Genomic DNA, 230,686 nt, shown 5'->3' on the forward strand with positions numbered 1-230,686 from the left:
CGAGATGGGCCCATCTCAGGCTTTTGTGGGAACTACAGGGCCTTATTTGCCCTCGAAAAGCTATATTTTAGCTGATATTGTAAAATAGCGGACCGTAGTTCCCCTCGATTGGCAGAGGTAGCCACTTTACCAAAAATAGGGGATCATAGTTCCCATTAAAACATGCATTCAAGCGCTTCCCTGCATTCCCCTCCATTTGCCTGAGCTTCCATGCACTCGTATGCACTTTCCCGTGCTTCCCTGCAATTCCATACCCCCCATGCACTCCCCCGCATTTCTATGCATTTCCTGCATTCTCATGTACTTCCCTTAGTCTCCCTAAGCTCCCCCCACACTTCCAAGCCACAGACAGCCCACATCTCTTGCCTTCTCCCACAATGAGAACTTTCGCCGGCACTCCGTCCCGACACACCTTCGGCAGCCTGCCCCGCAAAAAAGGTTAAGCTTCGCTTAACCTCTACCTCTACCTCTACCTTTACCTTTACCTTACCTTTACCTTTATAAACTTTCTCCCCTCACCTTAACTCTCTGCTGCATCCCACATGCTCCGAGTGCCCAAACACGTTGCAAGTTCGTCTCCTACTGACTCTCATTGGACGAATTCCAATGAAGATGCCCTGCAGATATGTTATTTCTTCATTTCGTTGGATGAAATCCAACAAGAGCGGCTAAAATGGCGCTAAAACCTACCAAATTCATCATCCCGTTGGATTTTGTCCAATGTGATTGGCATTTAAGCATCAAAAATCGCCTGTTCGTTGGAATTCATCCAACGAGTCTGAGTCTCCTCTGGCGTAGCTCCCCCTTCACCGAACATGAATAAGGGGTAAGCTTCGCTTTCCCCCAAAAAACATAAAAAAACCGCCAAGCCCTATTGGCCTTGACGGTTCAGCCGCTCATTCAAGCGATCATGCTTCGTGCTTCATGGTTACGCCGATGCAGAGTCGCAGCACCCAGCGCCGTTCTTTCCTACGCCTGAGTCCACTCAGCGCTCCTATTGCTGTTAGCCTGCACAACATTTCTTAAACTTCTTGCCGCTTCCGCACGGGCATGGGTCGTTTCTGCCAACCTTCGCCCGCGACTTCATGTCGATCACATCCGCCTTAGCCTGCTCCTGCTGCAGAACAGCCGTAGGCTGGCTGCCAGCCGAGAGTTCGTTCGGCGAATAGCCCTTGAGGAACCACTGCCGTGTGCCGTTGCTAAGTGCCGCAATAGAGCTCATGAAGCCTCGCGTCAGTTCCAAATCGTGAATCTCCATATGCTGCCGAATAAATTGAAGCACAAAGCTGGGCATAGCTCCGTTGCGGATATAAATGACGCATTCCGTTACAAGCGCATCGGCATTCTCGAACGAAATCGAATAATTTCTGCGAATGAAATCCACAAAAGCTTTGTGCATCGGGGTCCGGTCGACAAAGCCCGGCTCTCCGGCCTCGAGAAGCTGATTTTTGGTGAAAGGATACAGCGAGATGCTTAATCTGGACTCTTGCTCCTGCTGAACTTGCTTCAGATTGCTGAGCGATCTGTTATGATATCCTCTGGAATCCGGTACGATCTGCATATAGAACAAAATCGCTTCCTCTAATACACCGTGATACTCATACTCATCCCCTAGCGTTCCTGCATAGCGCTCTACCAGATTGAGCAATTCTTCCTCGCTCAGATGACCGTAATAGTAAAGCAGACCATGTGTAAATTTAATCCATTCCGCATTTTGTTTGAAGCATTCCCGATAATCGCTGTAATTCAGCCGCTGAAAACTTTCAAGCACTTCCTGTGGCATCGCAACGGCAGGCTTTCCATTGTGCAAACCCGCGAACAACAGGCCTCTGCTTGTAAAATAGGAAAGCTGCTCGTCATCCATCATCGTATAAGAAACGCCGCCACGAACGGCAATTTGCTTCATTACTTGGTAACGAGTCTCATCGAATTTATGTAATAAACCGGGCAGCGCATCCGGAATATGCTGCACCAAGGCAAGGGCAAGATCTTGCTTCTTGAGCGAGCTTACGCCTTTAATTTCCAAGTTCGTCCGAATTTCCGTTAATTCGCCTTTCGATAGTCGAACAAGACGGTCAGCGAGTGAAAGCGGCACTGTCAATTCGGGCCATAATGCCCCCCCTGTATTAGCCTCACTCTGTTTTTTCGCGCTCTGGCGCTTGTCCATTTCCTTCATCCTTTCCGTAAAGAAAAACATCTCATCTTAAAATCACATCCTTCTATTGTACAATTTCTCAAGCGTTTAAGATAGAGTTTTCCACTACTTTCCATAAACGTTAACAATTTAGCCATGAGAAAAGGCGCCTGCCATCTGCCGGCAAGCGCCTATTTCTTATATGGAACGACCGGCCACTCCCGCCAAAAAGCTGAGTATGAACTGCACCGCGAGGCGTGACGTCACGTTGCGCACATCGACAGTCGGATCGATGCAGACAAAGTCCACCCCCTGCACCTGCGGCAGCGTTCCTAGACGATGAAGTGCATCCATGGCGTCCCACGGGTGCATCCCGCCGGTGCCGATCGCCGGACAGCCCGGTGCATAAGCTTGATCGATCACGTCCACATCAAAGCTCACATACAGCACATCGGTATCCTTTCCGGCAAGCGCAAGCGCCTCATCAAGCACCGCATCAATCCCCATGCGCCTCACATCCCGCGAGGTGTATACGTGCACGCCTTTGCTCTTCACATAGTCATGATAAGGCTTGGAGTTCATAAACCCCCGTATGCCAATTTGCACGATATTAGGACCGCGAACGACGCCTGATTCCAAAATGCCGCGAAACGGCGTGCCATTGGTCGCTCCGCCATCCTCGAAGTTACGCACATCATGATGCGCGTCAAAATGGAGGATGCCCACCTTCCGGCCCGGATGGCGGTCTGCAAAAGCTTTGAGCGACGGACAGCTCGTCGAATGATCACCGCCAATAATGATCGGGATCAGGTTCGGCTGCTCTTTGTACAGAGCGCGAAGACTCTCCTCGATGCGGCGGTGGCACTCCGCTATGTCGGTCACATGCATTTGGATATCGCCGAGGTCGCGGACGGCCAAATGCTGCAAATCGACCCCGTACTCCATCGAGTAGGTCGTGAATGATTTAAACGCTGCGCGAACCGCCGCAGGCGTCGTCGAAGCACCGGAATGCGAGATCGACGGCTTGGATAACGGGACGCCGATGATCCCTGCAAGCAGCGCTTCCTGACCGTCCCACTGGCGAATCCAGTGGGAAACTTTCGTCTCCATACGATCGCGGAATACGGCCTGATCAGGCGATTTTAGATAAGGAATCTCATGGCTCATAATGCCTCCTCCTCCTTGCCCGTCACAAGCCTGCGGTTCCACACGGCCTTGTGCCCGTTCTTGATCACGCCATACGTGTGGTTGATCCCAAAATGATACGGCAGGTACGCAACATTCGGGCTATCAAAAATCGTCAGATCCGCGCGTTTTCCCACCTCGATCGAACCGATGTCTCCCCCGCGCCCCAGCGCATTCGCCGCATTGATCGTGCAGGCGGTCAGGATTTCCTCCGGCGTCATTTTCAAGTTGAGCGACGCCAGCATCATGATGAGCTGAATCGACTCGGTTGGACAGGAACCCGGATTATAGTCCGTAGACAGAGCCACCGGCAGATTGTGCTTGTCGATCATGTCGCGGGCACGCGCATGCGTGGTGAGGCCGAGATTGAACGACGTGCCGGGCAGCAGCACCGGAACGACGCCCCTTTCGGCAAGCGCAGCCAAGCTTTCATCCGTCGCCGCCAGCAAATGCTCGGCGGATATCGCCCCCACCTCGCCCGCCAGCTCTGCGCCGCCCAGCGGGACAATCTCGTCGGCGTGAATCTTCGACGCCAGCCCGAGCCGCTGTGCGGCAAGCAGAATGCGGCGTGTCTGCACGACAGAGAAAACGCCGGCCTCGCAGAACACGTCGCAAAACTCCGCCAGACCCTGTTCCGCCACTACGGGCAGCATATCGTTCACAATAACGTCTACGAACTCCTCGGTTCGGCCCTTAAACTCCGGCGGCACCGCATGCGCTCCCATAAACGTCGAAACGATATCGACGGGATGTGACTCATCCAAGCGCTTGGCAACCCGCAGCTGTTTTAGTTCATCTTTTAAAGTAAGGCCATATCCGCTTTTTGCTTCAACCGTTGTGACACCGTTCAGCAGCATCTCGTTCAAACTGCGGCGCGCCTTGTCATACAGATCATGCTCACTCGCCGCTCGTGTAGAATTCACTGTGTTGAGAATACCCCCGCCTTGCGCCAAAATGTCCAAATAGGGTACGCCGGACCGCTTCAAGGCCAGCTCGTGCTCTCGGGACCCGCCGTGCACAAGATGGGTATGCGGATCGATAAGCCCCGGTGTGACCAAGCGTCCGCAGGCGTCGATCGTTTCCGCGATTTCAGCTCCTGCAAGCATTTCCTGAACCTCCTGCGCCGATCCGTAGCAGACAATTTTCCCCTGCCGAATTGCTATCGCCGCATCCTTAATCTCACGGACTTCTTTCATGGCGTGCCCGCAGCGCGGCTTATTTCCCGGTGGGGAAACCAGTGTGCCAATACCCGTAAGGAGCAAATCAACTCGTTCCATCCTCGCTCCTCCTCCCCTATTCCTGCTCGCGCATCGGGATGCGAATGCCGTGTTTCTCCGCCGTTTCAACGGCTTCGTCGTAGCCCGCATCCACATGGCGGATAACGCCCATGCCCGGGTCCGAGGTCAGCACACTGCGCAGTCTTTCAGCTGCTGCCTCCGTGCCGTCTGCTACCACGACCATGCCTGCATGCAGCGAATAGCCCATGCCTACACCGCCGCCGTGATGAACGGAGACCCAAGAAGCGCCTGCCGACGTGTTGATCAAAGCGTTCAAAATCGCCCAATCGCCAACGGCATCCGAGCCGTCCTTCATCGCTTCCGTCTCCCGATTCGGCGACGCTACGGAACCGCAATCGAGATGATCGCGGCCTATCACGATCGGCGCTTTCAGCTCGCCGCTTTGGACCATCTCGTTGAGCGCAAGGCCGAATTTCTCGCGCTCGCCATAGCCGAGCCAGCAAATGCGCGCCGGCAGCCCTTGGAAGGCGACGCGCTCGCCCGCCATTTTGATCCAACGGTGCAAATGAGCATTATCCGGGAATAGGCGCAGCACGAGCTCATCGGTTTTACGAATGTCTTCGGGATCGCCCGAAAGCGCGGCCCAGCGGAACGGCCCTTTGCCTTCGCAAAACAGCTGGCGGATATAAGCAGGAACGAAGCCAGGGAAATCGAAGGCGTTGGAGACGCCTTGATCGAACGCAACCTGACGAATGTTGTTGCCATAGTCGAAAACGACGGAGCCCATCTGCTGCAGGTCAAGCATCGCTTGCACATGCGCAGCCATGCTGCTTTTGGAAAGCTGAACGTACGCATCAGGATCGCGCTCCCGCAGTTCGGCGGCTTCCTCCAGCGTCATGCCGGCCGGGATGTAACCGATAAGCGGATCATGTGCCGAAGTCTGATCCGTTACAAAATCCGGCTTCATGCCGCGCCGCACAAATTCCGGATACACCTCCGCCGCGTTCCCCAGAAGTCCGATGGCGAGCGGCTTCCCAGCTTCCATCGCTTTTTGGGCCAGAAGCAGCGCTTCATCCAACGTTTCTGCGAGCACATCGCAATAACGGGTTTGAATGCGGCGCTCGATGCGTGTCCGGTCGACCTCAACGGCGATGACCACGCCTTCATTCATCGTGACCGCAAGCGGCTGTGCGCCGCCCATGCCGCCCAGACCAGCGGTTAGCGTCAATGTGCCTTTGAGCGTGCCGCCTGCATGCTGTCTGGCTGCTTCTGCGAACGTCTCATAGGTGCCTTGCAGAATTCCCTGCGTCCCGATGTAAATCCAGCTGCCCGCCGTCATTTGACCGTACATCATCAGCCCCTTCGCCTCTAACTCGCGGAAATGCTCCCAATTCGCCCACTTCGGCACGAGCACAGAGTTTGAAAGCAGCACACGCGGGGCGCGCTCGTGCGTTTTGAAAACGCCGACCGGCTTGCCGGATTGGATAAGCAGCGTCTCATCGTTGTCCAACCGCTGGAGCTCACGCACAATAGCGTCAAACGCAGGCCAGCTGCGCGCCGCCTTGCCGATACCTCCGTAAACCACCAGATCCTCCGGACGCTCTGCGACCTCAGGGTCAAGATTGTTCATCAGCATGCGCATCGCCGCTTCCTGCACCCAGCCTTTGCAGGATATTGCGGTGCCGCGAGGGGCGCGGATTTCTCTTTTCGCGTGGTTAGCATTCGTCATATCAGCATCTCCTTCGATTTAAAGTTGGCAGGGCGGTCAATAACTAAAACAACGAACCCGCAACAGCCTCAACCTCTTGCAGCCACTGGCCTTCCAGCAGGGCGGAAGCCACGTCCTCAATCTCGCGCGATGTGGAGCGATCCTCGATAACGGGTGGAACGAGTGCCCGCAATTTGTCGTACAGCACACGGGTCGCCGGTGCAAGACCTTCGGCTCCGACGAACTCGGCAGCTTCGGCCGCACAGATGAGCTCGATGGCCAGCACCTTTGACACGTTATCGATCACCTGAGCCGCATGACGGGCTGCCGTAGTTCCCATCGACACATGATCCTCCTGATTCGCCGACGACGGAATAGAGTCTACGCTCGACGGGTGGGCAAGCACTTTATTCTCCGATACCAGCGATGCGCTGACGTACTGCGTTATCATCATACCGGAGCCAACGCCAGGATTATGGCTCAGGAAGGCAGGCAATCCGCCGGATAACGCCGGATTCACCAGGCGCTCCGTACGCCGCTCGGATATGTTCGCGAGCTCGCTCATGCCGATTTTCAGAAAATCCATCGCAAAAGCCATCGGCTGTCCATGGAAATTACCACCGGAAATCACAAGCCCCTTATCCACGAATAACAACGGATTATCTGTCGCTGAATTAATCTCTATGGCGATCTTATCCGCCGCATAACCAAGAACTTGGCGCGTCGCGCCGTGAACCTGCGGCAAGCAGCGAAGGGAATAAGCATCCTGCACGCGGAGCTCGCCCTGACGCGTGGTTAGCTTGCTGCCCTGCAGCAGCGTGCGCAGGTTGCCCGCTACCCCGATCTGCTCCGGATAAGGGCGCACGCGCTGCACCTCATCGGCAAAAGCTTCCGGGATGCCGCGCAAGCACTCCACGGTCATCGCCGCGATGACATCGGCGATCCGTGCAAGACGCTCCGCTTTGACGAACGTCAACGTACCGATCGAAGTCATAATCTGCGTGCCGTTGATTAAGGCTAGCCCTTCTTTGGCTTGAAGCGTAATCGGCTTCAACCCAGCTTGAACAAGCGCTATGGCGCCCGGCAGGCGCTGCCCTTGGTAGAAGGCCTCGCCCTCGCCCATCAGCACGAGAGCCAAATGAGACAGCGGCGCCAAGTCTCCGCTAGCGCCAAGCGAGCCCTGCTCCGGCACAACCGGATGTACGCCGCGGTTGATGCAATCGATCAGCAGTTGCAGCGTTTCCAGCCGGATACCGGAGTGCCCTTTGGCCAGCGCATTCGCGCGCAGCAGCATCAGCGCCCGCACCGTCGGCTCCGGCAGCGGTTTGCCCACCGCGCAGGCATGGCTGCGAATCAGATTAAGCTGCAGCTGTACAGCGTCCTGCGGGGAAATGCGCACATCGCTGAATTTCCCGAAGCCCGTCGTGACGCCATAAACCACTTGGCCTGTCGCGACCAGTTCCTCCACCATGGCGCGGCACTTCACCACGCGCTTCATAGCTTCATCCTCCAGCACCACCTGCATACCATCGCAGGCAACCGCTGCTACTAGAGCGGGCGTTAATTGCTCGCCATCTAATTTCACCGGAGTCATATCTCCACCGTCATCTTGTTGTTGCTTTTCTTTATATACCATTGCCATGTCTAATCAGACTCCTTTCTCGCTTTAACAAAAGAAAGGGACCGTACGGAAGATGTTCTCTTCCATACGGTCCCTTTTTAAAAAAGAGGGTTCTATGCGATTGTCCGGTATCATGCTCCAGCCGATGCCTCATCGCGATCACTCACTTTTTAGATTTTTGTGTTATACCTTCTCTCATTGTCACACGTTTGTTCCCAAGCTGTCAATATGGCTTATTGCCCATTTGCCTGAACACACAAAAAAGCCCCACCCGCCGAAGCGAGTGAGACTCTATCCTAATAACTTAAGCCAACCATTCTTTTACTTTGGAAGCGAAATTGTTCAACATCTCTTGAGAACCGTACTGGCCGCTGAAATCTTCGATGCCGAGATAGCCGTCGTAACCGACCGCTTTCAAATCTGCAAGCAGATGCTTCCAGTTCACGATACCCGCGTCGATCGGCGACCACTCGCTTTTCCAAAGCTTAATGCCGTCTTGCGTTTCACCTGTCGGTATCCACTGCGCATTTTTCACGTGCACGTGAGCAAGGTAAGGCCCTAACAGTTCAAGACCCATGCGGTAGTTCTCGAAGCCTTCGTGAACCATGTTGCCTGCATCATGCAGCACGCCGATATGGTCTGGATTGAATTGGGACACTAGGCGATGAACCAGCCCCGCGCTCGGTGTAATCGTATTATGGTGAATTTCAGCCAAAGCTTTGATACCGTACTGCTGGGAAAACTCTTGCACATGGTGCAAATAGTCCGTAGCTTTTGCAAACAAATCGTTATAGTTTACGCTTTTGTCATAGTTCGGTACGCCGATGCGGATGAAGGAAGCTCCCACTTTTTTGGCCGCTTTAAAAACATGTTCTGTCTCTTCAACATCGCAGTTGTTTAAATAAGGAGTAACACTTAAGTTCACTAAGTTGTTGTTAACAGCTACGAGTCGGAAACGCTCCAACTCTTCATCGGACGCGCTCGGATCAATGGAGCAAAGGTTGTTTCTCCAGAAAGACGGCATCTCGTTTACCGCGTCGGCCGGAGTATCTTTAAAACGCCATTCAATCCCTTCAATGCCGGCTGCAGCGGCCGCTTTTGCCAATTCCTCAGGTGTCAAGTCCGGTGTTGCAACAGTAAAAATAGACAATTTCATATTGAATCCTCCTTAGAGTATCGATCATTATCGTAAAGCCAAACAGCTTGTTTATTTATCTCTTCTTTATTTTGCAGTATAATAAAAACGTATTCATTGCATTAATTGGGCAAAAGATTGCTAATATTGACTCCAGTTTAATAGAGGAGAACCTCGCATGCAGGATCTATACCAAAATCTTCATCATATGATCAATTTTCGGCATACCTTGACGAATGAGCCGCGTCCGATGGATTTTCATCAGCATCAGGATCAATATGAGATCTATTTTTTCCTCACCGGAGACGTGCACTATTTCATCGAAAAACAGGTCTATCATTTGCAGTATGGCGATCTGTTGATCATGCACAGCAACGAGCTTCACCGGCCAAATTTTCAATCCAAAAAACAGCGTTATGAAAACTGCGTGATTCACTTTAATCCGGCGCTGCTGGACAATCTCAATTCTTCGCAGTTTGACTTGCTGCACTGTTTCAATAACCGCAAGTTCGGCGAACAAAACCGGATGCGGCTGAATCCGCAGCAAATTGACGATATTATGAAAATATACGAGCGCATGGAGCTGTATACGCGGCCGCAGGCGCTGCCTGGATCTGATATTTTATTCGTGGCCGCTTTTACCGAGCTGCTTGTGTTTATTAACCGGATATTCCTCAAGCAAGACAAACAGGAAGAACAGGTCATGATCCCTGATAAGCTGTCCTCCCTCTTTACGTATATTGACGAAAATCTGGATCAGGATCTGTCGCTTGAAGTGTTGGAGCATGTGGTTTTTATGAATCGCTCCTATCTTTGCCGATTATTCAAAAAACATACAGGCAGCACCATTCACGAGCATATTTTATTTAAGCGCATTAACAAAGCGAAGCAGCTCCTCCGCGATGGCTCTACCGTCACGGATACGTGCCAGCAGGCCGGCTTCAACGACTACTCCAACTTCATCCGCACCTTCAAGAAAGCGGTCGGCCTCCCCCCTCGCCAATACCAGGCGCAGCAGCGGCGGGTTTGATCGCCGGGCACACGGACGATTGGCGAGACACCGCATAACTAACCGCGCACATGACAATTTCGAGCACCACCGCCACTTTAACGCTGAAAGAGGGGCTTAAAGTTGCTGAGGCTAACCTTTGGACTGACTTAACGCTGTTTAACAGCGTTAACTCACTGCGCACACGACAATTTCGCACACCACTGCCACCTTAACGCTGAAAAACGGGCTTAAAGTAGCTGAAGCTACCCTGTGGCGGCGCAGAAGATGTAAAATGTACAGCAAATTTTGCGGTTCTGCCCCCCAGCCAGACTATTACCTGCAAAACCTACAGCAAATTTGCTGACTTTCATTAAAATACGGCGATTCCGCGAGTATTACATGTACTTTTTACATCAAAATGTGCCCAAACGGCCTGCTCACTCCAAATTCCCTGCACTTTTGCATCAAATGATTCCAAACAAGCCTACAAACAAAAAAAGCCCCCCATCCCCTGCAATCATGCAGGATCTAGAGGACCTCTACTCACCGATTATTTCAAATTCTCAGGGTTCAGTTGCAGCAGCTCAGGCAGAACGAAAATACCGTCCTTCCGAATCAGCACATCGTCAAACCAAATTTCGCCGCCGCCGTATTCCGGACGTTGGATGTTCACGATATCCCAGTGCAGCGAGGACTTGTTGCCGTTATAGGCATCGTCGTAGCAGTTGCCTGGCGTGAAGTGGAAGCTTCCGTCGATCTTCTCGTCGAACAGCGTATCTTTCATCGGATGTTGAATGTAAGGATTCACGCCGATAGCGAATTCCCCAACATAGCGAGCGCCTTCGTCCATATCGAAAATCTCATTGATGCGATCCGTATCGTTAGCCGTCGCTTTAATGATTTTCCCGTTTTCAAACTGAAGCACGATATTTTCAAAAATAAAGCCGTCGTGAGGCGTAGGTGTATTAAAGGAAATAACGCCGTTCACCGAATCGCGAACCGGTGCAGAGTAAACCTCGCCATCCGGAATGTTAAGCTCGCCGTCGCATTTCACGCCGCCAATGCCTTTGATCGAGAACGTCAAATCCGTTCCAGGACCGACCAAACGAACTTTGTCCGTACGATCCATCAGTTCTTTCAAGGCGTCCATAGCTTTGGACATTTTGCCGTAATCCATCGTACAAACGTTGAAGTAAAACTCTTCGAAAGCATCTGTGCTCATGCTGGCCAGCTGTGCCATGGAAGAAGTCGGGTATCGCAGAACAACCCATCTAGTATCCTTGATACGAACATCAAAATGCACCTGTTGGTAATAAACCGAATTATAAAGCTTCATCCGATCCGCCGGAATATCCGACAGCTCGTAGATGTTAGCTCCGCCGCGCACACCTATGTAGCCTTGCATTTTTTTCATTTGGAAAGCGTCCACGTCCGCCCATGTTTGCATCTGAGCTTCCGTTCCTTCCATCACGAGCTGACGGATCACCGCATGATCGCGCAGGTTGACGAAAGGATGCGCACCTGCTGCATGAACCTTTTTCACAAGTTCCTTAACAAGAGCGTTATCGATGCCATAAGCTTCGATCAAAATATTTTCTCCAGGCTGCGCTTTTACCGAGTAATTCACAAGCACATCTGCCAATTTAGTTATTCTTGGGTCTAGCATCCTTATCGCTCCTCTTCTTCATCCACCGCAAATGACGGTTCGTTGATTTGAAACCCGACCGTGGTTAAATAAAACCATTCCCCGTTCTCCTCTTGCTGACCATCCAGTTCAAAGATCAACGCACGGAATTTCGACAGCCACTCCGCAAATTTCTCCTTGCTCATCTTCACTTCCAGCTGAGTGGACATCCGATGCCATTGCGCACGATCCGAAGAAGGAATTTGAAAAGCTTCCTCCGGTGCGGCAATTGCCCGAAGCCTCGCGCGGGCAAGCACATTGAGCGTCGTTTCACGGTAGTAGTTCTCTACTTCGGAAACATAGGGGAGAAGCGCTTCGCTAGGCACAAAGCCACGCGCGACGGCACGGTAAAATTTTTGCACGATACCGTTCTTGAGTTCTGTTCGCACGACCGAAATCAAGTCATGCTTTTCCAGCTCATTCAAATGATAGTGTACCTTCGCGCGCGCCATTCCTAACAGTTTAGCCAGTTGTTGGCCCGTGTACGCTTTTTCGATAAGATAAAGCAGCACCTTCGCGCGCAGAGGATCGCTTATCGTTTTTAATTGTTCCAACTCTTCAATAATATAAACCGGTTGCAGCTTCATCTGGACTCGACCTCCCTCTAATGTACCAATTTTGCCGTGTAAACAAGCATCTCTTGGTCAACTCTTAATCCCTTGCGAGATTAATTAAACGACGGTCAAATCTTTTTAACCGTATCATAATGCGAAAAGGAAATCATGTCAATTGCGGTTTCGGCAATGTTCATGAATCCTCCTCCTCACTCACTTAGTTCAACGCATTAACGAATTACCGAGTTTAAGCTTTATTCTCTATGGTAGCAAAAAGGGACGTTTCTGTCACCAAGAAAGGTGGAAAACGTCCCGTAATTTTTAACTATAAATTTGACTCCCCGCCTCACGGAACTCCCGGGACTTCGCTTCCATTCCGGTGCTCACCGCAGCCTCTTCATCGAGTCCCTGCGCATGCGCATACTGCCGGATATCCTGAGTAATCCGCATAGAGCAGAACTTCGGTCCGCACATGGAGCAAAAGTGTGCTGTTTTCGCGCCTTCGGCCGGCAGCGTCTCGTCATGATACTCGACTGCGCGTTCCGGATCGAGCGAAAGATTGAACTGGTCGCGCCAGCGAAACTCAAAGCGCGCCTTCGACAGCGCGTTGTCTCGTATTTGCGCGCCCGGATGCCCTTTTGCAAGATCGGCGGCATGCGCAGCGATCTTGTACGTGACGACTCCGACGCGGACGTCCTCCTTGTTCGGGAGGCCGAGATGCTCCTTCGGCGTCACGTAGCACAGCATCGCCGTGCCGAACCAACCGATCATCGCCGCCCCGATGGCGGACGTGATATGGTCGTAGCCCGGCGCAATGTCCGTCGTCAGCGGCCCAAGCGTGTAAAACGGCGCTTCATCGCACACTTCCAGCTGACGGTCCATGTTTTCCTTGATCATGTGCATCGGCACATGACCCGGCCCTTCGATCATCACTTGGACATCGTGTTTCCAAGCGATTTTGGTCAGTTCGCCGAGCGTCTCCAATTCGGCGAATTGCGCCTCGTCGTTCGCATCGGCGATCGAGCCGGGGCGCAGTCCGTCTCCGAGCGAGAAGGCGACGTCGTAGGTTTTCATAATTTCGCATATCTCTTCAAAATGCGTATATAGGAAGTTCTCTTGGTGATGCGCCAAGCACCATGCGGCCATAATCGATCCTCCGCGAGACACGATACCTGTCACGCGCTTAGCCGTCATAGGAATGTAACGCAGCAGCACGCCCGCATGAATGGTGAAGTAGCTGACCCCTTGCTCCGCTTGCTCAATCAGTGTGTCCCGGTACACTTCCCATGAGAGGTCCTCGGCTTTGCCGTTCACTTTTTCAAGCGCCTGATACAAAGGAACCGTACCAACCGGAACCGGCGAGTTGCGAATAATCCACTCGCGTGTCGTATGTATATTTTTGCCGGTCGATAAATCCATGATCGTATCTGCACCCCAACGGGTGGCCCACGTCATTTTTTCCACCTCTTCCTCAATGGAAGAAGCAACAGCGGAATTGCCGATGTTAGCATTGATCTTCACTAGAAAGTTGCGTCCGATGATCATTGGCTCGCTTTCGGGATGATTAATATTAGAAGGAATAATCGCTCGGCCCAGCGCGACTTCGCTGCGCACAAATTCCGCATCCAGATTCTCGCGAATCGCAATGTACTCCATCTCGGGTGTCACGATGCCCTTGCGGGCGTAGTGCATTTGCGTGACATTACAGCCATCTCTCGCTCGAAGCGGTCTCCGGTTCAGGCCTGGAAATACTTCCGCTGCCCCTCTCGCATCCGAAGAGAAGAGTCCGTTATCCTCCGGCTTTACTTCGCGTCCATCATAAGCCTCAACGTCTCCGCGCTCCTCAATCCATGCCAAACGATTAGCCGGCAGACCTTGGCGGATATTCGTCTGCCGCTCCGCATCGGTATAAATCCCGCTCGTATCATACACATGTACAGGCTCATTCGCAACTTCGTCACCGTGAATATTTGTAGAAGTCCCGAGCGATATTTCCCTCACAGGCACCCTGATATCCGGTCTGGACCCTTGTACGTACACCTTTTTGCTCCCTGGAAACGTTGAAACTTGAACGTCTTTCACTGAACTGCCGTTATTGCTTGTCATATGATTTCCCTCCTCATGAATGGGTATCGTGCGGCATGTTTAACATGCGGACCAGCTCGGCCGCTGCCTCATGCGGGGCGCGGGCTCCGGCGATCGCGCTCACAACCGCAACGCCATCCGCCCCCGCGCGGATGACGGGCAGGGCATTCGAGGCATCGATGCCCCCGATGCCGACCAAAGGCAGCCGGATGCCGCCCTCGCGCATCCGGGCAATCATGGCGGGCCCCCGGACCTCACGCGCATCAAGCTTCGTGCGCGTGGCGTATTGGGGGCCTACGCCCAGGTAGTCGGCGCCTTCGGCCAGCGCCGACTGCGCCTCTGCGAGATCGTGGGCCGATACGCCCACGATCATATGCTTCAGCCGCTGCCGCACGGCGGCGGCCGGGGCGTCCTCTTGGCCGATGTGAATGCCATCGGCCTCCAGCTCTAGAGCGAGCCTTTCATCGTCGTTGACGATGAAAGGGATCGAATGCTGCGCGCACAAGCGGCGCAGTCGCGCGCCCAGCTCGAGCAGCGCCTGCCCCTGCAGGGCGCCGGCGCCTTTCTCGCGGAGCTGAAACATCGTGATGCCGCCGGCAATCGCCGCCTCCAGCACCGCGTAAGGGTCAGCCCCGCTGCAGTTCGGGCTGCCCATCACCAAATACAAGCGCAGCGCTTTGCGCAGTTCTTCGCTATTCATCGCGTCCCTCCGGCATAAGCATCCTTGTTCACGATGATGATGTCTGATAACGCAGCACCCGCCCTGAGTCCCCTTTGGTACGCCCAATGGTTCGTAGGGCCATGGCCGCTGCCTATGAACAGCGGTTCGGCTATTGCCGCATGAATGAAATTTTTGGCCAGACGTAATGCCTCACTGGCTTGTAAGCCTTGCGCAAGACCAGAAGCAATAGCTGCAGCAAACGTGCAGCCCGTACCATGCGTATGCGGTGTATGTAAGCGGCGGGATGAGAACTCCGTGAACGTTTTCCCGTCATACAGCAAATCCGTTGCGTACTCCGTATCCGCTTCATGACCGCCTTTGATCATCACGTGCTGACAGCCGTACTCACGAATTCGTCTCGCGGCTTGCTGACGCGACAAGCGATCCGTAATGACGATCCCGCTAAGCGCTTCCGCTTCGGGGATGTTCGGCGTAACCACATCGGCCAGCGGCAGCAGATGTTCGCGCATGGCGTCAATCGCTTCTTGCTGAAGCAGGGATGCGCCGCCCTTGGCGATCATCACGGGATCGACAACGATCCGCTCCCATTTGTAGCTTCGTATTGCTGCCGCTACGATTTGGATAATTTCGGAGGAGAACAACATTCCCGTTTTGAGCGCATCCGGACGCAAATCCGCCCCAATGGAGGCAAGCTGCTGCTCCACGGCCTGGGCGCTCATCGGGTACACCCCTTGAACGCCAAGCGTATTCTGTGCGGTCACTGCGGTAATCACCGACATCCCGTAGACGCCCAGCTCCTGGAACGTCTTTAGATCGGCCTGAATCCCCGCTCCCCCTCCGCTGTCCGAGCCTGCAATCGTCAGCGCTTTGTAAATTGACATCTCGCTCCCCCCTTTCGAATAGTTAGATCAGGTATGATCAAGCCTAACGGACTGAGCTGACGCTATTGCTAGCAATTCGGTTAGAAATGAATTATAACGGACTCAAATGACGCTACTTGCTTCAGAACAGCCTTAATCAGCCATATTATCCGCAGATAACGACTCCCCGGTCCATTAACTCCTCATCATCCAGCCGAATACTCAAAATAGCGTCCCACACGTCCGTAAATGAACTTGTATCGCCGCTCCTAAGCCCGGCTAAAGCCCTCCATCGGGGAGCTCGCCGAAGCGTAACGCTTCTTCGGAATTCGGCCAGCCTCGAAGCCTGCGCGCCCCGCCTCAATGGCGAGCTTCATGGCATGCGCCATTTTGACAGGATCCTTAGCGCCCGAAACCGCTGTGTTCAGCAGCACGCCATCCGCCCCCATCTCCATCGCCAGCGCAGCGTCCGAAGGAGCGCCAATGCCGGCATCGACGATGACCGGCACCGTCGCCTGCTCGATGATGAAGCTCAGATTGAGCGGATTAATAATGCCTTGCCCTGTCCCTATCGGCGATGCTCCCGGCATAATGGCATGCACCCCGAGCGCTTGCAGGCGCTTGGCTAGAAGCACATCGTCCGACGTATACGGCAGAACGATGAAGCCCTCTTCCAGCAGCATTTCCGATGCTTTCAACGTTTCCACCGGGTCCGGCAGCAAGGTCATCTCATCTCCGATGACTTCCACCTTAATCATGTCGCAGAGTCCGGACGCCTTCGCCAATTTGGCGATGCGCACCGCTTCTTCCGCTGTTTTGGCCCCTGCCGTGTTCGGCAGCAGCGTGAAATTCGATACGTCCAGCATAGACAAGAAATTCGGCTGGCTCGCCTCGAAAATGTTCATCCGCCGTACCGCAAACGTCAAAATCTGCGATTCGCTCGCATCAACAGCCTGCTTCTGAATATGAAAATCCGGGAATTTGCCTGTGCCTAGCAATAGTCTGGAACGAAACTCGTATGGACCGATTTTTAACATGTTTCTTTATCCCCCTCCAACAAAATGAACGATTTCGATTGTATGTCCTTCGGACAGCTCCGTTTTCACGTGGTCTTCTTTTTGTAAAATGTTTTGATTATGCTCGACGACGAGCATTTTCTCCTGCAGCTCAAAATGCGCGAGCAGCTCTTCAATCGTTCGGATCGTATCCGGAACCTCGACGCTTTGGCCGTTAATGTGCAGCTTCAATGCTGTGCAGCTCCTCTCCTTTTAATTGCTGGCCTTCCGTCCGCTTGGACGCTCCCGACAGATCTGGGCTAAAAGCTTGCAGATCAAGCTCCATATCCTCGCCCAATAAGAGATGAGCGATCGCCTTCCCCGTGATCGGACTGAGCAAAATACCGTTGCGGTAGTGCCCGCAGGCCGCAAATAATCCCTCATACATCGGAACTTTGCCGATGTACGGCAGGCCGTCCGGGGTCTGGGGCCGCAGCCCTGACCAAGCTTTTTCCCACTCCGCTGCACCGATCGCAGGCATCAACTGCTTCGCCCTGGCCATCAGCTCCGCGAGTCCGGCCAGCGACACCTTGCGGTCGTAGCTGTTCGGCACGACCGTCGCCCCGACGAGCAGCCGCCCCCCCGCTTTGGGGACAATATAGCACCCCGGCGTGAACAGGGTCTTATGCAGCTCCCGCTTCTCGGTGAGAACCGAGAAGCACTCTCCCTTCACGGGATACACCGGCAGGTCGATCCCGCTTCCGGCCAGGAGCCGGCCGCTCCACGTCCCCGCCGCTACGACCACGCTGCCGCCGTACAGCGGCCCCTCGGCCGTCATCACGCCGATGACGCGCTCGCGCTCCGTCAGCAGCCCCTGCACTTGGGCGAATTCTTGCAGCTTCGCCCCCAGCACCCGCGTTGCCTGCGCAAACGCCGCCGCCAGCTTCGGCGCCTCCACCTGCCCATCCTCCGGCAGGTACAAAGCTCCGCGCGTCGCCGTGCTCAGCGCGGGTTCAAGCGAAGCGGCTGCGGCTGCGCTCAGCCACTCCGCTCTTTCGCCCGCTGCGCGTTGGAGCTTCTCCCTGGCGCGCAGCTCCTGCTCTTGAACGTCGCTGAGCGCGACGTTCAAGAGGCCCTCGCGGACGAGGCCGATGTCGATGCCCGTGAGGCTCTTCAGTTCCTCGCTCAGCTTGGGGAACATCGCCCGGCTCTGCCGCGCCCACTGGAACAGCGGCCCCGTGTCCTCCATCTCGGACTGCGCTCCGAGCATGCCGGCTGCGGCAGCCGAGGCCTCCGTCCCCAGTCTGCTGCGTTCCAGCAGCGTGACGGACTGGCCATTCTTCGCCAAGTAATAGGCGATGGAGGCGCCTATCACGCCGCCGCCAACGACGATAACGTCACTCGTATGCTTCATATCTCTCACCTCTGATTTCTTCCGGCTGCACCGACTGCAATTCACGGATATAAGCTTTTACCGTTTCCACGGGATCCGCCGCCTCCCAAATGCCGCTCATGACAGCAATGCCGGCGGCTCCCGCTTCCAGTACGGGCCTCACCTTTTCAGGCGTTATGCCGCCGATTGCGATCACAGGAATCGCCACTTGACCCGCCACCTTCCGCAGTTGTTCAAGGCCTCTGGGCGGAACGCCCAACTTCGATTTCGTCGCAAAAATATGGCCGTACAAGACGTAATCCGCCCCCTCACTCTCCCGCTTTACGGCTTCCTCCATGCTGTGTACGGATACTCCCGTACGTTGCACGCTTTGGCTGCTTTCCCGTATCATCAGGAGCTGCGGAGAACTTTCCGGGAGATGCAAACCGCCTAGCCCGGCAGCGTCGGCCATCCACGGAAAGCCGTTTATATAAAGGCTTCGCGCAGGCACCCCTTTTTCCAGCAAATCCTGTATGCCTATGAAAATTTCATCCATTGGCTTCGTTTTTTCCCGAATATGTATGGCTGTAACATAGGGGTGAATCCGGGCCGCAACTGCCGCCAGATCTTTCCATGCCAGTTTGCCATTCGAGATGACATGCAGCTCGTACCGGGACATTTGGAGTCCGCCTCCTTACTTTGATCTGTTGTATCGATAGGTGATGGCACGATCAGCGCCAAGACGCAAAAAAACCACTTTTCCAAAGAAAAGTGGTTGTAGGTTGCCCGCATAAAAACATGCACAAATGAGGCGCCAAAGTCCGGTTTCCACTTTCCTCCGCTGGTATGACCCAGTTCAGGTTCAAAGGGTCCAGATTTCTCCGTCTCAGCCTTTCGGCGCCCCTAGGGATACATTCGTATTCATTTGTTCATTATCATAACACGGTATCCATCGGTTGGAAATAAAAAATTTCCATCCCATCTTATCCTAGTCACCCAAGCCTATTGCTCTTATAATAGGGGGAACGCTTACCTCGGCCTTACATACCTATTGTCAGGAAGGATGTACACCTAAGATGCTGTCTCAATTGAATCGTCAACTAGAAAAAATCATGCCGCTCATCACGCCGGTCAGCGTACTCATCGGTGTTTTGCTCGGCAGTCATTTATTCGGATTCACCTTTTTATCGCCATGGCTATTCGCTTTTATGACCTTTTCAGGCAGTATAAGCTCCAGCTTCAGAGAATTTGTCAAGGTTGTCGTTCAACCTCTCCCGCTCATCGCTACGCTGCTAATTTTGCATGTGGGCATGCCGCTCATTGCACTTGGGCTAGGACATGCTGTTTACAGCCATGAACCGTTAACCATCACAGGCCTCATTCTTGCTGCAGCCATTCCGACAGGGATTACCAGCTTCGTCTGGGTCGCCATTTATCGCGGGAATATCGTGCTCACCCTTTCCATTATTCTCATGGACACAGTTCTTTCGCCCTTCGTTGTTCCTTACACGCTATCTGCGCTCGTCGGAACGAAGGTACAAATGGATTCCCTAGCCATGATGAAGGGACTTTTCTTCATGATCGTCGTCCCTTCCCTGCTCGGCATGCTGCTGAACCAATGGACCAAAGGCAATATCAAAGTGAAATGGAGCGGCCGCCTTGGCCCTTTTTCCAAAATATGCATGGGCATCGTAGTCGCTATCAACAGCTCCGTGATCGCGCCATACTTGCGTGATATTAATCCCAAGCTGCTTGGGATGGCTGGATTTGTACTAGTCCTTGCTTCGTTAGGCTACATTCTGGGGTGGGTCGTCGCGAAGCTGATGAAGTGGGAACAGGATGTTGTAGTGGCGCTAACTTTTAACAGCGGCATGCGGAATATTAGCGCCGGCGCCGTGCTCGCTGTGGCTTATTTCCCGCCTCCGGTCGCCATTCCGGTTGTCCTGGGGATGCTGTTCCAGCAGTCGCTGGCGTCCTTATTTGGATTTCTATTGAACAGAAGATATGCTTTGAAAGACGATGCGCCTAATCTAGCTAACACTCACTAAGGAAGCACTAGTTTGCCTATATTAAGCTGCTTAATTTGATCTTCATTCAAATCTTTGATCTTATTTTTTGCTGTCACACCACTCACTGTAATACCATATTTATTTTTTATGTATGCATGGATATCTTTCATCTCATCATTTGTTAGTTTGCTTAAATCCTGCTCTCCTTTTAACTTTCCAAGTAGGATCCCTATAACTTCTGCAGCCAGTGAGGTGTTGGCTTGAATGCGCGCACTGCCATACGCCACAGCAGAGGCACCCACGTTTTTACCTGCTAAGAAATACCTCCCTGCTGCTAGGGACGAATGTCGCTCCGACATTTCCGAAACCCCACGTAAATTTATCTGTAACTGTAGTCGTTGAACCATATTTATCTTCTATTTCTTTTTTTGTTAACCGATTCGTTTCCTTCTGGAACTTATCCCAATCTACATGACGAAATTTCATCATGATTGAAGCTGCCATGTACTGTTGTGCTCCGCCAAATACGGTTTCAATACCTGGAATACGTTCCAATTCAAGGCCTCCTACAAGAGCATTGGAGTCCGTATTTTCTACCCAGTAGTCAGCACGGATGTCCTTCTCCAATCCATCTTTTGTACGGTAGGTAATAGACTTAATTTGTTGATTATTCGCAGCCGCATCCTTTACCTTATTAATGCCAGTAATGGAAATGCCGGATTCCAGTGGTATCCCTTTAATAAGCGAGTCGAAGTATTGTTCAAATTCACTAGCTTTTCTTATCTCACCTTTTTTATAGCGGTTAAAAAGCTCCTTTACTCTTCCTTGAAGCAAGGATTGATTTTGATCATCGAACGGTTCATCCAGAAACTGCATCTGTCCTTGAATGAGCTGTCCTCCCGGCTTATCCTTGGGATCTAAAATAGTTACTGATAATCCTTCATCCATGGCAGCTCTAGCCAGATAAACTCCTTCTATTTCCGATCCAATCACCACGACATGTGTCTGGCCGGAATCTCCTTCTTCTTTTTCCGCTTGAACTTTCTCTTTCTCACAAGCAGTTACAAATAATAAACAAGTAAAAACTAAACCGAATACTAAGATCTGATACTTTCTCATCGCTTCCTCCTATTACAAATTATGGATATTCAATAAATTGACGTTACCTCTGCTTTAAAGTTCAATCTCATTCCACTCAGCCATTTTTAAGCTAACTTTTATCTGCGTTTCAGCTTCCCTTCTCTTTTTCTTCATAATTGCACCGTACAATGGGGTTGAAGATCAAGGATAGGAGTGAATTATGCACATATGAAAATGAAACAAATAGCCGGCTTATGCATTCTTATTCCCGCTTTGCTTAGCGGTTGCGGAAATCAAACTTCCTCTGGGCCTGCAGCGGCAAGCACGACACAGCCTCAAACGCAGAACGCACAAGGTTCAGCAGATGCGAAGCAGCAGGGACAGAATCGTCCCGCCATGAGTCAGGAGCAAAGACAACTGTTCAGTACGTTCCAAACCCTCCTTATGATGGACAAGGCCGACGGACTTGCGATCACCAAGGAGCAAGCTCAAGTCATGCTGCCCGTTGCGCAGGATATCGAGACCAAGGCTGAGCTCAGCGACGAGAATAAGACAAAGTTGCTCGAAAAGCTAACGGACGCTCAGAAGAAGTTCATCGATGACTCGGCATCCCGGATGGCTGGTCGGGGGAACGGCGGAGGGAACGGACCTGGCGCTAACGGCGGAAATCAAGGCGATGGCAAGCGTGGGAATTTCGGCGGGCAAAAAGGCGCACAGCCGGACGGCTCAGCCCCGGCTTCACCGAATGCCGCTGGTTCCGATGGCACGGGCGGCGGGAATAACGGGAATGGCGCAGCCCGTGGAGGCAACGCAGACGGCAAAAACGGCGGAGCAGGCGGCAATCGTCCTGCCGGCGGCGCTGGCGGTCAAATGCGGGATCCCGGCAAGCAGCTCGTTGAGCTCTTGCAAGAGAGAGTGAAATAAAACTGCGGATACTGGTTTAGAGGAACTACAGGCCGCTATTTATCCAAATGGCAGCCTTGTGGCAAGCAAGTGGGAACTACGGTCCGCTATTTTGCCATTTTCGGCTGAAATGTGCGGTCCGATGGGGAATAAGACCCTGTAGTTCCGCGTAAACATGGAAATTAGAGCTTTTCGCACAAATAGCGGACTCTAGTTCCCTTCAAGGTGGTAAGAACGGAAAAAGGGCTTCCCTTTCGTAGATTCATCTACTTTTGGGACAGCCCTTTTCTGCGTTCGCACTTAACCTCGCAATGCCTGAACAACCTGCTCGGCACTGGCTTCGCCGCTGGCTACCAGTTCCACATGCTCGGCAAACATATCGCACATATAGACGAATAAGCTCAAAATCTCAAGCACCTCTTCGCTGTCAAAAGAACGCGCAGCCGAAATGCTGTATACATAGCGGTAATGCAGCTCGTTATGCTCATTGATGCCAAAATGGCCGATCGGCAGTCGCGTATTGATCTCGAGTAAAACAGCGGCAACCTCATCGCGCTTTCCTTCTTCAAGGTGAAAAGGAAGCGTACTGTAGATTTGCAGCAGCTGAATAGAAGCGATCTCATCGTCGTTCAAAGGCAAAAAGCTAAAGTGCAGAAAGCGTTCCCGCTCTTTTTTATCCTCTTGAAAACCGGCCATCAGCACGTGAAGCGGAATCGCTTCTGATTTTTCCAACAAATTCGTGGCTAAGCCTGTCTCATCCAAAATATCTTTCAAAAGCCCTAACTGCGCCAAATGGCGCGCGTGTACTAGGTCTGGCAGCATGTGTTTCCACCCTTCTATTCTCTTTGTCCCATGGCTTCAACTAATTTGGATCTTAGTTTAACCGGATCATCTTTAAACTTCTCAAGAGCAGGCAAACTTACACCTGCCGCTTCGACATAGCTTCTTACCTGAGTGTACCGCGCAAGAACGGCTGGATCTGGCGTTGCGGGCGCCGGTGCGGCTGCGGTTGGTGCCGCTGTGGTTGGCGTAGCCGGTACTGGTGCAGCTGTTGTCGGTGCCGTGGCGATTGCCGGTGCCGGTGCTGGTGCGGCTGTTGTTGGCGCCGTCCCGGTTGCCGGGGCCGGGGCTGATGCGGCTGACGTTGGTGCCGCTACGGTTGCCGGGGCCGGAGCCGGTGCGGCTGACGCTGTTAACACAGGAAGACTCCTAATCATATGAATAATCAGATCCGCATCTTTTGAACGTTGTTCCTGTTTCTTCTCGGTTGATTTATCCGCATTGAAGACCGCCTTTGTGATTCCCCAAGCCCCAGCTTTGGCAGCTCGATCGCGTCCAGCTTGTTTCAATGACCGGACGACAGGCATCGCAGCGCCAACGCCGGAGGCAACGATTTTGAGCGGCGTACCGACCTGCGCACCGACACCAGTCAGCGTAGCGATGTCCCCTGCGATTTTCGTTAACTCGATACCGATTTGCAGACCTCCGCGGTTCGTGCGCTTCACGTTAATATTTTTCATTTCCTTGGCGAGTTCATACTGCGCAATCTCTTCGAGTTCTGTCTCTGCCTGTGCGTCGCCTTGTGCTTTTCTGGCTTCGAGAGCCTGTTTATGGATCTTCAGTTTCTCTTTATCTACGCCGGCATTCCGGAACCATCTCTTGGCCGTTACAAAGGATTTGCCCGCGTTCTTGCCCTTGAAGTCACGTTTCAAGGTGGTCATTGCCGAGCGGTTTAGGCCTGCTTTGATGACGTCGACCGTTTTGATGGCAATTTTCACACCGCTCACCGCGATACTGACCCCCGGAATAACGCTAGTCAAGCTTGCTGTGCTTGTGTCCATAATTTCCATAATGCCTTTGGCGACTTTGAGCCCGGATTGGGCAGCCTGAATGGCATTGCTTATTACATCGATGACACCTTTGGAGGCTTCGCCCTTATCCAGTCCGCCATTCTCCGAATGCTTGCTATACATATCGTAGATGGATTTAACAGCCATAATGGTGCTTTTTACAGCAGAAATCGCTTCCCCTACCGTACCGGTATAATCACTTACCGCCGAGGAAGCGCCCACACCATCGGTATTGCCGGTGGATTTGGCGGCTTTATCGACCAAGCCGGCGGAGCCGCTGACCATTTTGCCTGTGGATTCAATCATGGAAGAGCCGGTAGCTGCGTAGTTCCAGCGTTTATTATGGCCGGTACGGTCACTGTCCTCAGAGATGGAAAGAGTTTCTCTAATCGCGCTCAAAATTTGAAAAGGACCGCCAATCAAATCCGCTGCGGAGGCAACCGCGCCATGCGATGCCGATTGCTGCGCCAGACTCTCGTCTTTGGTTGCGTCGTAGGCATCTTTGAAATCGTCTGATTTACTGCCGAAGCTTTCACTAAACGCGGTGATGATGCCTGCACCGGTATCTGCACCCTCTTTGAGCGAGTCAGACGCCGGAGCTGCCGCCGGTGCCGCTACGGGCACTGGCGCTGCTTGCACCGGGGCCGCTTGCATCGGCGCTGCCTGCGCTGGAGCCGGCGTCGGTGCCGCTACGGGCACTGGCGCTGCTTGCACCGGGGCCGCTTGCGTCGCCGCTGCCTGCGCTGGAGCCGCCGCCGGTGTCGCCACAGGCACTGCCGGTGTTTGCACCGGGGCCGCTTGCGTCGCCGCTGCCTGCGCTGGAGCCGCCGCCGGTGTCGCCACAGGCACTGCCGCTGCTTGCACCGGGGCCGCTTGCATCGGCGCCGCTACGGGCACCGGCGCTGCCTGCTGCTGCGGATTCCTTTGAATCATTTGATTCGCGTAGGCTTGGGTTGCGCGATTCCCGGCTGTTCGCTGCATCTGCATAAAGAAGTCCCTCGCAAGAGGAGACACTTGAGGCGATGACATTCCGTTTGTCTGTGAAGCTTGTGATTGCGCAGCCTTCTGTTGAGAATGGCCCGCTGATTTGGATTGGTGCTGGTTACCTTGTGCCATCAGACGTGACTCCTTTATGCATAATAGTCCTGCAAACGAAAAAGCAACAGGCGAATGCGTGATTCCTGCTGCTCGTACGCGAGAGCTTACTTGCCGCCCCTTTGTTGAATAACGTGAGTTAACTCGTGTCCAAGCAGCTCTTGCCCTTGCCGCGAATCCGGGTTGTACCGGCCTTCACGGAAAAAAATATCATTCCCCGTCGCAAAGGCTTCCGCTCCTAAGGAAGCGGTAAGCTTCGACGCCCCCGAATCATGATGGATGTTGACATTGCTGAAATCCGCATTAAAGGCCGATTCCATCTTGGCTTGGATCTGGGCGCCCATTTTAGAGCCGCTGCCTTGCTTGGATTTAATCTGCGATTCAATCGACGCCCCTGCTTCAAACGCTCCACCGTCAGACGGCTTCATTTGCAGTTCTTCATCCTCTGATTCTCCGCCTTCGCTTCGCTGAACCGTCTCCGCCATCGGCTTCATCTGCAGTTCTTCGTCCTCTGACTCTCCGCCTTCGCTTCGCTGAACCGTCTCCGCCGACGGCTTCATCTGCAGCTCTTCGTCCTCTGACTCTCCGCCTTCGCTTCGCTGAATCGATTCCGCTGACGGCTTCATCTGCAACTCTTCATCTTCTGACTCCCCGCCCTCGCTTCGCTGAATCGACTCCGCCGACGGCTTCATCTGCAGCTCTTCGTCCTCTGACTCTCCGCTTTCGCTTCGCTGAACCGTCTCCGCTGACGGCTTCATCTGCAACTCTTCATCTTCTGACTCCCCGCCCTCGCTTCGCTGAATCGTCTCCGCTGACAGCTTCATCTGCAACTCTTCGTCTTCCGCACCGGAACCTTCGCTCTCCGAGCGCTGAACATCAGAGGAGGACGCCCCGCTATTTTCCGAGGCAGCGATCTTGTCCGCCACTTCTTTGCCAACTTGATCCGCCTCTTGTTCATAGGCATCTCCAACAGGTCCTACCGTCAGCTTCGTCTGTACGGACAGCATGCTGCCTACCGCTTTGTTGCCAATCGTCCGCTGTATATTCATAAGATCTGCTCCCGCAGACTGTCCGTGGGCGCTGCTTTTCGTGCGATGGTGATGTTGCAGGGAAGTATCTGGCTGCCTGTTAATACGCGATTGGTGCATTGGCATATGAACCCTCCTAGAATGGTAGTACGGAGAAAAATGCCGCCATACGGACGGCTTGCGCCCCATCATTTTCCGTGTCTGAGCGCACGATGTCATCTTATTTCACTATATCATACCTGTGTATCTTTGAGGCTACATTTTGAATGGTTTTCGATCAACAATGAGTACGGCAATATCGTCAGATTGGGTAGCTCCGTCCGCGAATCGGTCTACATCCTCTACCATGTGATCAAGCAGCATCGATTGCTGACTGGACAGCTCCTTTTTCAACAGCTCGTAAAGGCGCTGGAAGCCATACTGCTCCTGCTGCCGATCCTCAGCCTCCGTAATGCCGTCCGTAAATAAAACCACACGATCACCCAAGCCAAGCGTTACTTCGTTATCCCCATAAAACATGTCATCCATGACGCCAAGCGGAAGCCCCTTTTTCCCTTTCAGCTGTTCCACTTCCCCGCTCTCGCGTACCACATAAGGCGGACAATGGCCGCCATCGCTATACAGCAGCTTCCCTGTGCCTACATCGAGAACACCGCAAAAAATCGTTGCAAACATCGTCGAATCGTCTTTATACAGCTCTTGATTAACGGCGGTAAGCAGCTCTCCGGGCGACATCCCGGGCGACATTTTACCTTTGAGCAAGGTCATCGTGACCGCCATAAATAGCGCCGCAGGAATGCCTTTATCTGAAACATCCCCTAAAACGAAAAACAGCTTCTCGTCCCCGAGACGAAAATAATCATAAAAATCCCCGCCTACCTCGCGTGCCGGTCGAATATACGCCCGCGTCTCCGCAATGGCCGCAGTGCGCCCATCGGCATCTGTGCATGCTGCTGCTACCGAAGAAGCGCTGCTCAAACTCAAGCCTTGGCGTGGCAGAAAGCCCATTTGAATGTCTGTCGCGATGCGCAGCTCGCTTTCCATCCGCTCTTTGGCGGCCGTCGTTTTCTCCAGCGCATCGTAGAGCATGGCGTTCTCCAAAGAGGCGGCGATCGGAGAGGCAATGGACTCCAGAAGCTGCAGGTCACGGTCTGTAAAATGCGCGTCATCCCGCTTGTTCAGCACCTGCAGGACGCCGATAATTTTCCCTTTGCTCACAAGCGGCACGCAAAGCATGCTGCGCGTCGGGTAATCGACTCGCTTGGCGACCTTGGATGACCAGCGCTCGTCCTGCGCCGCATCGTCGATTTTGACCGATTGGCCGGTCTGCGCGACCCAGCCTGCGATGCCTTCGCCGATTTTGAGGCGAATTTCGCGGACTTCATCGCCTTTCTCCCCGAGCGCCAGATCAAAAAACAGCTCGCCCTTTTCCTTATCGACCAAAATAACGGAAGACGCTTCCGCGTTCATGATGCGCGAGGAGGTTTCCATGATTTTGATCAGCAAATCCTGCTTCCGAATCGTCGAATTCACTTCCAAGCTAACGTCGAACAGCTGCATCGTCCGCTGAAGCTCCAGCTCAGCCGTCCTGCGTTTGCGCTCGCTGAGCTGCCAAGCTGTACCGGCCGCCAAACAGACAAGGAAAAGAATACTCGCGACGATATTCATCAAGTACGCCTCCTCTGCGCTTTACCCTTCCTCATAGTCCCGCTCGCAGCACTAAGAAATGGCATGAATCGCATCCGCTTCCTTCTCATAAATCGAAAATATCGAACTAAACCCCGACATATCGAACACTTCCTTGACGTTCTCATTCATGCGCGCGAGCGCCAGCTTGCCTTGAATGACTTTGATCATTTTGGCTGCAGAGAGCAAGCTTCTTAGCCCTGCGGAGCTGACATATTCAAGTCCTTGCAGATCAAAAACAAATTTGCTCTTCCCCTGCTCGACCAGCTTCGCAAAAGCTGCTTCCAGGCTAGCGGAAGTATTCGCATCCAGTCTGCCGTTTAAGCTCAGCAGCACGACATCCCCCTGTATTTGCTCATGGATATTCATGATATTCCCTCCTTCTGATCTCGCCTTTTGATCATCATCAGCACATTTTCTTCGTTCAAACGCTCATAGCGGATATCATCCATCACTTGTCTCACAAAGTGAATGCCCAGACCGCCGATCCCGCGCTCGTCCATGCCAAGATCAACGCGCGGGCTGGACTTCAGGAGCGGATTAAAGGGAACTCCGCGATCTGTCAGGCGAAGCTCCCAGCCGTCCCCAGCGACTTCGATATCAATACGGATGGCATGCCGGCCGCGTTCGTCCGGGGGATGCCCGTAGAGAATAATGTTCGTAACAAGCTCGTCGCAAACCAAATTCAGTTGGAATAACGTTCGTTCATCCATGCCCATCGGTTGTGACAAGCTTTTTAAGAATGTGCCGAGCCGTTCCAGCTCCTTCAGATCGTTGCTTAACACAATGCTCTCCAATGACACGATCCCCCCCTCCCCGCTCATCCGTCTACTTGACTTAAGCCATTTTCAAAAGCATATTTTCCAGCAAACGGACGCGGGCGCTTGAAGCATGCAGCAGCCCGATGCCGATCTCCGGATACAATCTCACTAGCCGGGAGAGGCTCTCCCCTTGCAGCGCAAGCACACGCACTTCATCGAAAATAACTTGCGCCGTAATAGAGGAAGGCGATCCGTCTAATGCGGTCGTTTCTCCGAACGCCTGCTTAGGCCCAAGAACGCCGATCGTTCCTGTCTCACCGGCACCGGTCTCATTGCTTAGCTCAACATTGCCTTCGATGATTAAATACATCGCTGTGTTGCTGTGCCCGCGACGCAATAAATACGTCAGGTCTTCATGCACTTCTTCCGTAGCAATACCGGCGATTAAGCCCAGTTCGTCGACCGACAAATCGGCGAATAACGATACCTGCTTCAGGAAAATAACTTTATCGAGCATGGTCAAAAACTTGCGTTCTTCTCTCATCTCATCACGCTCCAGTGAACTTCGTGCATAAACCGCAATATCTTTCAGCCACTCGTCCGGCCATTCGGCTGCTTCTTGCAAGAGCGCAAGCGGCTCCGTCATCGCCGTATCGCTGGCGGCGGTTCCCTGCTTCAACAGCTCCAGCAGAGCCAAAGCCAATTTGCGGTCTCCGATTCCCTCAGCCAGCACTTCAAGGGCATTATCGCGAACCTCTTCACTTTCGTCCTTGGTGGCTTCGCGGAGTGTCGCGACAATCCGTTCGTCGACGAACTTGGCCATGACGGCCCAGGCGCCGCCGACTAGCGCATTGTGCAGCTCCGCACACCGCTTGCTCGCGAGCTCAGCCAGCCCGTTCATGCCCAGCTCAAGCAGTCCTGCCGGCAGGGCACGCTCCTGCGTAGAAGCGAGCATACGGCTTACGCAAGGGTCGACGAGCTGCGTTTTTAATTTGTTTTCATCCAACAGTTCGGCAAGAGCTGTAACCGCTGCGTTCCAAATGAAAGGATTCGCATGATTCACGCTGCCCAACAGAGCTGGCAGAGCTTCTTCGCCCATATCTACCAAAGCTTGAAGAATCGCTTTGCGCAGCTCCTGGTCCGCCAGCGGCACCATGTTCAGGAGAACCGGAATCGCCTCTGCATGACGGAGCTTGCCGAGACAGGCAGCAGCGGCGACTTTGACCGCAGGCCGATGATCGTCGAGCAGCGAGAGCACCCAAGCGGAATAGGAGTTCAGCTTCAGATCGGCCACAGTATGGCACCCGTACACCGCCCATTCCCCGCCGTTATCCAGCATTTTGATAATCGCCTCGTCGCAGGCCTGATAGCTTTCTTCGCTTTCGAGCGCGTAAAGCGCCTTAACCCCTTCATGCACCACTTTAGGATGATTATCCAGCAGCTTGACGCGAATGAAGAAGTGCGACTGGCTTTTAAGATGCGTCGCTTTTGAAATCAGTTTTACACTTTCAGCGCGCACTTCCGGGTCCTCGTCCTCCAGAAACGAAGCGACCTGTACAAGATCCTGAATCGTAACGCTTTGAAGATTCATCGCCCGCAGCACAGCAATGCGGATTCGCGAGCTCTCTTCCCCGATCATCCCAATCAGATGCGGCAGGAACGCGGAATCTTTTGCTTTGCCAATCACTTCGAGCGCCAGCTCCCGCACGTAATCGTTCGGATGCTTCAAGTAGTCAAGCATGGCCGATAGCGCTTTGGAGCTGCGGATGCCCCCAATAAAGGACTCCGCAATATCTGACAGATCGGCATGCAGCGATTGGACGCTTTTGACCAGCTCGCGGATGTACAAATGTCTTCCGTACCAAGCGACAATGACGAGAATGGCAGCTACGCCCACGCCTACCCAAGCCAGAGGCGGCAGCTGAATGAGGCCGAAGGAGTGCAGCAGCGACAGCAGCGAGCCGATTAGAATACCGCCGGAAGCCGCTACGCCCTGGGCAAAATAACGGTAACCGTCCCGCTTCGAGATGGGCATCATTTTGAAAAACAGCTGATAACAAGGCTCTGCTATGTAATACAGCAAAATATAGAAAACGGCATAGGAGCCTGAAACCATCGCCAATCCTATCGACTGATTAACAAATAGCGCCGTAAGTCCGAAGCCACCGAAAAATAAGAGCGTAATGGCCAGCAGCATGTTGCTTGCGCCCAGCCAGTTCATTAAACGAGTCGATACCGTTTGCAGCAAAAGACAGAACGTAAATTGAAGAGCTGTAATTAAGCCGTAAAAAGAGGTTAAATCCCCCTCCTTCGGAAACTTGGCTTCCGCCGCGGTAAAATACTGATACTCGATCATAAAATACACCGCCGGCATCAGCGTCATCAACGCTACGGCGCACAGCAAGAACGGACTGCGCAGCATCTGCTTAGCGTAGTAGCCCGCTGGCTGCTGCTTATCTTCCTCAGCACTGCCCGGTGCGCTCTGGTTCTTCAGCCGCAAATCTTCTTTTAACGTCAACGGGACCAAATAGCGCGCCAGCGCCTTTCGAAAAAACAGGAAGCCGAACACCATCAGCACAGGAGCGAGCGCATACACAGCTTCCGTGCCGAGCAGCCTGCCGATTTGGTGAGCGATCAATCCGGCGGTAATTCCGCCTGTCGTCGTTGAAGCAATGAACACTGGCATCAATCTCTTGGCCTGCTGGGTAGGGCACAAATCAAATGCCGTACTCCATAAAAGCAGCGTCAGCTGTCTTACGACAAAGTTGGAGGAAAGGAACAGAATGGGATAATAGTAGCGGAAATCGACGCCGCCCAGCTTAAAGCCCAGCAGCACCGCACCGTTCAGCACCAGCAGGCCGATCATCATCAGATAGAGCGTCGTCATCATGCGAGCCTTCGGCAAACGATTGGCGAGCTTCGCCAAAAGCCAGCCTTCCAGAGGCATGATAGCCGCTTCGACAATATAGATATAGGGCAAATACTGCACGCCGAATCTCTGGTTAAAAAGAGCCATGAACGCTGTATAGTTCAACGACTCGGCAATCCCGCTAAAATAAAAGACCGGCAGCATCATCCACAGCTTTCGGATATCTTCGGGGCGCAGTCCCATCCATCTGGTTAAGCTTCCTTGCATATCATCAGGTCCAATCTATCGATTCATTTGTCTTCTTCATAGAAGCGTTTTGTAGAAAGCTAATCTGGCTTCGCCTTCATAATAATAATTCGGATAAGTGCCGATCAGTTCAAAGCCGTTCGCCCGGAACATTTTTTGAATGGGAAGATATTCGGGTAAATCACAAGTATACGTTAAAATATAGCGCCCTCCGGCCTCCCGGGAAAATGTCTCCAGAGCTTGGAACAAAATCTTCGCAAACCCATGCCTTCGGTACTCGCGATGCACGGCTAAGTAATCCCATAGAAATCCGCCGGATTGATGCTCATTTTCTTTGCAGCTGGTCACGGCAATAATGTCCCCGGCATCATTTTCAATGAACCAATGCCGATGGTTGCGCTGCGTCAAGCTGAGCAGGGGCGCATTGCGAAAATGCTCCAACTCCCCAGGTGTATGCCGCTGATCGTCAAAAGATGATGCGGATAAATAAAACTCGGTAATGCGGCGTGCGTCTTCCTCGTTGGTTAGCTCGTGCACTTGCATGTCTGGTTCGCCTCTTTCATCAAGAAACTGATAATGTGCCATTCCACTCTGCTGTCGTACCGTTCTGGAAATATTCATCGCAAATATAGAAATAAAGCTGGGCCGCCTTATCCTGACGGTTTTGCTTAATGACCATCAAGAAAGCTTCCCGGGCATCATAGAAACGGCCTACCTGGTAGTAAGTGACTGCCTGCTCGAATAAAGATTTGGTCTTCTCCTTCAGAGTTCGAATCGTATCCGGATCGCCCTGATAGACATCGAACAGTCGAAGCGGTTCCTTCACTCCTTCTACCTGAATCAATCCCAAGTTTCGAAATTGGAAGCCGGCCGGGTGCTGCAGCGATTGCACGACATGATCGGTAATGAGAATCGACGCGCCAAGCGGTTCCGTCATTTTCTCCAGCACCGTCGCTACGTTCACTCCGTCGGAGATGACATTGCCCTCCAAACGCTGCTCCTCGCCGATGATTCCGAGACGAAGCGGCCCTTTGTGCAGGCCAATGCCGAAATCGAGCGGCGAATAGCCGACTTTTGCCCGATGCGAATTGTAAAGATCCAGCTCCTTGCGCATCTCGATGCTCGCCTGCAGCGCTTCATCCGCTCCATTCGGGAATAGGGCCATGAAGCCTGCGCCCAAGTACTTGTTCATGAGACCTTGATGGTTGCGAACATAAGGACCAAACCGGCTAAGGAACGAATTGACGAAGTTGAAGTTCTCTTCCGGCGTAAGCTTTTTGGATAGAAGATAGAAGCCCCGAATATTGAAAATCAAAATCGACATATTTTTCTCCACCTGATCGCCCAGCTCAACCTCCAAAATGCTCTCCTTATTCAGGAACCGCAAAAACTGCTGAGGAACGAAACGATAGTAGGACTGGCTGAAGTTCTCTACCTTGGTGATGTAATCCCGGATGCGCGCCGCCATCGTATTGACGCTGTCGCCCAGATCTGACACCTCATCCCGCGTGTTGATCGTCACGACCGTATCCCAATTGCCTTTGGCAATCTCGCCGACGCTGTTGCGCAGCTTTCGAATCGAAGAAAGCAGCACGTACGTCATCAAAACAAGCACAAGCAGCAAACCTACAGAAATGAGCGCGATATTACGAATAATCGATTGAAGGACGGCTCTGCGATGCTTGAGGATGCCCTCCAGGTTTTTGCTTGTTTCGAAAACACCGACAATTTTACCCGCTGAGTTCGTAATAGGCGCAATCGCATAACGCCATTCTCCGGAGAAGTCCTGCCACTGTCCCGTAGCCGGCTTGCCTTCCAGCACAACCTGCTGGTTCTCGGGCGTTTGTTGGAACGGATTGAACATATGCATGCCGTCATCGTCTTCCAAAATCCGATAAATGACGCCATTCTCATATTTATAAACGGCTTTGTAAAAGCCTTGATTATCATCTCGTGCGTTATTTTCAAAGACCGATTGGATTTTTCTTCGGAAGGATTGATAGATCGCGCCATTGTAGTCCAGCGGTGAAGTCAGGCTCTCCAGTTTATCGCCATCGACCAGATTTTGACCGTTTTTGGCCAGCAAAATGAGCTCGCTGAACGTTTCTTCTTCCATTTTCTTGGAGAAGCTCTCGTAAATCACCGTGGACAGCAGAACCATGGAAAACGCAATAACCGGAACCAAAATGAGAATCTGCTTCATCATCAAAGGAAGACGGCGATGCAGCAGGTTGAAGAATACAATTTTGATGGCATACAGCCCAAGCAATAAGGCCGCCACGGCGATCGACCAGAGAACATACGCACTGGTTCTTGCCTGCTGGCTGTATAAGGCTTCCGCAATGGATGGCGTAATTGTCCCGTCCGGCAGACGGCGATTAATTTGCGCCGATTCTACAATAATAAGGCTGCCATCCTGTGCAATGGAGCTCGTCGTGGCATCAAAGGCAAGCTCTACGCCGCTTGCTTTGGCCTTCTCCTCGGTAACAAGACCCTCAATCGTGTAAGGTTGCCGGGGATCGAGCCGTGAAATCATTTTGTTGTTAAAATCGATGAAAATCAGACGTCCTTGATTGTCCAGGTGCATGCTCTCCGGGAAATTGCGCCTTGTGCGGTCCAGTCCCGGGAGCGGATAAACAAGCTCGGAACGCCCGTCGCCGAAGGCGCGATAGATTTCTCCGCTGCGCGTTGAATAGTAGATATCTCCTGGCTTAAACCCGTCCGCCTCAGAGACATATTTATTGGGTGGAAGCTTTATCGTGAAGATCAGCTTAGGTTCGGAGGGTTCATCTTTGCTAATCGGAGATTGGTATAGAGTCAACTGCTGTACTTCATCATTGAAAAAATAGACCGTTCCATCGTGAACCTGCACATTTCGCAAGGAGCCCAATCTGTACCGCTGAACCCCCGCGTCATTATATTCCTGCGAAAACAGGCTGCGATCAAACTGCCCTTCCGGCGTATAGCGAACGATCTGCTCGGATTTAACCGCAATGCCGTACGGATCAAGCAGCGTACGAATCGTGTAGAGATACCCCTGTTCGTCGACAGCCATATCGTTAAAACGGTACACTTCCCCGTTCTTTCCGGTCTCACTCGTAATGGAGTATTGCAGAACACCTGCTCCATTCAGCTTATGAATGGTTTTCTTCGCGTTATCGATGACAAACAAATTGTTATGCCCATCAGAGATCGCCTTCGATAAACCGTCGAAAGGCATGCTCTTGTGAAAAGGCCATAGTGTGAAACTCTCCCGGTTTAACCCGAGGTACGTTCCGGCAGCACCCAGAAGCAGCAGTACAAGCAGCAATGCCGCAATCGATTTCTTCATCGCCCTTTAATCTCCTCTTAATTTGAAATCTGAATGATTTGCGTCGGTGCATTCCAAACGACCTGCAAGCCCAAGGACTCCGCTATGAACCTTAACGGCACATAGGTCCTTCCTTCAAGCAGATAAGCGGGCCCATCGATTTGCACAGGAGCGCCATCTATATAAGCTTTGTCATCATGGATGCGGCTCGTGATTGTGCTGTACGCTGTGCTGACCGTTACCGTGAGACTGTCTTGATCCCAATCCACAGCGGCACCGAACGATTCCGATACGGATCTTATAGGTAAATATGCCTGCCCGTTTATTATAACAGGCGGAGCATTGAATTTGATGAAAATATTGGGGGAAAGCACGTTTTCTGCCGGAATCGGTTGAATCGCGACCGAAACTTGGCCAGGCTTGGAGCCAGAGGCTTCAGAACTAGAGGCAGGGCCGGAACCGTCAATTTCAAGGGCAGGTCCTACGTCTATGGATGTGACAGCCGCCAAAGACGCTGAAATTTCAGCCAGAGCCTGCTGCTCCTCCGGCCCATATTTAGCCTTCTCCTGCTGCTGCAGCTCCTTCAGCAGCTTCGTCACCTGCTGTTCAAGCTGCTGCTGAACGCCTGCCTCTTGCGGCAGCTCCGCCGCAAGCACCTGCACGGCGTCCAGCTGCGCGAACAGCAGGTCCTTCTTCGCCGTCGCCGTCGCCTCGGCGACGGCCTCCATCGAGCGGGTCAGCGTCGCGACCCGCTCCGTGTCCCCCTGCGCCTGCTTGAGCGCAGCCTCCAGCTTCCGCTTCGCCTCTTCGAGCGAAGCCTGGCCTGCGGATGCGCCCGTTTGCGCATCCGCGAGCTGCGCCTGCGTCGCCAGGAGCTGCTGCATCAAGGCTGCAGCAGCTTCCGGCTCGCCGGCGGCGAGAGCTTGCTCCAGCTTCGTCTGCTGGAGCTCCGCCTGCCCGGCCAGCGCGTCTTCGCTGGCCGCTTCAATCCCAGGCGCCGTGCTGCCTGGGGGTAATTCACCGCCTGGCTCGCCCGGCGGTGTCCCGGTCTCTGCGGACAGCGCTGCGATCAGCGCGTCCGGGTTGTTCACCAGCTCCATCTGCCGGAGAGCTTCCGGGCTGTCGCCTTTCTGCAGCGCCTCCAGCATCCCGAGCCGGGCCTGCGCATCCTTGATCTCGACTGCCAGATCGGCGATCTCGTTCAGCTTCATATCCTTGACGGCCGCTTCCTTGGCGGCCTCCAGCTTCGCCATGTCCTGCTTCAGCGTGTCAACCTGCTGCTGCAGCTGCTCAGGCGTTTGCATTGAAGCAATCGAACCCGGTTTAGAGATTTCGACAGTGACTTTCAAAGCCGCTGCCTCTTCCTGCGAAAGCGCAGCGGAACTTTTCGGATCAGCCAGAGCCCCTGGGTCTATGGTATTATCCAAACCGAACCAGGCCGCCCCCGGCTCATCCGCTTGATAATAAATCCCCTGCCCCGATGCCGACATCGTTGCCGCAGCCGCATTGTAGGCTGCCGGCGTCAGCGCATCCAGCTGCACCTTGTAGGAACCGATAATTACGGTTCCTACACCTTTTCCCACCTCAGCGTCTGCGCTGCCTGCAGTTCCGTCTCCCGCTGAGCTTCCACCAGCCGTTGCGTCATCAGGGGCTGCAGCCGCCAACTGGCCGGCATCGCCTTTTCCCTCCAGCAGCAGTTCGCCGAGCGGTTTTCCCTTGGCGTACAGATCAACCTTGAGGCTGTCGATTTGACTGAATTGGAGCGTTAAATCGCGCACCGCTTTATTGATTTTGGTCCGTTTGCCGACAGAACGGCCATCTTTGGTCGATACCGCATACTCCGTTGCGCCCAGCTTTTTATTCACCGTCACGCTAAAATCACTTAGCAGCGCGCCCACAGCCGGCTTCAGCCGCCAAGTACCCGAAGGCGCCTTAGGGGCTTGCGGTTTCACGGCAGCAAGTCCGTCATCCAGATTCCGATAGGGCAGGATGCCTTTCTTCAACGTTTTTACCACGACACCGCCGGTTTCGATATCCAGCTTGCCAAGCGATGCTTCATAGCTCATCTGTGCCGTCAAAATTTGCTCGTCCGCCTTGCTTACCGCTTCTTGATAAGGCGCAAGCTCTTCGGTTTTCATCAGGCTGAGCTTCACCTTCTGGGCCGCTTTATCCAGTGCGCTCACCGCACTGTCTTTATCGCGCAACGCCTGCGCGTAACCTTCCTCCGCCCCCTTTGCTTCCATATAGGAAGCCCTCACGGCAGCGATAACCGCAGCTCTGCTCTCCTTCTCTTGGAGCACAGCCTTGTTCTGTTCCATAGTGGCAATAGGCAGCGCAGCCCGCAGATCGTCGAGGTATCGCAGCCCGTCAAACTCTCCTTGAAGCAGCGATTTCGGAACAGGAATGAATCCAAGTAGTAGAAAATATCCTTCCCAATCCTTTTGAACCTGTGAAAGCGTCGTTTCATAACTGGCCAGAAACATCTCCATGTCGATATCCTTGGCCTTATACAACCCGTCCATGACCTTCATGCGGCTGCTTCCAAATTTGGAACTGTACAAATCGCGCGTCGTGCTCAGCTTATGATCGGCCAACCGCCGATCCTCCGTATCCTTGAGCAAGCTGAGCGTCGACTTGAGCGCGCCGTCGATATAGCTTGGCAGCTGCTTCTGATCCAGATCCGCGTAATCCGGCTCGAATGACAGCTGAACCTTATTCTCCATATCCAAATTCAGCAGCTTGCCCAGTGCCAAACGACTCGATTTGGCCGTCAATTGGGCCTGTTTGTATACAGATGCAGCCTTCTCCAGCGCCTTATCCGCCTTCTCCTGCTCGGCGCTGTCCGCCAGCCCGAATTTCCGCTTCTTTATAACCGTATCCACAGCCGTCTTAGCGTCTTCCCACTTCTTGCGGGCATTCTCTTCCGCTGCTCCGTCCTGATAGGCCGTCAGATAGGCCTTCTGCACATCGAAACGAACCGTATTCATCGATTGACGCAGTGTTTCCTGGGCGATATAGAGCTGTTTGCCGGCCTCTGGCACCTTCATGCGGGTCGTCAAATCCTGGCTCAAATTACGGGGCTTGGCAAAAGGGCCCGATGCCTTCGCCTCCTCGCTTTTAACCGCATGCTGAGCTTGCTCCAACTCTATCTTTTTCTTCAAAATATCCGACCTGGCATCCAGCAGCGCAGGACTTATTTTCAACCCCTGATCCACTGCCTCTCTCATGGTCAAAGCCTTTACCGACGCAGCTTCCGCTCCCGGCCCCAGCGCCAGAACCGGCGCTGTCGACAGCAGCATCGCAAGTCCCAGCCTTACTGCTTTTAACCTTGCCACTACGATCCCTCCGCTCGCTTGCAACTCTTCTTTTATAGTACAATATCTCCCTCACTCTCGCACCCATCTTTTGGAGAAACTTAGCGAATAGAATCGAATCTAGTAATTGATTGATGGTTACCGTCTTTTCTAGTAGTATAAAAATTGACAATCAAAAAACACCGATACCATTTCATACATAAATGAAGGAGAGAAAAACCATGGGAAACCTCGTTTGCGGGGGTGCAATGCTGCAATGCTCCTTCGGTGCCGCGCCCAGTTCGTTAATGGTGCTTCCGGCGAATATGGTCATGACCGCAATGCCTATCGCGAACATCATGGATAACAAGCCAATGGTGAACATTTTACCGTTCGGGATGTGCAATTCGATGGCTAATCCCACGGTTGCCGCAGCAACGGCGGCAGCATTCGGCGCACTGACTCCCATGCCCTGCGTTCCTGTAACAGCGGCGCCTTGGGTTCCAGGATCGCCTACTGTGCTCGTCGCGAACATGCCAGCTTTGAACAACTCCTCCAAATGCATGTGCAATTGGGGCGGCGTCATCCAAATCCAGCAGCCCGGACAAATGACCATTCAAGTTCCTTGATTCATTGTTTCAAAAATCGATCATCCTTCTAGGAGTGAAATCATTTGGAGATTCAGCCGGTCAAAACCCTTGAAAAAGTGCTAAAACCCGTCGTCGCACCTTTCATCGGCCATGTCATGAAAGCCATCCTAACCGTTGGAAGGCTGCCTAAACTCGCGATCATCAAGTTTCAGCAGATGCTAAGGGTCATGCTGCAAACGCGTGAAACCTCGTTAAAAAATTACGTTTTGATCGGCTCGTACTACGTCTCCAAGAGATTGCTGCTTTTCATTACCTTGATGATTCTCGTCTTGATCTTTTTTATCTTTATTAGGCCCCCGGCGATCGTCAATAAATGGCTGAACCGGGTGCCTGTCCTTCAGGAAAACACATCTAAACTGACCGGATTCTCCGGAAACGGCAAAGTGGTGGGCGCCGAAAAAGATGCCCGCTACACGGGCGATTTGGTTGACGGTCTCTATGCGGGAAAAGGCAAGCTGTATCACAAGAACGGCGTTCTTGCCTATGAAGGCGATTTTGAAAAGGGGCAGAAATCGGGCGCAGGCTCTCTCTACGACGAACATGGCACACTGCTGTATAAAGGGGCTTTTGCCGGAGATGCTTACAACGGGGCGGGCACTTTGTACGATACCAGCCAGAAAGTGCTGTATATCGGCGAATTTCAAAACGGCAAGTACGGCGGGGCCGGAAAATTGTTTGCCCCAAGCGGCGACCTGCTCTACGAAGGCGCGTTTAACGGCGGCCTTTACAACGGGGCAGGCAAACTGTTCTACTCGGGCGGCATCGCACGATACGAGGGTGAATTTGCAGCCGGTCAGTATAACGGAGCCGGCAAGCTTTTTGATACGAAGGGCCAGCTCGTATATGAAGGCGGCTTCCTGAACGGCAGCTACTCCGGCGAAGGCACTGAGTTTTATGCCAGCGGCCTGCTGAAGTACAAAGGCCAGTTCCTTGCGGGCACGTATGGCGGCGAGGGCACCGCCTTCGATGAGAAGGGCGTGCCCCGCTTCAAGGGCACGTATGTAAGCGGCGCCTTGAACGGCGTCGGCGAAGCGTATGACGAGTTAGGCAAACTCGTCTACAAGGGCGATTTCAAGGCCGGCGTCTATGACGGCCTTGGCACGGTATTTGACGCAGACGGCGCGCCGCTGCTGCGGAGCTTTTTTGCAGGCGGCCAGGCCAGCCTGCAGAGCTTCCTCGGTTTGTCCAGCAAGAAAGTCGAAGACTTGCTGGGCAAACCGGCCGAAGTGACGCTGCAGGATGCCAGCGTCCTGCTTGCGGGCCAGGAGGCGGCGGTTGACGCCTCCGCGGGAGTTGATGCGGCGGCTGGTGAGGCCGCCGCGGGGGCTGATCCGGCCGCTGGCGCTGGCGTGGCCGGACCGACAGCAGCAGCGACGTCTACGGCGGGCGTGAAGCTGCTGCTGAGCTATCCGGCCTACCAGTTGTCGCTGCTGGTAGAGCCGTCGAAGGGCAACCCGAAGGAGGCCGTCGTCACTTCGCTCAGCATTTGGGGCTCGAAGCCACTGGCGCTGCTGCAGCCAACCATCGAGACCGTCAAAAAGCGCGGCGAGCCCAACGATGCCGGCTACAGCGTGATGGAAACCGAGGTCGGCGCCGGGAATGGCACCTACACGAACAGCTACTACAAAGGCGACTTCCTGTTCACCTTAACGCATTTTAACAAAACCAAAGAAGCCCACCTTCTGCAGGTGAGCTCTACAAAATAAGAGCCTTTGGGGACCTCTATTCCAAAAGAAGCCCAAGGTTTCTCTCGAATAAGAGCCTCCAAGGGCTCTTATTCTCTAAAAATTGCTGGAAAAAGCCCTTACCCCAGCTAATAAGAGTCCCTAAAGACTGTTATCCCGGCCGAAATCATCGATTTCACTGGGTTACGAGTCTTAAGAGACTTCTATTTTTTTCGGCGGGAGCATCCACATCTCCGCAGCGGGGGTCCTTCACCCGTCACATCGCTTATTCCAATTTTCTGAGATATCTACACAACAAGACAAGCGGTTCGATTCATTGGCACTGAGTGGAGCAAACTTTTCTTCATGCCAAGACTTAAAGATTATAAAGAGAATACTTAAGTCCATCCAATAAGTCATCATATTGGTCTTTAAGCAAGTCTAGATATTTTGCATTAAAAATGTAATTACCAAGCTCGTGATTTTCAATAAACTTATCCTAATTCAGATGACACTGACTCTTGATAAACAAATTCATGTTCTAAAAACATGGTTTCGTATGAATAAGCAGGGTGGCCTGGTGGATAACTATTTTCATGGATGCTTATCCTTAAGCCAATGTTTAATGAAAACTCATCAATATAAAATGAATTATGATACTTACGTAAATAACTAGCCTTGAGATTCTTCTTTTTTATTAAATCACTTAACCATAATTCATCCGTTTTTTTCCATTCACTTTCAGTGAATACTCCATATACTAACTCCTCTTCTTTATGGAAATATGGATATAGCATCACCATCTTTTGTAATCGCAAGGACCTCTTCCAAACCTGTAATTTCCCATTGTTTAAATTGTTCAAGTAACGCAGGAACATCTCCAGACCAATTTTTTAAATTAATCACTACATTTCTCTCAAACCACCATTCCCGAGCCCCTCAGCTTCCCTAACCCGACTCAATAATTTCATTAACTTCGGCGCCTTAGAAGCCAATTTCACAGCCAAACCTTCACCCAGCGTAGCAGCTCCTGCCAGATTTTGAACGGCTTTGCCTGTGTAATATCCATAATCATAAGCTTCTTCTTTGGTAGGATCTTCACTAATAACATGATTGATATACTTTATAGCATTTTTGTGCGCACAACTTAAATGGGGAAAATATGATACGGAGCTTCTGTGGATGAAGTTCATTGGAATGTGAAATGGTGATTCACTAGGCAATGGGTGGTGTTAATTGAACCTGCCGCCGCGACAGGAACGAAGAAAAAAAAGAACACAATACGGGCGGCTAGCTCGCATTGTGACGTATTACATGGGTTATATGTGTTATTGGTCGAATGATGGGTTCAATTGGTACTGGCCAGCTTCGTAAGAACCCTCAATTAACTCAATAGGCCAATTGTATATGTCAGGGTTCCCTTTCCAAGACGAATTAACGATCAAACAATAATTATTACTCTTTATACGCTTCTGTTTTTATAAAATTTTCGACTAAAAACTTGTCATTCTCACTGAGGTTCTCCACTAGTTCAGAGAACTTCTTTGTTGCGCCATCGTTATCCAATATCGATAATGTCGCTAATGCAACGTGCCCCATCTGCCATGGCCCAATAAATTTGCTGTCTTTCATGAGATTCGACAGTTCAGCTAAACGATTAACTATTTCATCATTACAATAATATCTCTCTATTGCTTTGAACATCGCTTTAACTATCACTCCGTAATTGTAATCCTTCATGCAAATTATTAAATCTTCATTTGCAATGGTATCATTATCTAGTTGCTTAACTAACTCTGCTATTCCAGACATTTATAAATCCTCCTTTAGTAACTTCTAATTAATCTCTTGGCTTAAATCTATCAATAATGTATTGCTTCTCTTCTTCGAAATTCTTTTGGATTTGTTTTACTACATTATCTAGTCCCAGCCTTTTTGCTTCCTCAATTTCAATGGAGTATGCTTTAAATTCATCTGTAATCCTTCCCTCCCAATCTTGATATGATTCGGCTGCTGAAGGGAATCCTTTCTTTTGTGCTTCCAAGAAATGACTATACTCATGTCTTAATGCACTCATTGATGCTTCAGGATCCATCAATATTTGACCAGGCTGCCCTTTCTTGAGGGGACCATAACCCATAGCATCATTACGATATATGACTTCTACACCGCTATCTTTAAGATCCTCAATAAGTTTATTCCACTCTTCGGGATGTGATTTTAATCCTGCACCGAATACATCTCTAAACGGATCAGCAGGATTTATGAATGTAATTATCTTCTTACTTTTTTCAATTACTTCTTCTAGATTACCCGTCCCCTCAGCTTCCCTAACCCGACTTAATAGTTTCATTAACTTCGGCGCCTTAGAAGACAATTTCACAGCCAAACCTTCACCCAGAGTAGCAGCTCCTGCCAGGTTTTGAATGGCTTTGCCTGAGTAATATCCATAATCATAAGCTTCTTCTTTAGTAGGATCTTCATTAAAAACATGGTTGAAATTGTTGATGACATGTTCAAAAGGATAGATAAGCTCATCACTTACTGCACTTTTAATATCTTTCAATGTAATGTCGCGATTGTACAAAGCTTTTCCGAATTCCCAAGCTGCGGGTAACGTCTCTGTATAGAAGGCTGGGTTCGTTGGAAGTAAAAGGGGCATCTCTTTGGCTGACTCCAGTATAGAAGCTCCAAATCCTTTTGCCAAGTACAATGGTTTAGACCAACTTATAGTACCCGTTTGTTTAATTGGATTGAACATACTTGACGCCATTAAGGCATTTCCAGGCAAATTTTGCGGAATTGATATCATGTTATCAATTTCTATGGTTGCTCCTTCAGATAGTAGCTTTTTGGTATTTTCAAGGAGTGTTTGCGCACTTGAAAAATCGCCTCTTGCTATACTGTCTTCAATTGCAAGCTTTCCTGAAAGAACTTTATTGTTCTGTAGATCGATATTCCATTCATCCGGCACGAAAATTTTAACTTGATTAAATAATGAATTTAACTGAGAGCGGATTTGAGTTTCTCTGTTTTGTGCATTGTTTCTAGTAACTGAGGCCATTTCTACGTCTTTTTGTGTAGCGTAGTTAGATTCCATCGTTTCAATAGCTTTCCATTTATCTTTCTTTGCAAGATATAAATTTTTCAAACTATTGTCGATAGCCCCGGAATGATGTGATGAGATTTGATTAATATTGTTATAAGGATTGGTAGTTGATGGAACAGTGTTATCGTTAGAAATTACATAGGGTTCCATTCCTGCACTCTTTGCTTGGTTTCTTACTTTCGAAATTTCTTGTTCGAATGCAAGTTGTTTCCCTGTACTTGAGAGACCCTTATCGTTGTAATCCTGCCACCATTGTATTTTATTATTCATCATGCTTCGATTCGCAGCATCTAATCCCGTTGTCAAGCCCGCTGCAATGGTGGCTCCGTTAGCCGCAGCTCTTTGCATCGCATCACTCGCACTACGAGTACCAATCATATCCATACTCATGGCTGAATTCCAAAAATCACGCTTTGCCGCGAGCATGATTTGATTCTGGTTATCTAAGTTGCTCGTAAAATTACTTTCTCTCGCTCCCATTCCACCATTACCAACGCTGCCTTGGAGAACTGTCATTGCTTTCTTAAAATCATTTTGAGTTTCAATTGAATCCAGACTCACTCTTGCGCTCCACCATAATTTTTTGATTTCGTAGAGCGAAGAGTCCAATTGGGTCTGAGTCAATCTTCTGGGACTCATATCATTTAGAGTACCCTTGCCTGCCAAATTGGAGATTTGAATTAATTGATTTGCAGCATCTTGGAATTTATTTGAAAGAACTGCTTCCTGAAAGGCGTCTCTTCGATTGATCAACATTCCATTAGCTATATTCATCCCTGTACCTTCTGCAGGAATAAGTGCATTAAGATCCATTGGAAGACTTCTTCTTATGCTGTTTTCCATCATAAATGCTTTTGTTACCCCGTCTAAATCTCCTCTGGCAACCGCATTCCATTTATTTATTTTTGATTCAAATATTTGCAAATTAATGTTATCGAGCAGCGTATTATCCGATATAGTTGCCCCTTGCATTCTTGCATTCCGAATAGCTTGTTGAAGATCGGCCTGTTTACTAAAATCACGATCAGCTAAAGCCCTGTAGTATAACTTTTTATTCTCATAAACGATTGTGTTCATACGATCCATTTGAATTGTTTGATTTGTTTCCCTGGCACCCTGCATTCTTAAGGCATTTGCTTGTGATTCGAGTGCTTGCATGGCTCCAAAACTAAAATTAGCCTTGGCATTCCACCAATTTACTTTCGTTTGGAATAATAATGTATCGAGGTTAGATTGGATTGCAATTCCGCCATAAGGTAGCGGTGCTGTCACCATACCTAATGTTCCTGTTTCATCTTTCGAAGGCCCGGGATTCGTTAATTTGGCAGGTGGCATAATGACAGGCCTATAAGTTGATTCCGATTGTGGAGTCGTTGACCCTGTTTTGTTACTTGGGCTTGGCGTACTGCTTATCAGACGACCTCCCGGCGGTACCAGCGCCCCATCGAATGTTGTAACGTCCCCAATACCTGGGATCCACATCGTTACTGACATGATTTCAATCCTCCTTTTTCGCTCTATAATTTGCATAACAATTTAATTAGTTAATAAAAACACTAATAATTGTAAAATTTAACCTCCTTTCTGAGATTCTATATGAAATTGGAATTATTTATCTAAAGTAAAGAAAATTTAATTATATTAATAATAGATTAAATTTTCAGAAAATAATCAAAGTACTCATGCTACTCCTATCACGGCCTAACACATACTCCCCTTCCCCCTCCATGCCCCCACAAACTGCAGAAAGTACAGGAAATCCAGCAGGGTCTCCCATTAAAAAAGAAAAACCTGCATTCATACATGAAAATTTCCGACAATCGCCTAAATAAGCGATATATCACAAAATCCATGTACATTATGCAGGTTCTTATCTCAAAATTAGGATATCCGTGTATATTTACTGTACTTTTACATTTACTCAGCCACCTAAGGCAAAGCCAGCTTGCCCATAATCGTCGGGCGCTCCGCGCCGGTCGCCGAAGGCAAGTTATTCGGCACGCCGTGAATCCAATCGTTGCCGAGCAGAGCGAACAGAATCGCTTCCTTGGCATCGCCGGAAATACCGAGCTCATCGGAGGTAAGAATCGCTTGCTCCGGGAGCAGCTCCTGCAGCATGCCCAGCAGTGTACGATTGCGCGCACCGCCGCCGCTGACGATGACTTCCGCCATGTCATATTGCGGGAAGATGAAATCTTGGTATGCGCGAGCGATGGAATGCGCTGTGAACGCCGTCGCTGTAGCGACGATATCTTCATGGGCAAGCCCGCGCTCCAAGGCAGCTTTGAGCCACGCCGCGGTATACGCTTTGCCGAACAGTTCGCGTCCCGTTGTCTTGGGAGGAAGCTGCGCGAAATAAGGATGAGCCAGCATCTCCTCGAGCAGCTCTGTGTGCACTTGCCCGCGAGCTGCCCACGCGCCATCTGCATCATAGGACAGCTTGCCCTCGGACAGCTCATAAACGACTTGGTCCATGATCATATTGCCCGGACCCGTATCAAAAGCAATGAGGTCCCCGGCATCAGTAGCAGCTCCCGTCCCTTGAGCCGGAATCGCCGTGCAGTTGCCGATGCCGCCGATGTTTTGCAGGATGCGCCCTTTGGCCGCATCGCGGAACATAATGAAGTCCCCGTACGGCGCAAGCGGTGCGCCTTGGCCGCCGACCGCCATATCGGCGGTGCGGAAGTCGCCGACGACCGGACGCCCCGTACGTTTGGCGATCACGGACAAATCACCGATCTGCAGCGTCGACTTCGGTAGGTAAGGATCCGCCTCATCCGCCACAGGAATGTGCCACACGGTCTGCCCGTGGGTGGAGATGAGGTCGATTTCCTCGACCTTCATGCCAGCCGCAGCGGCAGTTTGCCGAACAGCCTCAGCGAACCGCTCGGCAATGGCAAAGTTCATGCCGCACAACAGCGCGACATTCGAGTGGTCGATGGAGCACAGCTGCTTCAGCTTTTCGCGTACTTCCTCCTCATAGGAGAAGCTTTCGAAGTGAAGCAGCCTGACTTTGGCATCGACGCCGCAGCCGTCGATACGGACGATGGCGACGTCGATGCCGTCCAAGGAGGTGCCGGACATGATACCTGCTACGGTCAGCGAGGTCTGGTTCAGAAGGGTACGGAGCATCACAGTCCGCCCTCCCATCTCCAGCCTGCCGGGTAACCGGAGCCCAATGTAACCGGCAATCGGCCCTTCATCTTCAGCTCGCCCAATAAGCATTTGGCTGTGCTTTGCAGCGCCAGCGGGCGGCTTTCGTAAGCAGCGACGAAGGTAGAAACCTCCGGCAGCTCCAGCAAATCGTACGGCACGCGCAGCGCGACGACGACAAGCGGCTTGCCGAGCGCCTGCAGGGCGCGCACGAGCTCGACCTGCGCCGGATGGAATCGGGCGTTGTACGTCCCGATGACGATTTGCTCCGCTTCTTCAGCCGCTGCCAGCACCGATCCGGTCAGCCCGCCGACCTCTGCCAGCGGCAGCACGCGGTCGAGCACGTCGAGCCCTCGCTCCGCAAGCGCTGCGCCGAGGCTTGCCGGTCCGGCGTACGCTTCGTCGACGCCGGACGAAACCGCTGCGGCCACGGTGACCGCAAGCGTCTTCACGCGCTTCAGCGGCAGCAGCCCCTGCTCGTCTTTGACGAGCGTGATGCTGGCTTCGCTGAGACGCTGGGCGACCGCGTAATGGTCCGCGGTCCCTACTTCAGCCGCAGAGCCCGTCTGCGGCACAAACAACCCGCGGCGCTCTTTGAGCGCGAGCAGCCTTTGCACCGACGCATCGATGCGCGCTTCGCTTATGCGGCCCTCTTGCACGGCCTGCTCGATCGCGAATATAGCGCCGAGCTGACGGTCAAGACTGTGGCTGATCAACACAAGATCAGCCCCGGCTTCGATCGCCGTGACGCTTGCAGCGACGGTGCCGTAGTGCTCGGAGATGGCGTGCATCTCCATGCAATCGGTCATGATGACGCCTTCGAAGCCCAGCTCCTCGCGCAGCAATCCGGTTAATACGGACTTGGAAAGCGTCGCAGGCAGCTTCTCGGCCTCGAAAGCCGGGAAATAAATATGCGACGACATAATCGCATCAACGCCGCCTTCAATAGCTCTAACGAACGGCACCAGCTCCAAAGAGCGAATGCGCTCTTGACCGTGTACAATCGTCGGCAAATCCAAATGCGAATCAACGCTCGTATCGCCGTGACCCGGGAAATGTTTGGCCGTCGCTACGACATTAGCGTCCTGGAAGCCCTGCACCGCACGTTGACCGAATTCAGCGACCAGCTCCGCGGACTCCCCAAAGGACCGCACGCCGATAACCGGATTGTTCGGATTGTTATTCACATCAAGCACGGGAGCAAAATTCAAATTAATCCCAAGCGCTCTCAGCTCTTTCCCAGAAATCAAGGCAGACTCATACGCCGCATCGGCATCTACTCCTGCACTTGCATTCTCACTCGCACTCGCTCCCGCACTTCCCGCAGCTCCCAAAGCTCCCGCCGCCAGCGCCATCTGACCAGGCATCAACGCAACGCCTTCCGTAATACGGGCAACCATTCCACCTTCTTGATCAATGGAAACCCAAAGCGGTAACGTCCCCGACTCCGCTGCGATCTGCTGCAACTGATCGGAAAGCTCAGCCACCTGCCCGGTCTGCTCCACGTTGCGTGCAAAATAAATGACGCCACCGACTTGATGCTCAGCGATAAGCGTTTTAAGCTGATTCGTTACTTCTGTGCCTTCAAACCCGCAAAGAAGCATCTGCCCGATTTTCTCCCTAAGCGTCATGTCCTGAATTTGTTTCATTCTCTGTCCCTCTCCCTTGTTCTTTCTCCTGCTCTATCTCTTGCTCTATTCCTTGCTCTTTTCCCGCTCTGTCCCTATTCCAAACGGTTCAAAGCCATCAGAACAGCCCCGCTCGCAGCATCCTTTTTGGCCTTGATACAGGCCAAATCCGGATATCTCTCGTTCAATCTCTCTACGAAAGCGTTCCGCACATAGTTATTGTTGAGCAGCACGCTCCCGGTCATGGCCAGACTCCCTTGCTGCATGGACAGCTTTTCCACGACGGGAACGGCAATCTCGAACAGCGATTGGGCGCTTTTGGCCGCAATAGCCAGCGCCGCTTCGTCTTCTTGCGTACAAGCCACTGACAGGATTGGCGCCAAAGCGGCAATGTCCTTCTTGTTCGTCTCTTTGTTATACACAAAACCGATGATTTGCTGCACCGTCGTGAATTGAAGCTGCGCATAAACCATTTCGGTAATAACGGTCTCTTTTATCCTTCCATCCTGCGCCCGAACCAGAGCGGACAGCAGGTCGCGACCGATGCTGTAGCCGCTGCCCTCATCGTCGATGAGGTGACCGTAACCGCCTGCACGGTGAATCATTCCGTCCTCTTTTTTGCCGTAACAAATAGACCCTGTACCCGCAATCAGGATAATGCCGTATTCACTGTCATGGGCGCCGCAAAGCGCCGTCTCCTGATCGCCCGTAATAAATACTTTCCCTTGGTAGCCGCACTCCCTGACGTTCGCCTCCAAACGCACAGTTACGGTAGGGTTGCTAACCCCTGCCGCACCGATCACGATTTGCCTGCAGTTTTCGAGTCCCCCGCAGACGCCTGCGATTTCCTCAAAAATATCTTGAAAACTGCGCCGGATACTTTCCGCATCTTGCCCGTTATAATTAATCGCGCCGGATGTAAAGGTGTGTACCACGAGACCGCTCTCATCGGCAACCGTCACCGCCGTTTTGGTACCTCCGCCATCCAGTCCCGCTACGTATCTTTTCATAGGGTCACATCTCTTTTCTTCCGTTTTATTTCTATTTGTACAAATGATACTGCTCTTTCATTTGCGCAAAGGTACGGCTCTCTTCCCGGAATTGCTGAAGCAGCGCCGGAACATCCACGCTGTCTTGGCGATACACGTTATCTCCGCACAATAAGTCCATAAAAGGCCGCGATCCTTCCCGCAAAGGCGGCAGGAAAGCGAACTGCTCATAATTGTTCTTAATCGTGTACAACAGGGTAATCCCCGTCTCCAAAGGCTGAACGGCACGAGTATCCAGCACATGAATCTGAACGCCGCTGCAGGATTCTCCTTGATGCTTGGAAAAGCTCGGTTTAAAGTAAACCGGCCGGAAAACGACGCCAGGCAGCCTCAATGCGTTCATTTCATCCGCCAGCTTCTGACCGTCGATGAACGGAGCCCCTATCGCTTCGAAAGGAACCGTCGTTCCGCGCCCTTCCGACAAGTTCGTGCCTTCAAAAAGACACGTTCCAGGGTACAGCAAGGCGGAATTAAACCTTGGCAGCCCTAAGGACGGCATAATCCACTCGCGCCCGGTTTCCGGGAAAAGCATGTTCCGCTCCCAGCCTTCGCAGCGAACTACGTGCAGATCGCAATGCCAGTTCATTTGATCGTTTGCCATCATGGCAAGTTCCCCGACCGTCAGGCCGTAGCGCACAGCCAGCGGATAGTTGCCTACAAAAGATTGATACTCCGGCTTCAAAATGTTCCCTTCCACAGTCACCCCGTCCAGCGGGTTGATCCGGTCAAGAATGACAAAAGGTTTGCCTGCTTTCGCACAGTCTTCCAAAGCATAGAGCATCGTATAAATAAATGTATAATAGCGGGTACCCACGTCCTGTATGTCATAGACTACCATATCGACTTCATCCAGCATCTCTTGGCTCAAACGCTTGGAATCCTTGCGGTATAAGCTATGTACCGGGACCTGCGTAATCGGGTCCAGATACGTTTCTACCAGTGCGCCTGCCGCTTGATCTCCCCGCACCCCATGTTCCGGCGAGAACATCGCTGTAAGATTGAAGTTCTCATGCAAAATTTGAATCGTAGATACAAAATCTTTGTTCAATCCCGTCGGCGCCGTAATCAGCCCCAGCCGTTTCCCTTTGAACAGATGGGCATACTGCCCGATACAATCAATACCGTTAAGAATCATCGCTTTCCCCTCGCCCCTGTTTGATTGAAAAAACCTCTACCCGAGCCTTATGTTGGATAAGCGGCTGCGTGCAGAGGTCGGATACTGTCTATAATTCAGTTTTGAGCACACGCATATTTTCTTCCGGAATCATGAACGTTTGTGCATATTCTTTTCTGGCTTCAAGGCCGCGAACTCTCATCAAATGTTTGTAATACTCCAAATACTGGAATGATTTGCTGCCTGTTACGAACCAATGCGTAGACACAGCCTTCACCCATAGCTCAAAAGCTTCTACGTCGAAGTCGACATACACATACGGACGGTAGTCGACCGCATCCTCCCAGTTCTCGGCATAATACAATCTCTGGGCAAAATGTGCCGGGAGCTCCCGATCGAACGTCGGCAAGGCGGCGAAAAAGCGGGCATCGTTCACGATGCGGTGCGTTGTCATATGATCCTTGTGCATGCTGTTCTTCCAATGCGTAATGATCACGTTAGGTCGAACCTGACGAATGACATCGCATACACGGAAACGCATCTCTTGGTTATCCTGCAATTCGCCGTCCGGAATATCGTCGAATACGAACGCTTCCCCGCCCAGCATCTCGGCAAACGTTTTGGCCTCTTTCACTTTCTGCACGCGGTATTCGGCCATATCTTGTCCTGCCGGAACGCCGCGTTCGCCTGCTGTCAGTGCCAGGGTCGCAATGCGATCCCCCTTCAAAGAGTGGCTTGCCAATACGCCCCCTGCCGTTAATTCGGCATCGCCCACATGGCCGCCGATGGCCAGAATCGTTAACTTTTGCTCGCTCATTTCACACAAACTCCCTTCTCATGACAGAAAATTGTTTGACGGTTGTAAAGCCTGCCTTCTCGTAGATACGGATGGCCGGATTCGTACTGCCCGTGTAGAGCGACATATATTCGGTTCCTATGGAACGAAAAGCTTCGCACAGCTTAAAGAAAAGCAGGCTGCCCAGACCATGTCCCTCATGCTCAGGAAGCACTCCGATACCCGCGAAGTAGCCGCGGCCGTTGTCCTGACGAATCACCGGACCTGCAAATCCGATGACTTTTCCTTTATATGCAGCAATGACTACCGGCACACCATCTGCCGTGCACTGCCCGATTTCCTTTTGCCATAAAAGATTATTAAAGCCATTAAGCATTTCCTTAACGCCGTTATGCTTTTCCTTACTGAACAATTCCACCGTGTACTCTTCGGCTGCTGCTTTGCGTTCCTTGGCTCTTACATCGTCCGGTATGGTGAAACCGTCCAGCTTCAAATACATGGCGCACTCTTTGGCGCGTTCCACATATCCGGCTTGGAGCAAAAACGCGTATAACTTACTTTCAATCGGCACTCCCGGCGCATTGTTATGCTCATGCTTCGGAGTCCCGGGTATATACCACGGCAATAACATCGGATTAAAAAATAAGACATCGCCTTGCTTTTTCCCCAGCTGCTGAAAGCGGTGCTCCAGAGCATCGAGCATGCCTTGATAATTCTCATCTGTTTGGAAGCCTTCGGCTAACACGATGCAGGTGATGTATCCCGCCGTTTCCCCAAGCGGCAGATCGTGCCCCGTGCAGCCGCAGGCAAAACCTTTAACCTCATTTTGCTCTAGTAAAACAAAAGTATTGTGTTCATCGAAATAAGGGTTCGCCGTAAAAATGCGCTCAAAGGTTTGTTCGGTAAGCTCCTTGTAGCCATCTTTCACGGCTTCCTCATTCCATAAGGCAATAACGGACTGACCATACTGTTGATCCCAAGACACAATCATTCTGAAGTGATACCTCCCCCACGCGCGGCTTGTATTAGCCCTTCACCGCTCCAACCGTTACACCTTCTAAGAAGTACTTTTGCAAGCTGAAGAACAGAACAAACATCGGCAGTGCAGAGATCGTAGCACCCGCCATCATCGGCGCGATAAACGTCGTATTGGCGAAGCGGAAGTTTTTGAGTCCGACCTGGATCGTCTGCATATCCATCGTATTGGTAACAAGCAGCGGCCAGAAGAATGTGTTCCAGCTGTCCATGAAGGTTAGAATCGCCATAACCGCAAGTACGGTTTTGGACAACGGCAGAATAATTCTCCAATAGATCGTGAACTGGCTGCAGCCTTCGATTTTGGCGCTTTCCATAATCTCATTCGGGATGCTGCTCATAAACTGTTTAGCCAGGAAAATATTATATACCGTAACGATACCAGGCATAATTAACGCGCTGTACGTATTTTGCAGTTCGAACACGTTAACGACCAGAATATACAAGGGAACTTGCGTAACTTGGTAAGGAATCATCATGGAGACAAGCAGTACGGCGAACAGCACGCCTCTCCCTTTGAAACGAAGTTTAGAAAATGCATAACCCGCCATACTGGCAAAAATGACATTCGACACCATCACGGTAGTCGCCACGATCAGCGAGTTCAATATCCAACGATACGAATATTCACTGTAATCAAAGAAATATTTGAAAGAAGCAAAGGTAAACTTGCTTGGTAAAATGGAGTAGCTCACCGCTCCTGCCTCAACCGGATCGGCAAAGGAAGAAATAACCATGAAATAGATCGGAAATATCGTCGCCAAAGCAAAAAGTAGGAGGGCGATAAAAATGATTGAATTTCGAATGGTTTTTACTCTAGGTTTACCTGCGTGATTGCTGTATAAAGCCATTTTTTTATCCTCCCATTATAGGGATCTTTGAGCGGAGCTCAAAGTCTCTCCGTTCTTAATACTCGACGTCTTTTCCTACATATTTGAACTGAATAACCGAAATGCCGGCGATAATAATAGCTAGAATCAGCGATTGCGCCGCGGCTTTACCGAACTCGAAATACGTGAATGCATTATTAAAGATTAGGAGACCAACCATGGTCGTCGCATTATTCGGACCGCCACCTGTCATCAGGTACGCATTTTGGAACACTTGGAAAGATCCGATTACGCCCGTAACCAAAAGAAATAGCGTAGCCGGTTTCAAAGAAGGGACAACGATGTGCCAGAGCTTCTGGAAAAAGTTCGCGCCATCCATTTCCGCTGCTTCATAATACGTATCATCAATGCCGAGCAATCCGGCCAGGTAGATGATAATGCTTGTGCCATGACTGGACAACCAGGACATCAGCACCAAAGAAAACATCGCTGTTTTGCTTGAACCCAACCAGTTCTGATTGGAGATACCGAAGAAATGAATCAACTGATTCAAAATTCCGCCTTCCATCGGATCGAAGATCCAAAGCCATACAACGGATAAAGCAACGCCGGAAGCAACAACAGGCAAGTAGTAAACACCTTTGAAGAAGCCCTGCGTTTTTTTCCTGAGCGGGAGAATCAAAATAGCGATCACCATGGACAAGAACAAGTTAACAGGTACGGTCAAAATCGTGTATACGACGGTATTGCGCATAGCTTGCCAAAACAAGCCGTCTTTCAATGTAGAAACATAGTTGTCTAATCCAACATAGGTAGAACCAAGCGGCTTGTATTCTTGGAGACTAATGATAAACGCGCTTACGACCGGGTATGCGGTGAACATCGCAAAAACGACCAAAGCGACAGCAATAAATGCATATCCCCAAGCACCTTCTCCTTTGATTCCCCTTCTTTTCATCGGTTTAGCGATATTCGTAGCCATACTGTCAAACCCCCAAACCCCGTTTCAGAAAACCCGGATTAAAATAGTTCGGATAGCCGTGCAACCTGCTTCACGACTATCCGAGGTTAATAACCTATGATTAATCTTTCACAACGCCGTCTGCGCCAAATGCAGCAATCGCAGCGGTTTTCACGGCTTCATACATCGCTTCAGGCGTAATTTCCCCAGCGATTAGACCTTGGAACTTAGGCACGATAACTTCTGTTTCCAGTTTAATCGCTTTAGCCCCTAAATCAGTCGGGATATCGGAACGAGCCGGTGTTGCGTGTTTCAGCATGTAGTCAACAGCCGCAACGTTTTCTGGGCTTCTCTCGATTTTCAAGCTTTCAGCCGCTTTTTTAGCGGTTTGCGTGATGTGAGCGGAGAACAGATCGTTGTTTGTTACTGCAGCATTTTTACCGCTAGCCAGGAAGTAAGCCGCTTTTACGACATTTGCTTTGTGCTCGGCAGTAGGTTCTTTTTTGCCACGGAACGTCATGTAACCGTCAACCACGGTTGCGAACGATGGCTGCGCGCCTTGGAAAGTCGGAGCCGGCAATACAACATAATCAACAGGGATAGAATCTTTTACAGCACTTGCATCAGCTGCTTTCAGCTTCGCATTGTTCGTTTTTGCGGAATTTTCAAACACCGCAAGACCTTTACCTGTGATCATAGTTTGACCAGTCAAGAACATGTTCCAACGCTTACCAGCGTCAACGGAGCTGAGCTCTTTCGGCATGGAACCGTCATCAATCAGTTGACGAAGATCTTTTAGAAGACCCAGGTAGTTTTTGCTAGTGTATGCGTATTTCAAATCTTTATTAAACGCGTGCGGCATGCCGGCATTTTTCGCCATGATACCCAAATAGTCTACCGCAGCAACGCCTTTCACTGCAAACACGAAACCGTAGCGCGTTTTACCATTTTCGGTTACGACGCCTTTCTTGATCGCTTGACGGAATTCATCGTACGTCCATCCGTTTGTTTGCACTTTTTTCCAATCGATTCCCGCTTTTTCTAAGAACTCTTTATTTCCGCCCAATGCGTGTACTTCCATATACGCCGGGAAGCCGTAAAGACCTTTGCCGTTTTTCATGTAGTCAAGCGGAGCTTTATCATAATCATTAATCATTTCAGGAGTCGCTGCGTCCGTAATGTCCATGAGCAAACCTTGCTGCAAGTATTTCGGGATACCGTCAGAACCTCCGAAAGCAATATCCGGCGGGCTGCCCGCATTCACTTGCGTATCCAATTTCTGCTTCATATCTTCCCAGCTAGCCGGCTCGATTTTCAAAGTCAGATTCGGATACAAGGCATTGAAATCTTTCGACATTTGTTCGAAAGTCTTTTGATAATTCGGTGAAACCGGCGGCAGCAAAGCCGTAATGGTATCTTTCTCTGTTGAAGCGGCAGCCGAAGCTGCAGGAGCAGAAGCTGCAGGAGAAGCCGATTCTTTCGTACCGGAATTACCGCTACCACAAGCTGTTAAAGCCATAGTTAAAGCTACGACGGACGCTAATACGGGCATTTTTCTTTTCATGAAAAACAGACCTCCTAATAATTTCAGTTATTTACACAACTTGAACAAAGGTACGTATGGCTCTTTTCAAACTGCCTTCACTTTGCTGCAGCGCTTGATCAGCGTCAGCGGCATTCATGCCTGTTTTGATCATCATAATCGCTAATTTGCAATTCATGGAAGCAGCTTCCAAATGAGCAATTGCCGTGGCATCGTCAACTTCTGTCGCTGCCTTAATGATACGTACGGAACGATCGTATAATTTGATGTTGCTAGCCTTCATGTCAACCATTAGGTTGTTATAAGTCTTCCCAAGTTTGACCATCGTACAAGTCGTAAGCATGTTTAGAACCAGCTTCTGTGCTGTCCCCGCTTTCAAACGGGTGGATCCCATAATGACTTCCGGCCCGACGACAGGCGCAATACATACGTCGCTGACAGGCGCTAATTTCGAGCCTTTGTTGTTCACAACGCCGATTGTCGCAGCACCGATTTCTTTCGCCTTTCTCAAAGCGGCAATGACGAATTGCGCGCTTCCACTGGCTGTAATGCCAATAACCGCGTCCTTGTCAGTCACTCCGCACCGCTCAATGAGTGCGACCCCCTCCTCTGCGTTATCCTCAAAACCTTCAACTGCAAATCTTAGGGCCCCATCGCCACCTGCGATATGACCTTGCACCAGCATGGCATCTACACCAAAAGTAGGAGGACATTCAGAAGCGTCGAGCACACCGAGTCTGCCAGAAGATCCGGCCCCTACGTAGAACATTCTGCCGCCATTTTTCAGTACATGATGCAAGATGTCAACCGCTTTCATAATTTGCGGTATTTCCGCTCCTACTGCAGCAGGAACCGTAGCATCTTGTTCATTCATCAAATGCAGCATTTGTTCTGTTGTACATTCGTCGATCATCAGTGTTTTCTCATTTATTTCTTCCGTAGTCAACCCCGACAGATACTCATCCATAAGTCATCCTCCTATCCTGTTTGTTTCTTAAACTTTCTAAATTCATACTAGCGAAAAATTTCATCACGGTCAATAGTTTTTGAAATTTTATTTTATTTTACAAAAAACTTTTGAATTTTTATTTTAATTTACGACAAAAAAAGACAACGGCTTTTTCGTGCTTAGCCGCTGTCTTTCCTATTCATCTGCGATGCTTGCTGCTGGCAATGATATCGTGCGTTTTGGACAAATATTTCTTGACCTTCTTGTACTCTGCGCTGGCTACTCCGGCAAAAAGAATATCAATGACGGTCAGCATCGCAATGCGCGAACCCATCGCGCCGCTGCGAATGGTAACCTCCGGCGTAGATATGCTAAGCACAATATCCGCTTTCTCTGCTAACTCGCTCTTGTTGTATTTGGTAATCGCAATGACGCAAGCCCCGTTCTTCTTAACAATATCCAGCGAATCCAGAATTTCCGTCGTGCTACCGGAATTTGAAATAAAGATGGCCACATCCGTTTTGTCCATAAGTGTCGCGGCCGTTAGCTGGCTGTGCCCGTCTATGTAGGTATGGCACATCTTGTTAATCCGCGAAAATTTCTGCTCCGCATCAATGCCGACAAGACCCGAAGCGCCGATCCCGAAGAACACGAGGCGATTGCTCTCGCGCAGCACCTTGACGGCACGGGCGATTTCATTTTTATCAATCACACTTAACGTATCTTCAATCGATTTACTGTTATTGCGGGAAATATTCGAGATGATGATCGATAAATCGTCCCCCGGCTGAATATCGGTATACTGGTCCTTCTGTTCGTCATCCATGGAGCCGATTGAAGCAGAGATACTGACGATGAAATTACGGTAACCTTTGTAGCCCATCGTTTTGCAAAACCGCAGCACCGATGCGTCACTGGTTTTCGTCAGCTGAGCGAGACTCTTAATCGATAAATGAGGAATCTCTTCTAAATTTTCTAAGATATACTCTGCTACCAGTTTCTCTACGGGTGTAAGGCTGTCCTTCATATCCCGAATTTTGATCAAAATATTATCGTTAATTGACATCGCTCTTCCCTACTCGCCATATATTATCCCAGCTAAAATTACTATCATCATACGAAGATTTGTTTAAAATTACAAGATGATTCTCTCCTATCGTAACGGAATCCAATTCATCAATCAAGAAATTTTATTTCAAAATAAATTTATCAAACTAAAATTAAATTCCAATTTATATTGCAGGCTTGAAGAAGGCGGTGCTATAATAACAGCAAGATTGAGATGACTTGAAAGGGTGAGAATACGGATGAATAACAAGTTGAAAATTGCGATTATCGGCTCAGGAAGCACCTACACACCGGAGCTTATTGAAGGCATGATTAAGCGGAAGGACGCGCTGCCTATAGAAGAGCTCGTGCTCATGGACATTGATGAGAGAAAGCTTCACATTGTGGGCAGCCTTTGCCAGCGCATGATTCAAGCCTCCGGTATGCCATGCAAAGTGGTCATGACGCAGGATTTGGATGAAGCGCTTAAGGATGCCAGCTTCGTTCTGTCGCAAATTCGCGTAGGCAAGCTGCCTGCCCGCGTGCTCGATGAAACAATTCCGTTGAAATATGATCTAATCGGTCAGGAAACTTGCGGTATCGGCGGATTTTTCAAAGCGATGCGGACGATTCCCGTTATGCTTCATATCGCGGAGCGCATGAAAGAGCTGTGCCCGGATGCTTGGCTGATCAACTTCTCCAACCCGGCGGGCATCATCACAGAAGCTCTGCTGAATCATTCCGATGTGAAAATGCTTGGTCTCTGCAATGTTCCTTATAACATGTTCAAAAGCATTCGTGAAACACTACAGCTCGACCACCCGAGCTTTACTTATGTCGGCCTGAATCATTTGAGCTGGATTACATCGATCGAGCAGGACGGCAAGGATTATGTGAAGACTGCGCTTGAGATGGGACTTAACAGTGAAACGATGAAAAACATTCCTTCCAGCGGCTTCAGCAAAGAGGTTATTCAAATGGTCGGAGCTATCCCTTCCTCTTATATGGAATATTATTACTACAATAAGAAGAAGCTGAATCTGTTAAAAGAAGCTGAATTGACGCGCGGCGAGAAATGCATGCAAATCGAGGAAGAGCTTCTCGGCATTTATGAAGATTCAGAGCTTCACTCGAAACCGGAGCTGCTTTCCACTCGCGGTGGCGCTAATTATTCAGAGGTTGCGATCTCTTTGGTGGATGCTATCTATAACGATAAACAAGAAGTTCATGTTGTTAATTTGCTTAACAACGGAGCTCTGGACTTTATGGAAGACTCCGATGCGGTTGAGGTTTGTGCCGTTATCGGCAAGGATGGCGCGAAGCCAATCAAAGTGAATGATTTTGGCAACCGTCATATCATTGACTACATGCGTATGGTTAAAGCCTACGAGCGTGAAACCGTAGCGGCCGCCGTGAGCGGAAGCGAGGATGCGGCAATGCGCGCCATGTTGATGAATCCGTTAGTCGGCGATTACAATGCGGCTTACCAATGCTTCCAAGAGCTGAAAGAAGCTCACAAGGAGTATCTGCCGCAGTTCTTCGCTAACGAGAAATAGCCATGATCATGAAGGTACCTAACTATATTATTGGCGTCGATGGCGGGAACAGCAAAACCGACTACTTTTTGTTCGATATTCAAGGAAACTTTATCGATCACATTAACACCGGAACCTGCAGCCATGAGCGGTTCCCTGACGCTTATGCGAGTGCATATCGCGTGATGAATGAAAACGTTCAGGAGCTGCTTTCGCGCAACGGCTTGAAGCTGGAGGATGTTTCTGCCGGAGCTTTCGGGCTCGCAGGTGCGGACATCCCCTCGCAGAAAGAAAATTTGCGCGGGGTCATCGAGCGCATCGGCTTCACGCACTATGCGATGGACAACGACTCCTTCCTCGGCGTGAAAGCCGGCAGTGAGAAGGGCTTCGGCATCTGCTCCATCAACGGCTCCGGCGCGTCGACCGGCGGCATCTCGCCGAGCGGGATGCGGCTGCAAGTCGGCGGTGTAGGCAGCGAGCTGTCCGGCGACGAGGCCGGCGGTTTCTTCTTAGCCCGGAAAGTGCTGCGGGCTGTGTACGACGCCTTCTACCGGATGGGCCCGGAAACGGGACTAACGCAGCCGGTCATGGATGTACTGCAAATTCCGAGCAAGGAATTGTTCATTGAATTTGCTCTAGACGGCATGCTTAAGCGGACCTTGCCGACGACGCGGCTCGTGCAGATTTTGTTTGCCGCTGGCGATGCCGGGGATCCGGTGGCGCTGCAAATCATCGACAACACAGCCAAACAGCTGGCTTGTTCGACGGTTGGCTGCCTGCACAACCTGGATTTCGAGCCCGGCCAGGAGGTCGATCTCATTCTGGCGGGCTCCGTCTGGGTCAAAGTCGAAAGCCCGCTCCTGCTCGAAGGCTACAAGAAGCACATTGCAAGCTTAACTGCGCACAGCTGCAATTTCATTCTTCTGCAAGTTCCGCCTGCTGCAGGGGCTATCCTTTGGGCACTGGAGCTGGCGCATGGTCGCCCCGTCGATACGGCGACCCGGGAGAAAGTGATTGCCGCGGTCGCGCCGCTGCTATAATGGAATAGGTTAACCCTCAAGATTGGCTTGGGGGTTAGCCTTTTTTCATGATGCGCCGGCTCGCTGTGCGAAAGAAAGCGGTCATTGACGCGTGTAGCCTTAGCAGGCATGTGCTCTTGGGATTAACCGGAATTTCTCCTGTTAATTTCTTCCACCACCACTGCCATCCCTTCATTCGTCTACTAACCTAGCTACTCCAAGTAATCATCTCTTTCCTGCCACACAGACACTCGAACCACACTCTGATCGAAAGAGCCCTCACACTTATTAAATTTACATATAACCCTTTCATGATAAATTCTACCAACAAAAAATTAGTGTTAATTCTAAAAGGAGTGACTAATGAAAAGGCTATTAATCTACGCATTGGTCGTTATAACAAGCTACATGACCGGAGTTATTTTTTATAGAACTACAATGTATTTACTAGCCATACCTGAGAAAAGCGAAATTGATTTACTATATCCTTGGATAACCGTCTTTTTTCTTTTTTTTGCTCTTCCGATTTATTTTGTAATCATTGCTTTCCTTCACTTCATGAAATCTCGTTCAATCCTTATAAATAGTTTATTAAAAACTGTCATGTTACTAATTTTCAGCCTTTTTAGCGCGTTAATCGTACCATTTATGTTCGGTGGTTTCGGGTACTTAGGCAGAAGTGAATTTTTCTTTTCAGAATTCGCAACTCTACTTTATTCATTTTTTGTAGGGACCTCCTTACTATTTTCTATTTCTTCATCAATAGCCGAAAAATATCTAAGTAAAAAACAATGATTTTGTAAAAAGCTTGATCCCTTGCCTCTGGGCACGCCAGCTAAAAAAAGGACTATCCTCACGTCTTCGACGCAGCAGGATAGCCCTAAATGCAACCTTAATTATTAATCAAATTCGCTTGCTGAAGCAATCTTCTCATCATCGCTGCCGTCTGAGCGCGGGTCACATTTTCCTGCGGCATAAGACTTTGATGATCTCCTTGAAGAATGCCGTTAGCTACTGTACCCGCCATGGCTTGCTTAGCCCAGTCTGCTACAGCTTGATGATCATTGAAGCTTTGCAGCTGCTTGGCTGCCTCTTCCACTGTGGTTTGACGAAGCTTGGCAAGCTTGGAGGCTTGATTCAAGATTACGGCTGCTTCCGCTCGCGTAATGGTCTGATTCGGACGGAACGAGCCATCCTCATAACCGCTTACTAACTGATAGGACAGCGCCGTTGCTACCGCGTCGGCATACCAATCTTCGCTCCGAACGTCAGAGGGCAGAGCCGCGCTAAGTCCCCGCTTAATGCCAAGCGATCGAACCATAATAGATATAAATTCCGCTCGTGTAATCGATTGATCCGGTGCGAACGATTGTTCATTTACACCCTGGACAATGAGTCGGGAGGCCATGTCATTGACATCCTGCTTGCTCCAATGGGTCTCTACATCGGCAAATTGTTTGGGACTATAAACGACGGCGTAGGTGCTGTTCGTCAAGCTGTTAATAACAGCGTAGTCATGGCCGTCTTTCTTCATAATTTTCGTCGGTACATGTGAGAATGAACCATCTGGGTTCAATACAATCCCCGTCGAGATTTGCGAAGCTTGCACGCCTGCCGGAAGCATGATCATTCGCTCCACGTAGTTATTAAAACGCTGAACATCCACAGACTTGTCGCCCAACGAAGCCGTGACTTCAAAATTGACAGGCGGCGCAGCCATATGAACGCCGTTCTCGGTTGCTGTCTTCTGCATGCTATCAAGCGTTTCTTTTGACGGCAAAGCGATTTTCACATTCACAATAATGTCCTGCAGCTTGATATTGCTTCCCAACTTAGAGGAAATATCATCAATTTTCATTTGACTGGCAGGGAGCGTATACGAAGCGCGGTCGGTTTTGATTTCGAGCACGGCTTCCTTCGTTTCCATCAGCTTCACCATTTGACCTGTTAATTGACCGACCACCACTTCACTGTTCCCGGCCACAGGGACGGTAATAATTTTGATTCCCTCTTTTTCCAACTTGCCGATGATCTTGTCTTGATCCAGCTTAACGGTAGTAATCGTCCGATCTCCGGCTTTTTCAGTAGAAGCATGAGCTAGTTTGTCCTGTTTCACGCCGTCTACGATAATGGTAACCTCAGGATTGCCGGACGTTGGTTCCGTACCTGTCGGAGCACTGTCATTCGAATGCTGCGAGTTGTCCGAAGATGAATCTCGGTCAGGGCGCGCACGGTAAACATTCACCGTATAATCTTGCTTCGTTACACCGTCTTGCGCTGTCACCGTAATGATAATTGCGTTATTGCCTGTTTTCAGCAGGATACTCTCCGAATCCGTACCGCTATTCAACATCACTTCATTAACACTGAGCTTGGCGGAAGGTTCATAAACGGCAGCATTCACGGTTAGAGAAGCGACGTTTTGACCCACTTGAACATTATAAGATGTCGTTATCGGTGAAAACAGGGGTGACAACGTGCCTGCACTTGTCGTTAGGCTGCTTAATTGTGCGTTAGTTGAAGGCGCACGGCTGACAACAACGGTGTACGTGTTCGTGTAAGAGCCGTTTGCCGCTGTCACCTCTACCGGGATGGCATTGTCGCCGGTTGAAAGGGCAATCGGTGCCGAAGGCACACCGCTCACTGCTGGCGCTCCATTAATTGTAAGCGTGGCATCAGGGTCATATAACACCGCCGTTACACTCGTCTCATAGACAGAATGACTGACACTTTGACGATAGCCGTTGTTCCCTGCTGTAAAGATAGGAGATAACTCGCCAGTCGTCAGCGATAGTTCTCTAAGATCGGCCAGACCGGATTGGCCAATAGTTACAAGTGCTCTCATGTCGTTGCCTGAAGCATCTGTTACGTTAAGTTTTTCCGGGTTGGAAGCATCCACTGACAACAGCGTGCTGCCGGAGGGAATGCTGCTCTTAATCTTGAAATGAACAACAAATAGTTGTTTAGCCGCGACAATCGGGAAGTCACCTCCAGTAATATCAAACCATCCCATTCGAATCCATCCGGATGCCGAATTGATGGATGATTGGAAGCAGCCCTCCTGATCCTCCAGGCATGCTATCCCGGAAGCATTGCCATACGATGGCGTCACGCTCACCGCTTCCAGCACATTCTTATCGTAATCCAATTGTAAGCCATAGGCTGCAATGCCCGGATACGCGGGAGTAACCGTTACAGGAATGTCGACCTGCTGACCGACCGTTCCTTGAACCGATGGGATGGAGAACTGAACGTTTGCCGGAGCCCCCGCCATCACTTGAATAGGGATACTTTGGCTGATACCGATCACGAACAGCGTCGCACATATCCACATGATCACTTTGTGACAATTTTTAACTAAATCAGGCATGAATTTACCTCCGTATCCATTCTACAAATCCAATTACTATGGCGTGAAAGTATTAAATTTTTTGAAAATTATTGGACCCATATTTGTTTTTGTCCAATGATTCAGCGCAAAGGTCGTCATACCGCCCTTGGTCCCTGATTTGCGAATCAGGCTTCCGCCTCCTGGCAAAATCGACGTGGCGCTAGTTGCATTCGGTGTTCCCAGAACATCAATCACTTGACCGTTCTTTTTCAAAATAAGAGCTGTCGTTACATACGTACTCGGGTCGTACATCCGTATATCGTCATTGAAGTACGTGATATTCATAAGATCAAACGCATCATAGAAGATAGAGTCTATCATGATAAAAGGCATTTTAGGAGATATAGGGAAAAGAGATCTAGAAAACGAACTGATCGATTTGGTAGCTTTCTTATACTGCTGTACTTCCACTTCATAACCGCTCGCTTTATCTGAAGGTAGTCCGTTGCCTGGATAATAAATCGCTAAGGCTATTCGGCCATCTCCTCCATCCAAATATTCCGAAAAGAAAGGATTCAACGTCTGGGGTACCGCTGTAATCTTCATACTGTTCGAAGTGGCGGCAACCCCTTTCGTCAGCGCACTTGCCTTGGCGGTGACACTAAAATTCGTAATATCGCCTGAGAAGACGTGCCAATCATGTTCCAGTAATAAGTAAGCTTTGCCGCTGTCAACGTAAGCTAAGGCAATGCTTAAGCCAGGAGGCGCATTGTTCAACTGAAAATCCGATTCATCTGCCGCAGCTTTAAACGTATCGCCGGTCACGCTGAGTGTGATCAGGGCCGCATCCAGATTGTTTTCTGTTAACGAGACGGGGTCCGTTTCAGCCGTTACCGTTGTTGCTACCGCGACTGCAGACGTTGTAAACGACCAGGCACTACTGCCCGTGAGGCCTGCGAACGGATTGTTCGAAGCATCGACGAATGCCCCCGCATCCATTTCCACATAGTAGTCCGTCCCTCCCATCAGGGCTGGAACCTTAATCGTCACAGTCTCGCCGCCCACCGACACATTAGCTGTATCGGTTACTAATCGTTTGGCAACTTCGCTCTGATCCGAAGTCTTGCGTAGTGTCACATATTTTCCGCTCACTGCAGTAACATTCTTACTAAAACTCACCGTTAGGGACGGCAGGGACGCATCGACGGAAACCGCACCTTTATTCGGGGAGAGAGCCACAATCGCCGGAGGTGTTTTGTCCCAAGTCGTGAACGTCCAGGCACTGGTACCCGTTAGTCCTGCGTATGGATTTCCTGAAGCATCCGTGAAGGCTCCCGCTTCGATCTCTACGTAATAGCTCGTGCTCTCGGCCAACGGAGGAAGGGAAACCGTGACCACCTTGCCGTTCACTTTGATGGAATTCGTATCGTTCGCCGTATAGGTAGCAAGTGCAAGATGATCCGCAGATTGACGGATGATCACCTGTTTACCGCTGATCGCAGAAACATTCTCATCAAAAGTCATGCTAAGCGATGATAGTGCCGCATCGACGGACACTGCATGATTGCTCGGCGTGAGCGCTGCAATCTTCGGCGGTGTTTTGTCCCAAGTACTAAATTTCCAGGCACTGCTGCCACTCAGGCCACCAAAAGGATTATTCCAGACGTCTTTGAACGCACCGGCTTCAATTTCCACATAATAATCCGCGCTTTCCTGTAGCCCAGTAACAAGAATGTCTATTTTATTGCCGTTGATGGTAACTTTAGTTGTATCGCTCGCTGCATAGTTTGCTAGGATTGTGTTATCAGACAGTTGGCGAATTTGTATATGTTTGTCCGTAGCGGTTATGTTTTTGCTCAAAGTGATGCTGAGTGCCGACAAACCTGGATCCACATTGACCTGCCCGTTAACCGGAGCCATTAATGTTGCAACCGGGACCGAAGTATCCTGTACCTTGGCGCTTGCGGCACTAATGACTTGTTTCCCGGCTAGACCACCTAGCTCGACAGGGGTAACCCCAAAGAACAAATAGTTGCCCACATCGGATTCTCTGACCGTGTACGTGGAGGAAACAGCCCCCGCAATCGGCGCTTTATCACTGCCGTCCGCCTTACTGCCAATGTACCATTGCAGTTGTTTCGGTCCTTCCGGCGTCTTCTCTACATCGAAATAAGTGTAATTCCCCGTCAACTGTTGGCCAATTTCCGCTCGACCGTCAAGACTAACGCTGCGAGCGATAGGTACATCATTGATATCTCTAAAAATTGCCGTAAAATTCAAGACATCCGAACCGCTGCCCGATCCCCCGACATATAAACTAGTCAGTGCTACAGCGTCCGCATTCGTAATAACACCATCCCCATTGATATCCATCATCATTATCTCATCTTCGCTTACGAAGACTTTGCCGCTAAGGTAACGAGAGATAAATAACGCGTCCGCAGTCGTCACAACGCCATCGCCAGTAAAATCGCCAAGCTTATTGATCTCCACCTGAAACGTATCCGTAACAAGATTGCCCTGAGTATCGGTTCCGCTAAGCGTAAACACTGGCGTTCCCGGAGCATTCACTTTAATCGTTGCCACCAATCCGTTTAATGATCCGGTTGCCGAACCGGAGTCGCTGGATACAAGGCTTAGTCCCGTACATCCATTAAATCGATCGGATACGTTAAAGTTGAACGTCGATTCCGTATCCGTCGAGGAATTGCGAGGGGCCCAGCTCATGCTATTCGTAAAAATGGGTTTGACTTTTACTGTCTGCGCTTGAACCGGCAACGAAAGGGATGCAAACGGAACGGCCAACGCCATGGCCCCGGCAAGCATACCTATTTTGGCGGCTAGTTTCCAAGTTTTATTTTTTTTGACAAGGTGCATGATCCGAATCTCCTTCATGACATGATATGGGCCATCTAAATAATTACTCTATCAAACCGTTCTCACAAGCTCCTCACAAGCTGTAATTTGCTGTCGAAAAACAGAGAAAACGGCGTTCTGGGGTCTCCATTCGACAATAATCGAGTTAATTATACAAATACACAATAAACAAGGAATAAACAAAAAAAGAGCCCCGGCATCAAATTTGATTCCCAACGGGCTCTTTCTATTCATTAATTTAAACTTGTAATCAGGTCTTTAATGCTAGGATTTGGCTTCGTTCCGAGCTCATGCTGCAGCGTTGCTTCCAGTATACGATATTGTCGCAGCGCTTCATTTCTCCTCCCGAGTTCGATAAACAAACGAATCATTTCATGGCTGACGTCTTCCCGCAGAGCATCCAATTTAAGAATTTCGCCAAAGTAATGCAATGATTTCAGCGGCTCTCTCCTCTGCAGATGGAGTCTGGCAGCTGCTTCCAGCAGGAAGATATAATTCTGTTCGAGCTGACGCATTGGAGCGCTCGCCCATTCATATGCTTTTCCTTTTAAGAGCTGTCCCGTATATAGCGCTTCCGCTTGTTCGAACAGTTCGGCGTTGTTCGTAGGGGCCAATCGAATTTTCTTTATTAACCGTTCCAATTCATACAAGTCGCAATAAACGCCGCTCTCATCAATGCGAATTTCGTTTCTGCCTGCAACAATACAATGTTCCGCCTTACTGTCGCTAATCGCTTTGCGAACATAGTATAAGGTCGAGTTCAGATTCTTCCACGCCTTCTCCGGTTCCAGGCCACTCCACAAGGTATCAATGATTTCTTCCCTGCTGACGGTTCTCTTGCAAACAAGAAAAGCAAACAACTCTTCGGTTTTCGGGCTTCTCAGCTTAATCTGCGCTTTATTCTGATCTCTACGATACAACTTCAGTCCATTGAGCAGGTGAATCGCTATGAAAGGCTCAACAGATGAGACTCGAAGTTTTTTTCTGATTTTGTCCAATGTTTTGGACATTCGCTGGGTAGTTACAGGCTTTAATAAATAATCTATGGCGCTCATATCGTAGGCTTGCAAGGCATAATTGTCATGCCCGGTTACAAAAACCACGTCTAGAGAAGCATCGAGTTCAAACAACAGGCCGGAAAGCTTCATTCCGTTAATTTCCGGCATAGAAATATCCAGGAAGGCAACATCGACCGGATTGGATTTCACAAACTCGTAGGCTTCTACCGGGTTCAGAAACATACCGCAAATCTCGATTTCACCGCTATCGATCAGGATATTTTTCAACCTTTTTATCGATAATTCCTCATCATCTACGATAATGGCACGAAGCATGCTTTATCCTCCAATCTGTCTGGGCGGGTGTGCAGGAATGGCAAAGAAAATTTTCGTCCCTACTCCTTCTTCGCTCTCAATACGAATGTCTTTTCCGTAAAGAAGCTTGATACGCCGGCTTATGTTCCACAGTCCAACGCCCTTCCTTTCCGTATCTGTTAACCGTATTTCCTCAAGCTTGCTCTCGCTCATACCGCATCCGTTGTCAGCTACGACAAAGTTGACTATGCCTTCAGCGTTCAGTTTAACAGATATATGGACCGTACCTCCCCGAAAATTGGACATAAGGCCATGCTGTATCGCATTTTCCACTAACGGCTGCAAAATAAGCGGGGGAAGCCCGATATCCAGATTGGCATCCACATCGTACTCCACTTGTAATCTGGAGCCAAAACGAGCCTTCTCGATATTGATATACGCTTGTACCAGCTCCAGTTCGTTTTGGATCGTCGTTAGCGTATTCAAGTGTTCAAAATCGAAGCTGCTTCTCAAATACTGCGAAAGCTGCAGGGTCAACTCCTCCGCCTGTTGAGGCTCATCCATGCAAAGTGCGGCGATGGAGTTAAGCGCGTTGTACAAGAAATGAGGCTTGATCTGGGAACGCAAAAAAGCAATTTCGGCTTCCTTCGAGCTTTTTACGGAAGCTTTCAGCCGGGTCAGGCTTCTGACTCGTGCCAAGAGCTCTTCGGCTTCAAACGGCTTCCCGACAAAATCGTTCGCCCCGTTCTCCATCGATAAGATCATATCGGTAACTCTATTTTTAGCCGTCAGCATCAACACCGGCAGTTCGAAGGGAGAGAACCTTTCCCGAATAGCTTGCAGCACCTCAAAGCCGGACATGCCGGGCATCATCATATCCAGTACAACCAGAAAGAAGTCCCTGTTCTTCGATAACTCATCCAGCGCCATCTGTCCTCGATTCACAACAACAAAGGAATATCCCTCCAGCTTGAGTAAATTATTCATGGATTGGAGGTTGGCGAAATCATCATCCACCACGAGAATAGGCTCGTCTTTCTCCCCCTGGACATAGATAGGATATTCGGGATAGGAGATGTTTACATCGATCGGCGAACGTTCCTTTTCCTCGGCGAATCTATTGCTTTTCCTCGAAGCCGTAGCGGATAACGGAATGGTGAAACGAAATACCGATCCTTGTTTCTCAATAGAATCTACACGAATTTGACCGCCGTGAAGCTCTACTAATTTTTTCGTTATGCTTAATCCGAGACCCGTTCCCCCAACATTCTTAGTTTCTGAAGGATCTCCCTGTTCAAAGGCATTCCATATGCGCGCCTGCATATGCAGCGGGATCCCGAGGCCTGTATCCCTCACACGAACCTCAACCATGTCGCGGATCACCTCAGCGCTGACTTCTATGACACCCCGATCTGTAAATTTGACTGCATTGCCGAGCAAATTGTGTAAAATCTGTATCAATCGGTTGCCATCCGCATATACCGCAGGAATATCTTCGGAAACTCCGTTCACAAGCCGGAGTGGTTTCCCGGCAAGCAGAAACCCATGCATTTTGATCACAGAATCGACCACAGCTCTCAAATCGATACTGCTTTTAAGCAGGGCAATATCACCATGCTTCATTTTGGAATAATCGAGCAATTCGTTGACCAAATGAGTTAATCTTTTTCCGCTGTCCATGACCACAGCCAGATTCTGTGCTTGCCTATCCGGAACAGGTCCCTCTACTCCCTTGAGAAGGGAATCCGTTATGTTAACTATGGCATTTAAAGGCGTTTTCAGTTCATGCGATGTATTGGAAAGAAAATCATCTTTGATCTTGTCTAGTTGGAGCAGCTGATTTTTCATATCATCTATCGTATGATAGGCCTCGAAAAAACGAATCGCGATCAATACGATAAGGATGGCATTAAAGATGACAATATAGAATTGTCCCAGCCAGAGATTTTCTTTGAGCGAGAAGGCCAGCATAATGACATCCAGCGAATACAGATTAATACAGAGAATAGCCATGTATAATAGGAAAGACTTCAAGCGACCCTTTTCGGCACCTCGGATATAAAGCACGGCAATTCGCAATAGCAACCAAATAATCATCAACTCATACACTAAAATAATATAAGGCTGAATGACCATATACACGCGAATCGGGAGTACAGCCACCAAAATGAGATAACCGCCCAGTACTATACTGACAACTTGAGTAAACTTTAATGAGACAATGCTTTTTTGCAATTGGTAAAAAAAGATGGTCAGGACGATGAAGCTCAAAAGTGAACAAATGTCTTTTACTTTAAAGATGAACTCGAATGATATTCCGTCTAAAAATAATAAGAGAGGCCGCTCCCCGATCAAGCCGTTAAAAATGGCATAAAGCGAGCAAACAATTGCGAATACCAACAAGGTATTATCTTTTTTTCCATATAATGCTGCCGTCACAAAACAGATGATATAAATAAGAGCAAGGATGCCGAGAATAGCAAACGTGCTGAATTCATGGGCTATGTTCTTCTGAAGGAGCTCCATCATTGCGGTCTGCTCGCCAAAATAAATCGACATCGGTATGCCTGCATTTAAATAATCGTAGTTGGCAACCTGAATGATAATTTCGACATCGCCTTTTTCGGAAGCAAAGAACACGGTCTGCGGAACATTCCCTGATCGATACTCCGCTGCCGACGCTGCTGGTTTTCCATCCTCGGCAAGCTTTTGCCCATTGACATATATCGCGCTGGAAAAACGTATATTCGTTTTCTTTAAGGCAAAACTTCCACTGAAAGGCACATGTTTCAGCATAATCCGGTAAGTGGCGGAACCATAAGCAGGCAAGGGGTAACCGTCGATTCGTTTACCATTCCATGGAGAGGGTACTTCCATAAATGCGGTAGGCATGACCCTCTCGCCACCGTGCTTGAAATCGTCCGGGGTTAATAATTGATTCCAATAAAATTCCCATGTTCCGTCCAGCTTGATGATCTTATTCTGTTTAAAGTTCCACGCTGAGAGATCCATGACGCCATCCCGGACTTGCAGCGTATTCATTTGTTTATCATTATCCTTAAGGATAGATAGCGGGATTAACAAAAAAGAAATCAAACCAATAAGGCAAACAACCAAAGTCCTTTTGAGCACAATTCCCCCCCTTTACAAAAATGAAATCCCTTGAAAGCCCTTATATTCGACAAATTATTTTCGATCCCCTCCAAGAAACGACAAAGCGATTCACACGCCCTATTTCATTGTAAAAAAGCACATCAAACTCCGTTCGATACCCAGAATAACTGGCAATCACGAAATTCGATGTGCTTTCTGAATCTTCTCTACTTCGTCACCCGAAGACCTGTCGTTACCCCGCCTCCGAAGCAGCTGCGGCTGCAGCCGCAGTCGTCCTGGCCATCCGCATGGATGCCAGGGCATAAACGACCAGCGCCGCCCAGATCAAAGTGAAACTGATGAACAGTACCGGCGAGAACTTCTCTTTAAACACAAACACACTTAGAAACAGCGTGATGGATGGTCCGATGTACTGGATGAAGCCCAGCATCGACAGCGGAAGCCTAGCAGCCGCTTTGGCAAACCACAGCAGGGGCAGTGCCGTTGCAGTGCCTGACAATAACAGCAGCACGAACGATACAGGCGGCAAGGACCACGCCGCTTCATGATGAGTCAGATGCAAGTAGACGATATAAGCGACAGCTATCGGAAAGACGATCGCCGTTTCCCCGGCGAGACCGATCGAGGCTTCGTAGGAGACCTTCTTTTTCACAAGGCTGTAAACGCCAAAAGAAGCCGCCAGCGACAAAGAAACCCACGGAAATCTGCCGTAGTCGATTGTCGCAACGAGAACGCCCGCACCCGCCAAAGCAATGGCCAGCCACTGACCGCGGCTCGGTTTTTCGCCCAAAAATAAAACCGCAAGCATCACATTAAACAACGGCGTAATATAATACCCGATGCTCGTCTCAATCACATGGCCGTTATTGACGGCCCAGATGAAGATGAGCCAGTTGGAGGAGATCAGGATGGAGCTGGCCGCGACCACGAGCAGCGTTCTGCGATTTGCGAACAATTTTCGCAGCTGCTCCATTTTGCCCCGTCCGACTAATAAGAGAATAGCCATAAAGGCAAATGACCAAATGACGCGGTGAGCCAAGATTTCCCCGGCAAGCAGCGTCCCGAAAGACTTCCAATAAACAGGCAGCAAGCCCCACGCGGTATAGGCCAAAATGGCGTACCAGAGCCCTTTTTTCATAACCGAATCCTCATTTCAATGTCTATTTACAGAATCCTATGATTCCAGCTGATTTATCCATAGGTCAATTTTGCATTGTCCCATTGTAACATAGAGTGTCACTTCTGTCCGTATGGAACCCCCTTTTTACAAAAAAATAAACCCCCGATTGACGAGAGTTTGAACAGAGAACGTTGCTATGATTGTACTACCCTTTGACGGAGCCCGCCGCAATCCCTTCCACGATCCGGTTGCTCAGTAGCATGAAAGCCAACAGGATCGGCAAAATGCTGATCATCAGCGTAGCGCCGATAGCACCCCAGTCCGTTGTGTATTGGCCGACGAAATTTTGCACCCCGACCGTAAGCGTTTTGTATTTTTCCGAGCTAATGAACGTATTCACGAAAATGAACTCGTTCCAATTGTAGATCATGTTGATGATAACAGCTGTGGATAGAACAGATGCCGTCATCGGCAGCGTAATGCTGAAGAACATCCGGTTCACCGAGCACCCGTCCATGACGGCCGCTTCTTCCACCTCACGCGGCAGCGTGTAATAGAATCCTAGCATGATCATAATCGTAATCGGCAGATTGAAGGAGATATACGACAAGATGATCGACAAGGGATGGTTGGTCAGATGCGTTTTCGAAAAAAAGCTGAACAGCGGGATGAGCGTCGAGTGAACGGGGATCATCAATCCTACCATAAACAGTCCGAGCACAAACGATTGCAGCTTCCACTTCATCCGCGTCAAAGCGAAGGTAACGAAGCTTGCCAGCAATACGGTACACGCTACGGAAACCACTGTCATCCAAACACTGTTGAAAAAGTAGTTATTGATATGGCCCTGCGTCCACACCTTCTCATAATTCTCCCAACGCAGCCGTTCCGGGAACGCCATTGGCGCCAGATTGAATATTTCCTCGTTGTTTTTCAATGAAAACAGCATGAGCCAAAGCAGCGGAACCACCTGGATCACGGCGACCGCCGTTAGGACAACATACAGCACGCTATACCCAACCCGCTCCGGCAGCTTGCTCCGTATAACCTGATGCTGCGCTTGACGCTCTATCGTTTCGGTATTCATCGGAATCAAAGCTCCTTTCGTTACGAATATTGGATATTGTCTGTGGAAGCCGTCGCTTTGGCGGATCAGCCACGTCACAACGAGACAAATCACGAGCAGGAAGAAGCCAATAGCGCTGGCATAGCCGAAATCGTAGCCTTTGAACGCTTTACGGTACATGTAGGAGGCCATCACTTCACTGGCCCCGTTCGGCCCTCCGCCTGTCATGACATAGATCAGGTCAAAATATTTCAGAGACCCTACTACCGCAAGAACAACGGTTACTTTCATGACTTCGGCGATCAGCGGAATTCGTATGGATAGCGCAATTCGCCATGGGCTGGCACCGTCCATGCGCGCCGATTCGATCAGCGAGGAAGGAACGTTTTTCAAGGCTGCGTAGTAGATCAAAATATAGAATCCCGCGTACTGCCACAGGATCGGAATGAAGATCGCATAGAGAACTATCGATGGATTCGAAAGCCATTCGGGTGTATGCTCGACCCCCAGCGACATCAGGATATGATTCAGCATCCCGTTCGTCGGGTGGAATATTTTCAACCATAGTTGGGCGATGGCTACGGAGGACAGCAGCATCGGGATTAAGTAAATTTTGCGGAAAAGGTTCGCACCGCGCAGGTTTGCCGATAGCACCAAAGCGACCAGCAGGTAGACAAGCAGGCTTAGCGCCGAGAAAATCGCCAGCAAGAAGGAATGCTTGGCACTGCTCCAGAACAATTCGTCGCGCAGCAGCTCCATGTAATTTTGCAAGCCGATAAAGCTCATTTTACCGACGCCGTCCCACTTCATTAATCCGTAATAGCCCGTCATGACGATCGGCATGTAGATCAGGGCCACAACCAGAAGCAGCGAGGGAATGACGTACAAAGCGATCATCGATTTGTTGGACATGACTTTATTCATAACCCGCACTTCCCCTTTCTTCCCGATAAAGGAAAAGGGCATACCGCCGCGTCGTGTCGGGATATGTCCTTCCCACTCGTTTCGTTGTAGTTACTTGGCTTCTTTGGCCAAAGCTTCTTCATGCTTTTTCGCAAAATCTTCCGGCGACACGGCTTTGCCGAACAGCGCTTGAATCATATTCAGGTGAACTTCAGCGGAGGCCGGTTTCATCTGTACGTCAGCAAATAGGGTAATATTGCTCGCTTTATTCAGTTCATTCAATAAGTCCATGTACATTTGCGGAAGCTTCACTTTGGACGTGTCTACTTTCGTCGCAGGAATGACGCCTGCTTCGGAAATCGCGTGCTCGCCCCACTTTTGTACAAAGAAGGAAACGAATTTCTTGGATTCTTCTTTGACTTTCGAATTGTTCGCCACGAACAAGCCTACGCCCGGCCCGCCAACCCAGCTGTCCAGATTCCCTTTGCCGCCATCGACGGTCGGAAATTTGAAGAAGCCGATTTGGTCTTTGAACGCTTGCGGTACATCCTTGTTCGTTGTGTAGTTCGGCAGTTCCCATGTACCCATCATGTACATCGCAGCCTTGCTGTTCATGAATTCCGCTTTGCCCTCATCGTTGGAAAGGCCATTGAAGCCTTTGTTGAACGCGTTCATATCAACGAGCTGCGTCACTTCGGATGCTGCGCGAATTAAGCCAGGATCATTGAATGAGCCCGAGCGGTCGATCGCCTTTTTCAATGTTTCCGGTCCGCCGATGCGGTCCGCCAAGTACATATACCACAGGGAGCCGGTCCAGCGGTCCTTGTTGCCAAGCGCGATTGGCGCGACGCCGCCGGCGCTGAGCGTTTTGACAACATTTTTAAACTCATCATAGGTTTTTGGCGGCTGCAGATTAAATTTCGCAAAAATCGCTTTATTGTAATACACCGGCACGATGTTCAGCTCGACAGGAAGTCCGTAGGTTTTGCCGCCGAAAGCATAAGCGTTTGTCGTTCCGTTTACGAATTTGTCTTTCAGATCTCCTTGCAGCAGGTCGTCCAGCGGCGCAAACATGTCGCCCTTCACGTAAGGGTCCATATAGCCTGCCGCCCATGTGAAGCCTACATCCGGCAGGGCGTTGGAAGTAGACAGCACTTTCATTTTATTTTTATACTGCTCATTCTCAAGCACTTCTTGCTCAATCGTCACATTCGGATTGGCCGTTTGGTACTCTTTTATGATATCGTTTACAATTTTATTTTGCGTTGCGGAGTTTCCGGTTGGCCAGAGGTGCATCATTTTGAGCGTAACTTTCTTAGCCGGTTGTGCGCTTTCCCCGCTTGCTTTTGCCGTTTCTTTAGCTGGTTGCGGCGTGCTGGAACTTTGGGTAGAACTGGAACACCCGGATAGAACCAAACCGAGACTAAGCATCGTCGTCATCGTCCATGTAAGCGTTTTTCTTGTCATGCGCTGTTTCCCCCTCAAGCTTTTTGTTTGCTACGACTATTATTGTAGCGCTTTCATTACGGTGGCAGGGAGTAACAGCTATCGGGAAATATACCACAATTTTTAGGTTTCCATTTGCTCTTCGGCCTCGCTCGCCTGCTTGCGGTATTGATTCGGGGAGATCCCTTCGTACTCTTTGAACAGCTTGATGAAATATTTCGACGTCTGATATCCCACCTGCTCTGAGATGTCCGCAATCGTCTGCCTTGTCTGCAGCAGCAGTTCCTTCGCTTTCTGAATTCTGCTTCGTGCGACGTATTCGCTGAAAGTAAAGCCCGTCTGTTCTTTAAAAAGTGCGCTGAAATAGCTCGGATTCAGATGAATATGCCCCGCCACCTCGCTCATCCCGAGAGGTTCCTGGAGGTGCTCCTCCACGTATAGCACGGCTTGCCGAACCGGAGGACTGTAGTTCATGGAGACGGTTTTGGCCTGCATAAGCCGGGAATCGACCATTTTCTCCATCGTTTCCACGCGTCCGCGTTCTTCTTCAATCTGCAGCGCCTGTTCAACGGCTTCTAAGAGCTTGCTCTTTTTAATCGGCTTCAGCAAATAGTTAACGACACCTAACTGAATGGCTGTTTGCGCATATTGAAAATCGGGATGTCCCGAAATGACGATCACGACAGGCTTATGTCCGGAACTGCGCGAGTCCTCCACAACCTGCAACCCGCTGATCTCCGGCATTCGAATATCCGTGATAAGCAGATGCACATGGCGTGTGTTCAGCACTTCCAGCGCTTCGGTCCCATTGCTGCTGCTCATGATATGGTAGCGGCCGATCGACCAGGCTTCGAGCGTTTTGCGAATGCCTTCTCTCGTTAGCGGCTCATCGTCAACGATCAAAATTGTTTTGTTTGGCGGACTCATCGTTCTCCTCCTTATGAATCGGAATATCGAAGCTAATGCTTGTCCCCTGCCGTGGAACACTTTGTATCGACAAACCCCTGCTGCCCTTAGAGAGGGCCGGGTAATACAACTGAATGCGGCGCTGCACATTGGATATCGCCATGCCCTTCCCTTTGCCGGAAGAAGGCGTGCCCCCGCCTCCGCGCTCCATGGCACCCAGGATGGCTTGGAGTGCTGCCTCGCTCATTCCTGGACCGTCGTCGCTGACAGTGATTCGCAGCTCCGCAGTTTCCACGGGCGACGGTTCTACACGGATTGTGATTAAACCAGGGTCTGTTTTCCCTTCCAGGCCATGCAGGATAGCATTTTCCACCAGCGGTTGGATCAGCAGTTTGGGGATATGAACGTGATTATACCTGTCATCTGCATCGATTTCCCATACCAGACGCGAGCCAAATCTCACACTCATGATGCTCAAATACCGCTTAATATGCTCCAATTCCTCCCCCATCGTCACCCATTCGTCCTTGTTCGGACTGCCGATGACATAGCGGAACAAGTCAGACATCGCAACAACGAGGTCAGCCAGCTCTTCCTCGTCTTTTTCCTGCAAAGACCAGTACAGAGCCTCCAACGTATTGTATAAAAAATGGGGATCTATTTGCGCTTGAAGCGCTTGCAACTCTGTTCGGCTTTGAATCACTTCTTTTTCATATACCAATTTAATGAGTCCGTTAATATTGTCTACCATTTGATTGTAGGTCATATTCAAATCGTTCAGCTCTGTTGTGTACGATTTCGTAAGGTTCGGCGTCAGCACGCCCTGCCGGGTATTTCTCATGGCCCGCATAAGCCTTAGAATCGGACGCGTAATCATCATCGAGAGCAGGAATGAGAGGATAATGAACAGCACCGAGCCGATCGCCCCGGATACGATAATCGCCCAGCGCAGAACGGAAATGCCATCTGTGATGTCACTTACCGGATACAGGATCATGAGCGTCCAGCCGGTTTCTTCAGAAAGCTGCTTAACAAGAATGTAGCGTTTCTGTTTCACCGTTACGGTCTGCGAAGACGTCTGCATGAGTTCGCTTATATCTTCGGTGACCTCACCATCTGTTACAATTGGCCCTGCCGAGCTGTCGGCCAGCACCAGCAATTCCGGATGGCTGCCCGTATCCGCCAGTTGGCTTTGGAAATCAAAATAGCTTCGATTGATTCGTACAAGCAAATACCCACCGTTCGAAAACCAACGGTCAATTAAGTTAATACGCCGAATCGCAAGAACCGTCCCCGGCTCCTTCGGATCATTCCCGATCCAGACCAGCTTCCCTTTTTCCTTGTCCGCCTGTTCGATCCAATTGTGATCTACCCGATCGGAAAGCCTTTGATCATCCAACGGGAACAAGCGCACAAAGCCGGTCGTGTAAAGCTCTACATTGCTGACGCCGCTATACGCTTGGATGTGGTTGGCGATTTTCATCAAAGCCTGCCGCTCGCTGAAGCTGACCTCTTTTCCAAGCACATTAGAAAGAAACAGCTGCTGCAAGTACGCGTCATTGACAGCCTGCAGCGTTAACGTATCAATTTGCGTAATGATCGCTTCGAGCCTGCCGTTTGCTTGAGAGGCGATTTGCTTCATCTGCGTTTCCGCCTTCGTATTCAGGAGGGTGGATACCGAGTTGAACGTTATAATGCCGGCGCAAATCAACACAATAATCATCACGGAAACGAAGCCGGCCAGCATCTGATTGCGCAGCGTATTCCAATTAGCCACCTTCTGCCACAAGCGGGGGTTCCCCTTTTCAATTGGATTTATGCATATGGTTCTTGCCAAATCATACTACAGACGCGCGAAAAAAGTATATAAAGACCAGGCGAGGGATTTACCGGAAACCTTTGGGTTGCCGTGCAAATGCCTCGAATGAAGAAACTCACGGACCTCATGGACGTTATTTGCGTTAATTGTGCTCTCTCCCCAGAGGGACGGACACCAGCGTCCTTATTCGTCGATAGACAAGCAAATTACTCATAAACAGGGTGAATAGCTGCTTAGGTGTCCGTTACAATTGGATTTAGCCTCATTTTCATGGAATAGGGGCTGTAGTGTCCATAAGGATGTAGCGTTTGGGGAGATTCCGGGTTTCATCGGATCAAATCTGATTTTCTCCAATGAAATCGGACGCGCAAACTTCCTCCCCCTCACGCTAATAAAAATCATGAAGACCGTCTAGGCGTAAGCCTGACGGTCTTGGTTGTAATTCCGCTTTAAGCCCTCTATGGTGTACTTTGTGCAACATAGAGGGCGTATTTCTGCCCCAACCCCTTCTATGTTGTACTTTGTACAACGGTTCGGGCAGATCCCCGCAATTTCGTCCCATTTGGGCTAAAATGATTGTATTTTGTACAACGAAGCACGGGATTGCAAAAGATAAACCGCTTTCATGTTGTACAAAGTACAACGTAGAAAGTGGGGGGGAGAAGGGTTACTTGGCGGGTAGAGGTAGCTTTGAGCAGTATGGTTACTTGGAGCATAGAGGTCGATTCGAGCAGTATGGTGGTTATTTGGCGGGTAGAGATAACTTTGAGCAGTATGGTTACTTGGCGGATAGAGGTCGTTTAGAGCAGTATGGTTACTCGGCGGGTAGAGGTAGATTCGAGTAGTATGGTTACTTAGCGGGTAAAGGTCACTTCGAGCAGTATGGTTACTTGGTGTGTAGAGGACACTTCGTGCAGTAAAGTTTCTTGGCCTATAGAGGTCGTTTAGAGCAGTTCGGTTACTTGGCCTGTAGCTCTCTTGATGCCAATAGGCTCGCTAACATGTGGACGCTCCTCAAGGTAGAGCTCCCTACAGCATTGGTTGGGGTCCCATAACACAAAAACCGAAAAAAAGCAGGCCGCCATAGGCGCCTGCCGTGTTTCCGCTACTCTTCATCCCGATAAAAAAAATTGGGCAGCTTCACTTCATTGCTGTAATGCTGGTGGAAAATATGCGTCGTCGCCGGAGAAAGCGGCGGAATGAGCCACGTCCAGTCGCCCGTGACGTCACGGTTCGCCTTCTCCTCTTTCTCCTCGAACCTCTTGAACTGCCGCGCCGCGGTATGATGGTCCACGATGGCGACGCCTTGCGATTGAAAGGAGTGCAGCACAGCCACATTCAACTCAACAAGAGCCCGGTCTTTCCATAGGGAAGCGTCGCGCCGGGTATCTAAGCCCATTGCAGAGGCTACTCGCGGGAGCATGTTGTAGCGCTCTTCATCGGCGAAATTTCGCGCTCCGATTTCTGTTCCCATATACCAGCCGTTAAAAGGCGCCGCCGGGTAATGAATGCCCCCCATTTCAAGGTACATGTTCGAAACAATCGGCACCGCGTACCACTTGAGGCGCAAATCCGCGAATGCCGCGATATCCGGATGCGCAATGTCCACTTCCTTGACCAGTCCGCTCGGTATTTCATAGAGCTTCGGCGCATGATCCCCCATCTGGAGAAGCAGCGGCAGGACATCGAAAGACGTTCCCGCCCCCTGCCATCCGAGAGACTGGCACATTGCCGTAATTTGCACGGATGCCGGATCGCCCACAATGCCGTCCTCCGCCCTATAGCCCGCATAACGAATCAACTGCGCATTATGAATAAAAGCCCCAGGTACCGAATCCCGCGTCGGGGGAAAAATAGTAATGACAGGGCGGATTTTGCCGTCATTCGTCGCCATTTCAATATGCCGAAACAGAGCTTCCGCCATCTCATCTTCCGTTTTCACTTGCCGGGCATCCTGCACCGTCAAAGTTTCCCAGAACAATCGCCCGATACAACGATTGCTATTGCGCCAAGCCATTTTTGCCCCGTGCTCCAGCTCTTGAAGCGTGTGCTCGTAGGTACCATCATACTCAATGGCACGAGCAATTTCAGCAATACGGGCTTCGGTTTCGCTCGCGCTTTTGCCTAATTCGCTATAACATTCTCTGATAAAAGGCACGGCCTTTTCTAACAGTTGATCTTGAACATCTTTCATAGGTGTAACTCCATTCCGATTCGCGAAAGCTCCCGCAGAGCTTCCTTATATCAACTACAATTGAGCGCTAAACTGATCGGGAACGTAGGCAATTTGGGAAACCGCAACAATCGTCAATTCACCCTGTTCCTCCGAATATTGAACGGCGTCATCGCCGACATAAAACCAGATCTTCCGTGTTGGCTCATTCTCAAGCTCTTGGAAAATGAAAACGTTAAGTTCATTTATCCATTTCAAAAGCTCTGCAATACGCTCCTTCTCAATCCTCACGGTAAAAACCCATTCGTCTTGGACCTGTTTCCATGCATAATCAACAGGCTGCTTGCCTGTATCGATAAATGCCCGGCCGCCTACCGCATGCTTCACCAAAAATTGTTCCTTCATCACCGCAGCCTCCTTTTATGGCAGATCGATTAACATGAAATGCGTATCTTCCATCGCATGTAGCGCAAGCGTCGACTCCGCCTCCATGCGGGCGCTGTCCATTGTTTCCAAAACAGCAGCATTAGCCTCTAACTTCCCGCTTATGACCATAAGAAAAATACGCCGATTGTCTCCTTGATGAAACGCCAATTCTTTGCCAGCCTCCAGCTTGCTGAGGTAAATGCTCATATCCTGATGGATTTTCGCTTTGTTCTCGCCGCCTTCAGGCGTGACTACGGGCAGCAGGGCATTCGTCATGGCTTCCGGCACATAGGTCACATTCTCAAAGGAAGGCTCAGTCCCCCGTTTCGCTGGCATAAACCAGAGTTGGAACAGGCTGAGAGGCTCTGTTTCCGAGGCATTGTACTCGGCATGAATCACGCCGCTTCCGGCTGACATGCGCTGAACGCCGCCCGCTGCCGTTACCGCCACATTCCCTAAACTATCCTCATGCTTAATGGCTCCGCTGAGAACGACGCTGACAATTTCCATATCGCTGTGCGGATGCGGTCCAAAGCCCCGACCTGCGGCAATTTCATCATAATTGCACACGCGCATAACGCCGAAACCCGTATTATTTTCATCAAAATAATCACCAAATGAAAAGCTCTTATATCCTTTGAGCCAGCCCAAATCCGAGCTGTTTCTCGTGTGCGCAGGAAATACTTGTATCACAGCAATCGCCTCCTTTATTGAGTACTCTAAGCTTATCACATTCAGACAATCGACTTCCATGTCGGAACAGTGGCGGAATGGTTGCAAAATGAAGAAAAAATCTGGACATCGGGTGAGCGATAAGAACTATGGTCCGCTATTCTGGCGAAATTAACCTAAATCGCAATCTTAGTGAAACTACAGGCTCTTATTTGCTCACATACACCTACTTTCCCGCCCAAAAGAGCACAATAGCGCCCCCTAGATACCATTAACTCGGCAAAAGTACGCTAAACAACAAAATAGAGGATCACAGTTCCCTCTCCTCTGCAAATCAAAAAAAAGGGGAGCCCATGGCGCCCATGGCCCCCCTTTTCTATTCTTCCGTCAGCAGTATCCATTCTGCATACAGCTGATCCAAATCCGCCTGCACCGCTTCGCGCTCCGTCCAAAGCCGGCTTAGCTCATCCGCCGCGGCAAGCTCCAGCGCCTGATCCAGCCCGCTGAGCCGCGCTTCCTCCTCCGCGATCCGCTTCTCCAGCTTCTCCTGCGCGAACGCAGCCGAGCTGCGAGACCTCCCGCGCGAAGCCGCCCCTGCTCCCGCAGCCGCTCTCGTCCCTGCTCTCGCATTCGCTCTTGCTTCAGCTCCCGCATTCGCTCTCGCCCCTGCTCTCGCATCAGCTCTCACCCCGGCTCTCGCATCCACTCTCTCCCCTGCTCCCGCATTCGCTCTCGCCCCTGCTCTCGCATCAGCTCCTGCTCCCGCAGCCGCCCTCGCTCCTGCTCCCGCATCGGCCCTTGCTCCCGCCGCCCGCGCCGCACGCTGCTGAGCGCTCTTCGCTTTGTAGTCATCAAAGCTGCCCAAATAAACGGTGATCCGCCCTTGATGCAGCTCCCATATTTTCTGGGCCAGCCGGTTCATAAAATAACGGTCATGCGTCACCGCGAGCACCGTTCCGGGAAACTCCTCGAGCGCTTCCTCCAACGCCTCCCTTGAGGCGATGTCCATATGATTCGTCGGCTCATCCAAAATGAGCAGATTCGGCTTGCGAAGCACGAGCAGCGCCAGCCGCAGTCGCGTCCACTCCCCGCCGGAGAGCGAGCTAACCGGCTTGAATACGTCGGCGCCGTAAAACAGATAAGCGGCGAGCCTCCCACGTGCCTCTCCTTCTTCCATCCGGGCTTCCTCACAGAAGTAAGCCAGAACCGACTTCTTCCGGTCCTCCGGATACTCCTGCTGCGCCAAGTAGCCAATGTCTACGCGCGCGCCGATTTCCAGCTCACCTCTGTCAGGGAGCACCTCGCCTAACATCATTTTGAGCAGCGTCGTTTTCCCTGAACCGTTATGCCCCAGAAGCATCACTTTCTCGCCATACTCCAGCAAGCCGTTTGCCTGTTGAAGCAGCACTTTATTCCCATACCGCTTACTTACGTCCTCGAACGCAATCACGCGCTTACCGGAGCGGTCATCCACCCTCAGCCCGAACTCCGCCGCTTTCGGATCAAGGGCCGGGCGCTTCAGCTTCTCCATCCGATCCAGCGCTTTCTGCATGGATGCCGCCCGGCGGAAAAACTTCTCATTTCCACCGATACGCCCCCATTCCGTCAGCTGCTTGATCGTCTCCTTCATCTTCTTGATGACTTTCTGCTGTTCTTGGTAATCCGTGAATTGCTGCAGCAGCCGTACTTCTTTCTCCTTCATGTATCCCGAATAAGAAGTCAGATAAGTCGAAGACTCCCCGTCTTCCAATTCCACAATCTTGGTGACAACACGATCCAAAAAGTAACGGTCATGAGACACAATAAAGCACGCGCCCTCATACTGGGTCAAGTACTCCTCCAACCATTCCACGCCAACTAAATCGAGATGATTCGTCGGCTCGTCGAGCAGCAGCAAATCCGGCTTGCCGATCAACTGGGAAGCGAGCGCAATCTTGGTCTTCTCTCCTCCGGACAGCGAGTCGAAACTCCGCCCGTACATCTCCCGGGCAATGCCAAGTCCGCTTGCCACCTGGTCAATTCTGGCGTCCAGCTCATAGCCGCCTTCCCGCTCGAAGCGCTCCTGCAGCTGAGCATACCGCTCCAACAGCTGATCGAGCTGACCAGCCGCCGCCGACTCCGACATGCGCTGCTCCAGCTCCGTCATCGCGGCGCGGCACTCAAGAAGCTCCGCCAAACTAGCCGCAAGCACATCGTACACCGTGCCGTTCTCCCATTCCGTCGGGATTTGGGCTAAATAGCCGAGTCGCGTATCTTTGCGCACAGTCAGCTGCCCTTCGTCCGGCTTTTCCATTTTGGAAATGAGCCGCAGCAGGGTCGATTTGCCGCTGCCGTTTCTTCCGACCAAACCGATTCGTTCGCCATGATGAATTTCAAAAGTAACGTCTGCAAGCACCAGCTGGGCGCCGTGGTATTTCTTTATATTTTGACCGTTTATAATTAACATCGTTAAGGATCCTCCTAGGTTATGAAAGACCCTAACCTGAACATCCTGAGCGCAGCAAAAAAGGCCGCAGGAAAATTCCTACGACCTTTGCGGATAGCTCCGATTGAGGCTAAGGTAGGTGTCTTTTCGTGAGTTGTGAAACCGTATATGCAAATTTGGACAGACTTCTCCCGTTGTTGGCTGCTGCATGAACGATGCCAGCCATCGCGATAGGTAACTGGCTCACACGGTTGTTCACAAACTCTCGATTCATCCTACCTTCACCTCCTTTTCCATATATGTATAAAATATTACCATAACCGACGGTCAATTCGCAATCCAAGGCCATTATCCCTTAAAATAAATCCCATATCTGCTTGCCAATAAGGAGGATGCAAACGGTAAGAAATAAAGGCCGAACGTACACCGAACCTTTGCGGATCGCCATGCGCGAACCTAACAGGGAACCGCAGATCATTGCGATGCCCATCGGAATTCCAATTCCGTAGTTGATGGAGCCGAGCACCATGAACGTAGCCAAGCTCGCTACATTGCTTCCGAAATTCAGCACCTTGGCGTTCCCTGCCGCTTTCACAAAGTCAAAGCCCAGCATAAGAAAAACGAATATCAGAAAGGAACCCGTACCGGGTCCAAAAAAACCATCATAAAAGCCTAATCCGAAAGCCGCACTCCCCATTAGCAGAGCTGTTTTGGCGGAGTACTGGCGGAACGTCGAGCGGTCTCCCCAGTTTTTCCGAAAAATCGTATAGACAGTAATGAGAATCAGCATAACGACGACCATCGGCCTTAAAAAGTCCGAAGGAATTTGCCGCAGCACCGATGTTCCGCAAACTGCTCCTAATAAAGATAAAAGGAACAGACCCTTCACTGCTTTGATATCAATGTTACCCGAACGCATAAAAGAAATCGTGCTGGTCAGCGACGACATCGTTCCCGCCAGTTTGTTCGTTCCCAAAGCGATCGCCGGAGGCATGCCCGTTGCAAGCAGAACAGGAAGCGCGATTAGTCCCCCTCCTCCCACAACAGAATCAACATATGCCGCCAAAAATCCGCCTACGATGACGAACAATAACATTTCTAGGCTCAAGTGTCCCATGATAGATATGACTCCCTCTTCCAGCTCAAATTCTCCCACACCATTTCTCGCTTCCATCCTTCGAGCGCTGCTAAGGACAACGCATAGTTGACTGTGAAGTAGAGCACAGCCATGAGAGACAGAATCGGCATGGTGCAGCTATAGCTTTTTGTAGTTACTATTTATTTTCGCATGATGCATCCGTTCAGGCAAGGAAATAACAATAGCAAGGGAGATGTTCTCGAGCAGGGAGGTACACTAGCTCACCAGCGAGACGCTCGGGGAAGCCTTTCTTAAAAGACCGCCAAGGCATAAGCCTGGCGTACTATCCTATTTATGTTGTACTTTGTACAACATTATGAATGTAATTTGGCCTCCGTGCTCCTCTATGTTGTACTTTGTACAACGTTTTGGGCTGAAAGCCGTTGATTTAAGGCTATTCGGGTTAAAGTCATTGTACTTTGTACAATGAAACGCCGAATTGTAGGGCGTGGACTGCCTTTTTGTTGTACAAAGTACAACATAGAGACGGGAGAGAGGTGCCATGGGGGGGGCCGGGAGATAACGAGGCGCATTCGGCATAAAGTAGGCGGTGTAATCAGCATTACAGCATGGTTTCAGGGACACGTTAGGGTATCCCCGGAAGCATTAAGCTTGTTTCATTTCACAGTGCTATCGAGGACATTGGGGCGCGTTCGGCATAAGTTAGGCTGTGTAATCAGCAAAAAAAGACAGCCCGATGATCATCGAACTGTCTCTACGATCTATGTCAGCAAGCCAGCCGGCAGCTTGGCATCCCAATCGCGCGGGACCGGCAGGCCAAGCGCATGAAGCGCGACCGCTGCCGTGTCCATGATGGACAAGCCCGACAAGTCGGCTTCAGGGTTAACGCCGGGCCCACGGCAGCCCCAGAAAATGGTCATATCCTGCGGTGCGTCACTCCCGTGATTGAAAGCGTCCAAACCGCCGCCGCCATGATCCGTTGTGATGATGAGAAGGCTGTCTTCCAGCATCCCCGCTTCCAGAAGAGATCTGCCGATCTCGCCGATTTGTTGGTCAGCCCGCGTAATGGCTTTCAAATATTCCGCGGAGCCGTCTCCATACCCATGCCGGTGGCCGGCGGCATCCACATCGTCCAGTTGGACGAACAGCAGCTCAAGCCCGGGGTGCGAACGGAGGTAGTCTCCGATGGCGGGAACCAGCGCTTCATCCGGTGCAGCGTACTTTTCCATACCCTGAATCTCCTCAATAACGCCGGTTATAATCGGCTTCCATGAGACGAATGCGGCCATTGTGCTGTCAGGCCGCGCTTCCTTCAAGATCTGAAATACCGACGGTGTCGGCGAGCCCGCCGGATAGTTCCTGTTCTGTTGAATATGCACATGGGACTCATGCCGCTGCGGCGTTACCCCATGCAGAAGCGATCCCCAGCACTCCCCGCTGTTGGAAGGATAGGCGGTGCGAGCCTGGCACGTTTGCGCCCCTCCCGCAAGCAGCACATCCATATAAGGGGTATCGGCCTCACGGATGAATCTCCCCGCACCGTCAATGCCTAGGATTATGACCCTTTTAACAGCCTTTTTTGACGTCAATGTCATGTCAATCAGTCCCCCCGTTTCCGGTTTAGCCTAAGTCCGGCGCATCCGTCAATGCAATAACCGGCTTCTCGGTACGATGAAGCTCGAAGACGACGATTTCATTGCTGCCCTTCCGCAGTAACGGCGCCGGCAAATACAACGTACGCTGCGGGCCTTTTTCCCAATAACGCCCAAGATTAAAGCCATTGATCCACACAACGCCCTTGGACCAGCCGTCCAAACGAACGAAGGTGTCTCCGGCCTCTTCGACGTTAAATTCCCCGCGGTAAAACGTGGGGCGCTCATGATCCTGATCTTGAATTTGACCTTGATCTTGATCTTGATCTTGATCTTGATCTTGACCCTGATCCTGATCTTGACCCTGATCCTGATCCTGCCCCGCACTCGCCGCAGAACCCACAAACGGAATCGCGCCGATATTGTCCAGTGGCAGCGGATAAATCGTCCAATCAAACAAAAATTGATTGTTGAAGCGCACACCCTCTGTAATGCCTTTGTAGTCCTTCAATTTCGGTCCGTAGTTAACGCGGCCCATGTTCTCGACAACGATCTCCAGCTTTGCCCCTTGGGCAGGAATGTCCAGCGGGAGAGGACGCGGGTCCCAGCGCTCAACGGTACCTTGATAGACGCCGTCCAAGAAAACTTGGGCGCGGTCATGCACCTCTTGTAGGTGCAGCATTTCGCCGGTTCGTGGACCGGATACCTGTGTCGAATAGACGATGAAGCCGTAGCTTTGGCCAAGCATCTCCATCGGTTCCGGGCATATGCGCTTAACAGGCACGGAAAACTGGTCAAGCTGGCCCAGCAGATCCGCTTTTTCCGTGAGCGAGACGAGGCCGTAGCTTTTCTTCGGAATAGGCGCAGGAAATGCCGGGAACTCCTTCTCGTCTTTCTCGAGATAGCGCGCGATGACACTGCGGACGGCTCGATACTTCTCCGTTTCATCTCCGCACTCCGATAGGGGTGAATCGTAGTCATAGCTGGTTATCGTCGCTTCGTACTTGTCTCCAAAGTTCGCTCCGTTGTAGAAGCCAAAGTTAGTTCCGCCGTGGAACATATAGAAATTCACGGAAGCGCCGGAGCGCAGCATGCGGTCGAAGACATCGGCGACATCGCCGGCATCACGCGTGTGGTGGGGCTTCAGCCAGTGATCGAACCAACCGTTCCAATACTCCATGCACATGAGCGGTTCGTCTGCACGGTACTCGCGGAACTTCTCGAACGCCTCCTCCGGTCTGGAGCCGAAGTTGACGGTCGCCAGTGTGCCGGGAACCGTACCTCCCTGCAGCATGCCATCCTCCGGACCGTCCGATGTAAACAGCAGAACATCCACTCCGCGCTTGATCAGCCCATCGCGCAAATACGTTAAATACGCGGTGTCATTGCCGTAGCTGCCGTACTCATTTTCGATCTGCATGGCGATAATCGGACCGCCGTTTGTGCTTTGCAGCGGAGTTAATCTTGGGATCAGCTCATCATAGTAACGGTCTACTTTTTGCAAATACGCGCCTTCCATGCAGCGAAGCTTCATATACGAATACTGCAGCAGCCAAGCCGGCAATCCGCCGAATTCCCACTCCGCACAGATGTAAGGGCTTGGCCGAACGATCACATGCAGCCCGAGCTTGCCAGCCAGTGTAATGAAACGCTCAATGTCCGCAAGGCCTTCAAAGTTAAACGCATTTTCCTGCGGTTCATGCAAATTCCAAGGTACATACGTTTCTACGGTGTTAAACCCGCACGCTTTGAGCTTCAGCAGCCGATCTTCCCAATACTCAGGGACAACACGGAAATAATGGATGGCTCCTGATAAAATTTGAAATGGCTCTCCATCTAATAGAAATTGCTTATCTTTGGCTTGTAATATGGCCACAATTATCCCTCCGGATTATGAGTGCTATGGGTTCATGTTTTGAATTGCCTACACTCATCATCGCTGAAAGGGGTTCCATTCTCCATCGCCAAATGGATCATTTTCTATACCAAATGTGCCACCCCCCATGGTATGATGAAGCAAAAGCGAGCACGGACGGGAGGAACAATTTGTGGAACAACGGTCGGAGGATTTATTTCGTTTCCCTAATATTATTAATACGCTTCAGGTGATAGGATGCCATTTCGGCTTGAAACCCCCGGGTTGGCATTTCCCCCGGCATCATCACCACTTGTTCGAGCTTCTGTTCTGTGTGGCAGGAGAAGTCGTTCATGAAATAAACCGCGATACCGTGATCATGCATAAAGGGGATTGGCTGCTGATCAAAACCGGCGTCAGGCATCAATCCTCCAACACCGCCTCCACGGACTATGGCTTCTTCAATGTGCATTTCGATCTTGACGACCCCGAGATTCGCAGCCTGCTTTCTGCTACGCCCTACCGGCTTATCCGGCACAAGGAAGCCGCGCCAAGTAAGCTCAGCTTCTATGTAAGCGAGCTAGAGGCGGTCATGCACCGCAATCACACCGAGCACCGCGAAGCGGAAGCACCGCCGGAGCCCTCCCTCCTGCGCTTCGAGGATAAGCTGCTGCTCCAATCTTATACGCTGCTCATCATCCACGATGTACTGCAGCTGTTTCGCGAGCACGGGACAGCAAGCGGGCATCGCGCAGCGCCCGATAAAAATCCCTCGCTCTTCACGGCCGATATCGCGCACATGATCGAAGAGAAGCTCTCGCTCGGTCTATGCGAGGAGGCGACCGTGACGGGGGTTGCGAAGGAGATGAACCTCAGCCGCAGCCAGTGCAGCAAGCTGTTCGCCAAGGTGTACGGGCTGTCCCCCCGTCAGTACGTCAGCCAGCAGAAGCTGAAGCTGGCCAAGGAGCTGCTCGTCACGACCCATCTGCCGATGACGGACATTGCGGAGAAGCTGGGCTTCCATTCGGCCAGCCACTTCTCGCGGCAATTCCGGCGGTGGACCGGCCAATCGCCGAGCGAATTCAAGCCGAGGCATCCAGCCCAAAAAGACGATCATAGCTGATCGCCTTTTCTGAACTGCCCCGGTGTAATCCCCTCGTAGCGCTTGAACACACGAATGAAGGTATTGCTATTGGAGAACCCGACCTTTTGCGTAATATCCGTGATCGTGTCATCGGTTTCCAGCATCAGCTTTTTGGCTAACCCGACGCGCTGCTTGTTGACGTAATCGATGAACGTCTCCCCGGACTGTTCTTTGATGAAACGTGACAAATACGGCGCATTTACATCAAACTTCAGCGACAGCGACGTCAGGCTCAAATCCATATCCGCCAAATGCTCGTCAATATAGCTCAGCACATGATCCTTCAGATTCGTATTGTGACTCTTCTTCTTGGAGTCGACGTAATCGCAGACGGTTTTCAAAAACTTATAAATTTCATTTTCAATTTCCGCGAACGATTCACACTGCGTCAGCTCCTTGATTAACGCATGCTTTTCAACGGCCAGCTCGTTCGGCCCTTGATCCAGATGCTCAATCGCTTTCAAAATCGTGCCGATCAGCTCAAACATGAGAAGCTTGCCCAACTGCAGCGACAGCGTGCCGTCCGACACATTCGTAACGATCAGCTCGCTGACTGCCTCCATGGCCTCCTCGTACTGTCCCGTCCGGATATGATTGATAAGCTGACGCTCCATATCCAGCGGATAATACAGCTCATTCTTCGGCCGTTTGATCCGGTCAAACGGAATAATCTGGCTCGGACCGATGACGAATTTGTACTCCAGCGCCTCCAGCGCCTCATCAAATCCATACGGAATACCTGTCAGCGTCGGATGAATATCGCTGATGCCGATCGTCAGCTGAATATAAAATTTCCCCTGTATAATCCCCTGCGCCTCTTGCGCAACGTCGATTAAATCCTGTTTGCCCTGAGCTTCATCTTCGTGCTGAATATTGACGAGAAAAGCGATCATCCCGTCCACTTCCGTCGTAAAGACCGTGTGCTTGCGCCCGATCAGCTCTTCCGTAATGTTTGTCACAATATAGTAGACATACTGCAGCTTGGACTCGGCATCGCGCGAAGAGCTGTCACTAAACAAAGGCGCATAATCGCCGATATGAAAAAGCAAGACCGCAAAACGGTTCGTTTTGAATCGCAAATCGAACGATTCCATGGCTTGGGCTAGCGCGGAACCGCTTTCCACTCTCCCCTTAAGCAGCCGCGCCAGAAAATGGCTGCGCAGAACATTTTGCTGCTTCTGAATCGTCGTATTCGCCGTATCCTGGAAGGCCGCGTTCTCCGACATGAAGGATTGCAGCAGCAGGAACTCGTCTTTAATGCCCTGAACGTTCGATTTCACCTTGGGAGACACCAGATCCACCATGCGGCGTATCGGCATATAATGCCTGCGTGTCAACCAGACGGACATCGGCCCCCCGACGAAAATACACAGAAATAAGCCCGCATAAATCCACCTGCGCAATTGGCTGACTTTGGCCGAATAAATTTTCGTAGGTACGATGGAGACATATTTCCACTCGTTTTCAACGGAGGAAACGTAGGAAACCGTCACCTCTTCCCTGTCCCATTCCTGACTAAACGAGCCTTCTGCGGCTGACGAAATCCGTGCAAAATCAAGATCGGACACGTGCCCTGACTCGCCCGCGATCATGATCGGCTTATTGGCCGAATCCAGAATCAGCACAATGCCGGCTTGGGCCAGCTGGATGTTCGAGATCGCGGCTTTCAAGCGCTCCGCATTCAGCATGACCACAAGTGTGGCCGGCGCTTCGTCGGCATTTTGAATAGGCAGAGACTGCAAGTACACCATATCGTCTTCGGCTAATTGTAGAAAATTACCGAAGTAGATCTTGTCCATGCTGTCGCTCCACTTTTTAAAGGTCAGCCCTGTATTGTTTTCGTGAAGCAATTGGAAAAGAAGCTCATCTTGATTCATCGTCGAGGTGGTCACACCGAAATGCTGCTTTTTCATATACACATATAAATCGTTGATATCACCGTTCGAAGCGGCATAGGAACGCAGTGACGTGATGAGGTCAAGCGTGTCTAGTTTAACTTGGGAACTTGTATAGTCGGATTGGTTCACATATTTAATAACTTTAGGGTCCAAAGAGAGCTGAAGCCCCATCCGTTTAATATCCTTAAATTGATTATCCAGGGATTGCTTCACCTGATTGAGCAGCGCTTTATTGGATCTGATCACTTCCGAGTTCAATAAAAGCTGCGATTGAAAGAGCACCAACATCGTGATGACAATGGGGATACAAAGAATGGTTAAGTTCGAATATAGCCAAAAAAGATATACGCTCCGTTTCATCAAGAGGCCCTCCCTACTACTCATGCTGTATGCGAATTATCCCATCTTCTACCGCTTATGTACATCTACGATTTTTGCAGCATCATCATTTTTTAGCGTTTTCCCGCCCAAAAGCACCAAAACCCAAATATCCCGCCCTCTTTTCGAACATCCAAAAAGAGAACAGGCCCTGGGAAGTTATTCTTTGATCGCGCCAACCATAACGCCTTTCACAAAATATTTTTGTAAAAAAGGATAGGCGATAAGGATCGGTAAGGTCGCAACCATAATCGTTGCATATTTAATGCTTTCTCCAATCGCTTGCGTATCGTTCGCGTTGCCCGTTCCGGTGGTCATGGAATCCGTGCTGTTCTGTACGAGAATCTCGCGAAGAATGAGCTGCAGCGGAAATTTGTCCCGGTCATGAAGGAAGAGCATCGCATTAAACCATGAATTCCAGTGTGCAACCCCGTAGTACAGCACCATGACGGCCATAACCGGCATCGACAGCGGCACCACGATCTGGAACAAAATGCGCCATTCCCCTGCGCCGTCAATCTTGGCGGATTCCATCAGCCCCTCGGGGATCGCTTCGAACGAAGTACGCATGATGATCAAGTTCCAGGTGGAGATGGCCACCGGCACAATCAGCGCAAGATAGCTGTTGCCCATGTGCAGGTAATTGTTGATTAACAGATAGGTCGGGATCAAGCCGCCGCTGAAATACATCGTGAAGACAATGCTGATCATCAGGAACTTGCGCAGAACAAACTTTCTGGACAGGGCGTACGCGCCAAGCGTTGTAAAAAACAGATTCACCGCCGTACCCAGAATTAAGATCAAGAGGGTATTGCCATACCCGGTCAAAATGTTCGGGTTCGCGATCACCTTCTCAAAGGCGGTTAAGTTAAACCCTAGCGGCTTAAGCAGCAGCCCTGTATGTTGTATTAACAAATTCGAATCACTGATAGAGGCCATGAACACATAGTAGAACGGATAAAGCGTACAAATGATAAGCAATATCATTAGAATCGCATTACCTATATCGAATAGACGCTCAGATGCGCTTAATTTCATCGTTAGTTTCCTCCTACCACAACCGGCTGCCCGAGAATCGGCGGGATATGCTGTTAGCGCTAATAAGCAAGACGAAGTTGATCATCGATTGGAACAGCCCTACAGCCGTCGTATAGCTGTAATCGTTCCCTTGAGCAAGCCCTTCCCGGTAAACAAAGGATGAAATGACATCCGCCGTTTCATACGTATTCGGATTGTAGAGCAGGACGATTTTCTCAAAACCGACCTCCATCAAGCCGCCAATCCGCAGAATAAGCAGGATCATGATCGTTGGAATGAGTCCCGGGAGCGTTACGCTCCAGATTTGGCGGAATCTGCCCGCCCCATCAACCCGAACGGCTTCATACAGTTCCGGATTGATTCCGCTAAGCGCAGCCAAGTAAATAATGGACGACCAGCCGAGTTCTTGCCAAACCGATGTAGAAACGAAAATGGTGCGGAAATTTTCGGCATTATTCATAAGTGCTGAATCCTGTCCGCCAAAGAACACAATGATGGAATTCACGATACCGCCACGGTTCGTAAAATCAATAATCAACCCTGAGATGACGACAATCGAGATAAAATGCGGTAAATAGGAAACCGTCTGCACGATCGACTTGAACACCTTCTGGCGAAGCTCGTTCAGCAGAATCGCAAGAATAATCGGTGCCGGGAAGCCGAAGATCAAATTATAAAAGCTAATCAAGAACGTATTGCGCAGGACGCGAACAAAATAATAGCTTTGAAAGAAATCTTTGAAATGCGCAAATCCTACCCAATCGCTGCCCCAAATCCCTTTCGCCGGGCTGAAATCCTTGAAGGCAATTACAGCGCCATACATTGGGAAATATTTAAAAATGAAGAAGTACAGCACAACCGGAAGTACCATCAGGTAGATTGCGCGATTTTTTCTGAAGTCGTCGAGTAGAACCCGAATGGAATTCGCCATGTTCTCACTTCCTTACTTGTGTGGTGAAAAAGGGGAGACGGCGCTCCCCTCGCTAAAGCCATGAATTAACGTTTGTTATAACGGTCCGTCGCTGTTTGATAAATCTCAACCGCACGGTCAATGTTCATCTTTTTCACTTGTTCCATCGTTTTATCGTAATCTTCCACTTTCGCAGCGCCCATGACCACTTTCGTGATTTGCTCTGTCAGCAGAGTGCTTACATCGTTCAGGATCTTCGCAGACTCTTTGGCTTCATCCGTAGAAAGGACAACCGGCGGCAGCATCACTTTGTAAGCGTTGTTTGCATATTTGGCGTACAGCTTAACCGCGTCTTTTTGAGCTTGCAATTGATAGTACTGGTCGTTGTAACGGTCATCATCCAAACCGGAGAAGCCGTAGTTGGCAATAAAATATTTGGCCATTGCTTGAGAAATCGGCAAGTTGTCCGGGTTTTTCAAAATCAAGTCCGTGTACTTCGGCTGTCCGTCAACTTTCGTATACGTTTGGCCTTCCACACCGAAGTTTTTGAGCATAGCGCCTTCGTCACTGTACAGGTAGTCGATCGCTTTTACCGTTTCTGCCGCATGTTTATTCGTGCTTGTAATAACGGTTCCGATATTGTCGTACTCCCATGACGCTTGGACGAATTTAGGCTCATCGCCTTTTTTCAGAACCGGATATTGAACGGCAGCCAGCTTCGCTTTCGGATCTGTTTTCTGCAGCGCCGGCGTGTACGTCCCGATGCTTCCGCCGATGAAGCCGTAGAAAGCTCCCGCTTTCCCTGATGTGATTTTCGCATCCATGGTTTTCGTGTCATTGGAAGCGAAGTCCGGATCGATCAAGCCTTCTTTGTACCATTTTTGCATCGTCGTCAAATATTGCTTAAACTCCGGCTGCGTAGGGCCGAACTTCACTTTGCCGCCATCGATGTAGAAGGAGCTCGCATTGGCAATCGTTGACATGCCTGCAACACCGTATGCGCCTGCGAAGTCAGCGAATGAGAGCGGATAGCTTTTGTTGAGTGTGAAAGGAATCACGCCTTTCTTCTCTTTGAAAGCTCTTAGCACGGTTTCCCACTCGTCGATCGTTTCCGGCGCCTGCAAACCAAGCTCTTCAAGCCAATCTTGGCGGATGACCATGCCGCTGAACGTTTTGTATTGGCCGTATTGACCGACCTTTAAGTGAGGCAGCGCGTAAATATCGCCGTTATCCGCTTTGATTTGTTTGGCGATTTGCGGATTAGCGTCCAAGATTTTTTTCAAATTCGGCGCGTTTTTCTCAATTAAGTCATTCAGTTTAATAATTGTGCCGTCTTTGAACATTTTGGACGTTCCGCCCTGCACGCTGTTCCAGTTCCACAGCATCGAATCCGGCAGGTTATTGGAAGCCACCATAACACCGTACTGCTGAACATCGTCCTGCGGCGTATTTCCGGAAGAATGTTGGAAGTCGAACGTGACATTCGTCTTTTTCGCCCATTCTTGCACCATCGGAAGTTCATTTAAACTTTTGACGACTGCTTTCGCATTCGGATTCATCGGAGTCCATAGCGTCACTTTAACCGGATCTTTAGAAACGGATGAAGTTGCGGCTGGCGCTGTGCTGCCGTTTGCTTCTTTCGTTGTGCCTGAATTGCCGCAAGCAGTTACTAAGGATAGTACGAGCACGGAGGCAAGTACAGGAAGCACTTTGAATGCTTTATTTCTTTTCATAGAAACACTCCCCTTGATGATGATGGATGATTTGGCGCTAACGCCGTAAGCGGATTAGCCCTGTGAATGAAGCATACATGCAGCATAGGGATGCCGTATATCGCTTATTTTTCAGTCGTATTGTTTTCTTAAGAAAGGGCATCGCTTCTATTTGCAGCATCCTCATTTTATGAGAATTCCCCGATATATAAAGGAAAAACCGCCACCTCGCCGCTTTATGCAAGCGGTTCGGCAGCGATTCTCCGTGTTTGCCTTGACTATGCGTATTACTCGCCGATCAGTACTTCAATGCCCAGCCCTTCGAGCGTATCAATCCATTCCTTCGGACAGCCGCTATCTGTGATTAACATCGAGATTTCGTCCAGCTTGGCTACCCGGGCAAAAGTCGACATGCCGAATTTGGAGTGGTCCGCAACCAGAATGGACTCCTCCGCCCGCTGCATCATTTTCCGCGAAATGACCGCTTCAGCCAAATGAAAGTCCGTGATTCCATCTACAAGCGAAATGCCGCCGACCGAAATAAATGCTTTATTCACCTTGAATTGGTCCAGCATTTGATCCGTGAGGACTCCGGTTGCCGCTTTGTATTCCACATTCACTTCCCCGCCAATAAAAATAATTCGGCCGCTAAACAGCTCCATGGCGAGATTGAGTACAGGGACAGAGTGGGTAATCAAAGTTACATTCGTATGATCCTTCAGGTAGGGCAAAATCTCCAGCGTCGTCGTGCTGTTATCCAGCATGATCGTTTCGCCGTCCTGCACGATAGAAGCAGCCGCCTTGCCGATCGCCGCTTTCTCGCTCTTCATCATTTGTGTCCGTCTCAGAAAAGGCGGCTCGACCAGTTCCATGCGCATTTTGACAGCGCCTCCGTACACTTTGCGCAGCTTGCCTTCCTTCTCCAAGCGATCCAGGTCCCGCCGGACCGTTTCCGTAGAAACGCTAAGGAGCTCGGACAAATGAAGAACCTGCACTTTCCCTTCCATCTCCAAATGGTTCAGGATCTTCATTCTGCGATCCTCGAATGTTAACGACATAAACAACCTCCTGCCTATGACCGATGGTAGCAACATTGTGATGTTTCATGTTGTTTTCATCTAGTGTATAAGCAGGAGGTTGCCCTGTCAACGCGAGGCGATGAGGAGATTGATCTTCTCGCGCTTCTTCATGATCCACTCCGGATCATGCGGGTATTCGCTGAAGGTTAGCGGCGTGTCGAGATCCTCTTCGATTAACGCAAGTGTGCTCTCACGGCCAATCAAGCTCTCCAGCTTTTCAAGCGCCCTCAAATCTTGCAAAGCTTCATAAAATACGACCATCCGAATGGATTCGATAGGCCCATCTTCCCCGGGATAGACAAGGAAAGCATCTCCGGAAGGAAAAGCCCGGTCGGCATCCGTCTGGACGAAAGGATTCAGCATTTTGCGCGCATATTGGGAATACCAGAAGTTATACCCCCAGTGAAGGAAGCCTTTGATATTAAATTTGTACAGCTGGTAGCCAATGATCCGGTTCCGCTCGGAAGGGAAGACGAAGAAGCGATTGGATACTTGCTTATACTGCGCGCAGCAATAGTAAGTCCATAGATTATCTACGCCGCGGCTAATGAATTCATCAATATGATTATTGGCTACAACAGGCGTGTTTATGAGGCCATGCGCATAAAATTCATAATCGGACAGCGCATCGAACGTCGGATAGCTGCCGAGGAACTTACTAATTTGGCTGGCGGCCTTTCGGTACGAGTCCAGCTGATCTAAAGTCGGTTCATCCGATACATGGAAAAATACGCGATCCCCAAGCCCGCGATCCTGAATAAACCGATCCAGTTCAGGCAATAAAGCTTCGAGGAACATTCCGTACGCCTCTCCCGATGCGTCGGTTTCCCAGCCGAAAATTCGCTTCAGCTGCCCCTGCTCTGTCGCCATAATTTTGGGAGCGAACTGCGCTCCCCACTGCGTGAATAAATGAGAGAACTCATAATATTGAACTCCGCAGCGCTCACCCAGCGCAATCCATCTCTCCAGCAGCGTAAAATCAAAGCGGTACGCCTGCGCATCCCGCTCCACGCCAACTAGCTGCACAGTTGTCCGCTCACCGCCAACCTCCGTATCCAGCGGAGGCGTAAAAAGCGGCGTTAACAGCATGTTTACGCCTTGTTTGACCGCCGCTTGGACATACTGCTCAATCCGTCTCCAGTGCTCCTCGCTAAAAACGTCCACTTGATAATGGTTCGCCAAGCAATCCGTATGAAACCATTCAGTTCGAATTAGCTTTTGTTTCGGCAAAGAAGCGTTTAAGACCTGCAAATGAATGCGCTGCGAGCCGACTTGAGCGCCGTCCGCTGCGGACAGCACAACATCAATTGGATACAGACCTTCCGGCTCGGCGTGTTCCCGCAAATCCAGCGTTACCCAGAATGAGCCCCAGCATTTGGGGAGCGCAATCTCGCCGCCACCCTCCAGCGGCAGCAAGGGATCCGGATACAAGCCCGGTTGATCGCTGAGCAGGTATCCGTCATGATCTCCGTACATGGTCAGCTCGCTCGGAGCCAGTCCTACTTTTCTAACGGCCATGCAGCCGGACAAAGGTGAAGCGATCTCCAAGCGCACTCCTTTAACCAATTGGTCGGACCGGTAAGCCACTTGAAACGAGTACACCTCGCCCTTGAGCATAGTCGCTCTTTCAAGGATATAACGGGAGTCTGGCTCCTGATGGGCGATCACTTTGGCTAATGAGTTCAAGCAGCGCAGTTCAAACTTCGCATCTGACACGGTATGGTCTCCCTTCCTATATAACAAAATGAAGTTATATCTTAAAGGTATGTGGATTGTGCCGGATAGTAAATCTACTTTTTTTAACGCCATGTTCATTTCTTGTGATTGGGGGATACGAAAATTGCGCATTGACAGTTCCCGAGAACTGGATATACAATTGTCAACAAACAACAACATTTTAATATGAAACCACATGAAAACAACAACCACAAAAACCATGGAGGCCTCTATCTATGCAGCGTCAATTATTCTTTCGTGAAGACCATACCTTTACGATCACCCAATTTACAGATTTACATTGGAAAGATAACGGCACTCTCGATCTTCAGACGAGAAAACTAATGGAAGAGGTGCTGGATGCCGAACAGCCTGATCTTGTTGTATTCACCGGCGACGTCATTTACACCGGGTATGTGACGCCGGGCGAGCCCGTCTGCGAGCAGCCGTTGGAGGCGTTTCGGGAAGCCGTCCACGCCGTGGAATCCCGCGGGATTCCGTGGGCGGTGGTATTCGGCAATCACGATACCGAATCCGTGATTTCGCGCGAGGAGCTTATGCAGTCCGTGCTCCAATATCCGCACACGGTCACACAGCGCGGCCCTCGCGATATCAACGGAGTGGGCAACTTCACGTTGTCCGTTCAGGATGCCGGCGGGCAAGACGCCCTTGCCCTGTATTTTTTTGACTCCGGCAATCTATCACCGGTGCCGCATATCAAAGGATACGATTGGATTCGCAGCGATCAAATCGCCTGGTACAAGGAAGCTTCAAGAAAGCTTCAATCCGCTAATGGAGAACAGCCATTGCCTGCACTCGCTTTCTTCCATATTCCGCTGCCGGAATATCAGCAGGTTTGGTATACCGCGACGTGCTATGGCAATAAGCTCGAAAATGTGTGCTGCGCGCCCGTCAACTCAGGCCTATTCGCAGCGATGGCAGAGATGGGCGATGTGATGGGCACGTTCTGCGGCCACGATCACATCAACGACTTCTGGGGCGAGCTGCACGGCATCCAGCTTTGCTACGGCAGGGCATCCGGCTACAATACATACGGCCAAGAAGGCTTCCCTCGCGGCGCACGGATGATCCGGCTTCGCCAAGGCGAGCGCAGTTTCGACACTTGGCTGCGACTGGCGGACGGCACCGTTGTGAGCGAGCAGCCTGAGCATCAGCCGGGCGTTTAATTTGAACCCATTTTGTTTGGAGATGATGGCTTGGTTATTGTTTCAATCTTACTTGTCCTAGCTTCCGGCCTAACCCATGCCATTTGGAGCTTATTCACCAAAAGCAGCCGCAACAAAAGTGTTTTCCTGTGGTCGATCATCATGGTCACCACCGTGATCCTGCTTCCTTTTCTGATCAGAGAATTATGGCTTCATCCCTTATCCTTGGCTTCTTACGGACTTCTGTTGTTGTCAGCGGCTTTGCAGAGCATTTACGCTCTACTGTTATCACGCACCTACAATATGGGGGATTTGTCTCAAATATATCCGATTATGCGGGGCACCAGCACTTTATTCATTCCCATTGTCGGCGTTGTGTTCCTGAGAGAATCCTTATCCGTATACGGCTGGCTCGGGCTTCTCTGCATGGTCATCGGCTTCGTTTCTCTTAGCGGCATCTTCACCGGCAAAAAAGCAGCCTCAGCCGCATCCATCAAACCGTTTCTGATGGCTTTGTGCGTTGGCTTATGCACGACCTGCTATGTCTTCGTCGATAAATTGAATCTCCAGCATATTTCGGCCATCTCCTTGCTCGAAGTGACGAATATCGGGTTCGTCGCGGCGCTGACGCCCATCGTCATCGCCTCCAAGCAGCTGCGCATGGAATGGAAGCTGAACAGCCGCATTATTTTGCTCGGAGCTATCCTCAATCCCGGGTCGTATCTGTTGTTTCTATTCGCCATGAAATATGCGCCTGTTGCCCATATCTCGCCGATCCGGGAAATCGGAACCGTGTTTGCTACCATTCTTGGCATTGTCATCCTCAAAGAAAAGCAAGGCAAGCTGCGGATCATGTGCTCCATTTTAATAACAATTGGCATATCGTTGATTGGATTCTTTGGTTGACTTTCATTTGAATGGCGCTTATGATAATGTCAGTGAGTACTGACATTGATTCGGAAGAGGGACTACCATGGACGCTACCAGTAGCAAGCTCGGCAGCAGCGATAAACTGCTGTTATCTGCACTTAACTTAATTGCGGAGAAAGGCTACAACGGAGTAACCACCATCGAAATCGCCACCGCGGCAGGTCTCAGCGAGAAGACCTTATTCCGTCATTTCGGCAGCAAGCAGAAGCTGCTTGAAGCTGCTTTTGACCGCTATCACTACGCCGAAGAAATGAAGAAGCTGTTTGCCGAGAAGTTGGTATGGGATCTTGAGCAAGATTTGCTCCTGGTTAGCAGAACCTATCATGAGATCATGAACCGCAACCGGAAAATGATTCAGATCTCGCTCAAAGATGACGGACAACTGCCGGGATTCCGCGAGCGCACGCAAAAGCATCCCCAGCAGTTATTGGAATTTCTAACCGATTATTTCACGGCTATGGCAGAGAAGGGCAAAATGATTCCCGACAATCCGGAGCTTCACGCCTTCTCCTTTATGATGATGCAATTCGGGGCGTTCATTAACGATCTCGACAGCCGTACGAATTACTCCAGCATCGCTTTAGAGCCATTTGTGCTAGAGAGCGTTAAAATTTTTGCTAGGGCGCTGCAGCCCTAGTTTTTTTACCTCCCACATGCCAGTCAGCACTGACAGTCATTCTAAAAAGGAAGTGATTAACGCATGATTAACGCAATGCCGAATTCAGCGGCGGCTAGTGCCCAGCCTCAGCAAACCGGCCATCATAAATTAATGCGTGTTTTAATGTTCACACTGACCATTTCCATGATGACCGGTGTCATGTTCAACATCGCGCTGCCTAAGATCAGCGAGCAATTTTCCCTTAGCCTTTCGCAAGTGAGCTGGCTCTCCTCCGCTTACATTCTGATCTACGCGATTGGCTCCGTCACCTATGGTAAGCTGGCAGACCGCTATACGCTTAAAAGCATCGTCACCTTCGGTCTGCTCGTGTTCGCCGCCGGGTCTCTCATCGGGCTGACTTCGCAAACGTTCGCCATGGCTCTCGCGGGCAGATGTTTGCAAGCTGCAGGAGCTGCGGTCATTCCCGCAATTTCGATGATCATCCCTATGCGTTATTTCGCTCCTGAACGCAGAGGAGCCGCGCTGGGCATGACCGCTGTAGGGCTGGCTTTCGGCAATGCCCTTGGCCCTGTTGTCGCGGCTTTAATTGTAAGCACTGTTCATTGGCGGTGGCTGTTTGCTGTGCCCCTGCTTGTTTTGACGGTTCTTCCTCTATACCGCAAATATTTGAAAGAAGAGCAGCCCGGGACCGCGGGCACCTTTGACTGGCTTGGCGGCATGTTGCTGGCCGTCACGATTGCTTTGCTTTTGATGAGCGTTTCAAACGGACTATGGCTATTCCTTGGCGCCCTGCTCGCCTTAGGCTTATTCATTGCCCGAATCAGCAAGGCGAAGGAGCCGTTTATTGCGCCAAAGCTGTTTCGCAATACCAAGTATACGCTTGGATTGACGATCTCCTTTCTCGTTAACGGCACCTGCTGCTCGCTGTATGTGCTGAGCCCGCTGCTGTTGGCCGACGTACAGAAGCTGCCTTCCCTTTGGATCGGCTTGATGATGGTTCCTGCCGCTGCCGCAGCAGCTATATTCGGGCGCAAAGGCGGTAAGCTCGCGGATGCCAAAGGCAACCCCTTTGTCGCTTATTTGGCCGCCGGCTTACTGCTCAGCTGCTTTATACTGCTTTCGACGTTTACCGGCGGATCTCCGCTGCTTATTGCCGCTTTTCTGATTTTGGGCAACGTCGGACAGTCCTTCCTGGTCATCGCCGTTTCCAACTCCGTGTCGAGAACGTTGCAGCCGGAACAAGCAGGCGTCGGCATGGGCATGCTCGCTATGGTCAACTTTATTGCGCAAGGCATCGCGATCGGCCTCTACAGCAAAGCCGTTGACCTTGGAAGTGTCAGCCTTATTCCAGGCTGGAATCCGCTGTATCATTATGCTGTTGGCTCTATTTTCAGCAATATTAGCCTTGTGCTCGCGGCTTTGCAGTTAGTGATTTTGGTTGTGTTCTTTTTTACGTTTGGCGGAAGACGCCGCGTTAGCACTGCGGCTAAGGTGGCTTCTGTTTCCGGGAATCTCAAAGAATACTTACATTGAAAATGATGCTTTGAACACAAGAAGCCGCTCCAAACCCGAGCGGCTTCTTTTCGTGCTTCTGCTATTAACGCGCGTTTGGAAAAACGCGTTTCACCGTCTCCGTAAATTCCTGGAAGAATCCACTGATCGGATGGCCTAATCGTACATCGGATACGTATTTGTTAACGCGGTCCACAAATTCCGGATTCGTGGAAACATATACCTTTTGAATATTCGGATCTGTCGCTCTGACTTGCTGAGCGATTTGGTGTTCCATGTCAGCAGTGAGCTGACCTTGATTTGAATTTGTTATGGCAGCAACATACGCATTCTTTCCTGTCACAAGCACATTGGCTTGCTTCACCCCGTTTAACTTAACAATCTGATCCGACGCCTGCTTGGCGATTTGAATTTGATTATCCGCAGCCGTAGTTGCCAGAGGCCTAACTTGGTTATGCTGATTATGCTGGTTTTGCTGCATTTGAACACTTTGTTGCTTGACCTGATCCTTCGCTTTATTCGCACAACCCGTGGAGACAATCGTCAAAACACCTACAGTTATCACGATTCCTACAGTGGCAAGCTTCTTTTTCATTTTCATCAGACTCATAGCACCTCCGAAAATAAGCTGCCCTTAATATGCTCACTGTCATGGTTTTCATTCTTAATTATTGTTTGCGTGGTTGGGGCACCCTATTAATTAAAGAACAAAAGGGCTGTCTCTTAGGCCTTTTTCAGACCTTTTGAGACAACCCCTCCTATGAGTTGTATTTCACTTTGTTTCCGATGGCGTCCACCTGCTTCAACCTTTGATGGAACCAAGCAGCACGCCTTTAACAAAGTACTTTTGCAGAAACGGGTATAGACACAGAATCGGCAAAACGGTAATGATGATGGCCGCCGCTTTCATGCCTTCCGGGGGAACGAAGCTCAGATCGGAGCTGTCCAACAGGTTGGTGTCGGGAAGCTGTATCATCTGGTACAGTTTCACCGTAAGCGGCATCTTGGCGGAGCTGGTAATGAAATACAGCGCAGGCGCGTATACATTCCACAGCCCCACGGCGTAAAACAGGGAGATGGCTGCCAGAACAGGCTTGGACAGAGGGATCACAATGCGGACAAATATGTTAAAATCATTGGCTCCGTCTATGGTGGCGGATTCCTCCAGCTCGCCGGGAAGCGCCTCGAAGGACGACTTCATCACGAACAAATTGTAGGTGCTGATCAGCCCCGGCAGCCAAATGGCCCAGAATGTATTCAGAATATGCAAATTCTTAAGTAGAAGAAACATGGGGATCAGACCCCCGCCGAACATCATGGTGAACAAAATCAGCAGCAGAAACAGCTGCCGCCCCTTCAGCCGGTTCTTGGACAGGGAATAAGCCGCCAAGGTTGTGGCCGTCATCTGCATGATAGTGCCTGCCACTGTTATGACCGCGGAGTTTTTCATGGCGTTCATCAGCTGTCCGTCCTTGAACAAATTGGCGAAGGCGGTGGTGGTCCAATCCACGGGCCACAGAAATACCTCCCCCGACAGAATGGCCGTGCTGCCGCTGAAGGAGGTGGCAAGCACATTCAGGAGAGGGAACATGGTGGTAAACGCGCACACGATCAGCATAAGCCCGTTGACGCCACGCAAGCATCTGGTTACCATAAGCCGCTCTCTCCCATCGCCTTGGTTATTTTGTTGACGGTCAGCATCAGAATCAGGGCAATGACGCCCTGGAACAGGCCGACTGCTGTGGAATAGCTGTATTGGGCGGCCTGAAGCCCCATCCGGTATACATACGTGCTGATAACGTCGGATACGCTGAACACCGCTTCATTTTGCAGATTATAGACCTGTTCAAAGCCTACGTCCGTTATTTGGCCCATCTGAAGAATTAGCAAAAGGGCAATGGTGGGGCGAATGCCCGGCAAGGTGACATGCCAGATTTGGCGCAGCTTGGAAGCCCCGTCGATCTTGGCCGCTTCATACTGCTGGGGATCGATATTGGCCATGGCAGCAAGATACAGAATCGTTCCCCAGCCTGCCCCTTGCCAGTTGGAGGACAGGGTAAACATGACCGGCCACCAGCCGGTATGGGTCATGAAATAAATCGGCTCTATGCCGAATACCTGTTCCAGAATGGTGTTGATCACCCCGGTGCTGGGGGACAAAATCGCCACAATGACGCCTCCGAGCACAACCCATGAGATAAAATGGGGCAGGTACAGCAGGTTCTGGATAGTTCTCTTGAACCAGTTGGACCTGATCTCGTTAAGCATCAAGGCCAGCACAATCGGCGCGGGAAACACGAACAGGAGCTTATACAGATTCAACAGCATCGTATTGCGGAACACCAGCCAGAAATCCGGGTTGGACAACAACACCCGGAAATGCTTCAAGCCTGCCCACGGACTCCCCCATATGCCCTTCATGATCTGGAAATCCTTAAAGGCAATAATCTCGCCGTAGAGCGGGGAATATTTGAAGATCAGATAAAATCCCAGCGCCGGCAGCAGGAAAAGATACAGATACCGATCCCTCCAAAGGTAATAAAGGAAGCTCCTTCGCTTTCCTGCGGGAACGCCCGAGTGCGCCGACGCTGCCACAGCCGCAAGCTTCTTCATCCCCCTTTCCCCCCTCCGTACATAATCGCGCCGGACAAGGCCATCTTGGCCAATTGCTCTTTTATTATTGCCGTCTGTTGATTTGCCATGTTGCACCATCCTCTATTCAGTTATTGCTGCGGCTGCCGTTATTTGAAATCCGCTTTATGCTGCTCGTACCATTCCTGGACTTTGGCTTCGATGCTCTTGCCGTTCAGCTTCTCCCACTCGCTGCGGATTTGGCTGATGCCCCACTCCGGAGTCAGATCGGGGGTCATGGTGACCTTGGTGACAATTTCATCCCACTTCTTCTGGAACTGTCCGGAAATATCGGTAAACTCATCCACAGCTGGCGTATACGGAAAATCCTTGCGGAAATCGGTGCTTTGGGCCACCTGAATGGCCTCGCCAACGGATTTCTGCACCTTTTGGTCATTTTCATCGCCGCTTGCCCGGGCCAGAAGGAATTCCGGGGTCATGACCTCCTGATGAACGATCCGGTACTCGCTGGCATAGCCGACTTCCTTCTTCAGCTTGTCGGCGTCCAATGTTACGGGCACGTTATTTTTCAATTCGAAGTGGGTGCCTTCCAGACCATAGCTCAGATTGTACCAGCCTTTGTCCAGCATCCAGTCCACGTACTCCATGGCCGCCTGGGGATTCTTCATATTCTTGTTAAAGATGGTGAGCAGATAGTTGGGCACTTCCTTCTGATAGCCGTTCTTGCCGAATTTCGTGGAGATGGGCGACAGAGGCATCAGCTTAGCGTCCGGCTGGCTCTTGTAGAAGTCCACTGTAGGGCCGTTGTTGAACAAATCGAATAAAATTCCCGCCTTGCCGGTAATCCATAGCTGCTTTTGTCTGGCCCAATTTTTATCCGTAACGTATTCCTTATCCACCAGTCCTTCGGAATATAAGGTTTTGCGCAGGCTCAGCGCTTCCTTGTAACGGTCGGTGAAGAAGGACAGGGTGGCTTGACCATTCTCAATAAACCACTCGCCTCCCCTTGCCATGAACAGGTCTTCAAGGACTGCGGAATAGGCGTTGGACATGGCGATGGCAGTCGTATCCTTCTTCCCGTTGCCGTCAGGGTCCCCGTCCCGGAAAGCCTTCGCTACTTCCACCAGTTCATCCACGGTTGTCGGCATCTTCAAGCCCAGCTTGTCGAGCCAGTCCTGGCGAATCCAGATCATGGTCGCCGCCTGAGTATTGCGCATGCTGGCGATGGCGTAGGTTTTGCCGTCAAAGGTGACAAATGGCTTTAGCTCCGGGTGCTTCTTGATATATTCCTTATAGCTGGTGCTGTATTTCTCAATATACTCGTCAAGCGGCTGGGCCACCCCTTGACTGACAAACCGGGACAGCATATTCCTATCGTACGAGGTGATCAGCTCCGGCGCCTGCCCCGAGGCAACCAGCACATTGAACTTATCCACCTCTTGGCTGCGGGGAATTGGCGTCCATTTCACCTGTATGCCGGATTGCTCGTTGATCCATTTGGTCCAGCGATTGCTCTCATAGGTGCCCTCCTCCGCCGGAACCGCGCCCCGGTCATAGATAGACGCGGTGATGATCTTGGGCTGCGCCGGATTGGAGTTTGCGGCGGCAGTCGCACCAGCAGACGGACTGGCGGTAGATGATTCCGTCGAATCTCCGCAGCCCGCAAGAAGCAGCATGCTGCCTACGGTTAAGGCCATGGCGGCCTTCAAATGTTTCTTTTTCAATTGCTTTGCCTCCCTTTTGTGTTTGTGCGTTATTCAAGCCCGCGGAATGAAGCCCCGAAGCCGCCGGTCGTTATAGCGTTCGAATGACGGCGGCTTCATTCCCTGGCCTCACCTTACCTTACATTTCGATCTATTGCCTAGTTACAAGATTATCGAAGAGCTTGCAGAATGTGATCTCTGCGAGCCACAGCCAAATATGCAAACAGTCGACCAATTAATCCTGATTCACTCTAAGCAGGAGCACGGCGGCTTCGGCCCGTGTTGCGAAGTCCCGGGGGGCAAAATATCCTCCGTCCCGCCCCGTCATCAGGCCGGCCTCATAAACCCCAGCCACCGCCTCCTTGGCCCAGTCCGGCACATCCGCCGCGTCCGCATAACGCGGCAAAGCCGTCTCGGAAGGGCGAAGGCCGATGGCTCTGGCCAGCATAACCGCCATTTCGGCGCGCGTAACCGGAAGCGTAGGGGCAAACGAGCCGTCGGGATATCCTTCAATGATACCCGCTGCCGCCGCTTGATACACGGCCTCCCTGACCCAATCCGGCAGCGCGGCGTCATCCGCGAACGGCTTCACCGCATGGTCCGGCTGCGGAAGCCGCAGCGCCCGGACCAGCAGAAGGGCCCACTCGCCGCGGGTAACGGGAGCGTCGGGACGGTAGGTGCCATCCTCATAACCCTGCACCATTCCGGCTTCTGTTGCCAATCTGATGAACGGCTCCGCCCAATGGCCCAAGATATCGGCAAAGCTCCCCGGTTCACTCCCCTCATCGGGGACGCCTCCACCGCTTCCGGGCGCCGTTCCCGCGTCAGTGCCCGGTTTGGTTCCGGGATCGGCGCCTGGGTTAGTTCCCTGGTTGCTTCCTGGACCGGTACCTGGGTTAGTTCCCGGGTTGCTTCCCGGATTGGTACCTGGGTCAGTTCCCGGATTGCTTCCCGGACCGTTACCTGGGTCAGTTCCCGTTCGGTGCCCGGATTTTCATCCGAAGCCCATTGCAGAAGCACCGGAGACAGCCGCGGAAGCTCGAGGGTCTCTCCGTTCCATGGAACGCCGTCGATCAGGCTGAGGGCGCTTGTCAGCCGCTCGCCGTTCGCAAGCACTGATACCCTTTTGGCGGTGCTGCCATAATTAGTGATGTTCAGCAGCCAATGGCCGTCTTTTCGCACGCTGCGCCATTCCACAGCTTCAACCGGCAACCCAGTCGCTTCATCGATCAGCACAACGGGAGCAGCCGTTTTATAGAAGGAAGTGGTCCTCAGCCATTCCTGGACTTGCGCGGCGGACCAGCCCTCTTCGAGAATGATGGCCCGGCCAAAGACTGCCACCCGCGCCGCCTCGTCCAGCACCTGGTTGTGCTCGTCTTGGCGAAGCGAATCCGCTCCCTGAATCGCCACCGTCCCTCCCGACTCCTGGTACTGGCGAAGACTGTCCAGAGAGTCCCGTTCCAGATGCTGCTGCTGTGGCACCAGGATCATGGAATATTCATTCCCTTTGCCCTCCCGCAGCTGCTTCTCCGTAATGAAATCCACACCGGCTCCGCTGAGGCTGACAGCTCCGTACAGCTTCCGAACCGCATTGGGATAAGTCGTGTTTGCTTCATAGGCCAATGCAGGCAAACTGTAGAGAATCGCCACCTTGGCCCGATCGTTCTGGAAGGCGGTTACCTCCTTCACCAGCCTGTTCAAGTCCAGACTGGTCTTGCCTACCTCAGCCACCACATCCGGCCTGTGCAGCACACTGCCGCGAAAATCGCTGGTCTTGCTGTACGTTCTGGCCCATACCCAGATTGTCGATGCCGAACGCCGGTGCATAGCCCCCTGCCAAAGAACCGTGCGCATATGGTCCACCTGCTCGGGCAAATAGTTGCTGTCCCCGTCCCGGATAATATGCTCTTCGGAATTAAAGACGGGAGCCTCCTTCAGCGATGACAGAAAATCGTAATATCGGTACTGCTCCACCTGGCCGTCGACTCCGGTATTCAAATAATTGGTGGAGTCATTGCCACTGATGTCGCTTAAGGCCGCCATCCCTTCAAAATCGATTCCCTGGTCAAGCCCTCCCAGAGTGCTGTTCATCACCTTGCTGTGAACGGCAAGACCGGGCGCAATTTTATGGACAATATCCGCCATCCACTGATGCCAGCAAGTAAACAGATTGCTGTTGAACCGATACCAATCGTAAAATTGGGGCGTAGCCGAATAGTTAAGGGGCATGGGCACTTTCCCGAAATCGCTGTAGCTGGTGCCGTAAACCCGATTCAACCCAGCAATATTCCCGTTGTACTGCTCTCTCAAATATTCCTGGAATGCCGGCGTATGCGCCTCCGCATCCCTGCGGGTATCGAAGACGGGTTCATTGGACAAGGTTACGCTGTGCAGCGCGGGACTGTCCTTGATCATCGAAATAACCGTCTGCAGATAATCCTGGATCACCTGCCTAGCTTTCGGCGCTTCAATGTTATACTTAATGAAGCCTGTAGCGTTGCTGTTCAACTCGGGCCACTTCGCCTTCATCCAATCGGGAAAATAGTGGGGGGACAACAGCACATTGACCGCAACATTATGCTCGGCCGCCCGCTCCAGCACCTGAACAAGATTGTTTTGAATGCTGGCCTCGGATATCAAGTAGCCTTTGGCGGGATCAATCGCCCTTTCGTCAAACCCGGGATAGAGCAGCAGATTCTCCCCTCCGCCGGCAGCGGTGATGCTGATATCGTCGAACCAGACCGTCCCAGTATTTTCCGATACAACCATGAATTCCAGCGAGGTTTCCTGACTTCCGGTGGTGTAGGTGCAGCCCACTTCCGTCCAATCATAGGTGCCCTTGGGGGCCTGGCACCGCGTCCTCCAGCCGTCCCCGCCGAGGAACCAGGCATTCTTCGCATCCTGCCCTTTAATCCACGCTTTTACCTGATAAGTGGTGTTGGGCTCCACCGCAACTTTCTGCCATACCCTGGCGAATACATTGGAGGCTGCCGACGATTGGTTCACAATGGACAACGATCCGGTACCGCTTCTGTATACGTTGCGATCCGCCGTAATATCGGCCTGGACTCCTCCCGACTTGGAGCTGGACCAGACCGACCATACTTCAGACTGAAGAATAGCCTACCTGGGACCGAACTCAACCTGGATCAAATTGGTGCCGTAGCCGCTAAACTTGGGAATATCCCGACGAACCTCGTCGAAATGGCCGTATCCCGTAAAAATCACCTTGTCCTGCTTGACCGTGTCCCCGGAGGAACCGGCCACATCCGCAATGAAGGAATAGCCGTCTATACGGATGGGCGAAGAGCCTGTTCTATAGCGCTGAACAGCTTTTGCCTCTTTGGAGCCTTCCAGATAAGCCTGCAGATTATCCGTCGCCTCACTGTAAAGATGGTCCAGTTGATCAGCCACATAAATCGCACGTTCTTTCTCGCCATTCAGAATGTCGTCCTTGCCGTATTGAATGAAGTCTCCAATGACCGTGGCATTCACCGTCTCATAGTCCACCGGTATCCCCTGCTGCCGGGCCTGGTCCAGCAGCGCCTTCAGTCCGGGCAGCAGACTTTTCAGCCGGTCGAACCGGGCCAGAAGCTGCTCGTCGCTTTCATAGACGGATACGGAGCTTTGATGGGTCTGTATCTCGCCCGTTACGGGGTCTTCAATTTCAAAATGAACAGGGTAATCGCCCCGTTCCCCATACTGAACAGGGAAGGTCAATCTGACGGCATGCCCGGCGGGAACTGTGATTTGACGATCGACTCCCAGCTCTGCGGAGCGGACAAGCAGCGCCGCATCGGCCTGATCGAAGTTCAACAGGTCCAAGGTGCGGGTAACGGTATCTCCCGCCATAGCCGAAGTGGGAGCGGAGAGCCACGACAGCCACTTCGCCCCGTCGGCAACCAGCTTGGCCGTGCCAAATTGGGAGCTGTCCTTGCCAAGACCGATTCCGTTGGTCCATTGCAGCCAGCCCTTTCTACCGCTGCCGTCATTATCGTTGATCAGGTACGTGAACCGGAAGCTGTCCGTCGGCTTTTCCTTGAACAGAGCCTTCCAGGGAAAGGCGGCTTCATACACGGTTGTTTGGGCGGATTCGTTTCTTGCCGCGGTCAAAGATACCGTCTCCTTGCCCAATTGGGCATTGCCTGCGGCCCATCTCCAGACCTCCGGCACGCTTCCGGTAAGCCCCAATCCGTATTCGGTCTCATAAGCCGCACCGTCGGCGCTGAATGCCAATTGGATGCTGTCTCCGGTCCACATGCTTGAACCGGCCACGCCTTTATGCACCTGGTCCTTGACCTCAAACCAGGCATAGAAGTTCTCCTCGTCGTAGGCGAACTTGACCTTGGCGGACAAATCGGATGCGCCGCCCCAGCCGGTAACATACACCTGACTATTGTCTGAGGGCAGTTCCATGGCTTCCAGCTCCGACCAATGGTTCGCTTGGCCGTTTTTCACAACCGGCAAATAGCTCATCCCGCCCAGCTTGCTCATAAATGCGTTCAGCGGCATGGGCTCTTCGCCGGGAACCGAAGACTGATCCGGTATCTCTACCTCGGCGCTTAATCCCGGCTCGCTCCATTGGAGACCGGGGTTCGCCGCCTGAACCTGCAGCTGGACCGTCTGTCCCGGCGTGACGCCCTCCAGCCGGTAGCTTCGGACATCTCCGGGCAATTGGACCCGAAGGATGCCGTTTGCATAAATCCGGTAAAACGCAACCCCGGATTCATCCTCGGCGGCGGGCCATTGCAGAAGCAACGCAGAACCGTCTTCCGAGACGGATGCCGTCAGGCGGGAGCCTTCAGGCCAAGCCGGAGGAGCCGTGTCACCGCTGGCGGGAAGCTCGTAAGTAATGCTCAGATAAGGGCGGTTTGCCGCCGCTTCCCTGCTGTTGAAGGCTACGATGCAATCGGCCCGCCCCTGATCCAGCAAGGCCAAGCTTGCCCAGGAATCCCCCTTGGCCTGCTTGGCCTTCATATATGCCGTTACATCATCGCTGTACCACGCTTCAGGCTGCCTGTTGAGCAGCGTGATGCCATTGCCGGCGGCTTCCGTGGCGGCTGGCTTGGTATTCCAAGTCAGAGCTGACTCGCTCCAGCTGTCGTTTTCCACCTGGTACACGCTGACGGTAACCGCTTTGCCATTGGCTGCCGTCCCGTCCGCCGCAGCGCCGTAAAGATGAAGCTGCGCATGTGCAATCCGTCCCGGAACGGCGCTTAAATCAAACTTCAGGAAGGATTCCCTCATGCTGTTGGGAGTGGTCAAGGAATATTTGACATTAAGCACACTCGCCGATCCAAAATTGTTGCCCGCATCAATGCCGCCCTTCGTATACGCATCCTCCGCGGCGTAAACCTGCATGGTAACCATTTGCAGAGACGCGCCCGAGAGCTCACCCGCCTCCGCCGTATTCCCCGTCCATATCCCCGAGACTAAGGAACACATCAGGACGGCGCTCATGATGGCCGCCAACCGGGGAATAAAGCGCTTACCAAAACTCGTGCAAAATAAGTTCACATTTAAGCCTCCCACAATGTAATTTGAACAGACTGTGCGGAATCGTCGTTTCCCTCATTTTCAATTTCCGCTTTTCCAAAGTAGCATCAATGCCCGTAGGTGAAAAATCACATTTTTGGCTTTGGCATGACTTTTTTAATCCTAGAAGGATTTCCTTTTTCACTCTCAACCTTCAATACCGGTAATGCCAAAAATGCAAGTGTCCGTGAAAAATGCAACTTGCCTGCTCCGCGCGGAGAGAATTATAATGAGAGGCACAAACGATCGGGGGGGCGTCTACGGGTGCGGCGAAATATGGCATATAGAATTCAATTCATCTACGCTTCCCTCTTCATCATCATCATTGCCAGCACGGCGCTGATCTCCTATGTAAGTGGTACAAAGCAGTTGGAGCAGGAGGTCATCAGTTCCAACCTGCAGATGCTGAACCAGATCAACAAACGAATGGAGAGCTCCCTTGCGGAGATCGACCGGTCGATCGTTCAATTGCTTCAGACGGGGGACGCTTCCTTCTTTTTCAACACTCCGCGTTCGGACAGTCCCGAATACTTGATCCGGCTGGACGGCTTTCAATCCCAGATCAGCGGGCTCAAGCGCTCATACCCTGCCATCCAGTCTGTGTATCTATACTCCCGGGCCAACGACATGCTGCTATCCGACGAGTTGTATAATCCCACCTCCGAGGAGGCGGATAAAAATTGGATCAGCACGTTTTATACGGAAGATTTTTATTACAAATGGACGGCCAATCCCCTCTTCAGGGAAAAACCTGTCAACAGTCATACCGTTACGCTGATCCGGTTTTATCCCATGGCGGAAAAGCCGAAGGACCGCAAGGGCGTCATCGCCGTCAACCTGCCCGAAGCTATGCTCTCGGACATGTTCTCCGATTTGCAGTTCGGCAATAGCGGCAATGTGCTGGTTACGGACGAGCAAGGGACCATCTTGTCCCACACGGACAAATCCTGGATCGGCCGGAATATCGCGGAGTACAAGCTAGGCGGGCAATTATTGACGGAAACAGATAGCGGATTCATCCGGCACAAGAACGGCAAAGCTTCGGAGTGGGTGTTTTACGGCTCTTCCTCTTATACCGGGTGGAAGCTGGTTTATGTAGTGTCCCAAGGCCAATTGAGCGGCCTGTTCCTCGCCATCCGCAATATTCTTCTTGTTCTGGCAGGCGTAATGGTACTGCTGTCGGTAGGCTCCGTCGTATTGGTCAATCGGAGATGGTTCAGTCCCATGGAGCGGTTTATCAATAAGGTGGAGTCCTTGTTCAACAAGCGGGATGGGGAGACAGTCGGAGATACGGCGGGCGGCGGGCGCTCGGACCTTAACAGTCTTGAGGGAAGGATCAGGGACGTGCTGGCCGGGTACTCGGATGCGGTGCGCCAGAATCAGGAAAGCAAGCCCGCCCTGAAGCTGCAAATTCTGTTTGACATTGTGACAGGACACCGGACCCGCTACGACCTGGCCAAAACATACTTTGACCACATTGGCATTGCGTTCTACCCGGCAAACTACATCGTTATGATCGCCGAATTCGACAATAAGGCCCTGCTGGAGAAGATGTCCGATTTGAACCTTTATTTGTATGCGGTTTGCAATGTGGCGGAGGAGCTTATGGGCGAGCAGGAGGGGCTGAAGGGAGGGGCGGTGCAAATCAATGAGTACCAGGTGGTTATTCTGGCTAGCTTTCAAGAGGATGATGCCGCCGTCAACGGACAACGGGCCATTCATCTGGCCCACGCGTTAAGCCATGCCGTCCAGACCTACATCAAGCGCTCCGTCAGCATTGGCATCGGCTCCTATTGTCGGCGCTTCGCCGATATTAAGAACTCGTATCAGACGGCCCAGGAGCGGATTCATTACAAGCTGGTTGCCGGACATAACACGGTCATCACCGGCGACGATATTTCCGGCGGGGACGGAGCAGAGTTGATGGAGCTGTTCGATCTGGCCGATCAGCTTCAGGATGCCGTATGGCAGACCAACATGGACAAGGTTGCGGAGCTGTTGTCCTCCATCTTCAGCCTAGCCGCCCGAAGCGGCTTTACCGACAAGACGATGGTGCAGTTCGGACTGCAGCTCATTTACCGGACCGGCAAAAAAACCGCCGATCACGCATTGACGGAGCGCCTGCAAACCGATCACGCCAGGATCGAGGGCGAGCTTAGCCAAGCCGGCAGCTTGACGGATATGCGCGAATACCTCTTCAAGCTGATGGAGCAGATGGTGGAGGCCTTGGTGGAGAAAAGAACTTCCAAAGGCAAAATGGACGAATTTATTGCCCGGGTCAAGTCCTACATCAGCCTCCATTACGCAAACAGCGAGCTTTCCCTAAGCTATCTGTCCGATGAGTTCGGAATCAGCCCCAACTATTTGAGCAAAACGTTCAAGACCAGCACCGGCGTGAACTTCGTCGATTATGTAATCGCCGCACGGATGCAGACGGCGCAGAAGCTGCTGCTTCAGGATCAGGCCACCGTCAACCAGATTGCCGAGCAGGTGGGATACACCAACGTGACCAGCTTTATGCGGAGCTTCAAAAAATACAGCGGCATGACCCCTTCGGAATACCGGCAGGCGGAACGAATCAATTCGCTGCCCAGATAACAGTCAAACCGCCAGGATATCCTGGCGGTTTGTAGTTTATTCGATGGTATTTCCGGCAGGTTACAGCACCTTGGACAAAAATGCCTGCGTCCGCTCCTGCTTGGCGCTGGTGAAGATTTTCTATATATCCCCAGCCATATGGGGGAACTAGAGGACGCTATTTGGACTTCATGGTGCCGCTTCAGTTTCAAAAGGGAACCTACAGGGTCTTATTTGCCCTAAACGGCCTTCATACTGCTTTAAACCTGAAATATAGCGGATCAGAGTTCCCTCTGAATGGCCAAATCGCTGCTTTTGGGGCAAATAGCGGACTATTTGTTCCCATTAACGCCATCAGGTCCAGCCTGGCCTCTGAGCCAGCTCCATTATCCTGATGGAGCAGCTACTCCGCGTCGCTCCCGGCCGAAGCCGCTTCCCGCAGCGCAGACAGCGCCTCGTCCAGCGAGTCGCCACCCACCGAGCCCGAAGCCGCGCTCGCCATCTCAGCACTGTACGCCCACCAGCGCACGCGCACATCCGACGGCTCAGACGTTTGCTGCACCTTCACGCCGATCCGGAAAGTGCCCTTCTGCGGATAAGCGATGGTGCCGATCTTCACTTCCGGCGCATCAGGCTCAAACTCGGTGCCCTTGAACACATCGGATGCTCCGCCATATACCCGCTCCCCGCTGGACAGCATGTCGGAGAAGGCATCGCCTCCGCTCTCTTCCAGACTCGTGATGATCAACACGTTGCCCTCGCCGAGTCCGTGCGCAATCTCGCCGGAGAAAAAGCTTTTGGTCGCTTTCCCGAACGGCGACACCGAAATCTTCGTGAACGGCTCCACAGGTATGCTCACTACGCCGCTCACGATGCCGACAATGCCGCTTCCCCCGCCGGCCGGAATTCCCAAATCAAAAGAAAGCTCGCTAATCGCTTTATTGTAACTGACCTTGAACTCCGGCGGCTGCCCCGGGGCCAATGTTTTCACTTTGGACTTCGTCACAAACTGCCCGGATGTCTCGTCGCGATACTCGCTCGTTTGAGCAAGTCTGTACATGACCGAGGAATTGTACACATACTCATCGAACGGCACTTGCTCGACACTCTCAATTACATAGGTTGGCCCCACCTGGATAAGGCAGATTTTGGCCAAATAAATGCAAGGCTCAGATGGTGCCTCCAAAGAAGCTTCCAACGATTGTTTCACAAAATCCGTCATCAAGCGTTCCCGCACAGCATCGCCGATCATTTGAATCTCGCCGACGGCCTGCGCTTGCAGCTCCAGCTGCTTATCATCCAGCTTCAAAACGGCCGTGCTCGCCTGCACGCCGATTGTCGCCTTCACGCCCACGCTGCTGTCCGCCCGCAGCAGCACCTTCATTTCATATTCGCTCTCTTGGCCGTCCTGCGGCTCTTCGAACACAATCGAATTACCTTCTATCGCCTCTACGCGATCCGCCGCCAGTTCATATTGGAAGGAGAGCCGTCCGGCCTTCAACGTCTTCTCAAAACGCAGCTTCATCTCAAACAGCTGACCCGGATTAACATAACGAGGCGTTGTCTGAAGCACTCGCACATGCGAATCTTGGTAGAGCACAACCGTTTGGTCCGTCAAATTCGCCAAAGGCAGCTTGGCAGGGTCCGGCGCATCCTCACGGATAAAGAGCCGGTAGCTTTCCAGCACGCGGTTATAATCATTAATTTCATCCGAACGAACGGAGGAATTGGCTACGGCGTGAACAGGCTCTTTTTCCTTTTCGTCATAGGCAATGCAGAGGTATACGTTCTTCGCGTACTCGTTGTTGCTGAACCCGTCCATCATCGAAAGCTTCAATGTCATCGGTGAAGGCACGACAATTTCCCGCCCCAGCGCATCGATCGCAGCTCCCATTTCCACAGAAACCGACTTCTCGTCGACAGCGACAACTTGCAGACCTGTAAGCACACCGGACCCGTGCAGGAGACGGTTCATCATTCTGCGCTTGTCATTGAAATATTTTTGTTCCGACTCAAAATCCCTGACCGTCAGCAGCTTTCCATAGAAATACCGATTGCGCTCAAACGGGTAATAGCGTGTTTTTTTCATAAATATCCCCTCACCTTCCAAGGCTCATTTCGTTTATTCGATTTCTGAATCCAGTTCCAACCGGGTATGTATATCCATGCGTTTATCGCGATCCACATCGATCAGCACCGTATTGTAAGGCATCGAGGAACGCTGGTCGAGCGTTAATAACGTAGGCTCAGATAAGTAAGTATTAATGCCCAGATACGTATGCATATCCGCGTACATCCACGGCTGCAGAACGATCAATTTGCCTTCGGTGTAGGCGGGCTTTTGGTCTTCGATAATCTGTTCAATCGTGAGACGCTGCGCATCAGTCCGCACCACTTCAGGCTTCAGCATAATGCAGAAGCAGTAAGGATTATCCCCGTACAATTGGGCAAAAAGCTGCCGCAGCTCCGACGTCTCCTGCATCTGCTTAAATTGGAAATATTCAAGCAAAAACGGTTCAGAGCCCGTATAAATCTTCAGCATGTTAATTAAGCCCTCGCGAGTGCCGCGCAATTTATACAGCTCAGGCGCCTGCTTCATCAGCTCCCTTAGCTTCTTCTCGCCCCATGCCTCATGATCCGTGATCGCCAGCCACCTGCCCAGCCATTCCAGATAAGTTCCCGATACCGCATCCGGATCGAAATGAGCGGAAATATGGTCGATTTTATCCTCCATATCATCAAAGAACGTGCTGAACATCGCCAAAAAACGCTCCAGAAAAGGGCTGTGCTCCTCATCCTGCTGATAAATCGGCGGCAAATACGCAATCAAGGATGTCCTTGGATAATAAACCCGCAGCTTTCTAATGAAAGGCGACTTTTGCTCGCTGCCGATCAGCTCCATTTTGAACCAAAGATAACGGCCCTTGGCATTCAACAGCGCATCTTTGGGATTAAGGATCGGCTCCGACCATAAATCGCGCGTAGCCGTCAGCTTTTCCCGCACGCCAATCTCCGGATCGGTCAGGTAGCTTGTATAGTTTACATAGTCGCCAGCAATCAGCCCTTCACTTTCATCCGAGGCAAAATAAGAAAAGCGAACCTGCGTCTCTTCCGGAATGTCCGCTTCCAGGCGGATTTTGTGCCACTGCGTTTCCGTTTCCGTCGTATCCAGGTCTCCCGAAAAATAGACCGCCTCCGGCAATTGGGTCCCCTCAAGAAGCATCGTTCGGTCCCGAAGATCGAGCAAGCTAATCTGACCGCTGATCCGATCAAACACGTACAATCGGTTCCGGCTATCGTGCACCAGCGCATCCGTTCGACCCCGGAAGTTCGAAACTTTATCGAAAAACTCGCCATTTCCGCGATATTTCAGAATAAACCGCTCGGTCACCCCTTCTTGCTGCGCGTACCCGCTGTCCCCTATATAGAGATTATGATTCGTATCAATGGAAATGCCTGCAAAGCGTCCTTCCTGCTCCAGCTTAAAATACAACGTCTCCCGGCCGTCCTCATGGAACACGGTGACCGTTCTGAGATGCGTATCCAGCAACGCCAAAGTGCCATCTGCCGCAGCGGTAAAATATCGCCCATGCAGCGCAGAAACATCAACCGCTTCTTCCATTCGGTGGATGTCATGCTCATAGACGCGCACGACTTCGCCTGCGGAGTTCCACTGGAGGATGCCAATCCTGCCACCCTTGGGAACCTGCGGAGTTCCATTCATACCAACCGCAATATCCAACGGAACCGTCGTATAAAACGTTTGTTTACTTGCTAACTTTGAAGTGACGGAAAGCGGGTAGAGCTCCAATCCCTTCCAGTCGCCGACCGCCCACATCGTCTGTCCATTAGAGAGGGAGTACACAGCAATTCTGCGCTCCGTCGACCGCTCGCTGTCTGCAATGACCAGCAGATCCGACATGGAAGCCAGCTTCGCCCGGTGGCTGAACAGCCCATGCCCATGCCGAAACAACGACTCTAGATGACGGCTTTGCTCATCATAAATCCACACATTCGAAGCCTCGTCCAGCAAAATCAGTTTCCGGCCGGCACCGACAGTCATCTCGTGAATCGGGTGAATGCCTTCCAACTCGTCCGTGCGAACGATGCGATGAATGCTGTACTTCTCGGTCTGCCGTATCGAAAGACCCGTTTCTTTCATATCGATGTTGGCTTCGCAGCCTTGCTCCCAGTCAAGCGGTTTATTCAGCGAAAAAAATGTTTGCCCATCCTGCATCGTTCGTCACCTCTTTTCTTTGGTCACACTATAGTCTCGGCGCTGCGTGGCGGAGGGTCTGCACCCAAGCCTCGGCGTGTGCCATATAAATCTCGCTCGTTCTCTCGGCGGGCTGTCAACTCAGGCACCGCTCCCCCTTCACGCTCGGAGAAAGAGCTGCTAACACCTCCACACGCAGCGAAAGGGAACTATGGTCCTCTATTTTCTCCAATTCGACCCAATTCGGCCATCGAGGGGAACTACAGGACGCTATTTAGCCGCTGCCGTGTAGTTTCATCCGATTTGGGTCCAAATAAGACCCTGTAGTTCCCCATTCCGCCCCAATTTGCAGCTATTCCCCAAAATAAGGGATCATAGTTCCCTTTCGTGCTCCGACTCCCCCTGCATGCCCGTGGAATGTCTGCACTTCAAGCACCACTCCCCCTGCACTCTCAGCGGGACGGCTGCCAACACCCCACGCACACCCAAAGGGAACTATGGTCCTCTATTTTCTCCAATTCGACCCAATTCGGCCATCAAGGGGAACTACAGGGCGCTATTTAGCCGCTGCCGTGTAGTTTCATCCGGTTTGGGTCCAAATATGACCCTGTAGTTCCCCATTCCGCCCCAATTTGCAGCTATTCGCCAAAATAAGGGATCATAGTTCCCTTTCGTGCTCCCCGCTCCCGCTCCACGGCTACAAGTCGGTCTGACTAATCGTCTCCACCTCATGGTTGCCGGAATACACCAACGCATAAGGCGGTATGTGGATATCGCCGGCGCCATCCTTGTGAAAACCTGTGCCTTCGGCGTCCAGCCAAAGATCCTGCACATAAACCACACCTTTAACCCTGGAAATAACGCCGTATATATCGCCCTTGTACACCGTTCGGCCAAAACGCCAGCCCTCCGATCCCTGACCATGATCCATAGGCTGAAGCAGCAGTCTTAACTCTTGGGTGATGCGGCGCTGTTCGTTTTTGTACTTCGGCTCCATGACCACCACAGCATGAACGGTGATTTTAATATATTCCGCCGGAATCACATGGAGCTCTGTCGTCAAAAGACGGTGCCGATCCAAATGTCCCTTGATCGTCTGCAAAAATCCCTTGCTCGCCTTCGGCTTATCGCTCTCGCTGTAAGGCACAACCGCGACAGTCATCTGCGCCGGCGCTTTGACTTTGGGATAATCCCGCATGCCCGGCTTATACAGCGGAATAGCTTTCACCCGCGCGACGCGCAGACCCGGCGTCGCCTTCGCGATGCGCTCGTAGTCATCGCCGGTCACCGCCCGCGTCGGCATATCCAGCTCGCGCCGCACGCGCAGCTTGGCCTGCGTGAGCGTCTCCGCTTCCAGTCCGCCCCGCGCCGGAAACGGATTCGTCACGCTCACGCCGTGCTCCTCCGTGAAGCCGGTCACGAGGCCGTCCTTCACGTTGCCCCGCTCGCCCCCGCCCGCCTGCAAAGCCAGGAACCGAATGTTCGGCTCCACCGACTTAGGCGGGACAAGCCCCGCTTCGTTATTGCCGAAGCGGATCGTTCCAGCTTCAGCGTCGTAGACGTAATGCCTGTCCGTGGACTTCGAATTATCGAAGTCATCCACGGACTGCCAGTCGTCCCAGACGACGCTGTGGGACCCGCGCTGCAGGTATCCGACCTGCAGCAGCATGCTGCCGGGCTTGAACGTCCGGCCGCGCGCGACCTCAAAGGTCTGCCCGGGCAGACCTTTGCTGCCCCCGACATAACGGCCGTAGTCGAACTCGGCCGTATACGCAATGAGCCGCACCCGCTGCGCGCCTTGCGGCGGGATGCTGCCGTTCACCCCGTCGCCGAAGCGCAGACGGGTCGTGCGCCGGACCGAATCCTGCAGCAGCAGGCAGACGAGATCGTCCGGTCCGTAGTCCTCCAGCTCGGCGACGATATGCCAGTCGCGCCAGCGCCCTTGCTCGTCCTGCACCTGCACCGTGTGCAGACCGTTATATGCAAGATACGAGCTAACCTCGAAACGCTGATCCGGTTCGCCGGAAGAGTTGAAAGCCGTCACCTCGCTAAACGTTTCCTGCTCCGCCGCACGGACGCTGTTAAGGCTCACCTTCTCAATTTTGGGCGACAGCTCATAGCCGTCCTCCTCCAGTGTACAGCAGATCCAGTAGCGGCTGCGGTCATCCGCAGGATAAAGCGCCATTGGCATCATCTCCGAAGTAATGCGGAAACGCACTTCACCGCTCTGTGACAAATGCACCGTCGTGTCAATGACCCCTTCAACAGGCAGCCAGCTTTCACTTTGCCCAGGCTGATCTTGCACCTGATCTTGTCTCGCACCAGCGAACGACCATCCTACCTTAGCGGACGAAATAATCGGCGTGGCCGCATCTTTTTGATGACTTACACGGACCGGATAACGGTCGTACAGCTGAAAAGAGAGGGAGACCTCTGTTTCCACAGGCAGCGCCCGATCAAACCCGAGATACAGATGTGCTCCTTTAATCGCCTCTGCCCCAAACGCGTAATAGGCAATTTTCGCCTGATTATTCGAAGTGAAATCGCCGGCAGCCGTCTCCGTGCGCACCAGCACCTTTTCCAGCGTGGAAGAAACAAGCTGCACCGTGCGCAGCGTCTCGAAACGCTGATCCATCGCTTGCAGCGGCGTCCCCTTAGGGAGCACAAGCTGCTGCTGCACGCTAGAGAAGGCCACATCGCAAACAGCCGACACCGCTTCACGCGGACGAATGCCGAGCAGCTTCAAAAACTTCCGCTCATTCTTCTCCGTAACCCTGTTCAAATAATACTGCTGCATCTCGGTCATCCAAGACATCAACTCCAGCAGCGTAATCCCCGGGTCATGCTCATTTTCATCCGTCCACTCGGGAAAAAGCTTCGGAATCGACTTCCGCGCTTCCAGTACCATCTGTTCAAACATGCGGTCATCCAAATTAGGAATTGGCAGCACTTGTGCTCACCTCCTTTGATTATGATTACAAAACGTTCACGACCACCTTGTGCTTTCCGCTCACAATAATGCCGTGCGGAAGTGCCGGCAGGCGATTCACATCCAGCTCGACGCGCTCGCCGTCCTCCAGCTTATAGACCGTCATGTAGAGCTTCTCCACATGGCTGATCGTTCGTATCGTTTTGAGCAGCGCATAGAAAACCGAGGGATGAATCTGCTGGCCGATCGCCCAGCCCTTGCCATCGAAATTTCCTGTCAACGGATCCAGGAAGCGAGTAAGCTTCTCCACCGCCTGTATTTCCGTCGCGACAACAGCATCCATGCCTTCAACCGCCACGATAGCCGAAACGGATATTTCCATATACACCGGCTCGATGACTTGCAGCCGCTCCGGGAAAGCGACGAGACTGGAAGCCCGCTCGATGATATAGCGCTCGACTTGCTTTTTCAGTACAGGAAACGCAAGGCTTCCCTGCTGGCCTTCCTTCGGCAAAATGACGAGTGTCATCGCGCCGATCTCCTTTTGCATATAAACATTCCGGTTTGCGATGCAGCAGACTTTGGCGATGTTCGGATACGCTTCGCGAGCGAGCCATTCGTAATCTTTGGCCGATACCGCACGGTCCCGGTGCTTCAGCATTTCGGGTCCGCGCTGCAGGGCCGACTCCAGCTTCTCGGCTTCGCTGCCGCCCGAAGCCGGCTCCGGGTTGTACACCTCTCCAACGAATGCGATAGAATCCTGCATCTGATTAATTTCCCGTGCGCCTACATTGCCGATTTGTCCCGCTGTAACCTGATACGTCACTTTCAGCTGCTCCAATCCGCCCTTGGGCGGGTGCATGCCATGAACGCCGTCGCCTACACGAATGCGGCCAAACGTACGGTCTATCATATAATGCCGGTCCCGGCTGCCCGAATCCGTCATGTGACGAACGGGAGTCCACCGAACCCACAGCTGAAGCAGGTTGCCTTCCGAATCCCGGCTAATTTCCATCAGCGGCATTCCGGCTCTCTCGTATTCGGCGATCTCCTCTTCGGTGACAAACTCCGTTTCGTCGACCCATACTTCCTCGGACACAATACCGTTTCGGCTCAGTTGGTATTCAGTTTCTTCCAGTCCTCTGGCTTCAGGAACTTCCCCGATAATTGTCTCCTGCTGGAGGACTTGAACTGTGTTCATGTAGAGCCCATGAACGATAGGAACCTGAATCCGCCGCATCGTCTCATCATACTTATCGTCGCGGTTTACGGCGCGAATCCAGAAGCCCTCTTTGCCAAACAACGATTCGTCGGCAAAATCGGAAGGGCCGACGAACTGCACAGGACCGCTCTGCGTCAAGCCGTTCGTTTCGTCGATCACCTTAAGCGGTGCCCATTCGGACGGATGTCCCGGCATTAAGCCGGCACGCAAATACTCCCATTCCAGCAGCGGCAAATCCTGCTCGGCGAAACGCTGCTGCTTCACCGAAACGTAGAGTGAAATAGGGCCTTTTACAGGCGGCGAATCGAAACATAAGTGCAAAGCCGGATGACTGCCTTCCAACGGCTGAAACGGCTCAAAACCGCCCTCCAGCTGCCTGCCGTGACGGGTTCGATCCTCAAACACCGTATTATTCAGCGCCAAACACCGCTCAGCAGGATAGAGGCGATCCTCATACGCATACGTCAGCGAGACGTCATCCATCCATGGGGATAAATAAACCGCCTGCGCCACATACGCATTTTCGATATGCAGAATCCGCGCTCTAATCCAGTGGTTTTCGTTGCCGTTCACATAAGTAGCTTCGAGATCAAGCGGACAGCGAAAACGAATGTCCTTGCGCACTTTCTGCTCCTGCGGGTAATAAAACAGCTTCTCCGCTTCTTTTCCCGCCTCAAGACGCACCCAGGTTGTCCCGTTCCAATACTCCCAAGCGACCTGCAGCACCGTAACATGGATGACGGGCGGCTTATCAAATTTGGATTTTTTCATGACCATTTTCCAATCGATATTTTCCGTCAATTCCGCTCCAAAACGGTTCTGAACCGCCGAAAGCCCAAAGCTCAGCTTGATGTCGCCGTCCTTTTTCGTGAACACTTCCTGACTCCCGATATAAAAAGAGCCGTAGAGCGCAAACTGATCGCCAAACGGATAAAAACCGCCTGGATCCGCAGCAATATCATTGTAAAACATAAGATCCGGCCGAATGCCGCCCCTTCCCAAACTGTCGACGTAATCCGTTTTGAACGCAATATGGTCCATGGACAGCCGGCTATCCGCCAGCGTTTTCCCACCGCTCAGAAGAGGCTTCAAACGGCACTGAATCCAGCGTCCCGCCCTACTGCCAACTTCCCTCTCGGCAAGCTCCCCATCCTGATCTTTCGACAGAATCACTCGATTGCCCTTGGCCTCTACTTGGTCAAAAGCCATCCAGCCGTCCGCAGTAGCATACAGCCACTCGGTTAGTTGAGGGTCTGCCAGTTGGCTGGACATGGCCAGCTCTTCGAACCGCCTTTTGGAGTTGCGGAATTCGATTTCGATACGCGCCGTACGGTTCAAGGTGAAGAGAGCGCTGTGTTCCAAGAAAATGGCATGCTCCTGCAAGTTATCGCCCTCCAGGCCGAAAAGCGCCGTCGGAGCTGCCAAACCTTGCCGGGAAGCCGTCAAAAACTGCTCCGCAATGCGAATAATCTTGTCCTGTTTACGGCTTGTCACATAAACATCCGTTATCAGGGCAGGCGTCAACAGCGTGCTGCGCGCGGTTTCATATAACAAATTGCCGCCTTCGGTTGCAGCCGCAACCTGTGTGCCGGCGGATATAAACACCGGCTCCTTCGTGCCTTCGTTCAGCGCAAAAGTCAGATAACTGCTGGCCGGTCTTGCCGGAAGCAGCGTGATATCGAACATATTGAGGAACGAAATAAGATTTTTCGTCGGAACACGGTTCAAGCGCTTGATATTATCATGAAACATATCCGCAAACATGAGAAACAAGGCCGAACCCGGGTCCGGGTTCTCAGGCGTAAACCGCCATTCCGGCGTATAGTACGGCGCCATTTGCCTCATCTGCGCTATGAGATCAGGTATTTCTCTGGGATCAATTTTGGGAGGTTGCATCGCTCAGCTTCACCTCCTCTCTTGCACGTATCGTCATCGTTTCCGCTGCCTCTTTCTATTTGGAGCCTTCATATAAGTAAAAAGGATACACTTGGTTAAACAAGTTATTGGTCGTACGCACCAGATAGGAAATGCGAATCATCACTTTCCCCGGATCGTCCGCCTCCGGCACGGCTTTCACTTCCACTTCATGAACCCTCGGCTCCCAGTTCCGGATCGCCTCTTTAATATTGCTTTCGAGCAAATGCAGCGATGTATCGTCCGTTAAGCCAAAAATAAACTCCTGCACGCCGCAGCCGAAGCTCGGACGCATGACCCGCTCTCCCTGTGTAGTGCCCAAAATAACGCGGATCGCTTCAGCGATGTCTTCTTCATACTCGGACATCCGAATTCGCCCTGTTGCAGGGTCAACCTGAATCGGGAATTTCCAGCCTCGCCCCAAAAATGCTTCCGACACCCGGACACGCTCCCCCGTTAGTTGATTTTGACCATACTGCCTTTAATATTAATGATGCCGTCTGATTTCAAATCCAGTGTGGCCCCTGCCTTGAGCGCCATCGTCGCAGACGCTTCTATGTTAATTTGCGTTGATTTAATTTTGATTTCTTTCGAGCTTTCAATCGCGACATCGCCTTTGGCATTAAGGGTAATCTTAGAGGTTTGGCTGACGACTGAAATCTCATTGGCCGATCCGCCTTTGATCAAAATCTGATTGTTTCCGCTTTGATCGGCAATCGAAATGCTGTCGTCTTTATCCTTCAACTCGATAATTTGGCCCTTTTTGGTTTTAATCGTGATGCTCTCGTCACCGCTCTTATCATTGAACGACAACTCATGACCTGAACGCGATTTGATCACCCGCAGATCGTTTTTGTCGGCCGGCGTCGGCGGCTTGTTCTTGGGATTCCACAGCATGCCGATCACGAAAGGCTGACGAAGCTCCCCCAGATGGAAAGCGACCAAAACCTCGTCATTCACTTCAGGGATAAAAAGACTGCCCATCTCCTTGCCGCCCATCATCGTGGCAATGCGCACCCAATCCGTTTCAGTTTCCGTTTCCTGCAGTGGCAGCTTCAACTTCACTCGCCCCAGCTTATCGGGATCGTTATTGTTCGTCACAACTGCGACCATGACACCGCCGATTTTCTGGGAAGCGAAGTTGGACACACCGCCTAGGGTGATATCGGGAAGTTTGAACATTATACCGCATTCCCTCCTAACTGAAAGCGCGTCGTGTAGCCATCGTCATCAATCAGATGCGTTGCGCCGGTCACATAATAAGGCTGATTAAACTTTTTACCTACGCCGTCAAGCTTGATATACCTTCCAGCCCGAATTTCAGGGATACCGATACATTCCCCGGAACCGCTGATCAGCTTCATCGCATGTCGATTCAAAATAGCCGTTGCATAGGTTTTAGCCTCTTCGAGGGAAGTGACATTGGTGTAAACATGTTCCACGAAATCCCCTTTGGCAGCAAGTATATCCTTGCCTGTCTTGGAATTCCCGCCCAGCTTCGAAATAACGGCCGACTCGCCTTCGATGACTTTAAGTTCCTTATTGTCCCAAGCTCGTACCTTGACGCCGGTTATTTGCTCAGCCAGGTTCATATCGATCGTCAAGCTGCGCAAGGTTTTGCCCATCTCGAGCGTCAGTACCGGCGTCATCTCCGTTAGAGGTTTGCGGAAATACAAATGCTTGCCTACCACAAAGAAATCATAGTTAACCAAATTCGCTAGATTTTGAATAAAATGATAGTCGTTAATCTGGCTTTGCGAAATAGCCGGATATTCCGTCGTCGTCGCATCGACGTGTACCTGGGCTCCGTAAGTTTTGGCGATTTCCTGGACAATATCGCTGTATTTCTTTTTGTTCCACGAACGGGACTTCGTCCCTTTCATCATCAAATACGAAAGATCCATGCCCCGCACAATGAGCCCCGGAGCTCCATCCTCGGGAAAATCAACGACAACGGACGTAATAAAGCCTGAAAATACCGGAGTAAATTTATCTACATAGCCAAGGCTGATGTCAATCGGCTTCCCCAAAGCTAAGTCGCTCAGCCATTGAAAATCATTCTTCGTCACATCGTAAGCGTTCGTGATCCGAAACGAGAAGGAGTCTGCCGTCCCCTCTATGGACGTTTCCACGCGGATCGTGGAAATCGCTATATTATCCGTGAGCTTTGCTCCGTCTACGCTAATTAAATACGCAGGAGAGAAAAACTCTTTATACTTTTTGGCCAAATCATCATAGGTAAAAGAGCTGGATTCTAAGCTTAAAGTTGCCATCGCATTAGTCCAATCTAGGGACAGCAATGCGGCGTCCCGTTACGACCTTAAGCGGGTTATCGATCTGATTGGCTTTGGCAATTTCCCGCCATAAGCTTGGATCTTCATATTCATGAGCCGCAATCATCCAGAGCTGTTCCCCTTGCTTCAGCATCTTTTGCTTCGTCCGATCCGCAGAGTGGCGGGGAATTGTCTGAAGCTGCTCTTTCTTGCTGTGCCACGAGCGAAACGTAACTTTCAGTTTGGCGCGAACCGGCACGCCGGTATCGAGAAACATGGTGAACTGCTGGTTCACCTTCTCGACGACGCCCTTGAAGTCCAGGGAACCCCACACAAAGCGGCAAATCGGAGGCGCATGCAATTCCTTCTCCACATCCAGAAGACCGGAGATTTTCTTCGTATGCTCACGGACGTCCGTCCCTTTTTCGTACGTATCAAAATATAAATCCATTGCGAGCGTCGTCGTTCCTCCGCTCACGAATTGACCGATTGGCATGGACAGACCCGGCACAGTTTTCCAAGAATAGCTGTTGGCCGTATCGAGGGTATATTCACCCGGATTGAACAAAACTTGCACATTCTCTTTGCTGTTTCCCTTGTCTACGATTATCATCGCTTTCTTGAGTGCCATAGGTGTCAGTCCTTTCCTTTACGTATATAAAGAGTTATAAAGATCACAATTATATAAGACACAGTTCTAAAAATTACAATCCGCGGCGCTGCCGTTCGAACTTCATTCTTTTCTCGATCTCGCGGAACACTTTGTCTGCGATCTTGGCGACATCCAGCTGCGGCAGCTGTTTCATCAGCTCTTGCAGCTGCTCGTTGCTCAGCTCCGGTGCCGCTTGCGGAACGGGCGCTGCCGGGGTTTGGGCCTGGTCTGCGCTCGCTTTGGCGCGCAGCCAGTCCATCTCCAGCGGGGCCTGCGCTAAGGCGCTGTGCGGTGTGGCTTCCGCTGGAGCATGCTTATGCTCCAGCGCTGGCGGCTGCGAGACCAGATACTCCTGCCTCGCGGATGCGGATCTGCTGCCTACGCGGGGCAGCAGGGTGGTTGGCGCGCTTGCTTGCTGCGCGCCCTGGCGCTGTTCGCCGGCGTTTAACGCGCCGGCGGCTGTGAGCTGCCGCTGCACCCTTGCGGGCAGCGCGGTTTGGCTTGCAGCAGCCAGGCTGGCGCTGCTGCTATGGTTCATGCTGGCGCTGCGCTGCGCGCCAGCCGTTACGGCGGCGGCTCTGCCGATGGCAGCCGCCTGCGTGAAACTGCCCGTCCCTTGGGCGGGCAGGAGGTGTACCGCTGCGGCAGGCGAAGCCGCAGCCCCTCCCGCCAGCATGACACGCGGTGTCATGCTGGCGGGCTGGCGAGCCATAGACGCGCTCGTGATACGCGCGTCTGCACTTGCCGCTGCCCGCGAAGCGGCAGCGGGCTGCTCCGCCTGAGCGCGCGCTTCTTCCAGCGCGCTCAGGCTAGCCCTGAGGGTTCGTTCCGTTGAATCAGACGGGAAGCTGCTGGCTTCCCCCTGATTCCCCGAACCCGTCCTCGCGCGGTGCGCGCGTTCGCTCTCAGCGGCAGCGGTTTGCCGCTGAATATGCTCCACTTGCCTCATGCGCCTAGCTTCCACGGCAGGCTGCTTCCGCGATTGCATAGCGCTCCCTGCCTGCACTTGCAGCTTCGCCCGTGCCTCAGCATCTATTGATCTGCGAATCTCGTTCGGATTTGTTCTGCCTACCCAATTAAGATTTCCCAAACTTGCCTGTCCGACGCTATTCCCAACACGCTCATTACGTGGAAAATTAGCAGAACCAGCCGTCCTTCTAACTAGTGGAGCAGCAGATGGTTCCTGGCTAATCGTTCCTCTAACAACTTCAAAAGACGCACGCTGTGAAGTCCCGGAACCTTCACTCGCACTCACCGCTGATCCTGCCTCGATGGACGTGGCATGGCTTTCGTTTCCTGCAGGCGATACGTTGTCCGTCGAAGCCTCCCTGACTCTTGCTCGCCAAATGGCTTGAACGGCAGATCCTTGGTACGGCTTTCGTGACATCGAGTCAGCTGGCCGACTCCTAAGCAACGCTATCTCGGCTGCTGCCGAGGCAAGACTGGGTCCCATACCTTTCAAGCTGTTCTTAGTTATTCTCGCAGCGATCTCAGCTGCAAAATCACCCAAAAACAGGGAGCTGCGAGTCCTATTACCCGCACTTCTTTCGCTCACATCTTCTGCCAGGAGACCCCTTCTGGAATGTTCACTCGATGTGGCTCGTTCGGCTGATACAGTTTGTGCCGTTTGCGCTGCTTGCACTGTTTGTGCTGCTTGCGCCGCTTTGGCTGCTTGCACTGCTTCTGCTGCTTGTGCCGCTTCTGCTGCTTGTACCGCTTGCGCTGCTTGTACCGCTTGTGCTGCTTGTGCCGCTTGCTCTGCTTGTGCTGCTTGCACCGCTTGCGCTGCTTGTGCCGCTTGCGCTGCTTGTACCGCTTGCTCTGCTTGTGCCGCTTGAGCTGCTTGTACTGTTTGCGCTGCTTGTGCCGCTTGCGCTGCTTCTGCTGCTTGCGCCGCTTGTGCCGCTTGGGCTGCTTGCGCCGCTTGTGCTGCTTGCGCCGCTTGTGCTGCTTGCGCTGCTTCTGCTGCTTGCGCTGCTTGCGCTACTTGTGCCTCTTGTGCTGCTTGTACCGCTTGTACCGCTTGTACTATTTCTCCAGTTCCACCCGTTGGTTCGTTGTCCCCTAATCCCCAAGGTCCTGCCAGACTGCGAAAAACCCTCTCAACCCTCTGACCTGAAGAACTTGATCTGCTTAACGAATTAGTTCGTGTACCCACAACCGGATTTCCCGGGAGTCCATTCTCTAATCCATTCTCTAGTCCGTTCTCCGTGTGCCTGTTCAATCTGCCTTCGGTATTCATGCCTGTCGTCCGGATAAACACGGAGCCTATTTTCGCAATACTTGATTCTACTATTTTTGCAGATATCTCAGAAGCTAGGTTTGCAGAAGGTAGTGCGCTTTTCACCGCTGCGGCAGCCTGTACTTCCCTCTGGCTTTCACCCTGTTGTTCGCTAACAGAGTCTCCTCTTCCCCTATCCATCGGAGAACGGAATATACGCTCAGCTGCTTGAAGCCGAGTGCTTGCCGCAAGACCAGCACGATACCCCTCAAATGGACTTGCCTCAACTAACTTCCTTATGCTGTTTGCAGCTTGTCCCACTATTTTTGCAGATACCTCAGAATTTAGGTTCTTGGGATAGCTTGCTCCTTGTTCCGGGGACAGTTTTGCAGATACCTCAGAATTTATGTTCTTTGGATAGCGTGCTCCTTGCTCCGGAGACAGAGATGCAAATGAACGCTGGACATTTTGCATAACAGAGCTTGCTTGTACGCCGGCTCGAAAGCCTTCCATCTGTCTAACCATTGGACTCGATTCACTTGAACGCTGCCTTCTAAGAACGGGTTGCTTCTCGTTAAGAGAATCCGTTTGTGGGCTGGTTACACTGCTTCTTGTCCCCGACAGCTTCCGCTGATTACTTTCCCTCCGCAACATGCGTACTTTCTGCATAGTCATCGCAGTGGAATCGGATCTTTCTGGTCTTTTATATGTACTTCCAACAATTGAATCATTAGAAGATTGCTGTCTTTGTTTTTGCAGGAGCTGCTTTAGCACGTTCTCATTGCTTTGAATCTTCACAGCACCCTCAGCCCTGATACTCGGTCGATCCACTATTTCCGGAAGTCCGATTCTCCGCCTAATTGCCGGTTCATCTGCTGCATCTCGCAACTCATCCGTTTGCTGAAGCACATTACCTTGCTGATTAACTTCCGCCTGTACCCCGGCTTGTAAATAAGCCTGAACTTGGTTCGGCGCAATCATTTGCTCCAAGACATCACGTTGATGGCGACCTTGTACATCATTTGCATGCTGCACACGATTCCCCACTGCTGCTTGATCCTGAACATTCTCTTGATCTTGCATTCTCTGCTGACGCTCTAGCTCTCTTCCTTGCTCTTGCGCCCTCTCCAGCTCTCTTCCCTGCTCTTGTGCTCTATGCTCCTGCGCCTTTTCCTGCTCTTGCGCTCTTTGCAGCTCTTGCGCTCTCTCCCGCTCTTGCGTTCTTCCTGCATCTTGAGTTCTTTGCTGTTCCCGAATAACGTCTTGCTCTCGTTCGATTTCGTCTACTTGCCGCTGATTGTCGGCTTTGGCCTGCAATTGCTCTTGCAGCAGCGTGGCACGCTGAACTTGAACACTTTCCTGCATGCGCACTTGTTCTATAGCTCTTTCCTGCTCCTGCTGTTCCCGCTCTTGCGTTAACGTCTTTCGCCAAATACGAGACGAGCTCGGAGCGCCTCCCCGTGCCGCAGTGACCGCTTTCGCACTAGTCGTTGCGTGCATTGCAAAAGGCAAGGTTGACGTTAAACGAGCCGCATTGATAGCGATTGGAAGCACACTTGCCGCCAAAAAACCTCTGGATGTCGAAGCCTCAGGCTTCCGATCCACTCTCCTATCGTTTTCATGAAGAGGAGGTTTCGAGGAAGAATCTATTGAAGCTTCGTGCTCCTGTGCCGTGTTTCTTGCTAACAGGCTTTGCATAAACTGTACCGAAGCCGGCACAGCCCCTACCGAAAAAGGTCCTTCGCCAAGCTTTGGCAGCGATTTGCGCGATGACGCCTGCGAGTTCATGATCGTCAAATCGTCCTCAAACACATGTGAATGCTGCGCCTTACTAACCAAATGCGGCTGAACCACGTCATTTAAATAAAGCTTGGCTACCTGCATGACTGAAGGTTGTGCCGAATTTGCATATCCAGTCGAAGTTGAACTGATGCCACTTTCTTGTACTTCTACAGCGGACTTGCCCTCTTGGAAATGTTCAAGCAGCTGTGTTGTTCTTTGAACAGCCTCTACATGGTTGGCTACATTCGCATGACTGATCTTGGATCTTCTCTCCAAGCCTGTTTGAGCTGCGGACAGATTGCCTTTTCCAGTAATAACGTTTTTATGAAAAAGTTGAATGTTTTTAAGCTGAATATTCACATTGTGAGTTGTATGTTGATGTCTGCTCACCGCTTGCGGCTGCTGTTCCGGCTTACTTCGCCGGCTGCTGCCAACCATCCCGATCGATGCCGCAATCTGCCCGATCGAGCGGTTAATTAACGGTAGGCTTCCTTTATTAACGTGATTAACTAATGCTGGTTTGACCCTTCTCTCGACTGGCGATTGAGGAATCGTGTCCGGTTGATTCCTATGGTTAACAGATGCCTCAGCTTCAAGCTGCTTCTTGCTTTTGCGCCCTCTTTTCTTGACCGGCTTCTCAGCAGATTCTTGGGCTTGCAGAGGAGTTCGAGCGGCATCCGATGGAATTGAAGATGTGTAAGTTGATGTTTGGACTGCCGGTACTTTGTACCCGGCGTTCGCCATTAGCTGCTCGATCTGACGAATGGTTTGTTTCTTCGTGATCAGTGGCGCCGATTCGGGATGCTGCAAGCTTTGTAAAAGCAGCTCCAGTTGAATCACCCATGCCCGATCGTTCGTATCTGTTAATGCCGCTAATTGTTTACGGCTGCGCATACCGTTTTGCTTAAAAATGAGGGCTAACAACCCTAAATAGTTGTTTCGCCAAAAACCGTATTTGCCCACAATGCCTGTCGCAAATAGATTCGCTTCCCTTGCTGCACGTCCTGCCGAACCGGCAGCCGTCGCAGAAGTCTGCCATGCAGCCTTCTTCACGTTTTTCTTTTTCACCCGGGGTTTATGCGATTGTCGGGATTTCATAAACAACCCATCTCCCTAAGTGTTTTCGTCTACTTTTTGAAAATTGTCTTCAAGCCTTCATGCACCAGCTCGATAGACTCAATCGCCACATTTCCGCTGGTTGCGTTCAAATCCGGTCCGTTCCATTTCACCGGAAACGCGCTGAAAAAGTTCCAACGGCACATCTCCGTACCCGCCTGGTTATGCAGGATGATGGAGCCGTTTTTCCGTTTGATTTTACCTTGGGTGACACTATCGTACCATTCCCACAGCTCACTGGAAGTGGTAATGCCTCTTTTGAGCACAATGTTCGGAGTTTTCGTACGTTCGATCATGTAGTGGGGGTGCGAATTTACGCCGCCTTCCCATAACGGCTTCACTTCGGTTTCCGACTTCATGCCGGTCACCTCGGAAAAACCGCCGACGATGAGTCCGTCAAGCTCTACCACGAATCGAAACGCGCCGCCAACATTATGCGGTTTGGTTGTTTTCACTTGTTACTCACCTCTTACCGAACACATCAAACGGATTGTCTGGCTGCTTTTTACCGTCGTCGTTCAAATTGCGGTTGATGCGGGATATTTCCTCGCACCACGTTCGGCGTTCCTTGTGTTCCATTGACATGATTTCATCATGCGTCCAATGAAAATAGTAAGCAATAAAGCCTGCTTCCTCATAGATCTTGTCAATGGGATAACCCGTTATGCCCCCGCCATCTCGTCCAAAAAAGACACGTCCACATCGAACTCATGCTCACATTTCGGGCAGCTTGTGTGCACTCTCGGCACTTCCATTTCATTAATTTGGCGATAAAAGTTTTGCAGAAACGCGAGGTCTGCTGTGAAAAACTTCTCAACCACTCTTGTGTCAATGGCGCGCAAATCGCCAAGGTTCGTGATGACGCGCGTTAATAAAATAATGGTCAGGTAGCCCGGGTTTTGTTGAACGCGCTGATCACGCATCGGCAGGATTTCATCTGCAGCCGTTGCTAACCGCATAACTCCTCTTTTGTGCAGGTTACCATTCTCATCGACATATCCTCTAGGCAGCTCGAATTCGTATTCTGTTTTGAAAGCCATGATGGTTTCCTCCTTAAGCTTTAAGCTGAAAAAAAGAAGAGATAGGAACCGGAGACTGCTGCTCCGGCGCCTACTCTAACGATCGTTACTTCGTGCGTGTCATGCCTTCATGAGCAAGCTCTAAGCTCTCGATGGCAACTTCATTGCCTGTCCCCTTAAAGCTTGGGGCCGAGTACTTAGACGGCCATGCTTCGATAACTTGCCAAGTCGCTACGTCTGCGCCTTCTTCGTTGATCGCGATGATCGTAACTGTTTTGCGGGAAATTTTCCCTTGAATGGACTCAGACATCCAGTTGTACATATCCATGGAGTCCGTAACCCCCCACTTCAGTGAGATGTTGCCGTATTTAGCAAGTCCCGGAAGCTTCCGGGGGGTGATGGTTTCGTTTCCTTCACGGTATTCAATTACCGAAAGGGAAGCGTCAAATCCGGAGATTTCGCTGAATCCAGCTTGTTGAATACCTTCTACTTCAATTCTAAATCTAAAATTGCGGTATGGATCCCTACGTTCGCCAGCCATGTTATACCCCTTTCCTAAACTAAGAAATATCTAACGGTTCAACTATTCTTCTCTTGTTTTCTGTGTAATGCGGAAGATCACGAACTCGGCAGGTTTCACCGGCGCTACTCCGATCACACAAATGAGCCGGCCATTGTCAATGTCATCCTGCGTCATGGTGCTGCGGCCAATGTTAATGTAGAACGCCTCCGACGGACTTCCGCCCATTAAAGCGCCGTCTCTCCAAACGCGTGTTAAGAACGCATCAATGGTCCGTTGTACACGAGCCCAGAGCTGCTCGTCATTCGGTTCGAAAACGACCCAGTTCGTGCCGTTCTTAATGGACTCTTCAATGAAGATGAACAAACGTCTTACGTTTACATATTTCCATAAACCGTTAGAGGACGTTGTGCGAGCGCCCCATACACGAATCCCTTGTCCGGCAAAAGCACGAATCAAGTTTACGCCTTGCGGATTCAAAATATCTTGCTCGCCTTTGTTGTATTGGCAATCCAACCCAACGGCACCGCGAACGACTTCGTTAGCAGGCGCTTTTTGAACGCCGCGCGTTTGATCGGAACGGGAGTAGATACCGATAACAGAGCCAGATGGCGGTATGTAAATGTTTCTTTTGTCTAGCGGATCGAACACTTGAAGCCATGGATTGTACATCGCTGCGTAGGAGCTGTCAAAAATGTTGCGGTGCGTCATCACGTCAGCGACTTTTGTTTTCTCACGCGGAATATCGAGAACAGCGAAACGGCTGCCCAGGTTTTCGCAGTGAGCCACAAGAGACAGCTGAACGGTAGGCTCCGTTACGCCTGGAATCGCCATGATGCTGACAACGTCGTTGTCGATGAAGGACTGAATTCCTGTACGTTTACCAGGACCACGGTCTACACCCATGAAGATATCAGGCGTCACTTGCGCGATGGAACCGTTGCTTCCGCCTGACAGCGCGATCTGGAATTTGCCAGCCGTCTCGTCCTCGCCCGAAAGCACTTCGAAAGGAGCTACAGGGCCGAGATCTTTGCCTCCTGTCAAATCCTTCACCGTAATAATGTTGGAACGGGAGACGATTTTCTCGATATGGTTAGCTGCCGAGATGTTCAAAGATACTTTCTCATAGGTTTCAGCTTCGTCGCCATAGAAAACATGCAGCGTGAATTCGCAAGTCGTCAGAACTTTCGAAGGCAGCAAACCGGCGTCAACGACATCGCCATCGAGCTCTGCAGAAAGTTCAATAATATTATCTTGGGAAGCCACGACTTTGTTATATTGCTTTGTGCCTGCTGCTTCGAAAGCAACGACATCGCCTACGTTAAAGCCCGCGTTATTTTTCACACGGTATTGCGTTTCGCTGAGTACTTCGTAAATTTGTGTTTTGGCTTTGCTGGAAGGAACAACTACGATGCGGACTTGGTTGCCCCATGTCCCAGGGTTCTTGGAAGAAATTTGGAGAACGGAGGATTCTTTGTTGCTCTCCGCTTTGTTCGTTGCTACCTTCGCATCAGTCGGCGCTACACGCATAACGTAACAGCGGGAACCTCCGTTTAAGTAGAAATGCTCAACAGCATAGGAAAGGAATCGGTATTCGCCGAATTCATTCTCGGACAAGTAGCTGCCGAACAAACGATGAAAATCAGCTACGCTCGTAACCAATTGAGGGACACCTTCAATTTCCCCTCTTTGCGCAAGCCCTATAAACCCGGCCGTACTTGTGCTCGCACCTTCAAGCGGTTGCGCCCCGCTGTCAAACTCTTCCACATAGACTCCAGGTGATAAATAGTCAGCCATTGTTCCCCAGTTCCGTCAAATGGCATTTGTTGCACGGCCATAGACGTGAAACCAGTTCTCTCCTTTCTGCTTGTCATTTTTGTATAGAAGATGGACTTGTCCATTCTACTAATTAGGGTCAGGTCAGACGAATCATGCCAAGATTGGCGGTCGTTCCTTCCGATACGAAAACTTCCTGCGTCACATACGGCTTATTCGAGCCGTGCGTAATAACCAATTCCGTCTGAAAAGCGGAAATCCGGCCGCCTCGAAAAGCGACGACAGCCTCTCCGCGTTCCGTCGAACGCGTCTCTTGAACAGGCAGCAAAAGCGAGCCTCTTGTAAATGCTTTCGTCAATTTCTTGGCCAAACGAAAGCGCTTTTGGTGCTCGACAACTTCCGCAATCCGGATAAGCTCCTCTGCGGCTTTGGCGCCTCGCCCTCGAAGCATGTAGGCATCACCTGCTGTCACAACACCTGTAAACGCCCCCAGTGTGATCTCTTCCGCTCCCTTGTCCAGTTGATCCGTCATAACGCGGGCCCGGGCGCACTCTTCTGTTAGGAGCGTAGCCTTTAACTCGGCATTTCGCACTGGAACTCCAGCCGCATCCTGCAGCATAAGACGAATGAGTCCGACTCCTTGAGAAAACGGATAGGACGGCAGCGGTTTTAACTGAACAACCTCTATAAAATTGTCGTTTCCTACGGTGATAAGAGTTTGTTCTTGGAAGTAGTACTCGCTTTGTACTATAAGGCGGTACTCACCGGGAGGTAAATCGTTGAATATATAGGAACCGTTCGATTTACTGATTGCTTTCGAACGGGTGCCTTCTAAAGATACGGCGGTCGTGTTGCCAAGGGGAGCTTGTGAGGTTATTGCGTCAATTACGCACACAACTAAGGATACGCGGGTTTTCAATTGTGCTACTCGTAAATGTTCCACAACCCAGCCTCCTACCCTTGTATGCGAAAATCAGTTTCCGAAACTCTTTTGGTGGTCTTGATGCGGGTTGAATCAATATTGACTGGCCCCACCGTGTAGCTGACAGAAAGTCTGTAGGGGGTATCTGCGAAATTCCACATATTCAGGATGCTTTCGCCTTTGAGGGGTTCCATCACGATGCGGACCTCTTCCTCTTTCTCAGCTAGCGTTCCTACTGTCATGGAGCCTCGAAGTATCGAATGATCGTAGAGCACTTGCATGGCTCGTCCGAGGATCCGATGCTCATCCAGCGCTCTGGACTGAAGCTCTGCCGGCGAATGTACCGTCAGCAAGTAGCTGAGGTCTACCACCATGGGGGGATATTGAATCTGGGTAGTCCCCCGGGCAATCATGTGGGTCTGGCGATTATTGCCGCTCTCCCGAACGTTGTACAAATAAAGAGATAAGTAGAAATCTCCTTTATCGACAGGCGAAGCAAGCCCAATCATTTCCGGCTGCGGAATGGGATCGGGCGTCATATTTTCTCTAAGAAGTTTCACTAAAGATGCGCTTACATCAGCAATTACGGAATAATCACCGATAGGAATCACTTCCTGCCTCAAAATACCTATGTAGTGTGTAGAAATGGTAGGGAATATGTCACATCATGTACCTTTTTCTATTATAATTGCAAATCACTAGACTGACTATAGAAAGTTATATGATTTTCTAATAATCTTCCCACTCCTGCCGGGCCAAAATTTTACCGGACTTTTGCAGCTCATGGCGAATGGATTTGATAATATGCGGCATGCGGATCGGCTCACCCGCTTCCGCCGCCAGAAAGGCCGATGAAAGCACCACATTCTTGATATTTCCTCCGGCAATTTCATAGTGCTGCGCCAAATATTTAAAATCGACGTCGGCGCTGAGCGGAGCTGCCGGGGGGAACATGGACTGCCAGATTTTCTCCCGGTATTCACTATCGGGAAAAGGAAATTTAATGACGTAATTGATCCGTCTCAAGAACGCTTCATCAATATTATTTAACAGATTCGTAGCCAGCACCGTGATGCCTTGATACTCTTCCATTTTCTGCAGAAGATACGCCGTTTCAATATTCGCATACTTATCATGCGAATCTTTGACTTCCGAGCGTTTGCCGAAGAGGGCGTCCGTTTCATCGAAAAACAGTACGGCATTGCTGAGCTGCGCTTCTTCGAAAATCTCGTGGAGGTTTTTCTCCGTTTCGCCAATATATTTGGAGATGACCTGCGAGAGATCGACCTTGTACAGCTCAAGCTGCAGGTCGCCGGCCACCACCTGCGCAGACATCGTCTTCCCCGTGCCCGGCGGGCCGGCGAACAACATGCTGAGCCCCTTGCCGTAGGCCAGCTTCTTCTCGAATCCCCAGTCGCTGTATACAACGCCACGGTATTTCACTTGATTGCACGCATTGCGGAGCTGATCCTTCTGCTCAGGGGGGAGGATAATATCTCCCCACTGATAGCGAGGCTCAATGCGCGTCGCTTTGCGCTCCAGCTTGTGCTGCACCTGCTGGTAGCACGCCTTGTAGAGCGCAGCGGTATCCAGGCCTTCAGGCGCAGCCGCCTGCGGCTCCCGCTGCCAGGCGGAGTACCCGCGCGCAAGCGTCAACGCGCGGTAAATTTGCCCCGGGGTGAAGCGGAATTTCCCGCTCATCACACGGAAATCAATGCCCGCGCTCACACCGAGCTCGCGCGCGAATGCCGTCCAAAGGCGCTCGCGCCCGCCTTCGTCCGGCACTTGCAGTTCATGCTCAAGGAGCAGCCGCTCCTTGGGCTTCCAATTCAGCCGGTTATATTTCCCGGCTAACAAAAACACCATGCCGCCATAGCTGCCCAGCATGTCGTGGAACTTCCCGAGCCGCTGCTGCGCCGCAAGGTCCGGCTCTTCGGGATAGAGCGCCTCCAGCCGTGTGAAGCACAGCACGGCTTGGTGCAAAATCGCCTCGCGCACGATCGCGCTCACCGTCTCCTCGAAACTTGCTGCGTGCAGCAGCACATCCGCAAGATTGGCTATCAGCAGCGGCTTATTGAAATGGCTGCTGAAATGCTTCACCTGCAGCTTCTTGCCTGCGCCCGCATTCCCCCATAGGTGGAATGCGAGCCGTTTGCGCTCTGCTGCCGGCGCCTGCAGCGCCTCGTGGACAAAGCCCCGCAGCCGCTGCTGAAAATCCTCCTGGACGAGCAAGGGGGCGAGCTCGTCGTCCGGGTACACCATCTCGACCGCCGGCTTTAGCTTCGGGTCCAATTCCCCGGAATCGAGCAGGAAGGCAACGATTCGTTTATCCAGCACCAGCGGCTTGGACAGCAGCGACTGGCCTCTGATTTCCTGCTCCTCACGCTGCAGCAAAAACCTCGCTAGGCGGCCATCGGGCGCCACAAAGGTGGTTCGCGCAGTCCGCATCTCCTCCGGATTGCTGCAAGCGACCTGCAGCGCCAGGCTGACCACAGGCGTCTTGTTGGTCAGATCATCCTGCAAGAAGCCGAAGATCCGTTCATATTTGCGGTCCAATTCAACCGCAAGAGCCAGCATGACGAAGCGCTCCTCGATCGCGGAAAGCACAAATACGGAGGCTGCATATGACAAAGGCAGGAATACGCCTTTTTTGCGGCTTTCCTCCAGCCTCTGAGCGATATAGATTTCCGTCTCTTGAATGCCCGCCAAGAGATCCGCTTCCTCCTCTTGGAGTCCTGCATCCCCCTCCTGCTCGCCGATGAGACGAATGAATTCGTCTTCGGAGACGAACATCCCGCGAAACGAATCCGTTTGCGGATCGGGAGTAAGCTTCTGCCGGCGCCTATAGAGAAGCTCCAGCTTTTTATCCAACAGGATGAGTTCGTCTTTATAGTGCTCCCATGCATGTACATAACTTTGAGCTGCCATAGCCCTCCCGGTTAATCTATCCAAAATTTTCATTACTTGCCTAAACAGGTGGTTATTATTTACAATGATCTCACAAGACACAAAACGTTTTTTCCATTAATTGCTAGCATGAAAGGAAAGTGGCCTCTCTCTAATGGAACAACTTCCGGCGAATGATCATAACTGGAACCGAAAACTCATCCATCTTTTGTGGTGGATCCTGCTTGTCTATGAAGTAGCGGCTATGATCGGTTTTCTCTTCGATATCTATGACCAGCCTTCGCAGTGGTTTCATAGTTTCCTGCAATACCAAGTTATCCCGACTTGCTTGCTGCTTGCCCTTATGGGCGCCGGTTATTTGGCGATTCACTTCCTCAAAAGATACAGTGATTTTATCATGATTATATGGGCCATGACCATGGTTTGTGTCTACATGATGTGTATTCCTGAGCTGATGAGCTCCTATGAATTAATGAGCATTCCGATTATTTTATCCTCTATTTATTTTCAAAAGAAATATATTATTTTCGCTTATAGTTTAGGACTCTTAAGTTTAACAGCCTTAATAGTTAGTCAGGTGTACAACGGCTATCCCATCACGCCAGCGGAAGTTATCGTTTCGCTCACCGTCCTAACTGCGACGGCCCTTGTCTGCTTCGCCATTATGACCAAAGGCATCTCGCTGGTAACGGAGCTTCGGGCTTCTGTCGTGCGCGAACAGGATCTTCTCATTCGCAATGTCATGATTGACCGGCTTTCCAAAGTGGATGCGCTCACGGAGCTGTTCAACCATCGTTCCTTTCAAGAGCATACAGACCATCTTATTTCACATATGCCCTATGATACGCCGCTCGAGCTTGCGCTGATGGATATCGATAATTTCAAAAAGATCAATGACACCTACGGGCATTGGGTCGGAGACGTTGTGCTCAAAACGATCGGCGGCCTGCTTAAAGATATGCTGGGGCCTGACGATATGTCCTTCCGCTATGGCGGCGAGGAATTTGCCGTGCTGTTTGTTGGCAAATCCCATGACGAAGTGCTGGCCGTGTGCGAATCCTTCATGCAAATCGTCCGTGACACCGAAATTCCGGAGATGCCTGGGCAGGCCTTAACGATGAGCATCGGGCTCGCGCCTTATAACCGCAACACGATGAAAAAAGCATGGTTTCAGCAAGTGGACGAATGCTTGTATATCGCCAAAAGGAACGGGAAAAATTGCATTCATTCGTATTTATCGGGACAATACACGTAATTGCCGGGGCGTAAAGCTCCCGGTTTTTTTAGTTTGGCGGGGCATACATGATTTTGGTGAAACAGGCAAATAATAGCCAAAATCAAACGAGGTGAATAATGATGTGTCATTCCATATCTATTCTTGCTGACGTCAACGACGTGATGAAACAATTTCGCATCGACCGTCTGCTCTCTTATACCGCCAACCGGTATGAAATCGTGCCGACGGAGTCGGTTTCCGCTGTTATGATCAACAGAAAGGGAGAGCGGCTCCTGGATGAATTCCGTTGGGGGCTCATGCCTTTCTGGGCCAAAGACGCCGTATGCGGGGAACGCGATTCCATCTTCACCAACACAGCCTTCGAGCGCATTGTCAAAAAACAACGTTGTATCCTTCCTTGCAGCGGATTCTATGTGCGGGTGACGGAGGGCAAGGAAACCCAGTGGGTGAGGTTTAAAATGCGCAGCGGCACCTTCGGCATTGCGGGCCTGTACGATATCTGGCGGGCGCCCAGCGGCGAGGAGGAGCTGCGCACCTGCATGATGCTGATGACCGAAGCCAACTCCCTGGTCTCCCCTTATCACGGCAAAATGCCGGCCATTCTCGATGAAGAGCACGCTGAAATGTGGCTGCACTCAGACATGAAGGACAGCCGGCTGCTCCGCTCCCTGCTTCGTCCTGTCGACGACCTGCTTATGGTGGCGAACGTCTTGTCATCTCCCGCAGAAAAGATGGAGACAGGCTCGGACGTCCGTGTATTTGTTTAGGCTAATCGGTAGCAAGCCGGGCGCAATGCAAAAAAGCGATACAAGGGTTTCACTTGTATCGCTTTTTTTATATTTTCCCGCTGCAGAGAGGCTTACCTTTACATTTTCAGCGTTCTCACCCAGCGATCTTCGAGCCAATCCTGCTGAACAGGGAACTACAGTCCGCTATTTCAGCAAAATTCGCTGCTTTCAGAAGAATTAGGGAACTACAGGGCCTTATTTGCTCGCTGAAGCATGCTTTTGAGTTAAAACGGCAAAATAACGGACCATAGTTCCCACTAATGTGGTATATGGCTGTATTTTGAGTAAATAGCGGACCGTAGTGGACCAAAGTTTCTCTGAGATGCGATTTAACCCCATTTGGAGGAACGGACATATGCTCCCCAAGTCGAGATGGCCGCATTTGTAATAACGGACAGAAGAATTCCGCCACAGCAGTGACAGAGGCCCCCCTTACTTACGAGGCACAGGCGGCAGCTCGCTGCCCTCTCCGATCAAACGCACCCCTTCGGCACATACGCCGTAAGGCTCCCAGCGGCATGTAGCGCATAGATGCCCGATATCTCCCGGAGTTACATGTCCGGCAACTTTTCCGCATATTTCCGCCCAGCTTAGCTCCATCCCAACGTGCAAGCCGAGCTTGGCTACGATTTCCGCGTCGCGCTCATAGACGGTTCTGTTCTCGCAATGAGCCTCTTCGTCTGCTGGAAAGGCAGCGCACAAATCGTCGGGTCCAAGGACGACTTGAACCATCGTAGCCGGCTGCTCCCGCAGCGTCTCGTAAACCGTCGTCATATTTTGGCAGAACTCTTTGGAGTATCCCATTCCTCGATATCCTAACAAACAAAGCAAGTGATGCCCCCGCAGGCCGATAGGCTTCGTCATACTTGGACCTTAGGCGTACGGTACAACCCGTACCCGTCCATTTTTACGACAGGCTCTTTATCTTCTACGAGACCAGCTTTGGTTGAATGTAAAGAAACGTCGATCAGCCAACGCGTGAAATCCGCTACCGGCATCGTCTCCATCTCCTGCAGGCTGAAAAAGCCCGCCGCATCCACCTCTACCCCATCAGGCACAGGCTCGCCGCTCACGTAATCCAATTCAAAAGCGATGTACACATTATGAATGCTTCTTGGCAAATCGCGCACGGCGACCAAACGTGTAACTTTGGCTTTGACGCCGCACTCCTCCAGCACCTCGCGCTCAATGGTCTCCTGGATCAGCTCATGCTGCTCGATATAGCCGCCGGGATTCGTCCATCTGCCTTTGCCGGGCTCTTGCGCTCTGCGGACAAGCAATATTTTCTCATCTTTGGTTACAAGCGCGCCTACGCCGATACTGTAGTTGCCCCAGTACACAAAACTGCACGCCGTACAGGCTCTTCTCATCGTACCATCCACATCGCGCGTCTCCATAGGGGCTCCGCATGTCATGCAAAACTTAACTTCCATCTGTCTCATCTCCAACTTCCTGTAGTCATCTGTATGTAAGCTTACTGCTTGAGACGGATGATAGGCAACTCCGATCCCGCTCCTTCTGAGTTCATTGCAACGGCTTTAGAAGATGCTATCTGCGCTAGTCTTGCAATTTCGCCCGATTGAGCTGATTCGGCCGGTGCTCCAGAGATCGTCGACATCACGCATCTGCCAGGCGGAAAGCAGGCGTTCGTTCATATCGGGAGATTGCCGGCGCCTTGTGGTACAATAGAAGAACTATTTTACACATATGAGGAGAATACTTAAGATGGCCAGGAACCAACGTTTAGTGACGGATGCTGATTTTCAGGAGGCAGTGGAAAAAGGAGCCGTTGTCCGCGTTTTCAAAGACGATCACATTGTCGACTCGAATGCCGTCATCCTGCGCTTCAGCGACAAGACCGTCGTCTTGCAGTCGCGTATCGCTGATTTAGCTTATTATGACCGTGATGAGTGCGAGTTTTTTGAGATGAAAAAAAGGTAAGCCTCTCTAGCGAGCGAACAGGCTAACGGGCTTCCCCCTGAGATGGAACCTCTCTCGCATTTTAACAGGAAAAGCTCCTGTTAATTTCTTCATCTTATCGTTTAGTATTTGATTAACTGGAATTTCTCCCGTTATTCCTCGCAATTTAGGCTCAAACAAAGGGCTGCAGCTAAATTAACTGGAGGTTTTCCAGTTATTCTACTTAAATTGTTGATCCAAGCAACTTTAACGGGAGAAATTCCATCTATTTTACTCCACGGGATATTTCGAAAGCTGAACGAATCGAAAACCCGCCTTCTGCATAACAGGAATCGCCTTGATCACGCCTTCGGCCGTGTCCTTCTCGGGATGATTCATATGCGCCAAAACGATGGAACCGCTTCGGGCCTTTGTCAATGCGTTGTACACTTGCTCCGTGTTAAAAGTAGCTCCGGCGTCGCCAAGCACGTTGTAGCCCGCCAACTGGAAGCCCAAGTCATGGGCAATGTTTGCGGCGACATCATCATAATAGGCCGTGCCTGAGCGAAAAAACAATGGCCGCCTTCCGGTCAGCTTCTCGATCTCGTCGGCGTTCTCCGACACTTCGCGAATGACGTCGCTCACATTATGGGTGCCGGCGATGCCATACGCGGCTCTGCCGTTTACGGACAGCGGACGGTGCTCGGTCCCGTGGTTTTCGATCTCGAACAGCGGGTTCGCCGCCAGCTTCGCAAAAATATCCGGATTGGCAGCCAGCCATCTCGCATTGACGAATAAGGTCGCCGGGATGTGCTCCTTGATCAAATAATCGACCAGCTTCTCGTCGTAGCCGCTGCCCTCTTTGCCGCCGCAAGCGTCAAAGGTCAGGGCGATCACCTTCTCCTTCGTCACGAGGTGTGTCCGCACGCCGGGGATGTTCTCGCCCCACTTTGTCGGAACTGCCTTTTGGTACCGTTCCACTAAGGACTGGGCTAGCGAGGGCAGCTTTGCAGGTGAGAGCGATCCGTCGGTTGGTGATACTGGGGATACATCTGTTGATGTCAGTTCTGATATGTCTGTCGGTTTCACTGTTGTTGATGTCACTTTTGATGCGTCTTTCGGTGTCATTGTTGAGGCGTTCATTGATGTCACGGCTGATGCGTCTGGTGGTGTCACCTTCGAAGAGGGCACCGGAGTGACGGTGCCTTGCACAGCCGGCGTTGTAGATACCACAGAATCCGGCCTTTCCGACACAGCCGCTTCGTCCGCCAGCTTCACCCGCCCCTTCGCCCCCTCACAACCTGAAAGCGTTATCACCACGCATAAAAGAAAGAGGAAGCCTAGCTTGCGCTCCCTCATTTGTGTTTTCTCCAATCGAGCTTGCTCTTCTCGAGCAAATGGCCAAAATCATTTTCCAGCCGTTTCTCCTCCGCCTTGCGCGCAGCCTCCGCTTCCGCTCTGGCAGCATCCTTGCGGGCTTGTTCCTCCGCTTTCATCGCATCGGCTTGAGCTTTCAGCCCCGCTACGATATCAGGACGCAGCAAATCTTTGAGTGTCGCAGGTTTATCTTGCACGCTAGGTTCAGCGGTAGCGGACGACCATTTCTTTTTTGCCATAAAGGGTTCACCTCTGTTTCATTTCTACATCAGCTTTACCCCTATATTGTACACTTCTACTCATTCAAATGATAGGGCACCGTCGCGACGACGATATCTTTATCGGCTTGCAGTTTCGAGCGAATACGTGCGGCAGACTGGTTGTGGAGCAGGCGGTGCCACCATTTTTTCGGCATGAATTGGGGCAGGATGACCATAATCGATTGCTTTTCCGAGACATGCGTATCGATTCTTTCAATGAATTCCGCCAGCGGTTTTAAAATGGTACGGTAACGGGATTTGAACACGACGAGACGAACGCCGGGGTCCCACTTATCCCATTTCTCCTGCATCGCCTCTTCATCCTCATCCGAAAACGACACGTAGAAAGCAATTACGTTGGGCGATAAGGATTTGGCATAGTTCAACGACTGCGCCACCACGCGGTGAATGCCCGCTACAGGCACTATGATCACAGGTTCCTTTGTGCATAGACGTTCTTGCGTGATATCAATCCGCAGTTGTTTCGCTACGTCATCATAGTGATTGCTGATTTTGGTAATTCCCCAAAGCGCAAGCGGCGTCACGATAATAACAATCCAAGCGCCCTCGCTAAATTTAGTTATACAGAAAATAATCAAGACGGCGAAGGAAACGATTCCGCCTAAGCCATTAATAAGGAACTTGCCGATCCAGCCGGCGGGGCGCTCTCTGAACCATTTGCGAACCAAACCGCTTTGGGCAAGTGTAAAAGACAAAAAGACGCCAATCGCATAAAGAGGAATGAGTGCATCGGTTTTTCCTTTAAAAATAATGAGCAGAACACTCGCCAAAACACCTAACGTCACAATCCCGTAATGAAACGAGAGCCGGTCCCCCCGATACGAGAACATGCGCGGGAAGTTTTTATCCTGTGCCATGATGGAAGATAGGATCGGAAAACCGTTAAAGCTCGTATTCGCTGCCAATACCAGAATCAACATGGTGCCAATCTGTGTCGCATAATACATCGCTCCGCGCCCAAACGCCTGCTCCGTAACCATCGACAGAACCGAGGTGTGGCCATGCGGGTCAGGTGCGATCCCATAGCCTAAGCTCAGCAGGGTGACGCCGCCGAAGACGATCGCCAGCAGCGTACCGAGGGATGCCAGCGTTTTTTTGGCATTTTTGACGGAAGGCGAGCGGAAGTGAGGCACCGCATCGGAAATGGCCTCAATTCCCGTCACGGCCGAGCAGCCGGATGAGAAGGCTTTTAGAATGACGAATAGCGTCAGTGAGCCCGTCATCGAGCTCGGAACAAACTCGGCGGCATGCAGGCTCATCGAACCTGTCAGCATATCGAAGATCCCTTTGCCGATCAGCAATAGAATACATAGGATAAAAAAGTACGTTGGAATCGCGAACACGGTTCCCGACTCGGACGTGCCCCGCAAATTCAGCCAAACCATCAGCCAGACAAGGATTAAAGCAATAGGGACAATATATGGCACGGTAGCAGGGAAAGCCGATGTTATCGCCTGCACGCCTGCCGAAATCGAAACCGCAACGGTTAACGTATAATCTATAAGCAGTGAAACCCCTGTGAGTCTTCCCCACATCATACCCAAATTTTCCTTCGCCACCATGTAGGCTCCGCCACCCATCGGGTAGGCTTCAATCACTTGGCGATAGCTCAAAACAAGAAGCATGATTAAAGCAATAATCGAGATTGCAATCGGCAATGAGAAAGCAAAAGCAGCAACTCCAACAGTCGCAAGCTCCAGCAAAATCTGCTCCGTGCCATAGGCCACCGAAGACAGGGCATCCGAAGATAGGATGGGCAGAGCCTTCCATACCTGCATTTTCTCAGATTCCAGCTCCGCCGATTTCAGCGGTTTGCCGAATACAATCTTTTTCAATGAGTCACTTGTCATGCTGTGAAATTCCCCCAAATAACCTAGTTTTCAGCTTGATTTCCCCTTTTTGGGCGCAAAAAAACACAAGGATAGACCTTGTGCTTAGCCACATGTTCTCCTTTCTCACGATCGCTTACGAGGTTAGCTGACGGGTTCGGGCTGCGAGAAATCTGCCCTAAAGATACTTGCCGCGTGCGAAGCGACGTACCTTACTCACCCCGGTTGAAACCTGTGGTTCCCCCGCTTTTCTGTTAAGAAAATTAAGCGAAATATTCAACTGTTAACGTACGAGTTGATACTACTCTCTTATTCGCACATAGTAAAGGAGAGAAAAATCTTAAAAAAGATTATTCCCTCCCCGCATTTAATTGATAATTCGCTTACAATGGCCTAATCCTTTCAGTATCTCCGATTATCTAGCCTTTCGTCTGATTCCTTGGGTTTTAGGTGATTTTGACAAAATTAATTTCTGACATGATGATTCCTTGTGGCTTGTTTTTGCTTGAAAATCATCTTTTTCCAGATAAGAGGGATACCCCCAATGAGAAATAAATAGCGGGCATCGATCATTTTTTTGAGGAAAGCGGCAAATTTGCCTTTCACTTTCTTGACCTTCAGGATACCGATCGCTTCTCCGCGACCCAACGAGGCAACCGTCCCTTTGTAATCATAGGCAAAAGGTCTTAGCGGGTTCCCCCTCAGGCTATGGATCACATTTCTCGCCGTATTATGGCCCTGCTGAACGGCAATTTGGGCATTCGCCGGGTATTGGGTGCCTTCCGGGCTCATGACAATGGAACAATCCCCCGTTATAAACACGTCAGGGAACTGCAAGGAACGCAAGTAGTCATCCACTTTGACCCTGCCGCGTTGAACGTGGAAGCCCGCTTCCTGCAGCAAGGAATTCCCGCGGACGCCCCCCGACCAAATAACGGTGCCGGCACGAATGAATTGACCGTCCCCCAACAGGACGCCGTCAGGCTCGCAAGCCTTAATTGCCGTAGATAATTTATACTGAACCCCTTTGCGGCGCATCACTTCCATGCCGTATTCCACGAGATCGTTAGGCAAACCTGGCGGCAGAGCGGTAGGCGATGCTTCGATATTAATGATCTGAACAAGCGACGGATCGACATCAAACGTTCGGCAAAGCACAGGCACACGGTCTGCCAATTCGCCGACAAATTCCGTTCCGGTGAACCCCGCGCCTCCGACGACGAAGGTCAAGTATTCCTTATGTTTGGAATCCAATTTATATTTAGCGAACATATATTGGGTATGCTGGCGGATGAACCGGACGCTGTTAATGCTGTTTATCGACATGGCATGCTCCCGCAGTCCCGGAATGCCGAAGGTTTCCGTCTCACTTCCAAGCCCCACAACGAGGTAATCGTATGTGAGAACTTCATCGGTGAGAATCACCTTCTTCTCTTCGGGCAAAATCTGCCGAACCGTCGCCTTAATAAAATGAATTTTCCGCTCGTCAATCAATTCCCTGATCGCCACACGCGCATTTTCATGATGATCAGTGCCGGCTGCCGGCATATGCAGATGCGTCGTCATGTAATGATAATCGTGTTTGTTCACCAGCGTGACAGCCGCTTCGCCTGATTTGATCAGCTTCTGCAGCCTTATTGCCGTTACAATCCCTCCGTAGCCTGCACCCAGAATAACCACCTTCGGTTTACTCATCCGAACCCTCTCCTCCGATTAAATCATCTATCAAACCACACAAGGTTGTCATGTGAAAAAAATCACATAGTTACTCAGGATGCACTGCATGGTTTGCTCTTGTATTAGTATATGAGCACCCTCGCAAAAAATCACCGAAATATGCCCTGGCAAGGCCAAAAAGGGCAGACGGGTGGAGGCGGTGGGTGCGGGCTGCGACGTGGGATACAGCGCGGGCTGCGACGATTCGGGCGTGGGCTGCGGCGCGACTACGGCACGGGATTCGGGCGCGACTACGGCGCGGGTTGCGACGCGGGATACGGGCGTGGGATACGGCACGGGATACAGGCGTGGGCAGGCGGTGGCTGCGGTTCTTTTTCGGGTGGAATCGAAAGAAGTAGCGACTAGCAGCTCATAAGAGGCAACCGCATTTTCTCGTTGGATGAAATCCAATGAGAGCACCCTTATGAGGCGGAATTTCCGTTTTTCATTGTATGAAATCCAACGAGACCCGCCGAAATCCCCCCATTGAGTGCAAATCCCCCACTCCCCGTTGGATTTTGTCCAATAAAACCAACATTTTAGCGCTAAATTTTGCCTTTTCGTTGGATTTCCTCCAATCAGACTCCGCTCGCAGCTCCTCCTAAGCCCCTGACCTCGCTTTATCGTGCAAGCGGCGCAGTCGAAAGCTGTTCATGCCAGCCACGCCCAACTCCTCCAGCAGGCCATAATTTGCCCAAGCCCCAACGACGGCGCCAATGCCGGGCAGCAACTGAAGCATTTTACGGAAATCGATCGTATCGCGGTATTCCTGCTGCAGCTGCAGCCAATCGACTTGGTCCATATAAGCTTCAGCGGGCGGAAAGCTGCTTGCGATGTCGTGCCAATTTTTGATCGTACGCAGCAGATCCGGCTTTTTCGCAGGGCTAGAGAAGGCCAGCTGAAACACATACAAAACAAACAGCCGCTCTCTGTAATCCTTCGTGGAGTAGCCGTAAGCATGCGCAAGTTCGAACAGAAATTTCAATTTTATGCCGATCAGAATCGGGAAATCCGCCAATCCCAGCAAAATTCCACCCGCTCCTGTGCCTGCTCCCTCGGCGGCGGCAATCTTTTTGTAGAGCGATAGCAATTCTTCCGCCTTGGCGTCGCTTTCAGCTAAAGAAGCGCCGACAAGCGGTTCATTTTGAGGAATATAATTCATCCCGAACAACGTCGTCTGGAACATCCCTTTGACGGTTGCCGTTATCGTTTTGTGCACTTTTTCGGGAATCAGCTTATTGATGTTCGTTGAGACGGATTTCGAGGCTTTTTCGATCAAATTTGGCATTTTCTGCTGACGAATTTCCCAGCGTTTCACTTGCCGCAGCATCTGCTGCTCATAGATGGTGTACTCCGAAAATTCCATGCTTGTCACCGCCGTCCGCTTTTCTTAGTCAAAGTATAGTATACGGGACTCCCCGGCTCAAGATGCTCCCTCTGTCCCCTTCTGCCAGGCCCTCAAACCCAAGACAAAGAAGCAGCCCATCCATAATGAGCTGCCTCTCCTATATTAGTAACGCATGTACAACAGCAGGCCAAAAGCCGCCCCGCTCAAAATCACGAGCAGCGTATCCTTGGCTTGCCAGCTTAACGTGCTTTTCTTCAGCAGTTGGTGTTTGCCGTCGATTTTTTTCATTTCCATCGCTACGGTCATTTGCTCCGCTTTGTGAAACATGGCGAGCAGCAAAGGAACCACCAGCGCCGGGATATCCTTCATCCGCACCAAGCCAGGCCGAATCGCCGCTTTGCCTCTGGCCCTTACGATCGCTGAGAAGCGCTGCCACTCCCGCAAAATAAGCGGAATGAAGCGAAACAGAAGCGAGACGGCCAAAGCAAATGACTCCACCGGCAGCTTCATTCTGCGAAAAAAGGCTAAAGCCCAGTTTAGTCCCTGCACAAGCTGGCCATAAGACGTAGACACGGCTAGCCAGTAGCCGGCCATCAGGATCAGAAACAGACGCGTGAGCGTGAAAGCCGCGCTCCAGCCGCTTTCCGGCGAGAAGCCCAGTGGGAAACGGCCTTCTCCCGCCTTCCACTCCAAGCCTGCCAACATGATCGAAATGAACATGAAGCTCAGAAAAGGCACGGCAATCTTCCAGCTGCCGCGAATCGCGGAGCGCGGTAGGCCGAGGAACGACAGGCCGAGGAGCAGCGCCGAAGCCGCGAGGCCGCTCCACACCTGCTGCTGCATCGTTCCGATGACGAGCAGCAGGTAGAGCAGCCACTTCGCTCGCGGATCGAGCGCCAGCCACGCGGCCTGCGGCGGCGCAGCGGCGGCAGCTGCGCGAGCCTCGCGAGCGGGCTCCGGCGCTGCCGCTTGCGGCGCCGGCTCCGGGCTGGCGCTGCCGCGCTCGCGCAGCGCCTCGCATATCGCCGGCACAGCCAGCGCCGGCGTAAGCAAATCCGGCGCGATGGCGATACCGCAGCGCGCAAGCACCAGAGCGGCCTCCACGCAGCTCGGGAGGCCGACCCCCGCGCGCGTGAGCAGCTCCGGCGCGCGGCATAAAGCTTCCGGCGAGCCGTCGAAGACGAGCTCGCCGCGGTCTAACACAAGGACACGGTCTGCCAGCGGCAGAAACGTGTCCAGGTCATGCGTGGCGATGACGAAGCCGCCACGGTCTCTCTCGCGAATCATGCGCAGCAATTCGCGGACGGCCGCCGCCTCGAGGCCGGCGGTTGGCTCATCCATGAGGAGCCAATCCGGTGCCGTGGCGAAGGTCGTGGCCAGCGCGAGCCGGCGCTGCTCGCCGCCGCTAAGCGCAAAAGGCGACCGCTCCAAGGCGAAGGCGCCATGGGGGTCGAGGTCGGCGCAAGCGGCGCGAATGCGGTGCTCGCGTTCGTCCGCTGCGAGCCGGTAAGGGCGCAGCGAGTAGGCGAATTCCCCACGGATGCTGCCTGCGAACAACTGCTGCTCCGGGAATTGGAAGATCAAGCCCAGACGCAGAAGGCTGGCTTGGTCTACCTTCTTTTTATGCCACAACGGTTGTCCGTCGAGTGCTATCGTTCCTTCGGCTGGCTCCACAATGCCTGCCATCACCTGGAGAAGCGTAGATTTTCCTGAACCCGTATGCCCGATTAATACCGTAACTGAACCATCCGGGAGCTCGAGACTGATATCTTTCAGCAGGTGATGATTGGCGTCATCCGGAGCATTTATTTGAATATTTTGCAAGGTTATCGACATGAAGTTGCCACCGCCTCGCCCAGTTCATCCATATCCAAAGGGAGCAGACGAAGCTTGACGCCTTGCTGAAGCAAGCCGAACGCTGTTTTGACCACATAGGGCGAATCCAGCCCTAACTCGGAACAAGGTGTTTTCTCCAGCATTTTCTCTTCGGTCTCCCCATAAAAGAACCCCCTCGGCTCTCCTTCAAACGTAATCCGTCCTTCGCCAAATCCAATGACGCGCGTCGCATCCGCCACTTCTTCCAGCCGGTGAGTGATCCAAACGATCGTCGTTCCGCGCTGATGGGCTTGGCGCACCGCTTGACGAACTTCTTTTCTTGCTGCGGGATCCAGCATGGCCGTCGGTTCGTCCAGCACTAAAAGTCCAGGCTCCACCGCGAGGGCTGCCGCCAGATTAACCAGCTGCTTCTGCCCTCCCGATAAAGTAGAAAGCGTCCGTTCGAGCGGGAGCGACAAGCCCACCGCCGAAAGGATTCGACGATACCAAGCCTGACGTTCATCCCGTGTTAGCTCCTGCGAACCCGGCAGGTAGTCAAGCTCCTCCTGAATGGTTTCACCCACGAACTGGGCGTCCGGCAGCTGCAGCACGCCTCTGAATTGCTTCTGCTCATTGCGCACCATTTCCCCGCTTGAGAGCGGACTTAAGCCCAGCAAGGTGCTGGCTAAGGTGCTTTTGCCGCTGCCGTTCGGGCCGATGACAACCAGCCATTCGCCTTTATAAATATTTAAAGAAACGTCCGACCATACCCGCCGGCCTTCTTCCGATGCTGTTCGATAGACAACGGAGGCTCTCTGCAAAGAAGCCACAATTTCTCGATTTCCCATATCTAAAATGTCCTTCCACTTTCACAAAAGATGTGCTATGATCTGATTGGTCAATTGTCAACCTTTTATTTTTGATGAAGTTAACAATACATAAACAATAACAGAAACAGGAGCGATCAACAATATGAAACTCACTCTGCGCGGCGTTGTTTTCAGTGCCCTTTTTGCAGCTATTCTTGTGTTATTCAGCTTTGCTCAGATTTCACTGCCTTTTACACCTGTCCCAATTACCTTGCAAACGTTAGCGGTTATGCTCGCCGGCGGCTTGCTTGGGGCACGTTATGGCTTCTTAAGTATGGCCCTGGTTGTTATCCTGACGGCTATCGGCTTTCCGCTGCTTCACGGAAATGGCGGTTTAGGCGTCGTGCTGGGGCCTACAGGCGGCTTTATTATGATCTGGCCGTTCTGTGCTATGCTGATCGGTCTGATTTTACCGCGTATTCGCGTGAATGGCATCATGGGCTATATTGCAGCTTTTCTCGTTATTGAGATTTTCGGTTCCCTTATCCAATATCTTGCCGGGGTTCCGTGGTTGATGTACAAAGTGCCAACTTATACGTTTGCAAAAGCTATGACTGCCGCTTGTTACCCGTTCCTCTTGGGCGATGCGCTCAAAGCTGTGGTTGCCGTGCTTATCATTGTGCCGGTTCGCCAAGTGTTTTCTCCTGCACGGCTTACAGGTTCGTCTTCGCATAGCGTTGTGCAACGCACGGATGCCCGTATGTAATGTAGTATCGTATAGTGATGCGTGAAATATCTTAGCCTTATTGCTCATTCCTTGAGCGGTAAGGCTTTTTTTCTGTCATTTCCGTTTTCATTCCCGCAAGGCGATTTTTACGTTTTTGTAATGCCCAGGTCTGTTTTTTTATTCGATTGTAATGCTCTGGCATGTAAGCTTGTTCTTGTAACCGACAGTACGAAGCATGCTGCATGATGAAATGCTTTTATCTCAAGCAGCCCCATTATATTGAATAGGAGTGTTATAAATGAAAAACAACAAAAAAGCACTAGCCGCTTTGACCATTACAGCAACCGTAGGTTTGTCCGCGATTCTGCCCTTTAATGCCTTCGCCGCGAATCCTTTCGCCGATGCCGCAAGCTCCTCTCAAGTTCAAACGGCTATTGAACAATTAGCCCAGCAGCAGGTGCTTTCCGGCTATGCAGATCATAGCTTCCTTCCCAATCAGGCAGTAACTCGCGCAGAAATCGCCAAAATGGCCGCACTCGCTCTGCACGTCAATGTGGATACAACGGCAACAACTTCTTTTGTCGATGTAACTAAAGCGGATTGGTTCTATTCGTACGCTGCAGCCCTTGAGTCTGTAGGGGCTATGTCTGGTACGGACGGGCAATTCCAAGGCAGCCGTACGATCTCATCCGAGCAGTTGGCGGACGTTGTTGCCAAGGCATTGCAAGTGGAGGCAGCCGTTGTAAAACAATTGCCAAGTTTTGCATCGTTAACTAGCTCCCCGGTGACACGCGGTCAGGCCGCTCTGCTCATTTTCGAAGCGCAGCAATTAGCTCCCATCCATGTGACGAAGCTCGAGGCCTTGAACGCCATCACGCTGCAAGTCACCTTCTCGGCACCGATACCGGCTGCGGATTTAGAGCTTGAACCCGCGTCCAAAAACTTTGTTTTTGACAACGGTTTGGCTATCAGCAACGTTCCACGGTTAAAAACAGGCGCCACCTCGACCTACATTATTCCAGTGCCAACGCAAAAACCAGGGACAACTTACACTTTAACTTACAAAGGCAAACCAGCAGGTACTTTCACAGCGGGCACAGAGAAAATTGCTTTGGCGTCGACGCAGCAACTGTCTAACGATTCTTTTGAGGTCGAATCCCACTTGGCTGACGGCGTTGCCGATTACGGTTATGTCATTGCTGCATACGCCAAAAGCCGTCCAGGTTCCTTTATCGTAGATGAGAACAATAACTACAACGGTACTGCGTATCAAATCCTTTCTTCTATGCGCAACCGTGAGGTGCAAATCACCCCTGAGGGCGGTACACCGATGACCGCTAAATATTTACGATTCACCCAAGCTACCGATGGTCGCCAAGCGCCTAAATTCCTTTTGCCTAACGGCGAAACGTTCAAGCCGGGTGTGACTTACACCGTTTCCGCAGACTGGGCTACTTTGAAAAACGCCACATTTACAGCCAAAGATATCGCACCGCTAACAATTCAATCTGCTTCTGCTGTAGATGCAAAGACCATTAACGTGACCCTTTCCCAGGATCCAAAAGATGAAATTTTCGTTTCACGCCGTGTTACATTGACAGGAACTGACGGCACTGTTCTGACAGCTGAATACACGCTGAGTTCGCGTAAAGGTGCAGCAGGTACTTTCGGTCTTCTGAATAACGGTCAGCTTGTGCCGGGTATGACTTACTCGGTCGCTCCGGTAGGCGGCTGGGCTACGGCTTCAGGCGTTAGCTTGACTGCCGCAAAGTAAGCCTGCTTATGTAAGGAAAAGGAGTACCTTGGATGAGGTGCTCCTTTTCATCTTTTCTGATGAGGTGATTTTTTATGTTGTTCAAAAATAGAGCGCTATTCGCTATGTTGATTCTGCTCATTATGCTGGTTGGCTGCAGCTCGCAGCCTGAAGCGTCGACTGGCTCTGCCTCCTCGGCTACTCCGTCGACAGCTCCGTCGGCTGCACCCATTGCCAGTGCAGCCCCAACACCGGATGCTGCAATGCCTTCGCCTTCGCCTGCACCTGTATCGGGGGAGGCAACGACTCTGCTTGTTACTCATTCCAAAAGTGATTATATGTCTTTCCTAGATCCAGTTACGGGACGATTCAACAAACTGACGGTTGGCAAAGCGCCTTTTGCCATTGCCGTGGGGCCTAACCATCGCGCTTATGTAACCACCGCTGAGGGTGTTGCTGTTGTGGATACGCAGCAGCGCAAACGCTTAGCTCTTGTGCCTTATAGAGCCGCTGACACTATCGGCAAGCCCCAGTTTGGCGAATACCGTCCCGGCGGAATGGGGCTTGCGGTCTCTCCTGACGGCAAATCCGTCTATGTCGGCGTTTATTTGACTGGCCGCGGCGGAGACGGTACGAAGAGCCAACTGGAGATCTTGGATGCGGAGAAGCTCGTCATGACAGGAAGCGTCGCCGTAGGCGTCCGACCGTTCGATGTCGTGACCAGCCTCGATGGCAATGAGGTTTACAGCATCGATCACGACTCCTACTCCGTGACAGCTGTCGATCCTGTGCAGCTGAAGGCTCGCACCCTTGAGGCTGCACCCTTCGGCAAAGGCGGCTTCGAGAAGCCGCACTATGCAGCGGTTCGCGCTGACGGCCGCCTGCTTTTGCCCTATCAGGGACGCGGTCTGATTGTGCTCGACCCTGTCAGCGGCAAGTACGAGACGAAACCGTTGACGGGCAATACGCATCAGGAAGGCGTGACACTTACGCCTGAAGGCAAGCTGCTGCTCGTCATCGGCAACGGGGCGGCAGGAAGCGCTAGCGGCAAGCCAAACTTGACCGTGCTTGACGTCAACACGTATGCCGAGAAGATCATCCCGCTTGAGCGTATGCACCAAATGGTCGCCACCAGCGCTGACGGACGGTACGCATACCTCACTGGCGGCGTCACTTACGCTGATACAGGCTGGAACGGGATGAGCGTCGTCGACCTGGCTTCCGGAGCTGTCCGCGACTTCGAGGTACCGGATTATCCGCTGGATGTGCAGCTTCTTTCGGAATGATTGACTTTGGGAAGCTGATAAGCGTGCTTTCGAGACGGTCTTTTCGGACCTTTCAGCTGCATCTAGCATTTAGCTACTGTTCACACTCTGAGACGGCTTTTTGGGCGCTCTCGGCTGGCGTTTTGTGCTATACACACCAGTTTTCACTACCGAGACTGCCTTTTCGGCACTCTCAGCTGCATCTAGCTACTTTTCACACTCTGAGACGGCTTTTTGGGCGCTCTCGGCCGACTTTTGTGCTGTACACACCAATGAAACGCCCTTTCAGCGCTCCCAAACAAAAATCCCCCTTATCTGAAATCAGACAAGGGGGATTTTTGCGTTCACTCATGCTTAGCCATATAACCTACCCCTGGGTAGGTGACAATGAGTTCGATGCCTTCGGCAGCGCTTTTGATCTTCTGCCGGATGCGGGCGATGGTGACGCGCAGGTACTCGACTTCATCGCGGTACTCGCTTCCCCAAACCTCGCTAAGCAGCTGCTCGTGGGTCATGACTTTCCCCGCATGCTGCAGAAGCAGCGCAAACAAGTTGTACTCGGTCTCTGTGAACTTGACCTCGGTATCGCCCAGCCAGATGCGGCGCTGGGCGAGGTTCGCCGTCACCGGACCGAGCGTAATTTCGCTCGTAGTGACGGAAGGCGCCATGCGGCCATCCATGCGGCGCAGCACAGCGTTCACCCGGGCAAAAAGCTCATCCAATGAGAACGGCTTCGTCAAATAGTCGTCCGCTCCAAGGTTGAGCCCCTGCACTTTATCCGCTCCGTTGCTCCTCGCGGTCAGCATAATGACCGGTACGCTGGAGTAGGAGCGCAGCCTTTTTAGCACATCGAATCCGTCCATGCCCGGCATCATCAGATCGAGCAAAATCAAATCCGGATCGAACTCCTCCGCCTTCTCCAGCGCTTCCGCCCCGCTCTGACAGGTCAAGGTTTCAAAATCCAAGGATTTAAGATTCGCGGCGACGAAACGCACAATTTTCGGCTCATCATCGACGATCATGATTTTTTTCTTGTTCATTTCCGTTTTCCTCCCCTAAGTACCTCGGTATGAAGAGGGTAAACGTGCTTCCCTCGCCGAGCCTGCTTTCCACGTGAATCTCTCCGCCGTGCGCCTGCATAATTCCTTTGCATATCGCCAGGCCCAGCCCTGTGCCTCCAGTTTGACGGCTCGATGAGACATCTACCCGGTAGAACCGGTCAAATAATTTGTCCACATGCTCCGAGGCGATGCCGATGCCATTATCCTGCACGTCCAGTTTCACGTAACGCTCGTCGGCATGAGCCATAATACGAATGATCGGATGCCCCGTATTATAGCGTACAGCATTCGTGAACAGGTTCACGAGCACTTGCTCCATCCGCAGTTTATCGGCATAAATCAGCGGCGTATCCTCCGCCACCTGCACCTCGAATTGCGTATGCGCATCATTCGCTTGCTGCGGGAGTCTTCGCATGGCGCTCTGGACAACGGCTTCCACACGCAGCGGCTGCGGGTTGATCCGCATCGCGCCGGAATCGATTTTGGAAATATCGAGCCAGTCGTCAATCAGATCCTGAATACGGCCGATATCCTCGTGAATCCCCTCCAGCAGCTCCTGCTTAAAGCTTTCTTCCCACTGCGCGTCGACGCGAAGGAGCGTTTCGACGCTGCCGCGAATGCTTGTGATTGGCGTTTTGAACTCATGGGAGGCCAGTGAGATCAGATCATTTTTCAAAGCGTCGATTTCATGCTCCTTCGTCATATCGCGCCAAACGTAGCCGCGGCCAAAAACCCGCCCTTCTCTAGCTACCTGGAAAGCCGATACCATCATAAAGCGCTCTTTGCCTTGACCGGTTTTCACGGTAAACGCGCCTTGCACTCTCGGCTCCACTGTCAGCTTCTCCAGCTCATCCTGACGTTCAGGAAGCAGCAGCGCAATGCGGTCAAACAAAGCAGTTTCCTGCATAATAGCCAGTTCAGACATCGGAATAGCGAAAATTTCAGCCATCCGGTGATTGGCATACACAACATGATGCTCCATATCGATCAACACGACGGCGTCGGACATACTCTCCAGCACCGCGTTCAAAGTCGCATGCTCGTCCTGCAGCCGCTGGGTTCTCTCCTCGACGCGATCCTCCAGCTCGCTATTAAGCTGCAGCAGTGCGCCTTGATTCTCTTTGATCTGCTCCGCCATCTTGAAAAAATGGTCCGCCAGCAATTGCAGCTCCAGTGGCGCCCCCTTTGGAACGACCCCACTGTCCGGCTCTACGAATGTGCCTCCGGCCAGCCGCTGTGTGTATCCGACTAGAGCATGAATGGTGCCGTTCAATCTTTTGGCCAAAAAACTGCCGAGCAGCACCGTCAAAAAGAGCGTCATCACTAGCAGCAAAACCGTAATGCTCAGCGATTCAGTGAAAGCGGCATTGACCGCTGCTTTCGACTTACTCACCCAAACAATCCAATCGATTTCGGGAATGACTTTGTAAGTAATCAGCTCTTTTTGAGCAGAGTTGCTTAGCACATAGGTCCCTTCGCCCTGCCGCTGAGCCCGTGCATCTGCAACGACAGGCTCCTTCGATAGATCCGCCAACGTTTCGGTCAGCGTCCCGTTCGGGTGATAAACGGGCTTGCCCGCATGATCCAGCACCACGGGATACGCTTCTTTCCCGTAGTCGTATTTCGTGACAAGCTCCTTGATCGGCGCAAGCTCCAGCACAGCGAGCACGAAGCCATCCTGCTGTTTGATCCCTTTATAAATCGGCACAGCAATAGCGACAGAAGGCAGATTCTGCCCCTCGGGTCCGCGAAAAAGCGAGGAGATGATGGTGTTTTGCGCAGCTTGCACCCGTTTGGTGTAATCCCGGTCCTTCACATCGGTGCCTATCAGCGAATCATTCGCTGTGGTGTGCGCGGCTTTGATGAAGCCATTCTGGTCGACAACATAAATGCCTGTGAAGCCCGCCAAATTTTGCTGCAAGGATTGCAGCTTTAGCTTCAAACTCTCAGGCGTTCGGAAGGCTGCATCCGAGGCTGTAATCGTGGCCGCCAGCGTTTCAACGGCATTGCGGTGGTAGTACATATAATCCTGCACGGCGTCGCCAAGCCGGTAAGTCGTCATCTGCTGATTCCGATTGGACTCCTGGGTAATATGCGTAATTTGGTAAACCTGAAAGGTACCGAGAATCAGGATCGGAATCATCGCCATAATCGCGAAAGTGACCGTCAAATGTGATCGCATCGAATATTGCTTCAAAAGCGTTCCTCCGCTCTGCGTTGATTCTTTTATTTTATCACTAGCAAAAATGTAATGAAAATGAAATATGATCTTCATCTGCTTTTAATGAACTAGGCCTATAATAAGTCTCAACCCCCCTTTAAAATATATAGACTTAAGACTCACAGCCCGTTGCTGTGGGTCTCTTTTTTTGCCTCGGGAAAACTTGGATCTCTGGTCTGCCCTTGCTATAATGTATAGAAACTAAACAAAAAGGGCGGCTATCCCATGGACAACGATCTCGTCATCACATACAAATTTCGTGAAATTAAGAATGCCCTCTCTTCTTATTTGACGCAAGTGCTTCCCCCTTTTCACATTTCTCCGGTCATGATGTATGCCTTAGAATTTCTTCGCAAGCATCCGGACTGCATCGCCGTTGATATTGCGAACGAATTCGGTCTGACCCGCGGAGCGATTACCCAACTGCTGGATAAGTTGGAAGAGCAGGAGCTTGTTATTCGCAAGCCTCATCCGACCAGCCGCAGAAGCCTTCTTATTCAATTAACGGACAAAGGAAATACACTCATAAACGACATCCTACTGGCGTATAATAACAAAATCGAACAGCTCTTCACGCCCTATACCGAAGAAGAACTTGCCCAGCTTAAGCAGCTTCTGGAGAAACTGCCGCTATAATTGGAAGATCCCGACCGCTTTGCGTTGGGATTTTTTTAATGACTTGACTATTTAGTTAAACTAATATACTGTATAGTTATTAAACAATTTACAACATTAACATTTGGAGTGATTAAATATGAGCAAAATTATCGCAATTACCGGCGCTTCCTCTGGCATCGGCTTGGCTACGGCCCTGAAATTTGCAGAGTCGGGTTGGACGGTTTATGCCGGAACACGCAACGTAGAGCGTGACCGGGAGCTGCATGCGCACCATGCAAATCTTCATTTTATCGAAATGGAAGTAACAAGTCCTGAGTCGCTGGAAAAGGCTTTTGCCGCAATCGACAGCAGTCACGGCCGTCTCGATGTTCTGTTCTGCAATGCCGGCTTTGGATTTCTAAGAGCTCTGGGGCAGGCAACGATGGATGAGATTCATAACGTTTTTGATACGAATGTCTACGGCGTTATGCATACGATCCGTGCGGGGCTGCCGCTTTTACGCAAGTCAGATGCCGGGCATTTGGTCGCAACAACCAGTGTTGGAGGCTTAGTCGGCCAACCCTTCAATGAAATCTACTGTGCAGCAAAATTTGCCGTGGAAGGCTTATTGGAAAGCTTGGCCACCTACTACAAGCCCACGTTCAATATCGACGTCACGTTGCTTGAGCCCGGAGCGATCGCAACTAACTTTAACCAAACCGTCCTCGGACATGTCCAAAAAACCGGAGGCATCCTGGAGGATGAATATAAACCGATTATTACCCAGTATTTAGACGCCTTCGCCAAGCGTAATTCCGTGCCCCAAACGTCGGAGTCTGTTGCTGAAGTCATGATGAAGCTCATGGATATGGAACCCAAACCGCTGCGTATCCGTACGTCGGAAGCCGCGGAAGCTTTCGTGCAATACAAAGTAAGTCAGGACCCTACCGGACTGGAAGGTATGCTGAACACACGCAAGCTTCACTTGAATTTGTAATTAGGACCGGCCCGAATCCAGTCGTGGATTGACGGGCAGGTCTTTTTTCTGTGATGTGTAAAATCTTTCTTGCATAAACTAATGTTATTAGTTATTATACTATTATAGTTAGCTTATAAACGGAGGATGTTGCCTTATGATGAATGTATTGCAAGCTGCCAACCTGGGTATACGGTTTCTTTTGGAGCTCTGCCTCCTTGCATCCCTGGGCTACTGGGGTTTTCACGGTGATAAAAGCACGCTGCTCAAAATTGTTCTGGGCATTGGCACACCGCTTGTTGCCACGGTCATTTGGGGCCTGTTCTTGTCACCGAAGGCTTCCATTCCCATGGCTCAGCCCATTCCCTTTATCCTTGAGCTCGCCGTCTTCGCCATCGCCATCATCGCCCTTTATTCAGCCGGCAAGCCTTCTCTTGCTGTTGCATTTATGTTGATTTACATCGTTAATCGCACGCTTATCTACCTCTGGCATCAATAGATGCGCCCTGGCAGATTGAAAAAAGGACCGCCCCATCCGTTCCCCGGATAAGGGCAGGTCCTTTTCTTTTTTATAGGTGAGCAAAAAGCTGGCCATCTTTGACCACAACGTCATAGCCGCTTAGGCTTTTGGTCGGCACATTTAGGCATGCTCCCGAGTGCAAATCAAATGTCCAGCCGTGCATCGGGCACACGAACTCCCCTTTTTCAGCCTCCACAATCGCGCCGGCATGCGGGCATCTGCTTGAAACGAGCCGGTATGCAGCCCCATCCTCCGTTTGAATTAACCAATACAAGTTCTTATCGAATACGATTTCTGCGGGCAACTTCGTGAAGCTTTCCTCTAGCCCTAACAGAACTTCTTTCATGTTGACACCCCCCTGTTCCCTTATGTTCCAGCATACAGTTTACTACATTTTCGTCATTTCATTTAGGCGCCTTATTGGAGAGACGTGCACAACGCATCCTTTTACACATAATTTCCCACAATGTTGCGATAGGATGTCCATAATCTTGGGGTACAGTTAAGTTGTAAGGGAGAGACACTCACCTGCACACCCCAAATTGAGAGGAGTTTTCTAAAATGAAAACACAATGGAAACGTCGCGCAAGTCAAGCTAGTCTGCTAGCTTTCATGGTAACAATGGCATTCGGAGCAGTCGGAGGCGCATCGGCGGCTGACGCTACTTCTGCAGAGACTAAACCAAGCATCGCGGTAACATCGGCTACGCCGGTAACGGCAGTCAGCGCGGTTCAGCTGCGCACAAGCTCCAACTTACTGATGCAGCCGACTCATGAGCGTAACTACTTGAAGCTGCTTGTCAGTACATATGCTCCTGAGAGCTTGACCGAATGGAAACAAGCCTTAGAGGATCGCAAACAAGCCGAGAGCGAGATGCCGAAGCCTACTTTTGCCACGAAAACGGTGATCAAAGGCACAGCTACTGCTCTGCCAATCTCACCAAGCGGCTCCGAAACTAAAATGTTCAATCTTGAGTCTGCTCCCGCTCTACTTGATGGAGAAGGAGCTCAAGGGGTCCCAGGCAAAGAATTACGGGCAATGACCATTATCAAAGATAACGCAGAGGCGACAACCACCATCCAAGCACTTCCACTTGAGGGAGCGATCTCTGGTGATATAATGAAAGCGGAGCCGTCCGAAGAATTCAAACGCCAACAAAAACTTGCGGAAGCCGTTGAAGCCGACGACGCATCAGCAATTCAAAGCTTGCTGCCTGAGCTGCTTGCTGATTACAAAAAGGAAACGGAATCGCTGCGCACAATAGCGAAAACAATGAAAGAACACGCCGCCAAAGCCGAAGATCAAAAACCAATGGAAAAATTAGAAGAAGCCAAATAATTCATATAGATAAAAGAAATCCGCACTTTCCGGTGGACCGAACGCATATTCTGCGAACGGGTCCGCCTTTTCCCTATCGCCATGTAGAAAGAAGGAGAAACATTCATGTATCGCATCTATTTAGTGGAAGACGAAGAGCATCTTAGGGGCGTGCTTGCCGCCTATTTGGAGAAAGAGGGGTGGCAAGTGCGTTCGTTCGCTGACGGGACCTCGGCAAGATCCGCCATATCCGAGCGGCCGGACTTGTGGGTCCTCGATATCATGCTTCCGGGTGTTGACGGCTATCAATTAATGCGCGAAATTAAGGCGGATCAGCCGGCGCAGCCCGTTATTTTCATATCGGCGCGGGACGCGGATATCGACCGGATCATTGGCCTTGAGCTGGGAAGCGATGACTACTTAGCCAAGCCGTTTCTGCCTCGCGAGCTTGTCATTCGTACGCGCAAGCTGCTGGAACGGGTCTACGCCGTACATCCCTCCGGCATGACGCTCGCACTGCTTGAACGCCGTACGAAGATGAATATAGCTCCGTATATGATCGATGAGCAAGCGCGTACCGTGACAGCAGAGGATGGAAACAAAGTGGAGCTTACCTCCAAGGAGTTTGAGCTGCTGCTTTACCTAGTGAGCCATCACGGACAAGTGTTGGAGCGTGAACAAGTGCTCCGGGCTGTCTGGGGCATCGACTATTTCGGGACAGACCGGGTTGTTGATGATTTGGTGCGAAGACTTCGCCGCAAGCTGCCGGAGCTGCGTTTAGAAACCGTATATGGATACGGATATAGGATGGTGAAAGCATGACGCTCAGATTAGGACAATGGCCGCTCGCCATGAAGCTTTGGGGAGCATTTGCAGCGTTAACGCTGCTCATTTTTACATTGCTTGCCGTTCTGCTGCCTTGGACGTTGAAGGGATTTTTTACGGAGCAGCTGTACGATATTTTGCTTGATACACAGAGCGGACTTCATATGGAAGCAACTACAATGGCAGCACCGTCCTTCTCCCTGACGACAAAAGCTGGAACAGCGCTAAAAACGAATGTAGCGACAGATATCGTGACGGATGTAAAGCCGTTAGTTCCTGCCGCTTCGTCAACGCTTTATGTTTCCAAAATGGAAGCATTGTCAGATTTCGAGAGAACCGAGACCAGCAGCGCAATGCCCGCTATTCCCCTGGAAGCTTCCATCGCAACCCGGGTGATGTCTCCCTTTACAGCAACTCTGAGCGCTCCGGCCATCCGGCATTTTACGATTAGCGGAACCCAAGAGGCTCAGACACTTAATAAAACTGTTACAAACGGCGAGCCCTTCATGCAGGCCATGGAGCAGGATGCATTCGCCCAAAAGCTACCCGTTGCCAAATACACAACCAGCATTGATAAGAAAAGTATTTTCTACGTGATTCGCAAAGAAATCGTTCAAGGTCAGCCCAGTTTCATCGTATCTTATGCCTGGGGAAATTACCGCAACGACCTGGTTATGACCATGTTCGGAAGACTCATGCTGATGATGGTCGGGCTCATTGTAATCTCATGGCTGCCTTGCCTGATCATCGCCCGTTACTTCACGCGTCCTCTTGTTCAGATGGAGCGCCACGTCGGGCGCATGGCTGAACGCGATTGGCATGAACCGATCGAAACAAAGCGCAAGGATGAGGTCGGGCGTCTGGCAAAAGCGATTGAAGCGATGCGTGAGCGTCTTGTGCGCCAGGATCGTGCGCAGCAATTTTTCCTGCAGCACACTTCTCACGAGCTGAAAACCCCGGTCATGGTCATCCGCAGCTATGCGCAGTCCATTCTTGACGGTGTTTTCCCGAAAGGAACTTTGAGCGAGAGTTTAGGCGTGATTTTGAAGGAAGGCGAACGCCTCGAAAAGCGGATTCGCGATCTGCTTCTGCTCAATAAGTTGAATTATGTCACGGCGAGGGAGAAGCCTTTCCGCACTTTTGAGATGACTGAGGTCATCGAAGATGTGGTTGAGCGGCTGCGCTATCGCCGGCCTGACATCAAATGGGACATGGAGCTTTCCCCTGCCACCTTGCATGGCGATCCTGACCAATGGAAAATTGCATTGGAAAATATGCTCGACAACCAGCTGCGCTATGCCCATAGCGGCATTCGGATTATCGCCACGGCGGTATCCGGCAGCGGGGACAAGGATGCTGCGGCCGGTTTCTCGCAGCTTCAGATTAGCAACGATGGCCCGCCCTTGGATCAGGCCATCGCGGACAGCCTCTTCGAGCCCTTCCGTTCCGGCGGCGACGGCCAGTTCGGGCTCGGTCTTGCCATCGTGAAGCAGATCATGGATCATCACGGCATGAACGTGCGTGCCGCGAATGAGCCGGACGGGGTTTCCTTCTATATTGAGCGCGGAGAGGCGCATATGGATGGTAAGATTAAGGCGCCGAAGGTTTCTTGAGGGGGTGTGGGGGTCGGGCTTCGGGCTTCGGGGCTTCTGAGGTTCTGAGGCTCTGAGGTTCTGAGGTTCTGAGGTTCTGAGGTTCTTGGCTTGCGGGGTTGCGGGGTTGCGGGGTTGCGGGGTTGCGGGGTTGCGGGGTTGCGGGGTTCGCGAGCTTCTGGGGTTTTAAGGGGAACTATGATCCCCTATTTTCCATGAAATCGGCGAATCAGCCGAGCAAAGGGAACTACGGTCCTCTATTTGCCCCGAAAAGCTTATATATAAGCATTTCGGGGCAAATAAGACCCTGTAGTTCCCTCTGCGTGCTGAAATCGCCTATTTCGCTCAAATAGCCCCCTGTAGTTCCCCTATGATCAAGCGATCGTTGATGCACCGCCCCCAGCGCACCAAGAGGCTGTCCCATAGACGAGTCATTTCCATGACTTTGTGGGACAGCCTTTTGTGCAGTTATGCTTCTGCGGTCAAAATAAAGGAAAAAAATCCCTCTAAATTGACTGCAGAAACCTGTCAGATCCATTTAGCTGGAAAACCTCCCTCTATTTGCACCGATTTCGTGAGAATTCACTAAATCCAGTCAAATTAACGGGAGGTTTTCCTTCAAATTCCCTGCAAGGTCATCATTCGAGCAATTTAGTGGGAGATTTTCCTCTTAGCTTACCGCGCCTTCTTCGAAAAGCTCGGTTTTGGAGCCGTACAGCCCTGTCCGTTTCACCTACATCAAGCCGCTGCCCTTCTCTGGTTACGGCCCATCGCCCACAGGGTGAGCCAAATCAGGATGAAGCCGGCAAGCTGGCCTACGGTTAGCTTTTGCCCGAAGACAAGCCAGTTCATGAAGACGCCAACAGCCGGGAAAGCGAGTTCCGCAAGCGTTGCGAAGAACGCCTTGGTCGAGGACAACCCCTTATAATACAAGAGCATAGAGAGCAAGCCCGGGAAAAACGCCTGGAACAGCAAGTTCACCGCGATAAGCGTCAGTCCGCCTCCCGTTCCGGTCACGTGCCAGACATCTCCGCTCGCCAGAAGCACAACGGTCAACAAAGGAATGGCGAGCAGGAAGCGCAGCGATGTGACGATGGGGAAATCCAATTTTTTCTGCAGCAGGAACTTGCCCATGACCGTCGAGCCGCCCCATAGGCCCGCAGCCAATATGGAGAAAAGACAGCTGACGGTGCCTAGATCCTTAAGGCCCATTTCTGGCGACGAGAAGCCGAAGGTCAGCAGGTACGTGCCAAGAAGCGCCACTGCAATATAGGCAAAAAATTTGGAAGGCAGCGTCTCTTTGAGCATCACGCGGGCCAAAATGATCGCGAATAAAGGCTGCAATTTCTGCAGAAGCAGGATCGCGTTTGCATTGCCGTGCGCGAACGCAGCCGTGAACAAAATCGTAGCGATCGCCGATCCGCCCCATGAGATGAACAGCAAAGCGCCAATGACCGCAAGCGTCAGCTTACCGGCTAAGGTTTTGCGGTACTTCACCAGTGCCGGCACCGCATAACAGGCAAGAACCAAATGCTCGATAAACACGATTTGCGCCGAGGTAAAGCTTTTCAACAACAAGATCCGAAAGAGCGGATCGAGACCCCAGAGCGTAGCTCCAAGCGCCACATACCAAATCCCGCTGATCCCGCTCCAGCGTGTTGAAGTTACACTCGCACGCTTGGCTCCAAACTTAAATGCATTTTCCAATTCAAAAACCTCCTAAGGAATTTTGAATTGAACCCTCTGAAAAGAGACAATGCCCCCGCTTGTCGATCAGCGGGGGCATTGACAAACAGACCTGCCAAAAACATAAGTTTTTGACAAGCTGTTATTCACCTTCTCCCATCCGGACTTTAACCGTCGGCCTTGGAATTCCACCAAGTCAGTCCCAGCCTAACAGGCCGGGAGTCGCGGGCTTGAGATACAACGCACGTATCCTCACCGCCGGTAGGGAATTACACCCTGCCCCGAAGGTTCAACTTCTATTGAAGTGTATCTTATCATGTTACAGTTTGACTGGCAATACATTTTTCAACCTGAAACCGATAGCATTTTGAAAAATGTACTGCCGCCTACACCGCTTTCCGTCTCTGCATCAACTGTTTCAAGCTGTGCAAATTTGCACAAACCGTTCCTGTAATAACGATCACCACACCTGCAGCCGTTACCCAAGTGATGGTCTCTCCGTAAAAAACGACCCCGACGGCCAAGGCAATCAGCGGAGATATATACAGCCATGTTGCCGGAAAGACCGGATTTGTTTTAGCTACTAACCAATAGAACAGACTGTGTCCCACCATTGAACCGATCACGATTAAATAAAGCAAGGAGCCGGCCGCTTTTGGAGAGAATAGGCTTTGAACGTCCACATGTTCTGTGAAAAATGACAAAATCAACAGCAGCAAGCCTCCGCAAATCATCTGTGCCGCATTCAGCGCGATTGGCGATGCCTCGGGGAATTGCTGAATGACGCGTTTGGAGTACAAGGCGCCGCAGCAATAGCACAGCTCGCCGACCAAAATCGCCGCGCAGCCGATCACCCAAGCGATATTCCCGGATACAGCAAGCTGCGGAAGCAGCAGGATAACGATGCCTGCGAAGCCGAGGATGCAGCCGAATACGGAGAGCGCCGTCGTTTTCATCCGCAGCACGAAAGTTTGCAGCATGAGAATCATAATCGGCCCTGTGGCCGACAAAACGGCGGCTATTCCAGAAGATACATACTGCTCTGCCCAGTACAAGGTGGAGAACGTTCCGAACGTCAAGCCGATCCCTGTAAGCAGCATTTCTTTGCGGAATAACAGGGCTAACGAAGCTTTTTTCTTCCACATCAACCAACCGAACAAAATCAGACCTGCTATGAAAAATCTCAAACCCGCCGAGAAAAAAGGCGGCGCAGAAGCGTCTACCCCTACCTTAATCGCCAAAAAAGTCGTGCCAAAAATAAGACATACAAGCAAATAATTAAAAATAATCATGACTGTTCCCCCTCTTGGTATGTATCATACAAGGTAAGCGACAGAACAGATGCATGATAGCAGAACAGATTTCCAATGATTGCTTTATAATAGCGTTAGAAAGGGGAGGATCTGATGAAGCATGCGAAGTCATCCGGCGGAACAAAAGCTAACCTGCTGTTCAGACAGGCTTATGAGTATATCGTTACCCGCATGGATCGCGGCGAGTGGCAAGCACATGACAAGCTCCCCTCCATCCGGCTTCTTGCCCAAGAGCTTCAGGTGCACAGGCTGACTGTTTTTCGTGCTTACCAGCTGCTGAAACAGAATGAGAGAGCCTACGTGAAGGAGAAATCCGGTTATTACGTAAGTCCCTGCAAATCGGAGGAGCAAGCCCTTAACGAGCATGAGGAAAGCCCTCGTTCACTCACAGCGTCCAGCGTCTTAAAAAACGCATTGTCAGAAATTCAACAGATCCCTGTCAAATATCAATTTTCGCAAGCCTTGATCGATCCTAACTTGCTGCCGAATCTTTTTCTGTCCGAGCATGTGAAGCAGGTTTTCGACATCTATCCGAAGCTCATGGGCACCTACTCCAGCGCCCAAGGGGATGAAGAGCTTCGGGAATACTTGTGCCGTTACATGGTTCGGCATCATCATCTCCGGCTGACTGTCAGCGATATTCTGATTACGACCGGCGGCCAGCAGGCGATTGACTTAATCTCAAGAATCTATATCCGGCCTATGGATCCGGTCTTGGTTGAGCGGCCGACATATAGTGCCGCACTCGATATTTTCCGCCAGCAAGGGGCGAGGCTTGTGCCTGTCGAGATCACCCCGAACGGCTATGACTTGGCGGCTGTTGAGAAGCTTATGCAGAAGCATAAGCCGCGAATATTTTATATGAATCCTACGTTTCATAACCCGACAGGGTATACCGTCCCCGCGGCGCAGCGCAAGCTGCTGGTTGAACTGGCTGAACGGTACCGCTGCTTGCTGATTGAAGATGATGCGATCCACGAGATGTACTTGGATCAACCGCCTCCTCAGCCGATGTTGACTTACGATACCGAAGGCTGGGTCGTCTATCTCCGCAGCTTTAGTAAATACGTCGCGCCCGGACTGCGCATTTGCGCCGTCATGGGGGGACCGTCCGTCATCAAGCCGCTCATTACGGCCAAATCCTTGGCAGACAACGGCACACCGCTGGTTAACCAAAAAATGTTCCTGCATTACTTCGAATCCGCCCGGATCCAGCAGCATTTGGAGAAGCTGCGCATCGCCCTGCAAATTAGAAAAGAAATCGTCGAAGAGGAATTAGCCTCTACCGGATGGCATTGGATCAGTCCCCAAGGCGGCTTCAATCTATGGCTCCGGCTCCCGGACTTCATTCCGGTCGACCGGCTTTTGGAGGAATGCCTCCGGCACTCTGTCTCCTTCGTTCCTGGTGTGATCTGCGACCCGCTCAAGGAGATGCAATCATGGATCCGTTTGAGCTATTCCTTCGTGAATGAGGAACATTTGCGGGATGGCGTTAGGCGGCTTGTCGATATAGCCGGGCGTTATGGGCCGCAGCCGCAATAAAAAAACCGCCAGGAAATACATCCTGAAGCGGTTTTCACTTTTTTATTGAGCTGTATAGCCGCCGTCGACCAGAAGACTCGTACCTGTAATAAAAGAAGCCTCTTCGCTGGCAAGAAAGAGAACGGCTTTCGCAACTTCCTCCGGCTTGCCAAGCCGGCCCATCGGATGCAAGCTGACCAGATGCTCCGTAATCGCTTCATCTCTCCCCTTAATCAGCGGGGTGTCGATATATCCCGGACATATGGCATTGACGCGGATGCCTTCTTTGGCATAGGTGATCCCGAGGCTTTGCGTTAACAGCTTGACGCCCCCTTTGGCGGAAGCATAGGCGGTTACGCCGCTCTTGCCAACGTGGCTGTGAATCGATCCGCAATTCACAATCGCCCCGCCGGTACCCTGCGCCAGCATTTGTTCGATGGCATATTTGTCACAGAGGAAGACGCCATTTAAATTGATGTCGATCGTCTTTTGCCACTGTTCGAAGGAAAGCTTATGAGCCGGCGCATCGTTAGCAATACCCGCATTCGCGAATAAAATGTCCAACTTGCCATACTTTTGAACCGTCGACGCGACCATAGCTTGTACATCCGCTTCTTTGGTAACGTCTGTTTTTACAAACAAGGTATCCTTCCCTTGCCCGTTCAACTCCTGCGAAACAGCCGCGCCGCGGTCAGAGAAATCGGCGATAACCACTTTAGCGCCTTCCTCTGCAAATAAGCGCACAGATTCTTCTCCAATCCCGCTTGCACCGCCGGTTACGACAACGACTTTATTTTGAAATCGCATATAAGCACCTTCCTTATCTCATAATAAATATCAGGCGTGTCTCCTTAACGTGCGATATTTCATTGCCTTTTAAACTTATCTGCCATGCACGCCGCTTATCGATTGTCTTGGTGACAAGATTAAGTATAACGCTGCTTGGAGTAACATTAAATTAAGGGTTTATTAGGGCTTGTTAAAAATAAATGAAGGAATTTGCCCGGATGAATGTCGATCAACTGCGTTATGTCATCGAGGTAGCAAAAGTGCATTCCATATCGGCTGCCTCCCAAAATATGCATGTCACCCTACCCACCATCAGCCAGTCCATCTCTCATCTGGAAGCGGAGCTTGGAGTCAAGCTGTTCACTCGTTCCAGAAACGGCACGGTGCCTACGCCCGAAGGCATACATCTAATCCGAATCGCCTCCGAGATTATGGATAAAATCAACGAGCTGAAAGAAGAAGCCCAAAGTTATACCCATTCGCTTAGCGGCGAATTACGGCTGGCAACCATTCCCGGGCCCATGTCCTTACTAGTCAAAACAATCGCTGCCTTCAAAAAAGATTATCCAAACATCCAAGTCGAGATTTCCGAACAAAGCTCTCAAGACATCCTGAACGATATTCATCATCATAAAATCGATCTGGGCCTCATCATTCTGTACGAGGACCTGCAGCCCAGTATAGGCGAACTAAACTTCGCTAAAGTTATCGAAGCAAAACTGCAATGCTGCGTCAGCCGAAATAGTGCGTTAGCCTTGCGCGACTCAATCACCCCCGAAGACCTCCGGCGCTATCCGCTCGTCCTTTATAAAGAAGACTATATTCTTTGGTTCGTTGATCATCTGGCATCACGATACGGTCCTTTTAATGTCATGTTTACATCCAATAATCAAGAGGCGATCAAAGGCGCTCTGCGCGAGGAACTCGCTCTTACACTCGGGCTGGATTATACCTTTAACCATGCCGACAGCCTTTTGTACAAAGAATTCAAACTGCTCGCCATCGATACCCCCACCAATTCATTAGTTCCGCTTGGCTGGGTGCAGCACCCCAACAAGAGCGGTTCCAAGATCGTGAAACATTTTATCCGTCGATTAAAAATGCAGTTTGAGAGCTGAAAAAAAGAGGCCATTCCAGGCGGGTCAGGAAAGACCTTCCGGGACAGCCTCTTCATATTAAGCTTTAACCTTCGCTTTAATTTCTTCAAGTGGTTTATGATTGCCGTATTTCGGATACTCACGAGTAGATGGAGCAGCCCACTGAACCGCATTGGAGATCACGCGGCGGATTTGCTCGTTGTAGTAGGTACGGTATGTCTCGTGACCTGGACGGAAGTAGAAAATCTTCCCGTTACCGCGATTGAACGTACAACCGCTGCGGAATACTTCGCCGCCCTCGAACCAGGAAACCATGATCAGCTCATCCGGCTGCGGGATATCGAAGTGCTCGCCGTACATTTCCTCAGCTTCAAGGTCGATGTACTCTCCAATGCCTTCTACGATCGGATGGCCGGGCGCAACGACCCAGAGGCGTTCTTTTTCGTCAGCTTCACGCCATTTGAGGTCACAGGATGTGCCCATCAGCTTCTTGAACACTTTGGAGAAGTGACCGGAATGAAGTACGATCAGCCCCATGCCCTGCCATACGCGCTTTTGAACGCGATCTACGATTTCGTCCTGTACTTCGTCGTGCGCTTTATGTCCCCACCAAATCAGAACATCGGTATTATTCAAAACTTCTTCCGTCAAACCGTGCTCTGCATCATCCAGCGTCGCATACGTGATTTCAACATTGCCGGTAATGCCTTCGCCTATGGCTGTGTGAATCCCGTCCGGATATGCGGTGCGTACGATTTCACTTTCTTTTTCATGACGATACTCGTTCCAAACCGTAACTCTTAGCTTCTGACTCATCTTCTTATTCCCTCCAAGATAGCGTATTCATTCATACTGTTGAGTATAGTCCGTCCCTTCCCGGAATGAAAGGCAAGATTGTGCCTATTTATTATTCAATAGTGTCATTTGCTTGTAAACAATGCTATACTTTTATTGATAAACCTTACCTTTTAGCGATGATTTACATATTCAAAAATGTCTTTCCCCATAGAGAGGTATACGAATCCATGGAACCTTTACACAGCTCTTTCACTGACATTGTGAATGAAGAAGTCATTTATCAGAATCCGCTTCTCTTTCTAAAAATATGGGAGTTAAGCTCTGACTCTGCGCTATTCGGTCCTCCTGCCCCCTGGCGCTGGCATTCGCATCGGCAGGTTGAATTCCTTGTCGTCACGGAAGGCTTGCTCGCCATTCAAACCAAGCATGAACATACGGTGTTATCGGCTGGAGATGTGATGGTCTTAGGTTCCTCTCAGCCCCACCGGACATACAAATACTCGGCGGATTCCTTGCGTCAAATCGTTTTCCAAATCGATCTCAAGCAGCATTTTGACCTGAGTACGATGCCTTACCTGCACACCTTCTCGGAGCTGACGTATCCGCTCGATCAGTTTAATGAGCTGTTTCGGAGCAACCCGGCTGTGAAGCAGACCGCCTATAGCCTCATTCTACAGATTTACGAAGAGTCGCTATCCCGTCAGATTGGCTACGAACTGGCGATTAGCGCGGCGATCAAAAATCTCTTGCTCCTGCTGCTGCGCAATGACAACCGTGATCTGTCTGCGCATGCCGAGGATTCAGGTATAGCCCGCTTGCGCCCGGCGCTCGATTATATCGACGAGCATCTCAGCGAACGGATAACGGTTGAAGACGTCTGCTCCCTGCTTAATTTAAGCTATCATTACTTTATTAAGTATTTCAAAAAAGCGATGGGGATATCCTTCGTGGATTACGTGAATTACAAGCGGATCAAAAAAGCCGAGCGGCTTCTGTTAACCGGCGACCTCAGCATGATGGAAGTGAGCTTTGAGGTCGGCATCCTCAATATGGCGCAGTTCTACAAGCTGTTTAAGCGGCATAATCAATGCTCGCCCAAAGAGTTCAAACAGCGCATGCGCAGTCAAGCGGGGGGCACCCCCCTGCTGGCGCAAGCGGATTAAACGTCAGCCAGGCAAGAAGCCTTGCTGGCTGACAAACACACGCTCCTGCGGGAAATGCCGCAGGAGCTGTTCGTGCACGCGCTTGTACGCATCCGGACTGTACCAGTCCGAAAGCTCCAGCGCGTCATAGATCGCGCGCACGCCGATGCGGGCCGTGCGCCTGCCTCCACTGCCATCGCCCATGAAGTAATCGTCGATGCACACCCGCTCCACGATGCCCGCGAGCTGCTCGGCGAATTGCTCCGAGCTCGGCAGCGCCGGCGCTATCGTGGCCTGCACGGGAATGCCGCGGGCCGTCAGCTCGCGGAGTGCTTGTAATCGCGCCGGTATCGGCGGCGCGGACGGGGTGAAAGCCCGGCGGACCTCCTCACGGTCCGTCTCCACGGTCATGCTGACTCGCACGCGGTCGCCGAGCAGCTCCAGAAGGTCCGCGTCCCGCTTCACCAGCGGGCTGCGGGTCTGCAGAAACAAGAAGTCCGGCGGCTGCACGGACATCACCTCCAGGAGCGAGCGGGTGATCCGCTCCTTATGCTCGCTCGGCTGGTACGGGTCCGTCGCCGAGGACATGAAGATCGTAACCCGGCCTTGGCGCTTCGCCTTGGCCAGTTCTTTCTCCAGAAGGGCCGCGGCATTTTCCTTCACATCGACCCAAGAGCCCCAAGCCTCACTGCGGAACAGCGCCACCGGCATCTGTCTAACGTAGCAGTAAGAGCACGCAAAAGCGCAGCCGGTGTAAGGATTCAGCGTATGCGAATATCCTTCCAAGAAGCCGCTGGCTTTGGTGAGCAATTGCTTCGCTGATTTATGATTAACTTCGATCTGCATACGTGTCCCCTCCGTTCCGTTTCCCGCGCTCTCACAGGCCCGCTTTCTCCAAACCCAACAGCTTCTCCTTATTCGGCAATCCGCCGCGATAGCCGGTTAAAGCGCCATTCTTCCCAACGACGCGATGACATGGCACCACGATGAGGACCGGGTTAGCGCCAATCGCTGTGCCGACAGCTCTAACAGCGCTTGTTTTATCCAGCTTCCGAGCGATCTGTGAATAGCTAACTGTTTCGCCATGCGGAATTTCGTGCAATGCACGCCACACGTTTTGTTGAAACCCAGTGCCGCGCAGATCCAAAGGCAGCGTAAAGGTCTTGCGCAAGCCGCGCAGATACTCTTCGAGCTGCTGCACATAAGGCTCTAACATAGCCTTATCCTCTGTCCATCTGTAATCGGGGAAATGCTTTCGCGCCCAGTTGGTCAGTTCGGACCACGCTACTTCGTCAACTGTGTCTTGCTCCGCATCTCCCTCCTGATATTGCAAATAGATGAGACCCTTATCCGTTGCCGCGATCAAAAATTCGCTATCCAACAAACGGGCGACTCCCCAATAAATGGGCTTAACGGCTAGCCTTGCTCCTTGCGTTTGCATCATGGAACCCTCCTCGGTTATGGTTAGATGGTGGAACTTTGACGGAACTCTGATGGAGTGAAACCCGTCTTTTTCTGAAACAACGTGGCAAAATGTGCTGCATTCGCAATGCCCACCTGGGCACCTACTGCATTGACAGGCATATCCGTTTCTATTAACAGCCGCTTTGCGGCTTCAATCCGTATCTGTTGAAGGTACGTGAGCGGCGTCACGCCCTTCATCCGTTTGAAAGTTCTTTGCAAATGATATACGCTGGCATAAAACTGCTCAGCCAGAACCGAAAGTGTTAGCGGCTCGGCATAATATTCATCCATATGGCCGGCTATGAGCTCGATCCACTCTTCATCCGGCAGCCGGATGCCGTCCGGCCTGCATCTTTTGCAGGGACGGAAGTTCTCGGCGGCCGCTTCCTGCCGCTCTCTAAAGATCCGAACATGTTCCCGCTTCGGCAGCCTCGATTTGCAGGAAGGTCTGCAGAAGATGCCGGTTGTCGTGACCGCATAATAAAACATCCCATCATAAGCGGCATCATTCGCCACAATGGCTTGCCAATATCTGTCTTGCATGACGATTGCTCCTCTCAGCGCCGTTTCTCTTCTAGCTCAGTATACCCAAACGGGTCTCCTCTTGTAAGGGAGGCGAGATGAGAAAGCAAGATTACGAAAGCCGCTTTCCGCGATAATAGAAGAAATCCCGAGATTCCGAAATTCCATCAACTGATTACAGGAGAACCGACTATGCCCTCTTTTGACCCTTCGCTTCTAAAATGGCACGAGCAGACAAGCTCTCTTACGCTGCCGCTGCCCGAACCTTTTCAATACGAGCAAAATCTTGGATACCTGACGCGCTCCACCAATGAGTGCCTATTCTATGTGGATAACCCTGATATTTATAAGCTGCTTCTCATTGGGGATAACCGCGTGCTTATCGCTGTCAACAGTGAGGATAACTTGGATCTGCGCATTCGCATCCTGTCCACGGACGCCGCCATCTCTCCGGCCCTTCTTGAAAACATCGCCCATTATGTGTGGGAATGGTTTGATCTTGGTACGGACCTTGCGCCGTTCTACGAGCTTGCCGGGCACGATCCTTTGCTGCGCCAAGTCACCCAGGACTTCTACGGACTGCGCTTGCTGGGCATTCCCGATCTTTTCGAGGCGATGAGCTGGGGCATTATCGGACAGCAGATCAATCTGACTTTTGCCTATACGCTCAAAAGACGTCTTGTCGAAGCCTTCGGCACGCAGTTGGACCTGCATGGACGAACATACTGGGCGTTCCCGTCGCCTGAGCGGATTGCCGGACTTTCAACGGAGGCTTTGACGGCCTTGCAATTCACGGGTAAAAAGGCCGAGTACTTAATCGGTGTTGCCCAAATGATGGCAGAGGGGCGGCTCGTCAAGGAAGAGCTGCTGCGGAGCAGCGATTTTGCTGATATTGAAAAAGAGCTACTTAGCATCCGCGGCATAGGTCCCTGGACGGCCAATTATGTGCTCATGCGCTGCTTGCGCAACGCTGCCGCTTTCCCGATCGCTGACGTTGGCTTGCACAACGCGCTGAAGCATGTGCTTGGCTTGGAACAGAAGCCGTCACTTCCCCACATTCGCCAGCTCGCTGAGGGCTGGAAAGGCTGGGAAGCCTATGCTACTTTTTATTTATGGCGTGTCCTCTACTAGCGCATATGAAGGAGCGAATTCACCGTGAAATTTCTAGGGTTAATCGAACATTTATTTGCTCAATACGGATACTTGGTCCTGCTGCTCGGCCTGCCTTTGGACGTTATCGCGCTGCCGATCCCTCCCGGGAATACGACCATGACCTATACGGGATATTTATCGTATAAAGGCGTGCTGAAGTGGCTGCCGGCGATGGCTGCCGCTTGGGTAGGGTCGATGATCGGCATGACGATCACGTATTGGATCGGATATAAGCTGGGAACGCCGATTATTGAGCGTTTTGGCAAGTATCTGTTTCTGAAGCCCGGCCATTTGGAGAAGACACGGAACTATTATGAGAAGTATGGCAACAAATTGCTGCTTTTCAGCTTTTTCCTGCCCGGCATCAGGCAGTTTATTTTCTACTTTGTTGGGATCATTCGCATTCCATACCGCATTTTTGCGGTTTATGCTTTCACTGGCTCGGCCTTATGGGTCGTCGTCTTTTTTGGAATCGGCTACCTGTTCGGCGATCAGTGGCATGCGGTTTTCATGTGGGTGGAGCAGTTTTTGATTTATGCCATGGTCGGCTTGTGCGCTCTGCTGGCGGGGATCATTTTGTTTAAGTGGCGGAACCGCTTAAAAACGGGGATTTGATGGCGCTGAACTGGCAGAACCAAGTCAAAGCCCCTCTGATAGGGGTCTCTAAAGACTCTTATCCCCCTCGAAATTGGGGAAATAACCAAAATAGCAGTCCCTATGGACTCTTATTTGCTCAGAAACCCTCAATTGCAGGTGAATTTATCCATATAAGAGTCTGTAAGGACTTTTATTTCTGCAGAAATGATCTAATTAGCTAGAATAGCAGCCTTTGGGGACTCTTATTTCCCCTGAACAGCAGACGTACTCACAAGCCGAGCCCTCCCCCATCCCTCTCATACAAAAAAGGTTGCCCCTTCGGTCTCAGAGATCGAAAGAAGCAACCTTTATTTCGTTATTGCGGTGCTGCCGTTGGTGCTGGCGCTGCCGGATGAACCGGATTTCCATTGTACTTAGAGCTGTTATGCTCCGGTTTCATCGGGGGTACACCGCCTTTGCGTTCAACGAAGCTTTTCAGCTCATCGGTTAATTGATCTTTCAGCTTGGCGATCAACTGATCCTCGGTGATACCTTTATCTTGGGCGATCTCGGCAAGAGACTTGCCCGATTTGCGCTCTGTGTTCAGCTCGTTTTCCGTGATCCCGAGGATCGAGGCGATTTCAGCGGAATTGCCGAACATGCCGCCAGGCATCATACCTCCGCTCCGTCCCGGTGCTGGAACGCCTTTGAAATTCATCGTACGCGGTTTGGACTGGATAATTTTCTTCAAACGATCTGCCAGCGTCGATTTCATTTTGTCGGCTTGCTCCTGTTTGATTTTCCCAGCGGCGAGCGCGTCGTCAATTTTCTTCGTCTCGGCTTCGGTTAGTTTGGCCAGGAGCTCATCTTCCGTTAGATTCGCTTTATCCTGGGCGATTTGTACGAGCGTTTTGCCTTGCTTGATCTCTTCTTTCAACACAGATTGATCAATGCCTAGAACGGCAGCGAAATCGATGGGGCTTCCTTGGGCGAATCCAAAACCGCCTTTGGCCGGTCCGTGTCCCTGGTTCTTTTGACCGCGGAAATCTCTATGCTGGTTATCCTTGAATTTATCCTTCTGAGGTGCAGGCGTTGCCGTACTTGTTTCATCCGCGAATACTTGGTTATGCTGAAGCACAAGCCCACCGCTAATGAGCAATCCTGCTGCAAGCGTACCGACCAGCATTTTCTTGTGAATAAGCTTCATCCTGTAACTCCACCTTTTTCATGAAATGGTCTATTTGGCTTCAGTATACAGGGAAATTGTGAAAAAAATTTGAAGCTGCCCGTCATTCAGCAAGAAAGTTTACGCCGATTTTCTGCCCTTTGTCATTCCTATGAAACATAGAATTGCCCCAATCTCCATCAAAACAATAATGATACCTAACGGAACTGCGGTGTGACTGCCGCCAAGACCAACAAAGGGAGCAATGACGCCTCCGATGATAAAAGAAAGCAGGCCAAGCAGTGCTGCTGCGCTCCCAGCCGTTTTCCCTTGACTCTGCAGCGCGAGCGAGGAAGTGGCGACAGAGACGGGTCCCACGCTGGAAACAATAAAGAAAAATGCAACGAGAATTGCCGGAAGCCCCGCCCCGGTGAGAACGGCAATGAGCAGCAGCAGGCCGCCAAAAGCAGCCATGGCCAGCCCCCCGGCCAGCAAGCGATGGTCGCTCACTTTGCCTGCAAGCCTGCCCGTCACTTGACCGGCAATGATGACGCCCAGTCCGTTCACCGCGAAGCACACGCTGAACATTTGCGGGGAAACACCGTAAATCTCCTGCAGTACAAACGGTGAACCGGAGATGTAGGCGAACATGCCGGCAAAGACAAGTCCTTGCGTCAGCGCATAGCCCATAAACAGGCGGTCAGTGAGAAGACCGCGGAACGTTCGCAGGGTGTTGGTGAGGCCGCCCTTCGAGCGGCGCTCAAGCGGATGCGTCTCCTTCAGGCCCCATGTGGCGGCAACAAGCATGACCACGCCGATAACGCCAAGTACAAGGAACACCCCGCGCCATGAAGTGAACTGCAAAATCTGCCCCCCTGCAATCGGCGCAAGAATAGGCGCAGCCCCGTTGACTAGCATGAGCATCGCAAAAAATTTCGTCAGCTCCACGCCTTCATACATATCCCGAACAATCGCTCGGGAGATTACGATCCCCGCCGCTCCTGCCAAGCCTTGAAGGAATCGCAGACCGAGCAATACCCCGATGGATGGCGCGAACATGCATAGAACGGACGAGACCGCATATACGATGAGTCCGATCAGCAGCGGCATTCGTCTTCCGCGCACATCGCTCGCCGCCCCGGCTATGAGCTGGCCGATCGACATGCCGATCATGCAGGCGGTTAGGCTCATTTGGGCCAGCGAGGTGCTGGTGTTGAGATCGCCGGCCAAATCAGGCAGCGCCGGCAAGTACATATCCAGCGAGAGCGGCCCGAAGGACGCCAGTGAACCGAGCACGAGCACCATCCACAGGCGGCTGCTGCGCCCAGTGGAGAGGCCGGCTTGGGAAGTCGTTTGGTTGGACATCTTGATCACAAACTTTCCTTTAGTAGTTAATTTAAGCTACCACTGTGACTGGATTTTGTCTAGTGATGGAGGGGTGAAATCCCCCTGGGAACTAAAAAATGACGTGCAAATTGGCACGTCATTTTTTAGTGATCATTTTGCACTCTGAACTATTGTAAATATTTTCCATTAACTCTTGACGATGCAGCTCTGACGATCTACAAAGAACGTATAACGTGAGATTGTTAATACGAAACTGCTTCTCCGTTTAGTGAAAAATCCGAAAATACCGCTGACTTGGCTGCGGGACCTAATTTTCGGGTAAACAGTCCAATTCGAGGGTTAGTTAAAGGCAAACTGAAAGAATCTGTCGTTTTTATCCAGGTTACGCCATCTTGGCTGTAATAACCGTTGTACATATTATTGCTTGTCTTTTCGATTTTCAAATAAATCTCCTGCGGAAAAACGGAATCCGTATAATTCTTATCTGTTGCAGTGCCGGCCTGCCCCTTGGTAAAGCGAATTTGGTTAGCTCCGGAAAAGCATCGCCCAAGCGAAATATAATTTTTGTCATCCTGGTACACAATTAAACCTGCATACTCGAAATTAGCCGAAGCATTAAACTTCACTTTTGCGGAAAAGGCAAAATCGGTCGTGCCCGGATCTCTTACAAGCATATTCCCCGGCAACGAGGTTTGTGTATTCGTAAAGCTGCCGTCTTGCGTAGTTATATTCATCTGCTTCGGATTCCCGTCCACATACCAATTGGCTCCGTTTTCTCTTACCCAGGACCAACCGGCGGCTAAATTTTTACCTGGACGCGGACCGGGATCCGGGTACTGTCCGTTATACGTATACACCCGAACATAATCCACTGCCATTTGCTTCGGGACTGTCCAATCCGTCGTTGCGTCCGGATTTCCCGGCCAATTGCCGCCAACGGCCAGATTTAATTGGAGATAGAAATCACGATCAAATGGCGCTGGATAAGGATTGTCCGCCGTCTGATTCGTGCTTCTGCTGTACCAGTCATTCTTGGTGGAATAGAGGATACCATCTACGAACCATTGAATTTGGCCGGGCTTCCATTCTATGCTGTAGGTATGAAAGTCATCAGAGAAGGCCCTGTTCTCCAGCGTATAATTCCCACCTGTATGATCATAGGGATTCCCATAATGAATAGTCCCATAGATTTTATTCGGCTCATGACCAAGCAACTCCATAATGTCAATTTCACCGCTTGCAGGCCAGCCGCCAAAATCGCTTTTAGATGGCATCATCCAAATCGCGGGCCACATCCCTTTGCCTGACGGCAGTTTTGCCCTGATTTCATAACGACCATACGTCCAATCCCCTTTTCCCTTCGTGGTCAGTTTGGCTGAAGTATACGAACTTCCCTTATAGTTCTCGGGACGTGCTTGCAATACAAGACTGCCGTTCTCAACTCGTACGTTCTCGGGTCGCTGTGTGTAATATTGCAGCTCATTATTACCATACCCGCCTCCACCCTCAACAAAATTCCATTTATAGGTGTCTATAGCATCCCCGTTAAATTCATCGTCCCAGACAAGCGTCCAGTTCGGATCAACGTTGGACGGCGGTTGCGTGCTGCCACCGGGTTCCGTCGGCTCTGTTCCTCCTCCAGGCTGCGTCGGCTCCGTTACTCCCCCAGGCTGCGTCGGCTCCGTTACTCCTCCAGGCTGCGTCGGCTCCGTCCCTCCCCCAGGCTGCGTCGGCTCCGTCCCTCCCCCAGGCTGCACCGGCTCCGTCCCCCCTCCAGGCTGCGTCGGCTCCGTTACTCCTCCAGGCTGCGTCGGCTCCGTTACTCCCCCAGGCTGCGTCGGCTCCGTTCCCCCTCCAGGCTGCGTCGGCTCCGTTACTCCCCCAGGCTGCGTCGGCTCCGTTACTCCTCCAGGCTGCGTCGGCTCCGTTACTCCTCCAGGCTGCGTCGGCTCCGTTACTCCTCCAGGCTGCGATGCTCCTCCTCCACCCAGAGGAGAAGTCGGTTCCTCCCCTCCGGCTGAAGGCGTGTTACCCTTAACTTTGCCGCCGGTCACCTGCATGCTTGCCCCCTGCTTGATCTCTTTGCCGTTAACCGTCATATCAACATCAGTTTTAAGTTTCTCTATGATTCCATCCCCGATGACTGTGGTGCCATTCGCAGAAGCCGCAACCGATAAATAGCCGATCCGCGTATGATCGCTAATTTCCACTATCGCCTGGGATTCGATCGTGAATTCGTTAATATCCCCGTCGAGCACAACTCGAATACTTCGATCAACATTTCGAAGAACTGCCTTATTCAGTCGGGAACCTTCCATATGAATACTATGGCTGCCGCCGCCGCTGATGTACGTTATTCCGTTGACGACAACATTTTTTAAAACCGCGTCGCCACTTCCAATCCCTTCTGCCAAATATAAGTTTCCGTCGATTTGCATATCTGTTAAAGTGACTCCTGGTGTGTTAATAACCGCGTTGCCGTGTATCTGTTCCCCCGTATACGTTGCAGGCACAGTAAACATTTTAGGAGCCATTCGATCCATGATAGCGACAGCTTCCGCGCGCGACAGAGGCCGTTCCGGCTCAAAGGTTCCGTCTGGATACCCGGTCAAATATCCTGCTGCTGCGAGAGATTGGACAGCCGATGCCGCATAGCTTTGAATGTCGGCAGCATCACGAAATGAAAGCGAGAGAGGATCGGGAGTTAGCGGCAAATGGAAGACTTGCTGCAGCATGACGGAAGCATCTTGTCGAGTAACCAGTGCCAGAGGAAGAAACGTCTGGTTTGGGTAACCGCTTGCATATCCCGCTTTGCTTGCCTTGGCTATATCCGCAGCATACCAGTCAGACCTTTTCACGTCCGAAAAACTGGCGTTATTCACAGCTGCAAAACCGAAAATACGGTTTATCGTGGCGATAAACTCCGCACGAGTCATGGCTTGATCCGGCCGGATTGTGCCATCTTCATAACCGGAAAGTAAATCTTGATCCATCCACTTTTTTAGTTGAACACTCGCCCAATGATGGTCGACATCTGTATTTTCCGTTTTCGTGTTTAAGGATGGCTGATCCGCTGCTGCAACCGGGATAGCAACCGATACAAGCAACGTACATGCTGATAGTAGAGAAAAAATTGTTTTTCGAATGATCATCGTATCCTCTCCTGTTCCTATCTGAGTAGAAAAGCTCCTTCGACGAAGGAGCTTTTCATTGAATCCATGAAGTTTAATTAGAATCTTACTTAGACAGATCAGTCAGTTTTGATCTTACTCAGCATATTTAGAACCGCTTGAGCCGTTTCAGCGCGAACCGCATTGGATTGAGCTGCGAAAATGCCTTCCGCTTGACCTTTCATCAAACCAAGCTCGATTGCTTTACTGACATCCGCCGTCGCCCATGGCGATACTTGGCGGCTATCCGCCAGCACAGTCACATGATCCGCAGATGCGCCTTTAACCCCTTTAACATGCTCGTAAGCCCGAACGATCAGTGCTGCCATTTGCTCTCGTGTTATCGGTGCATTCGGAGCAAACTCATGTGCGGAGACACCGGAGATAAGTCCGGCATTGTAAGCTGTGTTAATATCCACAGCATACCAATCATTTGCTTGAACATCCGCAAACTGCGTCCCTGCGCTGCTTCCCTTGAGGCCAAGCGCCTTCACAAGCAAAGTCACAAACTCCGCACGGGTCGTGGTACCCTCTGGTTTAAACTCGGTATCGTTCACTCCCGATACAATCTGCCGAGCGGAGAGTACTTGCAGCGTGCGATACACCCAATGATTCTCCGGAACATCTTTGAACGTTTTATTGTATTCCATCACGGCATATTTACTGAAATGCGGAGCATCAAAAGTAATGGTTTTGCCGATCGCATCCTTTTGACCGCCGATGTACTGCCAATTGTGTGCCGTTTCATCATAGAGATAAGCAGCAATCAAGTCTTCATCGAACTGGCTGCTGCCATAAGGAAGCACCACTTGAACCGGCTCCTTAAACGAAGAGAGCTCCGTTTCCTTGCCGCTGCCATTTGTCACAGTCAAAGATAAATCATAGACCTGACCGCCAAATTTGAGAGTAGCATTCCCTGATTTGGAATCAACCGCCGGTACGGCATCAATTCGCACTTTGACAATCAGCTTTGCATCCCCGTTAACCTCGCCGACCAATTGTTGCATGACCGCCGGAGGAATGGATACGGCAACTCCGCCGACTCTCACTTCTATCGTACGATCGCCTGCTGTTTGCAATGATGGAACCGTTAATATCGCTTCCTTGCTTCCATTCGTCAACGTAACCACCGCTTTACCATCATGCACCTCAAGCTGGCTAGGTGTCACGGAAGGAGTCGATACGACTGGCGATGTATCCGATGAAGAACTCGGCGTTGGTGTATCCGGCGATGACACGGAATCCTGACCGCTAATCGTTATCACGGCCTCGCCTTTCACGCCGCTGCCGTCATCCGCCGTCGCAACGACCTTCACTTGACCATTCTTCACTGCGGTCAATAGACCGTTCGCGTCGATAGTCGCCTTATCCGTTGCCGTTCCATCCTCGTTCAGCACGGTCCACGTTACCGTTCTGGCATCGGCATCCGGCGGAACTACTTCCGCTAACATTTGCAGTGTGCCGTTTTTAGACGTAATCGCAGCCAATCCGCCAGCTCCGCTTACCGCAACACCGTTGACAAGTACCTGACCGCTTATCGTAATCACGGCCTCGCCTTTCACGTCGCTGCCGTCGTCCGCCGTCGCAACGACCTTCACTTGACCATTCTTCACTGCAGTCAATAGACCGTTCGCGTCGATGGTCGCCTTATCCGTTGCCGTTCCATCCTCGTTCAGCACTGTCCACGTTACCGTTCTGGTATCGGCATTCGGCGGAACTACTTCCGCTAACATTTGCAGTGTGCCGTTTTTAGACGTAATCGCAGCCAATCCGCCAGCTCCGCTTACCGAAATACCGCTGACAAGTACCTGACCGCTAATCGTAATTACGGCCTCGCCTTTCACACCGCTGCCGTCGTCCGCCGTCGCAACAACTTTCACTTGACCATTCTTCACTGCAGTCAATAGACCGTTCGCGTCGATGGTCGCCTTATCGGTTGCCGTTCCATCCTCGTTCAGTACTGTCCACGTTACCGTTCTGGCATCGGCATCCGGCGGAACTACTTCCGCTAACATTTGCAGTGTACCATTTTTAGACGTAATCGCAGCCAATCCGCCAGCTCCGCTTACTGCAATACCGCTGACCAGCACCTGACCGCTAATCGTAATCACGGCCTCGCCTTTCACGCCGCTGCCGTCGTCCGCCGTCGCAACGACCTTCACTTGACCATTCTTCACTGCAGTCAATAGACCGTTCGCGTCGATGGTCGCCTTATCGGTTTCTGTTCCATCCTGGTTATAAACCGACCAAGTTACTGTCTTGATAGCTGCATCCGGTGGAGCTACGTCTGCCGTCATTTGGAGCGTTCCGCTCCTCGTATTAATCGTTGCTTTTCCTCCGGCACCCGTTACGGCTATGGAGGAAACCGGCGTTTGCCCCGAGATTTGGATTGCCATGCTGCCTTGAGCCGCCGAACCGTCCGTGGCCGTGGCTACGACTTGAATCGGTCCATTTCCTCGAGCAGCAAGCAAGCCGTTGGCATCAATGGTCGCCCTTGCGGTAAGGGCTCCGTCCGGGTTATAGACGGACCAGAAAACCGTCTTATTCGCTGCAGTCGCAGGCTGTACGTCGGCCATCAATTGGAGCGTACCGCCTTTTGCCGTAATCCCGGTCACCCCGCCTGCCGAAGCGACACTAACAGAAGAAACTGGATTCCAATAAGAAATGGCCGTTCCATTAATTCTAAAGTCAGTAAATTCTGCAGTTTTAGAAGCGATGGCGGTATTCAGTTTTCTTGTGAAAATACCGACCTTTGCATTCGTTAAGGACATCGTAAAAGTATTCGCATGCTGTGTCCAATTCTGGCCGTCTCCACTATAGTAGGCCGTGTACGTCGTACCGACTTTCTGGATTTTCAAATAAATATCACTGCTCGTTATAGGATCCGCGATGTTCTTATCCGTCTGAGTGCCGTTGCTCACCTGCGAGAAACGAAGCTGGCTCACAGCGGAACGTCCAAAGGAAATCAAATTTTTATCATCCTGGTAAACGATAAGCCCCGCCCACTCAAAATTGTTGCTGGCATCAAATTTAAGCTTCGTGGTAATCGTGAAATCTCCTGCTGTCCCAGGATTAGTCAGTAGAACACCCTTCGGATAATTGGTTGAAGAGCCCCAGGTGCCTTCCTGTGTCGACAGTTTCATCACATTCGCATTCTTCGGATCAAGAGCCCAATAGCCCGCGCTCTCCCTGACCCAGGTCCATCTGCTTTCCAGGTTAACAGCTTGGCCAACCAAAGTGACGAGTGCGCTTCCGGTAACATTGGAGCCGTCGTTCGCTTTGGCAACCACTTTGACAGTGCCGTCGCCCTTGGCAGTAAGCAGCCCTGCAGCACTGATGCTAGCATTTGTCGTCGCCGAATCGTCCGGGTTGACGACAGACCAAGTCACTGAAGGATCGTCCGCGTTATCCGGCGCGATCGCAGCATTCAACTGCAGGGTGCCGCCCTTGAGCGCAATTAGCGACGAATTTCCCGCTCCCGTTACGGTAATGCCGGAAACTTTGGCAACCTGACCGGTAATGGTAATCAGTGCCTCACCTTTGACTCCACTATGATCGTTCGCCGAAGCGACGACTTTCACCGTGCCGTTTTCGGCTGCGGTTAGCAGGCCGTTGGCATCGATTGAAGCCTTGCTCGTCGGTTGACCATACGTATCGAACACCGCCCAGTTGACCGATGAATTGTCGGCACCCGCCGGAGATACAGCTGCCAGCATTTGCAGCGTACCGCGCTTGGCGGTTATCGTTGCCATGTTTCCAGCTCCTCCAACCGTAATTCCGGTAACCGCAACGTTCGGCGCAGGATAAACCGTAACAGTCGCCTGCGCCGGTACCGTAGTCCCATCCACAACGCCTTGAACCGTGAACGTTCCCGGAGCTGCAAATTGAATCGGCGTTATCGTATTCCAGGTAACATGCGCCAGCTTGGACGATGTGTCGGAGAAGAACTGCGTGACCGTGTCCGGCAAGGCAGGCGCTTTGCCTGCAAAGGTCTCGACGGCCGCACCTTGAATGCCGGTTGTCGTTCTCGGCGTATAGTCGTTTAATGTCGTCCGCATTGTGCCTTTCTTAACGAGCGTGCCCGCAGCATTGGCAATATGCGTAATCTCCCCCATACCGCCCAAAAAGACAGTCGTAGCATGATGAATGGTTACTCCCGGCACATCGGGAATCTCAATGGCGCGCTCCAGCTTAACGTCCGCATCCCGGAAGAAGGAATACAGTCCGAGGCCATAGGCCTGATGGGAAGTCACCGTATCCGCCACTTTATAAGAAGCATACCCGTTGACTGTTCCATTGCTGCTCATCCACCGCTCCTGATTCGGAACGTCATACGGGATTTCCGTCTGGTAGAAATACATTTTTCCGCGTTCGCCGTTCCATAAAGTCTGATACTGATGGAAATGCTCAACGAACAAACCGTAAAAAATAACATCATTACCATTCACAATCATCCCGTTGGTCGTCAAATTCGAATCCCATCCGGCCCCGGTTCCGTGATCCGCCCGCCAGACCCAGAAATGGTCGCCGATGACGTTGTTGCTGTTAATCTCCACACAGACATCCGCCAAGGCCAGCGCATCTCCGCCGACTCTGAAATACAAGTCTTGCAGAGAAGTAGGATTGGCTGCATGATTGGCTGCACTGCCTTTCGGTCCTACCTGCAAGAGAACGGGCGAGTTCGTCGCCCCGGCTTCGAAGAGAAGGCCGGCAATCTTCACGCCGTCTACATCTGCTACCGACAAGGCAACATTGCCGCTATCAGCATGAAGCGTTGCAAGCCCCAAACCGAGCACGACGGCGTTAGGATTGGTCACTTGAATCGGCTTGCTCGTATGATAGACCCCTGGTGTAAGGAGCAGATTTTTACCTTGCGCAAGGGCTGCATTGATCGTGTCGACAGACATTGCGGGATTTGCAATAAAGAAGTTCTCGATGGAGAGCGACGTTCCCGCCGGCGTCCCGCTTGCCCAGCTTGTCCCGTTGGCATTCGCCCTTACGTCAGGCACAAACACGTTGTATTGGTTGGCAGCCGGGTCCCAGGTCAAGAAAGGCTTTTCCCGAACAATCGGCGTTTGATTAATGACGGTATACGCGTTGGTCGGCCAATTCTCTACAGGTGGATTGACGTTGCCCAGCAGCGTTGTGTTCCACACCGAACCGTTCCAGCTTGCCCATTGGCTGTTTCTGGAGAACCACTGCTGCTGCGAACCGGGGACGACACTGCCGTCGACCATGGAATCGGCCAAATATCCCCCGCTCGCCCAACCGCCCTGATCGTGAAGGGTCAGGCTGCCCTTAATGTGCATGCGCCTCATGGAAGCCGCTTGCGAAACGGCCCACAGCATGTTTCCGCCGGACGGCGTCTCGGCAAAGTTCTCAACCGATCGCCAGAAGTTCTGGGTAGCGTTGTGAGGCGGAAGCCAGTTGGCGTCAACAGAAACGCCGCCGGTAAGGTTAACATCATCCGGCAGCAAACCCAGGCCGGCGACTTGCGTGTAAAAGCCCAGTCGTATATTGGTCGTGTAAGAGCCCTGTTTGAAAAGCATCGCATAGCGCTCTTGACCGAATTGATTTTTTTCCTGAATCGTAAATACGTTATCACTGGTCGTTTGAATATCCGCTGCAGGCGTCGAAGAATCAAAGATATAAACATTCGGACCAAAATCGGGCTGTGTCAAAATCGAGGCCTGGTCCACATCCGATTCCACACCGCCGCTAATTGAAGTCACCTTATAGAAATATCGGACGTTGGCGCTTAAGCCCGTATCCATAAAGGTGGTTGCGGCAATTGCGGCACCGTTGACCTTCGTAAAAGTTCCATTGCCGTTAAAAGAACGGTATATGTTATATCCGGTCGCTCCTGATACAGCCGGCCATGCCAGTGTAATCGAGCTTGATGTCGAGTTTGCAGCGTATACCGCTGAAGTGACCGACGTTCCTGCACCCCCGCCTGATGAGTCGCCAGGCGCAGCTGCCCAAGCTCCGGACGAGCCAATGACCAGGCTCAGCAACTGTGCACCTGCGAGCATGGCTGACAGTTTCCTTTTTAACATGCTTTTCCCTCCAATGTCTTGTTGTCTAGATACAATGTAGTGCTTTCAGACTATACTACCATTCGAATAGATGAGAACGAAGATGCTAGTTTTACTACTTTGAACAATAATTTGACTTCTTTTTACGTAAACGAAAAAAAGCCAGCTGAGACAGAGCAGCTGACTTTCGCTTTCATATTTTTTAAACAAATCGGCTCGGTACAACACCGTAATGCTGCTTGAACACTTTGACAAAATACCCTTTGCTTTCGTAGCCCAACATCTGAGCGACCGTTTCCAGTGTTTTGTCCGACCCGTTCAGAATTTCCTTGGCTCGCTCCATCTTGACGCGCGTCACGTACTCGATGAACGTTTCCCCGGTTTCTTTCTTAAATAAGCGGCTAAAATAACTGGGATTCAAGTGTAAATGATCCGCCACTTCCTCCAGTGTAATCTTCCGCCCCAAATGGCGCCTTATATACTTTTGAGCGTCAATGATCTCCACTTTTTTGCTTTGCTTCGCAATTTGCTCCATCAGCTCGGCTGCATCTTTGACAATACCCGTCAGCCATTCTTGAAGCTCGCCGATACTGGCTAACTGATCCAGATCTCTTTGCAGCTTCTCATTGGCATATTGCTGATTGAACCTTAGCTTCAGCATCATATCCAGTACCAGCTTGAATACGAATTGCTTAACGGATTTGGGCGGGAAGCGATGTTCTGAAATGAATTGAATAAACGGCTCTACAACCGTAGCAGGATCGGCATTCCCGTCGAGCATAAAGCGATTTAATTGATCGGCGTACACATAATAATGGGCAAGCGGATCTTTCTCCAGCGCTAACGAGTAGCTGTTCTCGCTGCTTTTCACAAATTCCGGCTCCCAGGCGTAAAACAACCGCTCCGAATCTTGCAGCAATCGGCCATACTGCCGCTTGATGCCGGATGGATCTCCGACCATCTCCCCCAATACCATGGAGACAGGAAGCTTGAGAACCTGAGTCAGCTTGTTCTGGACATCTCTACACCGTGCTGCTATCTGGTCGAAAGGGTTGATTCTCAAATCTTTCCGAATGTTGAACAAGAGACAGAACTCTTTGGCAGAGTAACTGAAAATTACCTTATCTCTTTCGGACTCCAACAGTTCTTCAACCGCATTTTCTACGATAAATTTGACGGTGTCCTCACTTTCGTATCGATGCAGTGCATGACGGAAACGATGCAATCGACACACAACCGGAATGAAATGCGGCAGAATAGGATTCAAACCGAAGTCTTCCAAACGCTCGATCCAGCTAGGATCCTCTAACACAGGCGTGGAGAGGAGGTCGCGCAGCCATTTCTCCTTGGCCGCAGACTTGTTCCGGTTCACTTGCAGATGAAGATTGCGCACTTCGAATTGCAGTTCATCTTCTTTCTCCATTTTGGACTTCGCTTTGGCAATAAGGTCGATCAAATGCTGAGGTTCCAGCGTCTCCTTCAAAATATAGTCCTCGACACCGATTTGAACCGCCTTCTGTGCGTATCGAAAATCGTCATGACACGATAAAATGACAAACCGTGGTCTCGGGCTGATGGCTTTGACGGCTTGAATAAATTCGATGCCATCCATTCCCGGCATGCCAATATCGGTTACGATCAAATCCGGCATCGACGTCCGGCAAATTTGCAGAGCATCCTGTGCGTTTGTGCAGGTGCCTGCAAGCTGCAACTGATGATCCTCCCAAGCTATCATCATTCGCAAAAACTGCAAAACCGCCACATCGTCATCAACCAACAAGACGCTATGCATGTTCATCTGCCTCCTTGTGGAATGTGATCGGCAGCCGGAGTGTCAGCCTGAATCCCTGACCCGGCGAGCTTTCTATTTCCATGTTATAGACGTCCCCATAGATGATGCGCAGACGCTCATTCACATTTCTTAACCCGATGCCATTCATGCGGGATGACCTCTCTCTCTTATCGTCTCCCCGCTGACCGGTTTCCGTGAGCATCGCCGTGACATGAACCAATTGTTCCTCCGTTATCCCGATGCCGTTATCTTCAACGCGAATATAGAGCAAATGTCCTTGCTTCCATGAGCTTAAAGAGATGAGCCCGTGTTTCTGCTTTAATCCATGGAGATAGGCATTTTCAATTAGCGGCTGCAGCGTAAAACGGGGAATCATCGCAAGCAATGTATCCGAAGCCAGACTGATGGCAAGCCGAACATTCTCCAGATGCCGGAAATTCATAAGCTTCATATACTGTTCAATTGTACCCGATTCCTCGTGCAGCGTGATGTATTCATTATTCCGATTAATCGTCATCCGAAGAACCGTGGATAAAGAACCAATAATTTCTGCGATTTCCACCTCGCCCTTCATCCTGACCTGAAGCCGAATGGAATTGAGGGTATTAAATAGAAAGTGGGGGTTGATTTGCGCCTGAAGCGCTTCCAATTCCGCCATTCGCTTCCGCCCTTGCTCCCATTCAATTTGGCGGATCATATCCTCAATCTTGTCCAGCATTCTGTCAAATGACGAACCCAGACGTCCGATCTCATCCTGTCCTGTAACCTGCGAACGCTGATCCAGATTGCCGAGCTCAACACGCGAAGCTGTCTTAACCAACTGCACAATCGGCTTGGTCAGCTGCCGCAATAGGTAGATCAGGACGAGAGAAAATAATACAAAAAACAACGCTTGAAAGATAAAAATATCGTTCAGAAAATTACCAATATTGCCGGTCACAACCGAGTACGGCGTCAAGCTTTGCAAGCTCCACTCGGCGAAAGAAAGGGAATGATTATACGCAATGTACTCCCCGCCGTTCCAATCCAATTTCTCCGTCAAGCCGGAAGAAAGCAGCGAAGCCGGAACCTTGCTGCCGATCATCTGTACATTGGCATGGGAGACAATCGTCCCCGTCCCATCCAGCAGCATCATAGTCTGATCCTCGGCATATTTGCTGAAGATTTCATGAATCTGTTCCTCTGGCTTGCTGATAATGATGTAGGCATTTGGTGCGTTGGCATACAGTCGAATCGTACGAACAACGGTAATCAGCTTCGGAAACCTCCCGGCATCAGAACGAACATAATTGTTTTGAACGCCGATCCAATTGGTTGTATTGACCGGATCTCCCGCCATCTGCTGCAGCCACGCCTCTTTGTATAACGACGATAAATCGTTCTGGTACGTAGAATAGTTGGAAAAATACAAGCCACTGGGCAGCACAATCGTTACATAGGTTTTCCCGCCAAAAAAGGTGAGCTGCTCCAGCTTCTCGGCAACGGGCTTATAGGCGAAAAAGTCGACCTGATTGCCGCTGCTCTTGTCATAGCTGTTCGATGCGAGCCTTAAATTCGTAATGAATTCGCTGTCAAATTGAAGCATGTTAAAGGCGTTCAGCATGTCCCTGACAATGTTGGAAATATACAGGTCCGCCACTTCCAGAGATTGCTCTGCTTTAACGGACGCTTTGGTGGTCAGTTCATTTTTCGTATACAGCCCCGTAAGCGCAAGCGTAAGAATAGAAGGGATAACCAGACATAACAACGAGATGGTGATCAGCTTCTGACGCCAACTAAAGGAAGGCCATCTCATCCAGATCTCTCCCTTCCATTTGTGAACATAGGCCTTTCTATCTGGAGTGTATCATATCCGTACGAATCCAGATACACTTCACGACAAAAGGGATGCCGTGACAGGCATCCTCTTTCTTCCACATCGATTTTATTTCTTGTTCGCATCGATTATTTTTTGCAGATTCGTTTTAATATTTTTCATGGTCGTGTCGATGTCTGCCGCACCGAGCAAATATTTCTCGGCTTCAGAGATGTAGGCTTTTTCAATGTCCGAGAAATAGGAAACGGCGATCGGAGGATCGGGAAGCTTCGATACGGTCAGCGTATTAATCAAGGACGCCTTATCAATCTTGTCCGGGGTCTTCGTTGCGGCAATGATCTGATCCAGCTCATTGTTAAGATTCGCTTTTTTCCATGCCGACAATTGCTTTGTCAGCCCCATTCCTTCCGTAGAAAGGAAACGGATGAATTGATAAGCCTCCTGTTTATGCTTCGACTTGGACGAGATGACCAGAGAATCCGCTCCGCCGAACGAGTAGTTCTCGTCTCCTTTGTTGTTAGTCGGCCAAGGAGCGAATGCGGATACGAACGTAGCAGGAATTTTATCGGTGCCTCCCGCTTCTGCGATCATCCATGGTCCGGTCGGCAGCATGCTGGCTTTGCCTTGGAAATATTCGTCGCGATAAGGAATTTTCTGCGTGACAACATCTTGGTAAGGTCTGACACTGCCGTCCGTTCGCTCCATAGCGTAACGCAGCTCAAGCGAAGCTTTCATCAAAGGATTATCGGCATCAAGCGCCGTTCCATCATCGCTCATAATGCCTTGATTTTTCGGTGAGCTGTACTTTTTGAGCAAGAAATAGTCTTTCCATGTGTGCATGAACGCGCCATACTGCTTGTTCGGTCCCTCCCCCTTCGTAAGCTTCTTGGCATAATCCCGGAATTCATCCCACGTCCAGCTCTTCGGAACGGCAAGTCCCACTGCATCGAGCTGCGCCTTGTTCAGCAGGATGAACCACGGCCCGAATTTACCCGGCAATGAGTACCGTTTTCCGTTCACTTTCATTTGTTCGGCTTTGTATTCATCGCTGTATTTTACATTTTCTTTGGTCAAATAATCATCAAGCGGCTCCAGCATGCCGCTGGTGGCCCGTTTACTGAAATCCGGGGTTGAATTCAGCGAAAATACGTCAAAATCTTCTCCGGATGCATACATAATATCGATCTTTTTCTGCGTTTCATTTGAGTCATTTTCCACTAACGGAGAATATTGAACTTTAATGTTCGGGTACTTCTTCTCAAAAGCATCAATCGCCGGCTGGTAGACCGAGGCTTTCTCCCAGTTCAGGAATTTAATCGTTACCGGTTTGGCGGGACTGGCCGCAGCGGACGCGACGGGATCGGGTGCTTTGGTTGGTTCGGTCTTGGAACCGGCTTCTCCGCCGCAGCCCGCGAGCAGACTTGCGATAACGAGGGAAGACGCGGATACAGACAACCATTTTCTTTTCATGATTATATACCTCCCTTAGGTGAACAACCTTTATGTTCTCTACTTCATAACCTTATCAGTTATGAATTCGTTTTCAAAGTTTGTATCTTTACTACTTCGCTTCTTTTTTTTACCCTTTAACGCCTCCCAGCGCTATGCCCGCAATCACCTGTTTTTGCCCAATAACGAAGATAATGAGCAGCGGAATGATGGCTGAAACCGTACCTGCCATGATGAGCGAGTAATAAGCCCCGCTCTCGGAAGAAAACTTTTGAATGCCGATTTGAACCGTTGCCAGGACATCGCTTCTGAGAAAAATCAATGGATTCTGATAGTCGTTCCAGGTCCAGATAAAACGCAGAATCCCGTAAGTGGCAATGGCGGGTTGGACAAGCGGCAATGCAATTCGGGTGAAAATAACAAATTGACCTGCACCGTCGATTCGCCCCGCATCCAAATATTCTTTGTGAATACCAAGAAAAAACTGTCGGAGCATAAACGTCCCCAGTGCGCTGAAGGAGCCGATCAGAACAAGCCCTAGATGCGTGTCGAACAAATTCAGCCATTTAAAGATCATGAACTGCGGAATAATAATGGATGAACTCGGAATCATAAACGTCATCAGAACGACCGCAAACCAGACCTGCTTCCCCTCGAAGTCAACATGAGAGAAAGCATAGGCGGCCATGCTGGACACGATAATTGAAATCAGTGTCGTCAGCACACTGACTTTAATCGAATTCCAGTAGTACCGCATAAACGGATGCTCGCCAGACCAAACCTCATGGTAATTTTGGTAAGCTTGCCAGTGCTTCGGAATCCATTCGATCGGGTATTTAAACACATCGATCTCCGGCTTCATCGAAGCGGATATCATCCATATAAAAGGAAGCAGGAATGCTACTCCCATGATCAGCAGGAGAATCGTAACGACGGCTCTCCCAAGTTTCCCTGTTGTTTCCATTGACCTGCCTCCACACCTAGTAATTGACCCATTTTTTCTGTCCAAAGAGCTGGATAATTGTAATAAGCAGGACGCAGCCGAACAAAACCCATGCCATGGACGACGCATAGCCCGTCTTCAAATTTTCGAACGCCGTCGTATACAAGTAATACGTAATGACCGAAGTCGAGTAAGAAGGGCCTCCGCCCGTCAGCACTTTAATAATATCGAAAGACTTAAAGGAGCTGATCAGTCCTGTAACTAACAGGAAGAAAGTTGTCGGCGAGACTAGCGGCATCGTGATTCGCAAGAACCTTGTCCAGAGCCCCGCCCCGTCCATATCCGCCGATTCATACAGATCCCTCGGAATCGCCTGCAGCGCAGCCATATAAACAATCATGCAGAAGCCGATGCCGATCCACACGAGAATAAACATAACCGACGGGAGCGCGTAGTTCATGTCGGCCAGCCATTTGGGAGGATCAGCAACCCCGAGCGCTTTTAGCGCTTGGTTGATCGGTCCGTACGAAGGATGGAACAGCAGTTGAAAAACAATCGCCACAGCTACAATGCTGGAGATGTAGGGCATGAAGAAAATAACTTTAAACAAACTTTTCATGTACACATACTTATCTATGAGCACCGCCAGAATCAACGCGAGAATAAGCTGTATCGGCACGACAAGTAAAAGCACCAGATTGTTGCGGAACGATTTCAAAAACACCTGGTCATCCAACAGCAGGAAATAATTTTTAAATCCGATAAATTTCATTTTGTCCAATCCCGCAATAAAGCTCCAATCGGTGAAACTGAGAATCAGAGACAGCAACGTAGGAATAATGGTAAAAATGATCAATCCTATCAGCATCGGCCCCACAAGGATGTAGCCCGCCAGATTCTCCTTTTTTTCGCCTTTTATCTTTCGAAGAGAGAAGGCCGGTTTTGTTTCAGTTTTCAGCACGATGTCTCACCTCAGTGTTCTTGTTAAAATGGCTGTCCTTGCTTATGTTCTAACGATAGTTTTATTAAACTGTTTTACGCCGTAAAAAAAAAGTTATAGATTTGACCATTCTCAAAAATATTTGACTACTATGCCTCTCTGATTACAACTTCACTCGCATCACAATAAAGTTCGATCCTCACGCAGCGTAAAAAGCGCAGCTTTTGAATCGCTCCAAAAAGCTGCGCCATTTTTCCCGTTATTCATTGTGAGGCATGACGTACTAATTGTAGACGTTGAACTCCCTTACGGACCACCAGTTCGTCGCTGTACCGGTCTGCACGACCTTAATGAAACGCGCCGTTTTGGGTGCGAGACTGATCGTAATCAACGGATCCGTACCGGTTCCGCTGGCAACCTCGCTGCCCCAATTGGTGCCGTCGCTGGACACAAATACTTGATACCCGCGCGCATAATCCTTACTGTTGCCTGTGCAGTCTATGGTCAATTTATTGAAAGTTTTGGCCGCTTTCATATCGACGATGAAATATTGGCCGGGGACCATATCCGTCCCGGTCGTCCAACGGGTGGATGCGTTGCCGTCAAGCATATTGGCCGGCGTGCTGTTGACTGGGGAGGTTGTCGCCGTCCAGCCCGTGCGATCAAGTGCAGAACCGCTTGCTGCTTTCGTATACGCACGCACGTAATCCACATACATCTTCTGCGGCAATGCCGTATCGTCAGGGCTCGTTTTTCCGGTAAACGGTGTGTTTGGACCGCCAATCGCCAAATTCAGGATGAGATAGAACTTCTGGTCAAACGGCGCCGGATACGCAGCGGAAGGCGTGAACCATCCTGTTTTTGTGGAAAAGAGCACATCATCAACGTACCAGCGAATGGCACTTTCTTCCCATTCGACCGCAAACGTGTGGTACGAATCGGCGAAGGATTGCCCGCTTGGCAAGAAGTAGCTGGCCCCTGATGAGGAGTCGTTCGGCCAATCGTTGCCGTAGTGAATGGTACCGGAAACTTTATCCGTCACATCACCGCGATTTTCCATAATATCAATCTCGCCGCTCTTCGGCCAACCGCCGTAAACGCCATCTGTCGACAGCATCCAAATGGCCGGCCACATGCCTCTGCCCTGAGGAAGCTTGGCGCGAATCTCGAAACGTCCGTACTTCCAATCGCCTTTGTTTTTGGAAATAAGTTTTGCCGACGTATAGGATTGGCCGCTATAGTTTTCTTTCTTGGCGGCAATAACCAGCGAGCCGTTCTCCAGATATGAATTGTCTCTTCGGCTTGTATAGTACTGAAGCTCGCTGTTGCCAAACCCGCCCCCTTGATCGATAAGACTCCATTTGGCGGAATCCGGTGCCGAGCCGATCGTTCCGTTAAACTCATCCGACCACACAAGTTGCCAGTTGTCGCTAGGAGCCGAGTATGCGGAATGGACGGGCAGCAGCGCTATCGTCAGAAACAGCAGAAGCATAAAAGATCCACGTTTATTCAACCGTTATCACCATCGCTTTCTTCATTCGTCAATTGTACACATTGAACTCTCTGACAGACCACCAGTTCGTTGCCGCAGCGGTCTGCACCACCTTAATGTATCGCGCGGTTTTCTGCGCAAAATTGATCGTAATCAGCGGAGCCGTGCCCGTGCCGCTGGCCACCTCGCTGCCCCAATTGGTACCGTCGCTGGAGACGAACACCTGGTACCCGCGCGCATAGTCCTTGCTGTTGCCGGTGCAGTCAATCGTAAGCCCGCTGAACGTTTTCGACGTCTTCATGTCTACGACAAGGTATTGCCCTGGCACCATGTCCGTCCCGGACGTCCAGCGGGTTGACATATTGCCGTCCAGCATATTGCTAGGCGTACTGTTCACTGGAGAAGTCGTTGCCGTCCAGCCCGTACGATCGAGCACCGTGGTGGCGCCTGTACCGACGCCCTGGAATTCAGCCAACGTCTGCCTCATCGCTGTGCTTGGCGAATTTGCATAGACACGGCCGCCAATGTTGTTAATGACATGCGTAATCTCGCTGCCCGCCGTTCCCGAAAGCCAAATGGTCGTCATGTGGTGTACCTTGACTCCTGTCACGTCTGGCACCTCGATGCTGCTATTCAGTTTGACCGCCGCATCTCTAAAGAAAGAATAAACGCCAAGCCCCCAGGCTTCATGCGTAGTGACGGTATCCGCGACTTTGTAGGAAGGATAACCGTTCTCCGTTCCGTTTCTGCTCATCCAGGCCGATTGGCTCGGTACATCGTACGGAATTTCCGATTGATAGAAATAAGTGCGGCCACCGTTGCCGTTCCAAAGCGTCTGATACTTATTGTGATGTTCGTTGAATAAGCCGTAGATCGTCACATTATTTCCGTTCACAACCAGCCCGTAATTGGAGTCGTTCACTCCCCAACCGCTGCCGGTGCCATGATCGGCGCGCCAGATCCAGAAGTGATCGCCGATCACATTGCTGCTATTGATTTTCAAGTCAGTATCTGCCAAACCTGCGCCTGCGCCGCCAACCCGGAAGAACAAATCCTGCAAAATCGTCGGATTCGAGCTATGGCTTAACGAGCTGCCCGTCGGTCCGACTTCCAGCAGGGAGGACGACATGGAAGGGCCGGCATCGTACAGAATGCCCGAAATTTTCACACCGTCGACATCAGCCACCGACATGGCAATTTTCCCGTTATCCGGCACGAGTGTCGGCATGCCGATGCCCAGAACGACCGTGTTCGCATTCGTGATACGAATCGTATCATTCAAGTGAAAGATGCCTGGTGTAAACAGCAAATGCTTGCCTTGATTCAGTGCAGCGTTAATGCTCGCGGCCGTGGCCGTTTCCGGCCGGGCAATATAGAACTGATCGATAGAGAGAGAAGAGCCCGATGTCGAGCCGCTGGCCCAGCTGACGTCTTTGGTATTCGTTTGCAGCGCCGGGACGAAAATGTTATATTGCCCGGAGCTGTTGACGTATAAATACGGTTTTTCGCGCACGACGGGGGTATTGGCAACAATTGTGTAAGGCGGATCTGGGAAAGTGGCCGCAGGCGGCGAAGCGTCCCCTACCATAACCGTGTTCCAGACGGAGCCTCCCCAGGACGCGTACTGATTGTTTCGATTGAACCACTGCTGCTGCGAAGCAGGTGTGACTTTATTGTCTACCATGGAATCCGCCAAGTAGCCGCCGCTAGCCCAGCCGGCATTATAGTTGGCATCAAAGTCGAACAACTCCAGACTTCCCTTGACGTGAACACGCCGCATAGGCGCAGCCTGCGAAACAGCCCACCGCATCTTGCCGCTCGATGGCGCCACCGTCAGATTTTCAATGGATCTCCAAAAGTTCTGCGTCGCATTGCCGTTGGCCCACTTGGCATCCACGTTAAGTCCTCCGGTGATGCTCACGTCATCGGGATTCTGTCCCAGTCCCGCAACATGAGTATAGAAACCCTCACGGATATTGACATTATACGTTCCGGGCTTAAAAAGCATCGCATATCGCTGAGTACCGAACTGATTCGTTTCCTGCTTGGTGAAAATGGTTCCGGCAACGCTCTCGATGTCGGCAGCCGGCATCGTCGGGTCGAATACGTAGACGTTCGGCCCGAAGATCGTGGTGTTTGCGTCGCTGATCGATGCCGCTTTGGAAATTCCGGATAACGCGGGCAATAAGCTCATTGCCAAACTTACAACGGAAACAGCCGCAAGCACTTTTTTAATCATGATACCTCCTCCTGAATTGAACAATTTGACATGCACGCTCTTGATTTCCGCAAAAAGTAAAACGCTTTCACCTCCCCTTATTTGGTATTGTAATCAAAAATCAATGATTTTCTAAGATACTAAAATGACTGTTCTTAAAAATTTTTTACCATTTATTTACTGGCATTTATAGCGATAAATAAACAAAGCCCCCAACACCCGTTGGAGGCTCTGTCTTTGTCTCACCATTGAACTTACTCAGTGCTGCTCTTACTTCGTCACCTTCACCGTCACCTTGTCGCTAGACGTAACGCCGCCCGCATTAACCAACTCGCAGCGGTACTCGTAAACGCCTACAGCCCGGCCGGCGATCGCGCTCACCGCGCTTTGTGCACCAGGCGAAGCTGCGCTTAACGCTTTCGTTTCGATCAATACGCCATTTTCGTATAAACGGTACTCTGTCGCATTAGTGCCCCACCACATGTTCATCGTCACCTGGTAATTGCCGTCGCCATCCCAATTGTCTTGGGAAAGCACCGGTTTGCCTGGAGCTGCATCGGTGATCTTCACAACCAGCGGAGTGCTTGTTGTCGTACCAAAAGAATTAATCAGTTCACTCGTATACGTATAAGTGCCATTCGGTTTGCCTTTCACGTCCACTTTGGCCATTTGAGCGGCCGGCGATGCATCAGTCAGTGCTTGCGTATGAATGAGCACGCCATTCTCGTACAACTTGAACACCGAGCCGTTATTGCCCCACCACATGTTCATCGTCACTGTAAAATTGCCGTCTTTCAAGCCGGTCGCATGACCGCTGTTATCCGACAGCACAGGCATACCTGGCGCTCCTGCGGACAACGGCTTCACAACGGTAATCTTAACCGCATTCGTTTGCACCGTTGTTCCATTTAGTGTAACCGCAGCTGTCAGCTGTGCCGAACCTTCCGCCACCGCACTGACTTTGCCCTGCGCATCTATAGTCGCCACAGCCCCGTTGCTTGTGCTGTACACAACAGCAGCACCGCTCAAGTCAGCGGGCGCTCCGCTGCTCAACACACCCGTTACACGGGCAGCCGTCGTTTCGCCCGGTTTCAGTGAAGTCGCATCAACCGCTAGCGACGCTTGGCTGAGCTTCACCCGCGCGCTCACATTGAACGGCACAGACGCTTGTGCAACGTTGCCCGCAGCGTCGACAACACGGTACCCCACCGTGTGGGCGCCCAACGCTAAGCTGCCTGCCGCAATCGTTTGGCCGCTGCTGATCGCTGCGCCATCGAGTGTCAACGACTGCTCGGCTACGCCTGAAACAGCATCTGTACTCGCCAACGCGAATGTTAACGTATCCGCATCCGTTACATCCCCAACCGCATGACCCGACTGCGTTAATACAGCTGTCGGTGCGGTTTTATCCAGCTTTACCTGCAAGGTTTTTACAGCTTCCGCATTCCCAGCCGCATCGGTGGAAGAATACGCCAGCGTATTCGCACCCTCTGTTTGAATCACTACGGGCGCCTCATAACGAACCGGTGCCCCGCCGTTCATGCTGTACTGCGTCGTCACCGCACCCGCACGATCATCTAACGCTGTCAAAGTGACCGTCACATCTTCTTTGAACCAGCCCGCGCCATTCGGAACACCTGACAAGGCGGCTGTCGTCACAGGCGGAATCGTATCCGCAGCTACGGTAAAATCGCTAAGACCTCTAGGCTTCAACTGGTATACGCTTTTAAAAATGGATGCGATTCCTTTGATACTCACCGTTTGTCCCTCTTGATAAGGGAACGAACTCTGGGTTAAACCAGTTCTCGCATCAACACGGATATGATTGCTTACCGAGCCCTTTATGGCATCGAATTCAAATGAACCCGCCGGTGTAGCGCTTATCACATTTTTCACCGTAACATCCGTAAGCTCGACCAATTGCCCTTGATTATCGTTCGTGACCGCTGCCGCAGCTGTTGGCGCTGGCAGTGCTGCTACGCCTGTTTTTTCAATAGCAACCGGATCCGTTAATTCCAGCTCCGTATTGAATACAGCTGTAGATGCCGTAATCTTCACTTTATCCCCGAGATGAAAACCGCTCAAACTTTGGAACACATAGATTCCGCCGGTTGCATCCTGCAGGTAGAAGGCCTGACCGCCAAAAGCGCCCGGTTCTGTCGTCACAACCCCTTCAACGGTCACCAAGGTGCCTGCTGCTTTACTCCGAGCATCGGAGATCGCAATCTTCGCAGGGATTGGGTTTTGCTCCTCCGGTAAAGGCTCCGCAGGCACGTTGCCCAGTGTAACAGCCTCTGTTATCAAATTCGTAGAAGCTTGACGCAGGCGCAAATTCGCCGCAGCCGTTGTTCCCGGCTTAATGCGAACCATCAAATCCTTCGATGCATGACCTTTAATATCCGAGGTCACACTGAACTGTGCACTATACCCGTATGCCGTCGGCCATGTACCGTCCGCATTCTGAACCATCGCAATTTGCGTGCCGCCGGTAACCAAATAAATGCCTGCATTGAACCCGGAAACGGTTGTGGACGGAGGCAAATTATCCACCACAACCCGCAACGGGAATTCCACCGCATTCGGCAGCGTCGCTTGATGCACAAAGCTGTAAGCAGCGCTCGCCGTTGCCGCTGGACCGCCATAGGAGCCTGGCTTGAAGGTGCTGCGGTCATACCATTTGTAGCCCGCATTTGGGGCGGCCCAAGGCTCTGGCTGCGGCTCTGTCGAGGCAGCAGGCTCTTCGAAAGGCAGCAGCGCCGTCGGCTGATCCAACTGCAAGCCGCTAACTTCAGTCAGGCTCGTGTAGCTTTCTTTTTTCGCTAGCCAGTTCACCATATTAACAAGCAGGACGCCGTCGTCCACTTCTTTAAAACCGTCATACGTCGTCTTCTTCGCGCCCGTGTCCTCGCGCAAATACTTCGGCGTCGCATCCTCGACCGGCGAGGAATCGCCGATGAACCCGGCCTTCCCTGCGCCTGATTTCGCAATGGCAACATACGGGCCTTCGGCCACGCCGCCTCCGTTGTATACACCTTGATCCACCGCACTCGCCCAAGCTTCGTTCGTTTGAGGCAAGTACACAATCCCTTTGGCCTTAGTCGGATCGATGATCGCCAGTGTGGATCCTGCGTGCATCGCGACGCTCGAAACGCCGGAAGTAATGCCGAACGACTGCTGAGGCGGTACGATGTGATTCGCATTAATATCGCCTAAAGCGTTATAGCGGAAACGCAAGCCGAATTGGGTCGCCAACCAGTCCGAGCTGGCTACATCCTGCATGGCCGAGGAGGATCTTTCTTCGGCGCTCATGCCTTTCGCTGGATCCGTCCATGCACCACGGCGATAGCCGTTGAACACTTCCGAACCGTCCCAACGGTTCTTGTTGCGGTCCGCATTGTAATGATCTGCAATGAAGAAAATACTGCCGCCACCCTGCACATACTGCGCAAGAGCCGCTTGCTCGCTAGTCTTGTAAGGAACATTGGACTCAGCCACGACGAAAACATCATAGCCGCTTAAATCGCTGAGTGTGATGGGGGTTGTTTTACGCAGTTCTTTGACGTAGTAGCCGTTATTCGCTAAAGCATTCGCAAAATCGGAAAAAGCGCCGTCGATCACCCAATCCGCCGCACCGGCAGTCTGTTCATGCGTGTTGTCGAACAGCACCTTCTTCCCTGCATTTTCGTTTACAACTTTGGCCTCGATGAAAGGAGCCGGATCACTTGGCCCTTCCGCCATTACCGTCTGCCAGCTGCCAATAGCCAGCACTTGAAGAGGTAGCGCTACTGTCAATGCCAGCGCCGCTTTTAACGCTTTTGCCTTCCATCCCGCTCTCTTACCCATTACAATTCCTCCTTTTAGCTTCTAATGAGACAAGCCTAGTAACTCCCTTATTTTACCATGGTTCAAAAATGGATGGTGCAATTATTTTGTAAACATTAGGAAATTTGTTCAAGCCGACAAGATTATCTTCTTTCGTACAAATCAAGAGTCAAGACTGCCAAGGCGGGCGGTATTATTGGGAACTATGGTCCTCTATTTGTCTAAAAAGCAGCCACTCGGCTAATCAAAGGGAACTCTGATCCCCTATTTTGCCGATTTAAGTCGAAATCAGGCTGCCAATGGCAAATAGGACCCTGCAGTTCCGCCAGGACCCCCAAAACACCCCATATGCTCAAATAACGCCCTGTAGTTCCCAATAGCCCCATGCTATAAAAAATCAGGGCTGTCTCTCAGGTTTTTCAAACCTTCCAAGACAGCCCCATATATACGCCAAGTCGCCTTATGACGACGGCTGATTTCCCTTATTCTGCCCGCGAAAAACATTCGGCACAGTCCCCGTGTGCGCCTTGAACAGCTTCCCGAAATAATTTTTATTCTCGTAGCCCAGCATATCGGCGATTTGTTCCACGGTTTTATCCGTGATTTCCAATAACTCCTTCGCCTTCTCCATCTTCATCCTCGTCACATACTCAACGAAATTCTCACCGGTTTCCTTCTTGAAAAGCCGGCTTAAATAGCTCGGATGGAGGTGCAAATGCGCCGCTGCATCTTCGAGCGATATTTTCATATGCAAATGATTATAGACGAAGCGCTGGCACTCCAAAATCTCCCGGTTGTGCGATTCGCGGTACACCTTCCCCGCCCATTGAATCGCCTGCTGCAAATAATCCTTCAGCCACAGCTCCAGCTCTCTCACAGACGACAGCTCATGCACATCATGATGCAAAAGCTCGGAAGAGAACGTCGACTGGTAATGCTGCAGCGATTTCAGCCGCATGCGAACGTCGAGTATCATCTTCAGCAGCCATTCCTTCACTTCCATCGGACGGAACCGGTGATATTGGATGAAATCAATCCACTTCGAGACGTACATATCGATCAAATCCGACCGCTCATCGAACACGACACTTCGGAACTCCTCCAGCGTCTGAGCATATTCCGCAAGCAGCAGCCCTCCGTCTCCGAAACCTTCCCGGACATGCTCCAACTTCACGACGGTGCTCTCCGGCAGGTAAAAACGCAAGCTTCTCGCTTCCACCATCCGAATCAGCTGATCCTTCAAAGCACGCACATCCTTGGCAGGGCTTCCCGTTATGAACGAAAATGACACCTTCGCAAACTGCTGCAAGCAGCTTTGCAGATGACGCAGCGTCTGCTCAACCTTCTGGCTGTTGTTCACATGCATGCTGCCGTATTGCGGGAACAGCAAAATAACCTCGCCCGTATCATACGTGAACAGTGTCGTCTCCTTCTGGTCGACAAGCAGCTCTTCAATAATATTTTGAATCGTATACTCAAATAAATCCTTCGTCTGGAAACGCTGATTCGCCTCCTTCACCCGATTGACATAACCGAATACCGGCAGCACGCCGTGCTGTCCCAGGCGAAGGCCGAAGCCTTCCGCTTGCTGGCTCCACTCCTCCGAATCGAACAACGGCTCATTGATGGTACTCCGGATAAAATGGCGCTTGGACGAGCTTCGGTGCTGCGCGGCCTCCTTCTCAAGCTTGCGGCTTTTGGAGAGCACGTGATTCTCGGCGTCAAGCTGCTCCTTTAATCTGCCGAGCACCTCGGAGATGTTGCTGATATTCATCGTTTCTTTCAGAATATATTCGCTTACCGAAAGCTTCATGGCTTTCTGGGCATAGTGAAAATCATCGTGACAAGACAGGATGACCGCCTTCACGTGAGGATCGCCATCGCGGAGAGAGCGGATCAGATCCAGCCCGTTCATTTCCGGCATGCCGATATCGCTGATCAGCACATCGGTCTTCGCCCGCCGTCCAGCCTCCAGGGCTTCCAGCGGATTTTCGAATGCTCCCGCCAAGCGGAAGCCCAGTTCTCCCCATTTAATCGCTGAACTTAAAAATTCAAGTACTGGTAAATCATCATCGACAATTATGACTGTATACATGCCTAGCCCTCCTTTCCTACCTGCTGCGGAAAGCGCAGCACGATGATCGTCCCCTGATCCGGCCCGCTTGCGATTTCATAATCGAAACGATGACTGTAGATGATCCGAAGGCGTTCTAATACATTGTTCAAACCGATGCCCGACAAGGACGGACTTCGTGAAGCATGGCGATGCTGCGCCGGCACGTTCACAAGATGTTTGCGAAGATCCTCCAAACGTTCCTCGGTCATGCCGACACCCGAGTCCCTTACCTCCAGTTGGAGCCGTCCGTCCTCGCAGATCCTGGAGGCAATCGTAATTTCGCCTGGTTTGCTTTTTAACCCGTGGATATAAGCATTCTCGATAAGCGGTTGCAACAATAACCGCGGGACCTCTATCAAAAGCGTGTCTGAGGCCGCAGTAATGCGGAGGTTGACCCGGTCTCCGTGCCTGGAGTTCAGGAGTCGAACATAATGCTCGTTAATTTCAATCTCCTCGTGCAGCGGAATATATTCATTGTTGCGATTGATGGTCATCCGCAAGAGCGAAGACAGGGAAGAGATCAGCTCCGCGTTCTCCGAGTCGCCCTTCATCATAATTTTCAAGCGGATGGAATTCAGCACGTTAAACAAAAAATGCGGATTAATCTGCGCCTGCAGCATCGCAAGCTCGGCCATGCGCTTGAGCTCCTGCTCGCGGCGGTTTTCTTCCAGCATCAGCTCAATACGGTCAATCATACGGTCGAACACATAGCCAAGCCGTCCTACTTCATCCACACCGCTAATGTTGGAGCGTTCGCCAAGCTGACCGGATTCGATCCGGACGACCGTTTGGACAAGCCGCGCGATCGGTTTTGTGAGCGTACGCACCATATAGAGCAGAATAACGGCAAATAAGATCAAGAAAAATAGCTGAATGAGAAAATCCGTTTTCCGGAACGATTCGATTTTCTGTGCGGCTGTTTTATAAGGGCTCATGTTGACAAGCTGCCACTCCGAGGTCACATGGCTGCTTAGCAGAATATAATCTTCCCCTTCAACTTTCACAAAAGAGGAGCCGTCCTCCTTCGGAAGCTGATCATAATAAGGAAAAATCGTTCCGATTGTAGTAGAGTCTTTATCTACCAAAATACGCCCCTGCTCATCGATGATGACCATAGATTCATTATTATGATATTGACTAAACAGATCTTGAAGGCTTTTCGGCTCTAGTCCGACAATGACATAACCATACGTCGTATCGTTCTTGCGCAGCGGCTTGGCTGCTGACAGCAGGTACGGCTGGTTGGTCGATTTACTGTAGTTGGGCTCCGCCCCAATCCACTTGACATTATAGCCGGACACTTGCTCCACAGCGCTAAACCAGTCTTTTTTCAGAAAATCAGTCGGATTAAAAGAGAAAGTCGTATAGGATGCAACGTATTCATGATTGGGCAGCAGCACCGTCACATTCAGATTGCCGAAGGAATCGATCACCGTCGACATTCTTTTGGCAATCGTCTGTTTGTATTGCAAAACATCTCCCTTATCTGTTCCCTCATTCGCTCTGCCTAATTCCCGGATGGACGGCTGCAGCTCCTCGTCGAATTGAATGAAATTCATGACATAAATCATATTTTTCATTTGGGTATCAACGATTTGACTTACGATCCGCATCGATTCGCGTGACGAGTCCGTGACCTGCGATCTGACCGCATCCCGTGTAAACAAGCTGGACACATTCATGGAAACAAGCGATGGCAGAACGAGACATACCAGAATCGTCAGCACCAATTTATTGCGTAATGATAACCTGCGAAGCCATCCCGGCACTGCGCTCTCCTGCCTTTCAGACGCACCTTTGAAAATGGGAAAAAGAGGAGCCTAAGGCCTCCTCTTTTCATTATACCAATAACGATGCTAGATTCGTTACTTTCGTTACTACTTATTTCGCGTTGCTTTTACGAATATCTTCGATCTTCGCTTTAGCCGTTGAAATAGTTTTCTCCAAATCCTGCTTGCCTGTCAAGAACAGCTCAACTTGTGTTAAGTATTCTTTCTCTTGTTGCAGCGCGTACGTTGGAGGAACAACCAATTTCGTTGCTTTGTTAACTTTCAAGGTTGCAAGCAAGGAAGCTTTGTCGATCATAGCAACTTGTTCCGGTTTGCCGCTTTTTAGAATCGCGTCAACGTTTTTCTCAACATCGGCTTTTTTCCAACCGGAGAAGAACAGACCTTGCGTTTGAATACCTTCCGTTGTGTACCATTTTACGAAGTCATAAGCCGCTTGCTTGTTTTTGGAGTTTGCAGCTACGCCCATGAAGTCAGCGCCTACTTCTGTCAAACCGTTTTGATCTTTAGCATCATACTTCGGATACGGAGCGAATACGGTTTTGAACTTCGCGTTTTGCGCCAGCTCTCCGACCATCCAGTTGCCTGTTGCCAACATCGCTGTTTTACCGCCGTAGAACACATCACGGTAAGCCATTTTTTGCGATACGACTTCAAAGTAAGGAACGGATGTTTTATCTACGTTCTCCAATTTGTTTCTCAAATCAAGGGAGTAACGAACTTTTGGATTGTCAATGTTTTGCGTGCCGTCGGATTTCACCAAGTATGGGTTTTCCATATCATTGTTCAAAGCCAGAAGCGCGTAGTCTTTCCAGTTGTGGAAATAGGAACCGTATTGCTTGGCGGCGCCTTCGCCTTTTGTCAGCTTTTTCGCATATTCCGCATACTGATCCCATGTCCATTCTGTTGGAACCGGAAGCTTCGCTTCATCTAATTTGTCTTTGTTCAACAGGACGAACCATTCAATCATTTTACCAGGCAGGGCATAGTATTTACCATTGACTACCGGATCAAGTTTATATTCGTCTTTAACGACAATGTTATCTTTTTTAAGGTAATCATCAAGCGGTTCCAAGATTCCTGCGCCAACGCGTTGAGCGAAATCGGATGCGCTGGAGTACATCACAACGTCCATTTGCTCGCCGGAAGCTGCCAGAAGGTCAAGCTTTTTCATCCCTTCTTGGGAATCGCCTTTCTCGGACATGCTTTCATAGACGACTTTTACATTCGGGTGGGTTTTGTTATAAGCCTCAACCGTTGCATTCCAGTTCCCTTGCGCTTCCGTATACCAAGCTTGAACTTTAATTGTAACCGGAGCTTTCGTTCCGCCTGCAGCGCTGCCGCTATTCGTTGCTGCCGGTGATGCCGGTGTTTCGCTTTTATTGCTGCCGCAGCCTGCAAGTGCAGTACTGATGGCTAGTACACCGCTTAATACTAATAAACTCTTTTTCATAGGAACCCCTCCAAGTAAGCATTGTTTTGTTTGAAAACCTTTACATGACCGATCGTATCAAACTTACGATGAGCACACGAGGCACTATTTTAACCTCATGCACTCATATTTTGACTTTTCCTGCTTAGCCCTTAACGCCGCCCATCGAAATACCTTCGATAACTTGCTTTTGACCAATGATGAAAATAATCAAGAGCGGTACGATCGCCGATACGGATGCAGCCATGATCAGAGAGTAGAACTCGCCGTTCAAATCGGCAAAAGACCGGATACCAAGCGGAAGTGTGAACAAATCTTTGGTTCTTAAGAAAATCAATGGATTCTGGTAATCGTTCCATGTCCAGATAAAACGCAGAATCGCATACGTAGCAATGGCCGGACGCACAAGCGGCGTACAAATGGACCAGAAAATCCTCAAATGGCCTGCACCGTCGATCCGCGCCGACTCCATGTACTCATCATGAATACCAAGATAAAACTGACGAAGCATGAATGTTCCCAGAACGCTGAAGGAGCCTAACATAATCAAACCCAAGTGGCTGTCAAACAAGCCGATCCAACGGAACAGCAGGAACTGCGGAACGAGAATCGCTTGGCTGGGAATCATGTAGATGGCCAAAATGAGTACGAATAGTCCGTTACGTCCGCGGAATTTGATTTTCGAGAAGGCGTAAGCCGCCATCGATGAAAGCAGGACCGATAACGCCGTCGTTAACACCGTAACCTTAATGGAGTTCCAGTAATACAGGGAGAATTTCGTTTCCCAAACCGCTTTATAGTTTTCAATTATATTCCAATGCTGCGGTATCCACTGAATCGGATAGACGAACACGTCGGCTTCCGGCTTCATCGAAGCGGATATCATCCAGAGGAACGGCGACATAAATAGTAAGCCAACTGCAAGCATTAGTAATGTAAGGAGAATTTTTTTGAAATTTTGATACTTGTCCATCGGGAATTCCTCCTTCTCTTTAGTAGTTCACCCATTTACGTTGTCCGATCCATTGCACCAGTGTAATCAGAAGCACAAGCACCACAAGTACAATCGCCATAGCGGAAGCGTAGCCGGATTGCAGGTTGATGAAGGCTGTTTCATATAAGCGGTAAACGACCACGCTCGTGGAGTTCGCCGGACCGCCCCCGGTGAGGACAGAAATAACGTCAAACACTTTAAATGTACCGATAATCCCCGTTACAAGCAGGAAGAATGTCGTTGGCGACAAGAGCGGCACCGTGATGCTCATGAACTGTTTAAACTTCGATGCTCCGTCAATGTCCGCGGCCTCGTAGAGATCTTTCGGAATCGACTGCAAGCCGGCCATGAAAATAATCATGTTATAACCGATAGAGATCCAAATCATAAGTCCCATTACGCAGTATAAAGCAACATCCGGATCAGCCAGCCATTTTGGCGGATTGGCGAAGCCCATGTTCATCAGAATTTGGTTAATCGGCCCGTACGTCGGATGAAATAATACTTGAAACACAATAGCTACGGCAACAACGTTGGAAATGTAAGGAATGAAGTAAACAACCTTAAAAAAGTCTTTCAAATAAATCTTTTTATCGATAAGGACCGCCAAAACAAGCGAGAAAATTAAGGTTAAAGGAACGACAATCATTAAAATCATGTTGTTCTTAAGGGAGGATAGGAAGACTGTATCTTTAAAGAGCTTAATAAAGTTATCTAAGCCGAGAAATTTCACCTTGGAAAAACCGGCAACAAAGTTCCAGTCGGTGAAGCTGAGGAAGAAGGAAGCTATAATTGGAAATAACGTAAAGACAAATAGTCCGAGTACCATCGGAGCCACGAACGCATAGCCGGTCAGGTCCTCACGTATTTGCTGCGCCGAACTTTTCCGTTTCACTTTGGTGGCTGAAAGGGTGCTCGAATGTGTATGTGTATTGTTGGCCATCTATTATTCACCCCATATGTTGTATTTTCTATAGTCTACCCTGCGAGGGCAAATCGGGTAAGTCAAATAATTTACTCGTTTGAGTAAAATTTTAACCTGCGGGGAGACTTCCATTCCGCCAAACGGCAAAAATCCGCTAAGCCGTAACGGCCTACCGGATATTCTCCCCTTACTTATTTGCTTCATGCACTTTCAGCAGCTTCCCTTTGATCGTGGTATTTTTCATGATTTTGAGCACCATAGGGCCTTTGCCGTTCAGAATATCGACATACGAAACGTTGTCCTGAATCGTTATGATCCCGATATCCGCGGCCGTCACGCCTTCAATTTTGGCCAGCGTCCCGACAAAGTCGACCGCCCGAATCTTCTTCTTTTTCCCGCCGTTAAAATAGAGCTTCATGATGCCCTTGTTCAACTGGTCGCTTCTGTCCCGCTTGATCACTGGCGTCGCCTGCATTTTCCGGTCAAAAGCTGGCTGGCCGTGAGCGACTTCCTCTTCCGTTGGAGCCTCTTTGCGCGGAATTTCAAAGCCAAGGTAGTATTCAATTTCCCCCAGATACCTCATCTCATTCGGCGTGACGAAAGTAATGGCTTTGCCGGTCTTGCCTGCCCGGCCGGTTCTTCCGATCCGGTGGACATAGCTTTCCTTCTCCATCGGAAGATCATAGTTAATGACGTGAGTAATATCCTCCACATCGATGCCCCGCGCCGCAACATCCGTCGCGACCAAGAAACGGAACTCGCCTCTCTTGAACGCGTTCATGACTAGGAAACGATCGTCCTGCACCATGCCGCCGTGAATTTTATCGCATGGATACTCCAAGAAATCCAACTCCCGGTATAAGTGATCCACATGTTCTTGCGTCCTGCAAAAAATGATGCAATTATCAGGATTCTCGGTCACAAAGACATCCTTAAGCACATTAAATTTCTCTGCTTCCTTGACCGTGATCAGCGAGTGCTCAATTTGCACTTTGGCTTCTTCCGGCGTGTGAATTTCAATATCGATCGGGTTATGCATATACCGGTGACACAACTGCTCCACATCTTGCGGAAGTGTCGCTGAAAATAACATCGTCATACGGTCCGTCGGGACCTCATCGATAATCGCTCCCACCTGCTCAATGAAGCCCATCCGCAGCATCTCATCCGCTTCATCGATGACGAGCATCTTCACCTTCTCCAGATCCAGCGTCCCCTTCTGAATATGATCCAGCACCCGCCCCGGTGTGCCCACGACCACATGGCACTTCTGATGCAGCTCCAGCTTCTGTCTGGCAAAAGGCTGCTTGCCGTACAGCGCCACCGCTTTAATCCGCTTGAACCGCCCGATGTTCGTCATATCCTGCTTCACTTGATCCGCGAGCTCTCTTGTCGGTGTCAGGATCAGCGCTTGCGGCCGATTCTCTTCCCACTCGGCCAGCTCGCAAATCGGGATGCCGAACGCCGCCGTCTTCCCGCTTCCCGTGCGCGACTTCACCGTGAGATCTTTCTCCTGAAGCGCGATCGGAATCACTTCATGCTGGACATCGGTCGGTTGCTCATAGCCTAAACTCTCCAGCGCCCGGAGAATATCCCCGCTCAATTGATAATCTGTAAAACTTCTTAATGCCACTAAATAACTCCCCTTCTCACACCACATTCTTTCCTCCAACTATCTCATAAACCTGACAAAAAAACCATCTGTAGCGGCTGCGAACGCCAAAACGGATGGTTTTTTACATAAAGACCTACTCTTTATCTTATCCAACGTAACGCGCGGCTTACAAGCGCGGGAAGCACGGAAACATGCCCTTCCCCCGCAAATTCGTGAAAACCCGCATCCAGCTTGTTCCGGGACATCTGGGCCAATCGCTCATAAAGCTCTTGAGCATTCGCAACCATGTTGCTCGGGTGTGCGCCCTCAAGCTCTCCAACCGCGATCAGCAGGTTATGCTTCGTATCGGCGTGCTCCAAATAGGAGCGAAACTGCTCCTCCTGCTCCCGCAGCAAGGCTTTATTCCAATGTATGGAGGGGCTTCCGGCCACATACGTTTGAAAAGCCTGAGGCCTTGTAAACAAAGTTTGAAGCACGAAGAGGCCGCCTAACGAATGCCCGAAAATCGCCTGACGGCTTGAATCAATCGCATAATGACGCTCGATGTCCGGCTTTAGCTCATGCTCAATGAAATCTCTGAAGGCATCCGCTCCACCTACCTCCGGCCATACGTGATTCTCGTTTCTAACCGGCAAAGCTTCAAGCACTTCTTTAGGCGTCGGCATCGTGAAATCATAAGACCGCGAAGGGTCAAACGGCTCATCGGTCGGATAGCCGATGCCCACGATGACAGCCGGGTGAACGCCTGTCTTTTCCGGCCTGCGCGCTTGCACGCGCATCGCTTCCACCATCGTAGCGAACATAGCGTTGGCATCGAGCAGATAGATGACCGGAAAACCCTGCGGCGGCGGCTCCTGTGCAGGTGCCGCTGCATAGATTTGATAAGTCCGCTTGCAAACCTCACTGTGCAGGAGATATTGTTCCGTGTTCCGCATTGAAAAAGGCTGTCGTGCCCCCTCGTCGGAACCGGCGTCTATATATGAAGAGATTGAATCGATACGGGGCATTTGGCTACCTCTTTTCCCTTTATTTGATCATCGCCGATGTTTATTCCTATACAGCAGCCACACGAAATACGGCACGCCAATAATGGCGATGACGACGCCGACCGGCATCTCAACAGGCGTAAACACCGTCTTTGCAATGAAGTCGGAGACCATAACGAGCAGCGCACCTACCACAGCGCTTGCCGGCAGCAGTCGCCGGTGCGCCAGACCGACTAGACGGCGCGCAATATGCGGAGCCATCAGACCGATAAAGCCGATGCCGCCCGACACGGAAACACAGGCGCTGACGATGCCGATGCTGCTGAGCAGGAGAATCGACAGCTACGCCTAACCCCAGAACACTGTCCTCCTTCAGCTGAAACACATCCATAATCGAGGAGCGCAGTATCAGAATAGGGCTAAGCAGCAATAACCATGGCAGCATCGAGACGATATACTTCCAGTTCGCATTATAAATGCTTCCCGATACCCATACGGCTGCCATCTCAAAATCTTTGGCATTCATCTTAAGCGTAATGAATACCGTCGCAGCCGAAAGACCTGAGGCTACCGCAATGCCTGTCAGCAGCATCCGCTGAGATTCCAGCCTCCCATTGATCTTCGAAAAAGAATAGATGAGAAGCGCCGCTCCCAGCCCACCGAATAAACCCACAAGGGGCATGGCCAAAATAGGCCCCCACCCAGTTCCCTTAACCTTGCCTTGGAAAAATACCAGAAAGGCGACAATGGCCAGTCCCGCTCCCGAATTAATGCCCAAGATTCCCGGATCGGCCAATTGATTGCGGGTCAAGCTTTGAACGACGGTACCTGCCATGCCAAGCCCCATCCCCACCAGAATCGCAATGACGATTCGAGGCAGCCGAAACTCCAGGATAACGAGATCATAATCGTGCTGCGGATCTATACGCAGCAGCGTGCGAACAATGTCACGCAGCGTAATGTCGAACGCGCCGTTCGTTAAGGATACGTATGCCGTCAACAGAATAAGGCATAGACCCACAACCATTTGCATGGCGAAACGCGTGTTAGAACTTCTAGCGATTGGACTCCCCTCCCCGTGTACGGATCAGGTATAGGAAGAAGGGAACGCCAATTATGGCGGTCACAACGCCGATCGGCATCTCGAAGGGGTAGTTCAGGAACCTGCTGAGCACGTCACAGAGCGCCAGGAAGACTCCCCCAATGACCGCCGAGCATGGAACAATCCATTTGTAATCGATGCCGACCAAAAATCGTGTAATATGGGGAACAAGCAGACCGACGAAGCCAATCTTCCCCGCAATAGCGACCGAAATTCCCGTTAACAGAATCACGCTAAGCGTAACTAAAATCTTCACTTGCGTCGTTCTCTGTCCGAGCGAAAGGGCGATTTCCTCGCCTAACGACAGGATCGTGACCGATTTTGACATCCAAACAGCCAGAGCTAATCCGACTATGGCAAAAGGTACGGCCAGCATGATCAGCTTCGGATCAAGCTGATGCAATCGCGCGTTGTACCAGAAGCTAATATTTTGCGACACTTGAAAATACATCGCGATTGCCGCTGATACGCTGCTCAAGAACGTCCCGATCAACGTCCCCAATATTGCCAAACGTACCGGGGACAGCCCTCCGGGCAACAACGAAGCCAGGCCAAACACCATGACGATGCTGAGCGCCGAGCCCGCGAAGGAGGAAGCAATCATCGCCATCGTGGAGGCATAAGGCGCTGCGACCATACAAATCGTCACCGCGAATGCCGATCCGTCCGATATCCCCATAATGGAAGGGGATGCCAGATAATTTCTGGTCATCCCCTGCATGAGAGCTCCCGATACGGCGAGGAAAGCGCCGACGAGCAGCGCCCCTATCACCCTTGGCAGCCTGGAGTGCATAATGATCTGATGGTCCACATTATCTGCATCAAAGTGCAGCAATGCTTCCATGACACGGCTTGCATCTATGTTCTTAGCGCCATACAAGATGGATAGTACAATGGTGCCTAGCACCGCAATCGGTGCTGCCGCCAGGATCAGCGCCGGTGCGTAACCTCTCAATTTCATCGCTGAACACTCACTTTGCTTGAACTAATTTGCTGCTGCCGAGAGCTTCAAGGAATTTAATTTTGCTGTAAGCCGTCCCGCCCTGCGTCAGAGGATCTACAAGATTCGTATACAACTGACCATTCTTAACGGCATTAATGCTTTTGAAAATCGGGTTATTTTTCAGCTCCTCGAACACTTTAGGCGTATCTTTATTCTCTTCTTCGGAGAATTGCACGAACAAGTAGTCAGGATTCATTTCGGAAAGCTTCTCCAGCGAAATATTTTGCTGCGCTTTCGCTTGCTTCACTTCCGCAGGAACCGCTGCGCCAAGCTCCGCATAGATCGATGGATTGAAAAACACATCCTCCGGATAAATGAACAAGCTGCCGGAACGAACGCGCAGAGCCAGCACTTTTTTATCCTTCAGAACGGGACCTATTTTCTCTTTCAGCGCTTGCGCATCTGACTTATATTTTTGAAGGACCTGGTTGGCTTGATCCTGTTTGCCCGTAAGCTCGCCCAGAAGCTTTAGGTTATTCTCCCAATCCGTTGAAATATGGGAAACCGGGATCGTTGGCCCGATTTTGGCCATTTTCTCAATCGTCTCCGCCGGGAATTTGGTGCTCATCAAGATGACATCAGGCTTCAGCTTGAGGATCGTTTCCAGATTAGGCTGGGTTTTCTCACCAACGCCTTCTGCTTTATCCGTAATCGAGGCAAACAAAGACGGGAATTTCCCGCCCACGGTTATTGCTCCCACCGGCTTTACATCCAGCAGCAAAGCATCCTCCATGGATTCCAATGCGCCCGTAATGACGATTTTCTCGGATTTGGCCGGTACGGTATATTCTTTGCCGCCATATTGGATCACTTTCGGGCCCGATGAGGCAGGCGCCGCTGCCGCGGCCGTGGGGCTTGCCTTCTCGGGAGCTGCTGTGCCCGCCGCTGCAGGAACAGTCTCCGCTTTCCCTCCACATGCTGTCAATCCCAGCAGAACTAACGCCGAAAGGCCAAGTGTAGCCATTTTTTTCATACGATGTTGATCCCCTCTCTAATCCGATACAATTGATAATCATTCTCACCAAATTATAGGGGAAGACCTCCTTTTGGAACATGGACAATAGTCGGAAGTTATCATGAACGATTTCCACATAAACGCTCCTCAATGTCGTGAAGCCTGCGTTCACTGGCATAAGCGGAGTATTCCCGCCAGGGATCCGAAGAGATGATGTGGAGCCGGTTCTTCCGGACAGCCTTCAAATCCTGCCATAACGGGGAATTCTTTATTTGATCCCAATAATGAAGGGTTTCAGTTTCCTGTTGAATATTCAGCAGCAAATAATCCGCCTCAATGAGGGCGAGTGCCTCTAAGCTCAAGCCGCCGCGGATATTCAGATGCCGCTCGATGCCCGAAGGTGCCGTCAGCTGCAAATCCCGGAACATATCTTTCATTCCCTGTGTCGGCAGAATACGAAATCTGTTCTTAAACATACTAACGATCAGCACGTTCTGATTGCCCAGCTCTTCCCGCAAACGCTCCCGCACAAGAGCGACTTTGCGATCATAACGATCCAGCCACACATCCGCTTCATCCGCAGCCCCTACGATCTGGGCTATCGATTGAAGCTGCTCCCGCCAGTCGCTTTGATGAAGTGGAATCACATGGACCGGTGCGATCCGCTCAAGCCGTTCTTTCTCCAACGGATTCAGTTGGTCAGTGGCAATAATACAATCCGCTTGGCTCCCTTCGAGCGCTCCAACATTCGTTTCCCAATCCTCATTAAACCGGTAACCGCTCAGATGAAGCGGAATATCGGCCCGATAATTTTGATAGTAGTAGGAAGTCCACTTAGGATGAAGCGGCGCAGCATAGGGCATGATTTTTAGCGCGAGGAGCTGCCCGAGAATCGTGGCCGAATAAGCTACGACCTTCTGGCGGCGGTTCTTCAAATAGACAGTCGGAGATACGCCGACCTCTTTTTTAAACATGCGGCTAAAATAAAACTCATCATTATACCCCACCTGGTACGCGATATCTTTCAAGCGGGCATCGGATTGGAGCATAAACTGCTTCGCCATATTCACCCTGACTTCGGTTAAATAGTCGATCGCTGTTTTGCCATACGTTTTTTTAAATAAACTCACATAGTATTTAGGGCTAATTTCAGCCATCCGCGCCAGCTGTTCAATGGTCAGACTCTCTTGGAAATGGCTTTCGATATACGTTTTGGTGCGATCCATCGCCGAACGGGAATCCGCTTTAGGCAAATGACGGATATGGTTCATCATCCAGAAAAACAGCTCCTGAAAAACAGACTGTCCCCGGAATCGCTCCATAGCACTTTGGCCTCGATGGCAAACACACAGCTGTTCGCAAAGAACGCCAAGCGTATTATTCTCGATATGCACAGCAATTTCACCCGACAAAGGGAACCGGAGAATGTCGTTCGTATCCCAACGGATATCAAATTCTATCATGTATATCTCCGGTTTCTCTTCAGCGGCATAGTCGTATCCCAGCGTTTGCCCTGGCGCTGCCACATACACAGCATCAGGCAGTACACGGTAGCTCTGAAGATCAAGCGTAATTGTGCCCTCCCCCTGCTTAAAAACAAGCAAACAATAAGAGGAGACAAGCTGCTGCGCCAGTCTCCCCCCTTGCAGTAATTGTGCGGAACGAAATTTCAGCCATATATGGTCAAGAGACGCGAGCGCTTTCTCCTCTAAACAAAGCTCATTGGGCAAGGTTAACTCCCTCTCCCTTCGTTTATGAAAATGAGAATCATTATCAAATAAAACTTAGCACACCGGGAGAAGACGTGTCAACTTGGGGCCAAAGAAAAAGAAGCCGCCGCGGCAGCTTCTTCGTTCTTTCTATTCCGTTACTAGTTTAAAAGCTTGCACAGCCTGCTCCAGCTTCGCAAAGTTCTCCTGATTTTCCGGGAGCGGCTTGTCTGAACGGATCGCTTGCAGGACTTGGAGCAGCAAGCCTTCCGGCATGTCCACATCATTCGAATCCGCGGTTACCGCCACGATCAGCTGCAGTTCAGGTACGACGAAAATGCGACGTCCGCCTGAACCCGAGGCGTAGAATATGTCGTACGGCTTCTTGCTACCTCTTACGATTCCTTTGGGCAGCGTCTTGGTCCACCAATACAGGCCGTAGCCACCCTGCGTACCGTTGCTGTAATTCAGGGTTGTTCGCAGTTGAACCGAGTCGCGTATCCACGTTTTCGGGAGAATGGTTTTATCTTCCCATTGACCTTGTTTCATATACAGGTAGCCGATCTTGGCCATGTCCCTCAGCGTTAAAGCCATTGCCCAAGCACCGATGGTCCGTCCCTGAGGATCGTCATTCCAGCTCACCTCTGTAATGCCAAGAGGTCCGAACAAGCGGGATTTGGCGTAGTCGAGCATCGGCTCCCCTGTCACCTTGTGCAATAAAGCGGACAGCAGATGCGCATCGCCATTACTGTAATTAAACAGGGAGCCTGGCTCCACATGGCCGGGGCGTTCCAAAATGTACTGCACCCAATCGGGAGAATACATCATCTCGGTCGAGGACACTTCATCCGTATTATCCCATGCCGTGCCCGACGTCATGCTCAGCACATGTTTAATTGTCATTCTGGACTTTAAGGGATCGCTCGCAAGCTCAGGAAAAAAATCGGCAACTTTCTGGTCCAAACTGATCAACTTGCGTTCTGATAAGGCAATACCGACCAGCGCAGACGTTATGCTTTTGGTGACGGATTTCATATCTTGGGGGGCATCGGCTTCTGTGCTGCTGTTATAAGCTTCTGCAACCAGATGGCCGTTTCGAATAACCGCAATGCTATGCACCTGTTTGCTGCTGAACGTCTCAAGTGTCTTGGCTAGCGTGCCTGAGAACATGCCTTGCGCCTCCGGCGTGCTCGTTCTCCATCCCTCGGTTGGCCAGTCGGATGTTGATTTTGTGTTCACAATTGTATGTGGTGTCGATATAGTTTTGTTATCCGATTGTATGAATGTGTTGTGTGGGGTTCCAGACATCTCTATCTATCCTTCCAGGTATGGTTTTAACCCTCTCTCTATGTGAATAGCTTACTATTCAAATATGAAGTAAGTATGACGTAAACCTTAATATTACCTTAAATTAACCTTAACGTTAGCTGAACTCGAGGGCTGCAACTACACTTATGTTACAATATCCGTAACGAAAAAATCCGTAATGACAAAAAGATTCTTATTGGAGGTTCGCATGCGCAAACTCATTTTTTTCATTGGCCCGGCAGGGGCAGGTAAAACGACACTCGCCAAAGCATGGGCAGGCAAACATGGCGGAGCCTTTTTGGATATGGATACTTTGCTGCGACCCGCGGCCGAAGCCCTGATGACGCTAGCCGGGCAGGATCCCGAGGATCGGGATTCCCCTTTTTATAAGCAGCACTGCCGCGATCTGGGCTACCGCATCACCATGAATGCCGCGCTGGAGAATCTATCGTTAGACTTGGATGCCGTCGTTGTCGGACCTTTTACCCGAGAAATCAACGATCCATTGTGGCTGGACCAAGAACTGTCGGCGATCCGTGCGAGCACCAAAGATGTAGAAGTCAAAGCGATCTACGTATACCTTCCATCGGAGGATGCCTATCATGCGCGCATAAAAGCGAGAGGCTCCGCACTGGATGTGTGGAAGCTGGACAACTGGCAGCAGTTTAGCCCCTCCCTGCGGCGGAGCGACATCCGATGGTCGGTGAACCCATCCTCCATTCTCTATTTCGACAATTCGGGACCCTTCTCGGCTGAGAAGTTGGAAATGCTCGAAAAGTTCATTTACAGCACGAATTGACAATAGATAATCGTAAAGTTACATTTTCAAATTAATTAACTTTACAAAATCACCCCACGAGCTTTACAATTTGTAGAGAATCTACTTTTCGCTCAAGGGGTATTTAACGAAATGAATTCGAAAACTTCCATGCAAGACATTGCCGATCTGCTGGGCATTTCCAAAAATGCCGTCTCCCTGGCTCTCAATCACAAAGCAGGCGTCAGCGATGAACTGCGAACACGCGTATTTGAAGCCGCGCAGCAGCTAAAGTACCGAACGGAGACTAGGGCGATGAAGAAGCAGAACCACCTCCTCGTCTTGTTTCCTGAATATATCCAGAACGATAAAAACTTGTATTATGACGTGTTCTGGTCCATCGAAAAAAGAGCTAAAGAGAACGGCTATTCCGCCATCATTAGCGGGGTAACGAAAGAAATGGAGCGGCTGCACCTACTGCCCTATCTTTATCATGAAATGTCGTTTGGGGGCGTGCTGATCGTCGGCATCTTCCACCCTGACTATGTTGGCAAGCTGAAGATGCTGGGAGCTCCGATCGTCACGGTGGATCATTGCTATGACAGCTTGAAGCTGGATGCGGTTGTTACAGCGAATGCAGAAGAAGCCTACAAAATGGCGTCCTATCTCATCCGTAAGGGCCACCGGCAAATTGGTTTCATCGGGGCGAGCGTCATGACCAAGAGCTTTAGAGAGCGCTGGTTCGGATTCGAAAATGCCATGTCAGATGCGGGACTTGCGGTTGACAGGAGGTATTGTCTCCTGGGTTCCAAACCGTCCGAAGCGCAGGACGATGCGGCGGATGAATTAGCCTCCTTTCTGGAGACATTAAGCATAGATGCAATGCCCAGCGCTTGGTTCTGCGCCAACGACCGGCTTGCCATTGCGCTGATTCAGCACTTGACCGCCAGAGGTCTTCGCGTGCCGGAGGATATATCCGTCGTCGGTTTTGACGATATCGAGGCCGCACAGTTAGTGATGCCGCGTCTCACCACCATTCATGTGCAGCGGGAGCAGCTTGGCCATGAAGCCGTTGATTTATTGATTCGCAGGATCGATAAAGGCGGAGGCCCGTCGAAGATTTCGGTCTACGGCGAGCTGATTGAACGGGATTCTTGTTTTAAAATATGAATTCTGCTTCTGTCCGGAAAATGGTATACTCCAAATAGACGAAGAACGTCCTTGAGCCACTCGGCTCGGGGGCGTTTTTATTTTTTCTGCGCAAGGAGGCCTATTAGTTTGGAATTTGAACCATTTGAGCAAGCGCATCAGAAGTTTTTGGCGGACCACCTCGCACACCGATTCGGGGAGCGAAAGGGCCGCTTACTCAGAGGTCACAATTTTGCGGAAAAATTACTGCTTCAAAACGTATGGTGGCCCTTATTCGGCAACTTCGACAATCTGCATCCGGAATATGAAATCTATGACTGGAATCGGAAATCGCAGTTCCTCGATTTCGCTTTTCTCACCCCGTACGGGCGTTTCGGCATTGAGTGCGACGGTTTCCAGAGCCACATCAAAGAGATGGATCGCGAGAAGTTCAGCTATGCGTTGAATCGGGACACTTTTCTGACCGGAATGGGGTGGAAAATGATCCATTTTTCCTTTGATGATATCCAGCACCGCCCGGAGATTTGCCGTATGCTGCTTCAACTGGTGATTGGCCCCCACATGCTGCAAAATGCTCCAAGCAGCGCCATTTCCATTTCCCCCGAAGAAAAGGAGGTCATCCGATTCGCTATCAACCTTGGCAAGCCCATTCGGCCTAAGGATCTCACCTCGCAGTGCGGGATAAATTTCCGCACCGCTCGCAAACGGCTCCACAGCCTGGCCGAGAAAGGCATCCTCCGCCCGATCGGGCGTGGCACAGTAACTCGTTACTACGAGTTAAAGCCGGATGCGTGGCGTTGCCTGCTGTAGACGCTGCGCGGCTAGAGCGGGGTGCTGGGCGCGGGGCTTGCGGCGGGAGCATGGCAGATGCGGGGGCGCGCCGAGCACGGGCAAATGCGGGGCGCGGGGGTGCGCCGTGAGCACGGGCAAGTGCGGGGCGCGGATTTGTGCCGTGAGCATGGCGATGCGGGGGCGCGGATTTGCGCCGTGAGCAGGGCGATGCGGGGGCGCGGATTTGCGCCGGGCGCGAGGGGATTGCTGAGGCTGCCTTCCAGCCCCCGTAACTTCGCCAGAGCCCAGTTCCGAGACTGTTTACACGTAACCCAACTACCATATCCTCTGATGCGGCTTACCCGCACCTTCACTTCGCCCTCTTAACTTCAACTAGCGTTGCTATATTGCACTTTGTGCAGTCATTTCAGCCTATTTTCGCTTCTCCGGCAGCTACATTGCACTTTGTGCAATCATTTACCCTCAAAAGCTAGTTTTCAGCGCAAATCTAGCAAAATCATTGCACTTTGTACAACGAGAGTGAGCTCTTGCTGCAATATGCCCGCTCTATGTTGCACAAAGTGCAGGCCTGTTGATTATCCACAAAATGGCAGGTAAAAAGGCCGCTCATTCGGTAAACTGTTTGTACCCCTACAAACATCCGAAAGAAGAAGTGCTTCCTCTTATCAAAGAGGTTTCTTACGTTGATTCTGCGCGGAAATTCACGGTGTATGATCTCTTTCTTTTTTTATCGCAAGCCGCACTCCAGCAATGGGACGGCTACCGAGATGGTGAAAAACGCATGTCTTCTTGTGGACTTGTAAAAGCTGATCACTCCACGATTTCAAAAAAAGCGAAAGATGTCCCATTTGAGTTATTCAAACAGCTGTTAAGTCTGATGACTCAGAAATGTAATCGCCCAACACGTCGTCGTTTGGGTATCCCGAAGGAATTGTTAGTTGTGGATTCCACCAAGATTACGGTTGGTAAAGAGAGATTGCCCTGGGCGCCGCTAAAAGGCGAAAAGGCGGGGATTAAGCTTCATGTTTCAATCATTGCAGATGCAGGCCTGTTGCATAAAGTTACAGAAACAACAGGGAATCGCCCTGATCTATTTAGCTGTAATGACGTGCGCGACGACCGTTTCATACTAGTAGCTGACCGCGCTTATGGTAAACACAAGCAATTTGATGACTATCTGGAACAAAAACAATATTTCGTGATTCGGCTCAGGGATAACACACATTTTCATGAACCTAAACTGAGGACACGTAAACGTCCATTTGCTGGCACAATTGAACAAGATTTAACCTGTCAGTTAGGGGCGAAGTCTACGCTTTCAAAAAATAGGTTTCGTGTCGTTGTTCTAAAGGATCCGCATGGCAATCCTGTTATTCTCGCAACCAATTTACATAGGCCTTCTGTCGAGAAAATTGCTGAGATATATAAGAAGCGGTGGCAAATCGAGGTTTTTTTTCGTTGGATTAAGCAGCATTTGAACGTACCGATGATATTTGGAACAACGCCAAATGCCGTTTATGGGCAGTTGTACACAGCTTTATTGGTATATGTCCTACTTAAATTTGTATTCGAACAGGGAAATTCCAAAGTACATCCAAGTGCCCAGTTATCTTTTGCCGAATTCGATCGGTTATTTAGTATGAACGATTTGCAGGCAGAATGGTTGATCTATTTGACGAGTAATTTAACTTTCACATGAACCCATTTATTGGTAGATCAACAGGCCTGCACAAAGTGCAGCATAGAGTGCATGCTGAAGTGCTCGCTTTTCTTCCTGTTGCACAACCCCCTGCACTCATTGTTAAATTAACCTACAAGTTATACAATAAACATAAAAATTAAACGCCGAGGTACCTCTATGCACATTGAAGTGTCCACTAAAAATATGGCTTTTCTCGAATGCTTCTCCTCCGAAACGCGCGTGAAAATGATCGAGCTCCTTGGACAGGAGCCTCTCAACATCAAGCAGCTCTCGCAAAAGCTAGATATTTCTTCAGCGATCGTGACCAAACATATCCAGAAGCTCGAACAAGCCGGCATCGTCTCCTCCGAGAACGCAACCGGTGTTCGCGGAACCCAGAAAATATGCCACCTGAACATGGAGCAGGCCATCCTTCAGTTCAAACCAAAAAAGCCGAGCGAGCTCCCAACGAACACGGTAGCTATCCCGGTCGGGCAGTACGCCTCCTACGAGGTTAAGCCAACCTGCGGACTCGCCTCCCCGACCCAGCTTATCGGCGTGCTGGACGACCCGCGCTATTTTGCCGATCCGGGACATGTCCATGCGGGGATACTGTGGTTTGCCAGCGGCTATGTGGAGTATCGGATCCCCAATTTCCTGCATAGCAACCAAAAGCTGCGCACGCTTGAAATCTCCTTCGAAATTTGCTCCGAAGCGCCGGGATACAACGAGAACTGGCCGTCGGACATCACGTTCTACATCAACGACATCCCGCTAGGCAGTTGGACAAGCCCTGGCGATTTTGGCTCTCAGCGAGGCGTGCTGTCGCCCGATTGGTGGAGCAGCAGCAATACGCAGCACGGTTTGCTCAAAGTCATAACCGTTAGTCCCACCGGCTCCTATCTGGATGGAACGAAAATATCCGAGACCACGATCCAAGATCTGGCCGTCACGTTCGGCAAGGATATTCACTTCCGCATCGCATCCTTGGAGAGCGCTCCCAACTGCGGAGGCGTCACTTTATTCGGCAAAAGCTTCGGCAACTACGCGCAGGATATTGTCGTCACTATGCATGAGGACAAATAGACCTGCCCCCAGCTATTGCTTTACAACTAAAAATTCGTCAAGCAACATTCGCGAATAAACCACAATCAGCAGCTCTCCAAAACTCAAAAACGAAGTTGACAACAAACTTGACACCACAAAGCGAAAGCGCATTTTTCCGCGAAAATTAGCCCTTTTTGAAGGATAAAAAGAGGGAAGAAGCGCCCAGTCTAACCGTTGGCATAGGCGTAGCGCATTCCATCTGACATAGGGATGAAATGATGGTCAGTTTCAAAAATGGCACGAAGCATATGATGAGCGTCCTGATGCCGCTGACCTTGCTTCACATTCTCTTTCAGCTTCGATAAGAGGGATTGATTGGCGATTACTTCTAGCAGCTGGCTTTTCAGCTCCATCGCATTCTTCACTTCGATCGCAGCTCCCAGGCTGACCAGATAGGCGGCGTTTTCCTGCTCTTGGCCAGGGATCGGTTTATAGAGCATCATGGGAAGCTCCAACGCCATCGCTTCAGAAATGGTCAAACCTCCCGGCTTCGTGATGATCAGATCCGATAAAGCCATCAGCTCATGGACATGGTCCACGAATCCTGTCACTTTCACGCGATGGCGTGTTTTGGCGCCGCCCAGCTCCTCTTCGAGGAGCTGCTTCAATTTCTCGTTGCGACCGCAGACGAAAACAAACTGAACCGGCTCAGCCAGCTCCTCCGACTGCAGCACGGACTTGAACTGCTTGCCGATCAAGCCGTGACCGCCGCCCATCACGAGCACGGTCGGCATCTCGCGATCCAAGCCATGCTTATCTCGCAGCTCCGCCCGATCATACACTTGGGTGAACGGCTCGCGGATCGGTATTCCCGTAACCACAATGCGCTGCTCCGGAACACGGTATCGCAGCAGCGCTTGCTTCACATGCTCAGCACCGACCAGATACCGGTCCGTTCCCGGATGAACCCAATAACTGTGATCCGTATAATCGGTCATCACAGTCACGGTCGGCACCGATGTGAAGCCGTTGCATTTTAAGTACGACATCGCCGCGGCTGCACCCGGAAACGTGCACACTACCTCAGTCGGACTCTCTTCATGCAGCAGCTCCAGCATCCGGTCGGTGCTGAATGATTTCATTTTTTTAAACATATGGGAAAAAGTATTATCGTCACGCGTCTTCCGGTACAAATAGCCATAAACCGACGGCAGGCTTTTCACCCACTGCATATAACAAAATTTGCCCACGCCATGCAAGTACGGATGCGTCCACTCTAAAAAATCGACCACCTTCACGTCGACATCCGGCTTATGAAATCTCGTAGCTTCGAGTATCGCCTGCGCCGCCTTATTATGTCCGTCCCCTAAACTGCCGGTCAGGATCAAAAGTTTGTGCCTGCTTTTCATTGTCTTAATCCTCCTTCGAGCTTGCTTTGCTGTGTACGCACCGTCATAGGCGAATCCGCCAACCAGCCTCTTCGCATGCGGTCCAAGGCATAGACGACACACTCCGCCACAAGAATGGCCCCTACGATATCAAGCAGAACATGCTGTTTCACGAACTGTGTGGATAAAATGATGAGCAGCGACATGCAGGAAACGATAATTTTATAGCGCAATGCGACATGCGTAGTACGCAGATATGCTCTCATCATGAGATACGAGGTCAACACATGAGTGCTTGGAAAACAGTTAAACGGTTCATCCGTTCGATAAACCCACGCCACCATCCGTAGCAGAGGATCGCTCCCGATTAGTTCCGGTCGGGGAACAGTCGTTTGATAAATCGCATACAATCCATAACAAATCAACAAGCCAACCACGGACTCCACTAGCGTTATATAGTAATTTCGGCGGTCCTTATACGCCAAGTACAGGAAACAGACGAGTAAAAATCCGTACCACGACAGGTAAGGGACAACAAAGCCTTTCAAAAACGGAATGTGCCGATCCAGATCGGTCACCAGACTGTAGACCCTCGTACCCTCTTGATTCAGATGAACATAGATCAGACCCACTAACGGGATCAGCAGCAAAGCGCTGCAGGCGAGGCAGTAGGACCACCACGATGCTGATTTCACACGAATCACTCGCTCTCCTTAACATTATCTACATCATAAAGGAGAACATTTTTCTTCTAAACGCTCTAAGGTACTGTCTTTTGTTAGCCAAAAGTCTTGAACAGACCTAGACCAAAGGCTAAGTTTTTATGTAAATGTTCTATCTTGGCATCACAAAAACCCAAGGCATCGCCTCAGGTCATCGCGCATGCTCTGTCCTAATCATTCTTTCCTTTTCTCCGCTTCCCAAAACGTACCCCGCCATACACCAACGCACTCAACAAACACATCAAAGTGACAGGCACTACCCAAAGCATCGGTGCGCTCTCATTTGCCTTAGGCTCTTCAAAGGCTTTAAGGGGGATCTCTTTATCTTTGAGGAAAATAAGCTCCTGAGAGGCATCCCCTGCCATCTTCGTTGGCGAGCATAGCGGATTCTCCCAACCGCCATCTTTCTTTTTCAAAAAGAAAAGATACGGCTTGCCGCGCTCGCTCGTTCCCCAGGTAAGATCCTCCGCCACGGTAAGATTCCGTTCCTCGATCCCCTTGAAGCTCGTCAGTACCGTTAACTTCAGCTCCATACTGTTCCTTTTACGAACCACATCATCCACATTCGCCACAATGACCGCATCGTAGAGCTCATAGCTCTTTTCGACGGAAGGCGGCCCTGCGCAAGATAGCGCGGAAGCATCGGCAGGCACGAGAGCAGCCCAAACAACAAAACAGATCATCAGCATTCTTATTTTCATATCAGCACCGTCCTCTACAATCAAAGACGAGCCAAAAACTTCCAATGTTTCACGGAACGAGGGTTTATTTTTAAGAAATCAGCTTCGTCATTTTCGCCTTTTCAGCCACACGTTTCGTATACCCGCTTAGCGGCTTTTTCAGAGCCAACGCCACGACATAGCAGATCACGATGAACACGCAGATGCAAAGGACATCCTTCAGCACCAATCCCCACAGCATCCCACCCACTGCCTCGCGCAGCAGCCCAACCGCATAAGTAAACGGCACGAACGGATTCAGCTTTTGAAAAAAGGATGATGCCGTGCTCACCGGGAATGTCCCTCCCGAACTGGAGAACTGCAGCACGAGGAAAATAATCGCGATACCTTTGCCGATGTTGCCAAAAACAGAAACCAACGTGTACGTGATCGTGATGAACACAATGCTGATTAACACGGCAAAAACTACAAACCAAATCTTATCCACAACATATGTGCCCAAAAGAAAAATATCCCCAATGGTGACAATTAGCGCCTGAAAAAATCCTACCGTCAAGAAAATCAGCATCCGTCCAAAATAAATGTGATGCGTCTTGAAACCGCCGTCCAAGTTATCCACATCGACCCTCATCAGAGAGACGAGCAGCATAGCGCCTACCCACAGAGAAAGCGTTGTGTAAAAAGGCGACATGGCCGAGCCGTAGTTCGGAATCGGAAATCTTTTATCCTCTTTAATCAGCACGGGATTTGAGAGAAAATCACTTTGCTTCTGAATGTCATTCTGGAGCAGACGGAGAACCTCATCGATGCTGCCGCTTCCTTGGACGTTGCGGATTTGATCAGCCGCCTTGTGCACGGCCGCTTCGAACTCCGGCAGATCGCTCCGCACCAGATTAGCCGCCAAATGTACGGCGTTCTCCACTTCCGGGAGCTTCGTTTGGTAAAGATCCGCCACTTTGCGGATATCTTCCTCTGCCGAGGGCAGATCGTTTCGAATAAAATCCGTGGCAGCATGCAGCTTCTGCTCCACGCGCGGCAGATCATTGCGAATGAACGGAGCCGCTTCATTGATGCCGTTCGTGAACGCATCCAGCTTGGTTTGAAGCGTGGATGACGCTTCGTGCACTTTCGCCCGGATATCCGGCAGCTCCTTCTGCAGCGTATCCAGCTGCGTTTGAGCGAAATGAATGCCGCTTTGGGCATCCGTCAAAATTCCTTTTATATTGGGCAGCTGCTCCTTTAACGTTTGTAGAGCGCTCCCTGCATTCTTGGCTATGGACATGATTTGAGCCAGCGCTTTGGTCATATTGGGCACAATCTCCGAGTCGTATCTGGCGAGTATATTCCCTAAGGAAGCGCTGGCCTCTTTGGACAATGCGTTCAGGTTGTTTACGATATCCTTCGCCGGCTTCTCGCCGCGCCCAATGGCGCTTTGCAGCTTATTCAAAGCTTGAATTTGGTTCGTCAAATTCGTTCGCACACCCGTTAACCGAGTGATGGTATCCGTGAATGGACTGCCAGGCAAGTATGTATTCAAGCGTGTAAAAACGTCAATCGTATTATCCAGCACAGCCGCACCAGTCGTAAGACGTTCAGACAAAAGGGCCATAACCGCCAGCGCCTTCTGAGGGTCAAGGTTTACATCCTGCAGCATCCCTGTCAGCTGTGTGACAGCGTCCGCCGTTTGCTGAAGCAGAATCAGATTTTGCTTCACCACGGGAATTAGCGTTTGAAAAGCCGCCTCATTTTTTTGTAGAAAATTCGT

General features: G+C 51.1%; 173 protein-coding genes, 4 pseudogenes and 3 riboswitches (1 of these 180 cut by a window edge). Of the genes and pseudogenes, 38 read left to right on the plus strand and 139 right to left on the minus strand.

From position 1 onward, the window contains the following. Positions 1–1,003: 1,003 nt before the first annotated feature. The 6 genes from GC097_RS16300 to GC097_RS16325 form a co-directional block, all read right to left on the minus strand. Positions 1,004–2,167 (minus strand): YecA family protein, encoded by a 1,164-nt coding sequence (locus GC097_RS16300; RefSeq protein ID WP_171684363.1) that lies wholly within the window; start codon positions 2,165–2,167, stop codon positions 1,004–1,006. A 165-nt stretch (positions 2,168–2,332) separates the two neighbouring features. After that, positions 2,333–3,301, minus strand: coding sequence for a formimidoylglutamase (hutG, locus tag GC097_RS16305; protein WP_171684364.1), 969 nt, complete (start codon positions 3,299–3,301; stop codon positions 2,333–2,335). After that, the gene (hutI, locus tag GC097_RS16310; RefSeq protein ID WP_171684365.1) at positions 3,298–4,596 is read right to left on the minus strand and encodes an imidazolonepropionase; all 1,299 of its coding nucleotides are present in this window, start codon (positions 4,594–4,596) and stop codon (positions 3,298–3,300) included. Before hutI ends, hutG begins: the two co-directional genes overlap by 4 nt. Before the next feature lie 16 nt (positions 4,597–4,612). Further along, entirely contained in the window at positions 4,613–6,286 is a 1,674-nt protein-coding gene (gene hutU / locus GC097_RS16315; RefSeq protein ID WP_171684366.1) for a urocanate hydratase, read from the minus strand. A 43-nt stretch (positions 6,287–6,329) separates the two neighbouring features. Then, positions 6,330–7,901 carry a histidine ammonia-lyase gene (gene hutH, locus GC097_RS16320; RefSeq protein WP_171684588.1) on the minus strand — a complete coding sequence of 524 codons (1,572 nt, stop codon included), beginning with the start codon at positions 7,899–7,901 and terminating at the stop codon, positions 6,330–6,332. Between the two features lie 289 nt (positions 7,902–8,190). Beyond that, positions 8,191–9,042 carry a sugar phosphate isomerase/epimerase family protein gene (locus GC097_RS16325; RefSeq protein WP_171684367.1) on the minus strand — a complete coding sequence of 284 codons (852 nt, stop codon included), beginning with the start codon at positions 9,040–9,042 and terminating at the stop codon, positions 8,191–8,193. Positions 9,043–9,199: 157 nt separating this feature from the next. Here GC097_RS16325 and GC097_RS16330 point away from each other — a divergent pair, with 157 nt between their 5' ends. Next, positions 9,200–10,051 (plus strand): AraC family transcriptional regulator, encoded by an 852-nt coding sequence (locus tag GC097_RS16330; RefSeq protein WP_171684368.1) that lies wholly within the window; start codon positions 9,200–9,202, stop codon positions 10,049–10,051. A gap of 511 nt (positions 10,052–10,562) precedes the next feature. On the opposite strand, the gene GC097_RS16335 is transcribed toward GC097_RS16330, so the two are convergent. The 9 genes from GC097_RS16335 to GC097_RS16375 form a co-directional block, all read right to left on the minus strand. Next, positions 10,563–11,678 (minus strand): aminopeptidase, encoded by a 1,116-nt coding sequence (locus GC097_RS16335; RefSeq protein WP_171684369.1) that lies wholly within the window; start codon positions 11,676–11,678, stop codon positions 10,563–10,565. A 2-nt stretch (positions 11,679–11,680) separates the two neighbouring features. Beyond that, entirely contained in the window at positions 11,681–12,283 is a 603-nt protein-coding gene (locus GC097_RS16340) for an ArsR/SmtB family transcription factor (RefSeq protein ID WP_171684370.1), read from the minus strand. 288 nt (positions 12,284–12,571) lie between these two features. Next, positions 12,572–14,356 (minus strand): phosphomethylpyrimidine synthase ThiC, encoded by a 1,785-nt coding sequence (thiC, locus tag GC097_RS16345; protein WP_171684371.1) that lies wholly within the window; start codon positions 14,354–14,356, stop codon positions 12,572–12,574. 13 nt (positions 14,357–14,369) lie between these two features. Next, complete coding sequence (gene thiE, locus GC097_RS16350; protein WP_171684372.1) at positions 14,370–15,035, minus strand: thiamine phosphate synthase; 666 nt, start codon at positions 15,033–15,035, stop codon at positions 14,370–14,372. Continuing rightward, a complete protein-coding gene (thiD, locus tag GC097_RS16355) occupies positions 15,032–15,898 on the minus strand; it encodes a bifunctional hydroxymethylpyrimidine kinase/phosphomethylpyrimidine kinase (protein WP_171684373.1) in 867 nt (288 codons plus the stop codon). The genes thiE and thiD overlap by 4 nt, the downstream gene beginning before the upstream one ends. A 248-nt stretch (positions 15,899–16,146) precedes the next feature. Further along, positions 16,147–16,914 (minus strand): thiazole synthase, encoded by a 768-nt coding sequence (locus tag GC097_RS16360; RefSeq protein WP_171684374.1) that lies wholly within the window; start codon positions 16,912–16,914, stop codon positions 16,147–16,149. 6 nt (positions 16,915–16,920) lie between these two features. Continuing rightward, positions 16,921–17,124 carry a sulfur carrier protein ThiS gene (gene thiS, locus GC097_RS16365; RefSeq protein WP_171684375.1) on the minus strand — a complete coding sequence of 68 codons (204 nt, stop codon included), beginning with the start codon at positions 17,122–17,124 and terminating at the stop codon, positions 16,921–16,923. Beyond that, positions 17,108–18,286 (minus strand): glycine oxidase ThiO, encoded by a 1,179-nt coding sequence (gene thiO / locus GC097_RS16370; RefSeq protein ID WP_171684376.1) that lies wholly within the window; start codon positions 18,284–18,286, stop codon positions 17,108–17,110. The genes thiS and thiO overlap by 17 nt, the downstream gene beginning before the upstream one ends. Beyond that, positions 18,270–18,923, minus strand: coding sequence for a thiamine phosphate synthase (locus GC097_RS16375; RefSeq protein ID WP_171684377.1), 654 nt, complete (start codon positions 18,921–18,923; stop codon positions 18,270–18,272). The genes thiO and GC097_RS16375 overlap by 17 nt, the downstream gene beginning before the upstream one ends. 137 nt (positions 18,924–19,060) lie before the next feature. Further along, positions 19,061–19,159, minus strand: a riboswitch (TPP riboswitch). A gap of 161 nt (positions 19,160–19,320) precedes the next feature. On the opposite strand from GC097_RS16375, the gene GC097_RS16380 reads away from it, so the two are divergent. Continuing rightward, complete coding sequence (locus GC097_RS16380) at positions 19,321–20,292, plus strand: bile acid:sodium symporter family protein (protein WP_171684378.1); 972 nt, start codon at positions 19,321–19,323, stop codon at positions 20,290–20,292. On the opposite strand, the gene GC097_RS16385 is transcribed toward GC097_RS16380, so the two are convergent. After that, positions 20,289–20,555, minus strand: coding sequence for a hypothetical protein (locus tag GC097_RS16385; RefSeq protein WP_171684379.1), 267 nt, complete (start codon positions 20,553–20,555; stop codon positions 20,289–20,291). The two genes, GC097_RS16380 and GC097_RS16385, sit on opposite strands and share 4 nt — an antisense overlap. A gap of 4 nt (positions 20,556–20,559) precedes the next feature. Then, positions 20,560–21,372, minus strand: coding sequence for an FAD-dependent oxidoreductase (locus tag GC097_RS16390; RefSeq protein WP_171684380.1), 813 nt, complete (start codon positions 21,370–21,372; stop codon positions 20,560–20,562). 189 nt (positions 21,373–21,561) lie between these two features. Between GC097_RS16390 and GC097_RS16395 the strand changes: the two genes are divergently transcribed. Then, a complete protein-coding gene (locus GC097_RS16395; RefSeq protein WP_171684381.1) occupies positions 21,562–22,257 on the plus strand; it encodes a hypothetical protein in 696 nt (231 codons plus the stop codon). 279 nt (positions 22,258–22,536) lie between these two features. On the opposite strand, the gene GC097_RS16400 is transcribed toward GC097_RS16395, so the two are convergent. The 10 genes from GC097_RS16400 to GC097_RS34985 form a co-directional block, all read right to left on the minus strand. After that, the gene (locus GC097_RS16400) at positions 22,537–23,058 is read right to left on the minus strand and encodes a YbjN domain-containing protein (RefSeq protein WP_171684382.1); all 522 of its coding nucleotides are present in this window, start codon (positions 23,056–23,058) and stop codon (positions 22,537–22,539) included. A gap of 14 nt (positions 23,059–23,072) precedes the next feature. Then, the gene (locus GC097_RS33915; RefSeq protein ID WP_216625795.1) at positions 23,073–25,202 is read right to left on the minus strand and encodes a hypothetical protein; all 2,130 of its coding nucleotides are present in this window, start codon (positions 25,200–25,202) and stop codon (positions 23,073–23,075) included. Between the two features lie 86 nt (positions 25,203–25,288). Beyond that, positions 25,289–26,335 (minus strand): eCIS core domain-containing protein, encoded by a 1,047-nt coding sequence (locus GC097_RS16410; protein ID WP_171684383.1) that lies wholly within the window; start codon positions 26,333–26,335, stop codon positions 25,289–25,291. A gap of 129 nt (positions 26,336–26,464) precedes the next feature. After that, positions 26,465–27,877, minus strand: coding sequence for a PP2C family protein-serine/threonine phosphatase (locus GC097_RS16415; protein WP_171684384.1), 1,413 nt, complete (start codon positions 27,875–27,877; stop codon positions 26,465–26,467). A gap of 51 nt (positions 27,878–27,928) precedes the next feature. Beyond that, positions 27,929–28,264: an STAS domain-containing protein gene (locus GC097_RS16420; protein WP_171684385.1), complete on the minus strand. Its 336-nt coding sequence runs from the start codon at positions 28,262–28,264 to the stop codon at positions 27,929–27,931. Then, complete coding sequence (locus GC097_RS16425) at positions 28,261–28,698, minus strand: ATP-binding protein (RefSeq protein WP_171684386.1); 438 nt, start codon at positions 28,696–28,698, stop codon at positions 28,261–28,263. Before GC097_RS16425 ends, GC097_RS16420 begins: the two co-directional genes overlap by 4 nt. Positions 28,699–28,732: 34 nt before the next feature. After that, a complete protein-coding gene (locus GC097_RS16430) occupies positions 28,733–31,792 on the minus strand; it encodes a HEAT repeat domain-containing protein (RefSeq protein WP_171684387.1) in 3,060 nt (1,019 codons plus the stop codon). Between the two features lie 36 nt (positions 31,793–31,828). Continuing rightward, positions 31,829–32,356: a GNAT family N-acetyltransferase gene (locus GC097_RS16435; protein ID WP_171684388.1), complete on the minus strand. Its 528-nt coding sequence runs from the start codon at positions 32,354–32,356 to the stop codon at positions 31,829–31,831. Then, positions 32,334–35,102: an adenylate/guanylate cyclase domain-containing protein gene (locus GC097_RS16440; protein ID WP_171684389.1), complete on the minus strand. Its 2,769-nt coding sequence runs from the start codon at positions 35,100–35,102 to the stop codon at positions 32,334–32,336. The genes GC097_RS16435 and GC097_RS16440 overlap by 23 nt, the downstream gene beginning before the upstream one ends. A 17-nt stretch (positions 35,103–35,119) precedes the next feature. After that, positions 35,120–38,416 carry a stalk domain-containing protein gene (locus GC097_RS34985; protein ID WP_171684390.1) on the minus strand — a complete coding sequence of 1,099 codons (3,297 nt, stop codon included), beginning with the start codon at positions 38,414–38,416 and terminating at the stop codon, positions 35,120–35,122. Positions 38,417–38,616: 200 nt separating this feature from the next. Between GC097_RS34985 and GC097_RS16450 the strand changes: the two genes are divergently transcribed. Both GC097_RS16450 and GC097_RS16455 read left to right on the plus strand, forming a co-directional pair. Continuing rightward, on the plus strand, positions 38,617–39,003 hold the full coding sequence (locus GC097_RS16450; RefSeq protein WP_171684391.1) for a DUF4280 domain-containing protein: 387 nt from the start codon (positions 38,617–38,619) through the stop codon (positions 39,001–39,003). 44 nt (positions 39,004–39,047) lie between these two features. Further along, positions 39,048–40,730: an MORN repeat-containing protein gene (locus GC097_RS16455; protein ID WP_171684392.1), complete on the plus strand. Its 1,683-nt coding sequence runs from the start codon at positions 39,048–39,050 to the stop codon at positions 40,728–40,730. 452 nt (positions 40,731–41,182) lie between these two features. On the opposite strand, the gene GC097_RS16460 is transcribed toward GC097_RS16455, so the two are convergent. The 16 genes from GC097_RS16460 to GC097_RS16530 all read right to left on the minus strand — a co-directional run bounded on the left by GC097_RS16460 (position 41,183) and on the right by GC097_RS16530 (position 57,921). Then, positions 41,183–41,491 carry a hypothetical protein gene (locus GC097_RS16460; RefSeq protein ID WP_171684393.1) on the minus strand — a complete coding sequence of 103 codons (309 nt, stop codon included), beginning with the start codon at positions 41,489–41,491 and terminating at the stop codon, positions 41,183–41,185. Then, complete coding sequence (locus GC097_RS34745; RefSeq protein WP_281364302.1) at positions 41,463–41,594, minus strand: hypothetical protein; 132 nt, start codon at positions 41,592–41,594, stop codon at positions 41,463–41,465. The genes GC097_RS16460 and GC097_RS34745 overlap by 29 nt, the downstream gene beginning before the upstream one ends. Beyond that, positions 41,594–41,911 carry a hypothetical protein gene (locus GC097_RS16465; protein ID WP_171684394.1) on the minus strand — a complete coding sequence of 106 codons (318 nt, stop codon included), beginning with the start codon at positions 41,909–41,911 and terminating at the stop codon, positions 41,594–41,596. The genes GC097_RS34745 and GC097_RS16465 overlap by 1 nt, the downstream gene beginning before the upstream one ends. 232 nt (positions 41,912–42,143) lie before the next feature. Beyond that, positions 42,144–42,500: a hypothetical protein gene (locus GC097_RS16470; protein ID WP_171684395.1), complete on the minus strand. Its 357-nt coding sequence runs from the start codon at positions 42,498–42,500 to the stop codon at positions 42,144–42,146. Between the two features lie 28 nt (positions 42,501–42,528). Then, positions 42,529–45,291, minus strand: a complete 2,763-nt coding sequence (locus tag GC097_RS16475; RefSeq protein WP_171684396.1) for a hypothetical protein — start codon at positions 45,289–45,291, stop codon at positions 42,529–42,531. Between the two features lie 435 nt (positions 45,292–45,726). Next, positions 45,727–46,929, minus strand: a complete 1,203-nt coding sequence (locus tag GC097_RS16480; protein WP_171684589.1) for an anhydro-N-acetylmuramic acid kinase — start codon at positions 46,927–46,929, stop codon at positions 45,727–45,729. Continuing rightward, positions 46,929–48,599 carry a beta-N-acetylhexosaminidase gene (gene nagZ / locus GC097_RS16485; RefSeq protein ID WP_171684397.1) on the minus strand — a complete coding sequence of 557 codons (1,671 nt, stop codon included), beginning with the start codon at positions 48,597–48,599 and terminating at the stop codon, positions 46,929–46,931. Before nagZ ends, GC097_RS16480 begins: the two co-directional genes overlap by 1 nt. Positions 48,600–48,673: 74 nt before the next feature. Next, positions 48,674–49,588, minus strand: coding sequence for an N-acetylglucosamine kinase (locus tag GC097_RS16490; RefSeq protein ID WP_171684398.1), 915 nt, complete (start codon positions 49,586–49,588; stop codon positions 48,674–48,676). Between the two features lie 31 nt (positions 49,589–49,619). Then, positions 49,620–50,762: an exo-beta-N-acetylmuramidase NamZ family protein gene (locus GC097_RS16495; RefSeq protein WP_171684399.1), complete on the minus strand. Its 1,143-nt coding sequence runs from the start codon at positions 50,760–50,762 to the stop codon at positions 49,620–49,622. An 88-nt stretch (positions 50,763–50,850) separates the two neighbouring features. After that, positions 50,851–51,558 carry a PIG-L deacetylase family protein gene (locus GC097_RS16500; RefSeq protein WP_171684400.1) on the minus strand — a complete coding sequence of 236 codons (708 nt, stop codon included), beginning with the start codon at positions 51,556–51,558 and terminating at the stop codon, positions 50,851–50,853. 1 nt (position 51,559) lies between these two features. Continuing rightward, complete coding sequence (locus GC097_RS16505) at positions 51,560–52,528, minus strand: GNAT family N-acetyltransferase (RefSeq protein ID WP_171684401.1); 969 nt, start codon at positions 52,526–52,528, stop codon at positions 51,560–51,562. Positions 52,529–52,562: 34 nt separating this feature from the next. Further along, positions 52,563–53,423 (minus strand): carbohydrate ABC transporter permease, encoded by an 861-nt coding sequence (locus tag GC097_RS16510; RefSeq protein ID WP_171684402.1) that lies wholly within the window; start codon positions 53,421–53,423, stop codon positions 52,563–52,565. Positions 53,424–53,478: 55 nt separating this feature from the next. Beyond that, positions 53,479–54,384 (minus strand): carbohydrate ABC transporter permease, encoded by a 906-nt coding sequence (locus GC097_RS16515; RefSeq protein WP_171684403.1) that lies wholly within the window; start codon positions 54,382–54,384, stop codon positions 53,479–53,481. 100 nt (positions 54,385–54,484) lie between these two features. After that, positions 54,485–55,927: an ABC transporter substrate-binding protein gene (locus GC097_RS16520; RefSeq protein WP_171684404.1), complete on the minus strand. Its 1,443-nt coding sequence runs from the start codon at positions 55,925–55,927 to the stop codon at positions 54,485–54,487. Between the two features lie 31 nt (positions 55,928–55,958). After that, positions 55,959–56,873 carry an N-acetylmuramic acid 6-phosphate etherase gene (gene murQ / locus GC097_RS16525; RefSeq protein WP_171684405.1) on the minus strand — a complete coding sequence of 305 codons (915 nt, stop codon included), beginning with the start codon at positions 56,871–56,873 and terminating at the stop codon, positions 55,959–55,961. Between the two features lie 181 nt (positions 56,874–57,054). Then, a complete protein-coding gene (locus GC097_RS16530) occupies positions 57,055–57,921 on the minus strand; it encodes a MurR/RpiR family transcriptional regulator (protein WP_171684406.1) in 867 nt (288 codons plus the stop codon). A 241-nt stretch (positions 57,922–58,162) separates the two neighbouring features. Here GC097_RS16530 and GC097_RS16535 point away from each other — a divergent pair, with 241 nt between their 5' ends. Further along, complete coding sequence (locus GC097_RS16535; protein ID WP_171684407.1) at positions 58,163–59,458, plus strand: 6-phospho-beta-glucosidase; 1,296 nt, start codon at positions 58,163–58,165, stop codon at positions 59,456–59,458. A gap of 2 nt (positions 59,459–59,460) precedes the next feature. Further along, positions 59,461–60,477 (plus strand): N-acetylglucosamine kinase, encoded by a 1,017-nt coding sequence (locus tag GC097_RS16540; RefSeq protein ID WP_246294290.1) that lies wholly within the window; start codon positions 59,461–59,463, stop codon positions 60,475–60,477. A gap of 871 nt (positions 60,478–61,348) precedes the next feature. Here GC097_RS16540 and GC097_RS16545 read toward each other — a convergent pair. From GC097_RS16545 to GC097_RS16590, 10 genes and pseudogenes are all read right to left on the minus strand, one after another. Then, positions 61,349–63,826 carry an S-layer homology domain-containing protein gene (locus GC097_RS16545; protein WP_171684408.1) on the minus strand — a complete coding sequence of 826 codons (2,478 nt, stop codon included), beginning with the start codon at positions 63,824–63,826 and terminating at the stop codon, positions 61,349–61,351. Between the two features lie 36 nt (positions 63,827–63,862). Further along, entirely contained in the window at positions 63,863–66,664 is a 2,802-nt protein-coding gene (locus GC097_RS16550) for an Ig-like domain-containing protein (protein WP_171684409.1), read from the minus strand. Between the two features lie 233 nt (positions 66,665–66,897). After that, entirely contained in the window at positions 66,898–67,998 is a 1,101-nt protein-coding gene (locus GC097_RS16555; RefSeq protein ID WP_171684410.1) for a response regulator, read from the minus strand. A gap of 3 nt (positions 67,999–68,001) precedes the next feature. Then, on the minus strand, positions 68,002–71,109 hold the full coding sequence (locus tag GC097_RS34990) for an ATP-binding protein (RefSeq protein WP_171684411.1): 3,108 nt from the start codon (positions 71,107–71,109) through the stop codon (positions 68,002–68,004). 214 nt (positions 71,110–71,323) lie between these two features. After that, positions 71,324–72,229 carry an EamA family transporter RarD gene (gene rarD, locus GC097_RS16565; RefSeq protein ID WP_171684412.1) on the minus strand — a complete coding sequence of 302 codons (906 nt, stop codon included), beginning with the start codon at positions 72,227–72,229 and terminating at the stop codon, positions 71,324–71,326. Between the two features lie 187 nt (positions 72,230–72,416). After that, entirely contained in the window at positions 72,417–73,298 is an 882-nt protein-coding gene (locus tag GC097_RS16570) for a carbohydrate ABC transporter permease (RefSeq protein WP_171684591.1), read from the minus strand. A 20-nt stretch (positions 73,299–73,318) separates the two neighbouring features. Then, positions 73,319–74,201: pseudogene (locus GC097_RS34995) on the minus strand (carbohydrate ABC transporter permease). 90 nt (positions 74,202–74,291) lie between these two features. Then, entirely contained in the window at positions 74,292–75,647 is a 1,356-nt protein-coding gene (locus GC097_RS16580; RefSeq protein ID WP_171684413.1) for an extracellular solute-binding protein, read from the minus strand. Positions 75,648–75,749: 102 nt separating this feature from the next. After that, positions 75,750–76,553, minus strand: a complete 804-nt coding sequence (locus GC097_RS16585) for a response regulator (protein ID WP_171684414.1) — start codon at positions 76,551–76,553, stop codon at positions 75,750–75,752. Further along, positions 76,519–78,321 carry a sensor histidine kinase gene (locus tag GC097_RS16590; RefSeq protein ID WP_312875676.1) on the minus strand — a complete coding sequence of 601 codons (1,803 nt, stop codon included), beginning with the start codon at positions 78,319–78,321 and terminating at the stop codon, positions 76,519–76,521. The genes GC097_RS16585 and GC097_RS16590 overlap by 35 nt, the downstream gene beginning before the upstream one ends. A 701-nt stretch (positions 78,322–79,022) precedes the next feature. Here GC097_RS16590 and GC097_RS16595 point away from each other — a divergent pair. Then, entirely contained in the window at positions 79,023–79,196 is a 174-nt protein-coding gene (locus GC097_RS16595; RefSeq protein ID WP_171684415.1) for a hypothetical protein, read from the plus strand. Positions 79,197–79,456: 260 nt separating this feature from the next. Here GC097_RS16595 and GC097_RS16600 read toward each other — a convergent pair whose 3' ends face one another. The 8 genes from GC097_RS16600 to GC097_RS16630 all read right to left on the minus strand — a co-directional run bounded on the left by GC097_RS16600 (position 79,457) and on the right by GC097_RS16630 (position 88,614). Continuing rightward, positions 79,457–80,545, minus strand: coding sequence for a nitric oxide synthase oxygenase (locus GC097_RS16600; protein WP_171684416.1), 1,089 nt, complete (start codon positions 80,543–80,545; stop codon positions 79,457–79,459). A 54-nt stretch (positions 80,546–80,599) separates the two neighbouring features. Then, a complete protein-coding gene (locus GC097_RS16605) occupies positions 80,600–80,929 on the minus strand; it encodes a hypothetical protein (protein ID WP_171684417.1) in 330 nt (109 codons plus the stop codon). Between the two features lie 15 nt (positions 80,930–80,944). Then, positions 80,945–81,643 (minus strand): pirin family protein, encoded by a 699-nt coding sequence (locus GC097_RS16610; RefSeq protein WP_171684418.1) that lies wholly within the window; start codon positions 81,641–81,643, stop codon positions 80,945–80,947. A 355-nt stretch (positions 81,644–81,998) separates the two neighbouring features. Next, positions 81,999–84,068, minus strand: coding sequence for a ribosomal protection-like ABC-F family protein (gene abc-f / locus GC097_RS16615; protein WP_171684419.1), 2,070 nt, complete (start codon positions 84,066–84,068; stop codon positions 81,999–82,001). A gap of 109 nt (positions 84,069–84,177) precedes the next feature. After that, positions 84,178–84,396: an RAxF-45 family protein gene (locus tag GC097_RS35000; protein WP_376768399.1), complete on the minus strand. Its 219-nt coding sequence runs from the start codon at positions 84,394–84,396 to the stop codon at positions 84,178–84,180. 6 nt (positions 84,397–84,402) lie between these two features. Beyond that, on the minus strand, positions 84,403–85,164 hold the full coding sequence (locus GC097_RS16620; protein WP_171684420.1) for a TSUP family transporter: 762 nt from the start codon (positions 85,162–85,164) through the stop codon (positions 84,403–84,405). 743 nt (positions 85,165–85,907) lie between these two features. Then, positions 85,908–86,741 carry an alkaline phosphatase family protein gene (locus GC097_RS16625; RefSeq protein ID WP_171684421.1) on the minus strand — a complete coding sequence of 278 codons (834 nt, stop codon included), beginning with the start codon at positions 86,739–86,741 and terminating at the stop codon, positions 85,908–85,910. Positions 86,742–86,766: 25 nt separating this feature from the next. Further along, positions 86,767–88,614 (minus strand): glycoside hydrolase family 35 protein, encoded by a 1,848-nt coding sequence (locus GC097_RS16630; RefSeq protein WP_376768400.1) that lies wholly within the window; start codon positions 88,612–88,614, stop codon positions 86,767–86,769. A gap of 172 nt (positions 88,615–88,786) precedes the next feature. Here GC097_RS16630 and GC097_RS16635 point away from each other — a divergent pair, with 172 nt between their 5' ends. Then, positions 88,787–89,716, plus strand: a complete 930-nt coding sequence (locus GC097_RS16635) for an AraC family transcriptional regulator (protein WP_171684422.1) — start codon at positions 88,787–88,789, stop codon at positions 89,714–89,716. Here GC097_RS16635 and GC097_RS16640 read toward each other — a convergent pair. The 6 genes from GC097_RS16640 to GC097_RS16665 all read right to left on the minus strand — a co-directional run bounded on the left by GC097_RS16640 (position 89,707) and on the right by GC097_RS16665 (position 98,468). Next, entirely contained in the window at positions 89,707–91,995 is a 2,289-nt protein-coding gene (locus GC097_RS16640) for a helix-turn-helix domain-containing protein (protein ID WP_171684423.1), read from the minus strand. The two genes, GC097_RS16635 and GC097_RS16640, sit on opposite strands and share 10 nt — an antisense overlap. A 177-nt stretch (positions 91,996–92,172) precedes the next feature. Then, positions 92,173–93,051, minus strand: a complete 879-nt coding sequence (locus tag GC097_RS16645) for a carbohydrate ABC transporter permease (RefSeq protein WP_171684424.1) — start codon at positions 93,049–93,051, stop codon at positions 92,173–92,175. 13 nt (positions 93,052–93,064) lie between these two features. Then, complete coding sequence (locus GC097_RS16650) at positions 93,065–93,982, minus strand: ABC transporter permease (RefSeq protein WP_171684425.1); 918 nt, start codon at positions 93,980–93,982, stop codon at positions 93,065–93,067. A 65-nt stretch (positions 93,983–94,047) separates the two neighbouring features. Next, positions 94,048–95,694 (minus strand): type 2 periplasmic-binding domain-containing protein, encoded by a 1,647-nt coding sequence (locus tag GC097_RS16655; RefSeq protein ID WP_171684426.1) that lies wholly within the window; start codon positions 95,692–95,694, stop codon positions 94,048–94,050. A gap of 266 nt (positions 95,695–95,960) precedes the next feature. After that, positions 95,961–96,731, minus strand: a complete 771-nt coding sequence (locus GC097_RS16660) for a DeoR/GlpR family DNA-binding transcription regulator (RefSeq protein ID WP_171684427.1) — start codon at positions 96,729–96,731, stop codon at positions 95,961–95,963. Between the two features lie 87 nt (positions 96,732–96,818). Beyond that, positions 96,819–98,468: a DUF4091 domain-containing protein gene (locus GC097_RS16665; RefSeq protein WP_312875678.1), complete on the minus strand. Its 1,650-nt coding sequence runs from the start codon at positions 98,466–98,468 to the stop codon at positions 96,819–96,821. Positions 98,469–98,704: 236 nt separating this feature from the next. On the opposite strand from GC097_RS16665, the gene GC097_RS16670 reads away from it, so the two are divergent. The 4 genes from GC097_RS16670 to GC097_RS16685 all read left to right on the plus strand — a co-directional run bounded on the left by GC097_RS16670 (position 98,705) and on the right by GC097_RS16685 (position 102,716). Continuing rightward, on the plus strand, positions 98,705–99,655 hold the full coding sequence (locus GC097_RS16670; RefSeq protein WP_171684428.1) for a metallophosphoesterase family protein: 951 nt from the start codon (positions 98,705–98,707) through the stop codon (positions 99,653–99,655). Between the two features lie 30 nt (positions 99,656–99,685). After that, positions 99,686–100,540 (plus strand): DMT family transporter, encoded by an 855-nt coding sequence (locus GC097_RS16675; RefSeq protein WP_171684429.1) that lies wholly within the window; start codon positions 99,686–99,688, stop codon positions 100,538–100,540. A 67-nt stretch (positions 100,541–100,607) separates the two neighbouring features. Then, positions 100,608–101,201, plus strand: coding sequence for a TetR/AcrR family transcriptional regulator (locus GC097_RS16680; RefSeq protein WP_171684430.1), 594 nt, complete (start codon positions 100,608–100,610; stop codon positions 101,199–101,201). 63 nt (positions 101,202–101,264) lie between these two features. After that, a complete protein-coding gene (locus GC097_RS16685; protein ID WP_312875679.1) occupies positions 101,265–102,716 on the plus strand; it encodes an MFS transporter in 1,452 nt (483 codons plus the stop codon). 64 nt (positions 102,717–102,780) lie between these two features. On the opposite strand, the gene GC097_RS16690 is transcribed toward GC097_RS16685, so the two are convergent. From GC097_RS16690 to GC097_RS35275, 7 genes and pseudogenes are all read right to left on the minus strand, one after another. After that, positions 102,781–103,305 carry a YhcN/YlaJ family sporulation lipoprotein gene (locus tag GC097_RS16690; RefSeq protein WP_171684431.1) on the minus strand — a complete coding sequence of 175 codons (525 nt, stop codon included), beginning with the start codon at positions 103,303–103,305 and terminating at the stop codon, positions 102,781–102,783. A gap of 192 nt (positions 103,306–103,497) precedes the next feature. Next, entirely contained in the window at positions 103,498–104,349 is an 852-nt protein-coding gene (locus GC097_RS16695) for a carbohydrate ABC transporter permease (RefSeq protein ID WP_171684432.1), read from the minus strand. Next, positions 104,343–105,308, minus strand: a complete 966-nt coding sequence (locus GC097_RS16700; protein ID WP_171684433.1) for an ABC transporter permease — start codon at positions 105,306–105,308, stop codon at positions 104,343–104,345. Before GC097_RS16700 ends, GC097_RS16695 begins: the two co-directional genes overlap by 7 nt. A 128-nt stretch (positions 105,309–105,436) precedes the next feature. Next, on the minus strand, positions 105,437–106,984 hold the full coding sequence (locus GC097_RS16705) for an extracellular solute-binding protein (protein WP_171684434.1): 1,548 nt from the start codon (positions 106,982–106,984) through the stop codon (positions 105,437–105,439). Between the two features lie 241 nt (positions 106,985–107,225). Next, positions 107,226–107,582, minus strand: coding sequence for an S-layer homology domain-containing protein (locus tag GC097_RS16710; RefSeq protein WP_312875680.1), 357 nt, complete (start codon positions 107,580–107,582; stop codon positions 107,226–107,228). Between the two features lie 108 nt (positions 107,583–107,690). Further along, a pseudogene (locus tag GC097_RS35270) lies at positions 107,691–107,741 on the minus strand (hypothetical protein); the annotation flags it as partial. Positions 107,742–108,919: 1,178 nt separating this feature from the next. Next, positions 108,920–109,759 (minus strand): annotated as a pseudogene (locus GC097_RS35275) (beta-galactosidase); the annotation flags it as partial. Between the two features lie 163 nt (positions 109,760–109,922). Here GC097_RS35275 and GC097_RS16715 point away from each other — a divergent pair. Next, positions 109,923–110,105 carry a hypothetical protein gene (locus GC097_RS16715; RefSeq protein WP_171684436.1) on the plus strand — a complete coding sequence of 61 codons (183 nt, stop codon included), beginning with the start codon at positions 109,923–109,925 and terminating at the stop codon, positions 110,103–110,105. Between the two features lie 8 nt (positions 110,106–110,113). On the opposite strand, the gene GC097_RS16720 is transcribed toward GC097_RS16715, so the two are convergent. Beyond that, positions 110,114–112,507 (minus strand): CBM96 family carbohydrate-binding protein, encoded by a 2,394-nt coding sequence (locus GC097_RS16720; RefSeq protein ID WP_171684437.1) that lies wholly within the window; start codon positions 112,505–112,507, stop codon positions 110,114–110,116. A 294-nt stretch (positions 112,508–112,801) separates the two neighbouring features. On the opposite strand from GC097_RS16720, the gene GC097_RS16725 reads away from it, so the two are divergent. Continuing rightward, positions 112,802–115,123, plus strand: coding sequence for a helix-turn-helix domain-containing protein (locus tag GC097_RS16725; protein WP_171684438.1), 2,322 nt, complete (start codon positions 112,802–112,804; stop codon positions 115,121–115,123). Between the two features lie 382 nt (positions 115,124–115,505). On the opposite strand, the gene GC097_RS16730 is transcribed toward GC097_RS16725, so the two are convergent. The 17 genes from GC097_RS16730 to GC097_RS16810 form a co-directional block, all read right to left on the minus strand. Then, on the minus strand, positions 115,506–117,191 hold the full coding sequence (locus tag GC097_RS16730; protein ID WP_171684439.1) for a hypothetical protein: 1,686 nt from the start codon (positions 117,189–117,191) through the stop codon (positions 115,506–115,508). A gap of 33 nt (positions 117,192–117,224) precedes the next feature. Continuing rightward, positions 117,225–119,339 (minus strand): phage tail protein, encoded by a 2,115-nt coding sequence (locus GC097_RS16735; protein ID WP_171684440.1) that lies wholly within the window; start codon positions 119,337–119,339, stop codon positions 117,225–117,227. A 676-nt stretch (positions 119,340–120,015) separates the two neighbouring features. Then, positions 120,016–122,268: a putative baseplate assembly protein gene (locus GC097_RS16740; protein WP_171684441.1), complete on the minus strand. Its 2,253-nt coding sequence runs from the start codon at positions 122,266–122,268 to the stop codon at positions 120,016–120,018. 25 nt (positions 122,269–122,293) lie between these two features. Continuing rightward, positions 122,294–125,365 (minus strand): baseplate J/gp47 family protein, encoded by a 3,072-nt coding sequence (locus tag GC097_RS16745; RefSeq protein ID WP_171684442.1) that lies wholly within the window; start codon positions 125,363–125,365, stop codon positions 122,294–122,296. 55 nt (positions 125,366–125,420) lie between these two features. Next, entirely contained in the window at positions 125,421–125,822 is a 402-nt protein-coding gene (locus tag GC097_RS16750) for a gp25 family contractile injection system sheath assembly initiator (RefSeq protein ID WP_312875681.1), read from the minus strand. Between the two features lie 17 nt (positions 125,823–125,839). After that, a complete protein-coding gene (locus tag GC097_RS16755; protein ID WP_171684443.1) occupies positions 125,840–126,565 on the minus strand; it encodes a phage baseplate assembly protein V in 726 nt (241 codons plus the stop codon). After that, positions 126,565–127,656: a phage late control D family protein gene (locus GC097_RS16760; protein WP_171684444.1), complete on the minus strand. Its 1,092-nt coding sequence runs from the start codon at positions 127,654–127,656 to the stop codon at positions 126,565–126,567. Before GC097_RS16760 ends, GC097_RS16755 begins: the two co-directional genes overlap by 1 nt. Before the next feature lie 4 nt (positions 127,657–127,660). Then, positions 127,661–128,287 carry a CIS tube protein gene (locus GC097_RS16765; RefSeq protein WP_171684445.1) on the minus strand — a complete coding sequence of 209 codons (627 nt, stop codon included), beginning with the start codon at positions 128,285–128,287 and terminating at the stop codon, positions 127,661–127,663. 73 nt (positions 128,288–128,360) lie between these two features. After that, positions 128,361–133,409: a hypothetical protein gene (locus tag GC097_RS16770; protein ID WP_171684446.1), complete on the minus strand. Its 5,049-nt coding sequence runs from the start codon at positions 133,407–133,409 to the stop codon at positions 128,361–128,363. A 29-nt stretch (positions 133,410–133,438) separates the two neighbouring features. Further along, positions 133,439–133,882, minus strand: a complete 444-nt coding sequence (locus GC097_RS16775) for a phage tail protein (RefSeq protein ID WP_171684447.1) — start codon at positions 133,880–133,882, stop codon at positions 133,439–133,441. Between the two features lie 7 nt (positions 133,883–133,889). Continuing rightward, on the minus strand, positions 133,890–134,093 hold the full coding sequence (locus tag GC097_RS35005) for a DUF6760 family protein (protein WP_127458506.1): 204 nt from the start codon (positions 134,091–134,093) through the stop codon (positions 133,890–133,892). Then, positions 134,090–134,467, minus strand: a complete 378-nt coding sequence (locus tag GC097_RS16785) for a phage tail assembly protein (protein WP_127458507.1) — start codon at positions 134,465–134,467, stop codon at positions 134,090–134,092. The genes GC097_RS35005 and GC097_RS16785 overlap by 4 nt, the downstream gene beginning before the upstream one ends. Positions 134,468–134,552: 85 nt before the next feature. Next, positions 134,553–134,987, minus strand: a complete 435-nt coding sequence (locus GC097_RS16790) for a phage tail protein (RefSeq protein ID WP_171684448.1) — start codon at positions 134,985–134,987, stop codon at positions 134,553–134,555. A gap of 42 nt (positions 134,988–135,029) precedes the next feature. Next, entirely contained in the window at positions 135,030–136,763 is a 1,734-nt protein-coding gene (locus tag GC097_RS16795) for a phage tail sheath family protein (protein WP_171684449.1), read from the minus strand. Between the two features lie 118 nt (positions 136,764–136,881). Beyond that, positions 136,882–137,685: a peptidase associated/transthyretin-like domain-containing protein gene (locus tag GC097_RS16800; RefSeq protein WP_171684450.1), complete on the minus strand. Its 804-nt coding sequence runs from the start codon at positions 137,683–137,685 to the stop codon at positions 136,882–136,884. Positions 137,686–137,696: 11 nt separating this feature from the next. Continuing rightward, a complete protein-coding gene (locus GC097_RS16805) occupies positions 137,697–138,275 on the minus strand; it encodes a Pvc16 family protein (protein WP_312875682.1) in 579 nt (192 codons plus the stop codon). 118 nt (positions 138,276–138,393) lie between these two features. Further along, complete coding sequence (locus GC097_RS16810) at positions 138,394–140,592, minus strand: ATP-binding protein (protein ID WP_171684451.1); 2,199 nt, start codon at positions 140,590–140,592, stop codon at positions 138,394–138,396. A gap of 133 nt (positions 140,593–140,725) precedes the next feature. Here GC097_RS16810 and GC097_RS16815 point away from each other — a divergent pair, with 133 nt between their 5' ends. Together GC097_RS16815 and GC097_RS16820 are read left to right on the plus strand one after the other, a co-directional pair. Then, positions 140,726–141,826: a GGDEF domain-containing protein gene (locus GC097_RS16815; RefSeq protein WP_171684452.1), complete on the plus strand. Its 1,101-nt coding sequence runs from the start codon at positions 140,726–140,728 to the stop codon at positions 141,824–141,826. Between the two features lie 98 nt (positions 141,827–141,924). After that, positions 141,925–142,575 (plus strand): SOS response-associated peptidase, encoded by a 651-nt coding sequence (locus tag GC097_RS16820; protein ID WP_171684453.1) that lies wholly within the window; start codon positions 141,925–141,927, stop codon positions 142,573–142,575. Between the two features lie 453 nt (positions 142,576–143,028). Here GC097_RS16820 and GC097_RS16825 read toward each other — a convergent pair whose 3' ends face one another. Both GC097_RS16825 and GC097_RS16830 read right to left on the minus strand, forming a co-directional pair. Beyond that, positions 143,029–143,400, minus strand: a complete 372-nt coding sequence (locus GC097_RS16825) for a DUF1284 domain-containing protein (protein WP_246294294.1) — start codon at positions 143,398–143,400, stop codon at positions 143,029–143,031. 56 nt (positions 143,401–143,456) lie between these two features. Then, complete coding sequence (locus GC097_RS16830) at positions 143,457–144,038, minus strand: NUDIX domain-containing protein (RefSeq protein WP_312875683.1); 582 nt, start codon at positions 144,036–144,038, stop codon at positions 143,457–143,459. A 283-nt stretch (positions 144,039–144,321) separates the two neighbouring features. On the opposite strand from GC097_RS16830, the gene GC097_RS16835 reads away from it, so the two are divergent. Continuing rightward, a complete protein-coding gene (locus GC097_RS16835; protein WP_171684455.1) occupies positions 144,322–144,537 on the plus strand; it encodes a hypothetical protein in 216 nt (71 codons plus the stop codon). Between the two features lie 249 nt (positions 144,538–144,786). On the opposite strand, the gene GC097_RS16840 is transcribed toward GC097_RS16835, so the two are convergent. The 4 genes from GC097_RS16840 to GC097_RS16855 form a co-directional block, all read right to left on the minus strand. After that, complete coding sequence (locus tag GC097_RS16840; protein ID WP_171684456.1) at positions 144,787–145,854, minus strand: polysaccharide deacetylase family protein; 1,068 nt, start codon at positions 145,852–145,854, stop codon at positions 144,787–144,789. Further along, positions 145,851–146,111, minus strand: coding sequence for a YqkE family protein (locus GC097_RS16845; RefSeq protein WP_171684457.1), 261 nt, complete (start codon positions 146,109–146,111; stop codon positions 145,851–145,853). Before GC097_RS16845 ends, GC097_RS16840 begins: the two co-directional genes overlap by 4 nt. A 56-nt stretch (positions 146,112–146,167) precedes the next feature. Further along, the gene (kimA, locus tag GC097_RS16850; RefSeq protein WP_171684458.1) at positions 146,168–148,003 is read right to left on the minus strand and encodes a potassium transporter KimA; all 1,836 of its coding nucleotides are present in this window, start codon (positions 148,001–148,003) and stop codon (positions 146,168–146,170) included. 97 nt (positions 148,004–148,100) lie between these two features. Next, positions 148,101–148,262: riboswitch (cyclic di-AMP (ydaO/yuaA leader) on the minus strand. Positions 148,263–148,447: 185 nt separating this feature from the next. Next, on the minus strand, positions 148,448–149,677 hold the full coding sequence (locus GC097_RS16855) for an NAD(P)/FAD-dependent oxidoreductase (RefSeq protein WP_171684459.1): 1,230 nt from the start codon (positions 149,675–149,677) through the stop codon (positions 148,448–148,450). Positions 149,678–149,876: 199 nt separating this feature from the next. On the opposite strand from GC097_RS16855, the gene GC097_RS16860 reads away from it, so the two are divergent. Then, a complete protein-coding gene (locus GC097_RS16860) occupies positions 149,877–150,074 on the plus strand; it encodes a hypothetical protein (RefSeq protein WP_171684460.1) in 198 nt (65 codons plus the stop codon). 225 nt (positions 150,075–150,299) lie between these two features. Here the strand turns inward: GC097_RS16860 and GC097_RS16865 are convergent, their stop codons facing one another. The 3 genes from GC097_RS16865 to GC097_RS16875 form a co-directional block, all read right to left on the minus strand. Beyond that, complete coding sequence (locus tag GC097_RS16865) at positions 150,300–151,064, minus strand: EcsC family protein (RefSeq protein WP_171684461.1); 765 nt, start codon at positions 151,062–151,064, stop codon at positions 150,300–150,302. A 144-nt stretch (positions 151,065–151,208) separates the two neighbouring features. After that, positions 151,209–152,882, minus strand: coding sequence for an ATP-binding cassette domain-containing protein (locus tag GC097_RS16870; RefSeq protein ID WP_171684462.1), 1,674 nt, complete (start codon positions 152,880–152,882; stop codon positions 151,209–151,211). Beyond that, positions 152,873–153,709, minus strand: a complete 837-nt coding sequence (locus tag GC097_RS16875; RefSeq protein ID WP_171684463.1) for an ATP-binding cassette domain-containing protein — start codon at positions 153,707–153,709, stop codon at positions 152,873–152,875. Before GC097_RS16875 ends, GC097_RS16870 begins: the two co-directional genes overlap by 10 nt. A gap of 124 nt (positions 153,710–153,833) precedes the next feature. Between GC097_RS16875 and GC097_RS16880 the strand changes: the two genes are divergently transcribed. The 3 genes from GC097_RS16880 (at position 153,834) to GC097_RS16890 (ending at position 157,436) form a co-directional block, all read left to right on the plus strand. Beyond that, on the plus strand, positions 153,834–154,436 hold the full coding sequence (locus GC097_RS16880) for a biotin transporter BioY (protein ID WP_171684464.1): 603 nt from the start codon (positions 153,834–153,836) through the stop codon (positions 154,434–154,436). Positions 154,437–154,695: 259 nt separating this feature from the next. Next, positions 154,696–156,171 carry an S-layer homology domain-containing protein gene (locus tag GC097_RS16885; RefSeq protein ID WP_171684465.1) on the plus strand — a complete coding sequence of 492 codons (1,476 nt, stop codon included), beginning with the start codon at positions 154,696–154,698 and terminating at the stop codon, positions 156,169–156,171. A gap of 74 nt (positions 156,172–156,245) precedes the next feature. Continuing rightward, a complete protein-coding gene (locus tag GC097_RS16890) occupies positions 156,246–157,436 on the plus strand; it encodes a YncE family protein (RefSeq protein ID WP_216625797.1) in 1,191 nt (396 codons plus the stop codon). Between the two features lie 323 nt (positions 157,437–157,759). Here the strand turns inward: GC097_RS16890 and GC097_RS16895 are convergent, their stop codons facing one another. Together GC097_RS16895 and GC097_RS16900 are read right to left on the minus strand one after the other, a co-directional pair. Continuing rightward, the gene (locus GC097_RS16895) at positions 157,760–158,455 is read right to left on the minus strand and encodes a response regulator transcription factor (protein WP_171684466.1); all 696 of its coding nucleotides are present in this window, start codon (positions 158,453–158,455) and stop codon (positions 157,760–157,762) included. Beyond that, positions 158,424–160,673 carry a sensor histidine kinase gene (locus tag GC097_RS16900; protein WP_171684467.1) on the minus strand — a complete coding sequence of 750 codons (2,250 nt, stop codon included), beginning with the start codon at positions 160,671–160,673 and terminating at the stop codon, positions 158,424–158,426. The genes GC097_RS16895 and GC097_RS16900 overlap by 32 nt, the downstream gene beginning before the upstream one ends. A gap of 249 nt (positions 160,674–160,922) precedes the next feature. On the opposite strand from GC097_RS16900, the gene GC097_RS16905 reads away from it, so the two are divergent. The 3 genes from GC097_RS16905 to GC097_RS16915 all read left to right on the plus strand — a co-directional run bounded on the left by GC097_RS16905 (position 160,923) and on the right by GC097_RS16915 (position 162,769). Continuing rightward, the gene (locus GC097_RS16905; protein WP_171684468.1) at positions 160,923–161,333 is read left to right on the plus strand and encodes a MarR family winged helix-turn-helix transcriptional regulator; all 411 of its coding nucleotides are present in this window, start codon (positions 160,923–160,925) and stop codon (positions 161,331–161,333) included. Between the two features lie 118 nt (positions 161,334–161,451). Continuing rightward, a complete protein-coding gene (locus GC097_RS16910) occupies positions 161,452–162,291 on the plus strand; it encodes an SDR family oxidoreductase (protein WP_171684469.1) in 840 nt (279 codons plus the stop codon). A gap of 136 nt (positions 162,292–162,427) precedes the next feature. After that, complete coding sequence (locus tag GC097_RS16915; RefSeq protein WP_171684470.1) at positions 162,428–162,769, plus strand: YrdB family protein; 342 nt, start codon at positions 162,428–162,430, stop codon at positions 162,767–162,769. Positions 162,770–162,839: 70 nt separating this feature from the next. Here GC097_RS16915 and GC097_RS16920 read toward each other — a convergent pair whose 3' ends face one another. After that, a complete protein-coding gene (locus tag GC097_RS16920; RefSeq protein ID WP_171684471.1) occupies positions 162,840–163,136 on the minus strand; it encodes a Rieske (2Fe-2S) protein in 297 nt (98 codons plus the stop codon). 215 nt (positions 163,137–163,351) lie between these two features. On the opposite strand from GC097_RS16920, the gene GC097_RS16925 reads away from it, so the two are divergent. The 3 genes from GC097_RS16925 (at position 163,352) to GC097_RS16935 (ending at position 166,545) form a co-directional block, all read left to right on the plus strand. Next, complete coding sequence (locus GC097_RS16925; protein WP_171684472.1) at positions 163,352–164,128, plus strand: hypothetical protein; 777 nt, start codon at positions 163,352–163,354, stop codon at positions 164,126–164,128. 105 nt (positions 164,129–164,233) lie between these two features. Further along, positions 164,234–164,929, plus strand: coding sequence for a response regulator transcription factor (locus GC097_RS16930; RefSeq protein ID WP_171684473.1), 696 nt, complete (start codon positions 164,234–164,236; stop codon positions 164,927–164,929). Next, positions 164,926–166,545, plus strand: a complete 1,620-nt coding sequence (locus tag GC097_RS16935; protein ID WP_171684474.1) for a sensor histidine kinase — start codon at positions 164,926–164,928, stop codon at positions 166,543–166,545. The genes GC097_RS16930 and GC097_RS16935 overlap by 4 nt, the downstream gene beginning before the upstream one ends. A 717-nt stretch (positions 166,546–167,262) precedes the next feature. On the opposite strand, the gene GC097_RS16940 is transcribed toward GC097_RS16935, so the two are convergent. Both GC097_RS16940 and GC097_RS16945 read right to left on the minus strand, forming a co-directional pair. Beyond that, positions 167,263–168,168 (minus strand): DMT family transporter, encoded by a 906-nt coding sequence (locus GC097_RS16940; protein ID WP_312875687.1) that lies wholly within the window; start codon positions 168,166–168,168, stop codon positions 167,263–167,265. 186 nt (positions 168,169–168,354) lie between these two features. Next, a riboswitch (FMN riboswitch) is annotated at positions 168,355–168,503 on the minus strand. 93 nt (positions 168,504–168,596) lie between these two features. Beyond that, positions 168,597–169,502, minus strand: coding sequence for a DMT family transporter (locus GC097_RS16945; protein ID WP_171684476.1), 906 nt, complete (start codon positions 169,500–169,502; stop codon positions 168,597–168,599). 114 nt (positions 169,503–169,616) lie between these two features. Between GC097_RS16945 and GC097_RS16950 the strand changes: the two genes are divergently transcribed. Continuing rightward, on the plus strand, positions 169,617–171,065 hold the full coding sequence (locus GC097_RS16950) for an aminotransferase-like domain-containing protein (RefSeq protein WP_171684477.1): 1,449 nt from the start codon (positions 169,617–169,619) through the stop codon (positions 171,063–171,065). A 42-nt stretch (positions 171,066–171,107) separates the two neighbouring features. On the opposite strand, the gene GC097_RS16955 is transcribed toward GC097_RS16950, so the two are convergent. After that, entirely contained in the window at positions 171,108–171,851 is a 744-nt protein-coding gene (locus GC097_RS16955; RefSeq protein WP_171684478.1) for an SDR family NAD(P)-dependent oxidoreductase, read from the minus strand. Positions 171,852–172,051: 200 nt separating this feature from the next. On the opposite strand from GC097_RS16955, the gene GC097_RS16960 reads away from it, so the two are divergent. Further along, positions 172,052–172,951, plus strand: a complete 900-nt coding sequence (locus tag GC097_RS16960; protein WP_171684479.1) for a LysR family transcriptional regulator — start codon at positions 172,052–172,054, stop codon at positions 172,949–172,951. Positions 172,952–173,008: 57 nt separating this feature from the next. Here GC097_RS16960 and GC097_RS16965 read toward each other — a convergent pair whose 3' ends face one another. After that, on the minus strand, positions 173,009–173,746 hold the full coding sequence (locus GC097_RS16965) for a ThuA domain-containing protein (protein ID WP_171684480.1): 738 nt from the start codon (positions 173,744–173,746) through the stop codon (positions 173,009–173,011). Between the two features lie 209 nt (positions 173,747–173,955). On the opposite strand from GC097_RS16965, the gene GC097_RS16970 reads away from it, so the two are divergent. After that, positions 173,956–174,891: a helix-turn-helix domain-containing protein gene (locus GC097_RS16970; RefSeq protein ID WP_171684481.1), complete on the plus strand. Its 936-nt coding sequence runs from the start codon at positions 173,956–173,958 to the stop codon at positions 174,889–174,891. Positions 174,892–174,894: 3 nt separating this feature from the next. Here the strand turns inward: GC097_RS16970 and GC097_RS16975 are convergent, their stop codons facing one another. From GC097_RS16975 to GC097_RS16985, 3 genes are read right to left on the minus strand one after another with little or no spacing between them, the layout of a single operon-like run. Then, positions 174,895–175,716: an SPL family radical SAM protein gene (locus GC097_RS16975; protein ID WP_171684482.1), complete on the minus strand. Its 822-nt coding sequence runs from the start codon at positions 175,714–175,716 to the stop codon at positions 174,895–174,897. 31 nt (positions 175,717–175,747) lie between these two features. Continuing rightward, entirely contained in the window at positions 175,748–176,314 is a 567-nt protein-coding gene (locus GC097_RS16980) for a methylated-DNA--[protein]-cysteine S-methyltransferase (RefSeq protein ID WP_312875684.1), read from the minus strand. Between the two features lie 20 nt (positions 176,315–176,334). Beyond that, entirely contained in the window at positions 176,335–176,877 is a 543-nt protein-coding gene (locus tag GC097_RS16985; protein ID WP_171684483.1) for a bifunctional transcriptional activator/DNA repair enzyme AdaA, read from the minus strand. A 171-nt stretch (positions 176,878–177,048) separates the two neighbouring features. Between GC097_RS16985 and GC097_RS16990 the strand changes: the two genes are divergently transcribed. Next, positions 177,049–177,987 (plus strand): DNA-3-methyladenine glycosylase family protein, encoded by a 939-nt coding sequence (locus tag GC097_RS16990; protein ID WP_171684484.1) that lies wholly within the window; start codon positions 177,049–177,051, stop codon positions 177,985–177,987. A 24-nt stretch (positions 177,988–178,011) separates the two neighbouring features. Then, positions 178,012–178,623: a DedA family protein gene (locus tag GC097_RS16995; RefSeq protein WP_171684485.1), complete on the plus strand. Its 612-nt coding sequence runs from the start codon at positions 178,012–178,014 to the stop codon at positions 178,621–178,623. A 337-nt stretch (positions 178,624–178,960) separates the two neighbouring features. Here GC097_RS16995 and GC097_RS17000 read toward each other — a convergent pair whose 3' ends face one another. From GC097_RS17000 to GC097_RS17115, 24 genes and pseudogenes are all read right to left on the minus strand, one after another. After that, positions 178,961–179,791, minus strand: a complete 831-nt coding sequence (locus GC097_RS17000; RefSeq protein WP_171684486.1) for a hypothetical protein — start codon at positions 179,789–179,791, stop codon at positions 178,961–178,963. 99 nt (positions 179,792–179,890) lie between these two features. Then, complete coding sequence (locus GC097_RS17005) at positions 179,891–181,114, minus strand: multidrug effflux MFS transporter (protein WP_171684487.1); 1,224 nt, start codon at positions 181,112–181,114, stop codon at positions 179,891–179,893. A 224-nt stretch (positions 181,115–181,338) separates the two neighbouring features. Continuing rightward, a complete protein-coding gene (locus GC097_RS17010) occupies positions 181,339–184,248 on the minus strand; it encodes an S-layer homology domain-containing protein (RefSeq protein ID WP_171684488.1) in 2,910 nt (969 codons plus the stop codon). A gap of 98 nt (positions 184,249–184,346) precedes the next feature. Next, positions 184,347–190,322 carry a pectate lyase-like domain-containing protein gene (locus GC097_RS17015; RefSeq protein ID WP_171684489.1) on the minus strand — a complete coding sequence of 1,992 codons (5,976 nt, stop codon included), beginning with the start codon at positions 190,320–190,322 and terminating at the stop codon, positions 184,347–184,349. Between the two features lie 181 nt (positions 190,323–190,503). Next, positions 190,504–192,093, minus strand: a complete 1,590-nt coding sequence (locus tag GC097_RS17020) for a response regulator (protein WP_171684490.1) — start codon at positions 192,091–192,093, stop codon at positions 190,504–190,506. Beyond that, positions 192,086–193,888 carry a cache domain-containing sensor histidine kinase gene (locus GC097_RS17025; protein ID WP_171684491.1) on the minus strand — a complete coding sequence of 601 codons (1,803 nt, stop codon included), beginning with the start codon at positions 193,886–193,888 and terminating at the stop codon, positions 192,086–192,088. The genes GC097_RS17020 and GC097_RS17025 overlap by 8 nt, the downstream gene beginning before the upstream one ends. 129 nt (positions 193,889–194,017) lie before the next feature. Beyond that, on the minus strand, positions 194,018–195,379 hold the full coding sequence (locus tag GC097_RS17030) for an ABC transporter substrate-binding protein (protein ID WP_171684492.1): 1,362 nt from the start codon (positions 195,377–195,379) through the stop codon (positions 194,018–194,020). A 109-nt stretch (positions 195,380–195,488) separates the two neighbouring features. Then, positions 195,489–196,322 carry a carbohydrate ABC transporter permease gene (locus GC097_RS17035; protein WP_171684493.1) on the minus strand — a complete coding sequence of 278 codons (834 nt, stop codon included), beginning with the start codon at positions 196,320–196,322 and terminating at the stop codon, positions 195,489–195,491. A gap of 16 nt (positions 196,323–196,338) precedes the next feature. Further along, positions 196,339–197,262, minus strand: a complete 924-nt coding sequence (locus GC097_RS17040; protein ID WP_312875685.1) for a carbohydrate ABC transporter permease — start codon at positions 197,260–197,262, stop codon at positions 196,339–196,341. A 262-nt stretch (positions 197,263–197,524) separates the two neighbouring features. After that, positions 197,525–198,754, minus strand: coding sequence for a family 16 glycosylhydrolase (locus GC097_RS17045; protein WP_171684494.1), 1,230 nt, complete (start codon positions 198,752–198,754; stop codon positions 197,525–197,527). Between the two features lie 28 nt (positions 198,755–198,782). Next, a complete protein-coding gene (locus GC097_RS17050) occupies positions 198,783–200,972 on the minus strand; it encodes a discoidin domain-containing protein (protein WP_171684495.1) in 2,190 nt (729 codons plus the stop codon). 249 nt (positions 200,973–201,221) lie between these two features. Then, complete coding sequence (locus tag GC097_RS17055) at positions 201,222–204,794, minus strand: OmpL47-type beta-barrel domain-containing protein (protein WP_171684496.1); 3,573 nt, start codon at positions 204,792–204,794, stop codon at positions 201,222–201,224. Between the two features lie 439 nt (positions 204,795–205,233). After that, the gene (locus GC097_RS17060; RefSeq protein ID WP_171684497.1) at positions 205,234–206,868 is read right to left on the minus strand and encodes a helix-turn-helix domain-containing protein; all 1,635 of its coding nucleotides are present in this window, start codon (positions 206,866–206,868) and stop codon (positions 205,234–205,236) included. A gap of 2 nt (positions 206,869–206,870) precedes the next feature. Continuing rightward, entirely contained in the window at positions 206,871–208,658 is a 1,788-nt protein-coding gene (locus tag GC097_RS17065) for a cache domain-containing sensor histidine kinase (protein ID WP_171684498.1), read from the minus strand. Positions 208,659–208,770: 112 nt separating this feature from the next. Next, a complete protein-coding gene (locus tag GC097_RS17070) occupies positions 208,771–210,129 on the minus strand; it encodes an ABC transporter substrate-binding protein (protein WP_171684499.1) in 1,359 nt (452 codons plus the stop codon). Between the two features lie 124 nt (positions 210,130–210,253). Beyond that, positions 210,254–211,081 (minus strand): carbohydrate ABC transporter permease, encoded by an 828-nt coding sequence (locus tag GC097_RS17075; protein WP_171684500.1) that lies wholly within the window; start codon positions 211,079–211,081, stop codon positions 210,254–210,256. Positions 211,082–211,100: 19 nt separating this feature from the next. Next, the gene (locus tag GC097_RS17080) at positions 211,101–212,045 is read right to left on the minus strand and encodes a carbohydrate ABC transporter permease (RefSeq protein WP_171684501.1); all 945 of its coding nucleotides are present in this window, start codon (positions 212,043–212,045) and stop codon (positions 211,101–211,103) included. 169 nt (positions 212,046–212,214) lie between these two features. Beyond that, entirely contained in the window at positions 212,215–213,660 is a 1,446-nt protein-coding gene (locus GC097_RS17085; RefSeq protein ID WP_171684502.1) for a DEAD/DEAH box helicase, read from the minus strand. A gap of 122 nt (positions 213,661–213,782) precedes the next feature. Beyond that, the gene (locus GC097_RS17090; protein ID WP_171684602.1) at positions 213,783–214,577 is read right to left on the minus strand and encodes an alpha/beta hydrolase; all 795 of its coding nucleotides are present in this window, start codon (positions 214,575–214,577) and stop codon (positions 213,783–213,785) included. A gap of 99 nt (positions 214,578–214,676) precedes the next feature. After that, positions 214,677–215,691, minus strand: a pseudogene (locus GC097_RS17095) (FecCD family ABC transporter permease). Beyond that, complete coding sequence (locus GC097_RS17100) at positions 215,684–216,691, minus strand: FecCD family ABC transporter permease (RefSeq protein ID WP_171684503.1); 1,008 nt, start codon at positions 216,689–216,691, stop codon at positions 215,684–215,686. Before GC097_RS17100 ends, GC097_RS17095 begins: the two are co-directional and overlap by 8 nt. A 10-nt stretch (positions 216,692–216,701) precedes the next feature. Next, positions 216,702–217,706 carry an iron-hydroxamate ABC transporter substrate-binding protein gene (locus tag GC097_RS17105; protein ID WP_171684504.1) on the minus strand — a complete coding sequence of 335 codons (1,005 nt, stop codon included), beginning with the start codon at positions 217,704–217,706 and terminating at the stop codon, positions 216,702–216,704. Between the two features lie 101 nt (positions 217,707–217,807). After that, on the minus strand, positions 217,808–219,418 hold the full coding sequence (locus GC097_RS17110) for an ABC transporter substrate-binding protein (RefSeq protein ID WP_171684505.1): 1,611 nt from the start codon (positions 219,416–219,418) through the stop codon (positions 217,808–217,810). A 129-nt stretch (positions 219,419–219,547) separates the two neighbouring features. After that, positions 219,548–220,636: a serine hydrolase domain-containing protein gene (locus GC097_RS17115; protein ID WP_171684506.1), complete on the minus strand. Its 1,089-nt coding sequence runs from the start codon at positions 220,634–220,636 to the stop codon at positions 219,548–219,550. Positions 220,637–220,913: 277 nt separating this feature from the next. Between GC097_RS17115 and GC097_RS17120 the strand changes: the two genes are divergently transcribed. The 5 genes from GC097_RS17120 (at position 220,914) to GC097_RS17140 (ending at position 226,170) form a co-directional block, all read left to right on the plus strand. Next, positions 220,914–221,504, plus strand: a complete 591-nt coding sequence (locus GC097_RS17120; protein WP_171684507.1) for a P-loop nucleotide/nucleoside kinase family protein — start codon at positions 220,914–220,916, stop codon at positions 221,502–221,504. 111 nt (positions 221,505–221,615) lie between these two features. Continuing rightward, a complete protein-coding gene (locus GC097_RS17125) occupies positions 221,616–222,632 on the plus strand; it encodes a LacI family DNA-binding transcriptional regulator (protein WP_171684508.1) in 1,017 nt (338 codons plus the stop codon). A gap of 108 nt (positions 222,633–222,740) precedes the next feature. Continuing rightward, positions 222,741–223,421 carry a putative endonuclease domain-containing protein gene (locus tag GC097_RS17130; protein WP_171684509.1) on the plus strand — a complete coding sequence of 227 codons (681 nt, stop codon included), beginning with the start codon at positions 222,741–222,743 and terminating at the stop codon, positions 223,419–223,421. 568 nt (positions 223,422–223,989) lie between these two features. Next, positions 223,990–225,102, plus strand: coding sequence for an IS4 family transposase (locus GC097_RS17135; protein ID WP_171684510.1), 1,113 nt, complete (start codon positions 223,990–223,992; stop codon positions 225,100–225,102). A 159-nt stretch (positions 225,103–225,261) separates the two neighbouring features. Then, on the plus strand, positions 225,262–226,170 hold the full coding sequence (locus tag GC097_RS17140) for an ArsR/SmtB family transcription factor (RefSeq protein ID WP_171684511.1): 909 nt from the start codon (positions 225,262–225,264) through the stop codon (positions 226,168–226,170). A 188-nt stretch (positions 226,171–226,358) separates the two neighbouring features. On the opposite strand, the gene GC097_RS17145 is transcribed toward GC097_RS17140, so the two are convergent. The 4 genes from GC097_RS17145 to GC097_RS17160 all read right to left on the minus strand — a co-directional run. Then, the gene (locus GC097_RS17145) at positions 226,359–227,540 is read right to left on the minus strand and encodes an MGDG synthase family glycosyltransferase (RefSeq protein ID WP_171684512.1); all 1,182 of its coding nucleotides are present in this window, start codon (positions 227,538–227,540) and stop codon (positions 226,359–226,361) included. Then, a complete protein-coding gene (locus GC097_RS35010; protein ID WP_171684513.1) occupies positions 227,537–228,214 on the minus strand; it encodes a phosphatase PAP2 family protein in 678 nt (225 codons plus the stop codon). The genes GC097_RS17145 and GC097_RS35010 overlap by 4 nt, the downstream gene beginning before the upstream one ends. Positions 228,215–228,411: 197 nt before the next feature. Continuing rightward, positions 228,412–228,942 carry a hypothetical protein gene (locus GC097_RS17155; RefSeq protein WP_171684514.1) on the minus strand — a complete coding sequence of 177 codons (531 nt, stop codon included), beginning with the start codon at positions 228,940–228,942 and terminating at the stop codon, positions 228,412–228,414. Between the two features lie 70 nt (positions 228,943–229,012). Further along, on the minus strand, positions 229,013–230,686 hold the 3' portion of the coding sequence (locus tag GC097_RS17160) for a YhgE/Pip domain-containing protein (protein ID WP_171684515.1). 1,002 nt of this gene lie beyond the right edge of the window; the window shows 1,674 of its 2,676 coding nt (coding positions 1,003–2,676); the start codon falls outside the window, past its right edge; its stop codon occupies positions 229,013–229,015.

Origin of the sequence: Paenibacillus planticolens, assembly GCF_013141725.1 — a bacterium.
In the GTDB taxonomy this organism is placed as follows: Bacteria; Bacillota; Bacilli; order Paenibacillales; family NBRC-103111; genus Paenibacillus_E; species Paenibacillus_E planticolens.

Excerpts from the sequence above, each read along its gene's own strand:
- thiD (WP_171684373.1), bottom strand. The coding sequence starts at position 15,898 with ATGTCAATTTACAAAGCGCTGACGATTGCAGGCTCGGACAGCGGAGGG.
- GC097_RS16760 (WP_171684444.1), bottom strand. The coding sequence starts at position 127,656 with ATGGCAACTTTAAGCTTAGAATCCAGCTCTTTTACCTATGATGATTTG.
- GC097_RS16770 (WP_171684446.1), bottom strand. The coding sequence starts at position 133,409 with ATGAAATCCCGACAATCGCATAAACCCCGGGTGAAAAAGAAAAACGTG.
- GC097_RS16815 (WP_171684452.1), top strand. The coding sequence starts at position 140,726 with ATGGAACAACTTCCGGCGAATGATCATAACTGGAACCGAAAACTCATC.
- GC097_RS16830 (WP_312875683.1), bottom strand. The coding sequence starts at position 144,038 with ATGAGACAGATGGAAGTTAAGTTTTGCATGACATGCGGAGCCCCTATG.
- GC097_RS17000 (WP_171684486.1), bottom strand. The coding sequence starts at position 179,791 with ATGAAGCTTATTCACAAGAAAATGCTGGTCGGTACGCTTGCAGCAGGA.
- GC097_RS16400 (WP_171684382.1), bottom strand. The coding sequence starts at position 23,058 with ATGCTGCCAGACCTAGTACACGCGCGCCATTTGGCGCAGTTAGGGCTT.
- kimA (WP_171684458.1), bottom strand. The coding sequence starts at position 148,003 with ATGACAAGTGACTCATTGAAAAAGATTGTATTCGGCAAACCGCTGAAA.
- GC097_RS16535 (WP_171684407.1), top strand. The coding sequence starts at position 58,163 with ATGAATAACAAGTTGAAAATTGCGATTATCGGCTCAGGAAGCACCTAC.
- GC097_RS17030 (WP_171684492.1), bottom strand. The coding sequence starts at position 195,379 with ATGAAAAGAAAATGGTTGTCTGTATCCGCGTCTTCCCTCGTTATCGCA.
- hutI (WP_171684365.1), bottom strand. The coding sequence starts at position 4,596 with ATGGAACGAGTTGATTTGCTCCTTACGGGTATTGGCACACTGGTTTCC.
- GC097_RS16880 (WP_171684464.1), top strand. The coding sequence starts at position 153,834 with ATGAAACTCACTCTGCGCGGCGTTGTTTTCAGTGCCCTTTTTGCAGCT.
- nagZ (WP_171684397.1), bottom strand. The coding sequence starts at position 48,599 with ATGAAACAAATTCAGGACATGACGCTTAGGGAGAAAATCGGGCAGATG.
- GC097_RS33915 (WP_216625795.1), bottom strand. The coding sequence starts at position 25,202 with ATGGCACAAGGTAACCAGCACCAATCCAAATCAGCGGGCCATTCTCAA.
- GC097_RS16870 (WP_171684462.1), bottom strand. The coding sequence starts at position 152,882 with ATGTCGATAACCTTGCAAAATATTCAAATAAATGCTCCGGATGACGCC.
- GC097_RS16620 (WP_171684420.1), bottom strand. The coding sequence starts at position 85,164 with ATGGGACACTTGAGCCTAGAAATGTTATTGTTCGTCATCGTAGGCGGA.
- GC097_RS16640 (WP_171684423.1), bottom strand. The coding sequence starts at position 91,995 with ATGAAACGGAGCGTATATCTTTTTTGGCTATATTCGAACTTAACCATT.
- GC097_RS16730 (WP_171684439.1), bottom strand. The coding sequence starts at position 117,191 with ATGAAAAAAACACGCTATTACCCGTTTGAGCGCAATCGGTATTTCTAT.
- GC097_RS17145 (WP_171684512.1), bottom strand. The coding sequence starts at position 227,540 with ATGAAAAGCAGGCACAAACTTTTGATCCTGACCGGCAGTTTAGGGGAC.
- GC097_RS16505 (WP_171684401.1), bottom strand. The coding sequence starts at position 52,528 with ATGATTGTGTCTTGGGATCAACAGTATGGTCAGTCCGTTATTGCCTTA.
- GC097_RS16325 (WP_171684367.1), bottom strand. The coding sequence starts at position 9,042 with ATGAAATTGTCTATTTTTACTGTTGCAACACCGGACTTGACACCTGAG.
- GC097_RS16810 (WP_171684451.1), bottom strand. The coding sequence starts at position 140,592 with ATGGCAGCTCAAAGTTATGTACATGCATGGGAGCACTATAAAGACGAA.
- GC097_RS16945 (WP_171684476.1), bottom strand. The coding sequence starts at position 169,502 with ATGATTATTTTTAATTATTTGCTTGTATGTCTTATTTTTGGCACGACT.
- GC097_RS16920 (WP_171684471.1), bottom strand. The coding sequence starts at position 163,136 with ATGAAAGAAGTTCTGTTAGGGCTAGAGGAAAGCTTCACGAAGTTGCCC.
- GC097_RS17135 (WP_171684510.1), top strand. The coding sequence starts at position 223,990 with ATGGCAGGTAAAAAGGCCGCTCATTCGGTAAACTGTTTGTACCCCTAC.
- GC097_RS17105 (WP_171684504.1), bottom strand. The coding sequence starts at position 217,706 with ATGAAAAAAATGGCTACACTTGGCCTTTCGGCGTTAGTTCTGCTGGGA.
- GC097_RS16895 (WP_171684466.1), bottom strand. The coding sequence starts at position 158,455 with ATGAACAAGAAAAAAATCATGATCGTCGATGATGAGCCGAAAATTGTG.
- GC097_RS16490 (WP_171684398.1), bottom strand. The coding sequence starts at position 49,588 with ATGAAAAGATACGTAGCGGGACTGGATGGCGGAGGTACCAAAACGGCG.
- GC097_RS16555 (WP_171684410.1), bottom strand. The coding sequence starts at position 67,998 with ATGCTTCGTGCCATTATCGTAGATGATGAGGAATTATCGATAAAAAGG.
- GC097_RS17125 (WP_171684508.1), top strand. The coding sequence starts at position 221,616 with ATGAATTCGAAAACTTCCATGCAAGACATTGCCGATCTGCTGGGCATT.
- GC097_RS16680 (WP_171684430.1), top strand. The coding sequence starts at position 100,608 with ATGGACGCTACCAGTAGCAAGCTCGGCAGCAGCGATAAACTGCTGTTA.
- GC097_RS16765 (WP_171684445.1), bottom strand. The coding sequence starts at position 128,287 with ATGGCACTCAAGAAAGCGATGATAATCGTAGACAAGGGAAACAGCAAA.
- GC097_RS16990 (WP_171684484.1), top strand. The coding sequence starts at position 177,049 with ATGCCCTCTTTTGACCCTTCGCTTCTAAAATGGCACGAGCAGACAAGC.
- GC097_RS17155 (WP_171684514.1), bottom strand. The coding sequence starts at position 228,942 with ATGAAAATAAGAATGCTGATGATCTGTTTTGTTGTTTGGGCTGCTCTC.
- GC097_RS16670 (WP_171684428.1), top strand. The coding sequence starts at position 98,705 with ATGCAGCGTCAATTATTCTTTCGTGAAGACCATACCTTTACGATCACC.
- GC097_RS16495 (WP_171684399.1), bottom strand. The coding sequence starts at position 50,762 with ATGATTCTTAACGGTATTGATTGTATCGGGCAGTATGCCCATCTGTTC.
- GC097_RS17080 (WP_171684501.1), bottom strand. The coding sequence starts at position 212,045 with ATGGCCAACAATACACATACACATTCGAGCACCCTTTCAGCCACCAAA.
- GC097_RS16375 (WP_171684377.1), bottom strand. The coding sequence starts at position 18,923 with ATGTCCCGGTACGAGCTGCATGTCATCTCGAATGGCAAACTGGCATGG.
- GC097_RS16540 (WP_246294290.1), top strand. The coding sequence starts at position 59,461 with ATGATCATGAAGGTACCTAACTATATTATTGGCGTCGATGGCGGGAAC.
- GC097_RS16660 (WP_171684427.1), bottom strand. The coding sequence starts at position 96,731 with ATGTCGTTAACATTCGAGGATCGCAGAATGAAGATCCTGAACCATTTG.
- GC097_RS16980 (WP_312875684.1), bottom strand. The coding sequence starts at position 176,314 with ATGATGCAAACGCAAGGAGCAAGGCTAGCCGTTAAGCCCATTTATTGG.
- GC097_RS16930 (WP_171684473.1), top strand. The coding sequence starts at position 164,234 with ATGTATCGCATCTATTTAGTGGAAGACGAAGAGCATCTTAGGGGCGTG.
- GC097_RS16700 (WP_171684433.1), bottom strand. The coding sequence starts at position 105,308 with ATGAAGAAGCTTGCGGCTGTGGCAGCGTCGGCGCACTCGGGCGTTCCC.
- GC097_RS16950 (WP_171684477.1), top strand. The coding sequence starts at position 169,617 with ATGAAGCATGCGAAGTCATCCGGCGGAACAAAAGCTAACCTGCTGTTC.
- GC097_RS17015 (WP_171684489.1), bottom strand. The coding sequence starts at position 190,322 with ATGTTAAAAAGGAAACTGTCAGCCATGCTCGCAGGTGCACAGTTGCTG.
- GC097_RS17060 (WP_171684497.1), bottom strand. The coding sequence starts at position 206,868 with ATGTATACAGTCATAATTGTCGATGATGATTTACCAGTACTTGAATTT.
- GC097_RS16865 (WP_171684461.1), bottom strand. The coding sequence starts at position 151,064 with ATGGAATTTTCGGAGTACACCATCTATGAGCAGCAGATGCTGCGGCAA.
- GC097_RS16340 (WP_171684370.1), bottom strand. The coding sequence starts at position 12,283 with ATGAAGCTGCAACCGGTTTATATTATTGAAGAGTTGGAACAATTAAAA.
- GC097_RS16625 (WP_171684421.1), bottom strand. The coding sequence starts at position 86,741 with ATGACATTGACGTCAAAAAAGGCTGTTAAAAGGGTCATAATCCTAGGC.
- GC097_RS16580 (WP_171684413.1), bottom strand. The coding sequence starts at position 75,647 with ATGACAAGAAAAACGCTTACATGGACGATGACGACGATGCTTAGTCTC.
- hutG (WP_171684364.1), bottom strand. The coding sequence starts at position 3,301 with ATGAGCCATGAGATTCCTTATCTAAAATCGCCTGATCAGGCCGTATTC.
- GC097_RS16925 (WP_171684472.1), top strand. The coding sequence starts at position 163,352 with ATGAAAACACAATGGAAACGTCGCGCAAGTCAAGCTAGTCTGCTAGCT.
- thiO (WP_171684376.1), bottom strand. The coding sequence starts at position 18,286 with ATGAAGCATACGAGTGACGTTATCGTCGTTGGCGGCGGCGTGATAGGC.
- GC097_RS16415 (WP_171684384.1), bottom strand. The coding sequence starts at position 27,877 with ATGAATATCGTCGCGAGTATTCTTTTCCTTGTCTGTTTGGCGGCCGGT.
- GC097_RS16300 (WP_171684363.1), bottom strand. The coding sequence starts at position 2,167 with ATGGACAAGCGCCAGAGCGCGAAAAAACAGAGTGAGGCTAATACAGGG.
- GC097_RS16515 (WP_171684403.1), bottom strand. The coding sequence starts at position 54,384 with ATGGCTACGAATATCGCTAAACCGATGAAAAGAAGGGGAATCAAAGGA.
- abc-f (WP_171684419.1), bottom strand. The coding sequence starts at position 84,068 with ATGTTAATTATAAACGGTCAAAATATAAAGAAATACCACGGCGCCCAG.
- GC097_RS17025 (WP_171684491.1), bottom strand. The coding sequence starts at position 193,888 with ATGAGATGGCCTTCCTTTAGTTGGCGTCAGAAGCTGATCACCATCTCG.
- thiC (WP_171684371.1), bottom strand. The coding sequence starts at position 14,356 with ATGACAAGCAATAACGGCAGTTCAGTGAAAGACGTTCAAGTTTCAACG.
- GC097_RS17120 (WP_171684507.1), top strand. The coding sequence starts at position 220,914 with ATGCGCAAACTCATTTTTTTCATTGGCCCGGCAGGGGCAGGTAAAACG.
- GC097_RS16550 (WP_171684409.1), bottom strand. The coding sequence starts at position 66,664 with ATGCACCTTGTCAAAAAAAATAAAACTTGGAAACTAGCCGCCAAAATA.
- GC097_RS16690 (WP_171684431.1), bottom strand. The coding sequence starts at position 103,305 with ATGAGTCTGATGAAAATGAAAAAGAAGCTTGCCACTGTAGGAATCGTG.
- GC097_RS16520 (WP_171684404.1), bottom strand. The coding sequence starts at position 55,927 with ATGAAAAGAAAAATGCCCGTATTAGCGTCCGTCGTAGCTTTAACTATG.
- GC097_RS16825 (WP_246294294.1), bottom strand. The coding sequence starts at position 143,400 with ATGGGATACTCCAAAGAGTTCTGCCAAAATATGACGACGGTTTACGAG.
- GC097_RS17075 (WP_171684500.1), bottom strand. The coding sequence starts at position 211,081 with ATGGACAAGTATCAAAATTTCAAAAAAATTCTCCTTACATTACTAATG.
- GC097_RS16755 (WP_171684443.1), bottom strand. The coding sequence starts at position 126,565 with ATGTTCAAACTTCCCGATATCACCCTAGGCGGTGTGTCCAACTTCGCT.
- GC097_RS16360 (WP_171684374.1), bottom strand. The coding sequence starts at position 16,914 with ATGTTAAAAATCGGTCCATACGAGTTTCGTTCCAGACTATTGCTAGGC.
- GC097_RS16745 (WP_171684442.1), bottom strand. The coding sequence starts at position 125,365 with ATGCAACCTCCCAAAATTGATCCCAGAGAAATACCTGATCTCATAGCG.
- GC097_RS16450 (WP_171684391.1), top strand. The coding sequence starts at position 38,617 with ATGGGAAACCTCGTTTGCGGGGGTGCAATGCTGCAATGCTCCTTCGGT.
- GC097_RS17010 (WP_171684488.1), bottom strand. The coding sequence starts at position 184,248 with ATGATCATTCGAAAAACAATTTTTTCTCTACTATCAGCATGTACGTTG.
- GC097_RS16585 (WP_171684414.1), bottom strand. The coding sequence starts at position 76,553 with ATGAGTCCGCCAAACAAAACAATTTTGATCGTTGACGATGAGCCGCTA.
- GC097_RS16655 (WP_171684426.1), bottom strand. The coding sequence starts at position 95,694 with ATGAAAAGAAATAAAGCATTCAAAGTGCTTCCTGTACTTGCCTCCGTG.
- GC097_RS16955 (WP_171684478.1), bottom strand. The coding sequence starts at position 171,851 with ATGCGATTTCAAAATAAAGTCGTTGTCGTAACCGGCGGTGCAAGCGGG.
- GC097_RS16970 (WP_171684481.1), top strand. The coding sequence starts at position 173,956 with ATGGAACCTTTACACAGCTCTTTCACTGACATTGTGAATGAAGAAGTC.
- GC097_RS16510 (WP_171684402.1), bottom strand. The coding sequence starts at position 53,423 with ATGGCTTTATACAGCAATCACGCAGGTAAACCTAGAGTAAAAACCATT.
- GC097_RS16470 (WP_171684395.1), bottom strand. The coding sequence starts at position 42,500 with ATGTCTGGAATAGCAGAGTTAGTTAAGCAACTAGATAATGATACCATT.
- GC097_RS16390 (WP_171684380.1), bottom strand. The coding sequence starts at position 21,372 with ATGAGAAAGTATCAGATCTTAGTATTCGGTTTAGTTTTTACTTGTTTA.
- GC097_RS16460 (WP_171684393.1), bottom strand. The coding sequence starts at position 41,491 with ATGGTGATGCTATATCCATATTTCCATAAAGAAGAGGAGTTAGTATAT.
- hutU (WP_171684366.1), bottom strand. The coding sequence starts at position 6,286 with ATGACGAATGCTAACCACGCGAAAAGAGAAATCCGCGCCCCTCGCGGC.
- GC097_RS16380 (WP_171684378.1), top strand. The coding sequence starts at position 19,321 with ATGCTGTCTCAATTGAATCGTCAACTAGAAAAAATCATGCCGCTCATC.
- GC097_RS16695 (WP_171684432.1), bottom strand. The coding sequence starts at position 104,349 with ATGGTAACCAGATGCTTGCGTGGCGTCAACGGGCTTATGCTGATCGTG.
- GC097_RS16855 (WP_171684459.1), bottom strand. The coding sequence starts at position 149,677 with ATGAGTAAACCGAAGGTGGTTATTCTGGGTGCAGGCTACGGAGGGATT.
- GC097_RS16440 (WP_171684389.1), bottom strand. The coding sequence starts at position 35,102 with ATGAAGAAATCGATTGCGGCATTGCTGCTTGTACTGCTGCTTCTGGGT.
- GC097_RS17090 (WP_171684602.1), bottom strand. The coding sequence starts at position 214,577 with ATGCGGAACACGGAACAATATCTCCTGCACAGTGAGGTTTGCAAGCGG.
- GC097_RS16570 (WP_171684591.1), bottom strand. The coding sequence starts at position 73,298 with ATGAATACCGAAACGATAGAGCGTCAAGCGCAGCATCAGGTTATACGG.
- GC097_RS16915 (WP_171684470.1), top strand. The coding sequence starts at position 162,428 with ATGATGAATGTATTGCAAGCTGCCAACCTGGGTATACGGTTTCTTTTG.
- GC097_RS16705 (WP_171684434.1), bottom strand. The coding sequence starts at position 106,984 with ATGGCCTTAACCGTAGGCAGCATGCTGCTTCTTGCGGGCTGCGGAGAT.
- GC097_RS16840 (WP_171684456.1), bottom strand. The coding sequence starts at position 145,854 with ATGAGGGAGCGCAAGCTAGGCTTCCTCTTTCTTTTATGCGTGGTGATA.
- GC097_RS17100 (WP_171684503.1), bottom strand. The coding sequence starts at position 216,691 with ATGAAATTGAGAGGTTACGCACCGGCGCTGATCCTGGCGGCAGCACCG.
- GC097_RS16885 (WP_171684465.1), top strand. The coding sequence starts at position 154,696 with ATGAAAAACAACAAAAAAGCACTAGCCGCTTTGACCATTACAGCAACC.
- GC097_RS16935 (WP_171684474.1), top strand. The coding sequence starts at position 164,926 with ATGACGCTCAGATTAGGACAATGGCCGCTCGCCATGAAGCTTTGGGGA.
- GC097_RS17140 (WP_171684511.1), top strand. The coding sequence starts at position 225,262 with ATGCACATTGAAGTGTCCACTAAAAATATGGCTTTTCTCGAATGCTTC.
- GC097_RS16605 (WP_171684417.1), bottom strand. The coding sequence starts at position 80,929 with ATGAAGGAACAATTTTTGGTGAAGCATGCGGTAGGCGGCCGGGCATTT.
- GC097_RS16500 (WP_171684400.1), bottom strand. The coding sequence starts at position 51,558 with ATGAGCGAGCAAAAGTTAACGATTCTGGCCATCGGCGGCCATGTGGGC.
- GC097_RS16910 (WP_171684469.1), top strand. The coding sequence starts at position 161,452 with ATGAGCAAAATTATCGCAATTACCGGCGCTTCCTCTGGCATCGGCTTG.
- thiE (WP_171684372.1), bottom strand. The coding sequence starts at position 15,035 with ATGAATAGCGAAGAACTGCGCAAAGCGCTGCGCTTGTATTTGGTGATG.
- GC097_RS16890 (WP_216625797.1), top strand. The coding sequence starts at position 156,246 with ATGTTGTTCAAAAATAGAGCGCTATTCGCTATGTTGATTCTGCTCATT.
- murQ (WP_171684405.1), bottom strand. The coding sequence starts at position 56,873 with ATGGATGAGTATCTGTCGGGGTTGACTACGGAAGAAATAAATGAGAAA.
- GC097_RS17050 (WP_171684495.1), bottom strand. The coding sequence starts at position 200,972 with ATGATTAAAAAAGTGCTTGCGGCTGTTTCCGTTGTAAGTTTGGCAATG.
- GC097_RS16820 (WP_171684453.1), top strand. The coding sequence starts at position 141,925 with ATGATGTGTCATTCCATATCTATTCTTGCTGACGTCAACGACGTGATG.
- GC097_RS16330 (WP_171684368.1), top strand. The coding sequence starts at position 9,200 with ATGCAGGATCTATACCAAAATCTTCATCATATGATCAATTTTCGGCAT.
- GC097_RS16960 (WP_171684479.1), top strand. The coding sequence starts at position 172,052 with ATGAATGTCGATCAACTGCGTTATGTCATCGAGGTAGCAAAAGTGCAT.
- GC097_RS17035 (WP_171684493.1), bottom strand. The coding sequence starts at position 196,322 with ATGGAAACAACAGGGAAACTTGGGAGAGCCGTCGTTACGATTCTCCTG.
- GC097_RS16965 (WP_171684480.1), bottom strand. The coding sequence starts at position 173,746 with ATGAGTCAGAAGCTAAGAGTTACGGTTTGGAACGAGTATCGTCATGAA.
- GC097_RS16475 (WP_171684396.1), bottom strand. The coding sequence starts at position 45,291 with ATGTCAGTAACGATGTGGATCCCAGGTATTGGGGACGTTACAACATTC.
- GC097_RS16685 (WP_312875679.1), top strand. The coding sequence starts at position 101,265 with ATGATTAACGCAATGCCGAATTCAGCGGCGGCTAGTGCCCAGCCTCAG.
- GC097_RS17020 (WP_171684490.1), bottom strand. The coding sequence starts at position 192,093 with ATGCATAGCGTCTTGTTGGTTGATGACGATGTGGCGGTTTTGCAGTTT.
- GC097_RS16835 (WP_171684455.1), top strand. The coding sequence starts at position 144,322 with ATGGCCAGGAACCAACGTTTAGTGACGGATGCTGATTTTCAGGAGGCA.
- GC097_RS16650 (WP_171684425.1), bottom strand. The coding sequence starts at position 93,982 with ATGGCGAATTCCATTCGGGTTCTACTCGACGACTTCAGAAAAAATCGC.
- GC097_RS16395 (WP_171684381.1), top strand. The coding sequence starts at position 21,562 with ATGAAAATGAAACAAATAGCCGGCTTATGCATTCTTATTCCCGCTTTG.
- GC097_RS16600 (WP_171684416.1), bottom strand. The coding sequence starts at position 80,545 with ATGAAAGATGTTCAAGATCAACTGTTAGAAAAGGCCGTGCCTTTTATC.
- GC097_RS16420 (WP_171684385.1), bottom strand. The coding sequence starts at position 28,264 with ATGAATATCCATGAGCAAATACAGGGGGATGTCGTGCTGCTGAGCTTA.
- GC097_RS16975 (WP_171684482.1), bottom strand. The coding sequence starts at position 175,716 with ATGCAGATCGAAGTTAATCATAAATCAGCGAAGCAATTGCTCACCAAA.
- GC097_RS16725 (WP_171684438.1), top strand. The coding sequence starts at position 112,802 with ATGGCATATAGAATTCAATTCATCTACGCTTCCCTCTTCATCATCATC.
- GC097_RS16545 (WP_171684408.1), bottom strand. The coding sequence starts at position 63,826 with ATGCCTGATTTAGTTAAAAATTGTCACAAAGTGATCATGTGGATATGT.
- rarD (WP_171684412.1), bottom strand. The coding sequence starts at position 72,229 with ATGAAAAAAGGGCTCTGGTACGCCATTTTGGCCTATACCGCGTGGGGC.
- GC097_RS16645 (WP_171684424.1), bottom strand. The coding sequence starts at position 93,051 with ATGAAATTAAGCGCATCTGAGCGTCTATTCGATATAGGTAATGCGATT.
- GC097_RS16735 (WP_171684440.1), bottom strand. The coding sequence starts at position 119,339 with ATGCAGGATGGGCAAACATTTTTTTCGCTGAATAAACCGCTTGACTGG.
- GC097_RS17070 (WP_171684499.1), bottom strand. The coding sequence starts at position 210,129 with ATGAAAAAGAGTTTATTAGTATTAAGCGGTGTACTAGCCATCAGTACT.
- hutH (WP_171684588.1), bottom strand. The coding sequence starts at position 7,901 with ATGGTATATAAAGAAAAGCAACAACAAGATGACGGTGGAGATATGACT.
- GC097_RS17005 (WP_171684487.1), bottom strand. The coding sequence starts at position 181,114 with ATGTCCAACCAAACGACTTCCCAAGCCGGCCTCTCCACTGGGCGCAGC.
- GC097_RS16410 (WP_171684383.1), bottom strand. The coding sequence starts at position 26,335 with ATGCCAATGCACCAATCGCGTATTAACAGGCAGCCAGATACTTCCCTG.
- GC097_RS17055 (WP_171684496.1), bottom strand. The coding sequence starts at position 204,794 with ATGGGTAAGAGAGCGGGATGGAAGGCAAAAGCGTTAAAAGCGGCGCTG.
- GC097_RS35000 (WP_376768399.1), bottom strand. The coding sequence starts at position 84,396 with ATGGCCTTGGATTGCGAATTGACCGTCGGTTATGGTAATATTTTATAC.
- GC097_RS16790 (WP_171684448.1), bottom strand. The coding sequence starts at position 134,987 with ATGGCTGGCGAACGTAGGGATCCATACCGCAATTTTAGATTTAGAATT.
- GC097_RS16795 (WP_171684449.1), bottom strand. The coding sequence starts at position 136,763 with ATGGCTGACTATTTATCACCTGGAGTCTATGTGGAAGAGTTTGACAGC.
- GC097_RS16875 (WP_171684463.1), bottom strand. The coding sequence starts at position 153,709 with ATGGGAAATCGAGAAATTGTGGCTTCTTTGCAGAGAGCCTCCGTTGTC.
- GC097_RS16480 (WP_171684589.1), bottom strand. The coding sequence starts at position 46,929 with ATGCTCCGTACCCTTCTGAACCAGACCTCGCTGACCGTAGCAGGTATC.
- GC097_RS16435 (WP_171684388.1), bottom strand. The coding sequence starts at position 32,356 with ATGGCACATTATCAGTTTCTTGATGAAAGAGGCGAACCAGACATGCAA.
- GC097_RS16905 (WP_171684468.1), top strand. The coding sequence starts at position 160,923 with ATGGACAACGATCTCGTCATCACATACAAATTTCGTGAAATTAAGAAT.
- GC097_RS16845 (WP_171684457.1), bottom strand. The coding sequence starts at position 146,111 with ATGGCAAAAAAGAAATGGTCGTCCGCTACCGCTGAACCTAGCGTGCAA.
- GC097_RS16985 (WP_171684483.1), bottom strand. The coding sequence starts at position 176,877 with ATGCAAGACAGATATTGGCAAGCCATTGTGGCGAATGATGCCGCTTAT.
- GC097_RS16335 (WP_171684369.1), bottom strand. The coding sequence starts at position 11,678 with ATGCTAGACCCAAGAATAACTAAATTGGCAGATGTGCTTGTGAATTAC.
- GC097_RS16785 (WP_127458507.1), bottom strand. The coding sequence starts at position 134,467 with ATGGCTTTCAAAACAGAATACGAATTCGAGCTGCCTAGAGGATATGTC.
- GC097_RS16530 (WP_171684406.1), bottom strand. The coding sequence starts at position 57,921 with ATGTCAATTAACGATAATATTTTGATCAAAATTCGGGATATGAAGGAC.
- GC097_RS16430 (WP_171684387.1), bottom strand. The coding sequence starts at position 31,792 with ATGCAAGGAAGCTTAACCAGATGGATGGGACTGCGCCCCGAAGATATC.